Here is a 219,496-nt window from a genome sequence, read left to right as displayed (position 1 = left end):
GACGGGTAGCCTCCAGGTTCCTCTGGGCGGTGGACAGGCTCGCCTGGGCGTTGGCGTAGGCCACCTCGGCGCTCTTCAGGGAAGCCTTGAGGGAAGCAAGGGCACTTTCCCCTTGCGCCCGAGTGTTGGCAAGAGCGGCCTCGGCCTTGGCCAGATCGGCCTGGGCCTCCTCCAGGGCCTGCCGGAAAGAAGTGGGATCCAGCTCAGCCAGGACCTGGCCCTTCTCCACCCAGGTACCTTCCTCCACCACGGAACGAAGGAGGCCCTGCACCTCGGGGCGCACGTCCAAGGTTTGCCAAGGGGCGAGACTCCCCGAACCCGAAACCGTCACCCGCACCTCCCCCCGGACCACGGTGTAGACCTCGGGGGCCTCCACTACCTGGGCCACCCGCTTGGGGCGCAAGAGAAAGTAGCCCCCTACCCCAAGTCCGAGGAGGACTAGAAGGAGAAACCAACGCCTCATGGTCCCACCTCCAAAAGCCCGGTAAGATCCTGCCCTGCCGCCACGCTTAAGGCGGCCAAAGCCTTCCAGTAGGCGTTTTGGGCCACCAACAGGTTGTAGCGGGCCTGGGCCAGATTCACCTCCTCCTGCTCCAACTCCACGCGGCTGATGGTCCCAGCCTGGAATGCCTTGCGGGCCACCTCCAGGGTCCTCTCCTGGTTGGCGAGGTTTTCCCGGGCGGTGAGCACCTGGCCCCAAGCGGCTTGGGCCTGGGCATAGGCTGCTTCCAGGGCGGAAAGCGCTTGAGCTCTGGCGTTCTCCAAAGCTTTTTGGGCGTTATCCCGGCTGGCCTTGGCCTTTTCCAGGGTGAGGCGGGGGGTATAGTCGTTGTCGGAAAGGCGCACCTGGAGCTCAGCCAGTTCCAGGGCCTGCCGAGCCTGGACCAGACTCGGAAGCCTTTCCTCAAGCCCCTCCCGCAAAGCGGCCAGGTCCACCCCTAGGGCCTTGGGCTGGGGCAGGGGGGCAAGCTGCGGCTCCCTCGGCAAGGAAGATCCCAAGGCTGCCTCTAGGGCCTTAAGGAGGGCAGGGCCCTGGGCCTCGGCGTTCTTCAGGGCGATTTCCGCCGACCTCAAGGCGGTTTCCGCTTTGGCCACGTCCAGTTCGGTGGCGTTGCCCGCTTGGCGGCGGGCCCGGGCAATCTGCAGGTTACGCTCGGCCAAGGCGCGGTTGGCTTGGAGCACCCCCTCGTTGGCCTGGGCCTCCAGAAGGGCGGTGTAGGCCGAAAGGAAGCTTTGCAGGAGGCTCAGGCGGCTTGCCCCCACCTGCGCTTCCGCTAGGACCAGGGCTTGCCGGGCCTGGGTAAGGGGAAGAACCAGGGTGCTCGGGTCCGCCTCCAGGGCCTTGAGTTCTGTTAAGGCGCTTTCCCGGGCCAAGAGGGCGTTCTGGTACGAGGGGTTTTGCTTCAGGGCTTGCTGTAAGGCCTCTTGGAAGCTCAGGTTCCCTTGGGCAAGGGCCAAGGTTGCCGTAAAAAGAAACGCTAGGGTTCGCCTCACCGTTCACCTCCCACGAGATCCTGCCCCATGGCATCCCATAAGGCGTAGTAGGCCTGGAGGAGAGCGGCCTTGGCCCCCTCCAGGGTGCGGCGGGCCTGCAGGAGGCCCACCTCGGCCTGCATAACTTCCAGGACGGTACCCGTCCCCGCCTCGAGGCGCTTTTGCGCCACCGCCAAGGAGTTCTCCGCCCCCGCCAGGGCCTTGGCTGCAACCTCCACCTGGGCTTGGGCCTGGAGAAGGGCTTGGTACTTGGCGCGGAGGTCCAATTCCGCCGCCCTTCTTGCACTTTCCAGGGCCAAGCGAGCTTGGGCCAAGGCCTTTTCCTGAAGGGCGACTCCCGCATCCTGGACGGGGCTTAAGAGGGGAATACCCGCCTGCACCTGGAAAGCCACCCCCCCATTTCCGCCCGTGCCTAGGACGGTGTACTGAGCCCCGTAGTTTAAAACCCCCGTCTTCAGATTAAGCCCGAGGCTTAGGGCGGCATTACCCTCTTGGGCCGTGAGGCTTACGGAAACCTCTGGCCATGCCCGCTCCCGCCGGGCTTGAGCCAGGGCCTCCTCCGCCTCCTCCAGGGCAAGCCTGGCCTTTTGCACATCGGGCCGCTCCTCCAGGAAGGTCAAAACCCTTTCCAGGGAGAGGGTTTCTTGGGGCAAGGGGGGCAAGGCCTCCACCGCCACCGCCCGACCCAAGGTGGCCTGGAGCCGGGCCTGGGCCAGGCTGAGGGCCAGTTGCGCCCGCAGGGCCTCCGCCTGAGCCTCCGCCAGATTACCCTCCGCATCCAGGAGATCCTGGAAGGTGGCCTGGCCCTTCTCCCGCTGGTCCCGCACTGCCTTGAGCTGGGCCTCCCGCCAAGCCAGGCGCTTTTGCGCCAAGGCCTGGTCCAAAGCAGCCAGGTAGGTGTCCAGGTACTGGGAAAGGGCTGTCTGGAAGAGGAGGTTTCCCTGGGAGAGGAGGTCCAAAAGGGCCTTCTTGTAGGTGATTTCTGCTCCCCTAAGGTTATCCTGGGCCTGCCCCCAGGGCAGGGCCATGCTTCCCCCTAGGCCCAGGGCCAGGCTTTCCTGCCCCAAAAGGCTTCGGCTATAGTTCCCTTGAGGCGTAAGGGTAGGGGCAAGGCCCTTTTGGGCGGCCTCCCAGGTGGCCTCGGCCTGGGCCCTTTGCAGGAGGAGGGCTTGGTAGCTTGGGCTTTCCCGCACCCAGGTCTTAAGGTCCATCCCCTGGGCCAGGGCGGGAAGGAAAAGGAGGAAAACACTCCATATCCTTGGCATCCCAAGCCCAAACTAGCGTCCTGAGGTTAGTCCGCAGTTAGGGAGAGGACCAACCGGGCCCGGAGGCCCGAAGGGGTATTGGGAAGGAGTTCCAGCCTCCCCCCGTGGGCCTCCGCCACCTTTTGGGCCACGGAAAGGCCCAGGCCCTCCCCGGGGGCCCTCGAGGCCCTAAAAAAGGGGCGGCCTGCCTCCTTCAGGGCCTCCTCCGGCATCCCCGGGCCCTGGTCCACCACCCCCAGGAAGGCCTCCTTCCCCGCCACCTCCAAGACCACCCGCACCCCCTTCCCCTCCCCGTGGAGGAGGGCGTTTTGCAAGAGGTTCCTCAGGGCCTGGGCGAGGAGGAGGGGGTTGCCCCGGTAGGGCAGGCTTTCCGGCCCCTCGTAGGGCACGCCGAAGGCCTCCGCCTCTTCCCGCGCCAGAGCGGCCAGGTCCAGCCCCACCCGCTCTACCCGCCCTTCCCGGGCGAGGATGAGCAGGGCCTCCACCAGGCGCTTCATGCGGAGAAGCTCCTCCTTGACCGCGGGGAGGACCTCCTCTTGGGAAAGGTAGCCCTTCTCCGCCGCCTCCACCTGGGCGAGGGCGGCGGCCACGGGGGTCCTGAGCTCGTGGGCGGCGTCCCGGGTGAAGCGCCTTTCCCGGTCCAGGAAGGCCTCGAGGCGCTCCAGCATGTGGTTGAAGGCCTCGGCCAAAGCCTTAAGCTCCCCCCCGCCCTCGGGGACCACCCGCAGGGAGAGGTCCTGGGAATCCGCCACCCGCCTTGCCACCCCCGTGAGCCGGGCCAGGGGCCTCAGGGCAGCCCCCGCCAGGCCCCCCGCCAGCAGGGCGAAAAGGAGGGTAAGGAGCCCCCCCACCCCGAAAAGGGCCAGGCGGAAGCGGCTTAGGGCGAAGGCAGCCCCCGGGTCGTAGCGGGCCACCGCGAGGGTCCCCCCTGGGACCTCCAGGACCAGAACCCGCCAACCCTCCCGCCAGTAGGCTCCTGGGGGAAGCTCGGGGAGATCGGGGAAGTTGGCGCTCGCTTGCCGGGCTTCCCCTTGCACCAGGCGGAAGGCGAACTCCCCCCTTGGGGGCCGCCGGCCCTCCGCCAGGGCCTGGACGTAGAAGAGGAGGGACTGGTCCAAATCCGCCTCCACCAGGCGCTTAAAGGCCAGGTAGCTCAGGGCCCCCTGGAAGAGAAGGGCAAGCCCGATGGCCAGGGCGAAGAAGAGGGCAAGCCGGGTCCTAAGGCTCATCCCCAAGCCGGTACCCCCCGGGCACGGTGCGCACCACCCCAGGGTAGAGCTTCTGCCGCAGGTAGTGCACGTAGACCTTTACCGCCCCCACCTTTTCCCCATCCCCAAACACCCTCTCCGCCACCTCCTCCGGGGAGAAGACCCGGCTCGGATGGAGGAGGAAAAGCTCCAAAAGGGCGAACTCCTTCAGGGATAGGTCCACCCGCCTGCCCTCCCAAAAGACCGCCCGCCCCGCCAGGTCCACCTCCAAGCCCCCCAGGCGCACCCGGCTTTCCTTCACCTCGGAAACCCGGCGCAACAGGGCCCGCACCCGGGCGAGGAGCTCCTCTAGGTGGAAGGGCTTCACCAGGTAATCGTCCCCCCCTAGATCCAGGCCCTGGATGCGGTCCCCTAAGGCATCCCGGGCGGTGAGGAAGAGAATGGGCCCCTTGTAGCCCGCCTCCCGCACCTCCTCCGCAAAGCGGAAGCCCCCATCGGGGTCCTCGGGCAGGCGCACGTCCAGAACCATGAGGTCGGGCTCCAGTTCCAAGAAGGCCCCCCGGGCCTCCTCGAGGCCCCTGGCCCAACGCACCCCATACCCCTGGGCGGCCAAGGCCCCCGCCACCGCCCGGCCCAGGTGGGGCTCGTCCTCCAAGAGGAGCACCTGCACGCCCCCAGTATGGCCCAAAGGGGTTAGCCGGGGGTTACCCCGCAAGGCCGGGCCCCGAAGGTTAACGCCCGCCTAACCGCCCACTCCTACCCTTTAGGGCATGGGCCGGTACGGGGCCAGGTGGGAAGGGGTCTTGGGAAGCTTCTTAGAGGTGCAACTGGAAGCCCCCTGGTTCCTTAGGGAAAGGGCCTTTACGGCCATCCTCAGGGAGGTGCGCCGCCTGGAAGGGATCTTCAGCCGCCACCGGGAAAGCGAACTCACCCTTTTGGTGCGCCAGGGCGGGGGCAGGCCCAGCCCCGAGATGCGGGAGGTCCTCCTCCTGGCCCACCATCTCCAAGAGGCCACAGGGGGCGCCTTCCACCCCGCCCCCCGCCACGGGGGCGAGGCCCTGCGCTTCCTGGGCGAGGCGGTGGAGGTCCTCGCCCCCTTAGACCTGGACGGCCTCGCCAAGGGCTACATCGCCGACAAGGCGGCGGAGGCGGCCCTGAAAGCGGGGGCCCGGGCGGCCTTGGTGAACCTGGGCGGGGACCTGGCCCGCCGGGGGAGAGGGGAAGCGGTGGTCCTGGTGGAAGACCCCTTAGGCCCCGACAACGCCCCGCCCGCTTTCCGCCTCCCCCTCGCCCAAGGCGGGGTGGCCACAAGCGGCGTGCGCCACAAGGGGGCCCACCTCCTGGACCCCCGCACGGGGAGGCCCGCCTCCGGGCTCCAGGCCACGGTCCTGGCCCCCTCCGCTTGCCTGGCGGACGGGCTTGCCAAGGCCCTTTTCGTCCTGGGACGGGAGGCTTTCCCGGTCCTCGCCCGCTTCCAGGCCCGAGGGGTGCTCCTCACCGGGGAAGGCCCCGTAACCGGCCCAGAGGGAGGGAAGGATGCTCAAGCGCTACTATAGCCGGAGGAGCTTTTTCAGGCGGGTTTTGGGTGGGGTTTTGGCCTTAGGGATGGTCCGGGCCCAGGGGAAGCCCTGGCCTCAAGGGATGGAGCTTCGGGTGAGCTTCGCCTACGAGGGCGGGGGCTTCCGCTACCGCGCCCCCTACGTGGCGGTGTACGTGGAGGACGAGCGGGGCCACCTGGTGCGCACCCTGGGGCTTTTCCTGATGCCCGGCAAGGGGGAGAGGTGGTGGAACGAGCTTCGGCGCTACTTTGCCCTGGGCGACCCCGCCCGCATGCGCACCCTCTCCGGCCCCACCCGTCCCCCGGGGCGCTACACCCTGGCCTGGGACGGGAAGGACGAGGGGGGCCGCACCGTGGCCCAGGGAACCTACTCCATCTGCGTGGAGTACGCCCGGGAGCACGGGCCCTACGAGCTTTTCCGGGAGAAGGTGGAGCTCGCCGACAAGCCTTTCCAGCAAACCTACCCCCTCAACGGGGAACTGAGGGAGGTGCGCCTTGACTACGGCCGGAAGGCCTAGAAGCGGGGCGAACCCCTTACGGGCCCGGCTTTACGCCTGGGCCCGGACCCTCCACCTCTACCTTTCCCTCCTGGCCTTCCTCTCCATCCTCTTCTTCGCCGTGACCGGCCTCACCCTGAACCACCCCGAGTGGTTCGGGGAAGGGCGGGTGCAAAAGGCTTCCGGCACCCTCCCCCACGCCCCCTACCTCCAAGGGGAAGGCGTGGACTGGCTCCTTTTGGCCGAGGACCTGAGGGCCTTGGGGCTTAGGGGGCGGGTGGCGGACCACGGGGAAAGCGGGGGGATGGCCTGGCTTTCCTTCCGGGCCCCCGGCTACGGGGCCGATGCCCAGGTGGACCTGAAGACCGGCGCCTACACCCTAAGCGTCACGGAAGCCGGCCTGGTGGCGGCTCTAAACGACCTCCACAAGGGGCGGGACACCCCGGGGGCCTGGCGGTGGGTCCTGGACCTTTCCGCCCTCTTCCTGGCCCTGGTGAGCCTGACCGGCCTTCTCCTGAGCCTTTTCTTCCGCAAGACCCGGAAGGCGGCCCTCCTCACCCTCCTTTTGGGCCTCCTCCTCTTTGGGGGCCTGGCCCTTTGGGCGGCCCTATAGCTCGTCCAAGGCCTCCCTGGGGGTACGGCGCACGCCCAGGTACCCCCCTTCCCTCAAAACCAAGGACAAAAGGGCTTCCAAGGGGCCTTCCAGGGCCAGGAGGTTCTCTCCCCGCAAAACCCGAAGCCCCTCGGGAAGGGCGGCCTCGAGGCCATAGGGAAAGAGGGCCAAGGCCTCCCCTTGGGGCAGCCCTTCCCCCCGGTCCAGGTAGAGCCCCGTGGGCTCCAAATAGCCCAGGAAGCGGGTGCGGTTGGCCTCGCGGCGGAAGGCCTGGAGGGCCTTGGGGCTTTCCGCCCCCTGCCAGAGGAGGAGGTCCGCCTCCGCCGCCAGCCCTACCAGGCTATACACGGCCAAAAACCCCTCCCGCTCCTGCCAGCGGGCGAGCAGGGCGGCGAACTCCTCCTTGAGGTGCTCCTGGTGCTCCGCCTCCAGGCGGCGGAACTCGGGGAGGAGGCGGAAGAGGGCGAAGCCCCATACCATCTAGCCCACCTCCAGGTAGCGGGCGAGGGCCTCCTCCGGGAGGTACCTGCCCACGTAGAAGGGCCCGAACTCGCCAAAGCGGGCGGAAACCTCGTCAAAGCGCATCTCGTAGACGATCTTCTTGAACTGGATGGGGTCCTCGCTGAAGAGGTCCACGCCCCACTCCCAGTCGTCCAAGCCCTGGGCCCCGCTGATCACCTGCATCACCTTCCCCTGGTACTTCCTCCCCGTCTCCCCGTGGGCCTTCATGAGGGAAGCCCTTTCCCGGGCGGGGAGCATGTACCAGTTGTCCTGCCCCTGGCGGCGCTTGTTCATGGGGTAGAAGCAGACGTAGCCCCCCTTGGGCACCCTAGGGGTGAGGCGGGGCTTGACGTAGGGGGCCTCGGGGTCCAGGGGGCCGGTCTGGCTCCCCAGCTCCACCACGGAGTAAAAGCCGTAGGCGGGGCGGAGGTAGCGGGCAAAGCGGCTTTTGTTTAAGCGTTCCTCCACGGCCAAAAGGGCGTCCAGGCTCTCCCTTAGGTTTAGGAAAAGGAGGTCCGCCTTGGCGGTCACCACCTGGTAGACGCCGTAACTGCCCTTCCCCTCGGCCTCCACCGCCCTCCACTCGGCGAGGATGGCCTTTAGCTCCTCCCAGGCGGCGAGCCGCTCCTCCTGGGGTGCGCCCAGCCAGGCCCCAAAGTCCAGGTGGCGGAAATCGTGCAGGACGTGCCAGCCCTCGAGGGTAAAGGTGGGCTCGGGTACGTGGCCTTCCATGCCTCCCACTATACCCACGCTGGCCTCGGGAAACCTCGGGTAGCATGGAGGCATGCGGCTGGAGTTTCTGGAAAACGGGCCCATCCGCCTCGAGGGGGCCCGCTTCCGGATACGCCTGGGGGAGAAGGAAGAGGTTTTGGAAAAGCCCCGGATCTTCCTCTGCCGCTGCGGGGGCTCGGCCAACAAGCCCTTCTGCGACGGCACCCACAAGCGGATCGGCTTCCAGGCGGAAGGCGGGGTCCTGGAGGTGGAAGGGGACTGACCCGCTGGTCAACCGCGGGGGCAAGGGGTAGACTGCCTCTTGCCATGGGCGAGATGCGCTACCGGAAACTGGGCAAGTGGGGCCTGAAGGTGTCCGAGATCTCCCTGGGGGCTTGGGTGACCTTCGGGGACGTGGTCAAGGACAAGGAGACGATCCGGGAGATTGTGAAAATCGCCTATGAAGGCGGGGTAAACTTCTTTGACAACGCCGACGTCTACGCCCGGGGCCTGGCGGAGGAGATCATGGGGAGGTGCTCCAGGAGTTCCCCCGGCACACCCTGGTCCTCTCCACCAAGGCCTACTGGCCCATGTCCGAGGACCCCAACGACCGCGGCCTAAGCCGCAAGCACCTCCTGGAGAGCATCACCAAAAGCCTCAAGCGGCTGAAGACCGACTACATGGACCTCTTCTTCGCCCACCGCTACGACCCCGAGGTGCCCATGGAGGAGATCGTCTACGCCATGCACACCATCGTGGAGAAGGGCTACGCCCTCTACTGGGGCACCTCCGAGTGGCCCGCAGCCCGCATCGCCGAGGCGGTGGCTTTCGCCAAGGAAAACGGCCTCCACCCGCCCATCGTGGAACAGCCCCAGTACTCCATGCTCTACCGGGAGCGGGTGGAAGGCGAGATTCTGCCCGAGGCCGAGCGGTTTGGCCTGGGCCTGGTGGTTTGGAGCCCCTTGGCCCAGGGGATGCTCACGGGCAAGTACGACGAGGGCATTCCCGAGGGTAGCCGCTTCGCCCGCTACGACCAGTTCCGGGAACGCTACCTGACGGAGGAGAACCGCAAGAAGGTGCTGAAGCTCAAGGCCGTGGCGGAAGAGCTCGGCCTCACCCGTACCCAGCTGGCCCTGGCCTGGGTGCTCCGGCTTCCCGGCATCTCCAGCGCCATCACCGGGGCTACCCGGCCCGAGCAGATCCGAGAAAGCCTGGGGGCGGCCGGGGTGGACCTGCCCCAAGAGGCCTTGGAGCGGATAGAGGCCATCCTGAAGGGCGAGGCTTAGATGGCGGGCTTCGCCGCCTTCCGCCTCCTCTGGGCGGGCCAGGCCCTGGCCTTGGTGGGCCGGGAGATGACCTGGTTCGCCCTCACCCTTTTCGCCTACCAGAAGACGGGCCTCGCCACCACGCTCTCCCTCTTGGGCTTCTTCCACTTCCTGCCCCTCATCCTCCTCTCCCCCCTGGCGGGGGCCCTGGTGGACCGGTATCCCCGGAAATGGGCCATGCTGGCCTCGGACCTGGCGGGGGGGGTGGCCACGGGGGCTCTCCTCCTCCTAGCCCTTCTGGGCCGCCTCGAGGTCTGGCACCTTTACCTGGCCTCCGCCTTCACCGGGGCCCTATCCAGCCTGCACTGGCCCGCCCTCTCCGCCGCCCTTTCCGCCCTGTTGGACAAGAAGGACTACGCCCGGGCCAGCGGCATGATGAGCCTGGCGGAGTCCCTGGCCGGGGTGGGGGCCCCGGTCCTGGCGGCGGCCCTCCTCAAGCCCCTGGGCCTCCAGGGCATCTTCGCCTTGGACCTTCTGGGCACCGCCACGGCGGTGGCCACCCTCCTCCTCGTGCCCATCCCCAACCCCAAACCCCAGGCCCAGGAAAAGACCTCCCTCCTGGGAGAGGCCCTCTTTGGCTTCCGCTTCATCCTGCAAAGGCCGCCCCTCCTCGGCCTCCAGCTCATGTTCTTCGGCGTCAACTTCCTCACCACCCTGGCGGCCACGGTAATGCCCGCCATGGTCCTGGCCAAAACGGGGCTTTCCGAGAGCGCCCTGGCCCTGGTGCGCTCCGCCTCGGGCCTGGGCGGGGTGGCGGGAGGGCTTTTCCTCTCCCTCTGGGGCGGCCCCAAGCGGCGCGTCCACGGGGTCTTCCTGGGCATGGCCTTCTCCAGCCTGGCCCTGGCCCTCATGGGGGCGGTGGAGGGGCCTTGGGCCTGGGCGGCCCTGGCCTTCCTGGAGGCGTTTTTTATCCCTCTCCTCAACGGCTCCAACCAGGCCATCTGGCAAGCCAAGGTGCCCCTTGAGGTCCAGGGCAAGGTCTTCGCCGCCCGGCGCATGATCGCCTGGTTGGCCACCCCCTTGGCCATGCTCCTTTCCGGGCCCCTGGCCGACCGGGTCTTCGGGCCCCGCTGGGGGCAGGGGGAGGGGATCGCCCTGATGCTCCTCCTCTTCGGAGGGCTTGGGGTCTTCTGGGGGCTTTCGGGCTACCTTTTCCGAGCGGTGCGGGAGGCGGAAACCCTCCTCCCCGACGCCAAGGCGGACTAAACTTTCCCCATGGACAGGCTGGAAGCCCTAAAGCGCCTCCTGCCCGGCAAGGTGGACACCTCCCCCTCGGAGAGGCGGCGCCACGGCAAGGACGAGGGCTACCCGGGGGAAGGGGAGGTCCTGGCCGTGGTCTACCCGGAAGGGGTAGAGGACGTGCAAAAAGCCCTCGCCTGGGCCCGGGAAACGGGGGTGGCGGTCATCCCCTTCGGGGCGGGGACGAGCCTGGAAGGGGCGCTTCTCCCCGTGGGCGAGGCCATCAGCCTGGACCTGTCCCGGATGAACCGGGTCCTCGAGGTCCGGCTCGAGGACTTCCTGGCCGTGGTGGAGCCCGGCCTCACCCGCAAGGCCCTGAACGAGGCCCTCAAGGGCACGGGCCTCTTCTTCCCCGTGGACCCCGGGGCCGACGCCACCCTGGGGGGGATGGCCGCCACCAACGCCAGCGGCACCACCACGGTGCGCTACGGGGGGATGCGGGCCAACGTCCTGGCCCTCCAGGTGGTCCTGGCGAGCGGCGAGGTCCTGGAGCTCGGGCGGGGGGTGCGCAAGACGAGCGCCGGCTACGACCTAAAGGACCTCTTCATCGGCTCCGAGGGGACCTTGGGGGTCATCACCCGCCTGACCCTGCGCCTCCACCCCCTGCCCGAGCACGTGCACACCCTAAGGGTCTTCTTCCCCGGGGTGGAGGAGGCGGCGGAGGCCAGCTACCGGGTGATGGCCACGGGCCTCCCCGTGGCCCGGTTGGAGCTTTTGGACGAGCTCGCCTTAAGGGCGCTCAACCGGTACCTGGGGGCGGGCTTCCCCGAACGCCCGGCCCTCTTTGTGGAGTTCCACTCCTCCACCAAGGAGGCCCTCGAGGCGGAAAGCGCCCTGGCCCTAAGCCTCATGGAGGAGGCCGGGGCCCTGGAGGTGGAGGCCGCCAAGACGGAGGAGGAGCGGAAGAAGCAGTGGGAGGCCCGCCACCAGGCCTACTGGGCCCTGGTCCACCTCTTTCCCGGCCACCGCTTCATGATCACCGACACCGCCGTCCCCCTCTCCCGCCTTCCCGAGATGGTGCGCTTCGCCCAGGGGCTCCTGGAGGAAATGGGCCTTGTCGGGAACATCCTGGGCCATGTGGGGGACGGGAACTTCCACACTCTGGTCCCCGTGCTCCCCGAGGACTACGGCAAGGCGGAGGCCTATGCGGAAAGGCTGGTGCATAAAGCCCTGGAACTGGGGGGCACCTGCACCGCCGAGCACGGGGTGGGCCTGCGGAAGCGGAAGTACCTCCCCCTAGAGCACGGCCCCGCCCTGGACTGGATGCGAAAGCTCAAGGCCCTCTTGGACCCCCAGGGCCTCCTGAACCCGGGCAAGGTGGTTTAGACTTCCCCTATGGTCCAGATGCGCCGCTACCGCCTAAAAGAGGGGGCCAAGGAAGCCTTCCAAAAGGTCTTTCTAGAGACCATCGTCCCCTTGCGCCAGGCCTTGGGCTTTGAAATCCTTGGGGCCTACTGGCTTTCCGAGCGGGACTTCCTCTGGTTTGTGGCCCACGAGAACTTTGCCCAAGCGGAGGAGGCCTACTACAGCCACCCCGAGAGGCAGAAGGTGAACCCCCAGGCCTTCCTGGAGGAAGTGGAAACCCAGTTCGTGGAACGCCTCCTGTAGCCCCCGCCACCCCCCTCTCGCCTCCCTTGGGTAGGCTTAGGGGGATGGAAGTCTTTCACCTGGTCCTGCGCAACCTCCTCTCCCGCCCCGTGCGGAGCCTCCTCACCTTGCTTGGGGTCCTCATCGCCACCGCCAGCATGGTCCTCTTCCTCTCCTTTGGCGAAGGCTTAAGGCGCTCTCTTTTCCAAGAGCTTTCCCGGGTAGGCCCCGCCATCCAGGTGGTGCCGGAAGGGGCCGAGGGCCTTAGCTTTAGCACCTACCCGGAAATCACCCCCGCCCAGGTCCAAGCCCTGGAAAGGGCGGCCAAGGCCCTAGGGGCGGAGGTGGTGCCCACCCTTTTCCTCGTCCGCGGAGGGTTTGACCCCCAGACGAGCTTCTTCTTCCAAGGCCTTCCCCAAGGGGTGGGCCCCGACCGCCTGTACCCGGGGCTAAAGGCCAAGGAGGGCCGGCTCACCCCCTCGGAAGGGGGGGCCGTGGTGGGGGCCAAGCTGGCCAAACGGGCCGGGCTTAGCCTGGGAAGCCCCTTGCGCCTCTCCCCCAAGGTGACGCTTAGGGTGGAGGGCATTCTGGAGGAGAGCGGAGGGCTAGCGGATAACCTCATCTTCGCCCCTCTCGCTGCCCTCCAGGCCGTCTTGGGCACGGAAAACGTGGGCGCCCTCCTCGTGGCCCTGCGCCCGGGGCAGAGGGCGGAGGAGGTAGCCCGGGCGCTGGAGCGGGCGGTGCCCGGCCTCAAAGCCCAGACCACGGGCGAGGTGATGCGCTTCGCCGAGCGGGCCCTCAGGATCAGCGACCTGGTGCGCTTTGGCATCAGCCTGGTGGCCCTGGTGGTGGGCGGCCTCCTGGTGGCCAACACGGTGATGATGTCCGTCTACGAGCGCACCCGGGAGTTTGGGGTCATGCGGGCCCTGGGGGCCAAACGGGGCTTTATCTTCCGTTTGGTGGTCCTGGAAGCCCTCCTCCTGGCCCTCCTAGGGGGCATAGGGGGGCTCGCCCTGGGGGGTATGGTTTCCCAGGCCATCAACCTCTACACCCTAAGCGAGGTGGGCCTCGCCCTTTCCGCCGTGACGCCCAGGCTCTCCCTCTTCGCCCTCCTGGTGGCCTTGGGCTTGGGGCTTTTGGCCGGGCTTCTGCCCGCCCACCACGCAAGCCGCATCCCCGTGGTGGAAGCCCTGGGGAGGGTGTGATGCTGAGGGCCGAGAACCTGACCAAGCGCTACCAGCAAGGGGAGAAGGAGGTGGTGGGCCTCCAGGGTTTCACCTACGCCTTTCCCCCTGGGGCCACGGCGGTGGTGGGGCCCTCGGGAAGCGGCAAGACCACCCTTTTAAACCTCCTCGCCGGGCTGGACCTGCCCACGGAGGGCGGGGTCTACCTGGGGGAAACCCCCCTCCACCGCCTCTCCGAGGACGAGCGGGCGGGCATGCGCCTCAAGCACATGGGTTTCGTCTTCCAGCAGTGGAACCTCATCCCCACCCTCACCGCCTGGGAAAACGTGGCCTTTCCCCTCCTCCTGGCAGGCTGGCCCCCCGCAAGGAGGCGGGCCCGGGCCCTGGAGCTTCTGGAGAAGGTGGGGCTTGGGGAGCGGTCCCACCACCTGCCAAGCCGCCTCTCCGGGGGGGAGCAGCAGAGGGTGGCCCTGGCCCGGGCCCTGGCCCTGGACCCCCCCATCCTCTTCGCCGACGAGCCCACGGGCAACCTGGACGCCGAGGCCAAGGAGGAGGTGGCAGCCCTCCTCTTCCAGGCGGGGCAGGCCCGCACCCTAATCCTGGTGACCCACGACCTGGAGCTCGCCGCCCGGGCAGAGCGGATCCTCCACCTGAAGGGGGGCAGGCTTTGGCGGGAAGAGGTACCCGAGAAGGCGCCCTAGACCGGGACACTTGGCCTAGGGCCCTTGTGGCAAAATACCCCCCATGGGCAAGCGCATGGTGGTGGTGGGCGGGGTGGCGGGGGGTGCTTCCGCCGCCGCCAAGGCCAAGCGGGAAAACCCGGACCTCGAGGTGGTGGTCTACGAAAAATCCGGCTTCGTCTCCTACGGGGCCTGCGGCCTGCCCTACGTGCTCTCCGGGGAAATCCCTAGCCTAGAACGGCTCATCGCCCGCACCCCGGAGGAGTTCCGCAAGCAGGGCATTGGGGTCCACCCCCACCACGAGGTGGTGGACATCAACCCGGAAGAGCGGGTCCTCACGGTGTTTGACCACGGGGAAGGGCGCACCTTCCAGGACCGCTACGATTACCTGGTCCTGGCCACGGGGGCGAGGCCCACCCTCCCCCCATCCCGGGGACGGAACAGGCGGGGGTCTACACCCTACGGAGCATGGAAGACGGGGAAAGGCTCCTCAGGGCCCTGGAGGGGGCCCGGCGGGCCGCCATCCTGGGGGCGGGGTACATCGGGCTGGAGGTGGCGGAGGCTTTCCGCAAACGGGGCCTCGAGGTCACCCTCCTGGAGGCCAAGGACCGCCCCTTGCCCCACTGGGACGAGGAGGTAGGGACCCTTCTAAGGGGGGAGCTGGAACGCCACGGGGTGGAGGTCTGGACCGGGGTGCGGGTCCTGGCCCTGAGGGGCTCGGGCCGGGTGGAGGCGGTGGAGACCTCCGAGGGGGTGGTGCCGGCGGACCTGGTCCTCATCGCCACGGGGGTAAGGCCCAACACCGAACTGGCCCAGGCCATGGGGGTGGCCCTCGGGCCCACGGGGGCCATCGCCACCGACGAAAGGATGCGCACCAACCTGGAAGGGGTTTTCGCCGCCGGGGACGTGGCGGAAAGCTTCCACCGGGTGCTTGGGCGCCCCTACTGGCTCCCCTTGGGGGATGTGGCCAACAAGCATGGCCGCACGGCGGGCAGCGTCATCGCCGGCAAGGAGGCCCGCTTCCACGGGGTGGTGGGCACGGCCATCTTCAAAGCCTTCCGTCTGGCGGTGGCCACCACCGGGCTTTCCTGGGAAGCTGCCCTAAGGGAGGGATACCGGGCCAAAAAGGCCTTCATCCAAAGCCGGGACGGGGCCCACTACTACCCGGGAAGTGCCCCCCTTTGGGTGGAGCTGGTCTACGAGGAGGGCACGGACCGGCTCCTTGGCGGGGCGGTGGTGGCCCACGGCCACGGGGCGCTACGGGTGGACGTCCTCGCCGCCCTCCTCCACCGCAGGGGCACCCTGGAGGACCTCCTGGCCCTGGACCTGGCCTACGCCCCGCCCTATAGCCCCGTCTGGGACCCCCTCCTCATCGCCGCCCAGCAGGCCCGCTAGCGGTGTAGAAAAGGGCGGCTCACACCAAAGCCCCGTGTGGGCCTCCAGGCCTTACACACTACACCGAAACGCCTCCAGGCTCCAGACTGGCCCTTGGAGGTGGAAGCGTGGAACCCCTCAGCATGCTGACCCCCGAGATGCGGGAAGAGGCGGAGGCCCTCCGGCGGGAGTGGGAGACGAACCCTCGGTGGAAGGGCGTGAAGCGGGACTACCGCCCCGAGGACGTGGTGCGCCTTAGGCCCAGTATCCCCATAGAGTACACCCTGGCCAAGCGGGGAGCGGAAAAGCTCTGGCGGCTCCTCCACGAGCGCCCTTACGTGCACACCTTCGGCGCCTACACCGGGGCCATGGCGGTGCAGATGGTGCGGGCGGGCCTCGAGGCCATCTACCTCTCCGGCTGGCAGGTAGCGGCGGACGCCAACCTGGCCTGGCAGACCTACCCCGACCAGTCCCTCTACCCCTACAACTCCGTGCCCCAAATCGTGAAGCGCATCAACAACGCCCTCATGCGGGCCGACCAGATTGAGCGCTCCGAGGGCAAGGTGACCCGGGACTGGTACGTGCCCATCGTGGCCGACGCCGAGGCCGGCTTTGGCGGCGCCCTCAACGTCTTTGAGCTCACCAAGGCCATGATTGAGGCGGGGGCTGCCGGCATCCACTACGAGGACCAGCTGGCCTCGGAAAAGAAGTGCGGCCACCTGGGGGGCAAGGTCCTGGTGCCCACCTCCCAGCACATCCGCACCCTGCAGGCGGCCCGCCTGGCGGCGGACGTCATGGGGGTGCCCACGGTGATCATCGCCCGCACCGACGCCGAGGCCGCCACCCTCATCACCAGCGACATTGACGAGCGGGACCGGCCCTTTATCCTCACGGACGAGCGCACCCCCGAGGGCTTCTACCGCGTGAAAAACGGGATTGAAGCGGGCATCGCCCGGGCGCTGGCCTACGCCCCCTACGCCGACGTCATCTGGATGGAGACCTCCAAGCCCGACCTGGAAGAGGCCCGCAGGTTCGCCGAAGCGGTGAAGCGGGAGTTCCCCGACAAGCTCCTCGCCTACAACCTCTCCCCCTCCTTCAACTGGAAGAAGTTCCTGGACGACGAGACCATCGCCAAGTTCAACCGGGAACTGGGGGAGATGGGGTACAAGTTCCAGTTCATCACCCTGGCCGGCTGGCACACCGTGAACTACTACACCTGGGAGCTGGCCAAGGGGTACAAGGCCCGGGGCATGCCCGCCTTCGTGGAGCTCCAGCAGAAGGAGTTCCTGGCCCAGGCCCAAGGCTTCACCGCCGTGAAGCACCAGCGGGAGGTGGGGGCCGGCTACTTTGACGAGGTGGTCCTGGCCCTGACCCAGGGGCAGGCCTCCACCCTGGCCCTCAAGGGCTCCACGGAGGAGGCCCAGTTCAACGAGCCGGTCCACTGAAGAGGCCTTCCCCCAGCCGCCCCCTTGGTGGGGCGGCTTTTGCTTGTAGAAAACAAAGACACCAAGTTAAGATAGTGTAGACACTATGGCCGAAGCGCCTACACTCTGGCTCCGCTACCTGGAGGAACTGAGGCCCCACCTTCGGGGCCGGGACCACCGGGGCAAGCGGGGTTCCTTGCGCTGGCTGGAAGCCCTCATGAGCGAACGGGGCGGCCGCGCCGGTACCGTGCGCAACATCCTCTACAAGGACCTGGGAAGCCCCGAGGAGAAGGAGCGCCTCTACGGGGTCATCGCCGACCTCTACCGGGAAGCGGGCCTAACCCCTCCACCCCCGCCGGCGGAGCTCTTTTTGGAAAGCGCCCGCAAGGCCCTGGGCCGGGACAAGCGGCGCATCTTCCGCCGCTTCCTCAAGGAGCTGGAGGCGGGAGGCAGGCCGCAGATGGTGGTGGTGGGGGGGCCGGCCACGGGCAAGGGGGTGCTCCTCTCCGCCCTGGCCCGGGCCCTTTCCGCCCTGCCAGGCCGGGAGCCCGTGCTCCTCAACCTGGGGGGCGAGCTGGCCCAGGCCCTGGTGCCCTTGGCGGAAAACCTAGGGGTAGGAGAGGAGGTGCGGGGGCTTTTGGCCCAGCTTTCCCCCACCCAGCCCTACATCCTCCAAGGGGCCTTGGCCCAAGAGGTCCTGACCCTCCTGGCGCGGGCCTTAAACGGGAAGGGCCGCCCGCTTTTGTTGCGGGCCGAGGCCGAAGGCACCCTAGAGGGCCTCCCCCTAAGGGGCCCAGACGGGAGCAAGCGGAGCCTGGGGGCTTGGCTGGAACCTTTCCTCAAAGCCCTGCAGATCCCCTACCTGGCCGCCCTTTCCGAGCCGCCCCCCACCCTCCCCTACCAGCCCCTTTCCCCCCCGAGCCGGGAGGAAGCCAGGCGCTTCGTGCGGGAGAGGCTTCCCCACCTGCCCCCGGAGCGCCTCGAGGCCCTGGTAAACCAGGCGGGCCGGAACTTCGGGGAGCTTTCCCGGCTCGTCCTCTTAGAGGCGGCCAAACACGACCCCAAGACGCCCATCCACGACGACCCCACCCTAAGGCCCCTCCTCCAGGCCCTCGCCGCCTTCAGCCCCGAGGCCGACCCCGCCTTCCCCTTAGAGCTCCTGGAAAGGGCCCTGGGCCGCCCCTTGGAAAGGCTTTCCCAGGCGGAACGGGCCCTTTTGGACTGGGTGGGGGAAGGGCTGGTGCGCCCCTCCTTGCGCACCCTCCTCCCCGAGGAGGCGCCCAAGGAACTCCACCGCCTGGCCTTGGGATATTTTCCCAAGGAAAACCTCTTCCGGAAGCTCTACCACGCCCACAAGGCAGGGGAGCGCCGGATACTTTTGGACTTGCTTCAAGAGGATCCCGCCCGCCTCGCCCTCCTCCCGGGCCTCTGGCAGGAGGCCCAAACCTGGCCCAAGGAGGACCTGGAAGCCCTGGCGGCGGTGGTGGTGCGCTACCGGGCGGTCCTAGGCCAGTACGCCCACCCCGAGGCGGAAGAGGCCCTCAGGGTCCTCTCCCAGGCGGACAACCCCACCCTGCGCACCTGGGCCCGCATCAAGGGAGCGGAGGCCAAGGCGGACGCCGCCCTTTACCGGGAGGCGGAGGAGCTTCTTCCGCCCAAGGAGGATCTCCTCCACCTGGACGAAACCGCCCAGGCGGAGGGCCTTTTGGTGATGGCGGCGGTGGAGCGCTGGAAAGGGGATTACGAAAGGGCGGCCGTGCTCGTGGAGGAGGCGGAGGCCTTGCCCGTGGCCCCCTTTCTCCGGGACCGGGTGCAGCTCTGGCGGGGCCTGGTGGCCAAGGACCTGGGCCGCTACGAGGAGGCCCTGGCCGCCTTGGCCCAGGTGGGGCACGACCCCCTTCTCCTGGGCCGGGCCCGGTACCAGATGGGGGACCTCCTCATGCGCTTGGGCCGCCTCGAGGCGGAGGCCCGCATGGGGGAAGGGCTTCGGCTTTTGGAGGAGGCGGGAGCCCCCAAGGACGAGGTGGCCCGGGTGCGGGCCCGTTACGCTACCCTCCTGCGGCGCCTCGGCCGCTACGGCGAGGCCGAGGCCGTCATCCAAAAAGCCCTGGCGGAGGCGGAGGACCCCTTCACCCGGGCCCGGGTGGAAAGCGAGGCGGGGATCCTCGAGGCCGCCCGGGGCCGGGCCTTTGAGGCCCTGGGCTACCTCAGGCGGGCCGAAGCCTACTTCCGCACCACCCGGGAAAGGCCCAAGGAGGCCCGCTACCGGCACCTGCGCACCCTTTTCCGCCTGGGGGCAGCCTACCTCCTCCTGGAAGCGGGCCAACCCTACCGGGCACCTTTCCTAGGGGGGCTTTCCGCCCCCACCGCCTTGCGGCTCCTAAAGGACCTCCTTCAGGAAATCCCCGAGGAGGCCACGGACCGCTACACCGCCCTGCGCCTGGACACGGCAAGCCTCCTGGCCCTTCTCCTTCCTCCTGAGGAAGGCGCTCCCCTACTCAAGCCCTTCTTAGCCCTGGAAAACCCCTACCTCCGCGCCCAGGCCCGCCTGGGCTACGCCGAGGCCTTGGCCCGGGGCGGGGGCTATGGGGAGGCCCTGGCCCAGATCGTGGCCCTTCCCCCCTTGGAGGACCCCGGCCTTTTGGCCCAGGCCCGGGCGGTGGAGGTCCTGGCCCTCCTGGGCTTGGGGGAAAAGGAGGCGGCCTGGCAGAAGCTGGAAGAGGTCCGCCAGGGGCGGCTACCCGAGCCCTTCCGCTTCCAGCTAGGCCGCGCCCTGGGCCGCTTCTGCCCGGAGTTGGAGGCCCGCCTGTCCCCAGGCCCCTGGGCCCTGCCCGAGGCCCTGGGCTTCCACCTGGCAAATCCCGACTAATTCACTATACTTTTGGAGGCGAAGGGGCTATACTCTTACTGCGAACGGGTCGCAGTAAGGGTACGGCCCGGCCTTAGGAGGCAAAAGCATGAACCATCTGGAAATCCGCGACCTCTGGGCTTCCGTTAACGGCGAGACCATCCTCAAAGGCGTGAACCTGGTGGTCCCCAAAGGGGAGGTGCACGCCCTCATGGGCCCCAACGGGGCGGGCAAGAGCACCCTGGGCAAGATCCTGGCCGGGGACCCCGAGTACACCGTGGAGAAGGGGGATATCCTCCTGGACGGGGAGAGCATCCTGGAGTTTTCCCCCGATGAAAGGGCCCGCAAGGGGCTTTTCCTGGCCTTCCAGTACCCCGTGGAGGTGCCTGGGGTCACCATCGCCAACTTCCTGCGCCTCGCCCTCCAGGCCAGGCTCGGCCGGGAGGTGGGGGTGGCGGAGTTCTGGACCAAGGTGAAGAAGGCCCTGGAGCTTCTGGACTGGGACGAAAGCTACCTCTCCCGCTACCTCAACGAGGGCTTCTCGGGCGGGGAGAAGAAGCGGAACGAGATCCTGCAGCTTCTGGTCCTGGAACCCACCTACGCCGTCTTGGACGAGACCGACTCCGGGCTGGACATAGACGCCCTCAAGGTGGTGGCCCGGGGCGTGAACGCCATGCGGGGGCCCAACTTCGGGGCCCTGGTCATCACCCACTACCAGCGCCTCCTCAACTACATCGTCCCCGACCGGGTCCACGTGATGATGGACGGCCGGGTGGTGGCGGAAGGCGGCCCCGAGCTGGCCCTTGAGCTGGAGGCCAAGGGCTACGAGTGGCTGCGGGAGCGGGTAAAGGAGGGCGCATGAGCGAGGTTGACCTTAAAACCCTGGGCGAAGAGTACAAGTACCACTTCATTGACGAGGTAAAGCCGGTCTACGTGGCCGAGCGGGGGCTCAGCCGCCGGGTCATTGAGGCCATCAGCTACCACAAGGGCGAGCCCGAGTGGATGCTTAAGTTCCGCCTGCGGGCTCTGGAGATCTTCCAGAAGAAGCCCATGCCCACCTGGGGCCCGGACCTTTCCGGCCTGGACTTGGACAACCTCGTCTACTATGTGAAGCCCGCTGAGGTGCGGGACGCAAAGAGCTGGGAGGAAATCCCGGAGGAGATCCGCAGGACCTACGAGCGCCTGGGCATTCCCGAGGCGGAGCGGAAGGTCCTGGCCGGGGTGGGGGCCCAGTACGACTCGGAGATGGTCTACCACCGGGTGCGGGAGGAGCTGGAGCGGCAGGGGGTCATCTTCGTGGCCATTGAGGAGGGGATGAAGAAGTACGAGGACCTCTTCAAGGAGTACTTCGCCAAGGTGGTCCCCCCCGAGGACAACAAGTTCGCCGCCCTGAACTCCGCCGCCTGGTCCGGGGGCTCCTTCGTCTACGTGCCCCCGGGGGTCAAGGTGGAGCTCCCCTTGCAAGCCTACTTCCGGGTGAACACCCCCGAGTTCGGCCAGTTTGAGCGCACCCTCATCATCGTGGACGAGGGGGCGGAGGTGCACTACATTGAGGGCTGCACCGCCCCCATGTACTCCACGGAAAGCCTCCACACCGGGGTCATTGAGATCGTGGTGAAGCGGGGGGCCCGGAGCCGCTACACCACCATCCAGAACTGGTCCACCAACATGTACAACCTGGTGACCCAGCGGGCCCTGGTCTACGGGGATGCCTTCCACGAGTGGCTGGACGGCAACCTGGGCTCCAAGGTCACCATGAAGTACCCCTCCAGCTACCTCCTGGAGCCGGGCGCCCGCACGGAGATCCTCTCCATCGCCTTCGCCAAGACGGGGCAGCACCAGGACACCGGGGCCAAAATCCTCCTGGGCGCCCCCCACACCTCGGGCACCATCGTCTCCAAGAGCATCTCCAAGGGCGAGGGCCGGGCGAGCTACCGGGGCCTCGTGAAGGTGCTGGAAGGGGCCAAGCACGCCAAGGCCAACGTGGAGTGCGACGCCCTCCTCATTGACCCGGAAAGCCGCACGGACACCTACCCCTACATTGAGATTGAGGAGGACTCCGCCCACGTGGGCCACGAGGCCACGGTGTCCAAGATCAACGACGAGCAGATCTTCTACCTGCAGACCCGCGGCCTCAAGGAGGACGAGGCGGCGGCCCTCATCGTGCGGGGCTTCATTGAGCCCATCGCTAAGGAGCTTCCCTTGGAGTACGCCGTGGAGCTCAACCGGCTCATTGAGCTGGAGATGGAGGGCTCCGTCGGCTAAGGGCCAACCGTGTCTTGGGAAGGGGCCAAGGGCCTCTTCCTTTTTGAGGAGGCAAGATGCAGGTACTGGACAAGACGCAGGTGGAGGCCATCTCTCAGGCGCTAGGCGAACCCGCCTGGCTCTTGGAGAGGCGGCTAAAGGCCCTCGAGGCCTTCGCCCACCTCCCCTACCCCAACAAGAAGGACGAGAACTGGCGCTACACCGACCTTTCCGAGGCCCCCTTGGAGCAGGAAGTGGAGGCGCCCAAGGGCCAAACGCTTTCCCGGGATGCGCTTCCTGAGCTGGTGAAGCGCCGCTTGGAGAAGACGGACGTCTCCGGCTTTTTGGTCTTCGTGGGGCCCGACCTGGTCTACGCCGAGGTGCCCGAGGAGCTAAAGGCCAAGGGGCTCGTCTTCACCTCCTTGGCCGAGGCCCTGAAGACCCACCCCGCCAAAGTGGAGGGCGCCCTCTTCCAAGGGGTCTACACCGAGGACAAGTTCGCCGCCCAAAACAGCGCCTTCTTCACCCACGGGGCCTTCCTCTACGTGCCGGCAGGCCTCGAGGTGGAAAAGCCCTTGGGGGTCTTCAAGGTGCTCTTGGAAGGGGGCAAGGCCTCCGCCGGGCGGAGCCTCCTCGTCCTGGAGGACAACGCCAAGGCCGCCTACATTGAGGAGTACCTCTCCCCCGACCTCCCCGCCACCCTGCACCTTTCCGCCACGGAGATGGTCCTCCGCCCCGGGGCCCGGCTCCGCCACGCCCACATCCAGACCTTCGGGGAAGGCCTCTGGCACTTCCACCGCCAGCGGGCCCTCCTGGAGCGGGATGCCGGGCTTAACGACCTGGTGGTGAACCTGGGGGGCGCTTACGCCCGGAGCGAGGTGGCTTCCGAACTCCTAGGCCCCGGCGCCGAAAGCGAGATGCTCGGCCTCTACTTCGGCCACGGGCGGCAGCACTTTGACCACTACACCCTGCAGCACCACGTGGAGCACCACACCCGAAGCGACCTCCTCTACAAGGGGGCGGTGAAGGACGAGGCCCGGGCGGTCTTCTCCGGCCTCATCAAGCTAGAACGGGGGGCGCAGAAGACGGACGCCTACCAGGCCAACCGCAACCTCATCCTTTCCCCCACGGCCCGGGTGGACTCCATTCCCCAGCTGGAAATCGGGGCCAACGACGTGCGGTGCACCCACGGGAGCACCACCGCCCCCGTGGACGAGATGCAGCTTTTCTACCTCCAGTCCCGGGGCCTGCCCCGCACCCTGGCCCAGGAGCTTTTGGTGAAGGCCCACCTGGCGGACGTCCTCACCCGCATCCCCTTGAAGGCCCTTCGGGCCCACCTCGAGGCGGTGATTGAGGAGAAGGTAAGGCTCTAAAAGCCCCTTCGGGCCGGGCACCCTTGGTGCCCGGCCTTCCCTTATCCTTAAGGCTATGTGGACGCCCGTGGCTAAACTAGGTGAGTTTCAAAACGGACGCCTGGTCCTTCGGCGCCCTGAGCACAAAAAGCCCATTCTCCTCCTCTACACCGGGGAAGAGGTCTTCGCCCTGGAGGACGTCTGCACCCACGACGACGGCCCCCTGCACGAGGGGGAGGTGGAGGAGGGGGCCATCGTCTGCCCCCGGCACGGGGCCCGCTTTGACCTGAGGACAGGCCGGCAGACCCTCCCCGCCCCAAAGCCCATCAAGGTCTTCCCCGCCCGCATTGAGGGGGATACCGTCTTCCTAGACCTTTAGGCCCCAAGGGGACGTCCGTCCTTGACGAAAGAGGGACGGGCGGATTAGGGTAGAAATACCCACCCCACCTGGGGTGGGGGGAGGTAGAGGATGCTGAAGCTCAAGGTGGAAGGCATGAGCTGCAACCACTGCGTGATGGCCGTCAAGAAAGCCCTCTTAAAGGTGCCGGGCGTGGAGAGGGCCGAGGTATCCCTGGAAAAGGGCGAGGCCTGGGTAGAAGGGAAGGCGGAGGTGGAGGCCCTCATCCGGGCGGTGGAGGAGGAGGGCTACAAGGCCTCCCCCCTGGCGTAGCCGTGAAAGGCCACCTCCACCTGGACCCCAGGGTGCGGGAAGAGGCCAAAAAGCGCCTCCTCTCCGCCAAGGGCCACCTCGAGGGCATCCTCCGCATGCTGGAAGACCCCCATGTCTACTGCGTGGACGTCCTGAAGCAACTCAAGGCGGTGGAGGGGGCCTTGGACCGGGTAGGGGAGATGGTCCTAAGAGCCCACCTCCGGGACCACGTGGCCACGGCCCACGAGCGGGGGGATGTGGAGGAAATCGTGGAAGAACTCATGGAGGCCCTAAAATACCGCTAAACCCTAAAGGAGGTTTGCCTATGCGGTTTTACCCACTGCTTCTAACCCTAATCCTGGGCCTGGGCCTGGCCCAACACGCCCACACAAGCCCCCAGGCATCGCCGGAAAGGAGTTTCCTTTCCGCCATGATCGCCCACCACGAGGGGGCCTTGGAGATGGCCCGTTACGCCCTAGAAAGGGGCAAGGACCCAGCGGTAAAGGCCTGGGCCCAGGCCATCCTGAGGGACCAGGCCCAGGAGATCACCCAGATGCGCACCTGGCTGGTGAGCCTGGGCGGCTTGGACCCGGAGGCCCACGGGGCCATGCAAAAGGAGATGGCCGCCATGCTGGCCCAACTGAAGGCGGCCCCGGACCCCGACCGGGCCTTCGTGGAGCTCATGCTCCTCCACCACAAGGGGGCGGTGGAGATGGCCCTCGAGGCCCTCACCACGGCCAAGGACCGCCGCGTGCTGGACCTGGCCCGGGACATCATCCTGGCCCAAGCCCAGGAGATGCACGCCTTTAGGCTATGGCTCTTGAAGTAAAGGTAGGCGTCAAGGGAATGACCTGCGCCGCCTGTGTGGCCCGGGTGGAGCGGGCCTTAAAGCGGGCGGAAGGCGTGGTGGAGGCCCGGGTCAACCTCACCACCGAGGAGGCCTTCCTGCGCCTCCAGGAAGGGGTGGACCTCAAAGAGGTGCTCAAACGGGTGGAGGAAGCGGGCTACGAACCGGTGGTGGCCCGCGCCGAGATACCCGTGAAGGGGATGACCTGCGCCGCCTGTGTGGCCCGGGTGGAGCGGGCCATAGGGAAGCTTCCCGGAATCCTTTCGGTAAGCGTTAACCTGGCCACGGAAAAGGCCTTCGTGGAATATCTTCCGGATACGGTGAGCCTTTCCCGCATCCGCCAGGCCATCCGCGAGGCGGGGTACGAGCCCTTGGCGGTGGAGGAGGAGAGGAAGGAAGAGGGCGCCACCTACCGCAAAGACCTCCTCCTTGCCCTGCCCTTCGCCCTCCTCACCCTCCTCCTGGCCATGGGCCCCATGCTCCTCCCCCTCCCCCACCTCCCTCCCCTCCTCCAGGCCCTTACCGCCCTTCCCGTGCTCTACGCTGGAAGGCGCTTCTTCCGCCAAGCCCTCGCCGAGGTCCGCCACCGGGCCCTGGGCATGAGCGCCCTGGTGGCCTTGGGCGCAGGGAGCGCCTACCTCTACTCCTTTTTGGTCCTCCTCTTCCCCGGGCTTTTCCCGGAGGAGGCCCGCCACCTCTACTTTGAGGCGGGGGCGGTGATCCTGGCCCTGATCCTTTTGGGCAAACACCTGGAGGAGGGGGCCAAGGGGAAGGCTTCGGAGGCCATAAGGCGGCTCCTCGCCCTAAGGCCCAAGACCGCCCGGGTCCTCCAGGAGGGGGAGGAGAAGGAAATCCCCGCCGAGGCCCTCATCCCCGGGGACCTGGTGCGGGTTCTGCCTGGGGAGCGCATCCCGGCGGACGGGGTGGTGGTGGAGGGCAAGAGCCACGTGGACGAGTCCATGCTCACCGGGGAGCCCATCCCTAGGGCCAAGGGGCCGGGGGACGAGGTGGTGGGGGGCACCGTGAACGGGGAAGGCCTTCTCCTGGTACGGGTCACCCGGGTAGGGGAGGCCACGCTCCTCGCCCAGATGGCCCGCATGGTGGAGGAGGCCCAGGCCCACAAGCCCAAGGTGCAGGAGGTGGCGGACCGCATCGCCGCCGTCTTCGTGCCCGCGGTCCTGGGGGTAGCCCTTCTTACCTTCCTCCTTTGGCTCGCCTCCGGTTCCCTCTCCCACGCCTTCGTGGCCACCTTGTCCGTCCTCCTCATCGCCTGCCCCTGCGCCATGGGCCTCGCCACCCCGGCGGCCATCGCCGTGGCCACGGGGCGGGCGGCGCAACTGGGCATCCTCTTCCGCAAGGGGACAGCCCTCGAGGCCCTGGCCCGGGCGGACACCCTCCTCCTGGACAAGACGGGTACCCTCACCCTGGGCCGCCCCACCCTCACGGAGGTCCGGCCCTTCGGCCTCTCCCCCGAGGAGGCCCTCCGCCTGGCCGCCGCCTTGGAAAGGGGGAGCGAGCACCCCATCGCCAAGGCGGTGCTGGAGGCGGCCAAGGGGCTTGCCCTGCCGGAGGCCGAGGCGGTGCGGGCCCTCCCGGGGGAAGGGGTGGAGGGGGTGGTGGAGGGAAGGCGGCTTTTCTTGGGCGGCCCCGCCCTCCTCGCCCGCCTGGGGGTGACGCTTCCCCAAGAGGCCCTGGGCCTTGCGGAAGGGGGCTATACCCCCCTTTACCTCACGGACGGAAAGACCTGCCTCGCCGCCTTCGCCGTCTTTGACCCGCCCAGGCCCGAGGCCAAACAGGCGGTGGCCGCCCTCAAGGGCTTAGGGCTTCGGGTGATCCTCCTCACCGGGGACCACGAGGCCCCCGCCCGGAGGGTGGCCGAGGCCTTGGGGATAGAGGAGGTTCTCGCCGGGGTGCGGCCCGAAGGAAAGGTGGAGGCGGTGAGGCGCCACCAGGCGGAGGGGCGGCGGGTGGTCCTCGTGGGGGACGGCATCAACGACGCCGCCGCCTTGGCCCAGGCGGACGTGGGCATCGCCATGGGCACGGGGACGGACATCGCCCTCGAGGCCGGGGACGTGGTCCTCCTCAAGCCCGACCTCCTCCTGGTGGCGGGAGCCATCCTGCTTGCCCGGAAGGCCTTGCGCATCATCTACCTCAACTTCTTTTGGGCCTACGCCTACAACGTCCTCTTAATCCCCGTGGCGGCGGGCGCCCTTTACCCCTTCCTGGGCCTTCTCCTCAACCCCATGCTGGCGGCCGGGGCCATGAGCCTCTCCAGCCTCTTCGTCCTCACCAACTCCCTGCGGCTTAGGGGCTTCCGCCCCCCAGCCTTTACCGCAACTTAACCGGCTAGGGCTAGCGTGATAAGGGGAGGTGATGCGTATGTGGTGGTGCGGCCACGGCTGGTATCTAGGTTGGTGGGGTCCGGTGCTCAGCCTGCTCTGGTTTGCGCTCTTGGGCCTTTTCGTCTACTGGCTGGTCCGGACCCTTGCCCCGGAAAGGCGGGACCGGGCCCTGGAGGCGCTAAGGGAGCGCTACGCCCGGGGGGAGATTGACAAGGAAACCTTTGAGCGCATGAAGCGCGACCTGGCATGAAGGTACTCCTGGTGGACGACGACCCGGCCCTCCTGGAGGTCCTCGGGGCCTACCTGCGGGAGGCCGGGTTTGACGTCCTCTTGGCCGAGGATGGGGAAAAGGCTTTGGCGCTCTACCCCATGGCGGACCTGGTCATCCTGGACCTCATGCTCCCCCGCCTCCACGGCTTCCAGGTGGCGGAGATTCTCCGCCGGGAAAGGCCCGATCTGCCCCTCCTCATGCTCACCGCCCGGGGTGAGGAGGAGGACAAGGTCCGAGGCCTGGAACTGGGGGCGGACGATTACGTGGTGAAGCCCTTTAGCCCCAAGGAGGTGGTGGCCCGGGTCAAGGCGCTGCTCCGCCGGGTGGGGCTTAAAGAAGAGCTTCGCTATGGTCCCCTCCTCCTCCTTCCCAAGGCCCGCCAAGCCTATTTGGATGGCAAACCCCTGGCCCTTTCCCGGTTAGAATTTGACCTCCTCCTTACCCTGGCCCAGCATCCGGGGATGGTCTTTAGCCGCGAGCGCCTCCTGGAAAAGGTCTGGGGGCCCAGCTTCCCTGGGGTGGACCGGGTGGTGGACGTCCATGTGGCCGCCCTGCGCAAGAAGCTAGGGGACGACCCCGACCATCCCCGCTTTATTGAAACCGTTCGGGGCGTGGGGTACCGCTTCCGGGAGGATGCCGGGGATGCGCCTTTTCCTTAAGCTTTTCCTAAGCCACCTTCTGGTGGCCCTTCTCGCCCTCCTTCTCCTCTTCGGCCTCACCGAAGCCCTTGCCCCCCACTTCTACCGGGGGCATGTGGAGCGCATGTACCATGCCCTGGCCATGATGGGGGGAAGCATGATGGGGGAGGTCCTTCGCCGCGACCTGGAGGAGGGCTTGCGCACCACCCTCACCGCCGCCTTGCTGGCCTCCCTCCCCTTGGCCGTCTTGGGGGCCGCCCTCACCGCTTCCTTCGCCAGCCTCCGCTTCTCCCGCACCGCCCGCCTCCTGGCGGAGGGAAGCCGGCGCATGGCCCAAGGGGAGTACGGCGTCCGCCTCCCCCTTTTAGAGCAGGACGAGCTCGGCGAGTTGGCCCTCCACTTCAACCGCCTGGCCGAGGCCCTGGAAAAGGTGGAGAAGACCCGGGTGGAACTTATCAGCACCGTGGCCCACGAACTCCGCACCCCCCTTTCCGCCCTTCAGGCCTACGCCGAGGCCCTGGCCGACGGGGTGATGCGCCCGGAAAAGGCCGCCGAGGGTATCGGCCGCGAGGTGAGGGCCATGGCCCGCCTGGTCCAGGACCTGGCCTGGGTCTCCCAGGTGGAGGCGAGGGCGGTGCCCATCTACCCCAAGCCCCTCTCCCCCGAGGCCTTGCTGCGGGAAGCGGCGGAACGCTTTTACCCTGCTTTCCAGGCCAAGGGCGTGGCCCTCCGGATCCTGTCCGCCGAAGCCCTCCCCCAGGTCTGGGCGGACCCCGAGCGGGTCCTTCAAGTGCTCGCTAACCTTCTCTCCAACGCCCTGCGCCACACCCCCGAAGGGGGAGAAGTGCGGTTAGGGGCGGAGATGGGGGAGCGGGTAGTGGTTTTTAGCGTGGAGGACACCGGACCCGGTATCCCCCAAGAACACCTCCCCCGCATCTTTGAGCGCTTCTATCGCATAGACTCCTCGCGTAGCCGTCGGGATGGGGGCACAGGGGTGGGGCTCACCATCGCCAAGGGGCTGGTGGAGGCCATGGGCGGGCGGATCTGGGCCGAAAGCCAGCCGGGCCGTGGGAGCGTCTTCCGCTTTACCCTTCCCCTTTACACGGGCTTAACCGAAGGCCGCTAGCCTGAAAGCCATGAGAAAGACCCTGGTCTTCCTCTTGGTAGCGACGGCCCTAGGTGTAGCCCAAACCCCCTCCCCGGAAGCCCTTAAGGGCGTAGACCCCACGGAGGCGCTCCGCCTGGCCAAACGTTGGCGGGAGGAGGGGCAGCGGGTGGTGAGCTACGTGACCCCCGAGGCTTTCGTCTTTGAGTTTCCCGATGGCCGGAAGGCCCAAGTAGCCTTGGGGGACCGTTTCCTCCTGGCGGTAGCCCCCTACCTCTACCGCACCCACCCCTGTCAGGTCCACTACTTTTCCAGCTGCACGGGTGAACTCCAAGAACAGGCCTTCACGGTGCGGGTGCTGGAAGGAGGCAAGGAGGTGCTCAAGGCGGAGGTGCGCACGGGCAGGGATGGGTTCTTTGAGCTCTGGCTCCCCCGGAACCGCCGCTATACCCTCGAGGTCCGCCAGGGCAACCTGGTGGCCACCCTTCCCATCGCCACCTTCCGGGATAGCCCCACCTGCCTAACCGCCGCGCGCCTCCAGGCACCCTAATCCCGGTCTGGCCCATAAAGGGGGAAGCCTTTCTTCCCCCTTTCTTTGTTGGCCAAGGCTTTACACCCCCTTTACACCCCCCGGCTAAGGTAGAGCTGGAGGTAGCGGATGGGCAGCATGGGTTGGGGCATGGGCTTCGGCGGGGTTTTCTTCCTGGCGTTCATGGTTCTCTTCTACGTGCTCCTGGAAGCGGCCAAGTCCAAGGAGGAGCCCAAAGGCGAGGCCATGGAAGCCCTCAGGCTTCGCTGCGCCAAAGGAGAACTGGACGAAAAGGCCTTTAAGGAGCTACTTGAGGCGCTAAAAGGAGGTAGGGCATGAAGCGGAATAGCATGGTCCTAGGTCTGGTGGCCCTGGGGCTTTTGGGGCTTGCCCTCACCCAGGGGATGATGGGCGGCTTCGGTTACGCTCCCCGGACGATGGGCCCCGGGATGGGGATGATGGGGGGTATGGGGATGATGGCCCTGTACCCCCCGGAGGCAAGGCCCATCCCCCAAGAAATCGCCCGGGCGCGGATGGAAGCCTACGCCCGCCGGCTTTACCCGGGGGCGCGCCTTAAGGATTTCATGGCCTTCAGCCAGAACTACTATGCCCAAGTGGTGGACGAAAGGGGCCAGGGCCTATGGGAACTCATCGCTGACCGCTACACCGGGGTAGTTTCCCCGGAGCCAGGACCCAACATGATGTGGAACACCCGCTACGGGATGATGGGCTTCCCGGGCCAGGCCCCGGTGCGCTACGACCTGGAGGCGGCGAAAGCCCTCGCCGAAACCTTCTTAAAGGGCTACCTCCCAGGAGCCCAGGTAATGGAAGAGGAGGTCTTCCCCGGGTACTACACCTTTGACTTCGGCCGCAAAACCGTGGAGGGGATGCTCTCCGTAAACGCCTACACCGGCGAGATCTGGATCCACACCTGGCACGGCTTTTTCCTGGGGGAGTGAGGTAAACTACGGGGGGAGGGTATATGGAAGGCTTGGCCCTGCGCAAGACCCTACCGGGTAGCCTCTCTGAGGTGCGCCCCCGCCTAGAGGCCGCCCTCAAGGAGGAAGGCTTCGGCATCCTCACGGAGATAGACGTGGCCGCCACGCTCAAGGCCCGCCTGGGCCTGGAAAGGCCCCCCTACCTCATCCTGGGGGCCTGCAACCCTAACCTCGCCGCCCGGGCCCTCGAGGCAGAGGAGGGCATCGGCCTCCTCCTCCCCTGCAACGTGGTCCTGCGGCAGGAAGGGGGGAACGTGGAGGTCCTGGTGCAAGACCCCGAGGGCATGTTCCGCCTCCTTCCCCCCAAGACCCAGGAGGCCCTAAAGCCCGTGGCCCAGGAGGCCAAGGCCCGCCTGGAAAGGGCCCTTGCCCGGCTCTAACCCGAAGGTCCATGCCCTGGGGCTAGACTTAGGGCATGGACCTTAGCCATCTGCGCCAGGACTTTCCCCTCATCGTGGGGAAGCCGGACCTGGTCTACCTGGACTCCGCCGCTACCAGCCAGAAGCCCAGGCGGGTCATAGAGGCCCTAAGGCACTACTACGAGACGCTCAACGCCAACGTCCACCGGGGAGCCTACCGGCTTTCCGTGGAGGCCACGGAGGCTTACGAGGAGGCCCGGCGCCGCCTGGCCCGCTTTCTGAACGCCGAGCCCCAGGAAATCGTCTTCGTGCGCAACACCACGGAGGCCATGAACCTGGTGGCCTACGCCTGGGGCCTGAGGAACCTGAGGGTCGGGGACGAGATCCTGGTCACGGAGATGGAGCACCATGCGGGCCTCGTGCCCTGGCACCTGGTGGCGGGCCTCACCGGGGCCCGGGTGAAGGCCATCCCCATCACGGAGGAGGGGCGGCTGGACCTCTCCGCCCTGGACGGGCTCCTCACGGAGAGGGTCAAGGTGGTCTCCCTGGTGCACATGTCTAACGTCCTCGGCACCATCAACCCCGTGGCGGAGATCGCCAAGAGGGCCAAGGCGGTGGGGGCCCTGGTGGTGGTGGACGGGGCCCAGTCCGCCCCCCACCTCCCCGTGGACGTGAAGGCCCTGGGGGCGGACTTCTTCGCCCTTTCCGGCCACAAGATGCTGGGCCCCACCGGGGCGGGGGTGCTTTGGGGAAGGTACGAGGTCCTGGAAGGGATGATGCCCTTCCTGGGCGGGGGGGAGATGATCCGGGAAGTCCACGTGGACCGCTCCACCTACGCCCCGCCTCCCCAGCGCTTTGAGGCGGGCACCCCGCCCATCGCCGAGGCCATCGCCCTGGGGGAGGCGGCGAGCTACCTCATGGAGGTGGGCATGGAGAGGGTCTTCGCCCACGACCGGGCCCTTCTGGAATACGCCTTGGGGCGCCTCGAGGAGGTGCCGGACCTCAAGGTCTACGGGCCCAAGGGCGCGGACCGGGGCGGGGTCATCCCCTTCACCCTGGGGCGGCTCCACGCCCACGACCTCGCCACCTTCCTGGACCAAGAGGGCGTCGCCGTGCGGGCCGGGCACCACTGCGCCCAGCCCCTCCACCGCAAGCTGGGCGTGCCGGCCACCGCCCGGGCAAGCTTCTACCTCTACAACACCAAGGAGGACGTGGACCGCTTCGTGGAAGCGCTCCTTAGAATCCGCCAGAAGATGGCCGCCTGGGTCTAGGTATACTGGGCGCAAATGCGGGTAGCCCTTTTCATCACCTGCCTGGCGGACCAGTTCTTCGCCGAGGCCGGGGTGGCGGCGGTGCGGCTTCTCAGGGCCCTCGGGGTGGAGGTGGACTTCCCCGAGGGCCAGACCTGCTGCGGCCAGCCCGCCTTCAACGCCGGCCACTGGGAGGAGGCGAGGCCCTTGGCCCTGCGGACCCTAAAGGTCTTCCAGGAGGCGGAGTACGTGGTCCTACCCTCGGGAAGCTGCGCCAGCATGGTGAAAAACCACTACCCCGAGCTCCTTCCCGGGAACAAAGAGGCCCTGGACCTGGCCGAGCGGACCTACGAGCTCTCCGCCTTCCTGGTCCACGTCCTGGGGGTGGAGCGGCTAGGGGAGGGGCTAAGGGGGCGGAAGGTGGCCTACCACCATGGCTGCCACGCCCTGAGGGAGCTTGGGGTACGGGAAGAGCCCCTTCTCCTCCTGCGCAACGCCGGGGCGGAACTCCTCCCCTGGGAGGCGGCGGAGGAGTGCTGCGGCTTCGGAGGGCTTTTTTCCGTGAAGCTCCCCGAGGTCTCCCTGGCCATGGCGGACCGGAAAGCCGCCACCCTGCCCCAGGCGGAGGTCCTCACCTCCACGGACGCCGGTTGCCTCCTCCACCTGGCCGGGCGGCTTCAGAAGAAGGGGATAAACCTCCGGGTGGCCCCCCTGGCCACCCTGCTTTGGGAGGCCTATGCGGGCTAAGGCCAGGCTCTACCCCCAGGAGGCGGCCCGGCTCCTCCGGGAAAAGCCCGGGGTGCGCCAGGCGGTCACCGGGGCCACCCTGCACTTTGACCGGAACCGCCTCAAGGCCTACGCCGAGGTGCCCATAGAGGAGTGGCGCAACCGCGCCAAGGCGGTGAAAGAGCACGTCCTAAGCCACCTGGACCAGTACCTGGAGCTGGCGGAAAAGCGCCTAAGGGAAAACGGGGTCCAGGTCCACTACGCCGAGGAACCGGAGGACGCCCACCGCCTCCTCCGGGAAATCGTCCGGCGGCACGGGGTCAAGCGGGCGGTGAAGGCCAAGAGCATGCTCACCGAGGAGCTCGGGGTCAACCCCCTCCTGGCCTCCTTGGGGGTGGAGGTCTACGAAACGGACCTGGGGGAGTACCTGATCCAGCTCCTGGGGGAGCCCCCAAGCCACATCGTGGGCCCCGCCATCCACCTCTCCCTGGAAGGAATCCAGAAGCTTTTCCACGAGCGCTTCGGCACCCCCTTAGACGCCGCGCCCGAGGCCCTGGCCCAGGTGGCCCGCAAGGTCCTGCGGGAGGCCTTCCTCACCGCCGAGCTTGGGATCAGCGGGGCCAACTTCCTGGTGGCGGAAACGGGCACCCTGGCCCTCATGGAGAACGAGGGGAATATCCGCCTCTCCACCTCCCTCCCCAAGGTCCACGTGGCCTTCGTGGGGATAGAGAAGCTCCTCCCCCGCTTCCAGGACCTCGCCCTCTTCCTCCCCCTCACCGCCCGGGCGGCCACGGGGCAGCGCCTTTCCACCTTCGTTTCCCTCATCCAAGGCCCCGCCCAGGCAGGGGAGGAGGGCCCCAAGGAGGTGCACGTGGTCTTCGTGGACCACGGCCGCACCGCCCTCCTCGCCGACCCCGAGGCCTGGGAAACCCTCCGGTGCCTGCGGTGCGGGGCCTGCCTGAACGCCTGCCCCGTGTACCGGCAAACCGGGGGGCACCCCTACGGCTACGTCTACTCCGGGCCCATCGGGGCGGTGTTGGACCCCGGGCTCCTCTCCCTGGAGGAGGCCTATCCCCTTCCCTATGCCTCCACCCTCTGCGGGGCCTGCCTCGAGGCCTGCCCCGTCAAAATCCCCATCCCCAAGCTCCTCCTCACCTGGCGGCACCGGGCGGTGGCGGAGGGCCTAAGCCCCGCCTGGGAAAAGGCCGCCCTCGCCGCCTTCCGCAAGGTCATGGAAAGCCCCGCCCTCTACCGCCTCTTCTCCAAGGCCCTAAGGGGCCTACCTCCCCCCCAGGACCTCCTCCCCCTCCTCCGGGCCTGGACGGAGGGCAGGGGCCCCCTCAAGCCCAGCCCCAAACCCTTCCACGCGCTCTGGAAGGAACTTAAGGAGGAAGATGGACGCTAGGACCCGCATCCTAAACCGGGTGCATAGGGCCCTGGAGAGCCGCCCCAAGGCCCTCCTCCCCGAGCACCCCCACCTGCCCTTCCCCGAGGACCCCATCCCCCTCTTCCTAAGGCGCCTCGCCGAGAACGGGGCCGAGGGCCACCTCCTCTCCCCCAAGGAGGCCAAGGCCCTCTTGGACGAGCTCGCCCAGGGGCTTCCCGGGGTGGCCTTTGGCCGGGGGGTGCCGCCCTCCTTCCGGGAAGGCCTTTCCGAACTCCCCCCGGAGGAGGCCCCCCTAGGGGTTTCCCAGGCCCTCTTCGCCGTGGCGGAGACGGGCACCGTGGCCCTCACCAGCGCCGACGGCCGGAAGGCCCAGCTCCTTCCCCCCACCCACCTGGTCCTGGTGGAAGCGGAAAAGGTCTACCCCACCCTCCTCGCCGCCTTCCAGGAACTCAAAGCCCTTCCCCCCGCCCTCGGCCTCCACTCGGGCCCCTCCAAGAGTGCGGACATCGGCCAGGTGATGGTGAAGGGGGTCCACGGGCCCGGGAGGCTTATCGTGGCCGTCCTCACCTAAGCCCGTAGGCCGCCGGAGGGGAAAGGGGCCTGAGGTTCAGGCGTAAACCCCCTTCGTCCCGGACGAAGAGGGGCCACCACACGAAGCTCGCCCGCCCGGCGATGGCCTCCACGGGCACGGGGCCAAAGGTGCGGGAGTCCTCGCTTCCCCCTAAGGTGCGGTTATCCCCCATGACGAAGTAGTACCCCTTCTTGAGCTTGATCCGGCCCACCTCGCAGGCCTCGGCGAGGCGGCTACGGGCCAGGACTTCCTCGGAAGGGGGAAGGAGCATCTCCTTCAGGGGCCTCAGGTAGGCGGGGAGGAGGTCCACGGAAAAGTCCCCCTGCTGCGTGATGATCCGGGTCATGCGCCCGTCCTTGTAGCAGACCCCGGGGAAGGAGTCGGGCCAGGGGGAGAGGTGGTCCGTGATGTGGCGCTCGTCCAGGGGGGTGCCGTTCACGTAGACCACGCCCCGCTCCACGTAGACCTCGTCCCCCGGCACGGCCACGATGCGCTTGATGAAGAAGGCCCGGAAGGAAAAGCCCAGCACGGGGAAGCGGGCGGTGGCGTAGGGGGTGCCCTCCGGGGGCTTGAGGATGGCGATCTCCCCCCGGCGCCACTCCCTCAGGCCGAAGCGCACCAGCCAGGTTTCCCACTTGGGCACCAGGACCCTTTCGCCGTTTTTCAAGGTGGGGAACATGCTCTGGCCCACCACCCCCACGGTGGTGAAGACGAAGGTGGTGACCAGGAAGGCCACCAGAAGGGCCTCCCCCACCTGGCGGAACCACTCCTTGAAAAGGTATTCCCAGAAGGCCTTCATACCCCTCCTACTCTACCCGCAAGGGCGCGCCTTGCCGCCTCGCGCCCCGCCTTTACGATCTCCTCGAGGCGGCGGAAGTCCTCTATACCCACCCCGGGAAGGGCGGGCCGCACGTAGACCTCGGGGGCGTAAAGGCTAAGGCGCACGGAGGTGAGGTGGAGCTGCATCAGGTCCACCGCCCGCCGGGCCAGGGCCAAAAGCCCCCTGGGGCTTTCCTCTAGGGAGCGCTCCGGGGTCACGTCCACGGCGTACACCTCCGTGGCCCCCAGGAGGCGGGCGGCGTCCACGGGCAGGTTGTCCAAGACTCCCCCGTCAAAGAGGAGCCGCCCTTCCCGCTCCACCGGGGCGAGAAGCCCCGGGTAGGCAGCAGAGGCCAGGACGGCGCTCGGCAGGTCCCCTTGGGTGAGGAATAAAAGCCTCCCCGAGCGCACGTCCACCGCCGTCACCGCCAAGGGGCGCTTCAGCTCGGCGAAGGTGGGGGGAAGGTGCTCCGCCAAGAAGTCCTTGAGCTTCTTCCGGGAGAAGATCCCTTCCCTGGGGGAAAGGCCCAGGAGACCAAGCCAAGGGGTTTTTTGGGCAATGGCCAGGATCTCCCCCGGGGAAAGCCCCGCAGCGAACAAGGCCCCCACGATGGCCCCCATGCTGGTCCCCGCCACCACCTGGAAGTCTAGCCCCGCCTCCAAAAAGACCTCCAAGGCCCCGATATGGGCGAGGCCCCTGGCCCCGCCGCCCGAAAGGGCAAGCCCGCGCACGGGAAAATCCTACCGGCTCCCAGGTGAAAGGGGTGAGGGGCAGGTATAGTGAGGGGGGTGAGCCTTACCGGGAAGGTGCTCCTGGAAAAGTACCGGGTTATACGGCTCCTGGGCCAGGGAGCCTTGGCAAGCGTTTTCCTGGCCTTTGACCGCTTCGGCACCCCCTACGCCCTCAAGGTCTTTCCCAAGGGGGCAGAGGCCCGCAGGGACCGGGAGCTATGGGTGGGGCAGAGGCTTTCCCATCCCAACATCAACCCGGTCCTCGAGGCCCTGGACCTGGAGGAGGGCCCCGCCCTCCTCCTGGCCTACGCCCCCGGGGAGGAAATGGGCCGCTGGATGCTCCGACGCCCCGAACGCAAGAGGGCCCTCTTGGTCTTCCGCCAGCTCCTTTCCGCCCTCGCCCATATGCACGAAAGAGGCCTGGTCCACCGGGACGTAAAGCCGGAAAACATCATCGTGGCGGGCACGGACGAGGCCAGGCTGGTGGACTTTGACCTCTCGGGGCCCGCCCTGGAGGCCTTCAAAAAGCCCTTGCGGGTGGGCACCCTTCCCTACCTGGCCCCCGAGCAGGTCCTGGGGCAAAGCCCTGGCCCCGAGGCGGACGTCTACGCTGCCGGGGTCATCCTGTACTGGATTTTGGCCGGGGAACACCCCTTCGTGGGGGCCCCGGAGGAGGTGCTCTGGGGACACCTAAAGGGGGCGATCCCCCCCATCCCCGGCCTGGAACCCGAGCAGGAGGCGTTCTTAGGGCGCCTCCTGGCCAAGCAGCCCGCCAAGCGCTTCCCCACAGCCAAAGAAGCCCTAGAGGTCTTCCCCTTCTAGCGGGCAAAGGCCCCGTTGGCCAAAAAGGTGAGGATGCCTGTCAAAAGCCCCTGGGCCACCTTGTCCCGGTACGCGGGGTCGGCAAGCCTCCGCCCCTCCACCGGATGGTCGCCGAAACCGATCTCCACCAAGACCGCCGGCACCTTGGCGTAGCGGAGGACAAAAAGGTCGCCAGGAAAACTCCCCCGGTAAGGGCTTCCCGTGGCCTGGGAAAGCTTGCGCCCCAGGGTTTCCGCCAAGCGCTGGCTGTAGCGCTGGTTAGCCTGGGCCACGATGTCCGTGAGAATCCGCTCGGCGACGCTTTGGGCCTCCCGGGTAAGCCTTTGGCCGATGTCCCCCCCGCCGTTTTCCCGGATCACCTGGCTCAAGACCCGGGGGTCCTGGGCCCGGCCGAAGTAGAAGACCTCCACCCCCTGGGCGGTGCGGGTAGGGGTGGCGTTCACGTGGATGGATATGAAGAGATTGACCTGGGAGCTATCCGCCATGGCCGCCCGCCGGGAAAGGTCCTCCCGCTTGTCCGGGGAGAGGTGCATGTCCCGGTCCCGGGTAAGGCGCACCTCTATCCCTTCCCGCTCCAAAAAGCGCTTGAGCCTGAGGGCCACGTCCAGCACCGCCTCCTTCTCCACCACGTACCCCACCATCCCCGGGTCCACCCCCCCGTGGCCAGGGTCCAGGAGGACCACGGGCCGGGGAGGCTTGGGCGCTTTGGCGGTGGGCGGGTCTGTGGGCTTAGTGGGGGGAGGAGGGGACGATTTAAGGCTCAGGTCCACCACCAGGCGCTCGGGGTCGCTGTAGCGATGGGTCGCCGCCTCCACGGGGGCCTTCAGCCGCACCAGGACCCGCACCTGCCCCTTTTCGGGGACGGTTTGCACCGAGGCCACCTCCTTGGAGTTCACCACCTGGTCCTTGGCCTCGGCGTCCACCCCCTTAAAGAGAAGGACCAAAAGGCCCCCTTCCTGGGACAGGGTATAGGCCACCTCCTTCCCCGGCAGGTCAAACACCAGCCGGGTAAAGCCCTCGTGCACCCCAATGCGGGGAAAGGCTTGGGCCAGGCTCCATACCAGGGCGAAAACCAGAAGGAGAACCCGCATTCACGCCCATTCTAGCGGCAAAGCCGAGGGCTTGGTAAAATCCAGCTCATGACGAAGAAGGTGGTGGTCCATAACATCGTGGGGCATCGGTTCCTTGGGGTGAACGAGCAAGGGGACAAGGTGATGATTGACGGGGACCAGCCCGCCACCGGACCCCGCCCCATGGAACTCCTCCTCATGGCCTTAGGGGCCTGCACCGCCTACGACGTGGTGGACATCATGCGCAAGAAGAAGCAACCCCTCGCCCGCTACCGGGTGGAGGTGGAGGGGGTGCGGGCGGAAACCCATCCCCGGCGCTATACCCACATCACCGTGACCCACATCGCCTCGGGGCCGGGGGTGACCCTCGAGGCCCTGGAACGCGCGGTCCACCTCTCCCACACCAAGTACTGCTCCGTCTCCGCAAGCCTCAACGCCGAGATCACCACCCGCGTGGTCCTGGAACCCTGGGAAGAGGGAGAGGAAGGCTAAATGCTCCTCGCCGTGGACATCGGCAACACCTCCACCGCCCTCGGGGTTTTCGCCGGGGACGAGCTCATCGCCCACTTCCGCATCCACACCGACCGGATGCGGATGGAAAGCGAGTACCGCGTCCTCCTCAAAAACCTCTTTTCCCTGGACGGCCTCCCTTCCCCCAAAGCGGCCCTCCTCTCCAGCGTGGTCCCTCCGGTGGAGCGGGAGATGAAGGAGGCTATAGAAAAGCTCTTCGGCATCCGGGCCCAGGTGGTGGACGCCGAAAGCACGGGCCTTCAGGTCCTCATAGACAACCCAAAGGAGGCGGGGGCGGACCGCCTGGTGAACGCCGTGGGGGCCCTGGGCTACCCAAGCCCCACGGGCCGCTACATCGTGGTGGACTTCGGCACCGCCACCACCTTTGACTTGGTAGAAGCCCCCAACCGCTACCTGGGCGGGGCCATCACCATCGGCCCCCAGACCGCCGCCGACGCCCTCGCCGCCCGCACCGCCAAACTGCCCCGCATAGACCTGGTGCCCCCTAAGGGCGTGGTGGGCAAGAACACCTTGGACGCCTTGCGCTCGGGGCTCGTCCTGGGCTACGCCGCCTTGGTGGAGGGCATGGTGCGCCGCTTCAAGGAGGAGGCAGGGGAGGCCTTGGTCATCGCCACCGGAGGCTTCGCCGGCACCCTCAAGGACCTCTGCCCCTCCTTTGACGTGGTGGACGAGGACCTAACCCTCAAGGGCCTCCTTCGCATCTACAAGGCGCAAGGGTAAACCAGTACACGTACCGCCCCTCCTCTTCCAGAAGAGCGTAGCGCCACCCCTCCACCCGGTAGCACCCGAGCACCCGCCAAACCCCGGGCCCTTCCCGGAGGAAAACCCGAAAAGGGGTCCCCTCCTGGTGGGCCAGGAGAAGCCTCAAGTTGCCCCCCAAGGGCTCCTGGTTTCCCCGTTTCCCTTCCCCCATGTAGAGGATGCGGCCATCCGGAAGGAAGACGTTCCGGTACCCCGACTCCCCCCGGTCCACCAACAAGCTCTGCCGGCCAATCCCCCTCCGGGTGCGGTGAAAGGCGAAGACCTCGGTCCAGGTTAACCTTGACACTTCCCTTTCCCCCGGCTATCATCCTAAGTGCCCGGTCGGACGCCCCCGACCCGGCAAAACCTCTAGGCCCCGTGGTGTAGTTGGTTAACACACCCGCCTGTCACGTGGGAGATCGCGGGTTCGAGTCCCGTCGGGGCCGCCAGGCCGAGGTAGCTCAGTTGGTAGAGCATGCGACTGAAAATCGCAGTGTCGGCGGTTCGATTCCGCCCCTCGGCACCAACCACCGCCCCCAATGGGGCGGTTCTTTTTTGCCCTTGCCCCGGTCCCCCTTCTTGCTAAACTAAACCTGAAGGGGGTGGGAACCTGCGGCAAAATTCCCTAATTCCGGGTGTGCATTTGGGGCAGTAAATTTTCGGCGGATTCGCATTTTTTGGGTATTGCCGGTGTATTCTGGGGTTGCATTTAAAGCGGGCCATTGGGGCCACGTGGGGTAGTTAGCCCCACGGGCCTCTTTGTTGTTCCTCGTATTCCCCCAACCCGGAAGGTTCCCCCCCAAACCAGGACCTCTACCCAGCTGGCAGGCCTTGTGCTAGGCTGGGTAGTGTAAATCTTCGTCGTTCCAAGTTTATGTGGCGGTAATGGCAGTTTTTATCGTGTAGATATCTATTCTTCCCCTCTTGACAGTATTGACAGACCCCCCCTAAAGTGAAAGACAAGCAAACGGGGCCGACCCCCCGGAAGCTGAGGAAAAGGAGGGATGAAGATGAAGAAGCTCATCGCTAAGGCTCTGACGCTCATCGGCTCTCTGATCGCTCTCGGGCTTGCAGCTGGGGCTAGCGCTCACTGGAGGTAAAAGAACTGGCCAGGTTTCTGGCCAGTTTTCCTTTTTCCTCAGAGCATGCTATCCTCATAGCGTGGCACTCCCAAGCTTAAAGAGGTTATTGCAAAGCAAAGGCGTAGATGTACCACCCTTGCGCATCCTTCTCTTTGTTCTCGGTTGCTTCGCAGCCTTTGCGGCCTTAGAAGCTTACCTCTTTTGGCAATACAAAGACAAGCCCCTCCAGTTAAACATTTGGGACCTAATTTTCTGGGCCGGATTGGTTTTTTGGAGTGTCAGGGTAGAAGTTCGTTTACCTCTGAGTGCGGGCATGAGCCAACTCTTTCTCTTCGCGCTCGCGCTACTTATCCTTACCCCACCCTGGGTGGCTCCTTTGGTCGCTTTTTTGGCGCAATGGGGGGGAAGCGTCTGGTACAAAGAACTTTTCAACCGCTCGCAAGATGGGCTTGCCACGGCTTTCGCTGCCCTGGTGTGGACCTTTTTTCAGGAAAACCCCCTCTGGCTAGGGAGCTGGAATCTGAGCGCAGCTTTTGGCATTGTTCTGGCTTCCCTGGCTTTTTTTGTCGCGAATATCGGATCGGTAACGTACATAATCCACCTAGATAGTGGTACCCCTTTTACAGAAGTCTGGCGAAAAAACTTTAACTGGCTTGCCCTCAGCTACATCCTCCTCTCCCCCCTCGCCCTCCTCCTGGCCCGGGCCTACGAGACGCCCCTTATCGGCAACTGGGGGGGGTGGACTGTCCTTATGTTCCTCATCCCCCTCTACTACAGCCGCTTCTACTGGGATGAGAAGGTCAGGCTAGAACAGGCCTTTGATACCACCCTGGAAGTCCTGATGAACGCCCTGGAGGCCAAAGAGCAGGAAACCCGCTTCCACTCCGAGCGCGTGGCGGATATCTCCCGGGACCTGGCCCTGGCCTTCTACAAGGACCAGGCCAAGGCCCAGGACATCTACCGGGCGGCGAGGCTTCACGACATTGGCAAAATCGCCATCCCGGAAGCAGTGCTCTTGAAGCCCGGAAACCTCACGGACGCGGAGTACGCCCTTATCCAAAGCCATCCGCAAAAGGGGGTGGAACTCCTCTCCCCAGCCCGGAAAGTAGCTTTTGACGACCTGGTCTACCGGGTTATCCTCCACCATCACGAGCGCTGGGATGGGCGGGGCTATCCCAAGGGCCTCGCCGGGCACAACATCCCAGACGAGGCCCGCATCGTGGGCCTGGCGGACGCCTACGAGGCCATGACCGCCGGGCGCCCTTACCGGAAGGCACTCACGCCCGAGGAAGCCCTAAAGGAGGTTCAAGAGAACTCCGGCCGCCAGTTTGACCCCGACCTGGTCCGCCTCTTCACCCAACTTTGGGAGCAAAACCCCATCTGGCGTGACCGGGAAACCTACCTCGCAGCAAAGGAGGGATCCTTATTACGCTCTACCTCGCCGCAGCTCTCTTTGGCCTCGGACTCGCCCTCGCCCTCGGAGTCCGGCCCAAGGACCTCGGAGGGATAGACCTAAAGGCCCCTTGGGCCTTCCTCCTCGCCGCCTTGGTGGAGGGAGGGCTCGCCTACGGCACCTACCGGGGTCTTTTCCAACCGGAGTGGGCGGGGCCTTTGGCCAAGTTGGTGGTCCTCCTCTTGGTGGGCTACGGCCTCTACCAAAACCGCCATCTCAAAAGCCTTTACCTGGTCCTGGTGGGGCTCCTTCTTAATACCGCCGTCATTTTCGCCAACGGGGGGCACATGCCCGTGAGCGCCGAGGCCCTGGAACGGGTAGGCCTCGGGGACTTCGTGCCCGTTGTCCAGGCCAAGGGCGATGCCGTGCACGCCCTGTTAGACGAGACCACCCGCCTCCCCTTCCTGGGGGACGTGATTCCTCTACCCCCTTTGCGCAAGGTGGTGAGCCCGGGGGACCTCTTCATCCTGTTGGGCATCGGGGGGGTGGTGGTGGAAGGGGCCCTAAAGTCTAGCCGCCCGCGCCTCACCCGCCGGGAGCAAGCATTGCGGGTTCTCCTGTATCTGGCCCTTGTTTGGCTTCTCTTGGCCCTGCGGGCCTAAGCCCCACCCTCCTCTGCCGAAAGCAGTGTAGTGTATATGGAGGGGGGATACCCCTAACCGGGAGGCAAGATGGCGTACCGCATCTGCTTGATTGAAGGAGACGGCATCGGGCACGAGGTGGTGCCCGCCGCCAGGAAAGTCCTAGAGGCCACCGGGCTCCCGTTGGAGTTCGTGGAGGCCGAAGCCGGCTGGGAAACCTTTGAGCGAAGAGGGACCTCCGTCCCTGAGGAAACCGTAGAGAAGATCCTCTCTTGCCACGCCACCCTCTTCGGGGCCGCCACCAGCCCCACCCGCAAGGTACCGGGCTTCTTCGGGGCCATCCGCTACCTGAGGCGGCGGCTGGACCTTTACGCCAACGTCCGTCCCGCCAAGAGCCGTCCCATCCCGGGAAGCCGCCCTGGGGTGGACCTCATCATCGTGCGGGAGAACACGGAAGGCCTTTACGTGGAACAGGAGCGGCGCTACCTAGACGTGGCCATCGCCGACGCCGTGATTTCCAAGAAGGCCAGCGAGCGCATCGGGCGCGTGGCCTTGAAGCTTGCGGAAAGCCGTCCCCGCAAGATGCTCCACATCGCCCACAAAGCTAACGTCCTTCCTGTAACCCAGGGCCTTTTCCTGGACACGGTGCGGGAGGTGGCCAAGGACTACCCTCTGGTCAACGTACAGGACATCATCGTGGACAACTGCGCCATGCAGCTCGTCATGCGTCCCGAACGCTTTGACGTAATCGTCACCACCAACCTCCTGGGGGACATCCTTTCGGACCTCACCGCCGGGCTCGTGGGGGGCCTGGGGTTAGCCCCTTCCGCCAACATCGGGGATACCACGGCGGTGTTTGAGCCCGTCCACGGCTCCGCCCCGGACATCGCCGGCAAGGGCATCGCCAACCCCACGGCCACCATTCTTTCCGCCGCCATGATGCTGGATTACCTCGGGGAAAAGGAGGCAGCCAAAAAGGTGGAAAGGGCGGTGGATCTGGTCCTGGAAAAAGGCCCGCGCACCCCTGACCTAGGGGGGAATGCTACCACGGAGGCCTTCACCCGCGCCGTGGTGGAAACCCTCAAGGCGCTTTGATCTTCGGCGCCTAAAGCCCTCCCCCCTTTAGGGGGAGGGTCAAGCGTTTTACATTTATAGTTGAGAACATCTAAACTAAGGCTAGGTACCCAGAGGGCTTCTTTCTCAAATTGCTCTGGGCAGTATATACTAAAGGCAGGTTCGCTTATGACCTCGAGTTTGGTCCTTCCCAAAACTTGATAAGGAGGTGCCGTGTTCTCGGGTTTGAGCAAGTTATTTAGACCTCGGGTGGAAGCGTTGGGCCTCGAGGTGGGGGCCTCCAGCCTCAAGCTGGTGGAGCTTTCCGGCCACCCCCCAACGCTCAGGGCCTACGCCACCCGCTCCATTCCTCCTGGCACCGTGGTGGACGGCGTGGTCCGGGAACCCGGTACTTTGGCCCAGGAAATCCGCGAGCTCCTGGCCGAAGCCCGGACTAAGAAGCGGTACGTGGTGAGCGCCGTGCCCAATCCCGCCCTCATCCTGCGCACCCTCCAGGTGCCCAAGATGCCTCCCAAGGAGATGGAGGAAGCTGTGCGATGGGAGGCGGAGCGCTACATCCCCTTCCCCATTGACGAGGTCGTCCTGGACTTCGCTCCCCTGGACCCTTTGGCGGAGGTGGCCGAGGGGGAACAGATGGAGGTCATGGTGGCGGCGGCACGCCAGGAAGCCGTGGCCAGCCTCATAGAGGCCCTGCGGGAAGCGGGGCTCACCCCCGTGGTCCTGGATGTCAAACCCTTCGCCGGGCTTTACCCTTTGGAGGAAGAGCTGAACCGGGAGCCCGACCGCACCGTGGTGGCGGTGGAAATCGGGGCGGAAAGCACGAGCCTCGTCCTCACCCGGGGGGACCGCCCCTTGGCGGTGCGCCTCCTCACCCTTTCGGGCAAGGACTTCACCGAGGCCATCGCCAAGAGCTTCGGCCTGGACTTCCTCACCGCCGAGGACGTCAAGCGCACCTATGGCCTCGCCACCATCCCCACCGAGGACGAGGAACTCCTCCTGGACTTTGATGCCGAAAGGGAGCGGTATAGCCCCGCCCGCATCTACGACGCCATCCGGCCCGTTCTGGTGGAGCTGACCCAGGAAATCCGCCGTAGTTTGGAGTTCTTCCGGGTGCAACTCGGGGATATCCAGCCCGAGGTGGGTTACCTCTATGGCGGGGGAAGCCGGCTACGGGGGCTTAGCACCTTGCTCACCGACACCCTAGGGGTCAACTTCCTGGTACCCGACCCTTGGAACGGGGTCCAGATAGACCCCAAGCGCTTTGACCTGGAGAAGCTGCGGGAAGCAGGGGCTGAGCTCATGGTGCCCGTGGGCCTGGCCTTGAGGGGGGTGAGTCCCCTTGATTAGGCTAAACCTCCTGCCCAAGAACCTGCGCCGTCGGGTGGAACCCGGCTGGTGGCGGCTGGTGGCGGCCCTCTTCGCCCTGGTGGTCTTCCTGGTCTTGGGCTTCCTCCACTACACCGCCTACACCGAGCTTTCCTTGGCCAAGGAGGAGCGGGACGCCCTTAGGGCCGAGGTGGAGGCGTTAAGGCCCTTCATCCAGGAGCAAAACCGCCTGCAACAAGAAAGGAAGGCCCTCGAGGCCCTGCTCGCCATCCGCGAGGGCCTGCGCAAGAACTTCGTCCCCTGGTCCGAGTACCTGGCCACCTTCATCAACCAGATCCCCCGGGAAGGGGGGCGCTTCCCCGTGGCGCTCCGCTCCGTGGGTACCCGGGCCCTCACGGAAGAGGAAGCGGCCCAGCAGGCGCAAAACGGGGCCTTTGACGGCAAGAAGGTGCGGGTGGAGTTCACCCTTCAGGGGGAGGCCCTGAACCAGGGGGCTTTGGTGCGCTTCATCCAGGCCTTTGAAGCCTCGCCCCGCTTCGGCATAGAGTTCCAGGGGGCATCCTTGGACCAGAACCGGGGGCTTTACACCTTCAGCGCCCGGGTGGGCGTAGTGGGGGGTGAGCAAGGTGCTCGCTAGGCTGGGACAACGGGAATGGGCCCTCATCGCCATCGCCCTTACGGTGGTGGTGGCCCTCCTTTGGTACTTCCTCCTCATCGTCCCCCTACGGCAGGAAACGGAAACGGTGCGCCAGGAGATCCAGACCCTAATCCCCGAGCGGGACCGGGGGCGCCAGGCCCAAAGGGCCCTCCCGGAACTCCGGGCGGCCATCGCGGCGCTCCAGGCCGAACGCCAGGCCTTCCTAAGGGCGCTTCCCCGGGAGGAACGGCTCGCCCAGGTGCTGAACGAGATCCTAGGCGAAGCCCTCCGGAGCGGGGTAACGGTGCGCTCCTTCACCCGCTCCCCCACCTCGGCCCCCGTGCCCGAGGTGCGGGCGGTGAACCTAGCCCTGTCCCTCGAGGCGCCCTTCCCCGAAACCTACGCCTATCTAAAGCGCCTAGAAGGCCTTTCCCGCTTTAGCTCCCTCTCCGGGATTAATCTGAGCGTCCAGGGCCAGGACCTAAACCCCATCCTGAGCACGAGCCTCACCCTGACCCTGTACATGCTGGCCAGGGACCTAGAGACGGGCGCGCCCTCGGGCCAGCCAACCCAAGGAGGTGAGCGGTGAAGGAAACCCTCGCGCGCCTCGCCCAGGCGTGGCAAAACCTGCCCCAGTCCACCAAACTTCTCTTGGCGGGTTTGCTCCTGGTGCTGGCCATCAGCTTGTGGTACGTGGGCTTCTACCTGCCCGCCCAGGCGCCGGTGGCGGCGGAAACGCCCCAAGCCCCCGCTGAGGAAACGCCGAAGGCCCTCGAGGCCCCTCCCATCCCTCCTTTGGCCGAATCCGCCCCCAGCCAACCCTCCCCGCCCACCCCTTCCCCAGCGCCCACCGCCCCCCAAGCCTCCATCAAAGCCGAGACCACCCCTCTCCCCCTGCCCCAAGCCAAACAGGAAGCCCCACCCCCTAACCCCTTCGTACCCCTGGTGGTGGAGGTTCCGGCCACGGCGGCCCCGCCCCTCTCCTCGCCCACCCCCACCCCAGCCATCCGGCCCCAGCCGGTGCCCACGGGCGCCCCGGTGCGCGTGAGCCAGGGCACCCCTTTGCCCACGCCCCAGGTGGCCACCGCCCCAAGGCCCCTGCCCGGGACCTCCGGGGCCCTTCCCGCCCCCAAGGTGCTCACCCCCACCCCCAAGGCCCAGGTAGCCCAAGCCCCGGTGGAGGCCAGCGTGGCCCCGGCCCCACCCACCGCCCTCGTGGAAGCGCCTTTATCCCAAGCTTCCCAGGAGGCTCCGCCCACGCCGGGCCAAGCCCCGGAGGGCCCCGCCAAGACCCCCCTCGAGGCCCTGGTGGAGGAAAAGGGGCTTAAGCTATCCGGTACCCTTTTGGGCCCGGTAAGCGTGGCCATCCTGGAGAGCAAGGAGGGCTACCTGGTCCTGCCTGTGGGTAGCCCCATCCCCGGGACCGAGGCGGTGGTGCGCCGTATAGAAGGCGAGCGCATCACCTTAGCCCTGAAAGAGGAAACGTTAGAACTGGCAGTTTCGCAAGCGCAAGCGGGAGGTGGTCAGTGAGAAGAACCCTTATGAAGCCCTTGGTTTGGGTCTTGATTTGGGCCTTGGGAAGCTTGAGCCTTTTTGCCCTGGCGGGGAGCCTTCCGGACGAGCCCCGCTTCGCCGCCAGGGTGGACCTAAAGGTTTCGGAGAGCCAGGTGCGGGCCGGGGCCACCTTGCCCCTGGACGTGGTCCTGGAAGCCCTGGCCAAAAGCGTGGGCCTTCAGCCCCTCATCTACCGGGCCTACGACGCCTCCGGGGACCCGGCCAAGGCCCAGCCCCCCTTGCCCAACGTGAAACTGGACTTCCAGGGCAAACCCTTCCGGGAGGTGTGGGACCTCCTCTTCGCCACCTACGGGGCCCAGTTCAACCTGGACTACCTCTTCCTGCCCCCGGACGTGGTGGTGGTGGCCCCCACCCAGGTGATCACCGCCTTGGTGGACGCCCCAAGCCGCGCCGGGGCGGCGGAGCGCAGGCCTTATGTGGTGGGGATTCCCGAGGCTGCCTATCGCCAAGCCATCCAAAGCCAGGGGGGACAAGTCCAGGTGGTGTCCAATGTGGAATCCGCCAAAGCCTGGGTCCAAAACGACCTCCTTCCCTTCCTCTCCCGGGAGGCCGCCGGGCTCAACGTGAACTGGATCGTGGTGGAGGAGGCCGGGCGTCTCAAGGCCATCCTCTCCGTCCTGGCCACCCCCGAGCAACACGCCCGCTTCTCCGATATCCTCCAACGGGCGGGGATTGACTTCCGGCCCCTTCCCGCCCTGGCCCAGCCCAAGCCCCGCCTGGAGCGGGCCTACGCCCTAACCCACACTACCTTCCCCGAGCTCCTCGCCTTCCTCCAGGCCCAGGTGCCCGGGGCCCAGATCAGCGTGGTGCCCACGGACCCCAAAAAGGCCCTTGTCCTGGCCACGGAGGAGGACCACGCCCGCCTGGCCGAGCTCCTCAAGGCCGCCGATGTCCCCAAACCCCCGGCCAAGGTGCGCCGGGTCTACGCCCTACAAAACCTCACCTTCCTCGAGGCCCAGGAGCGCCTAAAGCCCCTTCTGGAAAAGGAACTTCCCACGGCCCGCCTGGAAAGCATCCCCAGCAACCCCAAAGCCCTACTCCTGGAGGCCAGTGAGGCCGACCAGGCCCTCTTCGCCGAGCTCCTAAAGGCGGTGGACGTGCCCCCGCAGGCCCCCGCCCCCACCCAGGAGGCCACGCAAAGGCGCCTTTACCCCTTGCGCTTCGCCGACGCCGAGAAGGTGGCCCCCTTCCTGGCCCGGGAGGTGCCAGGCATCGTGGTGCAGACCGTGCCGGGGCAACCCGTCCTCTCCGTGCGGGGCACGGAGAGGCAACTGGCCGAGGTGGAAACCCTCCTCGCCCAGATTGACCGGGCCCCCGAGCAGGGCCCTCCCCTCTTCCAACGGGCTTACCAGCTCTCCAACGCCAAGGCCAGCGAGCTCGCCAAGGTCCTCCAAGAGGCCCTCCAGGCCCAAAGCCAGGCCCAGGGCCAGGGGCAGGGGCAAACCCCCACCCGGCGCCCGGCCACGGTGGTGGCGGACGAGCGCACCAACACCCTCATCGTCACCGGGACCCAGGAGGATCTGGCCCTAGTGGAGGGGCTCATCCCCCGGCTGGACCAGTCGGTGCCCCAGGTGAACCTGAGGGTGCGCATCCAAGAGGTGCAGTCCAACCTGAGCCGTAGCCTGGGAATCCGATGGAACACCATCTCCGGCGGCAACGTGGTAGCGAGCATCCTGAGCTCTGGCCTGTCGTTGATCTTTGACAGCACCCGCAGCCTCGCCAGCCTGAACATCATAGCGACCCTAGATGCTCTACAAAAACAAGGCCTGTCCCGTGCCCTCAGGGATGTAAACCAGCTCGTGTTGAACAACCAAACGGCACGGTTGCAATCGGGCGAAACCTTCTTCATCCGCCGTGTGGTGAACGATCGGGAGGAACGGGTTCCCTTTGACATCGGCATCATCGTGGAGGCCACTCCCCAGATCACCGCCGACGGGCAGATTCTCCTGAACATCAAGGCCGAGGTTTCCGGCAACGTCCAGCGCAACCCCGTGAACGGGGATGTGGACCGGTTTACCAAGCAGGTGGTGACCACCACCCTGCGGGTGCGGGACGGGCAGACCGTGGTCCTAGGGGGGCTTACCTCCCAGGAAACCAACCAGACGCAACAGGGTGTGCCCTTCCTCATGGATATTCCCCTTATCGGCGAACTCTTCAAACAGCGTAGCCAGGACACCACGGAGAAGGAACTCCTGGTGGTCATAACCGCCAATATCGTAAGGGAGACCGCCAACCGTCCCTAAAACCGCCAAGGCCCGGGTGGGGCCCTAAGGCCCCACCCCTTTACAATGACCCCATGAGGTTTCTCACAGCAGGCGAGTCCCACGGCCCCGAGCTTCTGGCCATCATTGAGGGGCTTCCCGCCGGGCTTCCCCTCACGGAAGAGGACATCAACCCTTGGCTTGCCAAGCGGCAACAGGGCTACGGCCGGGGGCGGCGGATGGTCATTGAAACGGACCGCGTGGAGTTCCGGGCCGGGGTACGGGCCGGGCGCACCACCGGGGCCCCGGTGGCCCTGGCCATCCGGAACGCCGACCACCGCAACTGGCTGGAGATCATGGACCCAGCCCCCGGAAACGAGCCCCGCAAAAAGGCCCTTACCGCCGCCCGCCCCGGCCACGCCGACCTGGCGGGGGGCATCAAGTACGGCCACAAAGACCTGCGGGACGTCCTGGAAAGGGCGAGCGCCCGGGAGACCGCCATGCGGGTGGCGGTGGGGGCGGTGGCCTTAAAGCTCCTTTCCCTTTTGGGGGTGGAAGGGGTGGGCTACGTGCCCGGGATGGCCGGGGTGTGGAGCCAGGTTCCCTTCGTCTGGGAACTCGTCCCCCGCATAGAGGAAAGCCCCGTGCGCATGACCGACCCCGAGGCGGAGGCCGAGGTGATCCGCCGCATTGACCAGGCCAAGGCGGAAGGGGACACCCTGGGCGGGGTCATTGAGGCCCGCTTCCGCGGCCTGGTGCCCGGGCTCGGAAGCCACGTGCACTGGGACCGGAAGCTGGATGGCCGCCTGGCCCAGATGGCCCTCTCCATCCCGGCGGTCAAGGGGGTGGAGATCGGCCCCGCCTTTGAGAACGCCATGAAGCGGGGCTCGGAGGTGCACGACGCCATCTACTGGAGCCCAGAACGGGGCTTCTATCGCACCACCAACCGGGCCGGGGGCCTGGAGGGGGGCATGACCACGGGGGAAGAGCTGGTCATCCGGGCGGCCCTTAAGCCCATCGCCACCCTCATGCGCCCCCTTCCCACGGTGGACGTGGTGACCCACGAGCCCAAAGACGCCGCCCGCGAGCGCTCGGACACCACGGCTGTCCCCGCCGCCAGCGTCATCCTCTGCGCCCTCTCCGCCATCGTCTTGGCCCAGGCCTACCTGGAGAAGTTTGGCGGGGATACACTGGAGGAAATCCAGGAACGAGTGGCCCGCTACCGGGAACGGGTCCTCCGCTACTAGCGGGTAGGATAGGCCCATGGCCCGCCTCGAGGTCCCCCGCCCCGCCACCTTTATCAGCCTCACCGGCTTCATGGGGGTGGGGAAAAGCCGCATCGGGCGGGAGCTGGCCCGGGCCCTGATGCTCCACTTCATAGACCTGGACCGCTACATTGAAAGGCACACGGGGCTTTCCATCCCCGACATCTTCCGCCACCTAGGGGAGGAAGCCTTTCGCCGGATGGAGAAGGAGGCGGTGCGGGAGCTGGTGGCGAAGGACTTCCTGATCCTTTCCCTGGGCGGGGGCACCTTCGTGGACCCGGAAAACCGAAGCCTCCTCCTCGCCCGGGGCCCAGTGGTGGCCCTTTGGGCAAGCCCGGAAACCATCCTGGAGCGGGCCACCAGGAAGCCGGGGGAAAGGCCCCTCCTCCAGGTGGAAAACCCCCTGGAGCGCATCCGCACCCTCCTGCAGGCCCGCGCCCCCCTTTACCAAGAGGCCCACGTGCACGTGTCCACCGACCACCGCAAGGTGGAGGAGGTGGTGGAGGAAATCGTGGAGAAACTTTGGGCGTATGCAAAGGCTAAGCGTCCGTAGTCCCGTGCCCTACCCCATCCTCATCGGGGAGGGCGTCTTGGCCGAGGTGGAGCTGGAAGGCCCCCGGGCCCTCCTCTACGACCGCCAGGTGGAGGCCTTCGCCCTGGAGGTGGCGAAGGCCCTCGGGGTGGAGCACCGCCTGGGCCTGGAGGGCGGGGAAGGGGCGAAGACCTTAGGGGTCTATGGCCAAGCCCTCTCCTTCCTGGCGGAAAGGGGGCTTCCCCGGAACACCACCCTCTTGGTGGTGGGTGGGGGCACCCTCACGGACCTCGGGGGGTTCGTGGCCGCCACGTACCTGAGGGGGATCCGCTACCTGGCCTTCCCCACCACCACCTTGGCCGTGGTGGACGCCAGCGTGGGGGGCAAGACGGGGCTTAACCTCCCTGAGGGCAAGAACCTGGTGGGGGCCTTCCACTTCCCCCAAGGGGTCTACGCCGAGCTGAGGGCGCTCAGGACCCTACCCCCTTCCACCTTCAAGGAGGGGCTGGTGGAGGCCTTTAAGCACGGGATCATCGCGGGGGACGAGGCGCTCCTGGAGGTGGAGGACCTCGCCCCGGAAAACCCCCGCCTCGAGGCCTACCTGGCCCGCGCGGTGGCGGTGAAGGTGGCCATCACGGAGAAAGACCCCCTGGAGAAGGGGGAAAGGCGGCTTCTAAACCTGGGGCACACCCTGGGGCACGCCCTCGAGGCCTACACCCGCCACGCCCTGCCCCACGGGGCAGCGGTGGCCTACGGCCTTCTCTTCGCCGCCCACCTGGGCCGGTCCCTGGGGGGCGAGGACCTAACCCCCTTGGGCCTCCGCCTCCTCCGTTGGCTTTCCCCCCCTCCCCTTCCCCCCATCCCCCTGGAGGCCCTCCTCCCCTACCTGGGGCGGGACAAGAAAAAGCTTTCGGAAAGCCTCCACTGGGTGGTACCCCTGGCCTTGGGCAAGCTAAGGGTGCGCCCCATACCGGAAACCGTGGTCCGGGAAGCCTATGCGGCCTGGCAGGAAACGCTAACGGCGCACGGGTTCTTAAAGCCCTAGCCCCACGGGGCGCAACACCCCCCCCTTGGCCTTGCCAAAGTCCAAGGGGAACTCCCCCACCTCCGTCCGCAGGACCACCAGGGCCAAAGCGCAGTCCTCCCCCTCCCACGCCACCCCTTCCCCCGTGGCGAAGGCAAGGGCCCTGGGGTCCTCCGGGGCCAGGGCGAGGCGAGGAAGCCTGGGCCAAGGCAGGGTGGCCCCGAAGGCCAGGGCCAGGGCCTTGGCGGGGCGGAAGCGCCCTTTTTGCGCAAGGCCCAGGTAGAGCCCTGGGGCCGGGGCCTTAAGGCCCGCCAGGGAAGGAAGCCCCTCCGGGAGGAGGTAAAGGTGCCCGGCCCGCTCCAGGATGGGGCCTTCTAGGGACAGCCCCGCCTCTTCCGAAAAAGCGGCGAGCACCCGCCTGGCCTCTTGGGAAAGGGGAGGAACCCGCTCCAGCCTGGGGGTGGCCCAGGCCCCCTCCACCCGGCGGAAGCGGGCGAGGAAGTGGCCTTCGCCCTGAAGGCGGTGGGGCCAGAGCCGGGCGGTCTTGGCGAGCTCAGGGCCACCATCCCCCCACGCCGGCACCCCGGGGGAGAAGAGGGGGTGGAAGCGGGCATCCTCCAGAAGGAAGCCCGGGTGCTCCTTCAGGAAGTGGGCCACCACCCCCTCGTTCTCCTCGGGGGCGAAGGTGCAGGTGGAGTAGACCAAAACCCCTCCCGGCCCCACCAGCCGGGCGGCCTGGGCGAGAAGGGCCTTCTGCACCTCGCTCGCCCGCTTGGGGGCCGAGGGCCCCCAGTGGCGGATGGCCTCGGCGTCCTTGCGGAACATGCCCTCCCCCGAGCAGGGGGCGTCCAGGAGCACCCGGTGAAAGTAGGCACCGAAGGCTTCCGCCAGCGCCCGCGGGGGCGCCTGGACCACCCCCAGGCGGGCCCCCCAGCGCTCCACGTTCTCCAGAAGCCCCCGCACCCGCTTTCCGTCCACCTCGTTGGCGAGGAGGAGCCCTTCTCCCCGCATCCTCGCCGCCAGGTGCGTGGTCTTCCCCCCGGGGGCCGCCGCCAGGTCCAAAACCCTCTCCCCCGGCTTCGGGTCCAAAAGCACCCCCACCGCCTGGGCGCTCGGCTCCTGGATGTAGTAAAGGCCGGCGTAGAAGAAGGGGTGGGGGCCAGGCCGGGCCTCCTCGGGGTAGTAGAAGCCCTCGGGGCACCAGGGGATGGGCCTAAGGGGCCAGGGGGAGATCCTCAGGAAATCCTCGGGGGAAAGCTTAAGGGTGTTCACCCGAAGCCCGTAGGTCCTCTCCCCCTGGGTGAGGGCCCGGAGGAAGGCGGGAAACTCCTCCCCCAAAAGCTCGGCCATGCGGGAGAGGAACGCCTTCGGCAACACCCGTGTACCCTAGCATGGATAAGCCCCTCCCCTCAAGGCCGTAGACTGGTCCCGTGATCCGGGCCGTGGGCGCCGATCTCGTAGAGATTGCCCGGGTGCGGAGGCTCCTTGACCGCCACGGGGAAAGGGCCTTAAAGCGGCTTTTCGCCGAGGAGGAGGTCGCCTACGCCCTCACCCACCAAGACCCCGCCCCAAGCCTCGCCGCCCGCCTGGCCGCCAAGGAGGCCTTTCAGAAGTGTTGGCCCAGGCCCCTTTCCTGGCGGGAGGTTTGGGTGGGGCTAGAGGGGAAGCGGCCCGTGCTCCGGTTTGCCCCGGGCCTCGAGGCCGAACTCCAAAGGGAAGGCCTCCGCGCCCACCTCACCCTAAGCCACGAGCGGGGCATGGCCTTGGCGGTGGTGGTCCTAGAGGTCAAGGCACCAAGCGCAGAATGAGGACGTAGCGGTACATCTCTCCTCGCCCAGCCGCCAAGGCTCCCTGGACCATATTCCATAAAGCCACTACCACGAGCCCCAGGCCCAGCGGCACTGCCAGGATCAAGCCAACCACCGTAATGGCTAGCAGAAACAAGGCAAGACCATACAGGGTATAGCTAATCTGGCCGTTTAAAGCCTCCTTGGCATGAGCCCGCACAAAGGGGGTATTAGGCCCCCAAAGGAGGATGGCCAAGGGCACCAGGATCTGGCCAATGAGAACGAAATAGCCCACCAAAGGCGCCAAGTGCGCCACCGCCGCCCAAGTCCGCTCCGTATCCGCAATAGGGTTGGGTTGTTCCATACGCCCATTCTAAGGGCGATGTGGTAGAAGGCAAGTCCCGGTTATTCCACCTCTTCCCGGATACGGATGGGCCCCTGTTTCTCCGGCCTCAGGCCCACCTTGTCCTGGTAAAAGGCGCGGATCTCGGCGAAGTCCCGCTTGAGGTCCCCCGTGGGGTAAAGGTAGCCCCCAATCCCCACCTCCTTCCGGCGGAAATCGGCATACCCCAGGGCAATGGGCACCCCCGCCTTTAGGGCCATGTAGTAGAAGCCGGTGCGCCAGTAGGGGGCCTTCCCCCGGGTGCCCTCAGGGGTGATGAGGATAGCCAGGTTTTCCCGCTTTAGGACCTCCGCCACCTGGTCCACCAGGTTGCTCCGCCTAGAGCGGTCCACGGGTATCCCCCCCAGGGAACGCAAGAGCCACCCCAAGGGGGGCCGGAAAAGCTCCTTCTTGCCGAGCCACCGGGCCCGAATCCCCAAGGCCCAAAGGGCCAGGATTCCGATGAAGAAATCCCAGTTGGAGGTGTGGGGTGCCCCGATGAGCACGTAGCTCCCCCCTGGGGGCGGGGGCATGTGGTAACGCCACCCAAGAAGCCCAAGTACCCAACCCGCTAACCTTCGCATCTCAAAGAGTATACCCCCTGTGGTAAACTGGAAGAAGGCGGGGTGGGGGCTTCCCACCCCTCTTTCGTGGGGTAAAGATGCACAAAGTCGTCATCGTAGGCCGGCCCAACGTGGGCAAATCCAGCCTTTTCAACCGCCTCCTGGGCAGGCGGAGTGCGGTGGTGGCCGATGTGCCCGGGGTCACCCGCGACCTCAAAGAAGGCGTGGTGGAAACGGAAAAGGGGCGCTTTCTCCTGGTGGACACCGGGGGGCTATGGTCGGGCGACCGCTGGGAGAAGAAGATTCAGGAAAAGGTGGATCGGGCCCTAGAAGACGCCGAGGTGGTCCTCTTCGCCGTGGACGGCCGCGCCGAGCTCACCCCGGCGGACTACGAGGTGGCGGAGTACCTGCGCAAAAAGGGCAGGCCCGTGATCCTGGTGGCCACCAAGGTGGACGACCCCAAGCACGAGGCCTACCTGGGCCCCCTTTACGCCCTCGGCTTCGGCGACCCCATCCCCACCTCCAGCGAGCACGCCCGGGGCCTGGACGACCTCCTGGAGGCCATTTGGCAGAAACTCCCGGTTAAGCAGATTGACACCGAGCCCGAGGTGGCGGCCATCCGCTTGGCCATCGTGGGCCGCCCCAACGCCGGCAAGAGCAGCCTCCTCAACGCCATCCTGGGCGAGGAGCGGGTCATCGTCTCCGAGGAGCCCGGCACCACCCGGGACGCCATAGACGTGGAGTTCTTCTTTGGCGGCAACCGCTTTATCCTGGTGGACACCGCCGGCATCCGTAAGCGCCCGGAAAGCCTGGTGGAAGAACTGGCCATCAAGCGGAGCCTAAGGGCCATTGAGGAGGCGGACGTGGTCCTCCTGGTGATTGACCCCTTCCAGGTGGGGGACCGGGAGCTGAAGCTCGCCAACCACGCCATGGAAAAGGGTAAGCCCACCCTCCTGGTCATCACCAAGTGGGACCTGGTGACCAAGGAGGAGGCCCCCAAGGTGCGCCGGGAACTCAGGGAGAAGCTCGCCCACCTGGAGCACCTGCCCCGGGTGTTCACCTCGGCCTTCACCCGGCAAAACCTGGACAAGATCTTCCGCGAGGCGGTGCGCCTTCACGAGCTCAACCACACCCGCATCCCCACGGCGGAGCTCAACCGTTTCGTGGGCGTCTGGACCACCAAGGTGCAGATGCCCAACTTCAAAGGCAAACCCCTCAAGATCCTCTACGCCACCCAGCCGGAAGTGGCCCCACCCACCTTCGTCTTCTTCGTCAACCACCCCGAGTTCGTCACCCGCGCCTTTGAGAATTACCTAAAGAACCGGATCGGCGAGGACCTGGGGCTTAAGGAAATCCCTTTCCGCCTCATCTTCCGCGGCCGGCGTGGGGAAGAATAAAAACCCGGTGGGCGGCCTAGAGAAAAATCCCAAAGGCAAGGCCGCACCCACGCCACCCTTGTGGCCCCGTGCTCTGCGGTAAAATCCCCCCGTGCCCCCGCTTGCCTTCGCCCTGGAAACCCACCCCGGCCGCAAGCGGCCCAAGAACGAGGACGCCATAGGCCACGCCCTCACCCCCTGGGGGGGTGTGTTCGTGGTGGCGGACGGCATGGGCGGGCACCGCACGGGGGAGGTGGCGGCGAGGCTGGCGGTGGAGAGCATCCTGGAGTACCTAAAGGACAAGGAGCCTTCCCCCAAGGCCCTCCTCGAGGCCTTTGAACGGGCGAACGAGCGCATCTTCCGGGAAGCCCAACGCCCCGAGAACCGGGGCATGGGCACCACCGCCACCTCCTTGGTCCTGGACCTCCCCTACGCCCTCATCGCCCACGTGGGGGACTCCCGGGCCTACCTCCTGCGCCAAGGCGAGCTTACCCTCCTCACGGAGGACCACTCCTGGGTGGCGGAAAGGGTGCGCCAGGGCCTCCTCACCCCCGAGGAGGCCCGCACGCACCGCTGGCGCAACGTGATTACCAACGCCCTGGGCTCCTTCCCCCAGGCCCGGGTGGACCTCCTGGGGCTCAAGCTGGAACCCGGGGATGTCTTTCTCCTTTGCACCGATGGGCTTTCTGGGGTGTTGGACGAGCGCACCCTGCAAGAGGTCCTTAAAACCTTCCCCCCCGAGGAGGCGGCCAAGCGCCTGGTGGCCCTGGCCAACGAGTGGGGCGGGCCCGACAACGTGAGCGCCATCGTGGTGCGGGTGCCGGAGGGGCTTCCGCCAGGCAACCGGCCCTACGCCCTTCCCCTCGAGGCCGCCCGGGGGGCCCCGGTGCGCCTGAAGCTAGGGGAGGAACCCGACGAGCTCCCCACCCAGGTCCTGGAACCGGAAAGGCGCCCCCGCATCGGCTGGCGGGACGTCCTCCTCATCGCCCTTTGGATCCTGGTGGTGGGCTACATCCTCCTGGGCTACTTCAAAGGGCCCTAAACCTGCTAGACTCCTAGGGGTATGGAGCGCACCTTTGTCATGGTCAAACCCGACGGCTTCCGGCGCGGCCTGGTGGGGGAGATCCTCGCCCGGTTTGAGCGCAAGGGCTTCCGCATCGTGGGGCTTAAGGCCCTGCGCATCTCAAAGGAGCTCGCCGAAAGGCACTACGCCGAGCACCGGGAAAAACCCTTCTTTCCCAACTTGGTGAGCTTCATCACCTCAGGACCGGTGGTGGCCATGGTCCTGGAGGGGCCCAACGCCATCGCCGAGGTGCGCAAGATGATGGGGGCCACCCACCCCAAAGACGCCCTCCCCGGCACCATCCGGGGGGACTACGCCACCACCATTGACGAGAACGTGATCCACGGCTCGGCCACCCCGGAGGACGCCGAGCGGGAGATCGCCCTCTTCTTCCGCCCCGAGGAGCTCCTCTAGCCCTCCCCACCCTCCGGCACCTGGGGGAGGCCTGGCGCCCTAAGCCTCTCCCAGGGAAAATCGTCCAAGGGGTAGAAGCGGTCCGCCTGCTGGGCCAAGCGGTGGGAGGAAAGGGCGTGGAAGGTGGTGTTCTCCACCTGCTTGCCCATGTCCTGCACCACCCGCACCACCTCGGCGAAGTCCCCGTCCCCGGAAACCAAAACCGCCACATCGTAAGCGTCGGCGTAGGCCAGGCGCAGGATGTCAATGGCGATCTGGATGTCCACCCCCTTCTCCACGAAGCCATCCGCCCGGCGTTCCAGCCGCCCCAGGCGCACGGCCACGTAGGGCACCCGCTTCAGGTAGTTGAGGAAGCTCTGGTGGGCCTTGGCCGCCGGGTCCTCTGGGGGAAGGGGGGCGTTGTAGTAGTAGGCGCGAAGAAGCCGTCTCCCGGCGGTGAGGAGGGTGATGAACTCCACAAAGTTCAGCCGATAGTCCGAACCCAGGTGCTGCACCAACCCCTTGTAGAGGTTGGAGCCGTCAATAAATATGGCCACCCGTTCCATATCCGGCCCGCCCCTTTCCGGGCACCTTCAGTTTAGCCTGGGGGCGTGAGAAAATTTATAGCCCACCGCTCCATGAGCGGTGGGGGAGGCATACCAGCTTCGGCTTAGCCCTTTCGGGCGGGGCCATCCTATCACAGACCTCCCATGAGCGCAAGATGAGGGGCAAAAATGCTCTCTAGGAGCGCGTTTTCTCCACCTCGGCGTACACGTCGCGGAAGACGCCCGGGATGGGGGCGTGGGGCTTGTGCACCCGCACCCTTACCCCCTCGAGGCGGGGAAAGGCCGCCAAAAGGGCTTCCGCCAGGTGGTCCGCCAGGGCCTCAATGAGGTAGAAGCGGCGGTGGCGCACCACCTCCTCCACCAGGGCATAGACGGCGGCGTAGTCCACGGTCTCCTCCAGCCGGTCCCCCTTGTCCTCAAAGGCCACGGAAAGCCAGAGGTCCACCACAAACCGGGCCCCAAGCCGCCCCTCCTCGGGCATGACGCCGTGGCGGCCATAAAACTCTAGCCCCAAAAGCGCAATGGTCCCCACGCCTCACCCCCAAAGGGCATGCCATACGGCAAGGGCCTCCCGGTGGGCGGCCACGTCGTGCACCCGGAGGATCCTCGCCCCCTTGAGGGCAGCGAAGAGGTGGGCGGCCACGGAGCCGGCCACGCGCCTTTCCGGCACCTCCACCCCCGTGAGTTCCCCGATGGTGCGCTTGCGGGATAGCCCCACCAGCACCGGGTGCCCTAGGGCCACGATCTCCTCCAGGCGCTTTAGGAGGACGAGGTTGTGCTCTAGGAGCTTCCCGAAGCCAAACCCCGGGTCCAGGACCACCTGGGGTACCCCGGCCCCAAGGGCTTTTTCCGCCTGGGCCTTGAGGAAGTCCCGCACCTCCTTCACCACGTCCCCGTAGCGGGCATAGGCCATCATGGCCTTGGGATCGGGCACGGGCATGTGCATGATGACGGCGGGCACCCCAAACCGGGCGGCCAGGGCCACCATGCGCTCGTCCCGAAGGCCCGTCACATCGTTCAGGAGGTGGGCGCCAAGCCTTAGGGCCTCCTCCGCCACCTCGGGCTTGCGGGTGTCCACGCTCACCGGCACCCCCAAGGGCAAGACCGCTTCCAGCACCGGCAGAAGCCTCCTTTTCTCCTCCTCCACGGGCACGGGGTCCGCCCCCGGCCGGGTGGACTCGGCCCCCAGGTCCAAAATGTCCGCCCCCTCGGCCACCATCGCCTCGGCCCGTTTTAGGGCCTTTTCCGGGTCCAGGTAGCGCCCCCCATCGGAAAAGGAGTCAGGGGTCAGGTTGAGGATGCCCATGAGGAGGGGGCGGTCCAGGGAAAGGGCGCGGTCCCGAAGCCAAAGCACGCTTGGATTATAGTGAACGGGAGGTGAACACATGCGGCTCCTGGCAGCGGTGGACCTGGGAGAGGCCCTCGAGGCCCTGGTGGCCACGGCCCGCCACCTGGAAAAGGGGCTTGGGGTGGAAGCCGAGCTTTTGCACGTGGTGCCCACCCCTTACTTTGACGCCCTGGGCCAGCGCTTTCCCGAGCTAAGGGAGGCTTTCGCGGCTACGCTGGCCCAGGTGGAGGCCAGGGTGCGGGAGGCCCTCTCGGCCACGGGGATAAGGGCCAAGGTCCTCCGGGGCTTTCCCGCCCAGGTGGTGGCGGCGGAGGCGCAGAAAAGCCGCTTGGTCCTCCTGGGGCAACGGGGTACGGGGAGCCTCGAGGCCCTGGCCCGGGGCGGCCTGGCCCGCTACCTCCTCCACCGGGGGGAGGTGCCCGTCCTCCTTTTGCCCAAGGCCTTGAGCGAAATCCGGCGCATCGCCGTGGGCCTGGACGAAAGCCCAGCAGCCCTCGCCGCCTTCCGGGTCGCCGAGGCCTGGGGCAAGGCCTTGGGGGCCGAGGTCTTCGCCCTCCACCTGGTGAGCGGCAAGGGGGGGTGTTGCTTCCCCACCTACCTGGACCCGGAAAGGCTTTCCCTAGGGGAGGTGCTAGAGCGGGCCAAGGCCTTTTTGGAAGACCTCCTCAAGGCCTCGGGGGTGGTGGAGGTCTCCCCCGGGGAGGACGAACTGGACCTGGTACGCCTGGCCCAGGCCCGGCAAGCCGACCTCCTGGTTCTGGGCTCCAAGGCCAAAAGCACCTGGCGGCACCGCCTTGGGCGCATGGTGGAGGCGCTCGCTAGCCAAAGCCCCTTGCCCCTTCTGGTGGTACCCGAGGCCACGGTCTGGTAAGGTAAAGCCCATGCGCCACGGGCCAGGGTGGTTCCTCCGCCTCTCCGCTTACTGGTTCGCCACCAGCTTCAAGTGGTTCCTGGTTCTCCTGGTCCTCCTACCCGCCAAGGTGGCGGAGCTTTCCCCTCCCGAGGAGAAGGCGAGCCGCCTGGGCTTCCTCTTCGCCTTGGGGGCGGTGATGGCCATCCTGGGCCCACCCCTCATGGGCTACCTCTCGGACCGCCTGGGGAAAAGGCGGCCCTTTCTCCTTTGGGGAAGCCTCCTCACCGCCTTCGCCCTGGTGCTCCTCGCCCACGCCCCTAGCTACGGGGTGCTCCTCCTCTCCTACCTCCTGCTCCAGGTGGCGGACGATCTGGCCACGGGGCCCTACTCCGCCCTCATCCCCGACCTGGTGGCCAAAGGGGAGCGGGGCCAGGCCTCGGGCTACATGGGGGCGCTCCAGGTCTTGGGCCAGGTCCTGGGGGGTGCCGTGGGCTTCCTCTTGCCCCTGGCGCCCCAGGCCTATGCGGCCGCCCTCCTCAACCTCTTGGGCGCAGGCTTGAGCCTTCCCTTGGTCCCCGAGGCCCTGCCCCACCGCTCCCGGCGCCCCTTCCTCGAGGCCATGGCCGCCCCGTGGCGGGACCGGGACTTCCTCCTCGTCTACCTCACCCGCTTCCTGGTGATGCTGGGCTTCTACCTGGCCCAGACCTACCTCCAGTACTACTTGGCCGACGCGGTGCGGACCTTCCAGGCCCTGGGCCGCACCCTCACGGAAGAACCCTTCCAGGCGGTGGCCCTTCTGGGCCTCCTCATCTCCGTGGGGGCGGGGCTTGCCAGCGTGCCCGCCGGCCGGGCCTCGGACCGGCTTGGCCGGAAGCGCCTCATCTACCTTTCCGGGGCGGGGCTTGGGCTTCTGATGCCCTTTATCCTTCTCTTTCCCCGCTACGACCTACTCCTCGCCCTTTCCCTCCTCTTTGGGCTTTTCTACGGGATCTACCTGGCGGTGGACTGGGCCTTGGTGACGGATGTCCTCCAAGACCCCAAGGCCCACGCCACGGACATGGGCCTCTGGCAGACCTCCATCGTGGTGCCCCAGGTCCTGGCTGGGGCCTTTGGCCGGCCCTTGGACCTCCTGAACACCCGGGAAGAGGGCCTTGGCTACCTGGTCCTTTTCCTGCTGGCCGGGGGCTTCTTCCTCCTCGGGGCCTTCTTGGTGGCCCCCATCCGCCGGGCCCGGTAGGAGGGAGTTGCCTTCAGGACGCATTGACACCCCTTCCCTTCCCGGGTAGGATGGGGCCGGTTTTCTTGGGGGGTAAGAATATGCGCTTTCTCTTGGGTTTATCCCGCGCCATAGACGCCCTTACGGCAGGGGTGGGGCGGCTCGTGGTCTGGCTCGTCCTCCTGGTGGCCCTCCTCTCCGCCGGCAACGCCATCCTGCGCTACGGCTTCAACTACAGCTCCAACGCCTACCTCGAGGCCCAGTGGTACATGTTCAGCCTCATCTTCCTCCTGGGGGGAGCCTACGCCCTCAAGCACAACGCCCACGTGCGGATAGACCTCCTCTTTGGCCGCTTTAGCCGGCGCACCCAGGCCTGGATTGACGTGGTGGGGACGGTGCTCTTCCTCCTGCCCATGGCCCTTGGGGTGCTCTACCTGGCCTGGCCCTGGGCCATGAACTCCCTGGCCATCCGGGAAATGTCCCCCGACGTGGGGGGGTTGCCCCGCTGGCCCATCAAGCTGGCGGTGGTGCTCGGTTTCGCCCTTCTGCTCCTCCAGGGCGTTTCGGAGCTCATCAAGCGCATCGCCTTTCTTACCGGCCACCGCCCCACCCCTTGGGACGAGGTGGAGAAGGAGGTGCTGGAATGAGCCTAGAAACCCTTATGCCCCCTCTGATGTTCCTTGCCCTCGTGGTTTTCCTCCTCTCCGGCTACCCCGTGGCCTTCTCCTTGGGGGCGGTGGGCATCGTTTTCGGCTTTTTGGGCATCGCCCTGGACCTCTTCCCAGCGCCCTTGCTGCGGGCCATGCCCGACCGCATCTTCGGCATCATGTCCAACCAGCTCCTCCTGGCCATCCCCTTCTTCACCTTCATGGGGATTATCCTGGAAAGAAGCGGGCTGGCGGAGGACCTTTTGGACACCATGGGCAAGCTCTTTGGGCCCCTAAGGGGTGGGCTTGCCCTGAGCGTGGTCTTCGTGGGTGCCATCCTGGCCGCCACCACGGGGGTGGTGGCGGCCAGCGTCATGGCCATGGGCCTCATCTCCCTACCCGTGATGCTCAAGTACGGCTATAACCCCCGCCTGGCCAGCGGGGTCATCCTGGGCTCCGCCACCCTGGCCCAGATCATCCCCCGAGCGTGGTCCTCATCGTCCTGGCGGACCAGCTGGGGGTGAGCGTGGGGGATATGTACCGGGCGGCCCTCATCCCCGCCGGGCTCACCGTGGGGCTTTACTTCCTCTACGTCGTCTACGTGGCCCTCTTCCGGCCCCGGTGGGCCCCCGCCCTGCCCCCCGAAGCCCGTCCCGATGCCGGCAAGGAAGGACAGGCGGCCTTCGCCCTCCTCTCCTACCTCTTGGTGGGGGTGGGGGCCTGGCGGGTAGGGGAGTTTTTGCACCTTCCCGGGTGGCTGGAGGGCTTGGAGATTCTCCTGGGCCTAGGGCTTTGGACCCTTTTCCTCCTCCCCTGGATCCGGAAAAACCCCCTCCTCCGCAGGGCCCTCCTTTCCATGGTACCCCCCTTGGTCCTCATCTTCCTGGTCCTGGGCACGGTGCTCATCGGCCTGGCCACCCCCACGGAGGCCGGGGCCATGGGGGTGGTGGGGGCCTTGATCCTCGCCGCCCTAAACCGCAGGCTCTCCTTCCCCGTGCTCTACGGGGCCATGGAGGGCACGGCCCGCCTCACCGCCTTCGTCATCTTCATCCTGATTGGCTCCACCCTCTTCAGCCTGGTCTTCCGGGGCGTGGACGGGGACCTTTGGGTGGAGGGCTTCCTTACAGGGCTTCCGGGGGGTGAGGTGGGCTTCATCCTCTTCGTCATGGTCCTCGTCTTCCTCCTGGGCTTCTTCATTGACTTCTTTGAGATCGCCTTTATCGCCCTGCCCCTCTTGGCCATCGGCGCCGACGCCTTGGGCATAGACAAGCTCTGGTTTGGCCTACTGGTGGGGGTGAACCTCCAGACCTCCTTCCTCACCCCGCCCTTCGGCTTCGCCCTCTTCTACCTAAGGAACGTGGCCCCCAAGGAGGTCAAGACGGCGGACATCTACCTGGGGGGCATCCCCTTCATCGGGCTGCAGCTTCTGGTCCTTCTCCTCACCTACCTCCTGCGCGACCCCATCTTGGCCTTCGTACGAGGCTACTAGAGGCTACTAAAGGAAATCCCCCCGGGGCTTCCCGGGGGGAATAGGTTTTGCCTCCCTTAGGAAGCGGGGAAGGCGAACTGCTCGTAGCCGAGCTCCGCCACCCCGAACCAGCGGTACTGCTCTTCCCGGAAGGCCTTCCAGGCCGTGTAGACCTTGCGGTAGGTGGCGTCCTTGGCCGCCTCCTCCTCGTACCAGTCAAAGGCCGCCTTCTGCGCCGCTTTCATGACCTCGGCAGGCCACTTTCTGAGCCGCACCCCGGCCTTGACGAGGCGCTGCAGGGCGGGGGCGTTCACCCGGTCGTACTTGGTCATCATCCACTGGTTGGCCTCCGCCGCCGCCACCTCAAAGGCCTGTTGGTACTCCTTGGGAAGGCGCTGCCACTCCCGGAGGTTCACGTAGAAGGAAAGCATGGGCCCGGGCTCGTGCCAGCCGGGGTAGTAGTAGTAGCGGGCCACCTTGTAGAAGCCAAGCTTCTCGTCGTCGTAGGGGCCCACCCACTCGGCGGCGTCCACCACGCCCCGCTCCAGGGCCGGGTAGATGTCCCCACCCGCCAAGACCTGGGGCACCACGCCCAGGCGGCTCATCACCTGGCCCCCGGGGCCGGGGATGCGCATCTTGAGGCCCTTAAGGTCGGCCAGGGTCTTAATCTCCTTGCGGAACCAGCCCCCCATCTGCACCCCGGTGTTGCCGCCCGGGAACTGGATGATGCCGAAGTCGGCAAAGATGGGGCGGAAGAGCTCAATGCCGCCCCCATGGTACATCCAGGCGTTCTGCTGCCTGGCGGTGAGGCCGAAGGGCACCGCGGTGTCAAAGGCCAGAACCGCAGCCTTCCCCACGAAGTAGTAGCTGGCGGTGTGCCCCACCTCCACCGTGCCCTGTTGCACGGCGTCCATCACCTGAAGCCCCGGCACGATCTCCCCCGCCTGGTAGGCCCGGATCTGGAAACGCCCCCCCGTAAGCGCGGAAACGCGCTCTGCCAAGACCTCCGCCGCCCCGTAGATGGTGTCCAGGCTCTTGGGGAAGCTGGAAGCCAAGCGCCAGCGGACGCTGGGCTGGGCCTGGGCAAAGACCGGACCAAACGCCGCGCTGGCCGCTACGCCGATACCCGCCTTCTTCAAGAAATCACGCCGCTTCATTTTGACCTCCTTCGCGGTCCGGGGGGATTATACCCCACCCCCGGGCCCAAAGTGCAAGCCCCCCGCAACTTTACGCAAGCCCTTGCCCCATCGTAGGCGTTTTAGCCAGGCGAGGCCCCGCGCCCCAGGGCTCAGTAAACATAAAAATACGTTTCTGCCACCTGGTGGCGCATGGCCCTCGAGGCCTCCAGGTAAAGCCTAAGCCGGGCCTCCCAGTCGGTATAAACCCCCTCCAGGCGCACGGCGCCGGGTTCGGTATCGGTGTAGACCGCCCGCACCCGGTGGAAACCGCGAGGGAGCGTGAGGGCGTAGCGGTAAGCCCCCGGGGGCAGGACGTGGGTGCCTCGAGGAAGGTAGAAGCTATCCAGGGTATAGGTGCGGCCATCCGGGTCCACCACCACCAGGCTCACCCAGCCCGGGGAGGCCAAGGTGAGGAAAAACCGCACCTCCTCCCCCACGAAGTACGCGGCCCCCGGCCCGCGGTCCGGCTCAAAGCGCAGGATGGCTGGGGTGAAGTCCAAGCGGTAGGAAAGGGTGAGGCCCTCCAGGGTCACCGCACACCCCGAAAGGAGCCCCGCCAACACCAGGGCCAAAAGGCGCATGCCCACCTCCTCCCTTCAGCCTACGCCCTCCCCCTCGCCCTCGCCTTCAGAAAACCTTAAGGGAGCCTGGGCCACGGGGGCGAAGCGCCGCCGATGAATGGGGGAAGGCCCCAGGGCGAGAAGCGCCCTTTGGTGCTCCTCCGTGCCGTACCCCTTGTGCTGGGCGAAGCCGTAGCCGGGGTAAAGCCGGTCCAGGCCCTCCATCAGGGCATCCCGGTGCACTTTAGCCAGGATGCTGGCCGCCGCCACGGAGGGGCTATTTTGGTCCGCCTTAGGGGGGGCGAGAAGGGGAAGGGAGGTGGGAAGGGGAAGGTAGTCCGTGACCAGGGCCTCAGGGGACAGGGAGAGCGCCCCAAGCGCCCGCTCCGCCGCCAAAAGGGTGGCCTTCAGGACCCCAAGCCGGTCCACCTCTTCCACCTCCGCCACCCCCAGGGCCCAGGCCCAAGCCACCCGTTTCACCTCCGCCGCCAGGCGGGACCGCGCCTTGGGGGTGAGGAGCTTGGAGTCGCGGAAAGGGTAGCGCCCCGGGGGCAGGATCACCGCCCCCACCACGATGGGCCCCGCCCAGGCCCCCCGGCCTGCCTCGTCCAGGCCCGCCACCCGGAGGCCCCTTTGCCAGAAAACGGCCTCTATACCCTCCAAAGCACCCTCCCCATGGAGGCTACCTTAACGCGCCAAGGAGGAAAAAGGGGGTTTTGGGCCTTGCCCGCAAACCATATACTAGGTATAACATTGAAACATGCCAAAGAAACTGGGTTTGCTGGTACTCCTCGGAGTATCCCTGGCGCAGGGTTTTAGCGTCAACACTCCCCTAGGAAGGGCCCAAGGACAGATAGAGAACGGGGCCATCGCTTTCTATGGGCTTCCCTACGCCGAGGCCGAGCGGTTTAGGGCTCCAAGGCCCGTCCTAGCCTGGCCTAAAGGCGTGGGCCAAGCGACGGTAGCCTGCCCGCAAACCCCGGGAATCACGGAATGGTTTGGAGGACCCATTCCCCCCAAGCGGGAGGACTGTCTCGCGCTCAACATTTACCTTCCCCTAGAGACACCTCCACCCGAGGGCTTTCCGGTTATGGTCTTCCTACACGGGGGTGCCTTCACCTCGGGAGCAGGAGCCGAGCCCATCTACCTAGGGCACCGCCTAGCCCAGGAAGGGGTTATGGTGGTAGCCCCCAACTACCGGCTTGGGCCCTTGGGCTTCCTCGCCCTCCCTGCCCTGGCCCAGGAAGACCCCAAAGCCGTGGGCAACTACGGGGTTTTGGACGTCCTCGAGGCCCTGCGCTTCGTCCAGCGCTACGCCCGCCACTTCGGGGGCAACCCCCAAAACGTCACCCTCTTCGGGGAATCCGCCGGAGGGATGATGGTCTGCACCCTCCTCGCCACCCCCGAGGCCCAGGGGCTCTTCCACCGAGCCATCGTCCAATCGGGCGGGTGCAACTACGTACGGCCCCTGGCCGAAGACTTCCCTTTAGGCGAGGCCTGGGCCAAGGCCCGGGGATGCGACCCGAAGGACCTGGCCTGCCTACGAGCCCTCCCTCTGGAAAGGCTCTTCCCTGAGGAACCCACCCTGGAGGCCATGGGCCGCTTCCTCTCCCGGCCCTCCGTCTTCCGCACAAACCCCTTCAAACCCCACCTCTCCCCCCTCCTCCCCCAAGACCCCCGGGAAGCCCTCCGCCAGGGGAAGGCCCGGGGCATCCCTCTCATCGCCGGGGCCAACTTAGAGGAGGTGAGCTTCCCCGCCCTCCAGGGGCTCTTGGCCCCGCGGGGCTGGGAGGAGGCCAAGGAAAGGCTCTTGGCGTCGGGGCTTTCCCAAGCGCAAGCGGAAGCCCTCCTCGCCCTCTACCAAAAGCGCTACCCCAACCCCCAAGCCGCCTGGGGAGGGCTCCAAACCGACCTCACCCTCCTCTGCCCCTCCCTGCAAGTGGCCCGCCTGCAAAGCCCCCACGCCCCCACCTACGCCTACCTCTTCACCTTCCGGGTACCGGGCCTCGAGGGCCTAGGTAGCTTCCACGGCCTAGACCTGGCACCCCTTTTCGGCCACCTGCACACACCCCCCTTCCTTCCCCTCTTCCTCGGCGCCGAAGCCTGGGAGAAGGCGGAAGCCCTCGGTAAGCGGATGCGCCGCTACTGGACGAGCTTTGCCAGGGAAGGGGAACCTCTGGGCTGGCCCCGCTGGCCCCTGTACCGGGAGGGATACCTCCTCAGGCTAGATACCCCAGTGGGACTCCTCCCGGACTTCTACGGGGAACGGTGCGGCCCCCTCGAGGCCCTTGGCCTACTATAGGGGCATGAAGGCCCGCGCCACCTGTCCCCTGGACTGCCCGGACGCCTGTAGCCTCCTCCTCACCCTGGAGGAGGGCCGCCTGGTGCGGGTGGAGGGGGACCCCCGCCACCCCATCACCCAAGGCTTCGCCTGCGCCAAAACCTACCGCTACCCGGAAAGGGTAAAGGAAAGGCTCCTTTACCCCATGCGCCGGGTGGGCCGGAAAGGGGAGGGCCGGTTTGTCCGCATCACCTGGGAAGAGGCCCTGGACGAGATGGCGGAAAGGCTAAAGGCCGTCCTGGACGCCCACGGGGGCGAGGCCGTCCTGCCCTACCACTACGCCGGCACCATGGGCCTTATAGAGAACCAGCACCCCCTGGCCTTCTTCCGGGCCATCGGAGCCTCGGAGCTTTTGGAAACCATCTGCGCCACGGCGGGAAGCGCCGCCTGGGAGATGACCTACGGGCCCCGCCTCGCCCCCGACCCCGAGGACATCCCGGAAAACGCCCGCTACATCCTCCTTTGGGGCATCAATAGCCTCGCCACCCACAGCCACCTCACCCCCTTCCTCAAGGGGGCCAAGGCCCGGGGGGCCAAGGTGGTGCACATTGACCCCTACGCCAACCCCACCTCCCGCTTCGCCCACGAACACTTAAAGATCCGCCCGGGCACGGACGCCGCCCTGGCCTACGCCCTGGCCCACGTGCTCTTCAAGGAGGGCCTGGTGGACTGGGCCTACCTGGAGGAGGCGGCCACCGGCGTGGAGGAATTCCAGAAGGAAGCGGAAAACTGGCCCCCGAGCCGGGCAAGCGCCCTCACCGGCATCCCCGAGGAGGCCATCCTTGGCCTCGCCCGGGAACTGGGCGAGGCCAAGCGGGTCTTCCTGCGGGTGGGCTACGGGATGACCCGCCACCCGGGGGGCGGGAACGCCTTAAGGGCGGTGATCCTCCTCCCCGCCCTCCTCGGGGCCTGGCGGTACCCGGGGTGCGGAGCCATGCTCTCCACCAGCGGGGCCTTTTTCCTCAACCGGCGCTACCTCGGGGGGCGGCACCTCTTGGAGGGCCCCCACCCCCACGAGGGCTACTTCCGCCCCAACCCCAAGGCCCGGGCCATCAACATGAACCAGCTCGGCACCGCCCTCACCGAGCTCCACCCGCCCATCCGCATCCTCTTCGTCTTCAACAGCAACCCCCTGGTGGTGGCCCCCAGTACGGGGAGGGTCAAGGAGGGCTTGGCGCGGGAGGACCTCTTCACCGTGGTCCTGGAACAGGTGATGACGGAAACCGCCCGCTACGCCGACCTCCTCCTCCCCGCCACCTTCTTCTACGAGCACCCGGACCTCTATACGAGCTACGGCCACTACTACCTCTCCTGGAACGAGCCCCTGGCCGAGCCCGAGGGGGAGGCGAGGCCCAACACCTGGGTCTTCCGGGAACTGGCCAAGCGGCTCGGCCTGAAGGAGCCCACCCTCCACTGGGGAGCCGAGGAGGTGGCCCGAAGCCTCCTCGCCGCGGACCACCCCTACCTGAAGGACATCACCCTAGAACGGCTTAAGGAGGAGGGCTTCGTGAAGCTGAACCTCCCCAAGCCCTTCCTCCCCTTCGCCCAGGGCCCCGTGCGCTTTAGCCCCCCTCCCCAGGTCCTCCCCACGGAGCCTCTCCCCGAATACCCCTTGATCCTCCTCACCCCGCCCGCCCACCGCTTCCTCAACACCACCTACGGGAACGTGGAGGCCCTGGTGGCGGCGGAAGGGGGGGAGCCTAGGCTCCTCATCCACCCCCTGGACGCCGAGGCCCGGGGGATACGGGACGGGATGCTGGTCCACATCCGCTCCCCTTGGGGCCGCATCACCCGGAAGGCCCGGGTGAGCGAGGCCCCCAGGCCGGGGGTGGTGGTCCTCGAGGGCACCTGGTGGGAGAAGTGGGCCCCCGACGGCAAGGGGGTGAACCACCTCACCTCGGAAAGGCTCACGGACCTGGGGGTGGGAGCACCTTCCACAGCACCCCCGTGGAGGTGGAGCCCCTGCGCCTCGCCGGATTTGCGCCTGGGCTACAATCCTGCTAGATTGGGAGGGTGCGCGAGGGGGTGCCCAAGAAGCGCTCCGTGGCCCTGGCCGCCTGGGGGGAGGAGGGGCTTCTCTTGGTCCTGCGGCCCCCCGAGGACCCCGAGTTCGGGGGAGCCTGGGGGCTTCCCGCCGTAAGCCTGGAAGGGGAAGAGACCCTGGAGGAGGCCTGCCACCGCGTGGCCCGGGAAAAGCTCGGCACCGCCCTCGCCGAGGCCAGGCCCCTCGCCTTTGGCGTGGAGGAAAGGCCCCGCTACACCCTGGAGCTATGGGTCTTTGAGGGGAGGCTCCTCGCCCCCCCAAAGCTTCCCGCGCCCAAGCCCGGCAAGACCTACTACGCCGCCTTCCGCTATGGCCACCCCGAGGACCTGCGGGAAGCGGCCAAGCGGGGCTCCTTGTGCAGCCGGCTCTACCTGGCGGTGAAAGGGCTTTGCCCATGAAGGAAACCCTGGTCCTGGTCAACCTCTTCCACGAGCTCGCCCTCAAGGGGCAGAACCGACCCCTTTTTCTGAAGAGAGCCAAGGCCCACGTGCGGGAGGCCCTGAAGGGGCTTGGGGCCACCTTGGAGGCGGACTGGGCCATGGCCCTCCTCTTCCGCCTGGAGGAGGGGGCCTGGCCCGAGGCCCAGTCCCGGCTTCAGGACACCCTGGGGGTGGAAAGCTTCGCCCGGGTCCTGCGCACGCCCCCGGACCTCCAGGCCCTCGAGGCCGCTTTGGCGGGGGTCTTGGCGGGAGAGCGCTTCGCAAGCTTCCGCATCACCGCCAAGCGCTCGGACAAGGCCTTCCCCCTCACCTCCCCCGAGATCGAAAGGCGCCTTGGGGCCTTCGTGAAGGAAAGGACCGGGGCCCAGGTGCGGCTTAGGGGGGCGGAAAGGGAGTTCGTGGTGCGCATCCTCCCGGGGGCGGCCCTTTTGGAGGTGGCCCGTTACCCGGGGCCCGGGGGGCTTCCCCCCGGGGTTTCCGGGAAGGTGGTGGCCCTCCTCTCGGGGGGCATAGACTCCCCCGTGGCCGCCTACCGCCTCATGCGCCGGGGGGCGGAGGTGGTCCTCGTCCACTTCCACCCCTTCCCCCTCCTCTCCGGGGCGAGCCGGGAGAAGGCCATGGCCCTGGCCGAGCGCCTCGCCCGCTTCCAGCACCGCATCCGCCTCCACCTCGTCCCCTTCAGCGAGGTGCAGCGGCACATCATCGTGGAGGCCCCCACCCCTTACCGGGTGGTCCTCTACCGCCGCTACATGCTCCGCATCGCCGAGGCCATCGCCAAGGAGGAAGGGGCCTTGGCCCTCTGCACGGGGGACAGCCTGGGCCAGGTGGCCTCGCAGACCCTGGAGAACCTCTATGCGGTGAACCAGGCGGCCACCCTCCCCGTCTTCCGCCCTCTCATCGGCTCCGATAAACAGGAAATCATGGCCGAGGCCAAGCGCATCGGCACCTACCCCATCTCCATCCTCCCCGACGAGGAGTGCTGCACCCTCTTCGCCCCCAAGCACCCCGTGACCCGGGCGCGGCTGGCGGTGGTTTTGGAGGCCGAAAAGCGCCTTCCCACGGAGGAACTCATCGCCCTCGCCCTAAGGGAAAGGGAGGTGGTCACCTACGCCTGGCCGGGGCGAAAGCCCCTTAAAGAGGCGGGGGAGAAGGCTTTTATAATGGAGCATGGACCTCCTCGAGGCTAAAGCCCTCCTGGAACGGGGCAAGACCACCCCCTTGGCCCTTTTGGAAGAGGCCCTGGAAAGGGCCAAGGCCTTCGCCGACCGGAACGCCTTGGCCTACCTGGACGAGGAAGCCGCCCGCAAGGAGGCGGAGGCCCTCACGGAAGAGCTTAGGCAGGGGCGGCCTCGAGGCCCCCTCCACGGCCTCCCCCTCACGGTCAAAGACCTCTTCCCCGTGAAGGGCATGCCCACCCGGGCGGGAACCCGGGCCCCCCTCCCCCCCCTTCCCGAGGAGGCCCAGGCGGTGCGGCGGCTAAGAGAGGCGGGGGCCCTCCTTTTCGCCAAGACCAACATGCACGAGATCGCCCTGGGGATCACGGGGGAAAACCCCTGGACGGGCCCCGTGCGCAACGCCATAGACCCCACCCGCCAGGCCGGGGGCTCCAGCGGCGGGAGCGCCGTGGCCGTGGCCCTGGGCATCGGCCTCGCCTCCTTGGGCACGGACACCGGGGGCTCCATCCGCATCCCCGCCGCCTTCAACGGGGTGGTGGGCTTTAAGCCCTCCTACGGCCGCATCTCCTTGGAAGGGGCCCTGCCCCTTTCCCGCTCCACGGACCACGCCGGGCCCCTCACCCGCACGGTGCGGGATGCCCACTTCCTGGCGGAGATCCTGGCCGGGGAGAGCATCCCCCTCGAGGCCCCGCAAAACCCCACCTTCGGCGTCCCCCTGGACTTCCTGGAGGGAAGGCTGGGCCAGGGGGTAAGGAGGGCCTTCCTCCGCCTTCTGGAGGACCTCCCCACCCTGCGGGCGGAGGTCAAGGAGGTCTCCCTCCCCCTTCAGGGGGTCTACGAGGTCTACACCCGCCTGGTGCGCTACGAGGCCGCCCGCATCCACGAGAAGGCCCTAAGGGAAAACCCCGAGGGCTTCTCCCCCCAGGTGCGGGAGGCCCTCCTCCAGGGGCTTGCCCTCACGGAGAAGGACTACCGCGATGCCGTGGCCGAGCGGGAGGTCCTGCGCCTTTCCCTCATGAAGGCCCTGAGGGGCGTGGACGCCCTCCTCCTCCCCGCCCAACCCCTCCCCGCCCCCCCCTTGGGCACGGAGGAGGTGGAGCTGGAATCGGGCCGCAAGGGCCACCGGGAAGCCTTCATCACCCTCACCCTGCCCTTTAGCCTCCTCGGGGTGCCCACCCTCGCCCTCCCCTTCGCCCGGGTGGAGGGGATGCCCGTGGGGCTCCAGGTGGTGGGGCCCTACGCCGAGGACGGCAAGGTCCTCGCCATCGGGGGCTGGCTGGAAGAGCGCCTAAAGTAGGGCGTAGAGGAGGGCGAGGCTTAGGAGGGTGAGGGGCAGGCCGAGGCGGAGGTGCTCGGCAAAGCCCACCCGCACCCCCTCCTTCCCCGCCCCTCGGCCACGATGAGGTTGGCCACGCTGGCGAGGAGGGTGAGGTTGCCCGCCAGGGTGCTCCCCCCGGCGAGGAGGAGCCAGTCCTTGGGGTCCTGCACCAGGGGGGCGAGGAGGAGGACAGCGGGCACGTTGGAGATGAGGAGGGAAAGGACCACGGCGGCCAGGAGGAGGCCCCAGGGGGTGGCGGCCAAGGGAAGGAGGGCCTCGGCCAGGCCCAGGCGCCTCACCCCCTCCGTGAGGACGAAAAGCCCGCCAAAGAGGACGAGGAGCTCCCAGTCCACCCGGTGGAAGAAGCGCTCGGAGCGAAGCCTCCGGGTGAAGAGGAGAAGCCCCGCCGCCACCAGGGCCCCCTGGGCCATGGGGTAGCCGAGGAGGAAGGCCAAGAGGAGGCCCAAGGCCACAGAAAGGCCCTTCCTTAAGAGGGCCGGGTGCAGGCGGTAGCGGAGGGGGGGAAGGGGCGGAAGGGGCCTTAGGGAGCGCACTTCCGGGTAGAGGAAGGCGAGGAGGAGGACCTGGAGGCAAAGCCCCAGAAGGGCGGGAAGCCAAAGGGCCCGGACAAAGTCCAGGTAGGCCAAACCGGAAAGGCTCGCCACCACGATGTTCTGGGGGTTGCCCGTGGGGGTCATGAGGCTTCCCGTGTTCACCGCCCCCATGAGGGCGAGGAGGTAGGGCACCGGGTTCAGGCCTAGCCCCTGGGCCACGCGCGCCACCAGGGGGGTGAGGAGGAGGGCCATGGTGTCGTTGAGGAAGAGGGCGGAAAGCCCCCCGGCCCCCAGGGTGAGGAGGACGAGGAGGGCGAAGGGGGTCCGGGCCAGGCGCAAGAGGGCTTCCGCCACGAGGCCGAAGAAGCCGGCGTAGGAAAGCTGGGCGTTGAGGACCATGACCCCGAAGAGGAAGACCAGGGTCTCGGCGTCCAGGGCGTGCCAGGCCTCCTCCAGGTCCAAAACCCCAAGGAGGACCAGAAAGCTCGCCCCCACCAGGGCCACCCCCGCCCGGTTCATGCGGAAGCCGGGTAGCCCCCCCAGGGCAAGGCCCAGGTAGGCCAGGAGGAGGACGAGGGCGCTAAGGGCCTCCATAGAGCCGGGCCTCGAGGCGGGCCTTCACCTGGGGCCATTCCTCCCGCAGGAGGCTATAGACCACGTCGTCGCGAAAGCTCCCGTCGGGAAGCCTGCGGTTTCTCCGCAACACCCCTTCCCGCACCGCCCCCAAGGACTCCAGGGCCCTTTGGCTCCGCTCGTTTTGCAGGTTCACCTTGAACTGGACCCGCTCCGCCCCCAGCACCTCAAAGGCGTGGCGGAGGAGGAGGTACTTGGCCTCCTTGTTGGCGGGGCTTCCCCAGAAGGGCTTGAAGATCATGGTGCCGATCTCCAGCTTCAGGTGTTCGGGCTCCGGGGCGATGACGGAGATGCGCCCCGCCAGGGCTTCCCCTAAATAGACCGCCCAGTTCACCCGGCCGGGCTCGGAGAGGAGGGCCTCCAGGTGGGCCCTTAGGGCTTCCTCCGTGGGGGCCAGGGGAATGCGGCTTAGGAAGCGGTAGACCTCGGGGTCATACTGGGCGAGGAAGCCGGGGAGATGGCTGAGGCTTAGGGGTTCTAGGCGCACGTACCGCCCAGCCAGGCGCTCGGGGAAGGTCCACATGGACCCATTATGCTGGGGAAGGTGGAGACGCTAAAAGCGGTCCTCGCCCTCCTCCACCTCCCCCACCGGGGAAGCGCCACGCCCGAGGAGGCCGAGGCCTTCCGCCGCCTAAGGGCGTTCTTGGAGGCGAGGGGAGAAGCGGTGGAGACCCTACCCTTCCGGGGGGTGAGAAGCTACGGCCCCGAACTCTTTGGCATCAGCCTCCTCCTCGCCCTAAGCCCCCTTTCCCCCATCTTCCCCCTCCTTGGGGCCCTGGCCTTCTCCCTCTACTTTCAGGGGTATCGGCCTTGGGGCTTCCTCTTGGACCGCCACCCCTCGCAAAACCTCCTGGCCTGGAAGGGCGAGGGAAAAAGGGCCCTGGTCCTCCTGGCCCACGTGGACACCGCCAAGACCTTCTTCCTCTACCACCCCAAGCGGGTGAGGGGCTTCCGGCAAAACTTCCTCCTCAACGCCACCCTGGCCTTCCTGAGCCCCCTCCTCGCCCTCACGCCCCTCAAGTGGCCCCTTGGCCTTTACTTCCTCCTCCAGGCGGGCCTTCTCCTTTACCGGGAGGTAAGGGCGCCCTACGTGGAAGGGGGGAACGACAACGCCAGCGGGGTGGCGGTGGCCACGGCCCTTTTCCTGGAAACCGAACCGCCCAAGGGATGGCGGCTTGGCCTCGCCCTCACGGGGTGCGAGGAGGTGGGGGCGCTGGGGGCCAAGGCCCTCGCCCGCCACCTGCCTCCGGGAACCCTCGTCCTCAACCTGGACAACGTGGGCCGGGGGGAGCTCTTTTACGCCGAGGGGGAGGGGATGCTCCGCTACACCCCTTACCGCGGGCCCCTCTTGGAGGCCGCCCGCAGGACCCCCGGGGCCAGGCCCCTCCGCTACCGCCTGGCCTACTTTGACGCCCTGCCCCTGGCGCAAAGGGGCTTTCCCACCCTCACCCTCATCCGCCTGGATGGGGGCGTGCCCCCCGACTGGCACTGGCCCACGGACACCTTCGCCCGGCTGGACCTCAACGCCTTGGCGGAGACGCTAACCTACGGCCAGGCCCTCCTGGCCCGGGTGTGGGGAAGCTCTTGGGACGGGGTCCTGGCCTAGGCAAACCCCGGCTCCTGGCCGAGAAGGGCCAAAAACGCCTCCGCACCCTGCACCATGGAGCCCCACCAGTCCGTAGCGGTCTGGGCTCCTAGGCCCAGGTACTTCACCCAGAGGGCGGCCAAGGCCTCCGCCCCCATCCCGCCGTGGCGAAGCTGAGGGATTAAGCGGACGCAAAAGTCTTCGTCTGGGAAAAGCCCGTGCCATTCGGGGTGCGCGTCCAAGAAGGCGCGGCGGGCCCGGCACAGGCCCGGCACCTCCTTGCGGCACAGAAAAGCGTGCCAAAACCTCCTAAAGCCCACCCCCCTAACCCCCAAGGCTTCCCGGAGGAGCCTTTCCCTTTCTGCTTCCGACCTCAGGGCCGCCTGCCGCTCGTGAACCGCCGCCGCCAGGGGAAAAGGATCAGGAAACCACATACACCCTCCGGAGAAACCCTCCCCGGATTTGCCCAAGGCAATTCCCCCTAAACCTGGCCGGCAATGGCCGGCCCACCGCAACCTGGAATCCCATACCCCCCTCCTTGTTCCCGCAACCAATGGGTTGCTCTACCCAGGATAGGCGGGAAGGGCCAGGTTTGCGTTAGCTTCTACCCCAAGAAAAAGCTTCCCAGCTGGGCTGGGAAGCTCTAGCGAAGGGCAACCCCGCCTACCGAACCGCCCCGGCGAACTTCCAGACCGCCCCGCTGCCCGGGGCCCCCACGCCGTTCACCGTCACGTAAAGGTCGCCGCTTGGGGTGATGGCCAAGGCCGTGGGGAAGGCAAGCCCGTCCACCACCACCTCAAAGCCCCCAGGCCGCACCCGGAGCACCGCCCCGGTACCTGGGATAGGCCCCCGCTCCCCGGTTTCCGCAAAGCGCACGGCATAAAGCTGGCCGTCTGGCCCCTCCTGAAGGTCGGTGAGCATGGTGGCCCCGGCGGCGTAATCGCTCACCTTGCCCCCCTCCACCTTCACCACCTTGGCGGCTCCCTTAAGAAAGGGGCCACCCGAAAGCAGGCTCACGTAGAAGACCCCGTTTTTCACCACCACCGCTGTGGGCACGGGGTCCATCTCCTGGGCTCCACCCCGGGCAGGGTTAGCGAAGGGGCCCGGCAAGCCGGCGAAGGTCGCCACCAGACGTACCGCCCCAGTGGAGGGGTTGACCCGCAGAAGGGCGTTGGCCCCGGCGTCGGTCACGTAGACGTAGCCATCGCCCCCCACGGTCAGGCCGTAAGGGTGGGAGTCCAAGTGGTAACCATCCGGGTTTTGGGCTTTCTCAAAGGCCCAAAGGTCCGCTACCTTCTCGGGCCCCTGAGGCCCTACCCGGGCCACCACCGCCATGAGGGGCATGGGGTCCATGCTCGCCTGGTTCCAGCCCCCGCTGGTGACCAAAAGCCCGCCCAACCAGGCCAGCCTCGAGGCCCCGCTGGACTCCTGACCAAAAGCCACGGAGGGGAAGCGGGCCACTTCCTCAAGGGCCCCATCGGGTTCCAAGCGCAAGACCCGGGAGGTGGCGCCCATGCGGGCCAACACCTTCTCCCCTGTTTCCGGATTTATCGCCTCCACCTCGGTATCCCCGCCCAGACCGTATTCCACCACATAAAGCCGCCCATCGGGGGCAAAGAGCAGCCCCATGGGCCCGTTCAAACCGGTAATGACCGGCACTCCCTGGGCGGCCACCGCCAAGCCCAGGACCAGAAATGCTCCTGCCCATAGCTTTCCCATAATGCTCCTTCCTCAGGCAACCCACCTGGGCCGCACCTTTGAGGTTAAAAGGGTTGACGTTAGGACTGCGTCACCTTTTAACCGCGCCGCAGGAACTCTCCTGGGGTCGGAGGTAGGTCCAGGCCCACTTCCTGGAAACGGCGTTTCGCCTGAAGGTATACCTCGTCCAAAGCGCTCATGGAGCCCAAAGCCTCCAGATTACGCAAGAGAAGCCTCAAGGTTTCCTGGTCGTAAGGCTCCTCCTGCAAAATCCAGAAAAGAAGGCGGCAAGCCTCTAGCGGTTCTACCCGCCCTGCCGCCTCCAGGGCCCTACGGTACACCCGGGCCCAAAGGAGCCGGTCCGTGCCCAGGCCATCCAAATACGGACCCCGCCAAAACCCCGGTTGGGGACTCGCCAAGAAGGTTTCCAGGTCGGAGACCACCCTTTTCCCCAAGGCGTACAAAGTACCCCTTCGCTCAATGACGTCCAGCCCAAACTGCTGGCGCAACGCAAAAATCAGTTCCCGCAGCGCTCCAAAAGCCCTGGCCTCCTCTTGGCCAGGATAGAGGAGGTCCTCTAGGTCAAGAGGGGGAAGCCCAATTCGCCCAGCGGCCCTGGCCTCCAGGAGGCCTACCAAAAGCGCCCGTCGCCGCCGGCCCCGCAGGGGAAGCCCTCCTAGGGATAAGGGTCCAAGAACCTGGAACCAAAGGGGGAAATGGGCCGGCCACGGCGCTGATAGCCACGCCGCCGAACCCGCCCACACCCGCCACCCGGTGCCCACACCTAGCCTCTCCCCTGAGCTTAGCACCGGAACCGAAAGCCCTTAGTATACGAAGCGCTCCACCTCCTGCAAGAACCAGAGCTCATGGCCGACGACCCCCGACTGGCGCATCGCCTCCCGGAGTTCCGAAGAACGGGCGAACGCACGTGCGCCCTCGGCGGTGGGGAAATGGTGGATCACCCATACCGCATGGGCGTCCGTGGCGTCCCGGAGAACCACAGAGGAGTCCACGCCCTTTTCCCGCCGCATATCCGCAAATTGGTCGTAAACCTGTTTCCAGGCGTCAAAATCGTTCACCTGCAATTTGACCACAACCCCCTTTCGGATATTCAATGCATACCCCTTGACAAGCCAAAGGAAAAGGGGCGCTTGGTGAGCTGTGGAAGCACACCAGACGCCCCTTCCATCCTACCCTGCCCTGGAGGAACTGGTCCCCTGCTCCAGGCATGGCTCCAAGCCCGCTTGCCAGAAGGGAGAGAAACCCGGCAGGCCCAGGACCTTCTCCGACCTCAGCCTCTTTCTCTTCCACCTGGTCCGCGCCCTCCTGGGCTTCTCCAGCGAACGCATGCGCCGGGAACTGGCCCGCAACCCTAGGCTCCGCAAGCGCCTCGGTCTAGAGCGCGTTCCCTCCTCTGCCACCCTCAGCGAGCGGAGCCGGAAGCTACCCTGGCCCCTCCTGCGGGGAGGGAAGCGGGTGGGCCGGGGGAGGCGGGTGCTGGCCATGGACGCCACCCTTCTCCCCGCCCAGAGGTCGGATGGGGAGGCGGCTTGGGGCGTGGGCTCGGATGGGGGCTGGGTTTATGGGTACAAGCTCCACCTCCTCGTGGACCTGGACACGGGGGAGGTGCTGGCCCTACGGGTGACCCCGGCCTCATGGCACGACTCCCCGGTGGGGCGGGGGATGCTCTGGGGGTGGAGAGGTTTCCTGGGGAGAAGCCCCCCGTGGTGGTGGCGGACGCGGCCTACGAGGGGGAAGCCAACTTTCGGTTGACGAGGAGGCGAGGGATGCTTCTGGTGACGGGGCATAACCGGAGACGGGGAAGGCCAAAGGGAGGGGCGGCTTTTGAACCTGCGGCGGCGGGGAGAGGTGCGTACCGGAGGCTTTTGGGGCGGCGGTGGGAGCTGGAGACGGTCTTTGGTCTGCTGAAGGGGCCGATGGGCTGGTGGGGGCGGTGGGGAGGGTACGGGGGCTGAAGGCGGTGGCCCTGCAAGTGGAAGCTTGGGTGATGGCCTGGAGCGTGGTGGCCCAGCTTCTTGGGCAGGCGGGTCTGCCCATCACCCGGGTGTTGCGGGCGGTGGCGTGAGGTGAGTACGCAGGTGAATATCCGAAAAGGGGGTTGACCACAAATGAAGTCATGCCAAACCCCTTTCCCGCCCTTAAGGCCCCTTTAGGGTAGAGGGAAGGGCGTTAGGTTTGCGTTATCCTGCCCTTCTCCGGTGTGGTACTTTGAGGCAAATGTTCCGCGTGGGCATCCTCACGGTCTCCGACAAGGGCTTCCGCGGCGAGCGGGAGGACATCACCCACCTGGCCCTGCGGGAGGCCCTCAAGGGGGGGCCCTACGAGGTGGTGGCCTACGAGGTGGTGCCCGACGAGCCCCCCATGATCAAGAAGGTGCTCCGGCTTTGGACCGACCGGGAGGGTTTAGACCTCATCCTCACCAACGGGGGCACGGGCCTGAGCCCCCGGGACCGGACCCCCGAGGCCACCCGGGAGGTCTTGGAGCGGGAGGTGCCGGGCCTTCCCGAACTCATGCGCCTGAAGGGCCTGGAGAAAACCCCCATGGCCGCCCTCTCCCGGGGGGTGGCGGGGGTGCGGGGCAGGACCCTCATCCTGAACCTGCCGGGAAGCCCCAAGGGGGCGCGGGAGTCCCTGGAGGCGGTGCTGCCCGTGTTGCCCCACGCCCTGAGCCTGGTCACGGGCAAGGTCTGGCGGGAGGGGCACCATGAGTAGGGTGCCGGAGCCCTCCGTCTTCCTGGTGGTGGACGAGGCCAAGCGAAGGGCCCGGGAAAGGGGGGTAGAGCTCATAGACCTCTCCATCGGCTCCACGGACCTCCCGCCCCCAGAAGCCCCCCTCATGGCCCTACGGGAGGCCCTCTCCGACCCCAGGACCTACGGCTACTGCCTAAAAAGCTGCACCCTACCCTTCCTGGAAGCGGCCACCACCTGGTACCAAGGGCGCTACGGCGTACCCCTAGACCCCAAGCGGGAGGCCCTGGCCCTCATCGGCAGCCAAGAGGGCCTCGCCCACCTCCTCCTCGCCCTCACGGAACCGGAAGACCTCCTCCTCCTCCCCGAGGTGGCCTACCCGAGCTACTTCGGTGCCGCCCGGGTGGCCTCCCTAAGGACCTACCCCATCCCCTTGCGTCCAGACGGCCTCGCCGACCTGAAGAGGGTGCCGGAGGCCGTCCTGCGGGAGGCTAAGGTCCTCCTCCTCAACTACCCCAACAACCCCACGGGGGCGGTGGCCGACTGGGGGTACCTGGAGGAGGCCCTGGCCCTGGCGAAGCGGTACGGGCTTTGGCTCATCCACGACAACCCCTACGTGGACCAGGTCTACGAGGGAGAGGCCCCTTCCCCCTTGGCCCTCCCCGGGGCCAAGGAGCGGGTGGTGGAGTTCTTCTCCCTCTCCAAGAGCTACAACCTGGCGGGCTTCCGCCTGGGCTTCGCCTTGGGAAGCGAGGAGGCCATAGGGCGGCTAGAGCGGGTGAAGGGGGTCATAGACTTCAACCAGTACGCCGGCATCCTGCGCCTGGGGGTGGCGGCCCTCCAGACCCCGAGGGAGGTCACCCGGGGCTATGCCCAGGTCTACCGGGAAAGGGCCCTGGGAATGGCGCGGGCGCTGGAGGGGGCCCTGGCGCTTCTGCCCCCCCGGGCCACCATGTACCTCTGGGGCAGGTTGCCCCAGGGGGTGGACGACCTGGACTTCGCCCTGCGCCTGGTGGAACGGGGCGTGGCCTTGGCCCCAGGCCAAGGCTTTGGCCCTGGGGGAAGGGGTTTTGTCCGCATCGCCCTGGTGCGGCCCCTGGAGGACCTCCTCCGGGCAGCCCGGATCATCCGGGAAGCCCTCTAGCCTACTGCCAGCGCTCCTCGGGGGGAAGCCCCAAAAGGCGCCGCTTCACCTCCCCCACCAGGTAGAGGCTTCCCGCCACCACCGCGCGGGGCCCTAGGGCAAGCGCCCTTTCTAGGGCCTTTAAGGGGTCCTCCTCCACCTCCGCCCCGGGGAAAAGGGGAAGGAGGGCCCTTGGGTCCTCGCACCGGGGGGAGGCGTAGCGGGTGAGGACCACGGGGCCGAGGCCAAGGAGGGCCTCCGCCATGGGGGCGTGAACCTTGCCCTTGGTAAAGGCGAGGACGAAGGCGGCGGGGAGAAGCCCGTGGAAGCGGAGCGCTTCCCGCAGGGCCAGGGCGCCTTCCGGGTTGTGGGCCCCGTCCAGGAGGACCTCCTTCCCCCCTAGGCTCAGCCTTTCCAGCCTGCCCGGGTTCTCCGTACGGGCCAGGCCCCTTTCCACAGCGTCCCACCCCGCTCCCAAAAGCCTTCCCCCCACCGCCGCCAGGGCCAGGTTTTCCGCCTGGTAGGGGCCGAGGAGGGGAGCTTGGAAGCGCCGCCCCTCCCCTCTAAGGGCCAGGGTGAAGGCGAGGCCCATAGGGGTGGGGGCCACCTCCCCCACGTGGAAGTCCTCCCCCAGGACCCAAAGGGGGGTGCCGAGGGCCCGGGCCTGGGCCTTGAGCTCCTCCAAGCCTTCCCCCCGGGCGGCGGTGAGGGCGGGGACCCCTTGGCGGAAAATCCCTGCCTTCTCCCGGGCCACGTCCCTCAGGGTGGGCCCCAGGACCTCCAGGTGGTCGTGGCCGATGTTGGTGACGAGGGCAAGGGTGGGCTCGGCGGCGTTGGTGGCGTCCAACCTTCCCCCCAGGCCCACCTCGAGGACCGAAAACCCCACCCCCTCCTGGGCGAAGTAGAGGAGGGCCAAAGCGGTGGTGGCCTCAAAGAAGCTCGCCCCCACCGCCTCGGCGTGGGGGCGGACCTCCTCCAGGAGGGAGAGGAGGCGGGCCTCGGGAATGGGCTCCCCCGTGAGGGCGATGCGCTCCCGGAAGGCCACCAGGTGGGGGCTCGTGTAAAGCCCCACCCTAAAGCCCGCCTCCTCCAGGATGGCGGCGAGGGCCCGGGCGGCGGTGCCCTTCCCGTTCGTCCCCCCCACCAGGGCCACGGGGTAGGCCTCCTGGGGGTTGCCCAAGCGGGCCAGGAGGGCCCGGATGCGCTCCAGGCCCAGGGTCACCACCCCCTGGCGGGCGTAGAGCCAGGCCAAGGGGTCCATCTAGCCCCTGGGGGCCGCCTTGCAAGTGGGGCAGAGCCCCCTAAAGGCCACCTCGGCCGCCCGCACCTCCACCCCGGGGTGGGCCTCCTGGGCCAAGGTCACCAAATCGGGAAGCGCCACCTCCAGGTCCACGATGGCCCCACAGGCCTCGCAGATGAGGTGCAGGTGGGGGTGGAGGTTGGCGTCGTACCGGGTGGCCTCCCCCGCCTTGGTGATGGGCACCAGATACCCCTCCGCCACCAGGGCCTCGAGGGTGCGGTACACCGTGCCCAGGCTCACCTTGGGCACCACCTTGCGCACCTCCTGGTAGATCCAGGCGGCGTCCGGGTGGTGGTGGGCCTTTTGCACCACCTCCAGGATGGCCTTGCGCTGGCGGGTCAGACGCTTCAGCGCCATCAGCCCCACTATACCCCAAACCCCACTAAACCGCTCGGGTTTGGGCGAGGATCTCCCGCCCCCCCTGTTCCAGGACGTCTTGGGCGAGCTCCAGTCCCAGCTCCTCCGCCTCCGAGGCGTCCCCCTCAATCTCCGCCCGGATGAAGCTCTTGCCATCGGGGGAGAAGAGCCCGCCTTCCAACACCAATGTGCCGTCCTCCGCCACCTGGGCCAAGGCCCCCACAGGGGCCAGGCAACCCGCCCCAAGGCCCTTGAGGAAGGCCCTCTCCGCCCGCACCCGGTCGTGGGAGGGGTGGTGGTGGAGGGCGTAGCAGAGCTCCTCCGCCAGGTCATCCCCCTGCCGCACCTCCAGGGCCAAGGCCCCCTGGCCCGGGGCAGGGAGCATCACCTCGGGCTCCAGGAACTGGTCAATGCGGTTCCTGAGGTCCAGCCGCAAAAGCCCCGCCGCCGCCAGGACGATGCCGTCGTACTCCCCGTTGCCTAGGGCGGCCAAGCGGGTGTCCACGTTCCCCCTCAGCTCCCTCACCAACAAATCCGGCCGGTGGGCGAGAAGTTGCGCCTTGCGGCGCACGGAGCTCGTGCCCACCACCGCCCCTTGGGGCAGGTCCTCCAGGCGCTTGTAGGCCCTGCCCAGGAAGACGTCCCGGGGGTCCTGCCGCCGGGGAATGGCGGCGATCTTGAGTCCTGGGGGCTCCTCCGTGGGCAGGTCCTTGAGGGAGTGCACGGCGATGTCAATCTCCCGGGAGAGCAGGGCCTCCTGAAGCTCCTTGACGAAGATGGCCTGCTCCCTAGGGTCCGCCCCCTGGTCCCCCCGGGTCTTCACCGTCTTGACCTTAAACTCCGCCTCGGGCCAGCTCTCCTTGAGGCGCTCCACCACCCACCGGGTCTGGGCCAGGGCGAGGGCGCTGCCCCGGGTTCCCACCACGATGACGCGCATACTTTCCCATACTACACGGAAGGCCTACTCCAGGGCGAGGCCCAAGGGGTCCTCCAATAGCCCGGCCAGGTGGCGGCAGAAGCGGGCGGCCTCCGCCCCGTCAATGAGGCGGTGGTCGTAGGTAAGGCTAAAGGGCATATAGAGCCGCGGCACGAAGGCCTCCTTCTCCGCATCCCAAACGGGCTTCATCTGGGAGCGGGAAACCCCTAGGATGGCCACCTCGGGCCAGTTGACGATGGGGGTGAAACCCACCCCGCCGATCCCGCCCAGGTTGGAGAGGCTAAAGGTACCCCCTTGCATCTCCTCGGGGGCGAGCTTGCGCTCCCTCGCCCTTTCGGAAACCTCCTGAAGCTCCCGGGCCAGGCGCAAAACCCCCTTCTGGTCCACGTCCCGGATTACCGGGACCAGGAGGCCGTGGGAGGTGTCCACGGCCACGCCGATGTGCACGTAGTCCTTGTAGATGACCTCGGCCTTTTCCGCATCTATGGAGGCGTTGAACTTGGGGAAGGCCTTCAAGGTGAGGGCCAAGGCCTTGAGGAGGAAGGCGGTGAGGGTGAGGCGGAAACCCCTTTCCTCCGCCTTCTTGGCGTAGCGCTTGCGCAAAGCCTCCAACTCGGTGATGTCCGCCTCGTCAAAGTGGGTGACCATGGGCACCTGGGCCCAGGCCTGGGCCATGGCCCTTAGGGTGGCCTTGCGCACCCCGCTCATGGGCTCGGTGCGCACCGGGCCCCACTTGGCGAAATCGGGCAGCTTGGGGGTAGGTGGGGTGGGGAGCACCTCCGCGGGCGCCTCCACAAGCCCCGCCGCCCGGCGCACGTCCTCCTCCGTGATGCGCCCGGCAAGGCCCGTCCCCCGCACCCGCAAAAGGTCCACCCCTAGCTCCCGGGCAAGCCGCCTTATGGAAGGAGCAGCGGGGATGAGACGGCGCTCCTCCGAAGGGAAGGCCTCCTGCAGCCTGGGCACCCCCGGGGAAGGGGCCTCCGGGGCTTGGGGCTTGGGGGAAGCGGAGGGTGCCCCCTCGGGTTCCTTAGCGGGCGGCTCCGCCCCGGCTTGGGCCTCGCCTTCCCCGGCAAGCTCCAAGAAGGGCTGGCCCGGGCGCACCTCGTCCCCCACCTTGACCAAAACCCGCTTCACCACCCCGCCCGCCTCCGCAGGCACCTCCATCACCGCCTTATCGGTCTCCAGCTCCAAGACCGGCTGGCCGGGGGCCACCTGGTCCCCTTCCTTGACCAGGACCCCCACCACCGTGGCCGCGCTCACGTTATCGCCCAACTGGGGAAGCCTAAGTTCCATGCCTCGCCTCCTAGCGCCTGTGGGGCGGCACTTCCTCTAGCTTAAGGCCTAGCTCCGCCCGCGCCTTTTCCAAGACCTCGGCCCCCACCTTGCCCTCCTCCTGGAGGAGGGCAAGGGCGGCGTAGGCGATATGCCTTGCGTCCACCTCAAAGAAGTCCCGGAGGGCCTCCCGGGTGTCCGAGCGGCCGAAACCGTCGGTGCCCAGGGCGCAGAAGGGCCGGTCCACGTAGTCCCGCACCAGGTTAGGCAGGGCCTTCAGGTAATCCGTGGCCGCCACCACCGGGCCCTCGTGCCCCTCCAGGACCGCCTTCACGTAGGGCTTCCGCGCCTTGCCGAGAAGCCGCCTCTCCCTTTCCGCCTCTATGGCGTCGTAGTACAGGGCCTTGTAGCTGGTGGCGCTCCAGACGTCCGCCACCACGCCGTATTGGGCGAGGAGCTCCTGGGCGCGGATAGTTTCGGGCAGGATGGGCCCTGCGCCCCACAGCTGCACCCTAGGGCCCTTCCCTTCCCCTTTCCGGAAAAGGTAAAGGCCCTTGAGGATCCCCTCCTTCACCTGCTCCCGGGGCTCGGGCATGGGGGGGTGGACGTAGTTCTCGTTCTCTATGGTGATGTAGTAGAAGACGTCCTCCCCTTTCCCGTACATGCGCGTAAGCCCGTCCTCCAGGATCACGGCGAACTCGTAGGCGAAGGCGGGGTCGTAGGCCAGGAGGTTGGGAGCGGCCAGGGCGTAGATATGGCTTTGGCCGTCCTGGTGTTGCAGCCCCTCCCCAAGAAGCGTGGTGCGCCCGGCGGTGGCCCCGAGGAGGAAGCCCCGCGTGCGCTGGTCGGCAGCGGCCCAGACCAGGTCCCCAATCCGTTGCAGGCCGAACATGGAGTAGGTGATGAGGAAGGGGATGGTGGGGATGCCCCAGTGGGCGTAGGCGGTGCCGGCGGCGATGAAGTCGGCCATGGCCCCAGCCTCGGTGATCCCCTCCTCCAGGATCTGGCCCTCCTTGCTCTCCTTGTAGGCGGTGAGGGTACCGGCGTCCACGGGGATGTAGAGCTGCCCCTGAGGGGAGTAGACGCCCACCTGGGCGATTAGAGCCTCCATGCCAAAGGTGCGGGCCTCGTCGGGGACGATGGGCACGATGAGCTTGCCGAGGGTGGGGTGGCGGAGGAGCTTGGCCAGGATGCGCACGAAGGCCATGGTGGTGGAGATCTCCCGTCCCCCAGAGCCCTCGTAGAACTCAAGGAAGAAGTCCTCCCCCGGCACCTCGAGGCCCCCCTGAAAGCGCACCCGCCTTTCGGGGAGGAAGCCGCCTAAGGCCATCCGCCTCTCCTTCAGGTAGCGCACCTCGGGGGAGTCCTCCCCGGGGTGGTAGTAGGGGAGGTCCTTGAGCTTCTCCTCCGGTATGGGGATGCCCAGGAAAGCCCTGGCCTCCTTAAGGTCCTCCTCCGTGAGCTTCTTCACCTGGTGGGCCACGTTCTTGGCCATGGCCGTGGGCCCCATGCCGTAGCCCTTGATGGTGCGGGCCAGGATGACCACGGGGCTTCCCTTGTGCTCCACCGCCGCCTTGTAGGCGGCGTAGATCTTCTTCAGGTCGTGCCCACCCCGGCTACGGGTGAGCTCGGTGAGCTCCTCGTCCGTCATCCCCTCAATGAGCCTCTTGAGCTCGGGGGTGTTGAAGAAGCGCTCCCTCAGCTCCTTGCCGCCAAAGGCGGCGTAGCGCTGGCTCTCCCCGTCCACCAAGGCCTCAAAGCGGCGGAGGAGGTGGCCCTCCTTGTCCTTGGCGATGAGGGCATCCCAGGCGGAGCCCCAGACGATCTTGATCACCCGCCAGCCCGCCCCCCGGTAAAGCCTTTCCAGCTCCTGGATGATCTTGGAGTTGCCCCGCACGGGCCCGTCCAGGCGCTGGAGGTTGCAGTTCACCACGAAGATCAGGTTGTCCAGGTTCTCCCGGGCGGCGAGGTGCAAGGCCCCCACGGTCTCGGGCTCGTCGTGCTCCCCATCCCCCAGGAAGGCCCAGACCTTGGCGGAGCTTTTGGGCTTGAGGCCGCGGTCCTCGAGGTAGCGCATGAAGCGGGCCTGGTAGATGGCCTGGATGGGTCCCAGGCCCATGGAAACCGTGGGGAACTCCCAGAAATCCGGCATGAGCCAGGGATGGGGGTAGCTGGAAAGCCCCCGTCCCCCGGGCACCGGGGGGTGGACCTCCCGCCGGAAGTTCTCCAGCTCCGCCTCGCTAAGCCTCCCCTCCAGAAAGGCCCGGGCGTAAATCCCGGGGGAAGCGTGCCCCTGGAAGAAGACCAGGTCCCGGTCCAACCCCGCCTCCGGACCCCGGAAGAAGTGGTTGAAGCCCACCTCAAAAAGCTCGGCGATGGAGGCGTAGGTGGAGATGTGCCCCCCGATGCCGTCCGCCTTCTGGTTGGCCCGCACAACCATCATGGCGGCATTCCAGCGGAGGATGTTGGCGATGCGCCGTTCCAGTTCCATATCCCCCGGGTAAGGGGGCTCCTTCTCCTTGGGGATGGTGTTCAGGTAGGGGGTGGAAAGGCGGTTTTGCGGGAAGTACCCCTGTAGGTAAAGGTACTCGTCCAAAAGGCGCAAAAGCTCCTCCACCCGCTCAAACCCCTCCACCTGGAGGACGTACTCCAAGGACTCCACCCACTCCCGGTTCTCCACCTCCAGGAAGCGGGCCCGCTCCTCCGGGGATAGGGCCATCCAGGCTTCCTTTAGCGCGCGCTCCGTCATGCTTCCCCCCTTTGGCGGCCAACTACACTACACCGACTCATTCCCCAGTCTGGGGCAAAGGGAACCGGATGTCCAATAGAAAGGTTCAGGGCAAGGTGATAAACTTTTCTTATCATGAACCTGCGCCGCCTAAGGCTCTTCCTCTTGTTGGCGGAAGAGGGGAATTTCCACAAGGCGGCGGAGCGGGCCTACCTCTCCCAGCCCGCCCTCTCCCAGCAGATCCAGGCCCTGGAACGGGAACTGGGGGTGCGGCTCCTGGAAAGGAAACCCTTCCGCCTCACCCCGGCGGGGGAGGTGCTCAAGGAGGAAGGAGGCCGCCTCCTCCTCGAGGTGGAGGCGCTCAAGGAAAAGGTGCGCCGGGCGGGTTGGCCAACCCTCCGCTTCGGGGTACCGGAAAACCTCCTCCCCGACCTCATGCCCCTTCTAGACCACCTACGCCGGGGGCTGGGCCAGGCGGTGGAGGTCCTGGAGATGCACACCCCCGAGCAGGTGAAGGCCCTGAAGGAGGGGCGGCTGGACTACGGCCTGGCCGGGCTCCGGGTGGAGGACCCGGCCATCGGGGAGGAGCCCCTCTTGAAGGTCCCCATCGTGGTCCTCCTCCCGGAAAGCCATCCCCTGGCCGCCAAGGAGCGGGTACCCCTGGCCGCCTTGAAGGAGGAACCCTTCTTGCTCCTTCCCAAAGAGGCCCTTCCCCCCCTGCACGAGGCCTTTATGGCGGTGTTCCGCCGGGCAGGGTTTACCCCCAAGGTGGCCCGGGAGGTGGCCCGTTTTCCCCAGGCGGTGAGCCTGGTGGCCGCCGGGGTAGGGGTCTACCTCACCCTGGCCCCTTACCGCATCTTTCCCCACCCCGGGACGGTGCTCAAACCCTTGGCCGAGGAGGCGTCCCTCCAGGTTTCCCTCATCTACCGCAAAAACCCACCCCCGCCCCGCTTGGAGGAGGTGCGGGAACTCCTAAAAGCCCTGGTCCTTTAGGCCTGGAGGCCGGGGGGTTCGCCTTCCCCCCAGCTCAGCTCCACCAGGCCGATGAGCTCCTCCACGGGTACGCCGTAGTCCCGGGAAAGGCGGGTGATCTCGTGCCCAAGCCGCCGGAGATGGGCCAGCTGGGCAGGGCTCGCCTCCTGAGCCAGATCCAAGAGCCAGGAGAGCAGGGTCTCTGCCTCCTCGTCCGTGAGGCCATCGGTCAGGGCCTCGTCCTCCAAAAGCAGGTGGGCTGGGTCTTCCCTCATCGCCTCCTTAGCGTCTCCTCCGGGCGCACCAGGCCGAGCCTGCGGGCTAGGGCCTCGAGGTGGGCGGGGTCCTGGGCCGCCGCCACCTGGGTCCTAAGCTCGGCCACCCGGGCCTCGGCCCGGGCGATGGCCTCCTCTAGCCTAGCCCTTTCCCCCGCCAAGCGGTAGGCCCGCACCCCCTCCTGGCCCAAAAGGAAAAGGGCATGGGCCACCCCCAGGGCGAAGACCAGGTGCAGGATGCGGTAGACGGGCCGCTCCAAGGTGGCCCCATTATACCCCGGCTGGGCGCTTGCGGTTTAGCCAGAACCCTCTCAAAATAAGAAGGAGAAGCTTGGCAAAAGTTCCTCCAGAAGAAGCGCCTTTGGGGCGGAAGTTGTGGATTATACTTGTTTAACCCCCCTTTCGGATATTCAATGCATACCCCCTTGACAAGCCAAAGGAAAAGGGGGCGCTTGGTGAGCTGTGGAAGAACACCAGACGCCCCCTTCCATCCTACCCCTGCCCCTGGAGGAACTGGTCCCCCTGCTCCAGGCATGGCTCCAAGCCCGCTTGCCAGAAGGGGAGAGAAAACCCGGCAGGCCCAGGACCTTCTCCGACCTCAGCCTCTTTCTCTTCCACCTGGTCCGCGCCCTCCTGGGCTTCTCCAGCGAACGCATGCGCCGGGAACTGGCCCGCAACCCTAGGCTCCGCAAGCGCCTCGGTCTAGAGCGCGTTCCCTCCTCTGCCACCCTCAGCGAGCGGAGCCGGAAGCTACCCTGGCCCCTCCTGCGGGGAGGGAAGCGGGTGGGCCGGGGGAGGCGGGTGCTGGCCATGGACGCCACCCTTCTCCCCGCCCAGAGGTCGGATGGGGAGGCGGCTTGGGGCGTGGGCTCGGATGGGGGCTGGGTTTATGGGTACAAGCTCCACCTCCTCGTGGACCTGGACACGGGGGAGGTGCTGGCCCTACGGGTGACCCCGGCCTCATGGCACGACTCCCCGGTGGGGCGGGGGATGCTCTGGGGGGTGGAGAGGTTTCCTGGGGAGAAGCCCCCCGTGGTGGTGGCGGACGCGGCCTACGAGGGGGAAGCCAACTTTCGGTTGACGAGGAGGCGAGGGATGCTTCTGGTGACGGGGCATAACCGGAGACGGGGAAGGCCAAAGGGGAGGGGGCGGCTTTTGAACCTGCGGCGGCGGGGGAGAGGTGCGTACCGGAGGCTTTTGGGGCGGCGGTGGGAGCTGGAGACGGTCTTTGGTCTGCTGAAGGGGCCGATGGGGCTGGTGGGGGCGGTGGGGAGGGTACGGGGGCTGAAGGCGGTGGCCCTGCAAGTGGAAGCTTGGGTGATGGCCTGGAGCGTGGTGGCCCAGCTTCTTGGGCAGGCGGGTCTGCCCATCACCCGGGTGTTGCGGGCGGTGGCGTGAGGTGAGTACGCAGGTGAATATCCGAAAAGGGGGTTGTTTAACATCGCTCAAGTGTTGCATTTGCACACACCCTACCCCCTTTCGGATATTCAATGCATACCCCTTGACAAGCCAAAGGAAAAGGGGCGCTTGGTGAGCTGTGGAAGAACACCAGACGCCCCCTTCCATCCTACCCTGCCCCTGGAGGAACTGGTCCCCCTGCTCCAGGCATGGCTCCAAGCCCGCTTGCCAGAAGGGGAGAGAAAACCCGGCAGGCCCAGGACCTTCTCCGACCTCAGCCTCTTTCTCTTCCACCTGGTCCGCGCCCTCCTGGGCTTCTCCAGCGAACGCATGCGCCGGGAACTGGCCCGCAACCCTAGGCTCCGCAAGCGCCTCGGTCTAGAGCGCGTTCCCTCCTCTGCCACCCTCAGCGAGCGGAGCCGGAAGCTACCCTGGCCCCTCCTGCGGGGAGGGAAGCGGGTGGGCCGGGGGAGGCGGGTGCTGGCCATGGACGCCACCCTTCTCCCCGCCCAGAGGTCGGATGGGGAGGCGGCTTGGGGCGTGGGCTCGGATGGGGGCTGGGTTTATGGGTACAAGCTCCACCTCCTCGTGGACCTGGACACGGGGGAGGTGCTGGCCCTACGGGTGACCCCGGCCTCATGGCACGACTCCCCGGTGGGGCGGGGGATGCTCTGGGGGGTGGAGAGGTTTCCTGGGGAGAAGCCCCCCGTGGTGGTGGCGGACGCGGCCTACGAGGGGGAAGCCAACTTTCGGTTGACGAGGAGGCGAGGGATGCTTCTGGTGACGGGGCATAACCGGAGACGGGGAAGGCCAAAGGGGAGGGGGCGGCTTTTGAACCTGCGGCGGCGGGGGAGAGGTGCGTACCGGAGGCTTTTGGGGCGGCGGTGGGAGCTGGAGACGGTCTTTGGTCTGCTGAAGGGGCCGATGGGGCTGGTGGGGGCGGTGGGGAGGGTACGGGGGCTGAAGGCGGTGGCCCTGCAAGTGGAAGCTTGGGTGATGGCCTGGAGCGTGGTGGCCCAGCTTCTTGGGCAGGCGGGTCTGCCCATCACCCGGGTGTTGCGGGCGGTGGCGTGAGGTGAGTACGCAGGTGAATATCCGAAAAGGGGGCACACACCCTATGTATACTGGAATTGAAAGGAAGGAGGAGCCATGCCAAGGACCAAGGAAAGGGAAAACTATCGGGCGCGGCTAAAAGCGGTGGGGTTGCGGCACACCTTGCCCCGGGAGCGTATCCTAAGCTTCCTGGACCGGAAGAACGTCCACCCCACCCCGGAGGAGCTCTACCAGGGCCTGAAGAAGCGGGGCTACGATATCGGCCTTTCCACCGTTTACCTGAACCTGCACGTCCTGCGGGAGCACGGCCTCATCTACGAGTTCAAGGATCCCAAGGGCTACACCCGGTACGACGGGTACAACGAGCCCCACCTGCACCTGGTCTGCACCTCCTGCGGCAAGGTGGAGGACCTCCTGCTGAAGAACCTGCCCGAGCTGGACCTCGAGCCCGCCCTCAAAGCGGCCGCCGAGCGCACGGGCTGGGCCCTGGAGGGCTTCCGCCTGGAGTTCCGGGGCAAGTGCCCAAACTGCCAGGGCTAAGGGAGGCGGCTTAAGGGCCCGGGGGATTCCCCGGGCCCCGTTTACCCTTGGGCCAAGGTTTCCGCCAGGCGCAGGACGGTCCGCACCCCGAAGCCCGTCCCCCCTTCCGGCCCCAGGGCGTGGGCCTTCTTGGCAAAAGCGGGCCCGGCGATGTCCAGGTGGACCAGGGGCACCTTCACGAACTCCGCCAGAAAAAGGGCCGCGGTGATGGCCCCGCCGTTTCGGTCCCCCACGTTCTTCAGGTCGGCCACGGGGCTTTTAAGCTTCTCCCGGTAGGCCTTTTCCAAGGGCATGGGCCAGACCTTCTCCCCAGCCTCCTCCGCCGCCTTCCGCACCTTTTCCCCAAAGTCCGCTTCCGTGGCGAAAAGGGCCGCCACCTCCTCCCCCAAGGCCACCACCGCCGCCCCCGTGAGGGTGGAAAGCTCCAGGATGCGCTCGGCCCCTTGCCGCTCCGCATAGGCCAGGGCGTCCGCCAGGGTGAGGCGCCCTTCGGCGTCGGTGTTCATCACCTCCACGGTCTTGCCGGAAAGGGTCTTGAGCACATCCCCCACCCGGTAGGCCCGGCCCGAGATCAGGTTCTCGCAGGCGGCCACATAGCCCCACAGCTCTAAGGGAAGGCCGAGGAGGGCCGCCGCCTTAAAGGCCCCGAGCACCGCCGCCGCCCCCGCCATGTCCGACTTCATGGTGACCATGCTCTCCGTGGGCTTTAGGGAGTAGCCCCCGGAGTCAAAGGTGAGGCCCTTGCCCACCAGGTCCAGCCTCCCCTTGGCCCCTTCCGGGCGGTAGCGGAGGCAAATAAAGCGGGGCGGGTTTTCCGAGCCTTGCGCCACCGCCAGGAAAGCCCCCATGCCCAGCTCCCGGATGGCCTTTTCGTCCAGGACCTCCACCTCCACCCCAAGCGCCCTTAGGGAGAGGGCCGCCTCCGCCAGGGCCTCGGGGGTGAGGAGGTTTGGGGGCTCGTTCACCAGGTCGCGGGCGAAGTAAACCCCTTCCGCCACCTTTCTCGCCCGCGCCAACGCCTCGGGCTCGGCGCCGCAAAGCTCCAAGGCCAAGGGCTTTTCCTCCTTCTCCGTCTTGTGGCGGGTGTAGCGGTAGGCTCCCAAATAGAGCCCTTCCGCCAAGGGATAGGTTTCCGCCACCTCCTCCACAAGTACCCGGGGGAAGGATAGCCGCCCGAGGACCTGGGCAAGCCGGCCCCCAGCCGCCCTCAGGTCCTCCCCCAGGGCGAAGAGGAGGACATGCCCTTCCGGCGTGGCGAGGAGGAGGTGGTCCCCCGCCTCCTTAAGCCCCGCCCCCTTCCAGGACCGGCGCAGAAGCCCGCCCAAACGGGCGTCCAGGGCCTCCCCTTGGGGCAAAAGGGCTCCTTTGTGCACGAAGGCCACCTTCAAGGGTGCTTCCGCTTCCAGAAAGCTTGCCTGGCTAGCGCTTAGGGTGATCACGCCTAGGGTTATACCACGCCGCCCGTGGCAGAATGGGAAGGATGCGCTTCTTGCTCTTGGCCAAACCGGCGGCCCTGGGGGGGCTGCGGCCCTCGAGGGCGTGATGATGAAGGCCCCCTGGGCCTGGGCCCTGGCGGTCCGGCTCCCGAACGGCCAAATCCACGTGGAGCGCCACGAGGAGCCTGCCCTCACCGAGCGCTACCCTTTAGCCCGCCTCCCCCTCCTCCGCGGGGTGGTGGCCCTCTTGGACGCCCTTTCCGTGAGCTACCGGGCCCTGGCCCGGAGCGCCGAGCTTGCGGGGGAGGAGGAGATGCCCAAGGGGGCGCTTTGGGGCACCGTGGCCTTTAGCCTCCTTTTGGGCATCGCCCTCTTCATCGTCCTGCCCGGCTTCCTCTCGGGGCTCTTGGTAGACCCCGCCCGCCACCCGGTGCTGTACAACCTCCTGGCGGGGCTCCTCAAGGTAGGCATCCTTTTGGGCTACCTCGGTTTCATCGGCCGCATGCCGGAGATCCAGCGCTTTTTCATGTACCACGGGGCGGAGCACAAGGCCATCCACGCCTACGAGAAGGGGCTTCCCCTCACCGTGGAGAACGTCATGGCCCAGCCCCGCTTCCACCCCCGGTGCGGCACCACCTTCTTGGCCTTCGTCATCGTGGTTTCCGTGCTGGTCTACAGCCTCATCCCCGCCCCCGAGGTGCTCTGGTGGCGCCTTCTGGCCCGGGTCCTCTTCCTGCCGGTGGTGGCCGCCTTGGCCTTTGAGCTCCTCTACTTCTCCGCCCGGCACGATGACCCCCTTTCCCGGGCCCTCAGGAACCTGGGCTTCCGCTTCCAGGCCCTCACCGTGGCCGAGCCCACCCCGGAGATGGTGGAGGTGGCCCTGAAGAGCACGGAGGCGGCCCTGGGGGAAAAGGTGGTGGCATGAAGAAGCGCGTCCTGGTGGCCATGTCCGGGGGGGTGGACTCCTCGGTCTCCGCCTACCTCCTCAAGGAGGCGGGCTACGAGGTGGTGGGGGCCATGATGCGCTTCTGGCCCGAGGAGCCCCCCCGCCCCACCCTGGACCCCGGGGGGGCCAGGGCCTGGGAGAGCTGCTGCACCCCCGACGCCGCCTACGAGGCCCGGCGGGTGGCCGACCTCCTGGACATCCCCTTCTACCTCCTGGACTACCGGGAGGTCTTCGCCCAGGAGATCATCCAGCCTTTCCTGCGGGACTACGCCCGGGGGCGCACCCCCAACCCCTGCGCCCGGTGCAACACCTTCGTGAAGTTTGGCGCCCTCCTCAAGCAGGCCCAAAGGCTGGGGCTGGACTATGTGGCCACGGGGCACTACGTGCGCCGGGAGGGCGAGGCCCTCCTCCGGGGCCTAGACCCCCACAAGGACCAGAGCTACTTCCTCTGGGGCACCCCCAAGGAGGCCCTGCCCCACCTCCTCTTCCCCGTGGGGGGCCTCACCAAGCCGGAGGTGCGGGCCATTGCCGAAAAGGCAGGCCTCCCCACGGCCAAAAAGCCCGAGAGCCAGAACCTGTGCTTCGTGGCCGGGGACCTGAAGTCCTTCCTCCGGGAAAACCTGGCCACCCGCCCCGGCCCCCTGGTGGACGCCCTCACCGGGGAGGTGGTGGGGGAGCACGGGGGGGCAAGCCTCTACACCCTGGGCCAGCGCAAAGGGCTTGGGCTCTACCACAGCCACCTGGAGCGGTACGTGGTGGGGGTGGACCCGGAGGCCAACGTGGTCTACGTGGGACCCAAGGAGGCGGCCCTGTGGGGGGGCCTCGAGGGCGAGGCGCTGAACCTTCTGGCCGAGCTCCCCGAGGAGGTGGAGGTGCAGGTACGCTACCGCACCCCCCCGGTGCGGGCCCGGGTGGAGTCCCTGGCCCCCCTGCGCCTCCGCTTCCAGACCCCCGTCTTCGCCGTGGCCCCGGGGCAGAGCGCCGTCCTCTACCAGGGGGAGAGGCTTATTGGAGGCGCGGTGATCCGTCAGGGGCTTTACAACGCGGCGGGCCTTGACCTGGGCCTGAAGGGGAGGGCCTTGACCTTCTCCTGACAAAGGGCTGGCAGAGTACGGGTGGGAGGTTTGGAGATGAAGAAGCAAGCGGTCCTCTTGGCGGTCCTGAGCCTGGCCGGGGCGGCTTTGGCCCAGATCCGGGCCGATGGCTCCTCCACCGTCTACCCCATCACCCAGGCGGTGGCGGAGGAGTTTGTGACCCGAAACCCCCAGGTGAGGATCTCCGTGGCCTTCTCCGGCACCGGGGCGGGGTTCCAGAAGTTCTGCCGGGGGGAGACGGACGTCCAAAACGCCAGCCGGCCCATCCGCAAGTCGGAGCTGGAGGCCTGCCAGAAGGCGGGAATCCAGTTCATTGAGATCCCCGTGGCCTACGATGCCCTCTCCATCCTGGTGAACCGGCAGAACACCTGGGCCCAGTGCCTGACCACCGCCCAGCTCAAGTCCATCTGGGAGCCCAACGCCAAGGTGAACTACTGGAAGGACCTGAACCCCGCCTGGCCCAACCGCCGCATCGTCCTCTTCGGGGCGGGCACGGACTCTGGCACCTTTGACTACTTCACCGAGGCCATCATGGGCCGGGCTGGTTCCATCCGCAAGGACTACTTCCCCTCCGAGGACGACAACGTGATCATGCGGGGGGTCACGGGCAACCCCTACGCCATGGCCTTCGTGGGCTTCGCCTACTACGAGGAGAACAAGGACAAGGTCCGGGCCCTGGCCGTGGACGGGGGCAAGGGGTGCGTGGCTCCCAGCCGGGATAGCGTGCTAAACGGCACCTACCTGCCCCTCTCCCGGCCCCTTTTCATCTACGTGAACCTGAAGAGCCTGGAGCGCAAGGAGGTGCGGGACTTCGTGGACTTCTACCTCTCCCCCGCCGCCCGGCGGGCCATCCGCTCCACGGGGTACGTGGAGCTGCCCGACGAGGCCTACCGCATCGGCCAGGGCCTGGTGGCCCGCAAGAAGACGGGGAGCTTCTTCACGGACCTGCCCCCTGGCACCCCCCTGGCCAAGTTCATTGAGGAGCTGCGGAAGGAAGTGCAGTAGCCCCGCTGACCCCTGGGGGTGGGGGAGTTTCCCCCACCCCCTTAGAATGGGAAAGGCATGGAGATCCTGAAGCAAAGGCCCTCGAGGAACCCCAAGGAGGTGCTCACCTTCGCCCTCCTGGTCTTCCTCTCCTCCATCACCCTCCTCACCACCCTGGGGGTGATCCTGAGCCTGGTAGGGGACGTGGCCCAGTTCTTCCGCCGGGTGCCCCTCACGGAGTTCCTCTTCGCCCCCGAGTGGACCCCCCTCTTCGCCGACCCCCGCTACGGCATCAGCCCCCTCATCGCCGGGACCTTCCTGGTCACCCTCATCGCCCTCCTGGTGGCCGTGCCCCTGGGCCTGGCCCTGGCCATCTACCTCTCGGAGTACGCCTCCGGGGCCGCCCGGGCCCGCATCAAGGGCACCCTGGAGCTCTTTGAGGGCATCCCCACCGTGGTCTTCGGCTACTTCGCCCTGCTCTTCGTCACCCCCCTGCTGCAACGGGTCATCCCTGACCTGAACATCTTCAACCCCCTCTCCGCCGGGCTGGTGATGGGCTTCGCCATCATCCCCTACATCTCCAACGTGGCCGCCGACGCCATGGAGTCCGTGCCCCGCTCCATCCGCGAAGCCGCCTACGCCCTGGGGGCCAGGCCCTACGAGGTGGCCCTGCGGGTGGTCTTCCCCGCGGCCATCTCGGGCATCATCGCCGCCATCATCCTGGCCACCAGCCGGGCCATCGGCGAGACCATGATCGTGGCCATCGCCGCCGGCCAGCGGCCCATCCTCACCCTGGACCCGCGGGAGACCATCGCCACCATGACCAGCTACATCGTCCAGGCGGCCACCGGGGACCAGCCCACCGGCTCCACCGGCTTCTACGCCCTCTTCGCCGTGGGCTTCACCCTCTTCCTCCTGACCCTCTTCCTCAACATCCTGGCCCAGTACGTGGTGGAACGCTACCGGGAGCGATATGAATAGGACCCTATCCTCCCCTTCCCCCGAAGCCTTCGGCACCGACCCCTGGAAGACCCGCATTGACCGGACCTTCGCCCGGGCCCTGGTCCTGCCCCTGGTGCTGGCCATCGGCCTCCTCGTCCTCCTCCTGGGGGACACCCTCTACCGAAGCGTCTCCGTGCAGGTGGTGCGGGCGGACGAGGGCCCCGGCAGGACCTACCCCTTCGGCCTCGCCGCCACGGAGGTCCTGCGGCAGGAGCTTCTGGCCCGGGGGTACACGGAGGAGGAGGCCCGCTCCCTGCTCCAAGACCCCACGGAACGGCGGGTCCTCTTCCTGCAGAACCGGGTGGAGCTCATGTGGAACACCCAGGAAGGCCCCTTCCGCTACGTGGTCACCGGCCTTAGGGACGAGCGCGTGGCCGACTTCTCCCTCCTGGAGGGCCTGAGGCGCTGGGAGGAGCTCAAGGCCGGCCTGGGGGAAGGGGAGCGGCTTGTCCTCAACCCCTGGCTGGACCAAAGCTTCCTCACCCGCACCCCCTCCCGCTCCCCCCTCACCGCGGGGATTGGGGTGGCCATCTGGGGTACGATCTGGGTCCTCTCCCTAGCCCTCCTCATCGCCATCCCCGTGGGCATCGGCACGGCCATCCTCCTGGAGGAGTACCTGCGGGAGGGCACCCTAAACCGCATCCTCGAGGTCAACCTGCGCAACCTGGCCGGGGTGCCCTCCATCGTCTACGGGCTTCTGGGCCTGGCCATCTTTGTGCGGGAGATGGGCCTGGGGCCCACCATCCTCTCCGCTGCTCTGACCCTGGGGCTTCTTGGCATCCCGGTGATCGTGGTAACCGCCCGGGAGTCCCTGCGGGCCGTGCCCGAGTCCCTGCGCCAGGCGGCCTTCGCCCTGGGGGCCACCCGGCGGCAGGTGGTCTTCCGGGTGGTGGTGCCCGCGGCCCTGCCGGGGATGGTCACCGGGGTCATCCTCTCCGCCGCCCGCCTGATCGGCGAGGCCGCCCCTCTCCTCCTGGTGGGGGCCGCCGCCTACGTGCCCTTCTACCCCACGGGGCCCCTGTCGGAGTACACGGTGATCCCCGTGCAGATCTACCTCTGGGTCTCCATGAACATCCCCGAGTTCGCCCGGGTGGCGGCAGCAGGGATATTGGTCATGCTCCTGGTGCTCTCGGGCCTCTACTTCCTGGCCCTCTACCTGAGGAACCGCTTTAGGAGGGAATGGTGAGTCTGGAAATGCTCAAGGAACACGAGACGGTGCGCACCGCGCCCGTCTCCGAGGCCGAGGCCCTGGTGGACGTGCGGGGCCTGAGCCTCTGGTACGGTAAGAAGCAGGCCCTTTACGACATCTCCGTGCGCTTCCCCCGGAACCAGGTCACGGCCATCATCGGCCCCTCGGGGTGTGGGAAAAGCACCCTCCTGCGCTCCCTCAACCGCATGAACGACCTGGTACCCGGGGTACGGGTGGAGGGGGAGGTCCTCTACGAGGGGGTGAACATCTACGACCCCCGGGTGGACCCGGTGGCCGTGCGGCGGCACATCGGCATGGTCTTCCAGAAGCCCAACCCCTTCCCCAAGACCATCTTTGAGAACGTGGCCTTCGGCCTGCGGCTCATGGGGGTCAAGGGCAGCGAGCTGGAGGACCGGGTGGTGGAGGCCCTGAAGCGGGCCGCCCTGTGGAACGAGGTGCAGGACCGCTTCAAGAAGGAAAGCGGCCTCAGGCTCTCCGGCGGGCAGCAACAGCGGCTTTGCATCGCCCGGGCCATCGCCGTGGAACCCCCCCTCCTCCTCATGGACGAGCCCACCAGCGCCCTAGACCCCATCGCCACCCAGGCCATTGAGGACCTCATCCTGGAGCTGAAGGAGCGCTACACCGTGGTCATCGTCACCCACAACATGCAACAGGCGGCGCGGGTTTCCGACCGCACCCTCTTCATGCACCTGGGGGTCCTTGTGGAGGAAGGCCCCACCGACCTCCTCTTCACCAAGCCCAAGCACCCCTACACCGAGGCCTACATCACGGGCCGCTTCGGCTAAACTCTAGGGCATGTCCGCCCTTGGCCTCCTCTTCCTCACCCTCTTCAACAGCGTCCTAGGGCTTTCCCTCCTCTTCCCCATCCTGGGGCCTTTGGGCAGGGAGCTGGGCCTGAGCGAGGTCCAGGTGGGCCTCTTCTCCACGGGGTATGCCCTCATGCAGTTCCTCCTCGCCCCCTACTGGGGCAAAAGGAGCGAAAGGGGCAGGAAGCCCGTGCTCCTTTTGGGCATCCTGGGCTTTGCCCTTAGCTTCCTCCTCTTTGGCCTCTTCGCCCTCTTGGGGCAGGAGGGCCTCCTTTCCCCAAGCCTCCTTTTCCCCCTCCTCCTCCTCGCCCGGCTCCTGGGCGGGGCCTTTAGCTCCGCCACCCTGCCCACGGCCCAGGCCTACGTGGCGGACGTCACGGGCAGGGAAAACCGCACCGCCGGCATGGCCCTTTTGGGGGCGGCCTTTGGCCTGGCGGTGATCCTGGGGCCGGCTTTGGGAGCGGGGCTTGCGGCCCTTTTGGGGCTTTTGGCCCCGGTTTTCTTCGCCAGCGCCATCGCCCTCCTCAACGCCCTCTTTGTGGCCCTTACCCTCCCCGAGTCCCGGCCCCACGGGGCCAGGGCAGGGGGAAGCCTCTCCCCCTTTGACCCCCGGGTATTCCCCCTCCTCCTCCTGGGCCTGGCCTTGAACCTCTCGGGGGTGGCCCTAGAGCAGACCATCGCCTTCTACTTCCAAGACCGCCTGGGCCTAAGCGGGGTGGAAACCGCCCGCCGGGTGGGGATGGCCCTGGTGCTCTATGGGCTCGTGGCGGTCCTTATCCAGGGCTTTTTGGTGCGGAAGCTTTCCTGGCCCCCCAAAACCCTCCTCCTTCTGGGGCTTCCCGTGGGGATTTTGGGGTTTTCCCTGTTGGTGGTGGCCCACACCTTTCCCCTCCTCGCCCTAGGCCTCGCCCTGCAGGGGGCGGGGGCGGCCCTGGCGGGCCCGGGGGTCACGGCGGCCCTTTCCCTGGCGGTGGGGGAGGGGGAGCAGGGGCTCGTGGCGGGGTTAAATAGCGCCGCCCAGGCCCTGGGGCGGATGCTGGGGCCCCTTTTGGGCACGGGGCTTTACCGCCTCATGCCCGAGGCCCCTTACCTGCTTGGGGCGGGCCTTTTGGGGCTTTCCCTCCTTTTCCTCCCCGCCCTCTTTCGGCGGGTGCGGCTCTGATGCGGCTTCTCCTTTTCCGGCAAAAGAACTTCCGTAACCTGGTCTTCACCGCCCTCCACCCCCCCCAGGGGCTTTTCGCCCTGGTGGGGGGGAATGCCCAAGGAAAGACGGGGCTTCTCTGGGCCATCCACCTGGCCCTCGGGGGGAGGTGCGGGCCACCTTGGGCGACCTGGTGCGCTTTGGGGAGAAGGAGGCCTGGCTCTTCGCCGAGGTGGAAACCGAGCTCGGGGTCTTCCGGGTGGAGCAGCGCCTCGGCCCAGAGGGGAGGGCGGTTTTCCTGAACGAGAAGGCCGTGAGCCTAAAGGCGCTTTGGGAGCTTCCCGGTTCGGTCCTGGTCTCCCCGGAGGATGTGGAGGTGGTCTTGGGGGCCAAGGAGGAGCGGCGGGGCTTCCTGGACCGGCTCATCGGCCGCTTTTCCCGCCGTTACGCCGCCCTCCTCTCCGCCTACGAGAAGGCCTTGCGGCAACGGAACGCCCTTTTGAAAACGGGAGGGGAGGGCCTCGAGGCCTGGGACCTTGAGCTCGCCCGCTACGGGGAGGAGATCATGGCCCTCCGCCGCCGCTTTCTCGGGCGCTTTTTGCCCATCTTCCGGGAGGTGCACCGGAGCTTGGCCCCCGGGGAGGCGGGGCTTATCCTGGAGGAGACGGTGCAGGGTAGCTTCTTGGAGGCCTTGGCCGAGCGGCGCGGGGAGGAGAGGGAACGGGGGCAGACCCTTGTAGGCCCCCACCGGGACGACCTGGTGGTCCTCCTGGAGGGCCGCCCCGCCCACCGCTTTGCCAGCCGCGGGGAGGCCAAGGCCCTGGCCTTGGCCCTGCGCCTGGCGGAGCACCGCCTCCTTTGGGAACACCACGGGGAGGCACCCCTCCTCCTGGTGGACGAGTGGAGCGAGGAGCTGGACGTGGCGAGGAGGCAGGCGGTCCTGGCCTATGCCCAAAGGCTTCCCCAGGCGGTTTTGGCGGGACTATGGGCCCCGGAAGGCGTCCCCGTGTGCACCATGGAAGGGGGGGTGGTGCTATGCCCTGGCGGCTAAAAGACCTTGTGCCCGAGGCCTTGAAGAAGGCGGGGGGCAAGGAGAAGCTCAAGCGGGGGCTGGTGCTTGCCGCCTGGAAGGAGGTGGTGGGGAAAGAACTCGCCCAGCTCACCGAGGCGGTGGGCCTCGAGGGGAATACCCTTTGGGTGCGGGTGGCGGACCCCCTCACCGCCCACCAGCTCACCTATAGCCGCCTCGCCCTCCTCCGCCGCTACGAGGAGCGCTTTCCTGGAATGGTCCGGGAGATCCGCTTCCTGGTGGGCCCCTTGGAAACCCCGCCCCCACCTCCCCCCAAGCCCCCGGAAAACCCCGAGGCGGCGCGCCGGGCGCTCAAGGTGGCCCAAGAAGCCCCGCCCGAGCTTCGGGAAAAGGTGGCCCGGGCCGCCCTCGCCCTCTTCGCCCGCCAAAGGGGAACCCCTTGCCCCATCTGCGAGGCGCCAAGCGAACAACACCCTTGCCCCACCTGCCGCCGCCTTTTGGAAAGCCCTGCCGTGCGCAAGGAGGCGGAAAGGCTAAGCCGGGGGCAAGCCGCCCGCCTGGAGGGGGAGGCGCTCCTTGCGGCAAAGCACCTGGCCCGGGAGCGGCTTCTCGCCGAGATGCGGGAGCTCTACCCCGAGGCCTTGCGGGAACGGAGCCTGATACCCCTCCTGCGGGACCTCGCCCGCCGCTACCAGGGCCTTTTTCCCCTCGAGGCCCTACCCGAAGGGGTGCGAAGCCTCCTTTCCAAGGAAACGTGAAGCCCCGGCCCAGGCCGGGGCTAGGTGGTGGGCGGCAGAGGATTTGAACCTCTGGCCTCTCGCTTGTAAGGCGAGCGCTCTGACCAGCTGAGCTAGCCGCCCATGGTGACCCCAGGGGGAATCGAACCCCCGTTTCGGCCTTGAGAGGGCCGCGTCCTGACCGCTAGACGATGGGGCCCTAAACGCCAAGCCTGGAAGAGCCTTCCAGGCCCGCTTACCCAGTCTAGGACCTACCCACCCACCCTTCAAGCCCCCTCTACAATGGGGCCATGAAGATCTACACCAAAACCGGCGATGCGGGGGAAACCGGCCTCTATGGGGCCGAGCGGGTGGTGAAGGCCCACCCCCGCGTGGAGGCCTATGGCACCGTGGACGAGGCCAACTCCGCCATCGGCCTGGCCCGGAGCCTTCTCCCGAAGGAGCACCTGGACTTGCAGGACCTTCTGGAACGAGTGCAGAACGCCCTCTTTGACCTAGGGGCGGACCTGGCCACCCGCATGGGAAGCCCCTACGAGAAAAACATCGCCCGCATGGACGCCGAGGACGTGGAGGCCTTGGAAAGGGCCATTGACCGCTACATGGAAGAAAGCCCTCCCTTCACGGGCTTCATCCTGCCCGGGGGGCACCCGGCGGCGGCGGCCCTGCACCTGGCCCGCACCGTGGTGCGCCGGGCAGAGCGCAAGGTGGTGGCCCTAAGCCGGGAAGAACCCGTGAACCCCGAGGCCATCCGCTACCTGAACCGGCTTTCCGACCTGCTCTTCGTCCTGGCCCGGGTGGTGAACGCCCGCACGGGGGTGCGGGAAGAGGCCTGGCTCGTCAAGAAGCGGCGCTAGGGCCAAGGCTTGCCGTAGACCCGTACCTCGGCCCCGGGAAAAGCGGTCTGGAGAAGCTCCTTTAGGAAGGCGGCGGCGGAGGGCAGAAGCCCCCGCAAGGGCCCTCCATGTAGAGGAAGAGGTAGCGGGGGCGCCTGGGGGACTGGGAGAAGCCCAAGCAACCCTCGTACTCGGGGAAGTACTCGTAGAAAAGCTCCAAGAGGTCCTGGACCAGGTCCTTGGCCTCGGGCAGGGCCTCTATGGAGCTCAAGGGCTTCACCCAGAAGGTCATGACCTTCATCCTTTCCCATTATGGGGCTTGACCCGAGGGGCAGGGATGATATCATAATAATGTATGATTGAGGTCAAAGGCCTCACCAAGGCCTACCGCTCCCACCTGGCCGTGCGGGAGCTTTCCTTCCACGTGAACCCAGGGGAGGTCTACGCCCTGTTGGGCCCCAATGGGGCGGGCAAGACCACCACCTTGCGGATGCTGGCCACCTTGGTGAAGCCCACGGCGGGCACGGCCCGGGTGGCGGGGTTTGACGTGGGGCGGGAGTCCCTCGCCGTGAGGCAAAGGCTTGGGCTCGTCAACGGGGGCATGCGCGTCTACGAGCGCCTCACCGGGCGGGAGGTTCTGGCCTTTTTCGCCGGTTTTTACGGCCTCGAGGGCCACGCCTTCCGCAAGGCCCTGGACTGGGTGGCGGGGCTTTTGGGGATGGAGGAGGCCCTGGACAAAAAGGTGATGGAGATGTCCACGGGCATGCAGCAGAAGGTGGTCATCGCCCGGGCCATCCTGCACCGCCCCCCGGTCCTCCTCCTGGACGAGGCCACGGCGGGGCTAGACGTCTTCGCCCGGCGGGCCCTTTTGGACTTTGTCAAGGCCTACCGGGACCTGGGGAACACCCTGGTCTACTCCACCCACGTGATGGCCGAGGCGGAGGAGGTGGCGGACCGGGTGGGCTTTTTGCACCAGGGCCGCCTGGTCTACGAGGGCACCAAGGCCGAGGCCCTGGCCCTGGGCGAGGGGAGCCTGGAGCGGGCCTTTATCCGGATGGTGAAGGGGGCGGCATGAAGGGGATTTACCGCATCCTCTGGAAGGAACTCGTCCAGGTCTTTCGGGACCGGAAGCTCGTCTTTTCCACCTTGGTCCTGCCCGTGCTCCTCATGCCCGTCTTCATGTTCGGGCCGAGCCTGGTCCTAAACCGCCTCATGCAAGGGGCGGCGGAAAAACGGCAGGAGGTGGCAGTGGCCGGGCTTCCGGAAGAGGCGCTTTCCGCCCTCCGCCAGGCCAACCTGGCCCCGGTGGCCGTGGCGGACCCGGAACGGGCGGTGCGGGAGGGGAAGTACCCCGCCGGGGTCCTTTACCGGGAGGGCGTCTATCGGGTCTATGCCCGCCTCTCCGGGGGGCTCACGGAGGGGCAGGTGGTGGCGGGTAAGGTGCAAGGCGCCCTAGCGGCCCTCAAGGAGGCCAAGGTGGCCGAGGCCTTGGCAGGGCGAGGCGTGCCCCTAGAGGTCCTCCAGCCTTTTCGGGTGGAGCTTTTGGACGCCTCCCCCGAGCGGGAAAAGGCCGGGGGGCTTCTGGGCTTCCTCCTCCCCTTTTTTCTGGTGGTCTTCGTCCTCTCCGGCGGGCAGGTGGTGGCGGTGGACGCCACCGCCGGGGAGAAGGAGAAGGGTACCCTCGAGGCCCTCCTCATGGCCCCTGCACCCCTTTGGCAGGTGGCCTTGGGCAAAACCCTGGCCACGGTGGTCATGGCCCTGCTTTCCGGGACGGCGGGGCTTTTAGGCCTGGCCTTGGGCGGGGCCCTGGCCGCCCGCTATGGCGGGGGCCTTCTCACGGAAACGGGCCAGGCGGTGGCGCTGGGAGGGCGGGTGGTCCTGGACGGGGCCAGCTTTTTGGCCCTCTTCCTTTCCGCTCTCCTCCTCGCCCTCTTCATGGGGGCGGTGATGGTGGGCCTAGGGCTCTACGCCCGGAGCTACAAGGAGGCGCAAAGCTACCTGGCCCCCCTGCAGCTGGTCGCCCTCTTACCCTTGCTCTTCCTGCAGTTTAGGGGCTTCTTGGAGCTGGAAACCTGGCACCACCTCCTTCCCCTTTTCAACGTGGCCCTCCTCATGGACGCCCTCCTCAAGGGAACGGCCACCTTGGGGCAGGCTGCCCTCACCTGGACCTCCACCCTGGTCTACGCCGCCTTGGCCCTGGGCTTTTCCGTACGGGTTTTCGCCCGGGAAGAGGTGGTGTTCAGGAACTAGAAAGGAGCGGGTATGCGCGAGGTTAAGGAGTTTCCGGCGTGGCGGGTTAGCGGCTTCTTGGGCCTTTTCCTCCTCCTTTTGGCCCTCCTTTGGCTAGGGTGGGCGGGGTACGGCCTGGTAAGCGAAAGGGCGCCCGCCTACCTCTGGCACCTCCTCCCCGCCCTTCTTGCGAGCGGCCTCCTCTTGGCCGGCCTCTTCACCCTCCAGCCCAACGAAGGGGTGGTGTTGGTCTTCTTCGGCCGCTACGTGGGGAGCGTGCGGGAAGAGGGCTTCCACTTCGCCAACCCCTTGGCCAAGCGGCAACGGGTTTCCCTGCGGGTCCGCAACTTCACCTCGGAGCGGCTCAAGGTGAACGACGCCCAGGGAAACCCCATTGAGATCGCCGCCGTGGTGGTCTGGCGGGTGGTGGACACGGCCAAGGCCCTCTTCCAGGTGGAGAACTACGAAGCCTTTGTGGCCATCCAAGCCGAGGCGGCCATCCGCGCCCTGGCAAGCCGCTACCCCTACGACGCCGAGGGCCGCTCCCTGCGGGGAAACCCCGAGGAGGTGGCCGAGGAGCTAAAGGCCGAGGTGGAGGAGCGCTTAAGGGTGGCGGGGGTAGAGGTCCTGGAGGCCCGGCTCACCCACCTGGCCTACGCCCCCGAGGTGGCCCAGGCCATGCTGAGGCGGCAGCAGGCCCTGGCGGTGATTGCGGCGCGGAGACTCATCGTGGAAGCGGCGGTGGAGATGGTTAAGGAGGCCCTGGCGGGCCTCGAGGCCCAAGGCCTCGCCCTGGACGAGGAAAGGCGGGCGGCCATGGTGAACAACCTCATGGTGGCCTTGGTGGCCGAGGCCCAGGCCCAGCCCGTGGTGAACGTGGGCACCTTGTACGCCTAAAGGAGCGGGGTGAAGGAGGCGAAGAAGCGCTTTCTGCTACGCCTGGACCCGAGGCTTTACCGGGTTCTGGAGAAATGGGCCCAGGATGAGCTAAGGAGCGTGAACGCCCAGATAGAGTACCTCTTGAAGGAGGCGGCCAAAAAGGCGGGGAGGTGGAAGGATGAGGCTGGAGCCCAGGAGGGAAGGGAACCCTAGGCGGTTTTTCCTTGGGCTTTTGGCCCTGGCCCTCCTCCTCCACGCCTTGGCCCTTTTCCTCTTCGCCCAAGAAGACCCGGAAGGCCTTCCCCTCTTTGCGGCGCTCCTCCTCTTGGAGTTGCCCCTAACGGCGGCCCTCCTCTACGCGGTTTCCCGCCTTCCGGAACGCTTTTACTACGAGCTAGAAGGCCCCACGCTTGCCGTGCACCTCCCCTTTGGCCGGCGGGTGGTCCACGTGGGGGAGGTGGAGGCGGTGCGCCCCTGGCGCTACGCCCTTCCCTGGTGGACCTGGAAGGGGGAGGTGGCCATGCCCGGCTACCACCGCAGGCGGCTTCGGCTCCTGGGCCGCCCCGCGGAGGCCCTGGTGGGGGCGAGGCGGGGAGAGGGGGTTTTGCTCCTCATGAAGGATGGCACCGCCCTGCTCCTGAACCCCCTAGACCCCAGGCCCCTCCTCTTCTGGAAGGAGAGGGCATGAAGGCCCTTTACTGGAACCTGGGGCTTTCCTGGGGGCTTTTCCTCGCCTACCACCTCCTTGGGGGCAGGTGGGGGAGCTCCTCTTGGGAAAGCGCCCTTTTCGGGGTCCTCTACATGTGGGTCCCGGGGCTTTTAGCCCTTCGCTTCGCCCAAAAGGAGGGCCTGAAGCTTCCCCTAACCTTCCGGCCCAACCGCTTTTGGCTTTTCGCCTGGCTTTACCCCCTGGCCTTGGCCCTCCTTTCCATCCCCTTAAGCCTCCCCTTCGCCCCTTGGCGGGAGCTTGCCGAGGCGTTGCCCCCGGGGCTTTCCCTGGGTTGGGTGCTCGCTTCCGCCCTCCTGGCGGGGGCCACGGTGAACCTCCTCGCAGCCTTGGGGGAGGAGCTCTTTTGGCGGGGCTACCTTTGGGAAAGGCTCCGGGAGCGGGGGTTTTGGCCGGCCACGCTGGAAATCGGGTTCTACTGGGGGCTTTGGCACGCTCCCCTCGTCCTCGCCGGGCACAACTACCCCCACGAGCCCCTCCTGGGCGTGCCCGCCATGATCCTCTTCGCCCTCCTCCTCACCCCCGCCCTCCTCGGGGTACGGGAAAAGGGGGGTATCTGGGCGGCGGCCCTCCTCCACGGCACCCTGAACGCCGTGGCGGGGCTTCCCTTCCTCCTCCTGGAGCGCACCCACGACCTCCTGGTGGGGGTGGTGGGGCTTCCGGGGTTCTTTCTCATGGCCCTCTTCAACCTCTGGCTCCGGAGGCGGGTATAGTCAGGGGGATGCGCTTCCTGGTGCTCACGGGGCTTTCTGGGGCGGGGAAGACCACGGCCAAGGGGTTTTTGGAGGACCTCGGCTACTTCATGGTGGACAACCTTCCCCCAAGCCTCTGGAAACCCCTTTTGGAGGAGCTCGCCGCTAGGGGGATAGAACGGGCCGGGGTGGTGCTGGACGCCCGGGCCCTCCCCTTCTTCGCCGAGCTGGAGGAGGCCTTGGCGGCGCTTAGGCCGGTGGTGGTCTTCCTCGAGGCCCGCCCCGAGGTGCTCCTAAGGCGCTACAACCTCACCCGCCGCCTCCACCCCTTGGGGGCGGGGAACCTCATGCGGGAGATAGAGGAGGAACGGAAGGCCCTGGGGAACCTCAGGGCCCAGGCCCACCTGGTCCTGGACACCTCCGAGCTCTCCCCGCGGGCGCTTAAGGAGGCCCTGGTGCGCTTTTTGGGGGAGGAGGCGGGCTTCACCCTGCGCCTCCTCTCCTTCGGCTTCAAGTGGGGGCCACCCCCGGAGGCGGACCTGGTCCTGGACGTCCGCCCCTTCCCCAACCCCCACTACGACCCCGCCCTCAAGCCCAAAAGCGGCCTGGACCCCGAGGTGAAGGCCTACGTCTTCCGGGAGGACCTGGAGGCCTATTACCGCGCCCTCCTCACCGTGGCGGGCCTAGCGGCGGAAGGGGCGAAGGCGGAGGGGCGGGCCTTTTACACCGTGGCCGTGGGGTGCACCGGGGGGCGGCACCGGAGCGTGGCGGTGGCGGAGAGGCTAGCGGAGGAGCTTTCGGGCCGCTTTCGCGTGGAGGTGACCCACCGGGATGTGGCGAAGGAGGCTTAGCCCCCCCTCCCTGCGCTGGCTTTACCCGGGGATGCGGGTGAAGCGCTTCGCCCTCCTCGCCCTCCTCGGGGTCCTCCTCTTCGGGCTTGGGCTCGCCGAACTCCTACCCTCCTTGGGCCTACAGGGCCCCTGGCCCTGGGGCCTCCTCCTTGGGGGGCTCTTCCTCGGGGTCCTGGGGATCTGGACCATGAACCGGAGCATGCTCTCCGCCTTCACCGAGCCCGAGGAGGTGCCGGAAAGGGTCTACGTGCGCCGAAGGCTGGAACAGGGCCCCAAGGTGGTGGCCTTCGGGGGAGGGACGGGGCTATCCCGCATCCTCCGGGGCCTCAAGGAGCACACCGCCCGCACCACTGCCCTCGTGGCGGTGACGGATGACGGGGGCTCCACGGGGCGGCTCCGCCTCTCCTATGGCCTGCCGGCGGTGGGGGACCTGGTGGACTGCCTCGCCGCCCTTTCCGACCACCCTGCCCTTCCCGAGCTCCTCGGCTACCGCTTTGACCGGGGGGAGCTTGGGGGGCACACCTTCGGCAACCTCTTCCTGGTAACCCTCTTTGAGGTGGCGGGGGACTTCGCCGAGGCGGTGCGGAAGGCCAACGCCATCCTGAACCTTAGGGGCCAGGCCCTCCCCGCCACCCCCGAGGCGGTGCGCCTTAGGGCGCGCTTCCAGGACGGGGCGGAGGTGGTGGGGGAGGTAGCCATCCGGGAAAGGCGGGGGCGGATCCGGGAGGTCTTCCTGGAACCCGAGCCGGAGGAGGTGATGCCGGAGGCCCTGGAGGCCATCGCCCGGGCAGAGCTTCTGGTCCTGGGGCCAGGGAGCCTCTACACGAGCGTCATCCCGAGCTTCCTGCCCAAGCCCCTCAAGAAGGCGCTCCTGGAGGCCAAGGCTCCCCTCGTCTACGTGGTAAACCTCATGACCGAACCCGGGGAGACGGACGGCTACACCGCCTACGAGCACTACAAGGCGGTGGCCTACCACCTGGGGCGGAGGCCCGAGGTGGTCCTGGTCCACACCGCCCCCATCCCGGAGGAGGTCCTAAGGCGCTACGCCGCGGAGGGCCGCTACCCCGTGCCCTTTGACCCGAGGCCCTTCGCCGCCGATGGGGTGCGGGTCCTCACGGGGGACTTCCGGGAAGAGGGCCCCTTGGCCCAACACGACCCCAAGAAGGTGGTGCAGGCCCTTCTAAGCCTGGTATAAAGGTGGGCGTGCTTTTCCTCTACCAGGACCCCCTGGGCGACGACCAAGGCCTCGCCTACCTCTACCCCCGGGCGGCGCTTTTCCGGGAGGCGGGGGAAGGGTATGCGGACCTCCTGGCGGTGGCGGGGGAGGATAGGGGGGAACTGGTCCTTAAGGTGCGCCTCGCCCGCTACCCCAACCCCCTCGAGGGCCCCCTCGGCTTCAGCCTGGCCACGGTGGTCCTCTGGCTGGACACGGGGGAAGGGGGGGAGGAGACCCTCCTTCCGGGCCTCCACACGCCCCAAGGGGCAGGGTGGGAGGTGGCCTACCTCCTCACGGGCTTTGGAGCGGAAAGGCGCACGCCCAAAGGCGAGCGGGAAGGGGTGCGGGCCTGGCGGGAGGGGGATTGGGTGGCCCTGGCCACGGGGCTTCCCCCGGGGCGGTACGGGGTCTACGGGGCAGTGGGGCTTTTTGACCCCTTTGCGCCCTGGTACCTAAGGCCCTCCAGCCCGGAAGGGGGGGCCTGGACCCTGGCGGCCCCCCGGGAAGCCCCCCGGTGGTGGACCTCCTGGCGGAAAGGCCCTTGGAGCAGGTGGCGGCCTACCAGACGGGGGTCCTCAAGCCCCTCCGGCCCAAGGGCTTCGCCCTAAAGCGGGAAAGCCTCCTCGCCTTCGGCCTTGGGGGGGTTTCCCTCCTCCTCGCCTTTCTCCTCAGGCGGCGCTAAAGGGGGCGGAGGTCCTCCAGAAGAAGCCACCCCACCCCGGGGGGCAGGGCCTCCAGGTGGGCCGCCAGGGCCCGGGCCGCCTCCTCCGCCAAGGGCTTCAGGGCCTCGGGGGGCTCGTCCGTGAGGAGGAGAAGGGTGAGCTGGTAGAAGCGCTGGGTGTGGGTGGGGGTGCCATCCTCAAAGAAGGGGGTGGGGGGCGGGACCTCGTCCAGGAGGAGCCTCGCCCCCAGGACCTCCCCCGGGAGGAGGGCCCTGGGGTCTAGGGGGGCCTCCTTGGGGTGCCAGAGGTACCCTTGGAAAAGCCGCACGGCCTGCACGGGCTAATCCTAAAGGTAAAAGCGGGGAAGCCTCCGGGAAAGGTGGACCGCCACCTCGTAGGGGATGGTCCTTCGGGCCTCGGCCCAGGCGCAAAGCCCCGTGGGGCCGAAGTCGGCGGAGAGCACCTCAAAGACCGCCTCGAGGCCCACGGGACCGGGGAGGAGGACCGTGGTCTGGTCCATGGAAATCCGGCCCGCCACGGGGCAGAGCTCCCCGGAGGGCCCCTTGACCCAGGCCACCGCCCCCCGGGGAAGCCCGTCGGCGTAGCCCACGGGGAGGGTGGCGAGCCACTCCCCCCCCTTGGCCACGTACTCCCCCCCATACCCCACCCGGTCCCCCGGCTTGAGCCGCTTCACCAGGGTGGGCCGGGCGAGGAGGCGGAGGATGGGCTTTAGGCCGAAGCCCGGAACGAGGCCGTAAAGGGCAAGCCCCACCCGCACGTTCTCCCCGCCGTGGAGGAGGAGGCCATAGGAGTTCTCCAGGTGGTAGAAGTAGCCCTCCCCAAGGGCCCTGCGCACCTCCTGGAAGCGGCGGCGTTGCACCTCCACGAAGGCCGCATCCTCCCCGGCGGTGGCCAGGTGGCTGTAGACCCCCTCCACCCGGATGCCCAAGGCCTCCACCGCCCGCAGGGCGGGGAGGGCCTCCTCAAAGGGGAAGCCCACCCGGTTCATCCCCGTGTCCACCTTGAGGTGGGCCCGGGGGGTGAGCCCCAGGGCCCTCGCCCGCCCCGCCAGGGCCTCCGCGGCCTCGAGGGTGGAGAGGGTGGGCGTGAGGCCCCACCTAAGGGCCTCCTCCGCCTCCAAAGGGTGGAGGCTTCCCAAAAGGAGGACCTCCCCCTCCACCCCCCCTTCCCGCAAGGCCCGCCCCTCCGCCACCGTGGCCACCGCCACCCGCCTCGCCCCCCTTTCCAGGAGAAAGCGGGCGATGGGCAAGGCCCCGTGGCCGTAGGCGTCCGCCTTGAGGACGGGGATCACCTCCCCCCGGGCCTTGGCGGCAAGGAGGCGCCAGTTGGCCCAAAGGGCCTTTAGGTCCACCTCTATCCAGGCCCTTTCCATCCTAGTCCCCCAAAAGCCCCACGAAGCGGTGGGGATCGGGGTCCAGCTTAAAGCGGCGGCGGTCCAGGCGGGAGAGGAGGGCGTGGAGCCGCTCCGTGCTCCCCTTGAGGAGGAGATGGTAGACGTAAAGCCCCTTCACCCGGGGCACGGGAGCCGGGGCGGGGCCCAGGACCTCCCCTTCCTCGGCCACGCCCTTTAGGGCCTCCAAGAGGGCGTAGGCCTCCGCCAAGGCCCGCTCCTCCTTGCGGTGGGCCACCTCCAGCTTCACCATGCGCCCTTTGGGCGGGTAGCCCAAGGCCTCCCGCAGGGCCTTCTCCGCCCAGGGGAAGGCCTCCACGCTCCCCTCCAGGAGGGCCTGGTGGGCGGGGTGGTCCGGGTGGTAGGTCTGGAGGGCGAGGAGGGGCTTCCTGCCGGGGCGGAGCTCGGTGAGGGCCCAGAGGAGCCGGTGGTACCGCTCCGCCGCCCGGAAGTCCGCCTCCAGCAGAAACCCCTCGGCGTAAGGGAGGAGGACCAGGGCGAGCTCGGGGAGCACGGGGCCCCGGAGGAGGGCCGTGGTCCCCACCACCACCCCCGGCGCCCCCTGCAGGAGGGGGGTGAGGTCGTCCTTGGCGTCCTTGGCGTAGCGGTAGACGGGCACGCCAAGCCTTTCCCGCAAAACCTCCTGGAGCCACTCCAACCCCGGCCCCTTGGGTTCCAGGAGGGTGGAGCCGCACACCGGGCAGAGGGCGGGCGGGGCCTCCTCGTGGCCGCACTGGTGGCACAAAAGCCTCCCCTTCCCCCCCTTGTGGTAGCGCAAGGGGAGGGCGCAGTTGGGACAGGTGGGCTTGTAGCCGCAGTCGGCGCAGAGGAGGAGGGCGCTATACCCCTTGCGGGGGGCGAGGACCAGGGCCTGCCGCCCCTTCTCCTCCACCTGTTGGAGGAGGGCCCAGGCCCGTCCCACCAGGGGAAAGCCCTTCTCCCGCCGGAGGTCCAAAAGGAGAAGCCGCGGCTTGGGCACGGGGAAGGTGAGGCCCGGCCGCTCCAGGACCTCCACGGAGGGCACCTGGGAGAGGTAGGTGAGGGGGATGCCCAAAAGCCTCGCCCGCATCTCCGCCAAGGGGGGCACGAAGGCCCGGGTGCCCGAGGGGAGCTTGTAGCTCTCGCTCCCCTCCTCCACCACCACCAGGGAGCGGGGGGTGAAGGGGAGGAGGAGGCCGGGGTAGGTGGCGAAAACCAGGCCCTCCGGCTTCCGGAAAAGGGCCTCCCGCTCCCAAGGGGGAAGCCCCCCATGGTAGGGCCTGGCCTCGGGGAAATGGGCCAAAAACCTCTCCAAAAGGCTCACCTCGGGGAAGAGGACCAGGTGGTCCCCCTCCGCCACCAGTCCCTTGAGGAGGCGCACCCTTTCCCCAAACCGCCCCCCGTTCACCCGGCCGGGCCGCTCGGGGAGGAAAAGGGGCGCCACCGGCCTCCCCTCCCGGGGCGGGGGAGAGGGGGGGCCGTAGCCGATATACCCCTCCGCCAGAAGCCGCTTCACCCGCCCCACCCCTACCCCCGCCGCCCGGGCCAAGGCGGCGAGGCTTTCCGCCTGGCCGAGGGAGGAAAGCACCCGGAGCACCCGGTCCAGCTCCGGGTCGGGGTGGGCCTCCCTAAGGGGCAACAGGACCCTTTTCCCCTCCTTGAAGGCCACCTCCTCCTCCAAAAGCCCGGCCTCCCGGAGGAGGTCCAGGGCCTTGGGGTCAAACCCCTTGGCCTCCTGCCAGTCCGTGAGGGCCTCGAGGCCCCGGGGCAAGCGGCTTGGGTCCGCCCCGGGGTAAAGCCGCACCCGGTGGCGCACCTCGGGAAAGGGGGGAAGGAAGTCCGAAAGGACCTGGCCCAAGGGGGCAAAGAGGTAGCGGGCAGCCTCCTCCAGGAAAAGGATCTCCTCCGGGCGCAGGTAGGGACCCTGGTCCAGGTAGGCGATGGCGTGGCGCAGGGTGTGGGTGGGCCCACCCCCTTCCCCCACCACCACCCCAAGCCGCACCTCCCCCCGCCAGGGCACCGCCACCCGCCGCCCCAAGGCCTCCTCCCCCTCGGCGCCCAAGGGGGGCAGGTAGCTCATGGGGGGAAGGGGCAGGGACAGGGCCACCTGCAGGACCCGCATATGGGCCTAGCATAAGGGGGATGCGCCTGGCCGTCCTCCTCTCCGGCGTGGCCCTCTACAGCGCCCTCTACGCCGTGGTACCCCTTCTTCCCCTCCTGGAAAGGCTCCACGGCGCCCCCCCGGGAGCGGCGGGGCCGGGGATGGGGCTTCCCCTCCTCCTCCTCGTCCTCCTCTCCCCCCTGGTGCCCCGCCTCCCGTGGCCCGGGGGGGCGCTCCTGGGGGGAGGGCTCCTCTTGGTGGGCCTGGGCGGGGCCTTGGGGGCCTTTAGCCCCAGCCTTCCCCTCTGGACCCTCTGCCGCCTCCTCCAAGGGGTGGGGGCGGCCCTGGTGCCCACCTTGGCCATCGCCCTGGTTCCCGTGCTCTACCCCCAGAGGGCCTTGGAGATGGCGGGGCTTTACATGGCGGGCAACGTCCTGGGCGGGGGGCTCGGCCGGGTCCTGGCGGGGCTTTTGGCGGAGGGACTTGGGGTGCGGGGGGCGCTTTTCCTCCTCTCCCTTCCCGCCCTCCTCCTCGGCCTCCTCGTCCTCCGGGCCCCCGCCGGCCTTCCCCCCTTGGGAAGGCCCCGGTATGACCCAAGGGCCTTTCCCCTCTACGCCGTGGGGAGTATCCTCCTCTTTCTGAACCTCTTCCTCGCCAACCTCCTCCCCTACCGCCTCCTGGAGTGGGGGTATGGCCCGGGGGAGGTGGGGTTGGTCTACCTGGCCTACCTCTTCGGCATCCCGGGTAGCGCCCTTTCCGGGGTCCTGGCCCGGCGGTTTGGGGCGGTGGCCACCTTCCGCCTGGCCTTCCTCCTGGTCCTCCTGGGGCTAGGCCTTCTCCTCCTGCCCCCGCCCCTTCTGGTCCTGGGCTTCGTCCTCCAGATGGCCGCCCTCTTCACCGCCCAGAGCCTGGCCTCGGGGGCGGCGGGGCGGAGGGGGGCGGGGGTGAGCGGGACCTACGTGGCGAGCTTCTACCTGGGGGGAACCCTGGCGGGCCTCCTTTACCCCTTCTTCCTCCACAGCTTCCCCCTGGCGGTGGGGGTGGGGATGGGCCTGGCGGTCTTGGCCTTCCTCCTCGCCCCGGTGCGCTAGATTGGCCCTATGGAGCTCCACGCCGCCGACCAGTACCTGGTGGCCGAGGCGGGAGTAGACCTCCTCGCCGTCCTCGAGGCCCTGAAGGGCACGGGCCTATACCCGCCTTTTCCCCCGGTGGAGCTCCCCGGGGGAGTAGGGGGGCTTGTGGCCCGAGGGGGCTTCGCCCAGAACTTCTTCTTCCCCGCCGAGGTCCTGGGCCTCACCTTCCGCACCCCCAAGGGCCGGGTGGTCCGGGCCGGAGGGGTGGTGGTGAAAAACGTCCAGGGATATGACCTGGTGCGCCCCTTTGTGGGAAGCTTCGGCCTCCTGGGGGAGGCCCTAGAGGTGGTCTTCCGCCTAAGGCCGGGGCAGGCCTCGCTTTTTCTCCGCCGCCCCTTTTCGGGGGAGTTTCCCGCCCTTTCCCCTTCCCCCCGCTTCCTCTTCGCCCTAAAGGAGGGGGAGGCCTGGTGGCTTTACGCCTACCACTTCGGCCCCGAGAAGGAGGTGGCCCGCTTCCACGAGGCCTTTGGCGGGGAGGAGGTGAGGCCGCTGGACCTCCGCCCCCTCTTCCCCCGGGGCATGGGGGTCGGGGAGGGCCCCCTAAAGGACCTCCGCTTCGCCTGGCGGGATGGGGGAAAAGCCCCGGAGGCCCCGGCCCTCTTCCAGAGGCTCGCCGCCTCCCTCTAAAGGCTTTCGGGGTATCCTCTAAGGGATGCGGGAGCTGGAAGAAGCCTTGGCCGCCATCCGCGAGGCAGAGGACCTCGAGGCCCTAAAAACCCTGAAAGCCCGCTACCTAGGCAAAAAAGGCCTCCTCACCGAGGCCATGAAGGCCCTCGCCCACCTGCCCTTGGAGGAGCGGAAAAAGCGGGGGCAGGAGCTCAACGCCCTCAAGGAAGCCCTGGAAAGGGCGCTGGAGGAACAGGCAAAGGCGCTAGAGGAAGCTGCCCTACGGGCAGCTTTGGAGCGGGAGAGGCTGGACGTCTCCTTGCCGGGGGTTAGGCTTTTCCCCGGGGGGCTCCACCCCATCACCCTGATGGAACGGGAGCTCGTGGGCATCTTCCAGGCCCTGGGCTACGAGGCGGTGGAGGGCCCCGAGGTGGAGAGCGAGCTCTTCAACTTTGACGCCCTGAACATCCCCGAGCACCACCCGGCGCGGGACATGTGGGACACCTTCTGGCTGGAAGGGGCCTACCGGGTGCCGGGCCCCCTGGGGGAAGAGGCGGAGGGGAGGCTTCTCCTCCGCACCCATACCTCCCCCATGCAGGTGCGCTACATGGTGGCCCACACCCCCCCCTTCCGCATCGTGGTGCCCGGGCGGGTCTTCCGCTTTGAGCAGACGGACGCCACCCACGAGGCGGTCTTCCACCAGCTGGAGGGGCTCGTGGTGGGGGAGGGCATCACCATGGCCCACCTGAAGGGGGCCATCCTAGAGCTCGCCCAGGCCCTTTTCGGCCCCGAGGCCCGGGTGCGGTTCCAGCCCGTCTACTTCCCCTTCGTGGAGCCGGGCGCCCAGTTCGCCATCTGGTGGCCGGAGGGGGAAAAGTGGCTGGAGCTCGGGGGGGCGGGGATGGTCCACCCCAAGGTCTTCCAGGCGGTGGACGCCTATCGGGAGCGCCTGGGCCTTCCCCCGGCCTACCAAGGGGTCACGGGCTTCGCCTTCGGGCTGGGCGTGGAGCGGCTCGCCATGCTCCGCTTCGGCATCCCGGACATCCGCTACTTCTTTGGGGGAAGGCTCAAGTTCCTGGAGCAGTTTAGGGGGGTTCTATGAGGGTGCCCTTCTCCTGGCTTAAAGAATACGTGCCCGAGCTGGAAAGCCCCGAGGTCCTGGAGGAGCGCCTGGCGGGCTTGGGGTTTGAAACGGACCGGATAGAGCGCATCTTCTCCATCCCCCAGGGCGTGGTCTTCGCCCGGGTGCTGGAGGCGAGCCCCATCCCCGGCACGGGGCTCAAGCGCCTGGTGCTGGACGCGGGGAAGGTGGTGGAGGTGGTCTCGGGGGCGGAAAACGCCCGAGCGGGCATCGCCGTGGCCCTGGCCCTTCCCGGCACCGAGCTTGGAGGGATCAAGGTCGGCGAGAGGCGCATCCAAGGGGTGGTCTCCTTCGGCATGGCCCTCTCCCCCAAGGAGCTCGGGGTGGGGGAGTACGGCGGGGGGCTTTTGGCGTTCCCCTGGGAAGCCCTCCCCCCCGGCACCCCCTTGGCGGAGGCCTGGCCCGAGGAGGTGGTGTTGGACCTGGAGGTCACCCCCAACCGCCCCGACGCCCTGGGGCTTCTGGGCCTGGCCTACGATCTCCACGCCCTGGGCTATGCCCTGAAGGAGCCCGAGGCCCACCCAAAGGCCGAGGCGGTACCCCTTCCCTTTGGGCTTCGGGTGGAGGACCCGGAAGGCGCCCCCCACTTCACCCTGGGCTACGCCTTCGGGCTCCAGGTGGGCCCAAGCCCCCTATGGCTCCAAAGGGCCCTTTTCGCCGCGGGGATGCGGCCCATCAGCAACGTGGTGGACGTGACCAACTACGTGATGCTGGAAAGGGCCCAGCCCATGCACGCCTTTGACCTGCGCTTCCTGGGCGAGGGCATCCTGGTGCGGCGGGCAAGGCCCGGGGAAAGGCTTCGCACCCTGGACGGGGTGGAAAGGACCCTCCACCCCGAGGACCTCCTCATCGCCGGCTACCGGGGGGAGGAGAGCTTCCCCTTGGGCCTCGCCGGGGTCATGGGCGGGGCGGAAAGCGAGGTGCGGGAGGACACGGAGGCCATCGCCCTGGAGGTGGCCCAGTTTGACCCCGTTTCCATCCGCAAGACCGCCCGGCGCCACGGGCTTCGCACCGAGGCTAGCCACCGCTTTGAGCGGGGGGTGGACCCCATGGGGCAACTTCCCGCCCAAAGGCGGGCCCTAAGCCTCCTCCAGGCCTTGGCGGGGGCTCGGGTGGCAGAGGGCATCCTAGAGGCGGGCCAGCCCACCCCGCCCAAGCCTATCCCTTTCCGCCCGGACTACGCCAACCGCCTCCTCGGCACCGCCTACCCGGAAGCGGAGCAACTGGCCATCCTGAAACGCCTGGGCTGCCGGGTGGAGGGGGAAGGCCCCTACCGGGTGACGCCGCCAAGCCGCAGGCTGGACCTCACCTTGGAGGAGGACCTGGTGGAGGAGGTGGCCCGGATCCAGGGGTACGAAACCATCCCCCTTTCCCTCCCCGCCTTCTTCCCTGCCCCCGACAACCGGGGGGTGGGCAGGCCTTACCAAAGGGAGCGGCGCCTTAGGGAGCTTTTGGCAGGGCTCGGCTTCCAAGAGGTCTACACCTATAGCTTCTTTGACCCCGAGGAGGCTTCCCGCTTCCGCCTTCCCCCACCCCCTTTGCGGCTCCTAAACCCCTTGAGCCCGGAGAAGGCCGCCCTGCGCACCCACCTCTTCCCCGGTCTCCTCAAGGTCCTAAGGGAAAACCTGGCCCTGGACAAGCCGGAACGGGCCCTCCTCTTTGAGATGGGCCGGGTCTACGGGGTGGAAGGGGCTTTGGTGCGGGAGGAAACCCATCTGGCGGGCCTCCTCTTCGGCGAGGGGGTGGGGCTTCCCTTCGGGGAGAAGCTCTCGGGCTACCCCCTCCTCAAGGGCCTCCTGGAAGCCCTCTTCGCCCGGCTGGGCCTAAGGGCGGAGGTGGAGGCCCACCCCTACCCCTTCCTCCACCCCGGGGTCTCGGGCCGCCTCCGGGTGGAGGGAGAGGAGCGGGGCTTTTTGGGGGAGGTCCACCCCGAGGTGCTAAGGGAACTGGAGCTTCCCCGGGTGTGGGTCTTTGAGCTCCTCCTGCCCCTTCCGGAGAAGGCCTTCCGCTTCCAAGACCCCTCCCGCTACCCCCTGGCCCTGCGGGACCTGGCGGTGGTGGTGCCCGAGGCCACCCCTTACCTGGAGGTGGAGCGGGTCCTGCGGGAAGCGGCGGGGCCCTATTTGGAAAGCCTCGCCCTCTTTGACCTCTACCAAGGGCCGCCCCTCAAGGACGGCACCAAAAGCCTCGCCTTCCACCTCCGCTTCCGCCATCCCGAGCGCACCCTCACCGACCAAGAGGTGGACCAGGCCATGGCCCAGGCCTTCCGGGCGGTGCAGGAGCGGGGCTGGGAGATAAGGGGGTAGAATCTATCCATGCTCACCTGGGTGGACCTCCTGGCCCTCTTCAGCCTGGCCCTGGGCCTGGCCTTGGGCTTCCGGGCTGGGGTGGTCATGGGCTTTGTGGGGGCGGGCCTGGTGCTCTACGTGCTCCTCGCCCAACTGGGGCTTTCGGGGTGGGGGGTGGCCCTGGCCCTGGGCCTGGGGGCAGGGCTTTTGGGGAAAAGCCTCCCCCTGACCCGCCTTTCCCGGGGCCTCGAGGCCGCCCTGGGAACCCTTGGCGGCTTCCTCTTGGGCCTCTTCCTGGCCCTAAGCCTCTGGACGGGCTACCCCTGGGAAAGGACGGGGGCGGGGACCCTCCGCTACCCCGCCGCCACCCTCCCCACCCCCATCTACCAAGGGGTGGCGCAAAGCCCCTTCGCCCGGGAAGCCTTCCGCCTGGCCTGGAGCACCCCTTGGCTCCGCAAGGCCCTGGCCCTAGAGGGCCAGCACCCGGGAAAGGGAAAGTAGCGAGCGGTTGATGTCCTTGCGCCTTTCCACCGCCTCCTTGAGGGGGGTGAGCTCCACCTCCCCCTCCACCTCCCCCACCATGACCCCGCTCGTCCCGGCAGCCAAGGCCTCCACCGCCGCCGCCCCCAGGCGGCTCGCCAGGATCCGGTCCTTGGCCGTGGGGCTCCCGCCCCGCTGGATGTGGCCGAGGACCGTGACCCGGGCCTCCACGGCCACGTGCTCCTGGATGGCGGCGAGGAGCCCCGCCGCCCCCCCAGGGTAGGCCCCCTCGGCCACCACCACGATGGAACTGGTCTTGCCCCGCCGCTGGGACTCCAGAAGCCCCTCGGCGATGGCTTTGGGATCCACGGGTTCCTCGGGCACGGCGATGACCTCCGCCCCCCCCGCCAGGCCCACGTCCAAGGCGATGAAACCGGCGTTCCGGCCCATAACCTCTATGAAGAAGACGCGCTCGTGGCTGGCCGCGGTGTCGCGGATGCGGTCAATGGCCTCGAGGGCGGTGTTCACGGCGGTGTCAAAGCCGATGGTGTAGTCGGTGCCGTAGAGGTCGTTGTCAATGGTGCCCGGCACCCCCACCACGGGGATGCGGTGTTCCTCTATAAGCCGCATGGCCCCGCGGAACGTGCCATCCCCCCCGATGGCCACGAGGCCCTCAATCCCCGCCTCCAAAAGCTTCTTGGCCGCCTTGGCCCGGCCCTCGGGGGTGAGGAAGTCCTGGCTCCTGGCCGTGAGGAGGATGGTCCCTCCCCGCTGCAGGATGTTGGCCACGTCCCGCACCCCCAAGGGCACCATCTCCCCCAGGATCATCCCGGCGTAGCCCCGCCTTATGCCAATAACCTCAATCCCCAAGGCGTAGGCCTGCCGCACCACCGCCCGGATGGCGGCGTTCATGCCGGGGGCATCCCCCCCGCTGGTGAAAACCCCGATGCGCCTCATGCCTCCTCCACCTCCTCCATGGAAAGCCGGTAGGCCTCGTTCCGGGGCACCCCCCGCTCCCGAAGGGCCTGGAACAGGGCCTTCCCCTTAAGCCCCTCCGCCCGAAGCGCCCTCGCCAAGGCCTCTCCCGCAGGGGGCGGGCCCGCCTTGGGCCCGAGGACCAGCACGAACTCCCCCCTAGGCTCCCGGAAGCGCTCCAGGGCCTCCCTCAAGGTCCCCCGGAAGACCTCCTCGTGCACCTTGGAAAGCTCCCGGGCCACGGCCACGGGGTGCTCGGGGCCATAGACCGCCAGGAGGTCCTCGAGGGTTTGGGCCAGGCGATGGGGGCTCTCGTAAAGCACCGCCGTCCTCCCCTCCCTGGCCAAGGCGAGAAGCCTTTCCTTGCGCTCCCTCCCCGCCTTGGGCAGAAAGCCCTCAAAGGTGAAGCGGTGGGTGGGCAGGCCCGAGGCCACCAGGGCGGGGATGAGGGCGGTGGGCCCGGGAAGCGCTTCCACCCGCCAGCCCCATTCTAAGGCCAGGCGCACCAACTCCGCCCCGGGGTCGGAGATGCCCGGGGTGCCGGCGTCCGTGGCGTAGGCCACGTAGGTGTAGGGGGAAAGGAGGTCCTTGGCCCTCTTTAGGGTGTGCTGGTCCAGCCGCAGGGTGGGGGTGGGGATGCCGTAATGGCGGAGGAGGATACCCGTGCGCCGGGTGTCCTCGCAGGCCACCACCTCCGCCTCCATCAGTACCCTTAAGGCCCTTAAGGTGATGTCCTCCAGGTTGCCGATGGGGGTGGGGACGAGGACGAGGCGCACGCTAGAGGAGGATGGGCCTAAGGACCGCTATGGCCTGGCGGAAGGGAAACTCGTAGACGGAACCCGAGGGGAGGGTGAACTCCAAGAGGTCCTGGGCCCCGGGGAAAACCACCCGCCGTAGGGCCAAGACGCCCTGGTCGCTATCCACGTGGGCCGTGAGGTAGTCGGGCTCCAGGTTGGGCTCGTCCTCGGCTTCCTTCGGGGGTTCCTCCCCCGTCCCTTCCTCCAGGCGGCGAAGGGCTTCCCCAAGCGCCACCTTGGGCACGCGCACCGCTTCCTCCAAGGTGCCATCGGAAAAGACCAAGACCGCCTCCTCCCCTTCCCCGTAGGCGGAAAGGCCCCAAAGGGGCTCCCTCTCCTCCTCCGGAACCTCCACCACCTCCAGGGTACCGTCGGAAAGGAGGCGCAGGACGGCCCCGCAGGCTTCGCAGTCCAAAAGATCCCCCGCCTCGTACCCCTCCAGGTCCAGCGCTTCCCCGCACACCGGGCAGACCATAAACCCCTCCTAGGGCCATTCTACGCCGCAAAAAGCCCGGCCTAGAGGCCGGGCGGGGAAGGCCCCAAGGTGGCCTACTTCCCGTAGCGGGCGATGCAGGCCTTGACTTCCTCCAAGGCGGCGGCCCGGTCCCGCCAGCCCGTGACCCTGACCCACTTGCCCTTCTTGGCCTCCAGGGCCTTGTAGGTTTCAAAGAAGTGCTGGATCTCCTGCTTCACGCCCTCGGGGACGTCGGCGATGTCCTGGATATGGTCCAGCCGCTGGTCCTCCGCCACCACCCCGATGATCTTGGCGTCCCCGCCCTTCTCGTCCTCCATGAGGAGGAGGCCCACCACCCGCACCTCCACCACCACCCCGGGCAGGAGGGGGTAGGTGGAGAGGACGAGGCCGTCCAAGGGGTCCCCGTCCTCGGCCAAGGTGGAGGGGATGAAACCGTAGTCTCCGGGGTAGAACTGGGCGCCCGGCAGGACCCGGTCCAGCTTGATCACCCCGAGCCCGGGGTCGTACTCGTACTTGTTCCCAGAGCCCCGGGGAACCTCAATGACCATGTTCACCACTTCCGGCGCCTTCTCGCCCACGGGGAGGGTCTTCAGGTTCGCCATAGCCCCCCCATTATACGAGGGCCTCGGGGAAATCCCCCACCAAGGCATCCACCCCCCAGCGGGCCAGAGCCTCGGCCTGGGACCGCTCGTTCACCGTCCAGGCCAGGAGGCGGTAGCGCCCCTTGAGCGACCTTACCCTCTCCTCGGTGAGGAGGGAGGCCTCGGGGTGGAGCCATTCCACGCCGAGGCAAGGGGCCAGGGCCTCCGCCTCCTCCCGCTCATAAAGGAGGCCCAAGGGGCGCACCCCGAGGCGCCTTAAGCGCACCAGGGCCAAGGGGTCAAAGGAGCTCACCCAAAGCTTCCCTGAGGGGTAGCGGGCGAGGAGCCTGGCCAAGGCCTCCTCCCGGCCGTCGGTTTCCGGGGGAAGGCTTTTGAGCTCCACGTTGATCCAGGCCCCAGGAAACGCCTGCAGGACCTCCTCGAGGGTGGGTATGTAAGCGGGAAGCTCCCGCCGGCTCTGTTGGGCCAAGGGAACCCCGTCCAGGGTGAAGTCGTGGTGGACCACCAGAACCCCGTCCCGGGTGAACTGGACGTCCAGCTCAAACCCGTCCAGCCCCGCCTCCAAGGCCTTCCGGAAGGCCTCCAGGGTGTTCTCCCGGGCAAGGTGGGGGGCGCCGCGGTGGCCCAAGCGCAAGGGCACGGGGGAAGTATACAATGGGGCCATGGGCAAGTATGAAGAGGCCTTTTCCCGCCTGGGAGAAAGGGCCCTGGCCCGCCTCGAGGGGCCAGGCGGTTTCCTGGCGGTCACCGAAACGCACCTGGTCTTCGTGGACGAAGGGGGCGTGCAGCGCGTGGAACTCGCCCGCATCCGGCGGGTGGGCCGGGGGGAGGAGGGCACCCTTTGGGTGCAGGGGGAGGAGGCCTCCCTGCAGATCCCCTTGAAGGCCTTCCCCCTGGAGGAGCTCAAGGCCTTCTTGGAAGGGCTCAAGCCCCACGTGGCCCGGGCCCGCAGGGCCACGAGCACCCCACCCCCGGCGCCGCCCAAACCCCCGGAGCCCAGCACCCCCCTGCCCCCCAAAGCCCGCCCTTTGGGAGGAGGATACGCCCCCCAAGCGGGCCTCCGTGGAACTGGCCCCGGAACCCGAGCCGCCCCAAGGAGAGCCCGCCCCGGAACCCCCCAAGGAGGCCCCCCCTTTGGCAGCGCCCCGGGGGCGGAGCGCCCCTTTGGCCTTACCCCTCCGGGTCCTCGCCCTCCTCACCCTGGGCTACACCGTGGCCTTCGTGGCCCTGAACCCCGGGGCCGACCCCTGGGCCTTGGCCGGGGTGGTGCTCGGGGGGCTCGGCCTCGCCTTGACGGAGTGGTTCTTGGCTACCTCCTGGCGGTAGCCCTCTTGGCCCTCCTCAGCCTCTGGCCCAAGGTGGCCCCAAGCCCCAAGGCGGTGCGGGTGGAAACCTATGTCCAGGCCGCCTTCACCCCGCCACCGCCTGAGCCGGTGAGCCTGAACCAGGCGAGCCTCGAGGCGCTGGAGGCCCTCCCCGGCGTGGGCCCGGTCCTGGCCCGGCGCATTCTGGAGGGGAGGCCGTACGAGCGGGTGGAAGACCTTCTCAAGGTGAAGGGCATCGGCCCCGCCACCCTAGAGAAGCTCCGGCCGTATGTCCGCCCCTAGGGGAGGCCTGGGCTTAGGGCTTGGCCTAGGGGGCGTCCTGGGGGCGCTAGGGCTTCTCCACCCTTGGGCCCTCCTCCTCGCCCTGCCCCTTCTCCCCCTCTTCCGCCTGCCCCTGGCGGCCGGGCTCGCCCTGGTGCTCCTGCGCGGGTTCCTCTTCCCCCTCCCCGAGCCCCCCTATGGGAAGAGGCTTGAGGGGGTCTTTGCCGTGCGGGGCGGGTTTACCTCCGCCGAGGGGTACCGCCTTTACGTGCGCCACTACCCGCCCCTTCCCGACGGGGTTTACCGCCTCGTTGGGTACATCGCCCCGCCCGAAACCAGGCGCAACCCCGGGGGGTTTGACCAAGGGACCTGGCTCCGCTCCTTGGGGGTACGGGGGGTGTTTCACGTGGAACAGAAGGAGGCGCTAGCCCCTTTGCCCGACCCCCGGGAGGCCTGGCGAAGGCGGCTCGTCCAGGGGCTCTCCCCGCCCGTGGCGGAGCTCACCGAGGGCCTCGTCCTGGGGGACAAGGAGGGCCTCGAGGCGGCCTACGCCTGGTTTCAGAAAGCAGGCCTCGCCCACCTCCTCGCCCTTTCGGGCCTCCACGTGGGCTTTTTGCTGGGGGCGGTCCTCGTCCTCCCTTTAGGGCGGTGGCGCTACCTCCTGGCCCTTCTCCTCCTGCCCTTTTACCTATGGCTTGCCGGGCCAAGCCCCTCCCTGGTGCGGGCAAGCCTCATGGCGGGGCTCTCCCTCCTAGGGCTTTTCCTGGGCCTGGGAACGGCCGGGGTGCTCCAGGCCCTGGGCCTCGCCCTCTTCCTCCAGCTCCTCCTCGCTCCCCACGCCCTTCTAAGCCTAGGCCTGCAGCTCTCCTACCTAGCGGTCCTGGGCTTGGCCCTCGTCCTCCCTGCCCTAGAACGGCCTTCAGGGCTTCGAGGCTACGTGGCCAGCGCCCTGGCGGCCACCCTGGCCGCCCAAGCCCTCCTCGTCCCCCTCCTCCTCCACCGCTTCGGCTTCCTGCCCCTCCTCTCGCCCCTCACCAACCTCCTCGCCCTCCCCCTGGTGGCCCTCCTGGTCCCCTTGGGGTTTCTCAAGCTCTTCCTGGGGGGGCTCCTCGCCCCCCTAGCGGAACCCTTGGGGCAAGCCCTCTTGGGCCTCGCCCAGATGGGCGCCAAGGGGCCCCTCTTGAGATGGGGGGAGATCTCCCCTTTGGGCTTCGCCCTCTACTACCTGGGGCTCCTTCCCCTCCTCGCCGCCCTTCACCGCAAGATTCCCTGGCGCAAGGCCCTCCTCCTCACCTCCCTCCCCATCCTCGCCAGCCTCCTCGCCGCCTGGCCCAAACCCCTGGACCTCCACCTCCTGGACGTGGGCCAGGGGGACGCCCTCCTCGCCCGCATGGGCGGGGCGGAGGTCTTGGTGGACGGTGGGCGGAGCGAGCAGGCGGAAAAGCTCCTAAGGGCCCTCCGCGCCCTGGGGATAGAGGACCTAGAGCTTCTCGTGGCCACCCATCCCGACGCCGACCACGCGGGGAGCCTGCCCCAGGTGGTGGCCGAGCTTCCCATAGGCCTCGCCCTCCTCTCCCCCGCCTTCCCCCAGGACCACCCCCTGGTCCAGGCCCTAAAGGCCAAGGGTGTGCCCACCCTCTATCCAGGAGCGGGAAGCCGCTTCCGGGTGGGGAAGGGGGAGGTGCGGGTCCTCTGGCCCGCCCGCCTGAGCCGTGACGAAAACCGGGATGGCCTCGCCCTCCTCCTGGACTTTGGCCGAGGCCAGGCCCTCCTCCTCGCCGATCTCCCCGTGGAGGTGGAAAGGGCCCTCGAGGTAGGCCCGGTGGACGTCCTTAAGGTGAGCCACCACGGCTCCCGCACGGGCACCTCCGAAACCCTGGTTTCCCAGGCCAAGCCCAAGGTCGCCTTGATCGGCGTGGGCAACAACCCTTTCGGCCACCCCCATCCGGAGGTCGTAAAGCGGCTTGAGGGGCGCGGGGTCCAGGTCTTCCGCACCGACCGGGATGGGGCCGTGCGGGTCCTTTTCGGCTACGCCTGGTAGCCAAGCCGTTCCAAAAGGGCGGCGAGCTCCTCCGGGGAGCGGTAGTGGATCACCACCCTGCCCCGCTTCCCCCCCACCACCCGCACGGGCAGGCCCAGGTGCCGGGAAAGCTCCAAGGCCAAGGGGGAAGGCTCGGGGGCTTTCCGCTCCCGGGAAAGCCGGTCGCGCAAGGCCTCTGCCTGGCGCACGGAAAGCCCCTTCGCCAAAATCTCCTTGAGCCCCCAAAGCCGGTCCTCGGGCTCCAGCATGAGGAGGGCCCGGGCGTGGCCTGCGGTGATCCGCCCATCCTCCAAAGCCGCCAGGACCTCCTCGGGCAGCTGCAGAAGCCTAAGGGCGTTGGCCACCGTGGAACGCGCCTTCCCCACCCGCTTGGCCACCTCCTCCTGGGTGAGGCCCATGCCCAAAAGGGCCTGGTAACCCCGGGCCTCCTCGAGGGGAGTGAGGTCCTCCCGCTGCAGGTTTTCCACCAGGGCGAGCTCCAGGGCCTCTTGGTCCGTGAGGTCCCGCACCAGGGCGGGCACCTCGGTGAGCCCCGCTAGGATGGCCGCCCGGTACCGCCTCTCCCCGGCCACGAGCTCGTACCCGTCCCCCTTGGGCCGCACCACGAGGGGCTGGAGAAGGCCCTTTTCCCGGATGGAGGCGGCCAGCTCCGCTAGGCTCTCCTCGGAGAAGCGGCGCCGGGGCTGTTGGGGGTTGGGACGGATGGCGGTGAGGGGAAGGCGCACGGCGCTTCCTGAGGATTTGGGCAGGAGGGCCTCGAGGCCCTTCCCTAGGCCGCTAGCCTTCTTGGACACGGGCGATCACCTCCTCGGCCAGGCGGCGGTAGGCGTGGGCCCCGGGGGAGGTGGGGGCGTGCTGGGCGATGGTTCGGCCAAAGCTGGGGGCTTCCGCCAGGCGCACGTTGCGGGGGACCACCGTCCAGAACACCTTCTCCCCGAAATGGGCCCGGAGCTGGGCCTCCACCTGCTGGGAAAGCAGGGTGCGACCATCGTACATGGTGACGAGGATGCCCAATAGCCGCAAGGAAGGGTTGAGGCGGCTCCGTACCTCGTCCAAGGTGGCGAGAAGCCCCGCCACCCCCTCCAAGGCGTAGTACTCCGCCTGCACCGGCACCACCACCCCTTCCGCCGCCGCCAGGGCGTTCAGGGTAATGGGGGAGAGGCTTGGGGGAACGTCCAGCAGGGTGAACTCATAAGCCTGGTCCTCCAGGACCTCCCTAAGGGCCGTGGGCGCCTCGGCCAGCTCCACCGTGGCCCCCACCAGCTCGGGGGTAGCGGGAAGGAGGTGGAAACCGTCTACCTCCCTCACCAATCCCGGCAACGCTTCGCCCTGGAGGAGGTGGTAAACGCCCCGCTCCGCCCGCACCCCAAGGCCGCTGGTGGCGTTGCCCTGGGGATCCAGGTCCACGAGGAGGACCCGCTTCCCCATGCGGGCCAGGTAGGCGGCCAGGTTGATGGCGGTGGTGGTCTTCCCCACACCCCCCTTCTGGTTGACCAAGGCGATCCGCCGCACCTTGGTCTTTAGCATAAGGGATGTTTCTCGGGAAGGCCGGGACGCCTAGGGTAGCGGGGCGGGGTGGGGGCCTCCTTCTGGAGGACCACCAGGTACCGTTCCTCCCCTTCAGGGAGGGTGAGACGCCGCACCTCCCCCATGCGCCCGCCCAAGGAGGGGAGGGCGTTGGGCAAAGGGACGAGCTCCTCCGCCACCTTCGGCCCCTTCTGAGCCACCATGACCCCCCCAAGGCGAGGAAGGGGAGGCCCAGTTCCGCCAGCACGCACATGGGGGCCACGGCCCGGGCCACCACCCGGTGGTAAGCCTCCCGGTGCGCCGGTTCGTGGGCCAAGACCTCGGCCCTTCCCCAAAGGGCCTTGGCCCCCTTTAGCCCTAGGGCGGCCACCGCCTCCGCCACGAAGTCCACCTTCTTCTTGGTGGCGTCCAGAAGGGTCACCTCCAACTCCGGGCGCACGATCTTCAGGGGCAGGCCGGGAAACCCCGCCCCCGTGCCCAAGTCCAGGACCCTTAAGGGCCCTTCCCAAAGGGGCAGGGCGAGGAGGGTGAGGGAGTCCAGGAAGTGCTTCACCACCACTTCCCTTTCCGTGCGCAAGGCGGTGAGGTTCGCCCGGCGGTTCCCCTCCACCAAAAGGTCGTAAAGAAGGGAGAAGGCAGGCACGTGGGGGCTTAGGTCCAGGCCCAAGGCCCCTCCCCCCTCCAGGAGGAGCCGGACGCCCTCTGGGCTCAGCCCCACGACCCACCCTCCTGTTTCACGGGAAACATCAGGCGAGCCTCCGCAGGTGGACGAGGAGGGCCGTGAGGTCGGAATCGCGAATGCCGGGAACCCGTGCCGCCTCGGCCACGGTACGGGGGCGGAGGCGGGAAAGCTTCTCCACCGCCTCCCGGGAAAGGCCGGGAACCTTGGGGAAGTCCAGGCCCTCGGGGATGGGGTGGGCCTCGAGGTCCCGCATCTTCTCCCTGAGCCTCTCCTGCCGCTCAATATACCCGGCGTACTTGGCCCGCACCTCCACCTGGTAGGCCTCCTCCGGCGCGAGGGGCGAAGGGGGTGGGAAGCGTTCCAAAAGGGCCTCGTAGGTGTTCTCCGGACGCCTAAGCCACTGGAGGCCGCTCACCCCCTCTATCCGCAAGGCCTCTAGGCGCCTTAGCTCCTCCGCCACCCGCCGGTACTTGGCCTCCACCCGGGCGAGGTCCTCCTTGGACCTCAGGCCCCAGGCCACCGCCAAGGGGATAAGGCGCTCGTCGGCGTTGTCCGCCCGGCAGAGGAGGCGGAGCTCCACCCGGGAGGTCATCATCCGGTAGGGCTCGTCCGTGCCCCGGCCCACCAGGTCGTCCACCAGGACGCCGATGTAGCCGCTTTCCCGGGGGAGGTGCACCTCGGGCAGGCCCAGGGCGTACCGGGCGGCGTTGAGCCCCGCCAAGAGGCCCTGGGCCGCCGCCTCCTCGTAGCCCGAGGTGCCGTTCACCTGGCCGGCGGCGAAAAGCCCGGGAAGGAAGCGGGACTGGAGGCCCCGGGTAAGCTCCGTGGGGTCCAGGCTATCGTACTCCACGGCGTAGGCGTACCGCTGGATCACCGCCCGCTCAAACCCGGGAAGGCTTCGCACCATCTCCTCCTGCAGCTCGGGGGGGAGGCTCGAGGAAAACCCCTGCAGGTAAACCTCGCTGGTGGCGAGGCCATCGGGCTCCACGAAGAGGAGGTGGCTTTCCTTGTCGGCAAAGCGCACCACCTTGTCCTCAATGGAGGGGCAGTACCTTGGGCCGATTCCCACGATGTCCCCGGCGTAGAGGGGGGAGAGGTGGAGGTTTTCCCGGATAAGCCGGTGGGTCCTCTCCGTGGTGCGGGTCTGCCAGGTGGGTAGCTTTGCGGCAAAAGGCCCAGGGTTTCCCGTGAAACTCCCGGGCGGCACCTCGGGGGGCACCACCTCCAGGCGCTCAAAGTCCACGGAGTCCGCCCGGATCCTGGGGGGTGTCCCCGTCTTGAAGCGGCGGAGGGTGTGGCCCACGGCCTTTAGGCTTTGGGAGAGGAACCGGGCCGGGGGCTCGCCCTGCCTGCCCGCAGGCCGGGAACGCCGCCCGTACCAGACCACCCCGCCCAGGAAGGTACCCCCCGCCACCACCACCGCCTTGGCGGGGATGCCCCGGCCGTCCACGGTGCGCACCCCAAGAAGCTTTCCCCCCTCCACCCACAGGGCCGCCACCTCCCCCCTAAGGACCTCTATGGGCCTTTCGGCCAGGATCTCCTGGGCCTTTAGGGCATAGAGGTCCCGGTCCACCTGGACCCTAAGGCTTTGCACCGCAGGCCCCTTGGAGCGGTTGAGCATGCGGGTGTGGATGGCCGTGGCGTCCGCCGCCCGGCCCATAAGCCCTCCCAGGGCCACCACCTCCGCCACCAGCTGGCTCTTGCCCGGCCCTCCCACGGCGGGGTTGCAGGGCATGGTGCCGATGCGCTCCGGGTTCACGGTGACCAGGGCTACCCGTACCCCCAAGGCCGCCGCGGCCCAGGCGGCCTCGAGGCCGGCGTGCCCTCCACCCACCACCACCACGTCGTACCCCATCCCGCCCTCCACTTTAGCCCAAGGCCTGCCGTAGAATGTTCCCTCGGAACGCTGGGGGGTAGCCTTGACCCACGAAGCCGTTTGGCAACACGTCCTGGAACACATCCGCCGCAACATCACCGAGGTGGAGTACCACACCTGGTTTGAGCGGATCCGCCCCTTGGGCATCCGGGACGGGGTCTTGGAACTGGCGGTACCCACCTCCTTCGCCCTGGACTGGATCCGGCGGCATTACGCCGAGCTCATCCAGGAAAGCCTGAGCCTCCTGGGGGCCCAGGCCCCTCGGTTTGAGCTCAAGGTGGTTCCGGGTACCCCGGTGCAGGAGGACATCTTCCAGGCCGCCCCCTCCCCCGAACCCGCCCAACCCAGGCTAAACCCCAAGTACACCTTTGAGAACTTCGTGGTGGGGCCCAACAACTCCATGGCCCATGCGGCGGCGGTGGCCGTGGCCGAGTCCCCCGGGCGGGCCTACAACCCCCTTTTCATCTACGGGGGCGTGGGCCTGGGGAAGACCCACCTGATGCACGCCGTGGGCCATTCCGTGGCCAAGCGCTTCCCCCACCTAAAAATTGAATACGTTTCCACAGAAACCTTCACCAATGAACTCATCAACGCCATCCGCGAGGACCGGATGACGGAGTTCCGGGAGCGCTACCGCTCCGTGGACCTCCTTTTGGTGGACGATATCCAGTTCATCGCCGGCAAAGAGCGCACCCAGGAGGAGTTCTTCCACACCTTCAACGCCCTTTACGAAGCCCACAAGCAGATCATCCTCTCCTCCGACCGCCCGCCCAAGGACATCCTCACCCTCGAGGCCCGCCTGCGGAGCCGGTTTGAGTGGGGCCTCATCACGGACATCCAACCCCCCGACCTGGAAACCCGCATCGCCATCCTGAAGATGAACGCCGAGCAACGGGGCCTAAGGGTGAGCGAGGAGGTCTTGGAGTACATCGCCCGCCAGGTGACCTCCAACATCCGGGAACTGGAAGGGGCCCTCATGCGGGCCATCGCCTACGCCTCCCTGAACGGGGTGGAGCTCACCCGGGCCGTGGCCGCCAAGGCCCTTTCCGAGATCTTCGCCCCCCGGGAGGTGGAGGTGGACCCCCAGGAGATCGTGCGCAAGGTGGCGGAGCACTTCGCCCTCCGCCCCGAAGACCTCGTGGGGGGTGGCAGGCGGAAGGAGGTGGTCCTCCCGCGGCAAATCGCCATGTACTTGGTGCGGGAGCTTACCCGCTCCTCCCTGCCGGAAATCGGTCAACTTTTCGGCGGCCGGGACCACACCACCGTCCTCTACGCCATCCAGAAGATCCAGGAGCTTTCGGAGAGCGACCGGGAAGTACAAAGCCTCCTCCGGCGGCTTAAGGAGACCCTGGTATGACCCCTGTGGATAACCTGTGGATAAACCTGTGGATAACCGGGCTTTTCCTGTGGATAACCTTGTGGACAACCTGTGGAAAACTAAGGCCCTTCCGGAGCCTGTGGATAACTGCCCAGTTATCCACACCTTATCCACAGGCCAAGGCCAGTTATCCACAAGAGTTATCCACAAGCCCTTTGCCGTGCAGGACGGGGTTTTTGCCCCCTTATCCACATATCCACAGGCCCTACTACTACGGCTACTATCTTTTAAGATCTTTAAAAAAAGAAAACCGTAGTAACAGAAAAAGGAGGAACGGATAATGCGCGTAATCCTTCCCAAAAACCTGTTGGCCGAACGCCTCTCTTTCCTGGAGAGGGTCATCCCCTCGCGGAGCTCCAACCCCCTTTTCACCTACCTGGGCCTCGCCCTAGGCCAAGATGCCCTGGTGCTTTTTGGAAGCAACGGGGAGGTGGACCTCGAGGCCGGCCTCCCGGCCGAAGTCCAAGGCGAAGGGCGTTACCTGGTACCGGCGCAGCCCTTTTTCCAGCTGGTGCGGAGCCTTCCTGGGGAGCAGGTGGAGCTAGTCTTGGGCGGTGACCTGGAGCTCGTTTCCGGCGCCTTTCGTACCCGGCTCGCCCTGGCCCCCACGGAGGGGTACCCCGAGCTCTCCTTCCCCGAGCCTCACCCCTCCGAAACCTACCCTTGGCAGACCACCTTGCCGGTGGAAGACCTTCTCCGGGCCCTTACCCACGTGCGCTACGCCGCCAGCCACGAGGAGTACCGGGCCATTTTCCGCGGGGTGCAGCTGGAGTTTTCCGAGGGTGGCATGCGGAGCGTGGCCTCAGACGGCTACCGTCTGGCCCTCTACCAGCTGGAAAGGCCCCAGCCCTTCCAGAAGAAGGCCGTGGTCCCCGCCCGCAGCGTGGACGAGGTGGCCCGGGTCCTCAAAGGGGTAGGGGCGGGGGAGGTGGTCCTGGCCCTGGGCCCAGGCACCCTGGGCTTGGCGGTGCGGGAAGGGGAGGGGTGGGTGCGCCTAGCGGTGAGGCTCATGGAGGGGGAGTTCCCCGATTACGAGCGGGTCATCCCCAAGGAGTTTCCCCTAAAGGCCACCCTGGAGGCCGAGGCCTTCCGCGAGGCCTTGCGGCGGGTAAGCGTCCTGGCTGACAGGCAGAACCACCGGGTGGACCTCTTCTTCCAGGAGGGGCGGGTTCTCCTGTCGGCGGAAGGGGACTACGGCAAGGGCCAGGAGGAGCTTCCCGTGGCCTTGGAGGGAACGCCCCTCGCCGTGGCCTACAACGCCCGCTACCTCCTGGAGGCCTTGGGGCCCATCTCGGGCCAGGCCGCCCTCTGGCTTTCCGGGCCCACAAGCCCGAGCCTAATCCGCCCGGCGGAGGAGGGCCTAGGCTACCAGGCGGTGGTGGTCCCCTTGAGGGTGTAAGCTAAGGGCCAAGGGGGCGTGAAGCGCTTCCACGCCGCAGGAGGAGACCCATGACCACGATCGTGAGCGTAAAGGCACGGGAAGTCTTGGACTCCAGGGGCTTTCCCACGGTGGAGGCCGAGGTGGAGCTGGAGGGAGGTGCCCGGGGGCGGGCCATGGTGCCCTCTGGGGCTTCCACGGGTACCCACGAGGCCTTAGAGCTTCGGGACGGAGGTAGGCGCTACCTGGGCAAGGGAGTGCGCCGGGCAGTGGAAAACATCCTGGAGCGTATTGCCCCCGAGCTCATAGGCCGGGACGCCTTGGACCAGGAGGGGGTGGACCGGGCCATGCTGGAGCTGGACGGCACCCCCAACAAGGCCAACCTGGGGGCAAACGCCATCCTGGCCGTTTCCCTGGCCACCGCCAGGGCCGCGGCGGAGGCTTTGGGGCTTTCCCTTTACCGCTATTTGGGTGGGATTCAGGGGGTGGTCCTGCCGGTGCCCCTGATGAACGTGATCAACGGGGGAAAGCATGCGGACAACCGCCTGGACTTCCAGGAGTTCATGCTGGTCCCCGCTGGGGCGGAAAGCTTTGCGGAAGCCTTGCGGATCGGTTCGGAGGTCTTCCACACCCTCAAGGGGGTCTTGCGGGAGCGGGGCTACAGCACCAACGTGGGGGATGAAGGGGGCTTTGCCCCCGACCTCAAGCGCAACGAGGAGGCGGTGGAGCTGCTCCTCCTCGCCATTGAGCGGACGGGGTACACCCCGGGGGAGGAGGTGTCCTTAGCCCTGGACCCAGCTGCGAGCGAGTTCTACCGGGACGGCAAGTACCACCTGGAAGGGGAGGGAAAGGTCCTTACCTCCGAGGAGATGGTGGCCTTCTGGGCCTCTTGGGTGGAGAAGTACCCCATCCGCTCCATTGAGGACGGCCTGGCGGAGGACGACTGGGAGGGGTGGCGGCTTCTTACGGAAACCTTGGGCAACCGGGTGCAGCTCGTGGGGGATGACCTCTTCGTCACCAACCCTGAGCGCTTGCGCCAGGGCATTGAGCGGGGGGTGGCCAACGCCATCCTGGTCAAGGTGAACCAGATTGGTACGCTCTCTGAGACCCTCGAGGCCATCCGCCTGGCCCAGCGCTCCGGCTACCGGGCGGTGATCAGCCACCGTTCGGGAGAAACCGAGGACAGCTTCATCGCCGACCTGGCGGTGGCGGTGAACGCTGGCCAGATCAAGACGGGCTCCCTTTCCCGCTCCGACCGCCTTGCCAAGTACAACCAGCTTCTGCGCATTGAGGAGGAGTTGGGTAAGGCGGCGCGTTTCCCCGGCTATGGCGCCTTTTAAGCGCACCAAGATCGTGGCCACCTTGGGGCCTGCCTCCAGCACCAAGGAGGTAATCCGGGCCCTGGCGGAGGCGGGGGTGGACGTCTTCCGCTTGAACTTCAGCCACGGCACCCCGGAGGACCACAAGAAGCGGGTGGCCCTGGTGCGGGAGGTGGAGGAGGAGCTGGGCAAGACCCTGGCCATCCTCCAGGACCTCCAAGGCCCCAAGATCCGTGTGGGCCGCTTCAAGGAAGGGCGGGTGGAGCTCAAGCCGGGCCAAGCCTTTATCCTCACGCGGAAGCCCGTGGAGGGGGACGAGACCCAGGTTTCCATCAGCTACCGTGGCCTTCCCGAGGACGTGGTTCCTGGACAGGTCCTCCTCTTGGACGACGGCCGGATCCGCCTTCGGGTGGAAAGGGTGGTGGGGGACGAGATCCACACCGTGGTGGAGGTGGGGGGAGTCCTCTCCGACCACAAGGGCATTAACGTTCCCGGGGCCGACCTTTCCATCCCCGCCCTCTCCGAGAAGGACATCCAGGACCTGGCCCTGGGGGCGGAACTTGGGGTGGACTGGGTGGCGGTCTCCTTTGTGCGCACCCGGGACGACCTCCTCCTGGCCCGGCACTACCTTTCCCGTTACGGCTCCCGGGCCAAGCTCATGGCCAAGGTGGAGAAGCCCTCCGCCGTGCACCGGTTTGAGGAGATCCTGGAAGAGGCGGACGGCATCATGGTGGCCCGGGGGGACCTGGGGGTGGAGATGCCCTTAGAGGAGGTTCCCATCGTGCAAAAGCGGCTCATCCTGAGGTGCATCGCCGCCGGGAAGCCCGTGATCACCGCCACCCAGATGCTGGAGTCCATGGTGCAGAACCCAAGCCCCACCCGGGCCGAAGCCTCGGATGTGGCCAACGCCATCTTTGACGGCTCGGACGCGGTGATGCTCTCCGCCGAGACCGCCGCCGGGGCCTATCCCGTGGAGGCGGTGGCCATGATGGCCCGCATCGCCAGGGCGGTGGAGGCCTCCCCGGAGTTTTTGCAGAAACTCAACGTCTTGCGCCCCGCGCCCACCCCCACCACCCAAGACGCCATTGCCCAGGCGGCGGACGACATCGTGGAGGCGGTGGGGGCGCGGGCCATCGTGGTCTTCACCGCCACCGGGGGCTCGGCCCGGCGTGTGGCCCGCACCCGGCCCCAGGTGCCCATCCTGGCCCTTACCCCGAGCCCCGAGGTGAGGCGGCAGCTGGCCCTGGTGTGGGGCGTCCTGCCCCACCTGGCCCCGGACCCCCAGGACACGGACGACATGGTGCGGATTGCCCTTAGGGAGGTAAAGGCCCTGGGCCTGGCCCAGGTGGGGGAGCGGGTGGTCATCGCCGCCGGGGTGCCCTTCGGGGTGCGGGGAACCACCAACCTGATCCGGGTAGAAAGGGTGAGCTAAAAGGGCCCGGGGCCTAAAGGCCCCGGGGGGAGGGAGTACACCGGTCTACTTGACCGGGGGACGGGACTTGAGCACCTCCTGCGGGGAGAGGGGTTTGGCCCTTTGGGCCTTTACCTCCTGGGCGGTGATGGGCTTGGCCTTGGATTTGGCGAAGGTGGCCAGGACGTGGTTTAAGAGGTTGGCCACCTCCTCGTCCTTAAGCTGCCGGAAGGGGGGCATGACCCCGTTATAGGTCTTGCCCTCTACGGTGAGGGGGCCCTGGAGGCCATAGAGGACCACCCGGATGAGGTACTCCCGGCCCCCCTTGGCCTGGACCACCTTGTCCAGGTGGGTGAGGGGCGGGAAGGCCCCGGGGATGCCCTGGCCCGTGGCCTGGTGGCAGCTTTGGCAGTTGGCTGAGTACAGCTTGGCCCCAGGGCTTTGCCCGAGGGCGAAGAGGCCGGCGAGGAAAATAAAGGGCAAAAGGCGCCGCATGGCTCCAGGATAGGAGGACTGCGCCGGTCTACGCCAGGGGCATTTGTCCCCAGGTTCTGGGAATGTAGGCGCAACGGGGATCGGATTCCAGATAGTCCCCGGTCTCCGCATAGGCCCGGGCCCGGCTACCCCCGCAAAGCTCCCGGTACTCGCAAACCCCGCATTTTCCCTTGAGGAGGGCTTTGTTGCGCAGGGACTGGAAGATGGGGCTTTCGCGGTAGATTTGCAAGAGGGGCGTTTCCCGCACGTTTCCGGCGGAAAGGGGAAGAAAGCCCGAGGGGTAGACCTCCCCGTTGGCGGCCACGAAGACGAAGCCGAAGCCATCGGAAACGTGGACACCCCGCCCCTCGCCCACCAGGGCGCCGTCTTGCCCGCCCTCCCTTTGGCGGCGTTCCAGAACGATGCGGCGGAACATGGGGCCTTCCGTGGTGCGCACCTGGAAGGGGTGGCGGCGGGAGAGCTCGTAAAGGAGGTGCATCACCTCCTCGTACCCCTCGGGGGAGAGTTGCTCCAGCAAGGCTCCCCGGCCCACGGGTACCAGGAAGAAGACCTCCCAGGTGGCCACGCCCTTTTTCGAAAGGATTTCGGCGATTCCGGGAAGCTCTTTGGCGGTGCGCCGGGTCACGGTGGTGTTCACCTGGGTCATAAGCCCCACCTCCTTGGCCCAGGTGAGGGCCTTTAGCGCCAGGGCGAAGGTGCCCGGCACCCCGCGGAAGCCATCGTGGGTCTCGGGGCTCGCCCCGTCCAGGGAGATGGCCATCTGGTGGACGCCCAGTTCCCGGAAGCGGGCCACCACCTCCCGGGTGAGCCTTGGGGTGACGGCGGGGGTAATGCCCACCTTGAGGCCCAGGCGCTGGGCTTCCTCCAGGAGGAGGAAGAGGTCGGGACGGGCCAGGGGGTCGCCCCCCGTGGGGAGGAGGATGGGCTTGGGGGTGTAGGTGGCGAGTTCCCGGAGGAGCTTAAGGCCTTCCGCGGTGGACAGTTCATCGGGAAGGGGGTCGGGCACGGCGGAGGCCCGGCAGTGCTGGCAGGCCAGGAGGCAGGCCCGGGTCATCTCCCAGGCCACCAGGAGGGGAAAGCGGTGGAGGTCGGGCTTCATGCCCTTAGCGTAGGGAAGGGGGGGAAGGGCAGGTGTCCCTAGCGGGAAAGGGTGAGGCGGTAGGTGAGGGTTTTGGCCTCATGGGGTTTTAGGGGGAGTTCCAGACGGTAGCCCTCGGGCAGGAGGTTGGCCCCGGGGAAGTCCAGGCGGAAGGGCTGGGGAAAAGTTTCCGCAAGGAGGGCGGTTACCGGGTAGGCGTAGGGGTTTTCCAGGCGGGTTTCCACCAGGTAGGTGGCCTCCTTCTCCGACTGGGCAAGGAGGCGGACGGCACGCCCAAGGCGCGCCCTCAGGTCCGGTCCAAGCCACACCTCTGCCAGGTTGCCCGCAAGGGCAGCGGGAAGGCGGCCCTGGCCCAGGAAAAGGCCCTCCTCCACCACCTCCAAGGCCCCAGGGGCCAAGGGGAAGGGGGCCTTGAAGCGGTAGCCCCGTTCCAAGGGGATGGAGGCCTCCGTGCGGAAGGGACCCTGGTAGCGGAGAAGGCGCATGGGGGCCACCTCGGCCCGTTGGAAGGGGATTTCCGTGGTGCCGGGGAGAAGCGTTCTCGGCGCAAGCTCGTAGCGGAAGAGGCCAAAGGGGTTTTCGTAGGCCTCACGAAGGGTGCGAAAGGCGGCTTCCGGAAGGGCCTTGGCCTCGAGGAGGTTCACCTCCCCCGCCAGAAGGGCGAGGCGTTCCGCCTGGAGGGCCTCCCCCTCCAGCCGAAGCCTGGCCCAGGCGGTGAGCCTGCCCTCCTCGAGGGTGTAGAAGACCTCCCCGGAAAGCCCGGTATAGAGGTAGCGGAGCCAGGCCCTTCCCTCCCCCCGGTAGCGGAAAAGAACCGCCGTGCCCTGGAAAAGCCTTTCCTCTTCCTCCACCCCAAGGAGCCGCAACGAGCCCGGCACCATGCGGGCAAGCTTTTCCCCGGCCAGGTACACCCAGGCGGACGGGGGGAGGACCACGGGCTCCTTCACCTCGGCGAAACCCGGGTAGACCACCACCTCCTGGGCCCAGGCCCCAAGGAGGAAGAGCCCTAAGGCAACGAGCTTCCTCATACGCCCAGTTTACGCGCCAAGGCCTCCACCCGCTCCCTGGGAAGAGGCCCCCCGTGGCCGATGTAGACCCACCGGGCCCCCAGGTCCAGGATCTTGCGCACCGTCTTCTTCGCTAGGGCGTGGTCCTCGTTGATGAAACGGGGCGGGAGGCCCTTGCCCCTCAGGGCGTCCCCCGCCAAAAGTATCCCCTCCCGGAAAAGCCCCACCTGCCCCAGGGTGTGGCCGGGGAGGTGGACCACCCGCCAGCCGGCAAGCGCCATCCCTTCCTCTACGGGGCGGAGGGCCTCCTTGGGGAGGGGCGGGGCCAGGTTGGCGAGCCGGTGGCCCAGGAGGGGGATGGGAAGGGGCGGGCGGGGCTTTTCCCCCGTGAGGTAGGGCCACTCCTGGGGGTGGGCGAAGACGGGCACCCCATACCGCTCCCAAAGGGCCCTCGCCCCCCCGGCGTGGTCCAGGTGGTGGTGGGTGAGGAAGAGGAAAAGGGGAGGGGAGGCCAGGAGGGAGAGGAGCTTTTTCGCCTCCCAGGGAAGCCCGGCATCCACCAGGAAATAGCCCTCCCCCGCTGGCACCCGGTAAAGGTTGGCGGCAAAGGCCAGGCGCTCAGGCCCGCTCATGGACGGGGGCGAGGCCCATCTCCGCCAGGGCCCGGCGGATCCCCTCGGGGTCAATCCCCGCCTGGCGGTGCAGGCTCGGGATGGTGCCGTGCTCAAAGAAGCGGTCGGGAAGCCCCAGGACCTTGACCTCGGGCTTGAGGCCCATCTCGTTAAGAGCCTCCAGCACGGCGCTCCCGAAGCCCCCCATCCGCTGGTGGTCCTCCACGGTGAGGAGTTTGTAGCGGGCAAGCTGCCTCAGCATCTCCCGGTCCAGGGGCTTGAGGAAGCGGGCGTTGACCACGCCCACCCTGGGGTCGTCCCCCGCGGCCTCGAGGGCGTACCGGAGGGTCTTGCCGAAGGCGAGGATGTAGGCCTCCTTTCCCTCCTTCACCACCTCCCACTTCCCCCAGGGGATGTCCGGCCACACCCCCTCGGGGGCCCTTTCCACGTTGTCCCGAGGGTAGCGGATGGCCACAGGCCCCCCCACCTCCAGGGCTTTCTTCAGCATGGCCCGAAGCTCCAGGGCGTCCTTGGGGGCGGCGATCTGCAGGTTGGGGATGGTGCGCAGGTAGGCGATGTCAAAGACCCCGTGGTGGGTGGCCCCGTCCGCCCCCACGATGCCCGCCCGGTCAATGGCGAAGACCACGGGGAGGGCTTCTATGGCCACGTCGTGGATCACCTGATCGTAAGCCCGTTGCAGGAAGGTGGAGTAGATGGCCACCACCGGCTTCATGCCCCTTAGGGCCAGGCCCGCCGCCGTGGTCACCGCCACGTCCTCGCAGATGCCCACGTCCAGGTAGCGCTCGGGGTGCTCCAGGGAGTAGCGCACGAGCCCCGAGCCCTCCCGCATGGCCGGGGTGATGACGAAGAGCCTGGGCTCCAGGTGGGCGAGTTCGGTGACGGCGTCCCCGAAGGCCTGGCTCCAGGAGTAGCCCTTGGAGACCTTCTCCGGTTTTTCGGGGTTGAAGCCCGGGGGGCCGTGCCAGTAGATGGGGTCGGCCTCCGCCACCTTGTACCCCTTGCCCTTCTGGGTGACCACGTGGAGGAGGGTGGGGCCTTCCAGGGCCTTAAGGTGCTCCAGGATGTGGACGAGGCCCTTCAGGTCGTGGCCGTCCACGGGGCCGATGTAGCGCAAGCCCCAGGCGTAGAAGGGGTTTTCCTGGTGGAGGATGAGCTTGGCCGCTTCCTTCGCCCGGTCCACCAGGCCGAAAAGTTGGGGAGAGATGCGCTCCAGCACGTTTCTCCCCAGCTTTTCCATGTCGTGGACCCACTTTCTAATCTGAAGCTCTTTGAAGTACTTGTTGAGGGCCCCCACGTTCTCGGAGATGCTCATCTCGTTGTCGTTGAGGATGATGAGCATCCGCTTTTGCAGCTCCCCGATCTTGTTCAGGGCAGCGAGGGCCATGCCCCCGGTGAGGGCCCCATCCCCGATCACCGCCACCACGTGGTAGTCCTCCCCCTGGAGGTCCCGGGCGATGGCCATGCCCAGGGCGTGGGCCAAGGAGGTGGAGGCGTGGCCGGCGGTGATGGCGTCGTGTTCGGACTCGGAAACCTTGGTGAAGCCGGAGATGCCCCCTTCCTGCCTCAGGGTGTGGAAGCGGTCCTTCCGCCCCGTGACCAGTTTGTGGGCGTAGGCCTGGTGGCCCACGTCAAAGAGGATGCGGTCCTTGGGGGAGTGAAAGACGCGGTGCAGGGCCAGGATGAGCTCCACGGCTCCCAAGGAGCTGGCCAGGTGCCCGCCGTTTTGCGCCGTGACCCGGATGATCTCGCTCCGGATCTCCTCGGCCAGGGCCTGGAGTTCCTCCAGGCTAAGCCGCTTCAGGTCTTCGGGGCCGTTCACCTTTTCCAAGACCATACCCACCTCACTGGAAGTTGCGCTCCACCAGGATGCGCCCCTCCCGGGTGCGCACCTCCCCCACCCGGGGGGCGAACCAGACCTCGTAGGCCGTCTGGCCCGCCTGGTCCTGGTAGACCTGGCGGATGCGCAGGATGCGGAAACTTCCCGCAGGAAGGCGCACTTCCCGTTCCTCCAGGACCTCCATGCTGTAGTCCAGGCGGCCTTGGGCTAAAGGCTCCCGCCCCGAAGGGGAGAGGAGCTCCACCTTCACCTCCACCCTGCCGCCCCAGCGGTGGCCCGGGGCGAGGAGGCCCTCCGGGGGGTATTCCAGGAGGGGTGGGGTGAAGACCACCCGGGCCGAAGGGTCCTGGAAGCCCAGAAGCCGCACGCCAAAGGCCCCCACCTGGCGGTAGTAGACCCGGTCCTCCCCCCGGCCATAGGCGCGGAAGCGAAGGGCTTCCTGGCCCTCGTAGAGGGCGGGGCCTTCCACCCGCACCCGGTAGGGCGGGGAGGAGAGGGGTTCCCCCTCGGGCACATAGACCCACTCCAGCCCCGTGGCCATGGGGTAGAAGGCCTCGCTTTTTAGGAAGGGCCGGGCCTCGGGGGCATGGGTTACCTGGGGGGCGCAGGCGGCGAGGAGAAGGGAGAGGGCCATAAGGGACCGCCTCATGGTAGGGAGTTTACCCTGATTCCCGCCGTAGGCTGGCCAACACTCAGGTTCCGGGCCGAGGCTAGGCTTGGCCTAGCTCCCGCTTGAGCCGAAGGAGCTCTTCCTCCAGTTCCTTCTCCCCGGACAGGGCGGCGAGCGCCTTTTCCAGGTCCAGGCCGTCCAGGGCCTTTAGGGCCTCGTGCCGGTCCTCCAGGGCCAGGATGCGGGCCTCCATTTCCTCAAAGGCCTCGAGGGCGGGGTGCCCTTCCCAGCGGGACTCCATCCGGCGCACCGCCTCCGCCGCCTCCACCCCCTTCTTCCGGGCCAAGAGGAGCTTCTTCCTGGCCTCGGCCTCGTCAATCTTGGCCTCCAGGGCCTTGAGCTGGGTCATGAGCCGCTCGGTGAGGGCCCGGTGCTCCGCCAGTTGTGCCTTGAAGCCCTCCGCCAGGTCCAAAGCCCGCTTCCTGCGCCTTAGGGCCTCTTTGGCCAGGTCCTCCCGGGAGGCCTTTAGGGCTTCCTTGGCCTTTTCCTCCCAGAGGGCGGCCTCCTTCTCGTGGCTTTCCACCTCCCGCTCCAGGCGCTTGGCCTCGGCCATGGCCGCCGCCACCTGTTCCCGGGCCTCCTTGAGGGCTTCTTTCATGTCCAAGAGGGCCTGTTCCAGGATCTTCTCCGGGTCCTCGGCCCGGCGCAAAAGCTCGTTTAGGTTGGCGCGGATGAGACGCCCAAGGCGGTCTAGTAGGTTCATGCTGCCTCCAGGTCCAGTATGCCACACCCTTGACGGGGCGGGGGAACGGGGGTAGGGTGGACTTGTAAGTATGCGCTTACTTGCGGAAGCCGACCCCCTCGAGGCCCGCCTTCTCCAGGCCGCTTTGGAGCTTTTGGCGGAGCGGGGCTACCGGGGGGCCACCACCAAGGAGGTGGCCCGGCGGGCAGGGGTGAGCGAGGTAACCCTCTTTCGCCGTTTTGGGAGTAAGAAGGCCCTTTTCCAGAAGGCCGTGGCCGCTTTCTTTCCCCAAGGCTTTGTGGAGCGGTTTCCCGGGGAAGGTATGCCCTTGGAGGAGGGGCTTTTGGTCCTTGCCGAGGTCTACCAGGAGTTTTTGCAGGCTCACCGGACCCTCCTCCCCAAGCTCCTCACCGAGTTTTTGCGCCACCCCGAGCTCCTGGCGGAAGGCCCCCCGAGGGGGCTTGGGATGGCCTTGGGAAGGATTTTGGGCTTTTTCCGGGCCAAGCAGGTGGAGGGCCTTTTGCGGCCAGACGAGCCCCCAGAGGAGCTGGCCTTGGCCTTCGTGGGCCCCCTTTTCGCCCGCTTCCTCCTGGGGGAGGCTTTGGGGGTGCGCCTGCCCTTAGACCGGGAGGCCTACGTGCGGGGGTATCTGGAGGGACGTTATGGTGCACGCTGAGGAGGTGACGAGGCATTTCGGCAGCCTCAAGGCCCTGGACCGGGTGAGCCTTTCCGTGCGCCCCGGGGAGGTCTTCGGCCTCTTGGGCCCCAACGGGGCGGGGAAGACCACCTTGGTGCGGGTTCTCACCGGGGTGTTGCGTCCCGATGGGGGGCGGGCGGTGGTGGCGGGGCTAGATGTGCTGCGGGAGCCTTGGGCGGTTAAGGCCAGGATCGGCTACGCTACCCAGGAGCAGAGCGTCTACCGCGACCTCACCGTGGAGGAAAACCTCCGCTTCCGCGCCCGCCTTTACCGGCCCAAGGAGGCGAAGGCGCTGGCGGAGGAGGCCCTTTTGCGCTTTGGCCTTCTCCCCTACGCCAAGGCCCTGGCGGGCCACCTCTCCGGGGGCTGGCGGCAACGCCTGGCCCTGGCCCAGGCGGTGGTCCACCGCCCGGAGGTCCTCTTCTTGGACGAGCCCACCACGGGGCTTGATCCCCTTTCCCGCCGGGCCATCTGGGACCTCATCCACCAGGAGGCGGAAAGGGGGGCGGCGGTCCTGGTCACCACCCATTACATGGACGAGGCGGAGCGCTGCCACCGCCTGGCCCTCCTCTTCGCCGGGCGGGTCCTGGCCCTGGGCACCCCGCAGGAGCTCAAGGCCGAGGCCCAGGGGCGGGCGGACTTCTACTTCGCCCCCGTGACCTTAGCCGAGGCCCGGCGGGTGGAAGGGGTTTGGGACGCCTGGCCGAGCGGCCACGGGGTGCGCCTCATCCTGCGGAAGGGTGCGGTCCCACCCTTCCCCGCCACGCCCACCGAGCCCACCCTCGAGGACGTCTTCCTGGTCTACACCAAGGGGGAAGCATGAGCCGCATCCTCGCCCTAGCGGAAAAGGAGTTTTTGCAAATTCGGCGGGACCACGTCCTCCCCCGGCTCATCGTCCTTCTGCCCACCCTGATGCTCCTCCTCTTCGGCTACGCCATCAACTTCACCCTGGAAAACATCCCCCTGGCGGTTTACGATGCCTCCCAGGACCGCATCAGCCAAACCCTTTTGGCGGAGCTTACCCGGGACAACCGCTTCCGCTTGGCGGTGAGGGCGGAAAGCCCCGAGGGGGTGGTGGCGGCGGTGGACCGGGGCCAGGCCCGGGTGGGCTTGGTGGTGCCCAAAGGGGCCTTGGAAAGGGTGCGCCGAGGGGAGAGCGTGAACCTGGAGGTCTACGTGGACGGCACCGACCCCAACTTCGCCTTCCAGGCCCAGGCCACCTTGCGCAAGGCCATCCAGGAGGTGAACGCCCGCATCCTGGTGGGCCGGGCCCTTTCCGGGGAAGCGGTCCTGCCCCCCTTGAGCCCCACCCTCCACACCCTCTACAACCCGGACAACAAGACCGCCTGGTTCATGATCCCCGGCATCATCGGCCTGGTCCTCACCATGTTCACCGTGCTCCTCACCGCCCTGTCCATCGTCCGGGAGGCGGAAAGCCGCATGATGGAAAGCCTCTTGGCCTCCCCCTTGCGCCCCCACGAGGTGGTCTTGGGCAAGGTCCTGCCCTATCTGGTCATCGCCTTCGCCGTGGCGCTCTTGGTCTTGGCCTTGGGGCACTGGGTTTTTGGGGTACCGGTGCGGGGGAGCCTCCTCCTCCTCTTGCTCGCCATGTTCCTCTTCGTCTTGGGCTCCTTGGCGGCGGGGGTTTTGATCTCCACCCTGGCCCGTACCCAGGTGCAGGCGGTCTTCGGCACCTACGCCTATGCCTTTCCCACCATCTTCCTTTCGGGCTTCGTCTTTCCCATAGACGGCATGCCCCGCTTTTTCCAGATACTTTCCTACTTGGTGCCCGCCCGCTACCTCATTGAGGTCCTGCGGGGGGTGATGCTCAAAGGGGTGGGCTTTGGGGTGCTCTGGCCCCATCTCCTGGCCTTGGCCCTCTTCTCCCTCTTGGTCCTCTTCCTGGCCTCGGCCCGCTTCCAAAGGCAGGTGGCGGTATGAGGAAAGTGGCGCTTCTTTTCCTTTTGGGCCTGGCCCTGGCCCAGGGGCGGCTGGAGGCGGGGCTTTACGGGGCCCCGGGCGGGGTGACCCCGGCCCTGGAAGCCGCTTTCGCCCTGGGGGAAGGGGAGGTTTACCTGAAGGGGCAGGTGGGGCGGGGGGCCTTGGGCTACCTGGGAAGCCTATCCCTGGGGCCTTTGGGCTATTTGGCCTATGGGGCCCAAGGGGAGGTGGGGGAAGGGGGCCTAGGGGGTGCCCTTTTCCTGGAGGGCGGCGCGGGGCCCCTGGCGGCGGAGGGGCGGCTTGGGTACCGGCCCCAAGGGGCTTTCCCCCTTTTCCCCGAGGCGGGGTTTTTCGGGCGGCTAGCCCTGCGCTACCGGGCCACCCCTAGGGAGGTTTGGGGTGTGGAGGCGGCAGGGAACACCCCTTCCCGGCCCGCCACCTTCGGCCTGCAACCGGGGCTTTACGGGGTTTGGCGCTTGGAGGGGAGCTACGCCTTCCGCCAGGAGGCCACCTACACCCTGGGGCTAGGGGTTTCCTCCGGGCCCTACGCCCTTTTGGGCTTCAAGGGGGAGGTGGGGGAGGAAGGGGAGGTGTTGGACCTCCTCCTCCGCCTGGGTGGGGTGAACCGGCTGGAGGCGGGGCTTTACTTAGGGGAGGCTAGCCTCCATCTCACCCTTTCCTACCCTTGGGCGGGTAGCCTCGGGGTGTGGTTGGGGGACCTGGGCCTCGAGGCGGGCCACCAAGGGTCCCCCTACGCCTGGGTTCGGTACACCTGGAGGTGGCCATGAGCGTGCGGCGAAGCCCCTTTTGGATCTTGGCCCTTGGGCTTATGGGTTTGACCCTGGCCCAGTCCGTGGCGGAGATCTTGGAACTGGTGGAGAAAAACCTGGCCAGCCCCTGGCAGGCCGTGGTGCAGGGCCAGGTTCAAGGCCCTTCCGGCACCGAGAACCTCCAGGCCCGGGTCTACGCCTTGCCCAAGGAAAACCTTTACCGCATAGAGTTCCTCAAGCCGGGTTCCTTGGAGGGCAACTTTACCGTGGTCACCGAGAAGGAGGTCTGGAACTACCTCTACCTCACCAACCAGCTCATCATCAGCCCCAAGGAGAAGGCCCAGGTGCAGGGCCTGGGCTTTAGCCCTCAGGGCTTGGGCGACCTGAAGGCCCTAAGCGAGCGGGTAAGCCTGCGCCTAGCCGGCGAGGAGCGCCTGCCCGAGGGGCCGGCCTGGAGGCTCGTGGGCCAGGCCAAGGAGGGCCAGGGCTTTGCCCGGCTAGAGCTTTACATCTTGAAGGCGGACCCGAGGCCCTTGCGCTTCCTCTTCCTGGACGAGGCGGGGAAGGTTTTGGCGGACCTGAAGGTGGTGGAGTTCAAGCGGGCAAGCCTCACCCCTAGCCAGCTCAAGCGCTACCCCAAGGACGCCCAGGTGGTGCGCCGCTAGGTTTCGGCGTAGAGGGGGGTGGAGAGGTACTTCCACCCCCCATCGGGGCTGATGCAGGCCACCCGCTTGCCCGGGCCCAGTTCCCTCGCCACCTGGAGGGCGGCAAGGACGATGCCCCCGGAGCTCATCCCCAGGAAAAGCCCCTCTTCCCGGGCAAGCCTCCGGGCCAGGGGGAAGGCGTCCTCCTCCCACACCTGGATGACCCCGTCCAGGAGGCTTAGGTCCAGGTTCTCGGGGATGAAGCCCGGGCCCATGCCCTGGAACTGGTGTTGCCCCATCTTCCCCCCGGAGAGGACGTTGGAGCGGGCGGGTTCCACGGCGAAGACCTTTACGTGGGGGATTCTCTCCTTCAGGTAGCGCCCCACCCCGGTGATGGTCCCCCCCGTGCCCGAGCCGTAGACGAAGGCGTCTATGCGCCCCTCCAAGGCCTCGTAGAGCTCGGGCCCCGTGGTCTCGTAGTGGGCCCGCACGTTGGCGGGGTTTTTGAACTGGTCGGGCATGAAGGCCCCCAGCTCCTCCTTAAGCCGGAGAGCTTCCTCCCTGGCCGCCAGCATCCGCCTTTCCGGGTCCGTGAGGACGAGCTCCGCCCCCAAGGCCCTTAGGACCCGCTTCCTCTCCTCGGACATCTGGGCGGGCATGGTGAGGATGAGGCGGTAGCCCCGGCTTGCGGCGATCATGGCGAGGCCGATGCCCGTGTTGCCGCTCGTGGGCTCCACGATTACCTGGCCCGAGCCCGGCTTTAGGATCCCCCTTTCCTCGGCGTCCTTGATCATGTACCAGGCGGGGCGGTCCTTGATGGAGCCCCCTGGGTTTAGCCCCTCCAGCTTCACCCAGACCTCGGCCATGCCCGGCTCCACCACCTTGGCGAGGCGCACCACGGGGGTTTTGCCGATGACCCCTTCCACCCGCATACCCTCACTATAGGGGTTTCCTTGGCGGGGGGCATCTGCTAACCTGAAAGGAGCAAGCCCCAAGCTTGCGGAAGGGTGAACATGAAAGTAGGACAGGACAAGGTGGTCACCATTCGCTACACCCTCCAGGTGGAGGGGGAGGTTTTGGACCAGGGGGAGCTTTCCTACCTGCACGGGCACGGCAACCTCATCCGGGGCCTCGAGGAGGCCCTGGAGGGCCGCGAGGAGGGCGAAGCCTTCCAGGCCCACGTGCCGGCGGAGAAGGCCTACGGCCCCCACGATCCGGAAGGGGTGCAGGTGGTGCCCCTCTCCGCCTTCCCCGAGGACGCTGAGGTGGCCCCGGGGGCCCAGTTTTACGCCCAAGACATGGAGGGGAACCCCATGCCCCTCACCGTGGTGGAGGTCCAGGGGGAGGAGGTCACCATTGACTTCAACCATCCCCTGGCGGGCAAGGACCTGGACTTCCAGGTGGAGGTGGTGAAGGTGCGGGAGGCTACCCCCGAGGAGCTCCTGCACGGCCACGTGCACGAGGGCGGGCATTCCCACTAGGCGTGGGCCAGGCCTCCCCAGGGGTTCCCTGGGGGGGCTTGACTTTTTCCTCCCCCCGTGGGATAGTGGGGAGTCCCTGGAAAGCCAAGTGGGTTTTCGGGATGAAGGAGAAGCATGAAGAAGGGTACCGTTAAGTGGTTCAACGCGGAAAAAGGCTACGGGTTCATCCAGCAGGAAGAGGGTCCGGACGTGTTCGTGCACTTCTCGGCCATCGAGGCCGAAGGGTTTCGCACCCTGAACGAGGGGGAGCGGGTGGAGTTTGAGGTGGAGCCGGGCCGGGGCGGCAAGGGCCCCCAGGCCAAGAAGGTCCGCCGCATCTAAAGGAGGATGGCCAAAGGAAGCCCCCTTGGGGGCTTCCTTTGCTTTAGGCTTAGGGCATGCGCATCCTCGTTTCCAACGACGACGGCATCTTCTCCCCGGGCATCAAGGCCTTGGGCCTAGCCATGCGGGCCCTGGGCGAGGTGTACGTGGTGGCCCCCGACGTGGAGCAGTCGGCGGTGGGCCACGGCATCACCGTGCGCCGCCCCTTGCGCTTCAAGCACACGCAAAGCGCCGGCTTTGGGGAGATCCCCGCCTACCGGGTGGACGGCACCCCGGCGGACTGCGTGGTCCTGGGGGTGCACCTTCTAGGCCGGCCGGACCTGGTGGTTTCCGGCATCAACATCGGGGTGAACCTGGGGTTAGACCTCACCCACTCGGGCACGGTGGCGGCGGCCCTCGAGGCCACCTCCTTGGGCATCCCGGCCATCGCCTTCAGCCTGGACACCTCCGGGGAGGAGTTGGACTTCGCCGAGGCCGCCCGCCATGCGGTGAGGATCGCCCGCTGGGTGATGGAGAAGGGCCTGCCCAAAGGGGTTCTCCTCAACGTGAACTTTCCCGCCCGCCCGCCCAAGGGGGTCAAGGTCACCCGGCTTTCCACCCATCACTTTGAGGACACCGTGGTGGAGCGGCTGGACCCCGAGGGGAGGCCCTACTACTGGATCGCCGGCACCCCCGTGGGGGAGGAGGAGGAGGGGACGGACCTTTGGGCGGTGCGCCAGGGGTACATCTCGGTCACCCCCGTGAGCCTGGACTTCACCGCCCGGGAATACCTGGCCGAGGTGGAGGCCTGGTTCAAGGACCGGTGAGGCGCACGGGCATACCCTCCTCGAGGCCCCAGGCCTCCCGGGCGCTTCCCCGGTTGAGGGCGATCTCCAAAAGCCCTGCGCTTCCCAGATAGGCCACCCCTTCCCCCACCTCCACCTCGCCGAAGGTGCGGCGGATGGGCACCCTCCGCCCCGCCACCTCCACCCATCCCCCTAGGGGGGCCTGGAGGAGGGTGGTGATGGCGTTGCCGAAGCGGTCAAAGGTGAGGATCTCCCCTTCCGGCCCCGGGGTCAGGGCGAGGGGAAGCCTTAGGAGGCTTTCCACCGGAACCTCCTCCCCCAGGGCTTCCGGGGGAAGCCCCAGGGCCAGGTGGGCGGCGGCGGGGGCGAAGCGGTCGCGGCCGTGAAAGGTGAACGCCCCCGGGCGCCATCCGGGTAAGGGGTCCAGGCTTTGGGGCCTGGGGGGCTTAACCCTGTCCAGGGCATAGGCCCGCCTGGGCGGGTCCAGGAGCCAGGCCAGGGTGAAGAGGCCGTTATCCGGGCCCACGTAGGCCCGCCGGCCCAAGGCGGCCACGGCCCGCCGTGCCGTCCCCACCCCGGGGTCCACCACCGCCAGAATGACGCTCCCTTCGGGCAGGTAGGGCACCGCCTCAAAGAGGGCGTAGGCCGCCCGGCGCAGGTCCTGGGGGGGGAGGTCGTGGGCCAGGTCCACCACCCCTATGCCGGGAGCCTTCTGGGCTAAAACCGCCTTCACCACCCCCACATAGGGGTCTTGGAGGCCGAAGTCGGAGAGGAAGAAAACGGGGCGCATCCTAGAAGCGCCTTAACCATGCGGGGGGAAAGAGCGAGAGGACCACCCCCGCCACCACCCAGCCTAGGCTTAGGCCCAGGACGCTCCCCGCCCGCTCCTTGGCCCACAAAAGCCCAGCCCCCACGAGGAGGAGGAGAAGGGTGGGCCCCGGCACCGCCAGGGCGAAGAAGAGGGCGGATAGGGCGGGGGCCAGGTCCTTGTAGCGCTCCTTGAAGACCCAAGGGACCAGGCCGCGGAAGAAGGGCTCCATAAGGGCCAGGCCCAGGAAGGTGAGGAGGTTTAGGGGAAGGGTGGACAGGCCGAGGAAGGGGCGCAGGAGGCCGTAGGCCAAGAGGAGGAGGACCAAGGCGGGCCCCACCCAAAACCCTTCCACCCAGCTGCCCCAGGGGCCCAAAAGGGCGGGTAGCCGCTTCCGTTGCCAGAGGAGGAGGCCCAGGAGGAGGAAGGCCCCGTAGGCCAGGTAGAGGCTTGGGAGCACCTTTTCCCCTTGGTAGGGGGTAAGGAAGGCGAGGAGGTTGGCGAAAAGGAGCTTGCCCATTAGGGCGGCGAAGCCCAGGGCCAGAAGGAGGGCCAGGAGGGCCAAGAGGTAGAGGCTTCCCGGGCCCGGTAAGGGGTTTTCCACCACCTCCACGGTGCGCAGGGGCTCTATGCGGCTTTCCCCCAGGAGGATGAGGACCAAGAAGGCGAGGAGGGCGGAAAGCCAAGGCCAGGCCGTGGCGAGGAAGCGCCCGGGGAGGTTTTCCACCTGGGAAAGTTGCCCAAGGGCCGCCAGGCCCCGCCCAACGTCCCCTTGGCCCAGGTAGGCCAGGGTCAAGGTGGCGAGGGCCTGGGCCTTCAGCTCGGGCTTTTCCCCAAGCTCCGGGAGGAGGGCTTCCAGAAGGGGGATGGCCTCCGTGGGCCGCCCCACGAGGAAAAGGAGGCGCCCCCGCGCTAGCCTTTCCTCCTGGGTGGAGCCCAAGGCCAGAAGGCCCGCTTCCGGGTTGCCGAGCTCCAGGTGGAGCCGGGCCAGGAGGAGGCGCACTTCTGGGGTAGGGGGGAGGGCCTGGGCCTCGGCCAGGGCCGCTTCCGGCCGCTTTAGGGCCTCGAGGGCCAAAGCCCTCGCAAGCCGGGCCTCCGGGTCCTGCCCCAAGGGGAGGCGCAGGACCTCCCCCGGCCTCCCCTGGGCCAAAAGGAGCCTCGCCTTCAGGACCAGGCCCTCGGGGTCGTCCCCCAGGCGCTCCAGGTAGGTGCCCGCTTGGGCCAGCTCGCCCCTTTCCAAGGCGATGCGGGCGAGGAGCCGAAGGCTTGGGGCGTGGTTGGGGTCGCTCACCAGGGCAAGCTCGCAGGTCATCTGGGCGCTTTCCAAGGCTCCTTGGTTGTATAGCCTTTGGCAGCGGGCGAAATACTCCTCGGCCCCTTGGCCCCAGGCCAGGGAAGGGATAACCAGGCCTATAAAGACCCAAAGCCCCCGAGTAAGCTTCATGGCTTCCAGCCCCCTTTTCGGATATTCACCTGCGTACTCACCTCACGCCACCGCCCGCAACACCCGGGTGATGGGCAGACCCGCCTGCCCAAGAAGCTGGGCCACCACGCTCCAGGCCATCACCCAAGCTTCCACTTGCAGGGCCACCGCCTTCAGCCCCCGTACCCTCCCCACCGCCCCCACCAGCCCCATCGGCCCCTTCAGCAGACCAAAGACCGTCTCCAGCTCCCACCGCCGCCCCAAAAGCCTCCGGTACGCACCTCTCCCCCGCCGCCGCAGGTTCAAAAGCCGCCCCCTCCCCTTTGGCCTTCCCCGTCTCCGGTTATGCCCCGTCACCAGAAGCATCCCTCGCCTCCTCGTCAACCGAAAGTTGGCTTCCCCCTCGTAGGCCGCGTCCGCCACCACCACGGGGGGCTTCTCCCCAGGAAACCTCTCCACCCCCCAGAGCATCCCCCGCCCCACCGGGGAGTCGTGCCATGAGGCCGGGGTCACCCGTAGGGCCAGCACCTCCCCCGTGTCCAGGTCCACGAGGAGGTGGAGCTTGTACCCATAAACCCAGCCCCCATCCGAGCCCACGCCCCAAGCCGCCTCCCCATCCGACCTCTGGGCGGGGAGAAGGGTGGCGTCCATGGCCAGCACCCGCCTCCCCCGGCCCACCCGCTTCCCTCCCCGCAGGAGGGGCCAGGGTAGCTTCCGGCTCCGCTCGCTGAGGGTGGCAGAGGAGGGAACGCGCTCTAGACCGAGGCGCTTGCGGAGCCTAGGGTTGCGGGCCAGTTCCCGGCGCATGCGTTCGCTGGAGAAGCCCAGGAGGGCGCGGACCAGGTGGAAGAGAAAGAGGCTGAGGTCGGAGAAGGTCCTGGGCCTGCCGGGTTTTCTCTCCCCTTCTGGCAAGCGGGCTTGGAGCCATGCCTGGAGCAGGGGGACCAGTTCCTCCAGGGGCAGGGGTAGGATGGAAGGGGGCGTCTGGTGTTCTTCCACAGCTCACCAAGCGCCCCCTTTTCCTTTGGCTTGTCAAGGGGGTATGCATTGAATATCCGAAAGGGGGGTTCATGGCTTCCAGTTTACGCCTTTCGTCTTATACCCGGTATAATCGCCCCGGGTGAAACCCATGAAGCGATGGACCCCAATCCTGGCATCAGCGCTTTTGACCCTGGCCCTGGCCCAGGCTTCCCAGGTGGCGGCTTTGGTGGACGCCGGGCACTTCCAGGAGGCCTACGAGATGGGCCTAAGGCTCGGTACCCCCGAGGCCTTGGCCCTGGCGGCCAAGGGGGCGAGCTTCTACGCCCTTTACGAGGCCAAGCCCGAGGAGAAGCGGGCTTGGTTTGAGAAGGCGGAGAAGGCCGCCTCCCAAGCCATCGCCAAGGACCCGGGCTACCCGGAGGGCTACTTTGAGCGGGCCAGGGCCTTGGGCCGCCTATCCCAGTACAAGGGGATCCTCGAGGCCCTCTCCGAGGGGCTTGCCCCCCGCATCCGCAACGACCTGGAACGGACCCTGAAGCTCAAACCCGACCACGCCGGGGCCATGGTGGCCCTGGCCCTTTGGCACTTTGAGCTGGTGCAGAAGGGCTGGCTGGTGGCCGCCACCCAGGGGGCGGATGGGGGCAAGGTGGAGCCCTTGATGAAAAAGGCCATAGAGCTGGAACCCGATGGGATCATCCACCGGGTGGAGTACGCCAAGGTGCTCGCCGCCTGGGGCAAGAAGGAGGAGGCGAGGAAACAGCTGGAAATCGCCCTTTCCCTCCCCGCCAGGACCGCCGCCGACCGCTACGACCAGGAAAGGGCCCGCCAGGACCTGGCCAAACTTAAGTAGCCCTGGGCTTAGCGGGGGGTGGGGAGCCTGAGGCCAAGCCGCCTCCCGAAAACCCGGAGCAGGATGGTGATCAGGGCTCCGGCGAAAAGGGAGGCTTGGGGATGGGTATCGTGGAGGGCATAGACCACCAGAGCGCCCAGAAGGGCAGCGGAGGCGTAGAGGTCCCCTGCCCGGTAGAGGATGCCCGGCACCTCGCCGGAGAGCACGTCCCGCAGGACCCCACCCCCCACCCCGGAAAGGGTCCCCGCCAAGGCCACGCCGAAGGGCCCTAGGCCCGCCGCCAAGCCCCTTTCCGCCCCCAAGGCGGCGAAGAGGCCCAGGCCTAGGGTGTCCAGGTAGTAGATGGGCCTCTCCAGGGCCTGCACCCTTGGGTGGAAGCGGAAGACCAAAAGCCCCACCAGGACCACGCTCCAAAGGAGGGGCTCGTGGGTGAGGGCCGTGGGGGGGAGGGTGCCCACCAGGACGTCCCGGATGGAGCCGCCCCCCACCGCCGTCACCGTGGCCAGAACCAAGACCCCAAGGAGGTCAAACCCCTTCTCCACCCCCTTTAGGGCCCCCGTGGCGGCGAAGACCAGGGTGCCGAGCCAGACCAGGACCTCAACCATCCAAAAGCACCACCGCCCGGGCCTGGACGTGGGAAGGGGATAGGCCCTCCGAGGTCTTGAAGGCGAGACCGATGCGGTCTTTGGGAAGCCCTAAGAGGCGGGAGAGGTTTGCCACCAGGGCTTCCCGGTGGGGGTTGAGTTTGGGCCGGTCCAGGGTGAGGACCAGGCTCACCTGGAGGAGCTTCCCCCCCAGGCCCGCCACCCGGATAAGGGCCTCTCCCAGGAACACCTCGCTCCGCACCCCTTGCCAACGGGGGTCGGTGTCCGGGAAGAGGAGGCCGATGTCCCCGAGGCCGTAGGCGGCGAGGAGGGCGTCCGTGAGGGCGTGAAGGGCGGCGTCCCCGTCGGAGTGGGCTAGGGCCCCTACAGGGCTTGGGATCTCCAGGCCGCAAAGGTAAAGGGGCCTTCCCTCGGCGAGAAGGTGGCTATCCTCCCCGTAGCCGATGCGCATGGCTATACTTTAGGGCATGCCGAACTTTGAGGAAGCCCTGGCCCTCATGGAGGCGTGGACGGAAAGCCCCTCCTTGCGCCGGCACATGCGGGCGGTGGAGGTGGCCATGCGGGCCTACGCCCGTCGCTTTGGGGAGGACGAGGAGCTTTGGGCCATGGCCGGGGTGCTCCACGATATGGACTACGAGAAGTACCCGGAGGAACACCCCTACCGGGGGGTGGAGGAGCTCGGGCGCCTCGGCTACCCCGAGGAGGTTCTAAGGGCCATCCTGGCCCACGCCAGCTACACCGGCGTGCCCCGGGAAAGCCTTATGGCCAAGGCCCTCTTCGCCGTGGATGAGCTCACGGGCCTCATCGCCGCCGCGGTCTACGTGCGCCCGGACCGCTCCATTCTGGGCTTGGAGCTCCCTAGCCTGAAAAAGAAGTTCAAGGACAAGGCCTTCGCCAAAGGGGTGAACCGGGAGGAGATCCGCATGGGGGCGGAGGAGCTGGGGGTGCCCTTGGACGAGCACCTGGCCTTCGTGCTGGAGGCCATGAGGCGGGAAGCCCACCTCCTGGGCCTTGCCTAGTTGCCCCACCGGGCCTTTCCCGCTAGGGTGGGAGGCGTGGAGCTTCCCGACCTCACCCCTTACCTCGGGCAGATGACCTTTGGCGGTCTGGCCGGCTACGCCGTGGGCTACGCCTTGAAGAAGGTGGGCCGCCTTCTCGCGATAGCCCTGGGGCTTCTCTTCGTGGCCCTCCAGCTCCTCGCCCAAGCGGGGTATGTGGAGGTGGACTGGACCCGCATCCAGCGGGACGTGGAGCCCTTGCTCCAGCAGCCCGGCTTAAAGGGCCTTTGGGAGCGGCTCGTTTCCACCCTCACCTATAACCTGCCCTTCGGGGCGAGCTTCGTGGGCGGGCTGGTTTTGGGCCTCAGGGCCGGATGAGCCGTTGCGGCGTGGCGATGAGGTCCACCCGGCGTTCGGGTTCCACCGGGAGCTCGGGGTAGACCATCAGCGGGTGGGCCAGGGTGGCGAAGGGGGCTTCCACCTTGAGCCAGGCCTGGGGAAAGCCGTAGCCCTTCCCCACCCAGCCCCCCTCCTCGTCCACCGCCACCGCTCCCACAAGGACCAGGTCCACCGGTTGGGCCTCGAGGGCCACGGGTACCCCGTAGCGGTAAGCCTCCCGCACCCGCTTAAGCCGCCTCGGGTCCAGGTCCTTCAGGAGCAAGAACTCCCCCGGCCGGTCCGGGTGGGGGAGGAGGAGTTCTTTCCCCTGGCGCAGGGCCTCTTCCCTTAAGGGCTTGAGCACGGCGTCCATACCCGCAAGGATCCGCCTTGCGCCCAGGAACTCCGGGGTTTTGAGAAGGCGCTCCGCCGCCTTTCTGGCCCCCAGGAAGTTGGGGTGGTGGCCGTGGGGCGGGGTGGGGTGGAGGGCGAGCCCATGGCGGGCCAGGGCGTTCCAGACTTCTTCCCGAAGCTCCCCCAAGGTCATCTTCCTCACTTTGCCCCCCGGGCCGGGGGGCGTCAAGCTAGCATGGGAGGGTATGGGCCACAAACTCCGGTTCGCCCACCTGCACCAGCACACCCAGTTTTCCCTCCTGGACGGGGCGGCCAAGCTTGAGGACCTCCTCAAGTGGGTCAAGGAGGTCTCCCCCGAGGACCCCGCCCTGGCCATCACCGACCACGGGAACCTCTTCGGCGCCGTGGAGTTTTACAGGAAGGCCACGGAGCTGGGGGTGAAGCCCATCCTCGGGTACGAGGCCTACGTGGCGGCGGAAAGCCGCCACGACCGCAAGCGGGGCAAGGGCCTGGACGGGGGGTACTTCCACCTCACCCTCCTCGCCAAGGACTTCCGGGGCTACCAGAACCTGGTGCGCCTGGCGAGCCGGGCCTATCTGGAGGGTTTTTACGAGAAACCCCGCATTGACCGGGAGATCCTAAGGGAGCACGCCGAAGGCCTCATCGCCCTTTCCGGGTGCCTGGGGGCGGAGATTCCCCAGTTCATCCTGCAAGACCGCCTGGACCTGGCGGAGGCCCGGCTCAAGGAGTACCTTTCCATCTTCGGCGACCGCTTCTTCATTGAGATCCAAAACCACGGCCTTCCCGAGCAGAAGAAGGTCAACGAGGTCCTCAAGGAGTTCGCCCGCAGGTACGGCCTGGGCATGGTGGCCACCAACGACGGCCACTACGTGCGCAGGGAGGATGCCCGGGCCCACGAGGTGCTCCTCGCCATCCAGTCCAAAAGCACCCTGGACGACCCCGAGCGTTGGCGCTTTCCCTGCGACGAGTTCTACGTGAAGACCCCCGAGGAGATGCGGGCCATGCTCCCCGAGGCGGAGTGGGGGGATGAGCCCTTTGACAATACGGCGGAGATCGCCCGCATGTGCAACGTGGACCTCCCCATCGGGGACAAGATGGTCTACCGCATCCCCCGCTTCCCCCTCCCCGAAGGGCGCACGGAGGCCCAGTACCTCATGGAGCTCACCCTAAAGGGCCTTCTGGGCCGCTACCCCGACCGCATCACCCCAGAGTTTTACCGGGAGGTCTTCCGCCGCCTGGGGAAGCTCCCGCCCCACGGGGACGGGCAGGCCCTGGCCGAGGCCCTGGCCCAGGTGGAGAAGGGGGCTTGGGAAAAGCTTCTGGCCGGGCTTCCCCCCTTGGAGGGGGTGCGGGAGTGGACGGCGGAGGCCATCCTCCACCGGGCCCTTTACGAGCTTGGCGTCATTGAGCGCATGGGCTTCCCCGGGTACTTCCTCATCGTCCAGGACTACATCAACTGGGCTAGGAAGAACGGGGTTTCCGTGGGGCCCGGACGGGGTTCGGCGGCGGGGAGCCTGGTGGCCTACGCCGTGGGCATCACCAACATTGACCCCTTGCGCTTTGGCCTCCTCTTTGAGCGCTTCTTGAACCCCGAGCGGGTGTCCATGCCGGACATAGACACGGACTTTTCCGACCGCAAGCGGGACCTGGTGATCCAGTACGTGCGGGAGCGGTACGGGAAGGAAAGGGTGGCCCAGATCGGCACCTTCGGGAGCCTGGCCTCCAAGGCGGCCCTGAAGGACGTGGCCCGGGTCTACGGCATCCCCCACAAGAAGGCGGAGGAGCTGGCCAAGCTCATCCCCGTGCAGTTCGGTAAGCCCAAGCCCTTGGCCGAGGCCATCCAGGTGGTGCCCGAGCTCAGGGCGGAGATGGAAAAGGACCCCAAGATCCGGGAGGTCCTCGAGGTGGCCATGCGGCTTGAGGGCCTCAACCGCCACGCCTCCGTGCACGCCGCCGGGGTGGTCATCGCCGCCGAGCCCCTCACGGACCTGGTTCCCCTCATGCGGGACCAGGAAGGCCGCCCCGTGACCCAGTACGACATGGGGGCGGTGGAGGCCTTGGGCCTTTTGAAGATGGACTTCCTGGGCCTCCGCACCCTCACCTTCCTGGAGGAGGCCAAGCGGATCGTCCAGGAGTCCAAGGGGGTAGAGCTGGACTACGATGCCCTTCCCCTGGACGACCCCAAGACCTTTGCCCTCCTCGCCCGGGGGGAGACCAAGGGGGTGTTCCAGTTGGAATCCGGGGGCATGACCGCCACGGTGCGGGGGCTTAAGCCCAGGCGGATTGAGGACATCATCGCCCTGGTCTCCCTCTACCGCCCTGGCCCCATGGAGCACATCCCCACCTACATCCGCCGCCACCACGGCCAAGAACCCGTGACCTACACCGAGTTCCCCCATGCGGAGAAGTACCTAAAGCCCATCCTGGACGAGACGTACGGCATTCCCGTCTACCAGGAGCAGATCATGCAGATCGCCTCCGCGGTGGCCGGGTACTCCTTGGGGGAGGCGGACCTTCTGCGGAGGGCCATGGGCAAGAAGAAAGTGGAGGAGATGCAAAAACATCGGGAGCGCTTCGTGCGGGGGGCCAAGGAGCGGGGGGTGCCGGAGGAGGAGGCCAACCGGCTTTTTGACATGCTGGAGGCCTTCGCCAACTACGGCTTTAACAAGAGCCACGCCGCCGCCTATAGCCTCCTCTCCTACCAGACCGCCTACGTGAAGGCCCACTACCCCGTGGAGTTCATGGCCGCCCTCCTCAGCGTGGAACGCCACGACTCGGACAAGGTGGCGGAGTACATCCGCGACGCCCGGGCCATGGGCATCCCCGTCCTGCCCCCGGACATCAACCGCTCGGGCTTTGACTTCAAGGTGGTGGGGGAGGAGATCCTCTTCGGCCTCTCGGCGGTGAAGAACGTGGGGGAGGGGGCGGCGGAGGCCATCCTGAAGGAGAGGGAGCGGGGAGGGCCCTTCAAGAGCCTGGGGGACTTCCTGAAGCGCCTGGACGAAAAGGTGGTGAACAAGCGCACCCTCGAGTCCCTCGTCAAGGCGGGGGCCTTTGACGCCTTTGGGGACCGGGCGCGCCTCCTCGTTTCCCTAGAGCCCCTCCTCCGTTGGGCGGCGGAAAGCCGGGAGCGGGCCCGTTCGGGGATGCTGGGCCTCTTCGCCGAGGTGGAGGAGCCTCCCTTGGTGGAGGCCGAGCCCTTGGACGAGATCACCCGCCTCCGCTACGAGAAGGAGGCCTTGGGCATCTACGTTTCCGGCCACCCCGTGCTCCGCTACCCGGGCCTGAGGGAGGCGGCAAGCTGCGCCCTGGAGGAGCTGGAGGCCTTCATCCAGGGGCTTCCCCCCCGCGCCCGGGTTCTCCTGGCCGGCATGGTGGAGGAGGTGGTGCGCAAGCCCACCAAGAGCGGGGGCATGATGGCCCGTTTCACCCTCTCCGACGAGACGGGGGCCTTGGAGGTGGTGGCCTTTGGCCGGGCCTACGAGGGGGTTTCCCCCAAGCTCAAGGAGGATGTTCCCCTCCTGGTCCTGGCGGAGGTGGAACGGGAGGAGGGAGGGCTTAGGGTCATCGCCCAAGCGGTCTGGACCCACGAGGAGGTGGCGGAGGCGGCGAAAGCCCTGGAGGTGGAGGTGGACCACGCCCTTCTGGACGAGAAGGGAATCGCCCTCCTCAAGAGCCTTTTGGACGAGCACCCGGGGACCCTTCCCCTCTACGTGAAGGTCCAGGGCCCCTTCGGCGAGGCCCTTTTCGCCCTTAGGGAGGCCCGGGTGGCGGAGGAGGCCCTGGGAGCCCTCGAGGCCGAGGGCTTCCGCGCCTACCTGGTGCCCGACCGGGAGGCCTTCCTCCAGGGGAACGGGGGGAACGGGGCCAAGGAGGAGGTGGTGCCCTTCTAACGGGCGAAGAAAAAGGGCCGGGGAAAACCCCGGCCCTTCGCTTTAGAAGGCGCTAGAAGTCCATGTCCCCGGCGCCCGCAGGGGTGGGGGTGGACTCCTTCTTCTCGGGCTTCTCGGCCACCACCGCCTCGGTGGTGAGGATGAGGGAGCCGATGGAGGCGGCGTTCTGCAGGGCGGAGCGGGTCACCTTGGCGGGGTCCACGATGCCCGCCTCCACCATGTCCACGAACTCCCCGGTGGCGGCGTTGAAGCCGTAGCGGAGGTTCTTGGTCTCGGAGAGGATCTTCTGGACGATGACGGAGCCCTCGTAACCGGCGTTCTCGGCGATCTGGCGGGCGGGCTCCTCCAGGGCCCGGCGCACGATCTTGGCCCCGGTGGCCTCGTCGCCCTCGAGGCCCTTCAGGAGCTCGTCCACGGCGCTAATGGCCCGTAGGAGGGTCACGCCGCCGCCCGGCACGATGCCCTCCTCCACCGCCGCCCGGGTGGCGGAGAGGGCGTCCTCAAAGCGGTGCTTCTTCTCCTTGAGCTCGGTCTCGGTGGCGGCCCCCACCCGGATCACCGCCACGCCGCCCGCCAGCTTGGCGAGGCGCTCCTGGAGCTTCTCCTTGGCGTATTCGCTGTCGGTGGTCTCCAGCTCCTTCTTGATGGCGTTGATCCGGGCCTCAATGTCCTCCTTCTTGCCCTTGCCGCCCACGATGGTGGTCTCGTCCTTGGTGATGCGCACCCGCTCGGCCCGGCCCAGCATGGAGAGGGTGGCGTTCTCCAGCTTGAAGCCGAGCTCCTCGGAGATGACGGTGCCACCGGTGACGGCGGCGATGTCCTTGAGCATCTCCTTGCGGCGGTCGCCGAAGCCCGGGGCCTTCACGGCGGCCACGTTCAGGGTGCCCCGGAGCTTGTTCACCACCAAGGTGGCGAGGGCCTCGCCCTCCACGTCCTCGGCGATGAGGAGGAGGGGCTTACCGGTCTGGGCCACCTGCTCCAGGATGGGGAGGAGTTCGCGGACGTTGGAGACCTTCTTCTCCACGATGAGGATGAAGGCGTCCTCCAGGACGGCCTCCATGGTGTCGGGGCTGGTGATGAAGTAGGGGGAGATGTACCCCTTGTCAAACTGGTACCCCTCCACGAACTTCAGCTCGGTCTCCAGGCTCTTGGACTCCTCAACGGTGATGATGCCCTCCTTCCCCACCTTCTCCATGGCGTCGGCGATGAGCTTACCGACGTCAGGGTCGTTGGCGGAGATGGTGGCCACCTCCTCAATGGCCTTGCGGTCTTCCACGGGGATGGCCAGGGAGCGGATCTTCTCCACGGCGGCCTCCACCGCCTTCTCAATGCCCCGCTTGAGGGCCAGGGGGTTGGCCCCGGCGGCCACGTTCTTCAGGCCCTCCCGCACGATGGCCTGGGCCAAGACGGTGGCGGTGGTGGTGCCGTCACCGGCCACGTCGTTGGTCTTGGAGGCCACCTCCTTCAGGAGCTGGGCCCCGATGTTCTCCAGGTGGTTCTCCAGCTCAATCTCCTTGGCCACCGTCACCCCGTCTTTGGTGATGGTGGGGGAGCCGAACTTCTTCTCCAGGACCACGTTCCGGCCCCTGGGGCCCAGGGTCACCTTCACCGCATCGGCCACGGCGTTCACGCCGCGCTCCAAGGCCCGGCGGGCCGCCTCGTCAAACACCAGGATCTTCGCCATAGCTCACCTCCTTACTGCAGAACCGCCAACAGGTCGCGCTCGGAAAGGATCACGTACTCCTCGCCGTCGATCTCAATCTCGGTGCCGCCGTACTTGGCGAAGACCACGATGTCCCCCTCCTTGACCTCGAGGGGCACCTTCTGGCCGTTATCCAAGATGCGGCCCGAGCCCACGGCGATCACCTTGCCCTTTTGGGGCTTCTCCTTGGCGGTGTCGGGGAGCACGATGCCGCCCTTGGTCTTGGGCTCCTCCTCAATCCGCTTTACCACAACCCGGTCGCCTAGGGGTTTGATCACGGTCTTCACCTCCGCAGCCATCTTCACTCCCCCCTTTGACGCTCAAAGGCCGAGAGTGTCAAACCAAGGGTCATTATTCTGCCCCCAGTCCCTTTTGTCAAGGGGGTTGAGGGGGGCTTATAAACGCAGGGGTTCGTTCCCCCTTCCGGGCCGTGGGTGGCGAGCCCCCCTTTGGGACCCCTGGAAGGCCTCTTCCCCTGTGGGGAGGACCTCCCCGGCGGAAAGGCCCAAAACAGAAGGCTGCCGTTGCCTCGCCACCTCTAGTGTGGCCAGGCCTTAGCGCTCAAAAAGAACGCCTCTGCCGCAGGGCCTCATAGAGGAGCAGGGCGGCGCTCACCGAAACGTTGAGGCTATCCGCCACCCCCCGCATGGGGATGCGCACCCGGGCGTGGGCCGCCTCCTTCCAGGCCTCGGGCAGGCCTGTATCCTCCGCCCCCAGGAGGAAGGCCACCCCCGGGCGGTAGTCCCCCTCCCAGTAAAGCCTCTCCCCTTCCGGGGTGGCGGCCACCAGGCGGAGGCCCAGGGCCTTCAGGTAGCGAAGGGCCTCTTCCTCCTTCACCGGGAAGACGGGCAGGGCGAAGACCGTTCCCGTGGAGTTTCGGATCACCTGGGGGCTATAAAGGTCCACCCCCTCCGCCACCAGGACCAGGTCCGCCCCGGCCCCGTCCGCCGCCCGCAGGATGGCCCCCAGGTTGCCCGGCTTCTCCAGGCCCACCACCGCCAAGACCAGGGGGTCTGGGGGAAGGCGCACCGCCTCCAGGCGCCTTTGGGGGATGCGGAAGACCCCCAGGACCTGGGCGGGGTTTTCCCGGGTGGAGACCCGTTCCAAGGCCTCTTGGGAAAGCTCCCAAACGGGTGCGTTTCGGGCCAGGAGGCGGTCTTCGGCCAGGGCCTTAGGCCCGAGGACGAGGGTTTCCAGCGCGAGGCCCGCCCTCAGGGCCCTTTCCACCTCCCGCCTTCCCTCCACCAGAAAAAGCCCCGTCCTTTCCCGCTCCTTGCGCTCTTTGAGGGCGGCTAGGGCCTTGACCTTGGGGTTAGCGGGGCTTTGGATCCGCAAGGCGCACCTCAAAGCGGGCCACCTTGGGCCCTTGGAGTTCCAGGACCACCTCCTCCACCTCCGGGAACTCCTCCAGAAGCCGGGAGAGGCGGAGGAGGATTTCCTGGTAGGCCTAGGGTCTTCCCGGCCCTCGAGGGGCTTTAGGAGCTCCTGGGCGTCCTTGGCGGTGAGGGGGGAAAGGCGCTGGCCCAAGGCTTGTTCCCCTAAGGGGGTGGGGAGGAGGAGGGTGAGCACGGGGCCGAAGAGGGGGTGGGGCTCGGCCCTGAGGCGGAGGGTAAGCCCATTTTCCTTGCCCAAGGGGAGGCCGAAGGCCAAGAGAAGCGCCTCCGCCTCCTCCCGGCTTAGGCGCTTTTTCCCCTCCAGAAGCCGCCTCGCCTCCTCCAGGCGCAGGTCCGGAAAGTCGGGGAAGAGGAGGGGTTCTTCCCGAAAGCGCCGGTAGGCCCAGGCCCGGGCCAAGGCGATGGCCGCCGACTCGGGGAAGCGGTAGAGGGCTACCCGCCCCAACACCCGGGCCCTTACCCCCGCGGAGCCCATGGCGCAGGCGAGGAGGAGCTTTTCCCCTTCCGCCTCCCCTAGGAGCCTTAGGAACTCCTCTTCGGAGGCGTACCCCATGGGCACGAAGAGGAGGAAGACGCTTCCCGCATCGCTTTCCATCGCCTCCTTGAGCGCCCGGGCGAAGTCCTCCCCCCGGGCGGTGGAGCCCAGGTCCACGTGCTCCACCTCGAGGCCCCCCTCCTTCAAGGCCTCCAGGGCCAGGTTGGAGGGGCCGGAGGCGTTGGAGACGAGGCGCACCCGGCCGTTTTCCGGCAGGCGGCCCAAGGAGAGGAGGGCGGCCACGTCAAAGGCCTCCTCCAGGTCGTTGGCCCGCACCACCCCCGCCTGGGAGAAAAGGGCCCGCACCAGGGGGTCGCGGGAGGGGTGGACGGCGAGGATGGGCTTTTTCTTGCCAATCCGGCGGGCCAGGCGGGAGAAGCGCCGGGGGTTGCCGAAGCTTTCCAGGTAGAGGAGGATGACCCGGGTGCGCTCGTCCTCCTCCCAAAACTGCAGGAGGTCGTTGGAGGAGATATCCGCCTTGGCCCCCAAGGAAGCAAAGGAGGCGATGCCGAGGCCCATCCCCTCGGCGTAGGCCATCACCGCCCGCCCCAGGGTGCCCGACTGGCTGGAGAGGGCCAAGGGCCCGGCCTTGGGCAAAGGGGCTAGGCCTGCGGCCAGGCGCACCTCGGGGTGGGTGTGCACGAGGCCCAAGGACCCTGGCCCCAAAAGGCGCATACCATAGCGGCGGGCCTTGTCCGCCAGGGCCTTCGCCTCTTCGGGGGTGAAGCCCGTGGTGAGGACGATGGCGCCCCTAACCCCCCGGCGGCCGCAGGCCTCCAGGGCACCCGGGACGCGCTCCTTGGGTACGGCGATCACCGCCAGGTCCACGGGGCCGGGGATGCTCTCCACGCTGGGGTAGGCGAGGAGGGGGCCCACGGTGCCCCCCTCCCTGCCGATGGCCTCGTTCACGGGGTAGACAGGCCCCTGAAAGCGGCCAAAGATGAGGTTTTCCAAGACCCGGTAGCCGATGCTCTCCGGGTCGCGGCTCGCCCCCACCACCGCCACCCCCCGGGGGAAGAAGAAGGGGTGGAGGCTGGCGATGGTGGAGACCTTTTCCCGCCACTCAAACCGCTCCGCCGCCTTCTCCTCCAAGAGGATTTCAAACTCCACCTCCACCTCCCCTCCCTCCCGGTGGGCCCGCACCTGGAAACCGCTTTCCATGAAGACGTTTAGCATCTGCCGGTTTTCCGCCAGGGTGAAGGCCTGGAAGCGCCGCACCCCCCGTTTGGCGGCGAGGAGGGCGAGGCGCTCCAGAAGGAGGGTGCCCAGGCCCTTACCCTGGTAGGCATCGTCCACCAGGAAGGCCACCTCGGCGGTCTCCTCCCCTTTGGCCCGCACGTACTCCCCGGTGGCCACGATCCTCGGGGGCTCCCCGGCCAGGACGATGAGGGTCACCTTTTCCTCCTCGGGCTTGGCGGAAAGGAGGAGTTCCGCCGCCTTCTCCGGGGAGATGGGGGAGAAGAAACGCATGCGCAGGGATTCCGGGGAAAGCCGCTTGAGGAACTCCACAAAAAGGGGAAGGTCCCTGGGGGTGGCCCGGCGCAGGAGGGCGGTGCGCCCGTCCTTGAGGAGGATGGGGCCCTCCTCGAGGCCGTACTGGGGCGTGGGTGGGGGCACGTACCCCATGCCCTTAGCCTACCCTAGCCGGACTGGGGGTAGCATAGGGCCATGCTGCGCCTGGACACCCGCTTCCTCCCGGGGTTTTCCGAGGAGCTGAAGGCCCATGCCCCCCTTCTCCTAGAGGCGCGGGAGGCCCTCTTGGCCAAGCGGGGCCAGAAGGGGGCCATGCTGGGCTGGATGGATCTTCCCGAGGACACGGAAACCCTGAGGGAGATCCGCCGCTTCCGCGAGCAGAACCCCTGGGTGGAGGACTTCGTCCTCTTGGGGATTGGGGGAAGCGCCTTGGGGCCCAAGGCCCTGGAGGCTGCCTTCGCCGATAGCGGCGTCCGCTTCCACTACGTGGACCACGTGGAGCCCGAGCCCATCCGCAAGCTCCTCCAAAGCCTTAACCCCCATAAAACCCTGGTCAACGCCGTTTCCAAGTCCGGGGCCACGGCGGAAACCCTGGCGGGGCTCTTACTCTTTTTGGACTGGCTTAAGGCCCATCTGGGGGAGGCGTGGCGGCGGCACCTGGTGTTGACCACGGACCCCAAGGGGGGCGCCTTGAGGGCCCTGGCGGGACGGGAGGGCTTAAGGGCCTTCGCCATCCCCGAGGAGGTGGGGGGCCGGTTTTCCGTGCTTTCCCCCGTGGGCCTTCTCCCCCTGGCCTTTGCTGGGGCCGATCTGGACGCCCTCCTCATGGGGGCCCGCAAGGCCAATGAGCAGGCCCTGGCTCCCTTAGAGGAAAGCCTCCCCCTAAAGACGGCCCTCCTCCACCACCTGCACCGCCACCTCCCCATCGCCGTCTTCATGGTGTACTCCGAGCGCCTCCGGTACCTTCCCGCCTGGTTTGTCCAACTCCACGACGAGTCCTTGGGCAAGCGGGACCAGGAGGGAAGGCGCGTGGGCACCACCGCCCTCCCCGCCCTCGGCCCCCAGGACCAGCACGCCCAGGTGCAGCTTTTCCGGGAAGGTCCCTTGGACAAGCTCCTCACCCTGGTCATCCCGGAAAGCCCCGTGGAAGACCTTCCCTTGCCCCCCGTGGGGGAGCTTCCGGAGGCGGGGTACCTCTTCGGCAAGACCCTTTTCCGCCTCCTCAAGGCCGAGGCGGAGGCCACCTACCAGGCCCTGGCGGAGGCGGGGCAACGGGTCTATGCCCTATACCTTTCGGAGGTCTCTCCCTACACCATAGGCTGGCTCCTGCAGCACCTCATGTGGCAGACCGCCTTCCTGGGGGAGCTTTGGGGGGTGAACGCCTTTGACCAGCCCGGGGTGGAGCTGGGTAAGCGCCTTACCCGCGCCTTTCTGGAGGGGGAGGGCTAAGGTGGAAGCGTGGAAATGTGCCTTGTGATACCCTGGCCTGGAGGAGGCCCGTATGGACCGCCTGAGCTATATCGGTATTCAACCCAAAAAACAGGTCTTTTGGAACACCGTTTCCCCGGTGCTGGTGGAGCACACCCTGCGCCGGGGCGAGGGGTTTTTGGCCCATAAGGGCCCCCTGGTGGTGGACACCACCCCCTACACGGGGAGAAGCCCCAGGGACAAGTTCGTGGTGCGGGAGCCGGAGGTGGAGGGGGAGATCTGGTGGGGGGAGGTGAACCAGCCCTTTTCCCCGGAGGCCTTCCAGGCCCTTTTGGAGCGGGTAGCCCAGTACCTTTCCGAAAGGGACCTCTATGTCCAGGACCTCTATGCCGGGGCGGACAAGCGCTACCGCCTGGGGGTCCGGGTGGTAACGGAAAGCCCCTGGCACGCCCTCTTTGCCCGCAACATGTTCCTCTCCCCCCGCCACTTTTCCGAGGACGACGAGGCGGAGCGCTTCCAGCCCGGCTTCACCGTGGTGCATGCCCCCCACTTCCTGGCGGACCCCGAGCGGGACGGTACCCGGAGCGAGGTTTTCGTGGGCATTAGTTTTGGGCGGCGCCTCGTCCTCATCGTGGGCACCAAGTACGCCGGGGAGATCAAGAAGAGCATCTTCACGGTGATGAACTACCTGATGCCCAAGCAGGGGGTTTTCCCCATGCACGCCTCGGCCAACGTGGGGCGGGAGGGGGATGTGGCGGTCTTCTTCGGGCTTTCCGGCACGGGCAAGACCACCCTTTCCACCGACCCCGAGAGGCCCCTCATCGGGGACGACGAGCACGGCTGGAGCGAGGAGGGGGTTTTCAACTTTGAGGGGGGTGTTACGCCAAGGTCATCCGCCTCTCCCCCGAGCACGAGCCCCTTATCTATAAGGCCTCCAACCAGTTTGAGGCCATCCTGGAAAACGTGGTGGTGAACCCGGAAACCCGCCGGGTGGAGTGGGACGACGACTCCAAGACGGAGAACACCCGCTCCTCCTACCCCATCGCCCACCTGGAGAACGTGGTGGAATCCGGGGTGGCGGGCCACCCCCGGGCCATCTTCTTCCTCTCCGCCGACGCCTACGGCGTCCTTCCCCCCATCGCCCGCCTTACCCCCGAGCAGGCCATGTACTACTTCCTTTCCGGCTACACCGCCCGGGTGGCGGGCACGGAGCGGGGCATCACCGAGCCCAAGGCCACGTTCTCCGCCTGCTTCGGGGCGCCTTTCCTTCCCCTGCACCCCGGGGTCTACGCCCGCATGCTGGGGGAGAAGATCGCCCGCCATGGGCCTCGGGTCTACCTGGTGAACACGGGCTGGACCGGGGGGCCCTATGGGGTGGGGCGGCGCTTCCCCTTGCCCGTGACCCGGGCCCTCTTGCGGGCGGCGCTTAGCGGGGTCCTCGAGGGCGTCCCCTACCGCCAGGACCTCATCTTTGGCTTTGAGGTGCCCCTGGAGGTGCCCGGGGTGCCCCAGGAGCTTCTGGACCCCCGGGGGACCTGGGAGGACAAGGAGGCCTACGACCGGCAGGCCCATAAGCTCGCCGCCCTCTTCCAGGAGAACTTCCAGAAGTATGCGGATGGGGTGGACGAAAGGGTACGCCGGGCAGGTCCGCGGATAGGTTGAGGAGGAAGCCTGGCCCCCAGGCCCTTGCCAAATAGGGCCTGGGGGTATTAGGCTCCTAGGTGGCGGAAATGGTAGGGACAAATGTACTTCACCCCCGGCGGAAACCTTTTGGCAGAATGGTAGGCGTTACCGTCTGGGGGACGGGTTTCCTATGAGCCAGACCTGGTTTAGCCGCTACGCCTGGGGTGTCCTCCTCTGGAACGTCTTGGTGGCCCTATGGGGGGCTTACGTGCGGGCCACAGGCTCGGGGGCGGGGTGCGGGTCCCACTGGCCCACCTGCAACGGGGAGATCATCCCCCGAAGCCCCCAGGTGGAAACCCTCATTGAGTTCACCCACCGGGCCACCTCGGGCTTGGCCTTCCTATCCGTGCTCTTGCTTCTCTTCCTCGCCCTGCGCCTTTTCCCGAAGGGGCATCCCGTTCGGTTGGGCGCCGGGCTTTCCTTCTTCTTCATGGTCACGGAGAGCCTCGTGGGGGCCTCCCTGGTCCTCTTTGGTTGGGTGGCGGACAACGTGAGCGCCGAGCGGGCCGTGGTGCAGATGGTCCACTTGGCCAACACCTACTTCCTCCTGGCCGCCCTGGCCCTCACCGCCTGGTGGGCTTCTGGGGGGGCCCCGTTGCGCCTTCGGGGGCAGGGGGCGGTGGGGTGGGCCCTCCTTCTTGGGCTCCTCGCCCTCCTTTTCTTGGGCATGAGCGGGGCGGTGACCGCCCTTGGGGACCTCCTCTTCCCCGTGCGGAACACCTTGGAGGCCCTGGAGCGTTCCTTAACCCCGGGGGAGCACTTCCTGGTGCGCCTTAGGGTGCTCCACCCCCTCATCGCCGTGAGCGTGGGGCTTTACGTGGTCTTCGCCGGCTTCCTGGTGGCCCACCTCCGCCCCTCGGAGGCCTCGAGGCGCCTGGCCCAGGGGCTGGCCTACCTTTACGGGGTACAGCTCCTGGCGGGCCTGGTGAACGTCTGGCTCAAGGCCCCCGTGTGGATGCAGCTCCTCCACCTCTTCCTGGCCTACGCCGTCTGGCTCCTTTTCGTCCTCCTCATGGCCTCGAGCCTGGCCCAAGGGACGAGGCGGGTGGAGCTGGGGGAAGGGGGGTTGGCCCAGGTCCACCGGGGCACGGGCGGGGCCACCTGGAAGGACTATTTGGCCCTCACCAAGCCCAGGGTCATCAGCCTCCTCCTCCTCACCACCCTTCTCGCCATGCTCATCGCCGCCAAGGGGTGGCCGGGGACCGGGCTTTTCCTGGCGGTGGCCTTGGGAGGGTACATGATGGCGGGGGCGGCCAACGCCATCAACATGGTGGTGGACCGGGACATAGATGCCCGCATGAAGCGCACCGCCAAAAGGCCCACGGTGACGCAGAGAATCTCCAGCCGGGATGCCCTCCTTTTCGCCTTCGCCCTCGCCCTTTTGGGCTTCGGCCTCCTCTGGGGGGCCGCCAACCTCCTGGCCGCCACCTTGGCCCTCATGGGCCTCATCTGGTACGTCCTGGTCTACACCCTTTACCTCAAGCGGCGCACCTGGCAGAACATCGTCATCGGTGGGGCGGCGGGGGCCTTCCCGCCCTTGGTGGGCTGGGCGGCGGTGACCGGGGAGCTCAACCTCTTCGCCTGGTACCTCTTCGCCCTCATCTTCTTCTGGACCCCCGTGCACTTCTGGGCCTTGGCCCTCATGATCCAGGACGACTACCGGGCGGTGGGGGTGCCCATGCTCCCGGTGGTCTTAGGGGAGCGGGTTACGGTGATGCAGATCGCCCTCTACGCCCTTCTCACCGCCCTGATCTCCCTCATGCCCCTTCTTTTGGGCGAGCTGGGCCTGGTCTACCTCCTCTTTAGCCTGGCCCTGAACGCCCTCTTGTTGCTCAAGGCGCTTGCCCTCTACCGCCAGCCCGAGCGGAGGACGGCGGTTTCGCTGTATAAATACTCCATGCTCTACCTGGCCCTCTTGTTCGTGGCCATGGCGGTGGACCGGGTGCTATAGGGAGGGAGTGGATGAAGCGAGCGTTTGCGGCCCTAAGTCTTTTTGGTCTAGTCCTGGCCCAGGAGGCCCACCGGGTGGCCATCACCCACCCCTTCTCCCCGGTTAACCGGGAGACCAACTTCCTCCTGGTCTGGGTCTTGGTCTTCTCCGTACTCATCTTCGGCGTGGTGGCGGGCGCCCTGGCCTACATCACCTGGAAGTTCCGCGCCCACCCGGGCCAGCAGGGCGAGCCGCCCCAGATCCACGGGAACGACCGCCTCGAGGTCATCTGGACCCTGATCCCCGTGGCCATCATCCTCGTTCTCTTTGGCCTCACGGCCCGGGCCCTCATCCAGGTCAACCAACCCATCCCGGGGGCCATGAAGGTGGAGGTCACCGGGTACCAGTTCTGGTGGGACTTTAACTACCCCGAGCTGGGCTTCCGCAACTCCAACGAGCTCATCCTGCCCGTGGGGGTGCCGGTGGAGCTGGAGGTGACCTCCAAGGACGTGATCCACTCCTTCTGGGTGCCGGGCCTGGTGGGCAAGCAGGATGCCATTCCGGGACAAAAGACTCGGATACGTTTTGTAGCGGAAAATCCGGGCAACTACTACGGCTTCTGCGCCGAGCTGTGCGGGCCGAGCCACGCCCGGATGCTCTTCCGGGTCTTGGTGGTGCCCAAGGAGGCGTTTGACCGCTTTGTGGAGGCGGCCAAGGGCTACACGCCTCCCGTGGCGGACGCCCGGGGGCAGGAGGTGTTCCAGCAAAACTGTATGGCCTGCCACGGGGTGCAGGGGAAGATGCCCCCGGCGGTCATCGGTCCCGAGCTGGCCTTCCTGGGCAACCGGGTGAGCCTGGCTGCGGGGATTGTGGACCACACGCCGGAGAACCTCAAGGCTTGGATCAAGGACCCGGCGGCCATGAAGCCTGGGACGAAGATGCCCGGCTTCCCCCAGCTTTCCGAGGAGGACCTGGACGCCTTGGTGCGCTACCTGGAAGGGCTTAAGGTGGAGGGCTTGGACTTCAAGGCCCTGCCCAAGTTCTAGGGAGGTCTGAGGATGGCCATTACCGCAAAGCCAAAGACGAGCGCGTGGGCGGTCCTCTGGGACCTGCTCACCACCGTGGACCACAAGAAGATCGGCCTGATGTACACCGCCACCGCCTTCTTCGCCTTCGCCTTGGCGGGGGTCTTCTCCCTCCTCATCCGGGCGCAGCTGGCGGTGCCCAACAACACCCTGCTCACCGGGGAGCAGTACAACCAGGTTCTCACCCTGCACGGGGCCACCATGCTCTTCTTCTTCATCATCCAGGCCGGGCTCACCGGCTTTGGCAACTTCGTGGTGCCCCTGATGCTGGGGGCGCGGGACGTGGCCCTACCCCGGGTGAACGCCTTCAGCTATTGGGCTTTCCTGGGGGCCATCCTCCTCGCCCTCATGAGCTTCTTCTTCCCCGGCGGGGCCCCGGCGGTGGGCTGGACCTTCTACTACCCCTTCTCCGTGCAGTCGGGGAGCGGGGTCAACTTCTACATGGCGGCCATCCTCCTCCTGGGCTTCTCCAGCCTCCTGGGTAACGCCAACTTCATCGCCACCATCTACAACCTCAGGGCCCAGGGGATGAGCATGTGGAAGATGCCCATGTACGTGTGGAGCGTCTTCGCCGCCAGCGTCCTCAACCTCTTCAGCCTGGCGGGGCTCACCGCGGCCACCCTTTTGGTCCTCCTGGACCGCAAGATCGGCCTTACCTGGTTCAACCCGGACATCGGGGGTGACCCCGTCCTCTTCCAGCAGTTCTTCTGGTTTTACTCCCACCCCACGGTTTACGTGATGCTCCTGCCCTACCTCGGCATCCTGGCCGAGGTGGCCTCCACCTTCGCCCGCAAGCCCCTCTTCGGCTACAAGCAGATGGTGTGGGCCCAGATGGGCATCGTGGTCCTGGGCACCATGGTCTGGGCCCACCACATGTTCACCGTGGGGGAGTCCACCATCTTCCAGATCGCCTTCGCCTTCTTCACCGCCCTCATCGCCGTGCCCACGGGGGTGAAGCTCTTCAACCTCATCGGCACCCTTTGGGGTGGGCACCTGCAGATGAAGACCCCGCTGCTTTGGGTCTTGGGCTTCATCTTCAACTTCCTCCTTGGGGGGATTACCGGGGTCATGCTCTCCATGACCCCCTTGGACTACCAGTTCCACGACTCCTACTTTGTGGTGGCCCACTTCCACAACGTGCTCATGGCGGGCTCGGGCTTTGGGGCCTTCGCCGGGCTTTACTACTGGTGGCCCAAGATGACGGGCCGCATGTACGACGAGCGCCTGGGCAAGCTCCACTTCTGGCTCTTCCTCGTGGGCTACCTGGTGGTCTTCCTGCCCCAGTACGCCCTGGGCTTCTTGGGCATGCCCCGGCGCTACTACACCTACAATGCCGATATCGCCGGCTGGCCCGAGCTCAACTTCATCTCCACCGTGGGCGCCTTCATCCTGGGCTTGGGCGGGCTCGTCTGGATCTACGCCATGTGGAAGAGCCTCCGTTCCGGGGAGAAGGCTCCCGATAACCCCTGGGGCGGCTACACCCTGGAGTGGCTCACCGCCTCCCCGCCCAAGGCCCACAACTTTGATGTGGAGCTCCCCAAGGAGTTCCCCTCCGAGCGGCCCCTTTACGACTGGGCCAAGAAGGGGGTGGAGCTGAAGCCCGAGGACCCGAGCCACATCCACCTGCCCAACAGCTCCTTCTGGCCCTTCTACGCCGCCGCCACCCTCTTCGCCTTCTTCGTTTCCGTGGCGGCCCTGCCCGTGCCCAACGTCTGGATGTGGGTCTTCCTGGCCCTCTTCGCCTATGGCCTCGTGCGCTGGGCCTTGGAGGACGAGTACAGCCACCCGGTGGAGCACCATACCCTTTCCGGAAAGTCCAACGCCTGGATGGGGATGGCCTGGTTCATCGTCTCGGAGGTGGGCCTCTTCGCCATCCTCATCGCGGGCTACCTCTACCTAAGGCTTTCCGGGGCGGCCACGCCTCCTGAGGAGCGGCCCGCCCTTTGGCTCGCCCTTCTCAACACCTTCTTCCTGGTGAGCTCCTCCTTCACGGTGCACTTTGCCCACCACGACCTCAGGCGGGGCCGGTTCAACCCCTTCCGCTTTGGGCTTCTCATCACCATCGTCCTGGGTGTTCTCTTCTTCCTCTTCCAGGCGTACGAGTTCTACCAGTTCTACCACCACTCCTCCTGGCAGGAGAACCTCTGGACCGGGGCCTTCTTCACCATCGTGGGCCTCCACGGCCTGCACGTGGTGATCGGGGGTTTTGGCCTTATCCTGGCCTACCTCCAGGCCTTGCGGGGCAAGATCACCCTCCACAGCCACGGCACCCTCGAGGCCGCCAGCATGTACTGGCACCTGGTGGACGCCGTGTGGCTTTTCATCGTGGTCTTGTTCTACGTCTGGTAAGGCTCGCCGTACCCTTTCCCCCGCCTTTGGCGGGGGATTTTGCTATTTAAGAGATGAGGATGCGGCTTTTGGTGGTGGACTTTGACTACTTTTTTCCCGTCCCCCAAGACCCGGGCCATCCTGAGGCCCACCTGTACGCCTGGGGGCACTTTGAAACGCCCTACTACCTTCAGGATGTCTGGGAGGCTAGGGCCTGGGCCTTTTTGCTCCGGGGTTTACCCTTGCCCCAGGCCCAGGGGTGGGAGGGGTTTTGGGAACGCTTTCGTTTTGCCCCGGAAGCCCAGCTTTTCTACGCCGACTCCAACGCCCTGGCCTTCCACCCGCGGGTGCGGGCGGGGGTGGAGGAGGTGGTGCTCTTTGACGCCCACCACGATGCCGGCTACCGCTCCTTAGGGGAGGAGCCCGCCTGCGATGACTGGATGGTCTTCTACGCCCGCCAGGGGGCGAGGCTTACCCTTTACTACCCCCCCTGGCGGGACCCCTCCTTGGAGCCCGAGCCGCAGGTGCCCGTGGTGCGGCTTCTGGACCCTGGGGGAAAGGTGGAGGGGGTCTTCCACCGCGCCTTCCTCTGCCGCAGCGGGGCCTGGGTGCCCTCGTGGGTGGACCCCTCCTTTTTCGCCTTTCTAGAGGCGGCCCCCCTGCCCAAGGAGGCGCTAGAACCCGTGAGGCCCAGGGAACCTAGGGTGGAGGCCCTAAAGGATAGGGTTCGGGAGGAGGAGCTTGGCCTTTGGATCATGGACGCCTTGCGCAAGCCCCGCTAGCGGGCTATAATCGCTAGGGCTTGGGGGCCGTTAGCTCAGCTGGCAGAGCAACCGACTTTTAATCGGTAGGTCGCAGGTTCGAATCCTGCACGGCCCACCAGCCAAAAAAGAACCCCCGGGGAGCACCCGGGGGTTTCTTGGCGGGCCCGAGAGGATTCGAACCCCTGACCTGCTGATCCGTAGTCAGCCGCTCTATCCAACTGAGCTACGGGCCCAAGCCGACCTCTAAGGTAGCACGGGGAAGCTTCCTTTGTCAATAATAATCCCGGTGCGCGAAGAGCGTCTGGAAGCTCACCTTCTTGCCCTGCTCCGGGAGCCCCGCTCTTTGGATGAGCTCCATGCGACTCTGAAAACCCTTTACCCCAGCCTGCGCAAGGCTACACTTTTTGGCCTCTTGGTCCGGCTTAAGCGGGAGGGGCGGGTGGTCTACGGGAACGGGCGCTTCCTAGCGGGGAAGGAGCAAGACCCGGACTCCTAGGCCATCCGTGAGCTGGACTTCAAAACGGCTCCTTGGGGAAGCAGGGGCCAGGGTTTCTCTTGGAAGCCTCTTCCCAAGAGGTAGCCTTGGGCTTCCGCCCGAGGCGGGGGTGCTATCCTGAACCTTAATGCGGCCTGGGCTTTCCGCAAGGAGGTTGGTGGTCAAGGTGGGCAGTGCGGTCCTGGCCGGGCCTAGGGGGTTGGACCTGGGCGTCATGGCCGAGATTGCCCGCCAGGTTTTGGCCCTTAAGGCGGCGGGGCGGGAAGTGGTCTTGGTTTCCTCCGGGGCGGTGGCGGCGGGCATGGCGGCCACGGGGCTTCCCCGTCCCGAGGACATGCCCCGGAAGCAGGCCCTGGCCGCCATCGGCCAGCCCCTCCTCATGGCCGCTTGGCGGGAGGCCTTTCGGGGGGTTCCCGTGGCCCAGGTCCTCCTGACGGCGGAGGACTTGGCCTCGAGGGAGCGCTACCTGAACGCCAAGGCCACCCTGAAGGCCCTTTTGGAGCTCGGTGCCATTCCCATCATCAACGAGAACGACACCGTGGCCTTCCAGGAGATCCGCTTCGGGGACAACGACCAGCTTTCCGCCCGGGTGGCGGCCTTGGTGGAGGCGGGGCTCCTCCTCCTCCTTTCCGACGTGGACGCCCTTTACGAGGAGGACCCCAAGCGAAACCCGGAGGCGAGGCCCATCCTCGAGGTGGAAGACCCCGCCTCCGCCCTGCGGCACGCCGGGGAGGGGAACCCCTTGGGCAGTGGCGGCATGCGCTCCAAGCTCCTCGCCGCCCGGCTTGCGGGGCGGGTGGGCATCCCCACCCTGCTTCTGCCCGGGAGGCGTCCCGCAGTCCTCTTGGAGGCCCTGGAAGGGGTGCCCATGGGCACCTACTTCCACGCCCAAAGGCGCTACCGGGGGGAGCGGGCTTGGCTTTATGGGCTTCTGCGCCCAAAAGGGGAGCTCGTTTTGGACCAGGGGGCGGTGTGGGCCTTAAGGAAGAGGGGGGCGAGCCTCCTCCCCGCCGGGGTCAAGGAGGTGCGGGGGCGGTTTGGCCGGGGGGAGGCGGTGCGCCTCCTCGCCGAAACCGGGGAGGAGGTGGGGGTGGGCCTCGCCAACTACGCCGCCGAGGAGATCGCCCGCATCAAGGGGCGGAAGAGCGCGGAGATTGAGGCCATTTTGGGCTACCGCTACACCGAGGAGGTGGTCCACCGGGACCACCTGGCCTTGAAGGAGGAGGCATGACGGCGCTGGGCTTGCGGGAACTGGCGGAGCGGGCAAGGGCCAAGCTACCCCTCCTCGCCAAGGGGAAGCGGGACGAGGCCCTTTTGCGCATGGCGGCCCTCCTATCCGAGCGCTGGCCGGAGGTGCTCACGGCCAACCGGATGGACCTGGAGGAGGCGGAAAGGGCGGGGCTTCCCAAGGCCAAGCTGGACCGGCTCGCCCTTAGGGAAAAGGACCTGAAGGCCCTCACCGAGGGCCTAAGGCAGATCGCCGCCCTCCCCGACCCCTTGGGGCGGATTGAGGGCTTGAGCAAGCGGCCCAATGGCCTCCGGGTGGGCCGGATGCGGGTGCCCCTGGGCCTCATCGGCTTCATCTACGAGGCGCGCCCTGGGGCCACGGTGGAGGCGGTGGCCGTGGCCCTGAAAGCGGGGAACGCCATGCTCCTTAGGGGCGGCAAGGAGGCCTTCCGCTCCAACCAGGCCCTGGTGGCCCTTTGGCACGAGGCCCTAAGGGGAGCGGGGCTTCCGGAGGAGGCGGTCTCCCTGGTGCCCACCACGGACCGGGAGGCCATCCTGGAGATGTGCCGTTTGGAGCTTTTAGACCTCCTCATCCCCCGGGGAGGGGAGGAGCTCATCCGCCTGGTGCAAAGGGAGGCCCGGGTGCCGGTCCTGGCCCACGCCAAGGGGGTGAACCACCTCTACGTGGACGAGAAGGCGGAGCTTTCCATGGCGCTCCGCCTGGCCCTAAACGGGAAGACCCAGCGTCCAGCGGTCTGCAACGCCCTCGAGGCCCTCCTGGTCCACGAGAAGGTGGCGGAGGCCTTCCTGCCCCTTCTGGAAGGGGCCATGCGGGAAAGGGGGGTGGAGCTTCGGGCCTGCCCCCGGGCCCTTCCCCTCCTCAAGGAGGCGGTGCCCGCCCGGGAGGACGAGTGGGACCGGGAGTACCTGGACCTCATCCTCCGGGTCAAGGTGGTCTCGGGCCTGGAGGAGGCCTTGGCCCACATCGCCCGCTACGGCTCCCGGCACACGGAGGCCATCTGCACGGAGGACCCCAAGGCGGCTTGGCGCTTTTTGGAGGAGGTGGACGCCTCCTTGGTCCTTTGGAACGCCTCCACCCGCTTCAACGACGGCTTTGAGCTAGGCCTGGGGGCGGAGATCGGCATCAGCACCTCCAAGCTCCACGCCTACGGCCCCATGGGCCCCCTAGAGCTCACCACCTTGAAGTGGGTGGCCCTGGGGGAGGGGCAGGAGAGGGCTTAGGCGTTCCCATGGGCGGGGAAAGGGGGTGGGCGGTCCGGGCCCTTGGGGAGGTGGGCCGTTACGGGGAGGTCCAAGCTGCGGTCTACCGGGGCCTTGGGGCGCTGGACCCGGAGGGGGTGGTGTTCCCTGTTTAGGCGGCTCTTGGCCCTCTACACCGAGGCCCACGTTCCTTTCTTCGCCGCCGCCCTCGCCTACTACGCCCTTCTCTCCCTCATGCCCCTTCTTTTCCTCCTGGTGGGGGTTTTTGGCCTGGTATTGGCGGGGAACCCCCTTTGGCAAAAGGAGCTCCAGGAAGCCCTGGAGGGGCTCACCTTGTCCCTTTTCCCCGCCCGGCCCGAGCTCGCCCAGGACCTCCTCCGCTTCCTTTCGCAAAGCGCCTTTCCCCTCACCCTGGGAAGCGGCCTCCTTTTCCTTTGGTCCGGGAGCAACTTCTTCGCCGCCCTGAGCTACGCCTTGGGCCTCCTCTTCGGCCGGCCCCCGGGGGTGCGTCACCGGCTTTTAGGCCTTTTCATGCCCTTTCTCCTCGGCCTCGCCCTCATCCTCCTCTCCCTTTTGGGGTTGGGCCTGGGCTTTGTCCTCCGCTACCTACCCCCGGTCTGGCGGGACCTTCTGGGCCCCTTGGAGGTCCTTCTGCCCCTCTTTTCCGCCTTTTTCCTCTTCCTTGTCACCTACGCCTTTTTCCGCGGGGTGCGGGGCCTACGGGACCTCCTTCCCTTAAGCGTGGGGGCGGGGATGGCGGCCCTCCTCTTTGAGGGGGTGCGGCTCGGATTGCCGAAGCTCCTTCCCCGCTCCCAGTACGAGCTCCTCTACGGGCCCCTGGCGGGGTTTGTCCTGGCCCTTTTGGGGCTTTACCTGGTCCTCCTCTCCCTCCTCCTCGGGGCCTTGGTGGCCCGGGTCCTCGAGGACTAGCGCCTTTCTCCCAGGACGCAAAAAGGGGTAGGATGGACTCATGCGTCCGGCCAGGCTAGCCCCCTAAAGGGAAGGGGCCTGGCCGTCCCTTCCCTTCGGGGGAGGGGTTTTTTTGAGGAGGCGAAGATGGAAAAGTACAACCCCCACGCCATAGAGCCCAAGTGGCAACGCTTTTGGAAGCAGAAGGGCTTCATGAAGGCCAAGGAGGTCCCGGGGAAGCGGGGCAAGCAGTACGTCCTCGTCATGTTCCCCTACCCCTCCGGGGACCTGCACATGGGCCACCTGAAGAACTACACCATGGGGGACGTCCTCGCCCGCTTCCGCCGGGTGCAGGGCTACGAGGTCCTCCACCCCATGGGCTGGGACGCCTTCGGCCTGCCGGCGGAGAACGCCGCCTTGAAGTTCGGCGTCCACCCCCGGGACTGGACCTACCAGAACATCCGCCAGGCCAAGGAGAGCCTGGAGCTCATGGGCATCCTTTACGACTGGGACCGGGAGGTGACCACCTGTGAGCCCGACTACTACCGCTGGAACCAGTGGATCTTCCTCAAGATGTGGGAGAAGGGCCTGGCCTACCGGGCCAAGGGCCTTGTGAACTGGTGCCCCAAGTGCCAGACGGTCCTCGCCAACGAACAGGTGGTGGAGGGGCGTTGCTGGCGGCACGAGGACACTTTGGTGGAAAAGCGGGAGCTGGAGCAGTGGTACCTGCGCATCACCGCCTACGCCGACCGGCTCCTTCGGGACCTCGAGGGCCTGGACTGGCCCGAGAAGGTGAAGGCCATGCAACGGGCCTGGATCGGCCGCTCGGAAGGGGCGGAGATCCACTTCCCCGTGGAGGGGCGCGAGGAGAGGATCACCGTCTTCACCACCCGCCCCGACACCCTCTTCGGGGCCACCTTCATGGTCCTGGCCCCCGAGCACCCCTTGACCCTGGAGCTTGCCGCCCCCGAGCGCCGGGAGGAGGTCTTGGCCTACGTGGAGGCGGCCAAGCGCAAGACGGAGATTGAGCGCCAGGCGGAAGGGCGGGAGAAGACGGGGGTTTTCCTGGGGGCCTACGCCCTTAACCCCGCCACCGGGGAGCGGATCCCCATCTGGACCGCCGACTACGTGCTCTATGGCTACGGCACCGGGGCCATCATGGCCGTGCCCGCCCACGACAGCCGGGACTACGAGTTCGCCAAGAAGTACGGCCTCCCCATCAAGAAGGTGATTGAACGCCCCGGCGAGCCCCTTCCCGAGCCCCTGGAGGGGGCCTACGAGGAGCCGGGCATCATGGTGAACTCCGGCCCCTTTGACGGCACGGAAAGCGAGGAGGGCAAGCGGAAGGTCATTGCCTGGCTGGAGGAAAAGGGCTTGGGTAAGGCCCGCATCACCTACCGCCTGCGGGACTGGCTCATCAGCCGCCAGCGCTACTGGGGCACCCCCATCCCCATGGTCCACTGCCCCACCTGCGGCGTGGTGCCGGTGCCCGAGGAGGAGCTTCCCGTCCTCCTCCCCGACCTCAAGGACGTGGAGGACATCCGCCCCAAGGGGAAAAGCCCCCTGGAGGCCCACCCCGAGTTCTACGAGACCACCTGTCCCCAGTGCGGCGGCCCCGCCAAGCGGGACACCGACACCATGGACACCTTCTTTGACAGCTCCTGGTACTACCTCCGCTACGCGGATCCCAAGAACGAACGCCTCCCCTTCGCCCGGGAGAAGGCGGACTTCTGGATGCCGGTGGACCAGTACATCGGCGGGGTGGAGCACGCCGTCTTGCACCTCCTCTATAGCCGCTTCTTCACCAAGTTCCTCCACGACCTGGGCATGGTGGGGGTGGAGGAGCCTTTCCAGGGCCTCTTCACCCAGGGCATGGTCATGGCCTGGACGGACTTCGGGCCCGTGGAGGTGGAAGGGGACCGGGTGCGCCTCCCCGAGCCCACCCGCATCCAGCTGGAGATTGGGGAAAACGAGCTTTCCCTGGAGGACGTGAGGAAGATGGGGGCTGAGCTCAGGCCCCACGAGGACGGCACCCTCCACCTCTGGAAGCCGGCGGTAATGAGCAAGTCCAAGGGCAACGGGGTCATGGTGGGGCCCTTTGTCAAGGAGGAGGGGGCGGACATCGCCCGCATCACCATCCTCTTCGCCGCCCCCCCCGAGAACGAGATGGTCTGGACCGAGGAGGGGGTGCAGGGGGCCTGGCGCTTCCTGAACCGGGTGTGGCGGCGGGTGGTGGAGGACCAGGAGGCCCTTTTGGCCATCTCGGGCCAGTTCCAGGCGGAGGCTTTGGAGGGGGAGGACAAGGCGCTTTACGGGAAGCTCCACGAAACCCTTAAGAAGGTGACGCAGGACCTCGAGGCCCTCCGCTTCAACACCGCCATCGCCGCCCTCATGGAGCTCTTGAACGCCCTCTACGAGTACCGCCGCAAGCGCCCCGTGACCCCCGTCTACCGCACCGCCATCCGCTACTACCTGCAGATGCTCTTTCCCTTCGCCCCCCACATCGCCGAGGAGCTTTGGCACCGCTTCTGGCCCGATAGCCTCTTTGAGGCGGGCTGGCCCGAGCTGGACGAAAGCGCCCTGGAGCGGGACGTGGTGGAGGTGGCGGTACAGGTGAACGGAAGGGTGCGGGGCACCATCAGGATTTCCAAGGATGCCCCCTTGGAGGTGGCCCTGGCGGAGGCCAAGAAGGTGCCCAACGTCCAGGCGCACCTGAAGGGCAAGGAGGTGATGAAGGAGATCTACGTGCCGGGGAAGATCCTCAACCTGGTAGTGCGCTAAGGGCAAGGCTTAGCCGGGTGGGCACCACCTGGGCCACCTCGCCCTGGGTGGGGGTGAGGAAGAGGCCCTCCCCCGGGGTGTGGGCCAAAAGCCGCCCGTAGGCTAGGAAAAACCCCTCGGGGTCCAGGAGGCCGTAAAGCCTTTCCGGCTCAGGGGGAAAGGAAAGGGGCAGGACCCTGGGCCTCGCCTCCCGGAAGTGGGCGAGGAGGCGCTCCAGGCGGTTTTGCCGGCGCGCCCTTGGGCTTTTCCGTCTCGCCTCGGGCAAGGGGGGTACTGGGCGCACCTTGAGGTCCCGGCGCCAGGCAAAGGCCTGGTGGAGGGCCTCTGAGCCCAGGATGAGGATCTCCGCCGGGCGCAAGGCCTCCGCCTGGAGGAGGCGGAACTCCGGGTCCAAAAGGCCGTCCGTGTCCGCCACCGCAGGGCTTCCCCGGGGGATGAGGCGGGCTAAGCGCAAGGCCCCCACCACCGCCCGGGCCGTGAGGCCAGCGGGGGAGGTGGCCCCCAGGAGGTAGCGGCGCACCGGGGTGAGGGTGCCTTCCCGGTAGCGGAAGAGGGTGAAGGTGCCGGGCAAGGCCCCTTGCCCCGGGTCCAGGTCCAGGAGGTAGGCTTCCCCAAGCTTCTCCAAAAGCCTGTGGGCCAAGGTGGTCTTGCCCACGTCCGTGGGGCCCAGGAGGAGGAGCACGAGGAAAACTCTAGCACGCCCCTGTGTCCTGACGCCTTTTTGCTACCTCGCAAGAAAGTGATATACTTGGCCCACCATGGAGCTCTGGTTTGAGGAGACGCGGGAGGAGCGGCAGGTCCTGGGGCCTTTCCGGGAGTTCTTGAAGGCGGAGGTGGCCCCGGGGGCGGCGGAAAGGGACCGCACGGGGGCTTTCCCCTGGGACCTGGTGCAGAAGATGGCGGCCTTTGGCGTCTTCGGGGCGGTGGTGCCCGAGGCCTATGGGGGGGCGGGGCTTTCCACCCGCCTTTTCGCCCGCATGGTGGAGGAGATCGCCTACCACGATGGCTCCCTGGCCCTCACCGTGGCGAGCCACAACTCCTTGGCCACGGGGCACATCCTCCTGGCGGGGAACGAGCGGCAAAAGGAAACCTTCCTCCCCAAGCTGGCCTCGGGGGAAGCCTTGGGGGCCTGGGGGCTTACCGAGCCCGGCTCGGGTTCGGATGCCGCGGCCCTGAAGACCCGGGCGGAGGAGGTGGCAGGGGGCTTTGTCCTAAACGGCACCAAGCAGTTCATCACCCAGGGGAGCGTGGCCGGGGTCTACGTGGTCATGGCCCGCACCGACCCCGCTCCAAGCCCGGAGAGGAAGCATCTGGGCATCTCCGCCTTCGCCTTCTTCCGCCCCGAGAAGGGCCTAAGGGTGGGCCGCAAGGAGGAGAAGCTCGGCCTAAACGCCTCGGACACGGCCCAACTCCTTCTGGAAGACCTGTTTGTGCCCGGGGAGGGGCTTTTAGGGGAAAGGGGGAAGGGCTTTTACGATGTCCTCCGGGTCCTGGACGGGGGGCGGATCGGCATCGCCGCCATGGCCGTGGGTTTGGGGCGGGCCGCCCTGGACTACGCCCTGAGGTACGCCAAGGAGCGGGAGGCCTTCGGCCGGCCCATTGCCGAGTACGAGGGGGTGTCCTTCAAGCTGGCGGAGGCGGCCACGGAGCTGGAGGCGGCGCGGCTTCTTTACCTCAAGGCGGCGGCCCTCAAGGATGCCGGGCGGCCCTTTGCCCTCGAGGCCGCCCAGGCCAAGCTCTTCGCCAGCGAGGTGGCGGTGCGGGCCTGCGACGAGGCCATCCAGGTTCTTGGGGGCTACGGCTACATCAAGGACTACCCCGTGGAACGCTACTGGCGGGACGCCCGCCTGACCCGCATCGGGGAGGGGACGAGCGAGATTCTCAAGCTGGTCATTGCCCGGCGCCTTCTGGAAGGAGTTTAAAGGTAAGGGGCTTGGGGGCTTTGAGGGCGAGCTGCCCGCAGGCCGCCCCCACGTCCTGCCCCCGGCTGAAGCGGATGGAGGTGGGCACCCCTAGGCGCCGGAGTTCCTCGGCGAAGGCCAAAATCCCGGGCTTGGGCGTTCCCCCCACCGGGGCCCCTTCCCAGGGGTTAAAGGGGATGAGGTTCACGTGGGCGCTGATTCCCTTGAGGAGCCTGGCCAGAAGCCGCGCCTGCCAGGGGTGGTCGTTGATGCCCTTAAGAAGGGTGTATTCAAAGGTCACCCGCCGCTTGGTCTTGGCGTAGTAGTGGCGCACCGCCTCCATGATCTCGGCTATGGGGTAGCGGTGGGCCGTGGGGATGATCTTCCGCCGCGTCTCGTCGTCGGGGGCGTGGAGGGAGAGGGCGAGCCGTATTCCCAGGTCCTCCTCCGCCAGGCGGTAAATCCCCCGGGGGATGCCCACGGTGGAGAGGGTGATGCGCCTCGGGCTCATGGCGAGGCCTTTGGGGTGGAGCATGACCCGCACCGCCTTCAGGACCTGGGCGAGGTTTAAGAGGGGTTCCCCCATACCCATGAGGACCACGTTGCGGATCTCCCGGGGGGAGATGCCCTGGTGGTGGGCGATGGCGAGGAGTTGGTCCAGAATTTCCGCCGCGGTGAGGTTGCGGCCAAAGCCCAAGGCCCCGGTGGCGCAGAAGGTGCACCCGGCGGGGCAGCCCACCATGCTGGAAAGGCAGACGGTCTTGCGGTTGGGGTAGGGCATGTAGACCGCCTCGGTCTTCTTGCCGTCCAGGAGGGTGAAGAGATACTTGACGCTCCCGTCCTTGCTCGGGTAGGCCTCCACCAGGGAGAACTCCGAGATGCGCCACGCCTGGGCCAAGGCTTCCCGCAGGGCTTTGGGCAGGTCGGTCATCTCGGCGAAGTCCCGCACCCCCCGGGCGTAGAGCCAGTGGGCGATCTGCGCCTTGCGAAACCCCTCGCCCGGAAGCTCTTCTGGGGGCAAATCCAGGATGGGGCGGAGGACCCCTTCGGTCATCCCCGCATTATACCTCGCCCCGAGGCTTCAGCGAAGCCGGCCATAGCCCAGGAGGACCCCTAGGAGAAGGAGGAGGAACCCCAAGGGCCTGGGCCGCGCCAGAAGGCCCAGGAAGCCGCCAAAGAGGAGAAGCCCAAGCCCCACCCGGCCCCTTCCTTCCCGGAAAGCCCTCCCTGCCAGGAAGCCCAGGAGGAGGGGCAGGGCGAAGAGGACGAGGAGGAGGAGGCCAGCCAGGAAGGTGAAGGAGGTCAAAGCCGGTGTTCCTCTGGGGCGAAGCCCTCCACCCAGAAGCTCCCGTCCGGGCGGTACTCCTTTTTCCAAACGGGGAGGATCTGCTTCACCCGATCTATGGCGTAGGCGCAGGCGGCGAAGGCCTCCTTGCGGTGCCGGGCCGAGACCACGATGGCGATGGAGGCCTCCCCCGGGTCCACCCGGCCCAGGCGGTGCCAGAGGGCTACCCGGCCTAGGGGCCAGCGGGCCCGCATCTCGGCGATGACCTGGGCCATGGCCTTTTCCGCCATTTCGGGGTAGGCCTCGTACTCCAAATAGGCCACCGCCTCCCCCCGGTTGGGGCTCCGGGTGGTGCCGAGGAAGCTCACCACCGCCCCGTACTCGGGGGCTGTGGCCCAGTCCACCAGGGCCTTTAGGTCCAAGGGGCCTTCCGTGAGGCCAAACGAGTCCTGCCCCCCAGACACCGGGGGCAAGAAGGCCACCTCGTCCCCCTCCTTCAAGGGGGTTTCCGCCCCGGCCAGCTCCTGGTTCACCGCTGCCATGCCCCCGGAGAGGGAAAGGCCGGGGAAGAGCCGCTCCACGGCCTCCTTGGCCTCCTTCACCCGGGCTCCTTCCGGGAGGTCCAAGGGAAAGCGGTCTTGCCCCGCCTGCTCCCGGTAAAGGGCGAAAAGCCTTACCTCAACCCGCATGGACCCCAGTATAGACCTGGGTAAGGCCTAGGGCCACGGAGAGGGCCTCGGGATAGCGCATGCGCATGGGGCCGATGAGGGTGAGCTCCCCAAGCCACTCCCCCTTGGCGAAGCCCGCCTGCACCTGGGCAAGCCCCTCCACCTCCCCCACCCGCACGTCCACCCGGCCCGGGGGGGTGAGGACCTCCTCCCCCCCGGCCTCGTAGAGCTGCACCAGGCGCTCCAAGAAGCCCGGGTTTTGGGCCTCGGGCTCCTTTAGGGCCTCGGCCAGCCCTTCCCGGTAGGAGAGGGAAAGCCCTGCGTTCAGGGCCCGGGCGAGGTGGGCGAAGAGGTCTTCCAGGCCCCGGGGTGGCGGGGGAAGCTCGGAAAAAGGTCCCGCCAAGACCGCCTCCGCCTCCCTAAGCCGCTCCGGGGAAAGGGCTAAGGGAAGCCTTGCCTCCTTCACCCGCCCCCCTTCCAGGACGAAGACGGCCAAGGTGTTCTCGGCGAGGGGAGAGAGGTGGACCTGGAGCACCTTGGGGGTTTTGCGGGGCCGGAGGCGGAGGAGGGCGGGGTAGCCGGAAAGCCCCACCGCCACCTTCACCAGGAAGGCCTCGGGTTCCTTGGCCCCGGAAAGGGCCCGTTCCAGGCGCGCCTGGACGCTTTCGGGCAGGGGCTTGGGGGGGAGGAGGGAAAGGGAGTACTGGCGGAAGCCCTGCCGGGTGGGCACGCGGCCGGCGGAGGCGTGGGGCTTGGTGAGGTAGCCCATCTCCTCGAGGGCGATGAGCTCGTAGCGGGCCAGGGCGGGGGAAAGCCCAAGTCCCTCGGCCAGCCTGGCCGAGGGTACCGGGGCTTTGGTCTTGATGTACTCCTCCACCAGGAGGTGGAGGATGGCCCGCTGCCGTGCCGTCACACCCCTATTGTACCGGGGTGACGGCGGCCTCGTCCTCCTCGCCCGTGCGGATGCGGTAGACCTTCTCCACGGGAATTACGAACACCTTGCCGTCCCCCACCTCCCCGGTGCGGGCAGCCTTCAGGATGGCCTCCACCGTGGGTTTGACGAAGGGCTCGGAAACCCCGATCTCCAGGCGCACCTTCTCGTGGAGCTCCATCTTCACCGTGGTGCCCCGGTAGGTTTCCACCTTTTCCGTTTCCCCGCCGTGGCCCTGGACCCGGCTTAGGGTAAGCCCCCGCACCTCGGCCCGGAAGAGGGCTTCCAAAACCTCGCTGAGCTTCTCCGGGCGGATAATGGCCACGATGAGCTTCATGCCTTACCTCCCAGGGGCTTGAGGGCGGGCGGGGAAGCCTCGGAAAGCACCAAGATGGCCCCTTCGCCGCTGGCGTAGGCCTCTTCCCCGTGCTGGGTCACGTCCAGGCCCAGGCCCTCCTCTTTGGGGCTTGCCCGCAAGGGGGTGAGGAGGGAGACGAGCTTTAGGAGGACGAAGGTGCCCAGGGCCGAGTAGACCACCGCTGCCAGGACCGCCAGGGCCTGGACCCCAAGCTGGGCGGGGTTGCCGAAAAGGAGCCCATCCGCCACGCCGTTCCACGCCTTTTCCGCCAGGACCCCGGTGAGAAGTGCCCCGGTGATCCCGGCGAGGCCGTGGGCCCCGAAGACGTCCAGGGAATCGTCCAGGCGCGTCCTTGGCCGGTAGAGGAGGAAGAAGTAGCTGGGGAGGGCGGAGACCGCCCCCAGGACCAGGGCGGAAAGGGGCGAGACGAAGCCCGCCGCCGGGGTGATGGCCACCAGGCCCACCACGATGGCCGTGGCCAGGCCCACCGCCGTGGCCTTGCCGGTGCGGAGGAGGTCCAGGAGGACCCAGACCGCCAGGGTGGCCGCAGGGGCCAGGAGGGTGTTCACGAAGGCCAAGGCCGCCACCTCCCCGGAGGCCAGGGCGCTACCCCCGTTGAAGCCGAACCACCCGAACCAGAGAAGGGCCGCCCCCAGGAGGACGAAGGGCACGTTGTGGGGCAGGATGGCCTGGCGGCCGTAGTCCTTGCGTGCGCCGAGGACCAGGGCGCCCACCAGGGCCGCCACGCCGGCATTGATGTGGACCACGGTGCCGCCGGCGAAGTCCAAGGCCCCTAAAGCCCCCAAAAACCCCCCGCCCCAGACCCAGTGGGCCAGGGGCGCATAGACCAGGAGCCCCCACAAGGTGAGGAAGAGGAGGAGGGCGGGAAAGCGCATCCGCTCCACCAGGCCTCCGGTGAGGAGGGCGGCGGTGATGATGGCGAAGGTGCCCTGAAAGGCCATGAAGAGGAGGTGGGGGATGTCGCCTTTGGCCTCCAAGCCCACCCCCTGCAAAAGGGCGTGGCCCAGGCCCCCAAGCCAAGGACTTCCCTCGGCGAAGGCCAGGCTGTACCCCAAAAGGGCCCAGCCCACCCCCACGAAGCCCAAGGCGGTGAAGCTCATCATCATGGTGTTCAAGGCGTTCTTGGAGCGCACGAGCCCCCCGTAGAAAAAGGCCAAGGCTGGGGTCATGAGGAGCACCAGGGCCGTGGACACCAGCATCCACGCCGTGGCCGCCCCGTCTACTCCTTCCGCCAAGGCCAAGCCCGAAAGCCCTACCGCCGTTAGTCCCCAAAGGGTTTTCTGCCGCTGCATGGCCACCCCCTCGAGGGCGAGCCTAGCACCTTTGATGCACATTGTCAAGGAAGAAGTGTACATCTATCCAATGCTATAGAAACAAGGGGTGCTATTTATGCCTAAAGCGTGCTCATCGTCAAACAAAGCATAAGCAAGTGTCAAGTGTAAACCTAACAGCTTGCACCTTAGGACCCCACGCCCCGGTTTCTATCCCGCTAAACTGGGCCCCGTGACGTGGGAGGAGCTATTGGAGCGCCTGGCCCAGGGGCAGGACGAGCGCACCCTTTTCCTGCCCCCCGACCTTTCGCCGGAAGAGCTGGCCCGCTACGCCGCCGGCCTCGCCAACCACAAGGGCGGAACCCTCTTCCTGGGGGTGGGCCCGGACGGGAAGGTGCTCGGGGCCTCGGACATCCATCCCCTCCAGGTCACCCACGCCCTTTTTGAGCTCACCCAAGGCCTGCTTTTGCCCTACGTGGAGGCGCTGGAGGGGCCTGGGGGAAGGGTGTTGGCCCTCCACGTGCCGCAAAGCCCGGCGGCCATCGCCGTGGGGGCGGGGCGGGTGCCCTTTTGGGACGGGAGGCGCCTTACCGAGCTCCGCATGGGCCAGGCGTTGCCCGAACCCGACTTCACCGCCCAGGTCCTGCCGGCGGCGAGCCTTTCCGACCTGGACCCGGTGGAGGTCTTGCGCCTAAGGCGCATCCTGGAGGAACGGGGGAGCGCCTTGGCTGCCCTTCCCGATTTGGAGCTCCTTTTCGCCCTGGGGCTTTTGGAGCGGGTGGAGGGGGAGGCGCGGCCCACGGTGGCGGGGCTTCTCCTGGCGGGTACCCCCTTGGCCTTAAGGCGGCTTCTGCCCCAGGCGGAGGTGAGCTACTACTTCCACGAGGACGAGGAGGGGTACACCTTCCGGGAGGACCTTCTAAGGTCCATTCCCGCCCTTTTGGAGCGGCTTCGGGACCTCATCCAGGCCCGGAACCGGGTGCGCTACCTCACGGTGGGGCTGTTCCGCCTCGAGGTCTGGGACTTTGACCAGGAGGTCTACCGGGAAGCCCTCCTAAACGCCCTGGTCCACCGGGACTGGCAGAGCAGGGACGCCATCCAGGTCCACCACCATCGGGACCGGTTGGAGATTTCCAACCCTGGGGGCTTTCCCCCGGGCATCACCCCGGAGAACGTCCTCCGCCACCCGCCCAAGCGGCGCAACCCCCGCCTGGCCGAGGCCCTGTACCGCCTGGGTTACGTGGAGCGGGCGGGAAGCGGGGTGGACAAGATGTACCGCCTCCTCCTCAAGTACGGCAAAGAGCCCCCGGAGTACCGGCTTTACCCCGAGGCCCTGACCCTGGTCCTCTACAACCCCGAGCTGGACGAGGGCTTCGTGCGGGAATTGGCCGAGGTCCAGGAGCGTTTTGGGGCCTTTAGCCTGGACCACCTCATCGCCGTGGGCTACCTGCGGAGGGTGGAAGAGGCTACCCTGGCGGAGCTTTCCCGGGCCTTGCAGCTTCCCGAGGAGGCGAGCAGGAAGGTCCTTTCCCGGATGGAGCGCATGGGTCTGGTGCGGAGAGAAGGGGGCAGGTACCGGCTAGCCCAGCGGGATTCCTTAGCCGAGCGGGTCCTGGCTTTCTTGGAAACCCCTCGGTCCAGACGGGAGGTGGAGGCCCTTTTGGGCCTGCGCCCCAGGGCCGCCTTGGCCCTATTGAACCGGCTCCTTCGCGAGGGGCGGGCGGAGCGGGTGGGCCGGGGAGCGGCCACCCGGTACCGGAGGCGGTGATGATCCACCTGGTCCTTTACCAGCCGGAAATCCCCCAGAACGTGGGGAACATCGCCCGCACCGCCGCTGCCTTGGGGTGGCCCTTGCACCTCATCCGCCCCTTGGGCTTTCTCCTTTCCAGTTCCAAGCTCAGGCGGGCGGGGCTGGACTACTGGCCCTACGTGGACCTGAGGGTCCACGAAGACTGGGCAGCCTTCCTCGCCTCCCTCCCCCCTTCCGCCCGGGTGTGGGCCTTTAGCGCCCGTGCCGAGACGAGCCTATACCAAGCCCGTTTCCAAGAGGGGGACTACCTCCTCTTCGGGCCCGAGACCCGGGGACTTCCGGAGGCGGTCCTGGCCCAGTTTCCCTCCCTCCAAATCCCCATGCCGGGGCCGGTGCGCTCCCTGAACCTGGCGGTGGCCGTGGGGGTGGCGGCCTCCGAGGCCTACCGCCAGCTCCAGAGCCCTTAGGGGAGGAGGCGGCCTTGCAAAAAGGCTTGGGTCCTAGGGTCCTTGGGGTTTTGGAAGAAGGCCTTGGCCTCCCCTTCCTCCACCACCTGGCCCAGGTAGAGGAAGACCACCCGCTTTGCCAGCCGTTTAGCCTGGAAGAGGTCGTGGGTGGCGAGGATCACCGCCCGCCCCTCCAGCGCCGCCTCGGCGAGGAGGGCTTCCACCTGGGCGACGTTGGCCGGGTCCAGGCTGGCGGTGGGTTCGTCCAGAAGGAGGATCTCGGGCTCCACCAAAAGGGTGCGGGCCAGGGCTAAGCGCACCGCTTCCCCGCCCGAGAGGAGGTGGGCGGGCTGGCGCGCCTTTTCCGCCAAGCCCACCCGCGCTAACAACCTTCGCGCCCGCTCCCAGGCCTCCCGCTTGGCCACGCCCTGGAGGCGGAGGCCAAAGGCGGCGTTTTCCAAAACGCTCCGCCGCAAGAGGGGCGGGGCCTGGGGCAGGTAGGCGGCACGCCCCCCCTCCACCCGGCCTCGCTCGGGTTGGAAGAGGCCCGCAAGAAGGCGGAGCAGGGTGGTCTTGCCGCTACCCGACGGGCCTAGGACCGCCAGGATCTCCCCGGGGTAGACCTTAAGGTCTTCCACCTCCAGGCAAAACGTCCCGTGGCGGTGGAAAAGCCCCTTGGCCCAAAGCACTGGCCTCATTCCCGCTCCAGGATAACGAGAAGCCCGGTGACCAAGAGGGCAATGCCCATAAGGACCATCCCCAAGGCCAACGCCGCCTCCAACTCCCCTTTGCGGGTTTCCACCACAATGGCGGTGGTGAGAACCCGGGTGTGGTGGCGGATGTCCCCACCCACCAGGGTGGCCGCCCCCACCTCGCTGATGGCTCCGCCAAAGCCCGCGGCCAGGGCAGCGGCCAGGGTGCGGCGGCTTTCCCAAAAGAGGGTGGGGAAGACCTGGGCCTCCGTGCCGCCCAGGCTCCGCACCAAAAGGCGCACCTCCTCCACCCGGGCCCGGGCCCCGGAAAGGACAAAGGCGGCGATGAGGGGGAAGGCCAGGATGGCCTCCGCCAGGACCATGGCGTAGGGGGTGTAGAGGAGGCCGAGGAAGCCCAAGGGCCCGGAGCGGGATAGGAGGAGGTAGAGGAAAAGCCCCACCACCACAGGGGGCAGGGCCATGCCCGCATAGAGGAGCATCCGTCCCCAGGCCCCGCCCCCGCCCCGGAGGGCCAGCCAAAGCCCCAGGGGGACGGCGGGGAGCGCCGCAAGGAGCGTGGCCACCCCCGCCACCCAGAGGCTCCGCCAGGCGATCTCCCAAAGCTCAGCGGCTTCCACCTGGAGGAAGGATACACCGCCCCCGGAGGGGCTGGAAAAGGCTTTGCCCCTCCACCTTTAGGCCTGCGGTGAGCCGGGCCGCCTCCTCGGAGGCCAAGAAGGCCCGAAGCCGCCTGGCCTCCTCAGGGTTTTTCCCCTTGAGGGCCACATAATAGCTGTACTGGTTGATAAGTAGAGGGTCGCCCCGTTCGTAAAGGGCAACCAGGCCCCTCTTTTTCCCCACGGTGAGGTAGGTGGCCAAATCGGAGAGGGTGTAGGCTCCTTTTTCCGCCGCCAGGACCAAGGTCTGGCCCATGCCCGCCCCCGACTCCAGGTACCAGGGGGGGTCGGGGTGACGCCTGCCTCCTTCCAGAGGGCGAGTTCCTTGACGTGGGTGCCCGAGCGGTCCCCCCGGGAGACGAAGGGGGCTTGGGTCTTGGCGATCTGCCGCAGGGCCTCCAGGACGGTGGGGGCTTCCCGCACCCGGGCGGGGTCTTCCGGTGGCCCCACCAGGAGGAAACGGTTTTGCGCTAGGCAGAACCCTTCGGCCAGGTGGCCTTGCCGCACCGCCTCCGCCTCGAGGTCCGGGGCGTGGACCAAGACGGCATCCACGTCCCCGCGGGCCGCTAAGGTCAGGGCTTGGCCCGTGCCCACCGCCAAGACCTCCACCTGGATCCCCGTGGCCTTCTGGAAGGGGGGAAGAAGCTGGTCCAAAAGCCCGGAATCGTAGACGCTGGTGGTGGTGGCCAGGCGCAGGGCCACCGCCAGGACAAAAAAGGGGAGGAGAAAGGCTCCAAGTCGCATAGACCTAAACATAGCTTAAGCTTTAAGAAGGGAATGTGTTGGAGAAGGCCTTGGCCCTCTGGCGGGAGGGGCGCTACTTTGAGGTACACGAGGTTTTGGAAGCGGCCTGGCTTCGGGCAGAAGGGGAAGAAAAACGCTTTCTCCAGGGGCTTATCCTCCTCGCCGCCGCCCTGCACCAAAGGGCCTTGGGCAAAAGCGGCCAAAGAAACCTCAAGAAGGCAGAAGCCCGGCTAAAGGGCCTGCCAAACCCCTATAGGGGCGTGGACTGGGCGGCGCTTTTGGCCGAGGCCCGGCGTAGACTTGGGGCGTGAACGCTTGGGTTTACGCCTACCGCGGCGAGCTCGTGGAAAACCGGCACCGGGCTTCCCTGGTGGTCTTTGGCCGGGAAGGGGTTTTGGCCTACGCCGGGGAGCCGGACCTTTGGGCCTACCTGCGCTCCTCCGCCAAGCCCTTCCAGGCCTTGGCCCTTTACCTCACGGGGGCCGTGGAGCGCTTCGGCCTAGGGGAAGAGGAGGTGGCCTTGGCCACCGCTAGCCACGACGGCACCGAGGCCCACGTGGCGGTGGCCACCCGCTTTCTCGCTAGGCTCGGCCTGGGCCCTGAGCACCTGGTCTGCGGGGTCCACCCCCCCTTTTCCAAGGAGGCCCGGAAGGCCCTGGAGGCGCGGGGGCTTTCCCCAACCCCCCTCCACCACAACTGCTCGGGCAAGCACGCCGGCATGCTGGCGGCTTCCTTGGCCCTGGGGGCGCCCACGGAGGGCTACCACCTGCCCGACCACCCGGTGCAGGGGCTGAACCGGAAGACGCTTAGGGAGCTTGCGGGGGTTGAGCCCCTTTGGGCCACGGACGGCTGCAGCGTTCCCACCTTCGCCCTCCCCCTTTCCCGGGCGGCGCGGGCTTTTTATCTCTTGGCGGCCCCCGAGGAGGCCCCGGCCCCCTACCAGGAGCCCCTCCGAAGGGTGCGGGAGGCCATGCGCCGCCACCCCATGCTGGTGGCGGGGCCTGGGAGCATAGACACCTTGCTCATGGAGAGGCTTCCCGTGGTGGCCAAGCGGGGGGCGGATGGCTACTATGGCCTGGCCCTCTTGGAAAGCCCCAAGGGGCCTTTGGGCATCGCCCTCAAAGTGGAGGACGGCTCGGGCCAGGCCCGGGAGGTGCTGGTGGTAGCCCTCCTTCGCCGCTTGGGCTTAGACCCTGGCCCTACCCCCTGGGACCGGCCCGAGATCACAAACCACCGGGGCCTGGTGGTGGGCCGCCTCGAGGCCCAGTTGCAGCTCGTGTGGCTTTAGCGCTTGACGGGGAGGGGGCGGAGGGGTAAAATCGTCCTGGAAAAGCTTCCATAGGGAGGGTTCATATGAGGCGTAGGGAATTTCTTAAGAAGGCCGGCGTGGGTTTGGCGGCTAGCCTGGTGCTGGGCCCGTCCGTGGTGCGGGCCCAGGCGGGGCCCATCATCCGGGTGGCGGGCGACTCCACCGCCGTGGGGGAGGGCGGCCGCTGGATGAAGGAGATGGTGGAGGCCTGGGGGAAGAAGACGGGCACCCGGGTGGAGTACATTGACTCGCCTGCGGACACCAACGACCGCCTGGCCCTCTACCAGCAGTACTGGGCGGCCAAAAGCCCCGATGTGGACGTCTACATGATTGACGTCATCTGGCCGGGCATCGTGGCCCCCCACGCCCTGGACCTAAAGCAGCACTTTAGCGAAGCGGAGCTTCGGGAGTTCTTCCCCCGTATCGTTCAGAACAACACCATCCGGGGCAAGCTCACCTCTATCCCCTTCTTCACCGATGCCGGCATCCTTTACTACCGCACCGACCTCCTCCAGAAGTACGGCTTCCAGAACCCGCCCCGCACCTGGGCCGAGCTGGAGCAGATGGCCCAGAGGGTCATGGAGGGCGAGCGCAGGGCGGGCAACCGGGACTTCTGGGGCTTTGTCTTCCAGGGCAAGCCCTACGAGGGCCTCACCTGCGACGCCCTTGAATGGATCTACTCCCATAAGGGCGGGCGCATCGTGGAACCGGATGGCACCATAAGCGTGAATAACGGCCGGGCCGCTTTGGCCTTGAACACGGTCCGCCGCTACGTGGGCACCATCGCCCCCCAAGGCGTCACCTCCTACGCCGAGGAGGAGGCCAGGAACGTCTGGCAGCAGGGCAACGCCCTCTTCATGCGCAACTGGCCCTACGCCTACGCCCTGGGCCAGGCGGAGGGGAGCCCCATCCGGGGCAAGTTTGCCGTGACCGTGCTTCCCAAGGGCGCCGCCGACGCCTCCAACGCCGCCACCCTGGGCGGGTGGCAGCTCATGGTTTCCGCCTACAGCCGCTACCCCAAGGAGGCCGCCGACCTGGTCAAGTACCTGGCCTCCTACGAGGTGCAGAAGGACAACGCCGTGCGCCTTTCCCGCCTGCCCACCCGGCCCGCCCTCTACACCGATAGGGACGTCTTGGCCAAAAACCCTTGGTTCCGGAGCCTCTTGCCCGTCTTCCAAAACGCCGTCTCCCGTCCCTCCGACGTGGCCGGGGCCCGGTACAACCAGGTTTCCGAAGCCATCTGGACCGAGGTCCATAGCGCCCTCACCGGCCGTAAGACGGGCGAGGCGGCGGTGCGGGACCTCGAGGCCCGCCTGCGCCGCATCCTGCGGTAAAAAGCCCTCTTCCCGGGGGGCGGTGAGCCCCCCGGGTTTACCCTAAAGCCATGCTTACCCAAAGGCAGGTCCGCCTGGCCTGGCTCCTCGTCCTCCCCACCCTTTTGGTGGTGGTCCTGGTGGCGGGCTACCCCCTGGCCCAGGTCTTCTACTGGTCTCTCTTCAAAGCCGATATCGCCTTCGTGGAGCCCCCGGAGTTCGTGGGCTTGGAAAACTACGTTTTCCTGCTCCAGGACCCGGATTTCCGCCAGGCCCTTTGGAACACGTTAAAGTTCACCGTGATCTCCGTGAGCCTGGAAACCATCCTGGGCTTGGCCATCGCCTTGGTCATCCACTCCAACTTCAGGGGCCGGGGCCTGGTGCGCGCCGCCATCCTCATCCCCTGGGCCATCCCCACGGTGGTTTCCGCCAAGATGTGGCAGTGGATGCTCCACGACGTCTACGGGGTCGTCAACGTCCTGGGTGTCAAGCTCGGCCTCCTCTCGCAGAAGGTGGCCTTCTTGGCTCGTCCTGAGCTCATCCTCCCCTCCATCATCGCCGTGGACGTGTGGAAGACCACGCCCTTCATGGCCCTCCTCCTCTTGGCTGGGCTCCAGCTTATCCCCGAGGAGCTCTACGAGGCAGCCAGCATTGACGGGGCTACCCGTTGGCAACAGTTCTGGACCATCACCCTGCCCCTCCTCACCCCCGCCCTGGTGGTGGCCCTCATCTTCCGCACCCTGGACGCCCTTCGGGTCTTTGACGTGATCTTCGTCATGAGCGGGGCGAACCCCGCCACCCGCTCTTTGGCCATCTACAACCGCCAGACCCTCATTGACTTCCAGGACCTAGGCTACGGCTCGGCCATCAGCGTGGCCATTTTGGCCCTGATCTTCGTCTTCGTCCTCCTGTACATGCGCACCATAGGAAGGGAGGCCCTCAGATGAAGGCCCTTTGGCGTGCCCTCAACCGGGGGCTTTTTTACCTCTTGGTGGTCTTCATTGTGGTCTACAGCGTCTTTCCCTTCTACTGGGCGGTGATTTCCAGCTTCAAGCCCTCGGATGCCCTCTTTTCCCCCGATCCCAGCTTCCTGCCCCTTCCCTTCACCCTGGACCACTACAAAAACGTCTTCCTCCAGGCCAACTTTGGCCGCAACCTGTTGAATTCCCTCATCGTGGCCGGGGGGCCACCCTGCTCTCCTTGGCCCTTGGGGTGCTGGCCGCCTACGCCCTGGGCCGGCTCCCCTTTCCTCCCAAAAACGCCGTCTTGTACATCGTCCTCGCCATGACCATGTTTCCCCAGATCTCGGTCTTGGGAGGCCTTTTCATGCTGCTAAGGCAAACCGGGCTTTTCAACACCCACCTTGGCCTCATCCTCACCTACCTCCTCTTCACCTTGCCCTTCACGGTGTGGGTGCTGGTGGGCTACTTCCGGGGGCTTCCCAGGGAGCTGGAGGAGGCGGCGTATGTGGACGGGGCCACTCCCTTGCAGACCCTCCTGCGGGTGATGCTCCCCCTCACCGGGCCCGGGCTGGTGACCACGGGGTTGTTGGCCTTCATCGCCGCCTGGAACGAGTACCTCTTCGCCCTCACCTTCACCGTGGGGGATGCGGTGAAGACCGTGCCCCCCGCCATCGCCAGCTTCGGCGGGGCCACCCCCTTTGAGATCCCCTGGGGCTCCATCATGGCGGCCAGCGTGGTGGTCACGGTGCCCCTGGTGGTCCTGGTCCTCATCTTCCAAGGGCGCATCGTGGCCGGGTTAACGGCGGGGGCGGTGAAGGGCTAGGGCCGCGCGCTTAGGGGCCCGCCGGGTGGAGGTGGGGCTTGAACGCGCTTTTGAATTGGGACATCCCCTTTGACCGGATGGAGCGCCTGGACCTTTCGGGCATGGAGGTCCAGGCGGTGGAGAAGGAAGGGGTGCGGGCCTGGCGGCTCCTTTTCACCCAGCGCCCGCGCGACCGGGCCAAGGCGGGGCCGGCGGTCCAGGGGGCAAGGCCGTTGCCCATGGAGGCCACCGAGGGGCTCTACCGGGCCGAGGGGCTTCCGCCCTTGGCGCTGGGTGAGGGGAGGGTGCGCTTCGGGGGCCTAACGCTTTCCCTCTGGGGCCTTCCCCACCTCGAGGCCCTCCCCCTCTTGCGGCTCCTCTCCGATGGGGTGCCGTACCCGCTTTTGGCCCTCCGTTTTCCCCTAGGGGCCGCCCATTACTACGGCTTGGGCGAACGGACCGGGGGGCTTGCGCGGCGTGGGGGGCGGTTTTGGAACTTCACCATGGACCAGCCGCCCCGCCCCGGCCGTGACCCCCTCTACCTGGCGAGCCCCCTCTTGGTGCGGCTGGAAGGGGACGAGGCCCTAGGCCTTTTGCTGGACGAGAGCCACCCGAGCCTTTTTGACCTGGGCCACGCCCACCCCGCCGAGGGGCGGGTGGCGGTGGCTTCGCCCCATCTGGATTTCTATGTGCTTGCGGGAAGCCTCTTGGAGGTGGTGCGGGGCCTGACCCTCCTCACCGGCCGGCCCGCCATGCCCCCCTTGTGGGCCTTGGGCTACCACCAGTGCCGCTATAGCTACGCCGACAGCCAGGCGGTGCGGGAGGTGGTGGAGGCGTTCAAGGCCCACGACCTGCCCCTGGAAGCGGTCTGGCTGGATATCCACCACATGGAGGGCTACAAGGTCTTCACCCTAAGCCCCCACCGCTTCCCCGATTTCCGGGCCCTCTCGGAGGAGCTGGCGGGGGAGGGTGTGCGCCTGGTGCCCATCGTGGACCCGGGGGTGAAGGTGGAGGAGGGCTACCGGGTCTTTGAGGAGGGGAAGCGGCGGGGGGTTTTCCTCCTGGACGACCGGGACGAGCTTCTGGTGGGCGGGGTATGGCCGAGGCGGGCGGTCTGGCCCGATTTTAGCCGGGAAGGCCCCCGGGCCTTCTGGGCCGAGGAGGTGCGCCGCTTTGCCGAAGAGAACGGCTTCGCCGGCATCTGGAACGACATGAACGAGCCGGCGGTGCTGGAGCTTGGGGGCGCCGAGTCCCCCGACAAGGCCCTCCCCCTCACCGCCCGGCAAGGGGAGAAGAGCCACCTCGAGGCCCGCAACCTCTACGCCCTGGGCATGGCCGAGGCCACCTACCAAGGGCTTGCCGCCTTGGGGCGCCGGCCCTTTATCCTCACCCGAAGCGGCTTCCCCGGCATCCAGCGCTACGCCTTCGTCTGGACGGGGGATAACGAAAGCCGCCACGAGGATATGGCCCTCTCGGTCCCCATGCTCCTCTCCCTGGGGCTTTCCGGGGTACCCTTTGCCGGGGCGGACGTGGGCGGCTTTGGCCAGGACGCTACGCCCGAACTCCTCCTGCGCTGGACCTGGCTCGGGGCGCTTTACCCCTTTTTTCGCAACCACAGCGCCCTGGGCACCCGCCGCCAGGAGCCCTACGCCTTCGGCGAGCCCTGGACCTCCCGGATGCGGGAGGCCCTGCGCTTCCGCTACCGGCTCCTCCCTTACCTTTACTCCCTGGCCCGGGAGGCCCACGAGGAGGGCCTGCCGCTTTGGCGCCCCCTTTTCGCCTACTGGCCGGGGGAGATGGCCGCCTTCCGCGAGGACGAGTTCCTTTTGGGCGAAGGCCTCCTCGCCGCTCCCCTCCTGCACCAGGGGGAGGGGGTGCGGGAGGTGTACCTGCCCCCGGGCACCTGGTGGGACTTTTGGGCAGGGTGCCGGGTGGCGGGGCCTGCCCTGGAACAGGCTTTGGGTCCCTTACCCCTTTACCTGAAGGAGGGGGCGGCCATCCCCCTCACCGAGCCCACCTACCCCACCCGCACCGCCCGCTGGCCCCGCCTCGGCTTCCGGGTGGCCTTGGGGCCGGCGATCCGGGGGCGGGTTTACGAGGACGAGGGCGAGGGTTTCGCCCCCGGGGCCTGGAGCGAGCTGAAGGGGGCGTTTGACGGGAAGCGGCTGGTCTTGGCCTTTGAGGACCGCTCGGGCCATCCCCGGGAGGGCGTCTGGGCCGAGGTGCTAGGGGTGGCCCCGCCCGTGAAGGGCCAGGGGGTTCTTTACCGGGAAGGCCGGCTCCTTTTGGACCTGGGCCCGGGGGAAGCTTTCGCCGAGTGGGCCTAGGAGAGGGCGCGCTCCATGAGGCGGAGTGCGGACCGAAGCACCTCTTCCAAGTGTTCCTCGCCCTTGAAGCTTTCGGCGTAGACCTTGGCCACGTCCTCGGTGCCGCTGGGCCTCACGGCGAACCAGGCGTTTTGGGTGACCACCTTTAGGCCCCCCAGGGGCTCCCCGTTGCCGGGGGCGCGGGTGAGCACCTGGAGGATGGGCTCCCCGGCAAGCTCCTTTTCCTGGATTTCCTCCGGGGAAAGCTGGGCCAGCCGGGCCTTGGCCGCGGGGGCGATGGGGAGGTCTTTGCGGGCGTAGAAGGGGCGGCCCAAGGCCTCGGCGAGGGCCTCATAGAGGAGGTCTGGGGCCTCGCCCCGCTTGGCCTGGAGCTCGGCGGCGAGAAGCCCCAAGAGGATCCCGTCCTTGTCCGTGGAGAAGGGCCTCCCGTCAAAGCGCAGGAAGCTCGCCCCGGCGCTTTCCTCCCCGCCAAAGCCGAGCCATCCCGCAAGGAGCCCTTCCACGAAGTACTTAAAGCCCACGGGCGTCTCGTAGACCTCGCGGCCCAAGGCTTGGGCCACCCGGTCCAGAAGGGCGCTGGTCACGGCGGTCTTGCCCACCTTGGCCCCCGGCCAGGTGCGGGTGGTGTAGAGGTGGTGGACGGCGGCCGCCAGGTAGTGGTTGGGGTTCATGAGGCCCCGGGGCGTGACGATGCCGTGGCGGTCGGCGTCGGGGTCGTTGCCGATGGCCAGGTCAAACCGCTCCTTCAGCGCCAAAAGCCCCGCCATGGCGTAGGGGCTGGAGCAGTCCATGCGGATTTTGCCGTCGTGGTCGGGCGGCATGAAGCGGAACGTGGGGTCCAGGGTGGGGTTCACCACCTCCAGGTTCAGGCGGTAGGCCTCCGCCAGGCGTTCCCACACCTGGAGGCTTGCCCCTCCCAGGGGGTCCACCCCGATCCTGAGGCCGCTTGCCCGGATGGCCTCGAGGTCCACCGCCTCCTTCACCTTCTCCACGTAAAGGCCGGCGAAGTCAAAGGGCTTGGCCCGTTCCTTGGCCGCTTTGAGGGGGATCCGCTTCACCCCTTTAAGCCCCTCCGCCAAAAGGGCGTTGGCCCGGGCCTCAATGGCCTTGGTGAGGCGGGTGTCGGCGGGGCCGCCCGTGGGGGGGTTGTACTTGAAGCCCCCGTCCTCGGGGGGTTGTGGCTTGGGGTGAGGAGGACCCCGTCGGCCTTGGCCGTGTGGCGGGCGTTGTGCTCCAGGATGGCCAAGGAAACCAAGGGCGTGGGGGTGTAGCCCTCCCCCACCTCCACGAACACCTCCACCCCGTTGGCGGCGAAGACCTCCAGGGCCGTGGCCCAGGCGGGGGTGGAGAGGGCGTGGGTGTCCTTGGCCAGGAAGAGGGGCCCCGTGGCCCCAAAGGAGGCCCTGAGGTCGGCGATGGCCTGGGCGATGGCGAGGACATGGGCCTCGGTGAAGGTGCCCTTGAGGCTGCTTCCCCGGTGGCCGCTGGTGCCGAAGGCCACCCGCTTTAGGGGGTCTTGCGGGTCGGGGATTTCCTCATAATACAGGGTGAGGAGTTGCACAAGGTCCATGGCCCCATCTTAAAGGGGGAGGCCAAAGGCCTCCCCCCATGCCGTGCCCAAGGGCCTAGGGCTTGGCGGGGGTTTCCTGGGGAGCCTCCTTGGGCTTTTCCTCCATTTTGGGGGTGAGTTCCGCCAGGACCTGGCTCAGGCGGTTTTCCACCTTAGCCCCCTTCCTCAGGTCCTGGATGAGGGCCTGGGCCTTGGCCTGCCGCTTCCGGGCGATGATCCCTTCCCGGGCCTCCTCCGCCACCTGGGGGTAGGGCTTTAGGACCTCCGCCTGGCGGTTCTTAACGAGGAGCACGGCGAAGGTGCCGTCCTCCAGCTTCACCACCTCGCTCACCTCGCCCAAAGGCCCCTTGGGGAAGGTTTCCTTCACCTTGAAGACCAGGCGGTCCAGGACGGCGGGAAGCTGGTTGGGGTTTACGGTGCCGTACTCCGTCACCGTTCCCTCCTGGGCTTTGGCCAGGGCCTGGAGGTCCCCGCCCCTCAGGGCGGCCTCGCGGAAGGCCTTGGCCTTGGCCTCGTTCTGGAAGACCACCCCCACCACCTCGGCGCTGGCGGGCACGGTGAAGAGGGCGGGGTTTTCCGCATAGTAGCGCCTGGCCTCCTCCTCCGTGGCGGTCACGTCCCGGGTGGCGTAAAGGACGTAGGCCTGGGCGATCTCGTCCTTGCTGCCGATGAAGGGCTGGCCGCTTTTCTTGGCCTCTTCCACCAGGAGTTCCCGGTCAATGAGGCTCTCCAGGGTCTGGGGCAGGAAGAACTGCACCGCCAGCTCCCCCAGGCCCTGCTGAATGAGCGCCGCCGTCTGCTGGTTGGAAAAGACGGGCTGGAGCACCTGGGAAAGGAGGATCTCCTTCCCGTTCACCGTGGCCACCACGGGGTTTTGGTAGGTGTAGGGGCTGTCCTCGGCGAAGCGTACCTGGGCTTTCTTGCGGAGCTCTTCCAGGTAGGCCTCGAGGGCCCCGTTCCCCTTGGCCTGGGCCGCATCCTTCTCCACCTGGTCCTTAACCTCCTCAAAGCTCGGGACCTTGGCGGGGAGGTACGCTTCTACCTTGACCAGGTAGTAGCGCCCCCCGGCCTCTATGGGCCCCACCAGGCCCGGGCCCTTCAGGGCGAAGACCGCCTCGGCCACCTTCTCGGGGAAGACCACCTTGGCCACGGGCTTGGGCTCCGCTTCCCCGGGGCCTGCCCCCAGGGCACCCCCTTGCTCCGCCCCCACCTTGGAGTACTGCTTGGCCAAGGCGGCGAAGTCCTCCCCGGCCTTGGCCTTGGCGGCGATCTCTTCCGCCAGCTTCTTCTCGTCCACCACGATCTGCCGCGCCTTTACCCGGGGCTCGCCCTTGTAGTTTTCCTGGTGGACCTCAAAGTAGAAGCGCACCTCCTCCGGGGTGGGCTTGGCGCTGGACCGGATCTGCTCCAGGCGCTTTTGGACCTGGAGTTGCGTCTTGATCTCTCCCCTGAGTTGCGCATCGGTGAAACCGATCTGGTTCAGGAACTGCTCGTAGGCCTTCTTCTCCTTTAGGCCGTACTGCTCCCGGATGCGGTCCACCTCCTTGCGCACCTCGGCGCTCCCTACCCGGATGCGGGCGGCGTCCTGCTTCAGGGCCTCGGTGAGGATCACCTGCTCCAGGAAGTGGGTGTCCACCAGGGCCTTCAAAAGCCCCTCTGGGTTGGCGGCGTAGAGGGGGTCGTTCCCCTGGAGCCTCAGGAGGTCCAGCTCGTAGACCGCCTTCCCGTTCACCCAAAGCACGGGCTTGCCCCGCGCCTGCTGCCCCGCCTGAGGGGTGAAGAGGAGGATGGCCCCCACGGCGAAGGCCAAGGCCAGAAGACCGAAGAGGATGGTGATGACCCGTTTGTTGATGCCAAACACTTGACCGCCTCCTCCTGTGCGTGCTAGGATAGCTCCCGCTGAGTGCGCCCGTAGCTCAGCTGGATAGAGCGTCGGCCTCCGGAGCCGAAGGTCAGAGGTTCGAGTCCTCTCGGGCGCGCCATTTTTCTTTTTCCATCCCGGAAAGCCCGTAGCACAAAGGGATTTTAGCACACTCCCCGTGAGAAACGGGTTTAGGATGGAGGGGTGTTGCCCCTCCTCCTCGCCTGGCTTCACACGGTAAACGACCTCTTCTCCAACTTCCTCAGCCCCCTTTTGCCCAAGCTCATGGCCCATTTCGGGGTGGGCCTGGGCACGGCGGGGCTTCTCGTTTCCATCTACTCCCTCACGGGAAGCCTCCTGCAACCCTTCGCCGGCCTGGTGGCCGACCGGATGGACCGAAGGTTCCTCGCCGCCTTGGGCCCGGTGCTGGTGGCCTTGGGGATGGGTTCCTTGGGGCTTTGGCCCAGGTTTGAGGCCCTCCTCCTCGTCTTGGGCCTTGCAGGGCTGGGTTCGGCCCTCTTCCACGCCTCGGGGGCGAGCCTGGTAGGGGAGTTCGCCCCAGCCCAAAGGCGGGGCTTTTGGCTTTCCTTCTTCGGCTCCGCTGGCTACCTGGGGCTTTCCTTAGGGCCCCTCGTGGCTCTTTTCGCCGTGGGGGCCTGGGGGCTAAAAGGGCTCATCCTCCTCACCCCCTTGGCCCTCCTCCCTGCCCTCTTTCTCCTCCGCCTCCCCCCGGTGCGGCGGAGGGGAAAGCCCGCAGGGCTAAAGGACTTCCTCCGGGTCTTCCGGGGGGATGTGGCGCGGCTTTGGGGCATGGCCACCTTGCGGAGCCTTGTTTTCATGAGCTTTTCCACCACCTTGCCTTACTGGTACGCCCAAAGGGGCCTGTCCGATGCCTACACCGCCTTCAGCCTTTCCGTCTACAGCTTCTCCGCCACCTTGGGGGCCTTTTTGGGCGGCACCCTTTCCGACCGCTTTGGGCGCAAGGCGGTACTCACCGGCACCCTGAGCTTTGGCCTCCCCCTTTACCTAGCCCTTCTCGTCTTGCCCCCGGAAAACCCCATCTACCTGGTGCTTCTCGCCCTCACGGGGGCCCTGATGAACGCCGGCATCCCCGTGGCCGTGGCCTTGGCCCAGGAGCTGGAGCCCACCCAGACCGCCACGGTTTCCGGCCTCCTCATGGGCTTTACCTGGGGCTTCGCCGGGCTTTTCTACGCCCCCATCGGCCACCTGATTGAGCGCTTTGGGGTGATGCCCGTCCTTTTGGCCTTGGGGGTCCTCCTCGTGCCCGCCTGGGGGCTTGCCCAGAGGGTGCGGGGAGGGAGGGCCCAGGAAGCGTAAGATGGTTTTATGAGAATCCTCTTGGCCACGGATGGCTCCCCCCAGGCCCGGGGGGCGGAGGTGCTGGCGGAGTGGCTTGGCTACAAGCTCGGCGCCAAGCTGGTGATCCTCTTCGTGCGGGATGTGCGGCTCGTGCGGGTGCCGGAGCTTTTGGACTTCGGCGCCCTCACCATCCCCGTGCCCGCTTACCGGGAGGAGTTGGAAAAGGCCCTCACCGCCAAAGGGGAAGCCCTTCTCGCCCGCCTGGCCCAAAGCGCCCAGGAGGCGGGCATTCCCGTGGAAACCCTGATGGAAACCGGGCTTCCCCACGAAGCCATCCTCCGCCATGCCCGCACCGCCGACCTCCTCGTTCTCGGACGGAGCGGGGAGGCCCATGGGGGAAGCTTCGCTGGCCTGGGGAGCACCGTGGACCGGGTGCTGCGGGTTTCCCCCACCCCGGTGCTGGTGGCCCCCGTGGACTACGTGGAGCTCACGGGGGCCCTTTTGGGCTACAACGCCTCGGAAAGCGCCGTGCGCGCCCTGCACACCCTGGCCCACTTGGCCAAGCCCCTAGGGCTTGCCGTGCGGGTGGTGAGCGTGCACGACGACCCGGTGCAGGCCTCGGCGTGGGCCCTCGAGGCGGAAACCTACCTCAAGGACCAGGGCATTCCCGCCGAGGCCTTGGCCTTTTCCGGCGACCCAGCGGAGCACCTCCTTTCCCTCCAAGGCCCGGAGGACCTTCTGGCCTTGGGGGCCCCGGTGCGGCGGCTCGTGCTGGGGAGCACGGCGGAGTACGTGGTGCGCCACGCCGTGGGGCCGGTCCTCACCGTGCGATAAGCCCCAAGGGTGTCTGCTATAATGGACCCCTAAAGGGAAAGGGGGTCCCATGACGGTACGCCAGGTGTTGCTCCGTAAGGGGAGCGAGGTTTACGCCATCCACCCCGAGGCCACGGTGCTGGAGGCCCTAAGGAAACTTGCTGAGCACGATATCGGTGCCCTTCTGGTCATGGAGGGCGAGCGGCTTCTGGGCATCTTCTCCGAGCGGGACTACGCCCGCAAGCTGGTCCTCCTGGGCCGGTTTTCCCGGGATACCCGGGTGGGGGAGGTGATGACCCAGGACCCCATCACCATCCCCCCCGAGGCGGACCTGCCCCAGGCCATGCGCCTCATGACCGAGCACCGGGTGCGCCACTTGCCCGTGGTGGAGGGGGGCAAGGTGGTGGGGGTGGTTTCCATCGGGGACGTGGTCAAGGCCATCATCAGCGAGCAGGAGGTGCTCATTGGGGAGCTCTCCCGCTACGTGATGGAAAACCGCTAGTCCCGAAAGAGCCAGTTGAGGAAAAGGCTGACCAGGGAGAGGAGCAAGGCCCCCACCACCGCCTCGCCGAAGCCCCTCACGGAAAGCGCCGTGGCCTCCGCCACCAGGTAGAGCACGACCCCGTTCACCACCAAGGTGAAAAGCCCCAGGGTGAGGAGGTTGAGGGGCAGGGTGAGGAAGAGGAGGACGGGCCTTAGGAGGGCGTTGGCGAGCCCCCAGATGGCCCCCGCCACCAGGTAGTCCAAAAGCCCCGCCCCAGGGTCAAACCGGACCCCTGGGTAGGCGAGGGTTACGAACCAAAGGGCCAAGGTGTTCAGGAGAAGCCTTGCCAAAAGCCCGCGCATGCCCTTAGCCTACCAGGCCCCTTGGCAAGGGGGTGGGGGCGTGGTATAAAGGAGGGGTATGCCCTTCGGGGCCGGTTCACACGGAAGCGGGGAGTGAGCGTTCTCCCCCCTCTTTTCGTGTGGGCGAGCGCCAAAGGCGCCCGCCTTCCTCAGGAAGGCGCGTAAGGAGGATAGAGGCGGCATGGAAGAAAAGGCGACCCAGACCCCAGAAAAGACCTTCAGCATGGAAGAGGCCCTACAGGAAACCGAGGCCCGCTTGGAAAAGCGCGTGCGCCCCGGCCAGGTCCTGACGGGCAAAGTGGTCTTGGTGGGTTCCGAAGGCGTGGCGGTAGATATCGGCGCTAAGACGGAAGGCATCATCCCCTTCAACCAGCTCACGGAAAAGCCCCTCTCGGAAGAGGAGCTTAAGAACCTCCTCAAGCCGGGGGACCTGGTGCGGGTACAGGTGCTCAAGGTGGACCCGGAAACGGGCCAGATCCTCCTTTCCCGCAAGAAGGTTGAGGCCCAGGAGCACTGGGACCGCATCCAGGAGCTTTACGAGAAGGGCGAGCCGGTGACCGTCACGGTCAAGGAGAAGGTCAAGGGGGGCGTGGTTGCCGAGCTAGACGGCGTCCAGGCCTTCATTCCCGCCTCGCAGCTGGACCTCAGGCGCATCCCCAACCTGGACGCCTACGTGGGCCAGCAGATCCTGGCCAAGATCATTGAGCTGAACCGCAAGAAGGGAAGGGTTCTCCTCTCCCGCAGGGCGGTTTTGGAGGAGGAGCAGAAGAGGGCCAAGGAGGCCTTCTTCCAGAGCCTGCAGCCGGGCCAGGTGGTAGAGGGCACCGTGGTGGAGGTCACCGACTTTGGGGCCTTCGTCAACCTGGGGCCGGTGGACGGGCTGGTCCACCGTTCGGAGATCACCTGGGGCCGCTTCGGCCATCCCCGGGAGGTCCTGCATAAGGGGCAGAAGGTGCGGGCCCAGGTGGTGTCCGTGGACCCGGCCAAGGAGCGGGTTAACCTCTCCATCAAGGCCCTCATCCCCGATCCCTGGACCACGGTGGCGGAGAAGTACCCCGTGGGGAGCCGGGTGCGGGGCAAGGTGGTGGGGCTTACCCCCTTTGGTGCTTTCGTGGAGGTGGAGCCGGGCCTCGAGGGCCTGATCCACATCTCCGAGCTCTCCTGGACCAAGCGTCCCAAGCACCCTTCCGAGGTGGTGAAGGAGGGCGAGGAGGTGGAGGCGGTGGTCCTCCGCCTGGATCCTGAGGAGCGCCGGCTGTCCTTGGGCCTCAAGCAGACCCAGCCCGACCCCTGGCAGCTCCTGGTGGAGAAGTACCCTCCGGGCACCGTGGTGAAGGGCAAGGTCACGGGGGTCACCGACTTCGGCGTCTTCGTGGAGCTGGAGCCCAGCATGGAGGGCCTGGTCCACATCTCCGAGCTGGACCACACCCGGGTGGAAAACCCCGCCGCCCTCTTCAAGAAGGGCGACGAGATGGAGGTGGTGGTTCTCCACATTGACCCCGTGGAGCAGCGCATCTCCCTTTCGCGCAAGCGGCTCCTGCCTCCCCCGCCCCCCAAGGCGGAAGAGGAGCGCCCCCGCCGGGCCAAGGGCAAGGAGGCCCGGGGCAAGCGCAAGTCCTCTGGGGGCCGCCGGGAGGAGCGGCGGGAGTACGAGTACGGGGCGGTGGCGGAGTACAACCTTTACGATGCCTCTGCCGTGCCTACCGCCAGCACCAGCGTGAAGCTAGGCGACCTCTACGGGGACCTCCTGGCGAGCCTGGGCTTGGAAGAGGAGAAGTAAAACGCCAAGGGCCCCGGTTAAGGGGCCCTAGGAGGCCCCCCGCCTAGGCGGGGGGCCTAAGGTTTAAAGGGCTTTTTCCTCCTCCCGCTTCCCGTAAAAGATGCGCATCAGGGTGTAGGAGAGGAAGAAGGTGAGCAAGGGGCCACCAAGGACCAGGGTCCAAAGGACGGCGTTGTTGCCCAACAGGTAGCCCTTTTGCTGGAAGTCAATCTTGTAGCCCGCCAGGGTGCTCATGAGGAAGAAGACCAAGAGGGCCAGGATGACGCTGGTGCGCACCGGGTGCTCGGAGGGAAGCTCCAGGTAGCGCATCTTGTCCTTGCGGGTGTCCACGAAGGGCAAAAGGAGACCGATGAGGGCTAAAATGCCCGGCACCACCGCCCCGCCGATGAACTCAGGCCCGATGGTGGCTCCGAAGACGTGAAACTCCCAGCTAGAGGGGATAAGCTGCAGAATGCCGTAGATCCAGAGGAAGTACCAGTCGGGCTTCACTGCTGGCGTGTTGGGGGTGGGCGGTCCGAAGGCCTCTATGGGGTGGGCGAGGAACGCCCCGGCGATGATGGTCATGATGCCCACGTAAAGGGCGAAGAGAATGACCATCATGACCATCTGCTGGGGGTACATGGGCACGCCCAGGATCTTTCCCGGGGCCACCTTCTCGGCGTAGCGGGGCTGGGTGTGCTTCTGCTTCACCATGATGGCCAGGTGGCCTCCGATGAGGGCCATGAGCAGGAGGGGGAGCCAGAGGACGTGGAGGCTGAAAAGCCGGGGGATGGAGTGGGGGGAGCCCGGGAACTCCCCGCCAAACATCACCTGGGCCAGGGTGCCCCCAATCCAGGGGACGGAGTTGGCGATGCCGTAGCCGATGCGGGTGGCGGTCACGGCGTAGTTATCGTAGGGGAGGGCGTAGCCCGTGAAGGCAGTAACCACGGCCAGGCCCAACAGGGCAAGCCCCACCAGGTAGTTGAGCTCCCTAGGCTTCTTGTAGGCCCCCGTGAGGAGGATGCGGAGCATGTGCAAGAAGGCGGCGGCAATCATCACGTGGGCCGACCAGTGGTGGAGGCTGCGGATCACGGCGCCGAAGGGGAGGCTGTCAATGTACAGGACGCTGGCATAGGCGGCGGGCACCGTGCGCCCGTCAGGGAGCTTTACCTCGCGGATGGAGGGCTCAAAGTTCAGGGTGAGGAAGATGCCGGTGAGCACCAGGACCACGAAGGCAAAGAGGGTGATCTCCCCCAGGAAGAAGGAATGGTGCACCGGGAAGGCCTTGCGCAACACCTTCTGGTAAAGCCCCGTGAGGTCTAGGCGTTCGTCCAACCACTTGTACATGTGTCCCTCCTAAACGTGGCGGCAGAAGCCCGCCTCAGCCTTGACCCCTACCTCGCCCAAGAACTCCCCGGCGGCCACCAAAACCCCGTCCTCCACCTTCAGGGGAAGCTGGGGTACGGGCCTAGGGGGCGGCCCGGCGATAATCCGGGCTCCCTGGGCGAAATCGTAAACCCCCCCGTGGCAGGGGCAGAGGCCCGCCTTTTTGTCCCCCACCCACTGGCTGATGATGCATCCCAGGTGGGTACACACCGCCGAGAAGGCCACGATGCCCTCCACCCCGTGGCTCGCCACCTCGGGGGCAAGCTCCTCCGGGGGGTAGCGCACCACCAGCACCGTGTTCTTGGCCTCGCCGCTTTTCACCACCTTGGTCTTGGGATCCATGGGGTAGGCGAGGAGGAAGGGGTCCCCGGGCTTGAGCTCCTCGGGGCGGATGGGCTTGGGTTCCCCTCCCCCTTGGGCGTAGACCAGAATATCCCCGGGCTTTAGGGGCTCCTTGTCCGGGGTGACCTCCTGCTTGGGCCGGAGGCTCGCCCCCACGTAGAAGGCGGAAACCAGGGAAAGCCCTATCCCTGTGCCGATGGCGGTCTTGAGGAAAAGCCGCCTTCTGGATGTGCGCAAGCGGATCTCGCGTTCGTCCATGCTTTACCTCTACCAGGGGAACTCGCTCTTTTCCTCCTCGGTGATGACCTCGTCCCGGCCAAAGAACTTCTTGTAGATGCCGAAAAGGGCCGCCACCACCAGGCTGATGCTGCCAAAGATGAGGCCTTGGAGCCAGGTGGGGTTGTGCCCGGTCTGGGCGGAGTAGAGGATGAGGCGTACGAAGAAGCCGGAGAGGGCGGTAAGGAGGAGGACCAGGATCACGCCCGCCGCCACGGGGGCGGTGGAGGGGGTGGGGAAGTGGCGGCCGGGACGGAGCTCCACGCCTTCTAGCCAATAGGAAACGAGGCCGATAAGCCCATAAAGGAGGAGGACAGCCCCGAAGGCCATGAGGCCGATCTGCCCCACGGAAAGCTCCGCTGGGGCGTGGCCTAGCAAGCGGGCGATGTGGAGGCCGTCCAGGTAGGCCGCGTAGAAGAGGCCTGCGGCCAGGATAAGGGCAAAGGTGGGCAGGATGGGGTCGTTGCGGTACATGCTCCTCCCTTTACTCCACCGGGCCAAAGCTGTTGCCAAAGCTGTTGCGGATATAGGTGGCCACGGCCTTGAGCTCCTCCTCGCTGAAGTTGGCTCCCACGGCGGGCATGGCACCCCGGCCGTTTTTCACCACGTTCAGGATGAGCTGGGCGTCCTTTAGGTTGGGGTTCCCCGCCAGGGCCGGGAAGGCGGGGGGCATGCCTTGGCCGTTGGCCTGGTGGCAGGCGGCGCAGAGGCTCTCGTAAATGGCCTTACCCTTCTCCATGAGGGCCTGGTCCACGTTGGCTGCGGGGGCGGCGCCTTCCCCGTGGGCCTGGGCTTCTTGGGCAGGGGGGGCCACCTCGGCCACGATCTTTTCCGTGGCGGGGGAAAGGGCGAAGTAGGCCCAGATCCCTCCTAGGACCACCACGGAGGCCACGGCGTACCAGATGGGGTTGAAGCGCACGGGCTCCACGGGAAGCTCCGGCTCGCCCACCGCCAGGCGGAGCTCCACCTTGCCCGCAACCTCCCCGCCTTCGTCCAGGCCCAGGACCAGGACGTCGGGGTAGTTGTTTACGGTGAAGGGGATTTCCTTGACCTCCTGCCCTCCGCCCCGGAAGTGGGTGACGAGGCGTAGGGTGTGCTCCCCGTCGGGGATTTGGCGGGTGTCCAGCTCCAGCCGGTAGGGGGGTTCCTTGAGAACCGCCAGGGGCTCCTGGGCGCCGTCTAGGTACACCTCAATCCGGTCTACGACCATTCTGCCTCCCTTTTGTGAAGCGGGGTGCAAACCCCCACCCCACCACTATAAGGGTGTGGGGGCAAGGACAGATGTCCCGCAAGGCCTAAAGAAGGAGTTCCCGAAGGCGCTTGGCGCTTTGCTGGACGCCCTTTTTTCCCCCGCCCACCTCCAGGGCGGCGGTGCCGGCAAAGCCCTTGAGGTAGGGGGCGATGCTTTCCCAGGGCACGCTGGCTGCCCCCACAGGTAGGTGGTCGTCCCTCCGACCGTGGTTGTCGTGGAGGTGGAGGTGAATGAGTTTTCCGCCCAAAGCCTCCAGGTAGCGGAGGGGGCCCGTGGGCCCAAGCTCCACCAGGGCGTGGCCCACGTCCAGGCAGAAGCCGTACTGGGGGAAGCGCTCTAAAAGCGCCTTTAGCTCCTCAGGACTCCGTAGAAGGTCCTCTTCGGCAAGGGCCAGGTTTTCCAAGGCCACGGGGAAGGGGAGGGGGAGGAGGGCGGATAGGGTCCTCTCCAGGGCTTCCCGGGCCAGGTCCAGGGCCATGGGGTGGCGCACGGGGATTTGGCCGGTGTGGAGGACCCCCACCTTGGCTCCCAGGGCCTCGCCAAACTCCAAAGCCCGCTTAAGGCGCTCTTCCGAGAGCTTCCGGACGCTCGGGATGAGGCTTGCCGGGTTCATCTCCACGAAGGGGAGGTGGAGGGTGAAGCCCACGCCCAAGGCCTCTCCCGTGGCCTTGAGGCTCTGGGGGTCGGGCAAAGGGAGGACCTCGTGGAGGTCGTAGGCCACCTCCAGGTCCATCCCCTCCTCCGCTGCCAGGCGGAAGGCCTCCTCGTAGCCCATCTCGGCGTTGAAGGGGCTGAAGCCTAAGCGCATCCCATCCATTCTAGCGGAGGGCCTCCGCCTTGCGTTGCGCTTCCTCTAGGGCTTTCTGCGGGGGCACCCCGCCCTTTAGGCTTTTCTCTAAGGCCTCGGCGAGGAGGCTAGCCCAGGCGGAGAACTGGGGCAGGCGGGGCCTTTCCTGGGCATGGGCGATCTGCTCAAAGGCCACCTTGCGGAAGGGGTTTTCCCGGTAAAAGCCTTCCAAGAGGGGGATGGCGGATTTGCGTACGGGGACGTAGTAGCTGGCCTCCGCCCAGCGGGCCACGTTTTTGGGTTCCATAAGGTAGCGCCAAAACTCCAAAGCCCCCCGCACCTGGGCCTCCGAGGCCCCCCGCAGGACCACGAGCTGGGCCCCGCCCATGGGCACCTTCCCCTGGGGCTCCCGGGGCACAGGAGCCACCCCCAGGGTGAAGGCGAAGGAAAAGTTTTCCGCTGCCGGCCAGTTGGCGATGGAGGCCATGACCATCATCCCCTTGGTGCGCACGAAGTCCAGCTGGGCGAAGGTGGCCTCGGCCATGCTGCGCACGGAGAGGGCCCCAGCGCGGTGGAGGCGCCAGAGCATCTCCAGGGCGTCCAGGGCCTCGGGGGAGAGGAAGTTGGGCTTGCCGTCCTTGACCAAGCTTCCTCCACGGCTCGTCACCATGGCCTCAAAAAGCCAAGCTTGGGGGTCGGTGACGAAGATGAAACCCTTGGTCTGGCGGGAGGTTAAGGCCTTGGCCACCGCCTCAAACTCCTTCCAGTCCTTGGGGGGTTTAAGCCCTTTGGCCCGGAAAGCGTCTAGGTTGTAGAAGAGGACCGGGGTGGAAGTGTTTAGGGGAAGGCCATAGCGTTTGCCTTCCATCACCCCGTAGTTCCAGGCGGGTTCAAAGAGGTCCTCCACGAAAGCCCGGTCCAAGGTGAGGTAACCGTCCAAGGCCAAGGCCCTCCCTTCCCCCACCAGGCGGGGGAAGAAGGAGATTTCCGCCTGGAAGAGAACGGGCTGTCCTCCGGTGCGCAGGGCGGCCACCAGCTTGGTTTCGGCGTCCTTGTAGTCCCCGGCGTACTGGGGGGTCAGGCGGTACTGGGATTGGCGGGCGTTGAACTCCTGGGCGAAGGTGGAGAGGAGCCTACCGGCGGGGCCGTCCATGGAATGCCAGAATGGGATTTCGGTCTGGGCTAACGCCAGGGCCAGGTTCCATGCGAGGAAAAGAACCCCAATCCGCCGCATGTCCCTATGCTATCCCACCCGGTTCAGGGAATCTTCAGAGCCCGCGCCTGGGCCTCTTCCAAAGCCTTCTTGGCTGGCGTTTGTCCCTTTAGGACCCGCTCCAGGGCTTCCTCAAGGGGAGGCGCCCAGAGGAGCAGGGGGCTATCCCCGTGCCATGGCGCAAGGCGGTCCTTCTGGCTGAGGAGAAGGCGGCCCACTTCTTCCTTTCCCCAGGCTTCCTGGGCCTTTAGGCTTAGGGGCAGGTAGAAGACCCCTCGGGCTAGGGCCAGCTGGCGGCTGGTTTCGGCCATGTGGCGGTAAAAGGCCTCTAGGCCGCGCCTTTCCTCGGCGGAAGCGTGGCGTAGAGCCACGAGCACGGACCCCGAGGCCGCTACCCTTCCCTGGGCCTCGAGGGGCAGGGGCGCAATGCCTATGGCGAAGGGGAGCTGGGTGCGGCTCTTCACCGCCGGTAGGAGCGAGGAAGGCCCCATGGCCAAAAAAGCTTTGGTTCGGAGAAAGTCGGCCCCGGCGCTGATGAGTTCCGTGGCGGAGCGCACCTGCAGGGCCCCTTCCCGGTGAATGCTTAGGAGGTACTCCAGGCTTTTTAAGGCACCTTCCCCATTCAGGGCCGGCCCTCCCCCTTGGCTTAGGGTACCTCCTTGGGCTAGGACCAAGCTGGCGAAACTATAGACGTCCGCCGAGAAAAGAAGCCCCTTGGCCGAGCGGGAGGAAAGCCGTTGGGCTGCGGTTTTGAGCTGGGCGAAGTCCTTGGGAGGGCTTAGGCGCCGGGCTTGGAGGGCGTCTTGATTGTAGAAGAGCACGGCAACGGAGATGCCTAAAGGGTATCCGTAAAGGCGCCCTTTCACCTCGCCCAAGCGCAGGAGGTCCGGGTCCAGGTCCGGGATCTGGGGGGCAGGGAGGGGTTGGAGCAGGCCCTCTTTTACCAGAACCGGCAAAAACCCGAGCTCCACCTGGGCCAGGGGTGGGGCCGTACCGTTGCGAAGGGCGGCGGCCAGGAGAACGCCCATCTCCCGGTAGTCCCCCACGAAGCGGGGCTCAATGCGGTAGCGGGACTGGGTTTGGTTGAAGCTCTGGGCCTCTCCCTCCAGAACCCCCCCTTCTCCCAAGGTGTGCCAAAGGGGTATGACCACCTGCGCCCTTGCCCACGCGGCCAAGACCAGAAGGAGGAGAAGCACCCGGACCATGGCCTATTTCCTCTCCACCGCCAGGGCCTTTCGTTGGGCCTCCTCGAGGGCCACCTGGGGCCTTACCCCTTGCTTGAGGCTCCTCTCCAGGGCCTCTTCCAGGTAGCCGTACCAGACCACGAGCTCCGGGTCCTGGCTCCAGGGCCGCCCCACCTCCGCCTGGGCGAAGACCGCTTGGCGCTCGGGGTCTTTCAGGAAGTCGGCGAGCTCCTTCTCCGCCTCTTTCCGCAGGGGCAGGTACCAGGTGGTGCGCACCCACGCCGCCTGGCGCTTGGGCTCGAGGAAGTGGAGCCAGAAGGCCACGGCGCCTTGCGCCTGCTCGGGGCTCGCCCCCTTGAGCACGGCCAAGGCGGCCCCGGAAAGGGGCACCGTCCCCCCCTCCCGTCGGGGCAAGGGGGCGAGGCCCACGGCGAAGGGGAGGGCGGTCTGGGCCTCCACCACGGGCAAGGCGGTGGTGGGTCCGATGCCCATGAAGGCTTTGGTGCGCAGGAAGTCGGCCACGGCGAACTGGGCCTCCGCCAGGTTGCGGGCCTGGGCGTGCCCCTTCTGCACCATGCGGTAAAGCATCTCCAAGGCCTCCACCACCTCCTTGGAGGTGAAGGCGGGAAGCCCGTCCCTCACCAGGCTTCCCCCTAGGCTCATGACGAGGGCGTTGAAGCTCCAGATGTCCGTGGAGACCACCAGGCCCTTGGCGGTGCGGCCCGTAAGCCGGGCGGCGGCCTCCTCCACCTCCTGCCAGGTCCTGGGGGGCCTAAGGCCCCGGGCGCGGAAGGCGTCCTTGTTGTAGTAGAGGGCGGGGACGGAAAGCCCCAGGGGAAGCCCAAAGGTCTTCCCCTTCACCTGCCCTGTCCGCAGCATCTCGGGGTAGAGGTCCTTGGGGAGGTCCTTCAGGTGGGCGTCCAGGGGGAGGGCCACCCCCTCTTGGGCGAGCCTGGGCAGGAAGGAAAGCTCCCCGTGGAAGAGGACCGGGGCCCCTCCCGAGCGCAGGGCGGCCAAAAGCTTCACCCCCGCCTCCCGGTAGTCCCCCACGTAGCGGGCCTCGAGGCGGTAGGCCTTTTGGCTTGCGTTGAAGCTTTGGATCGCCTCCTCCAAAACCCGGTTTCCCGGGGGGCCAGCGGTGTGCCAAAAGGGGATGCTCACCTGGGCCGAGGCCCAGGCCAAAAGGGTTAGGACGGCCAAAGGGCGCCTCATCCCCCAAGCTTACCCGCCTTGGGGTGAGAGGGCGGTGAGGGGAAGCTCTAGGCCCTCGAGGAAGGGAAGGGCTTTCCCGTAAAGGGCCTTCCGGGCCTCCAGGAACTGGCGGCGGGCTTCGGGCCCCACGAAGCCCGGGGGGAGAAGCTCAGGGGGCAGGAGGGGGTCCAGGAAAAGCACCTTGCGCATCTCGTGTACCAGGCGGGTGAGGGTGCGGAAGGCCTCCTCCGGCTCCTCGGGGGTTTCCAGGGGAAAGAGGGCCCGGTAATGGGCCTGGGCCCTTTCCAGGGGGAAGATGGCCTGGATCTCCTCCCGGGGCCCGAGGTGCTCCCCGGCGAAGAGGGTGGCGGGAAGCCGGTAGAAGGTGAGGAGCTCCCGGGTGGCCTCGAGGTCCACCCCCGCCCCCAGGTAAACCCCCGATTGCAGGCTCCCGTAGCCCAAAAGGGCCATCTCCCGGCGGAAGCGCTCCCTTTCCCCCCGGTCCTTTGGGCCCTCGGGCAACACCAAAAGAAAGCGCCCATCCCATGGGGGTCTTGGCCCGTAGAGGCGGCGGCGCACCTGCCGCACCTGCCAGTACACCCGGTCGGAAAGGGCGTAGTAGGCCGTGCGCCCCACCCGTTCAGGCCGCACCCAGCCCCGCTTGGCGCTTCGGGAAAGGGCGGCCCGCACCGCCGCCTCGGAAAAGCCCAGGGCCTCCATCATGGCCACGAGGTCCTTGACCCTGGCCCGGCGTTCCGGGTAGATGTACTCCAGGAAAAGGGTGAAAATGGTGGAGCGCGCCCGCATCAGAAAACGCTCTCTAGGCGTCTTTCCCGGTATTCCAGAAGGGCCTTTTCCAGGAAGGTGGCGAGGGGCATGGCCCCCAGGTTCCCCCGGTGGCGCCTCCTGACGCTCACCGTGCCCTCCGCCTTCTCCCTTTCCCCCACCACCAGGATGTAGGGCACCTTCTGCATCTCGGCGTCGCGGATCCTGGCCTGCATCCGCTCGCTCCTCAGGTCCGCCTCGGCCCGGAGGCCCATTTCCTTCAGTTTACAGGCCACCTCCTGGGCGTAGTCCTCCTGCTTTTCGGAAACCGGGATGACCACCACCTGCACCGGGGCAAGCCATAAGGGGAAGTCCCCGGCGAAGTGCTCAATGAGGATGCCGATGAAGCGCTCCAAGGAGCCAAAGGGGGCGCGGTGGATCATGACGGGGCGGTGCTCCTCGCCATCCGGCCCCACGTAGGCGAGGCCGAAGCGCTCGGGCAGGTTGTAGTCCACCTGGATGGTGCCCAGTTGCCACTCCCGCCCCAGGGCGTCCTTGACCACGAAGTCCAGCTTGGGGCCGTAGAAGGCGGCGTCCCCCGCCTCCACGGTATAGTGAAGGCCCGCCTCCAGGGCCGCTTCCTCAATCTGCCTTTCCGCCAGGGCCCACTTGGCCTCGTCCCCCACGTACTTTTCGCTTCCCGGCTCCCGGACCCCGATCCTGGCCCGGTAGTCCCTAAGCCCCAAGGTGGCGAAGACCTTTAAGACCAGGTCCAAGACCCCCAAAAACTCCGCCTTCACCTGCTCGGGGGTGCAGAAGAGGTGGGCGTCGTCCTGGGTGAAGCCCCGCACCCTCGTGAGGCCCAAAAGCTCCCCCGCCTTCTCGTAGCGGTAGACGGTGCCGAACTCGGCGATCCTCAAGGGAAGCTCGCGGTAGGAGCGCTTCTTGTAGGCGTAGATGCGGATGTGGTGGGGGCAGTTCATGGGCTTGAGGAGGTATTCCTCCTCCTCCCCCCGCTCCTTGAAGCTGATGGGGGGAAACTGGCTTTCCGCGTAGTAGGGGTAGTGGCCCGAGGTCTTGTAAAGCTCCAGGCTGCCGATGTGGGGGGTGGTGACCAGCTGGTAGCCCCGCCGGATCTGCTCCTCCCGCATGAAGGCCATGAGCTCCTCCCGGATCACGTTCCCCTTGGGCAGCCAAAGCACCAGGCCCTTGCCCACCATGGGGTCAATGAGGAAGAGCTCCAGCTCCCGCCCCAGCCGGCGGTGGTCCCGCTTTTGGGCCTCTTCCAGCTGCCAGAGGTACTCCTTGAGCTCCTCGGCGGTGCGGAAGGCCACCCCGTAGACCCGTTGGAGCATGGGCCGCCGTTCGTCCCCTCGCCAGTAGGCCCCGGCCACGTGGGTGAGCTTGAAATGGGGGGGGATGCGCCCCGTGGAGGGCACGTGGGGCCCGCGGCAGAGGTCGGTGAAGCCGTAGGCCTCGTCCCCTTGCTGGTAGAAGCTGATCTCCTCCCCTTCGGGGATCTCCTGGATGAGCTCGGTCTTGTAGGGGTCCTTGCCCCGGTAGCGGGCCAGGGCCTCCTCCCGGGGGAGGACATAGCGGCGCAAGGGGAGGTCCTTTTGCAAAATGGCCCGCATCCTCTCCTCCAGGGCCGGAAGGTCCTCGTCCGAGAGGGGCTCGGGGGCGTCTATATCGTAGTAAAAGCCCTTCTCAATCACCGGCCCCACCCCAAGCCGCACGCTTTCCGGGTCGTAGCCCTTTTCCTGGAAGTGCTCCTTCACCGCCTGGGCCAGGACGTGGGCCAGGGTGTGGCGGAAAAGGGTCTGGTACTCGGGGTCCTTCTCCGTGAGGATGCGCACCCGGGCCCCTGGGGGGAGGGGCTTGAAGAGGTCGTAGAGCTCCCCGTCCACGATGGCCCCCACCGCCGCCTTGGCCAGGCCCGGGCCCACGGCCTTGGCCACGTCATAGGCGGTGGCCCCTTCCGGGACCTCGAGGGCCTTCCCATCCGGCAGGTAGACCGTCATGAACCCCACTATACCCGGCCTAGCCCTCCTCCGGGAGCCGGCTTCCCAGCCCAAAGGCCAGGGCGTATAGGCCTGCCGCCAGGAGGAAGAGAATGGAAAAGCCCGCCCTATCCGCCACCCACCCCCCGAGGACCGTGGAAAAGGCGAAGACCCCGGCCACGGTGTTGCCTAGGCCGATGGAGGCGCTCCGTTCCTCGGGCGGGGCCAGGTTCAAGAGGTAGGTGGTGGTGGCAAGGTTTAGGGCGGCCAGGTAGGCCCCTTGCAGGAGGAAGACCAGGCCGAAGAGGGGAGGGGGTAGGAGGAGGGCGAGAAGGGGTGCCAGGAAGCCCAAAGCCGCCCCGGCCCTCAGGACCCCCTTGGAGCCCTTTTCCGCAAGCCTTGCCCAAAGGAGGTTGGAGAGGGTGAAGGAGAGGGCGTAGAGGGAGAGGTAAAGGCCAAGCTCCTCCCCCTGCCCGAGGGCCCGCACGGCGTAGACGGCGTAAAAGGGCTCGGCCATCCCGGCGAGGCCCAAAACCACCCGCACCCGGAGATAGCGGCGAAACCCGGGGCGAAGGAGGGGTGCTTTGAGGTCCAGCCGGGCCGTTCTGGGCGCTTCCACGGGCTCGTCCACCTGGCCGAAGAGGTGCCAGCCAAGCCCAAAGGAAAGGGCGCCTAGGCTAAAAAGGAGGGCGTAGGGCAAGGGGAAGGGTAGGGGAAGGGCCAGGATCTCCCGCACTAAAAACCCCGCCAGAAAGGCCAGAAGCCCCCCCACCAGGTTGCGGGCGGAGAAGAGGGCGGCCCGGCGTTCCGGGGGGATGGTCTTGGCCACCACCTCCCAGAAGGGGAGGCTGGAAACCCCGGTGAAGAGGGCGTTTAGGAGGAGGCCTAGGAGAAAACCAGCGAAAAGGAGCCCGGGCCAGGGCCCGAGGAGAAAGGCGGAAAAGGCCATGAGGACCACCCCAAGGAGCCTCAGGGCGGCCACCTTGCGGTAAAGGACGATCTTTTGGGGAAAGCGGGCCACGTAGGGGGCCAGGAAGGCCTGGGGCACCATCCCCCCCGCCTGCAAGAGGGCCGGGAGGAGGCCGATGAGGGCCCCGGGGGCCCCTAGCTTGGCGGCAAAGCCGGAAAGGACGATGTTGGGGTTCAGGAAGGTGTCCCCGAGCCACACCAGCCAGCCGTTTACCACCGCCAGGCGGTAGTTCCGCTCCCGGAGGTCTAAGATGGGGAGGATGCTCCTTCTCCCTTCCCTCGGGCCCTTCCACATCCTGCACCCACGCTACAACGCGGCCACGGTTTTGGCCATGCTGGAGGAGGCACAACCCGAGGCCATTTACCTGGCTTCCCACTCGGAAGAAGCCTTGCGGGAGGGGGGGTGGCGGGAGGAAGATCCCCTCCTCTTCCACCTCCTCCCCTGGGCGGAGGAGAGGGGTATCCCCGTGGTGGCCCTGGACGCCGAGGCCCACCTTAAGGGGGAGGCCGAGGCCTTCCGGGAGGCCTTGGCCCAGCACCCCCTGGGGGCGCCCCACCTGGAGAGGATGCGGGCCTTTGACGAAGCCCTCTTGGACCTCCTGAAGACGCCCCTTTCCCCCGAGGTTTTGGGCAGCGAAGCCTTTCTCTCCCGCCTAAGGGAAACCTACCAGGGCTTCGCCCAAGCCTTTGGGGAAGGCCCAGCCACGGGCTTCCGCCGGCGGCGCATGGAAGGGGTGCGGGCGGCCTTGGCGGGGAAGGAGGGGGCGGTGGTGGCGGAGGTTTTGGACTACGCCTTGCTCTCGGAGGCCTTCCCCCATGCCCTCCCCAAGGCCCACACCCCCACGGAGCAAGAGCGGCAGCGGGCCCTTTTGGACCGGGCCTGGCAGCTTCGGGAGGAGGACGACTGGGGGGCGCTTCTGGAAGGGCTTTTCGCCATAGCTAGCCCGGAGGCCCTCTACCTGGCGGCCCAGATCTACCTGGCGGCGGGGGAGTGGCGGGAGGCCTTGGGCCTCATGGAGGAGGTCTTCCGCATGGACTTCCAGCATCCCGGCTACCTCCCCGGGTACGTCCTCGCCCGCTTCGGGCAGCTTCTGGACCTGGCGGGGGAGCGGGACAGGGCCCTAAGGGCCTACCAGGGGGTTTTGGCCCTTTCCTATGCCCCGGAGGAGGCCCGGGCCATCGCCTTGGCGGGGCTTAGGAGCCCCTTCCGCCTGGGGTAGGGCATTTGTCCTAGACGCGGGCGCCTATCCTTAGGGCATGGAGGTGGAACTCCGCCGCGCCCGCCACGCCCTTTACCTGCGGCTGGCGACGGCCCACGCCGGGCCCTTGGGGCCGGCCCTCCTGGGGCATCCCGAGCTCGCTTCCCGCTACGCCGAGGCCTACGCTACCTGTGGCGGGGCGGAGGGGCTCCCCTGCCAGGGGGTGGGGGGGGAGCCCCGGGTCTGCGTGGTGCGGCGGCTTGAGCACCTGGCCTATAGCGCCCTCCGGGGGGTAAAAGGCGGCGGGAGCAGGAGAGGGCTTTGGTGGAAGGGCTTCTTCGCTGCATCGCCCACCTGGAGCGGGCGTTTCCCCCGGAGTTCTTGCCGGTCCTCGAGGCCACCCAGACATATCTGGAGAAAGACCTAAAGTACCTCCGGGGGGAGGTGCCCCCGGAGGCCTGGGCGGAGGAGGTCAAAGCAGGTGGTACATCCGGCCCAGAAGGAGCATGAGGGCCACGGTGGCGGCGGAGAGGACGATGAGGATGAGCATGAAGAGGATGAAGCGCAGGTCAAAGGTTTCGCCTTCCGTGGTGAGGACCCGGGGGTTCAGGATCAGGTAAAAGAGCAAGGTGACCAAAGCGGCGCCTAGGGCAAAAAGGGCGATATAAACCATACGCACCTCCTACCAGAGGCGAAGGAGCGCCTCCAGGTTTGCCCTCAAGTTTACCAGGCCCACCCCGTAGGTGGGAACCCCCCACGTGCGGCCCACCTCTCCCCAGTAGGGACCTTCCGTGAGGGGCAGGTCCACGGGCAAAGGGGGGCTTTCCCAAGGGCCGTAGGCCCGCACCTCCCGGTAGGTGAAGCCCGTGGGGGCCTCCACGTGAAGGGTTAGAGGCGCCTCCTCCGCTTCCAGGGGCCTCCAGCCCGAGGTGGTCTCCTTGCCGCCGGGAAAGGCGAGGCCCAGGCCTTCCCCGGGGAAAAGGAGGAGGAGGCGGTCGGGCCGGAAGCGGTCCAAAAGGTGCTCCAGGGGGGCGCGGGTGGGCCCCGTGAGGGGAAGGCCTTCTTGGGTGGGGGAAAGGGGGGAGGGGTCTAGGGCGAGGAGGATGCGGCCGCGGAAGGCCAGGCCGTTTATGGCCTGAAGCACGGGAAGGGCCTCGGCGTAGGGGGCGTGGAGGAGGGTGGTGCTCCCGCCCCGGCCTCCCTCCAGGTAGGCGTAGAGGGTGC

At 67.3% G+C, this 219,496-nt stretch carries 216 protein-coding genes, 7 tRNA genes and 14 pseudogenes (2 of these 237 running past the window's edge); 143 read left to right on the top strand and 94 right to left on the bottom strand.

Annotation, left to right across the window (positions count from 1 at the left end):
* The 5 genes in view from A0O31_RS06290 to A0O31_RS06270 are tightly spaced (at most 32 nt apart) and all read right to left on the bottom strand, a layout consistent with a single transcriptional unit that may run on beyond the window.
* On the bottom strand, positions 1–463 hold the beginning of the coding sequence (locus tag A0O31_RS06290; protein WP_071677135.1) for an efflux RND transporter periplasmic adaptor subunit. The gene continues 827 nt to the left of window position 1, outside the view; only the first 463 of its 1,290 coding nucleotides appear in the window; its start codon is at positions 461–463; its stop codon lies beyond the left edge, outside the window.
* Positions 460–1,458 carry a TolC family protein gene (locus tag A0O31_RS06285; RefSeq protein ID WP_237258968.1) on the bottom strand — a complete coding sequence of 333 codons (999 nt, stop codon included), beginning with the start codon at positions 1,456–1,458 and terminating at the stop codon, positions 460–462. The genes A0O31_RS06290 and A0O31_RS06285 overlap by 4 nt, the downstream gene beginning before the upstream one ends.
* 32 nt (positions 1,459–1,490) lie before the next feature.
* Positions 1,491–2,759: a TolC family protein gene (locus tag A0O31_RS06280; protein WP_071677133.1), complete on the bottom strand. Its 1,269-nt coding sequence runs from the start codon at positions 2,757–2,759 to the stop codon at positions 1,491–1,493.
* 26 nt (positions 2,760–2,785) lie between these two features.
* Positions 2,786–3,988, bottom strand: coding sequence for a sensor histidine kinase (locus A0O31_RS06275; RefSeq protein WP_071677132.1), 1,203 nt, complete (start codon positions 3,986–3,988; stop codon positions 2,786–2,788).
* A complete protein-coding gene (locus tag A0O31_RS06270; RefSeq protein WP_071677131.1) occupies positions 3,978–4,637 on the bottom strand; it encodes a response regulator transcription factor in 660 nt (219 codons plus the stop codon). The genes A0O31_RS06275 and A0O31_RS06270 overlap by 11 nt, the downstream gene beginning before the upstream one ends.
* Positions 4,638–4,737: 100 nt before the next feature.
* Here A0O31_RS06270 and A0O31_RS06265 point away from each other — a divergent pair, with 100 nt between their 5' ends.
* Genes A0O31_RS06265 through A0O31_RS06255 form a run of 3 tightly spaced genes read left to right on the top strand, consistent with a single transcriptional unit; the run spans position 4,738 to position 6,635 of the window.
* Positions 4,738–5,523, top strand: a complete 786-nt coding sequence (locus A0O31_RS06265) for an FAD:protein FMN transferase (protein ID WP_071677130.1) — start codon at positions 4,738–4,740, stop codon at positions 5,521–5,523.
* Positions 5,504–6,043, top strand: a complete 540-nt coding sequence (locus A0O31_RS06260) for a DUF2271 domain-containing protein (RefSeq protein WP_071677129.1) — start codon at positions 5,504–5,506, stop codon at positions 6,041–6,043. Before A0O31_RS06265 ends, A0O31_RS06260 begins: the two co-directional genes overlap by 20 nt.
* Positions 6,021–6,635: a PepSY-associated TM helix domain-containing protein gene (locus A0O31_RS06255; RefSeq protein ID WP_071677128.1), complete on the top strand. Its 615-nt coding sequence runs from the start codon at positions 6,021–6,023 to the stop codon at positions 6,633–6,635. Before A0O31_RS06260 ends, A0O31_RS06255 begins: the two co-directional genes overlap by 23 nt.
* Here the strand turns inward: A0O31_RS06255 and A0O31_RS06250 are convergent.
* Together A0O31_RS06250 and hemQ are read right to left on the bottom strand one after the other, a co-directional pair.
* Positions 6,630–7,115: a chlorite dismutase family protein gene (locus tag A0O31_RS06250; protein WP_071677127.1), complete on the bottom strand. Its 486-nt coding sequence runs from the start codon at positions 7,113–7,115 to the stop codon at positions 6,630–6,632. The two genes, A0O31_RS06255 and A0O31_RS06250, sit on opposite strands and share 6 nt — an antisense overlap.
* Positions 7,116–7,868, bottom strand: a complete 753-nt coding sequence (hemQ, locus tag A0O31_RS06245; protein WP_071677126.1) for a hydrogen peroxide-dependent heme synthase — start codon at positions 7,866–7,868, stop codon at positions 7,116–7,118.
* Positions 7,869–7,920: 52 nt separating this feature from the next.
* Between hemQ and A0O31_RS06240 the strand changes: the two genes are divergently transcribed.
* The 29 genes and pseudogenes from A0O31_RS06240 (at position 7,921) to A0O31_RS06100 (ending at position 34,776) form a co-directional block, all read left to right on the top strand.
* Complete coding sequence (locus A0O31_RS06240) at positions 7,921–8,130, top strand: CDGSH iron-sulfur domain-containing protein (protein ID WP_071677125.1); 210 nt, start codon at positions 7,921–7,923, stop codon at positions 8,128–8,130.
* Positions 8,131–8,174: 44 nt separating this feature from the next.
* A pseudogene (locus tag A0O31_RS06235) lies at positions 8,175–9,133 on the top strand (aldo/keto reductase family protein).
* Positions 9,134–10,378: an MFS transporter gene (locus A0O31_RS06230; RefSeq protein ID WP_071677124.1), complete on the top strand. Its 1,245-nt coding sequence runs from the start codon at positions 9,134–9,136 to the stop codon at positions 10,376–10,378.
* A 9-nt stretch (positions 10,379–10,387) separates the two neighbouring features.
* Positions 10,388–11,737 (top strand): FAD-binding oxidoreductase, encoded by a 1,350-nt coding sequence (locus tag A0O31_RS06225; RefSeq protein WP_071677123.1) that lies wholly within the window; start codon positions 10,388–10,390, stop codon positions 11,735–11,737.
* A gap of 9 nt (positions 11,738–11,746) precedes the next feature.
* The gene (locus tag A0O31_RS06220; RefSeq protein WP_071677122.1) at positions 11,747–12,019 is read left to right on the top strand and encodes an NIPSNAP family protein; all 273 of its coding nucleotides are present in this window, start codon (positions 11,747–11,749) and stop codon (positions 12,017–12,019) included.
* Between the two features lie 44 nt (positions 12,020–12,063).
* Entirely contained in the window at positions 12,064–13,203 is a 1,140-nt protein-coding gene (locus tag A0O31_RS06215; RefSeq protein WP_071677121.1) for an ABC transporter permease, read from the top strand.
* Complete coding sequence (locus tag A0O31_RS06210) at positions 13,203–13,883, top strand: ABC transporter ATP-binding protein (RefSeq protein WP_071677120.1); 681 nt, start codon at positions 13,203–13,205, stop codon at positions 13,881–13,883. Before A0O31_RS06215 ends, A0O31_RS06210 begins: the two co-directional genes overlap by 1 nt.
* A 43-nt stretch (positions 13,884–13,926) precedes the next feature.
* Positions 13,927–15,257, top strand: a pseudogene (locus tag A0O31_RS06205) (FAD-dependent oxidoreductase).
* 107 nt (positions 15,258–15,364) lie between these two features.
* Positions 15,365–16,681 (top strand): isocitrate lyase, encoded by a 1,317-nt coding sequence (gene aceA, locus A0O31_RS06200; protein WP_071677119.1) that lies wholly within the window; start codon positions 15,365–15,367, stop codon positions 16,679–16,681.
* Positions 16,682–16,766: 85 nt separating this feature from the next.
* Positions 16,767–19,529, top strand: coding sequence for a hypothetical protein (locus tag A0O31_RS06195; RefSeq protein ID WP_071677118.1), 2,763 nt, complete (start codon positions 16,767–16,769; stop codon positions 19,527–19,529).
* Positions 19,530–19,617: 88 nt separating this feature from the next.
* A complete protein-coding gene (gene sufC, locus A0O31_RS06190; RefSeq protein WP_071677117.1) occupies positions 19,618–20,370 on the top strand; it encodes a Fe-S cluster assembly ATPase SufC in 753 nt (250 codons plus the stop codon).
* Positions 20,367–21,773: a Fe-S cluster assembly protein SufB gene (gene sufB / locus A0O31_RS06185; protein ID WP_071677116.1), complete on the top strand. Its 1,407-nt coding sequence runs from the start codon at positions 20,367–20,369 to the stop codon at positions 21,771–21,773. The genes sufC and sufB overlap by 4 nt, the downstream gene beginning before the upstream one ends.
* Before the next feature lie 56 nt (positions 21,774–21,829).
* A complete protein-coding gene (gene sufD, locus A0O31_RS06180; protein WP_071677115.1) occupies positions 21,830–23,125 on the top strand; it encodes a Fe-S cluster assembly protein SufD in 1,296 nt (431 codons plus the stop codon).
* A gap of 55 nt (positions 23,126–23,180) precedes the next feature.
* Entirely contained in the window at positions 23,181–23,483 is a 303-nt protein-coding gene (locus A0O31_RS06175; RefSeq protein WP_071677114.1) for a Rieske (2Fe-2S) protein, read from the top strand.
* 90 nt (positions 23,484–23,573) lie between these two features.
* Complete coding sequence (locus A0O31_RS06170) at positions 23,574–23,774, top strand: CopZ family metallochaperone (protein WP_071677113.1); 201 nt, start codon at positions 23,574–23,576, stop codon at positions 23,772–23,774.
* Positions 23,775–23,776: 2 nt separating this feature from the next.
* On the top strand, positions 23,777–24,058 hold the full coding sequence (locus A0O31_RS06165) for a metal-sensitive transcriptional regulator (protein ID WP_071677112.1): 282 nt from the start codon (positions 23,777–23,779) through the stop codon (positions 24,056–24,058).
* 20 nt (positions 24,059–24,078) lie between these two features.
* Positions 24,079–24,582 carry a DUF305 domain-containing protein gene (locus A0O31_RS06160; protein WP_071677111.1) on the top strand — a complete coding sequence of 168 codons (504 nt, stop codon included), beginning with the start codon at positions 24,079–24,081 and terminating at the stop codon, positions 24,580–24,582.
* Positions 24,567–26,942, top strand: a complete 2,376-nt coding sequence (locus tag A0O31_RS06155) for a heavy metal translocating P-type ATPase (RefSeq protein WP_071677110.1) — start codon at positions 24,567–24,569, stop codon at positions 26,940–26,942. The genes A0O31_RS06160 and A0O31_RS06155 overlap by 16 nt, the downstream gene beginning before the upstream one ends.
* Positions 26,943–26,979: 37 nt before the next feature.
* The gene (locus A0O31_RS06150; RefSeq protein ID WP_071677109.1) at positions 26,980–27,192 is read left to right on the top strand and encodes an SHOCT domain-containing protein; all 213 of its coding nucleotides are present in this window, start codon (positions 26,980–26,982) and stop codon (positions 27,190–27,192) included.
* Complete coding sequence (locus tag A0O31_RS06145; protein WP_071677108.1) at positions 27,189–27,872, top strand: response regulator transcription factor; 684 nt, start codon at positions 27,189–27,191, stop codon at positions 27,870–27,872. The genes A0O31_RS06150 and A0O31_RS06145 overlap by 4 nt, the downstream gene beginning before the upstream one ends.
* A complete protein-coding gene (locus tag A0O31_RS06140) occupies positions 27,856–28,977 on the top strand; it encodes a sensor histidine kinase (protein WP_071677107.1) in 1,122 nt (373 codons plus the stop codon). Before A0O31_RS06145 ends, A0O31_RS06140 begins: the two co-directional genes overlap by 17 nt.
* Before the next feature lie 10 nt (positions 28,978–28,987).
* The gene (locus A0O31_RS06135; RefSeq protein ID WP_071677106.1) at positions 28,988–29,506 is read left to right on the top strand and encodes a CueP family metal-binding protein; all 519 of its coding nucleotides are present in this window, start codon (positions 28,988–28,990) and stop codon (positions 29,504–29,506) included.
* 108 nt (positions 29,507–29,614) lie between these two features.
* Positions 29,615–29,824: an SHOCT domain-containing protein gene (locus A0O31_RS06130; RefSeq protein WP_071677105.1), complete on the top strand. Its 210-nt coding sequence runs from the start codon at positions 29,615–29,617 to the stop codon at positions 29,822–29,824.
* The gene (locus A0O31_RS06125) at positions 29,821–30,444 is read left to right on the top strand and encodes a peptidase M4 (protein ID WP_071677104.1); all 624 of its coding nucleotides are present in this window, start codon (positions 29,821–29,823) and stop codon (positions 30,442–30,444) included. The genes A0O31_RS06130 and A0O31_RS06125 overlap by 4 nt, the downstream gene beginning before the upstream one ends.
* Before the next feature lie 23 nt (positions 30,445–30,467).
* Entirely contained in the window at positions 30,468–30,863 is a 396-nt protein-coding gene (locus A0O31_RS06120; RefSeq protein ID WP_071677103.1) for a DUF302 domain-containing protein, read from the top strand.
* Between the two features lie 35 nt (positions 30,864–30,898).
* A complete protein-coding gene (locus A0O31_RS06115; RefSeq protein ID WP_071677102.1) occupies positions 30,899–32,113 on the top strand; it encodes an aminotransferase class V-fold PLP-dependent enzyme in 1,215 nt (404 codons plus the stop codon).
* A 15-nt stretch (positions 32,114–32,128) separates the two neighbouring features.
* Positions 32,129–32,839, top strand: a complete 711-nt coding sequence (locus tag A0O31_RS06110) for a (Fe-S)-binding protein (RefSeq protein WP_071677101.1) — start codon at positions 32,129–32,131, stop codon at positions 32,837–32,839.
* Complete coding sequence (locus tag A0O31_RS06105) at positions 32,829–34,223, top strand: LutB/LldF family L-lactate oxidation iron-sulfur protein (protein ID WP_071677100.1); 1,395 nt, start codon at positions 32,829–32,831, stop codon at positions 34,221–34,223. Before A0O31_RS06110 ends, A0O31_RS06105 begins: the two co-directional genes overlap by 11 nt.
* Complete coding sequence (locus tag A0O31_RS06100; protein WP_071677099.1) at positions 34,213–34,776, top strand: LutC/YkgG family protein; 564 nt, start codon at positions 34,213–34,215, stop codon at positions 34,774–34,776. Before A0O31_RS06105 ends, A0O31_RS06100 begins: the two co-directional genes overlap by 11 nt.
* Here A0O31_RS06100 and lepB read toward each other — a convergent pair.
* Both lepB and A0O31_RS06090 read right to left on the bottom strand, forming a co-directional pair.
* Complete coding sequence (gene lepB / locus A0O31_RS06095; RefSeq protein ID WP_071677098.1) at positions 34,769–35,575, bottom strand: signal peptidase I; 807 nt, start codon at positions 35,573–35,575, stop codon at positions 34,769–34,771. The two genes, A0O31_RS06100 and lepB, sit on opposite strands and share 8 nt — an antisense overlap.
* A complete protein-coding gene (locus tag A0O31_RS06090; protein WP_071677097.1) occupies positions 35,572–36,327 on the bottom strand; it encodes a patatin-like phospholipase family protein in 756 nt (251 codons plus the stop codon). The genes lepB and A0O31_RS06090 overlap by 4 nt, the downstream gene beginning before the upstream one ends.
* Positions 36,328–36,375: 48 nt before the next feature.
* Between A0O31_RS06090 and A0O31_RS06085 the strand changes: the two genes are divergently transcribed.
* Positions 36,376–37,149: a serine/threonine-protein kinase gene (locus tag A0O31_RS06085; protein ID WP_152024406.1), complete on the top strand. Its 774-nt coding sequence runs from the start codon at positions 36,376–36,378 to the stop codon at positions 37,147–37,149.
* On the opposite strand, the gene A0O31_RS06080 is transcribed toward A0O31_RS06085, so the two are convergent.
* Positions 37,146–38,240 (bottom strand): N-acetylmuramoyl-L-alanine amidase, encoded by a 1,095-nt coding sequence (locus tag A0O31_RS06080; protein WP_071677096.1) that lies wholly within the window; start codon positions 38,238–38,240, stop codon positions 37,146–37,148. The genes A0O31_RS06085 and A0O31_RS06080 overlap by 4 nt on opposite strands.
* 48 nt (positions 38,241–38,288) lie before the next feature.
* Between A0O31_RS06080 and A0O31_RS06075 the strand changes: the two genes are divergently transcribed.
* Positions 38,289–38,711, top strand: coding sequence for an OsmC family protein (locus tag A0O31_RS06075; RefSeq protein ID WP_071677095.1), 423 nt, complete (start codon positions 38,289–38,291; stop codon positions 38,709–38,711).
* Positions 38,712–39,470 carry a type III pantothenate kinase gene (locus tag A0O31_RS06070; RefSeq protein WP_071677094.1) on the top strand — a complete coding sequence of 253 codons (759 nt, stop codon included), beginning with the start codon at positions 38,712–38,714 and terminating at the stop codon, positions 39,468–39,470.
* On the opposite strand, the gene A0O31_RS06065 is transcribed toward A0O31_RS06070, so the two are convergent.
* Positions 39,433–39,798 (bottom strand): SRA domain-containing endonuclease, encoded by a 366-nt coding sequence (locus A0O31_RS06065; RefSeq protein ID WP_071677093.1) that lies wholly within the window; start codon positions 39,796–39,798, stop codon positions 39,433–39,435. The two genes, A0O31_RS06070 and A0O31_RS06065, sit on opposite strands and share 38 nt — an antisense overlap.
* 65 nt (positions 39,799–39,863) lie before the next feature.
* On the opposite strand from A0O31_RS06065, the gene A0O31_RS06060 reads away from it, so the two are divergent.
* From A0O31_RS06060 to A0O31_RS06000, 13 genes are all read left to right on the top strand, one after another.
* Positions 39,864–39,940 (top strand) — tRNA-Asp (locus A0O31_RS06060).
* Position 39,941: 1 nt separating this feature from the next.
* Positions 39,942–40,017, top strand: a tRNA-Phe gene (locus tag A0O31_RS06055).
* Between the two features lie 692 nt (positions 40,018–40,709).
* Positions 40,710–42,083 carry an HD-GYP domain-containing protein gene (locus tag A0O31_RS06050; RefSeq protein ID WP_420855815.1) on the top strand — a complete coding sequence of 458 codons (1,374 nt, stop codon included), beginning with the start codon at positions 40,710–40,712 and terminating at the stop codon, positions 42,081–42,083.
* Between the two features lie 35 nt (positions 42,084–42,118).
* Positions 42,119–42,628, top strand: coding sequence for a DUF5317 domain-containing protein (locus A0O31_RS06045; RefSeq protein WP_071677091.1), 510 nt, complete (start codon positions 42,119–42,121; stop codon positions 42,626–42,628).
* A 69-nt stretch (positions 42,629–42,697) separates the two neighbouring features.
* Positions 42,698–43,702 (top strand): homoisocitrate dehydrogenase, encoded by a 1,005-nt coding sequence (locus A0O31_RS06040; protein ID WP_071677090.1) that lies wholly within the window; start codon positions 42,698–42,700, stop codon positions 43,700–43,702.
* A 192-nt stretch (positions 43,703–43,894) separates the two neighbouring features.
* Positions 43,895–45,028: a type IV pilus assembly protein PilM gene (pilM, locus tag A0O31_RS06035; RefSeq protein ID WP_071677089.1), complete on the top strand. Its 1,134-nt coding sequence runs from the start codon at positions 43,895–43,897 to the stop codon at positions 45,026–45,028.
* Positions 45,021–45,644 (top strand): flagellar protein FliT, encoded by a 624-nt coding sequence (locus tag A0O31_RS06030; protein WP_071677088.1) that lies wholly within the window; start codon positions 45,021–45,023, stop codon positions 45,642–45,644. The genes pilM and A0O31_RS06030 overlap by 8 nt, the downstream gene beginning before the upstream one ends.
* Positions 45,634–46,233 carry a type IV pilus inner membrane component PilO gene (locus A0O31_RS06025; RefSeq protein ID WP_071677935.1) on the top strand — a complete coding sequence of 200 codons (600 nt, stop codon included), beginning with the start codon at positions 45,634–45,636 and terminating at the stop codon, positions 46,231–46,233. Before A0O31_RS06030 ends, A0O31_RS06025 begins: the two co-directional genes overlap by 11 nt.
* Complete coding sequence (locus A0O31_RS06020) at positions 46,230–47,174, top strand: competence protein (RefSeq protein WP_071677087.1); 945 nt, start codon at positions 46,230–46,232, stop codon at positions 47,172–47,174. The genes A0O31_RS06025 and A0O31_RS06020 overlap by 4 nt, the downstream gene beginning before the upstream one ends.
* Before the next feature lie 11 nt (positions 47,175–47,185).
* Entirely contained in the window at positions 47,186–49,462 is a 2,277-nt protein-coding gene (locus A0O31_RS06015) for a secretin N-terminal domain-containing protein (protein ID WP_071677086.1), read from the top strand.
* A 53-nt stretch (positions 49,463–49,515) separates the two neighbouring features.
* Positions 49,516–50,667: a chorismate synthase gene (gene aroC / locus A0O31_RS06010; protein ID WP_071677085.1), complete on the top strand. Its 1,152-nt coding sequence runs from the start codon at positions 49,516–49,518 to the stop codon at positions 50,665–50,667.
* A 16-nt stretch (positions 50,668–50,683) separates the two neighbouring features.
* On the top strand, positions 50,684–51,238 hold the full coding sequence (locus A0O31_RS06005) for a shikimate kinase (protein ID WP_071677084.1): 555 nt from the start codon (positions 50,684–50,686) through the stop codon (positions 51,236–51,238).
* A complete protein-coding gene (locus A0O31_RS06000; protein ID WP_071677083.1) occupies positions 51,216–52,262 on the top strand; it encodes a 3-dehydroquinate synthase in 1,047 nt (348 codons plus the stop codon). The genes A0O31_RS06005 and A0O31_RS06000 overlap by 23 nt, the downstream gene beginning before the upstream one ends.
* On the opposite strand, the gene rsmF is transcribed toward A0O31_RS06000, so the two are convergent.
* Entirely contained in the window at positions 52,251–53,618 is a 1,368-nt protein-coding gene (rsmF, locus tag A0O31_RS05995; protein ID WP_071677082.1) for a 16S rRNA (cytosine(1407)-C(5))-methyltransferase RsmF, read from the bottom strand. The two genes, A0O31_RS06000 and rsmF, sit on opposite strands and share 12 nt — an antisense overlap.
* 53 nt (positions 53,619–53,671) lie before the next feature.
* Between rsmF and A0O31_RS05990 the strand changes: the two genes are divergently transcribed.
* Positions 53,672–54,049, top strand: a complete 378-nt coding sequence (locus A0O31_RS05990) for a 4'-phosphopantetheinyl transferase superfamily protein (protein WP_071677081.1) — start codon at positions 53,672–53,674, stop codon at positions 54,047–54,049.
* On the opposite strand, the gene A0O31_RS05985 is transcribed toward A0O31_RS05990, so the two are convergent.
* The gene (locus A0O31_RS05985; RefSeq protein ID WP_071677080.1) at positions 54,027–54,392 is read right to left on the bottom strand and encodes a DUF4870 domain-containing protein; all 366 of its coding nucleotides are present in this window, start codon (positions 54,390–54,392) and stop codon (positions 54,027–54,029) included. The two genes, A0O31_RS05990 and A0O31_RS05985, sit on opposite strands and share 23 nt — an antisense overlap.
* 41 nt (positions 54,393–54,433) lie before the next feature.
* Positions 54,434–54,994 carry a lysophospholipid acyltransferase family protein gene (locus tag A0O31_RS05980; protein ID WP_071677934.1) on the bottom strand — a complete coding sequence of 187 codons (561 nt, stop codon included), beginning with the start codon at positions 54,992–54,994 and terminating at the stop codon, positions 54,434–54,436.
* Between the two features lie 77 nt (positions 54,995–55,071).
* Between A0O31_RS05980 and der the strand changes: the two genes are divergently transcribed.
* The 3 genes from der (at position 55,072) to ndk (ending at position 57,826) form a co-directional block, all read left to right on the top strand.
* The gene (gene der / locus A0O31_RS05975; RefSeq protein ID WP_071677079.1) at positions 55,072–56,370 is read left to right on the top strand and encodes a ribosome biogenesis GTPase Der; all 1,299 of its coding nucleotides are present in this window, start codon (positions 55,072–55,074) and stop codon (positions 56,368–56,370) included.
* A gap of 91 nt (positions 56,371–56,461) precedes the next feature.
* Positions 56,462–57,391, top strand: a complete 930-nt coding sequence (locus tag A0O31_RS05970) for a PP2C family protein-serine/threonine phosphatase (RefSeq protein WP_071677078.1) — start codon at positions 56,462–56,464, stop codon at positions 57,389–57,391.
* Positions 57,392–57,412: 21 nt separating this feature from the next.
* Positions 57,413–57,826, top strand: a complete 414-nt coding sequence (ndk, locus tag A0O31_RS05965) for a nucleoside-diphosphate kinase (protein WP_071677077.1) — start codon at positions 57,413–57,415, stop codon at positions 57,824–57,826.
* On the opposite strand, the gene A0O31_RS05960 is transcribed toward ndk, so the two are convergent.
* The 3 genes from A0O31_RS05960 to folP form a co-directional block, all read right to left on the bottom strand.
* The gene (locus A0O31_RS05960; protein ID WP_071677076.1) at positions 57,823–58,371 is read right to left on the bottom strand and encodes a LabA-like NYN domain-containing protein; all 549 of its coding nucleotides are present in this window, start codon (positions 58,369–58,371) and stop codon (positions 57,823–57,825) included. The two genes, ndk and A0O31_RS05960, sit on opposite strands and share 4 nt — an antisense overlap.
* Positions 58,372–58,546: 175 nt before the next feature.
* Complete coding sequence (gene folB / locus A0O31_RS05955; RefSeq protein WP_071677075.1) at positions 58,547–58,903, bottom strand: dihydroneopterin aldolase; 357 nt, start codon at positions 58,901–58,903, stop codon at positions 58,547–58,549.
* A gap of 3 nt (positions 58,904–58,906) precedes the next feature.
* Positions 58,907–59,725 (bottom strand): dihydropteroate synthase, encoded by an 819-nt coding sequence (gene folP / locus A0O31_RS05950; protein WP_071677074.1) that lies wholly within the window; start codon positions 59,723–59,725, stop codon positions 58,907–58,909.
* Between the two features lie 31 nt (positions 59,726–59,756).
* On the opposite strand from folP, the gene A0O31_RS05945 reads away from it, so the two are divergent.
* From A0O31_RS05945 to A0O31_RS05930, 4 genes and pseudogenes are all read left to right on the top strand, one after another.
* The gene (locus tag A0O31_RS05945; RefSeq protein WP_071677073.1) at positions 59,757–60,590 is read left to right on the top strand and encodes a universal stress protein; all 834 of its coding nucleotides are present in this window, start codon (positions 59,757–59,759) and stop codon (positions 60,588–60,590) included.
* Positions 60,591–60,600: 10 nt separating this feature from the next.
* Positions 60,601–61,809 (top strand): MFS transporter, encoded by a 1,209-nt coding sequence (locus A0O31_RS05940; RefSeq protein ID WP_071677072.1) that lies wholly within the window; start codon positions 60,601–60,603, stop codon positions 61,807–61,809.
* Positions 61,810–61,889: 80 nt separating this feature from the next.
* Positions 61,890–62,435: a TRAP transporter small permease subunit gene (locus A0O31_RS05935; RefSeq protein ID WP_071677071.1), complete on the top strand. Its 546-nt coding sequence runs from the start codon at positions 61,890–61,892 to the stop codon at positions 62,433–62,435.
* Positions 62,432–63,924 (top strand): annotated as a pseudogene (locus A0O31_RS05930) (TRAP transporter large permease). The gene A0O31_RS05935 and the pseudogene A0O31_RS05930 overlap by 4 nt, the downstream one beginning before the upstream one ends.
* Positions 63,925–63,980: 56 nt before the next feature.
* On the opposite strand, the gene A0O31_RS05925 reads toward A0O31_RS05930, so the two are convergent.
* The 3 genes from A0O31_RS05925 to A0O31_RS05915 form a co-directional block, all read right to left on the bottom strand.
* Positions 63,981–65,060, bottom strand: coding sequence for a TRAP transporter substrate-binding protein (locus A0O31_RS05925; protein ID WP_071677070.1), 1,080 nt, complete (start codon positions 65,058–65,060; stop codon positions 63,981–63,983).
* A 131-nt stretch (positions 65,061–65,191) separates the two neighbouring features.
* A complete protein-coding gene (locus A0O31_RS05920) occupies positions 65,192–65,662 on the bottom strand; it encodes a DUF4384 domain-containing protein (RefSeq protein WP_071677069.1) in 471 nt (156 codons plus the stop codon).
* A 15-nt stretch (positions 65,663–65,677) separates the two neighbouring features.
* Entirely contained in the window at positions 65,678–66,304 is a 627-nt protein-coding gene (locus A0O31_RS05915; RefSeq protein ID WP_071677068.1) for a ribonuclease HII, read from the bottom strand.
* A gap of 97 nt (positions 66,305–66,401) precedes the next feature.
* Here A0O31_RS05915 and A0O31_RS05910 point away from each other — a divergent pair, with 97 nt between their 5' ends.
* The 5 genes and pseudogenes from A0O31_RS05910 (at position 66,402) to A0O31_RS05890 (ending at position 72,938) form a co-directional block, all read left to right on the top strand.
* Positions 66,402–67,943, top strand: a complete 1,542-nt coding sequence (locus A0O31_RS05910) for a carboxylesterase/lipase family protein (protein ID WP_071677067.1) — start codon at positions 66,402–66,404, stop codon at positions 67,941–67,943.
* Positions 67,944–67,947: 4 nt separating this feature from the next.
* Positions 67,948–69,986 (top strand): annotated as a pseudogene (locus A0O31_RS05905) (molybdopterin-containing oxidoreductase family protein).
* A 21-nt stretch (positions 69,987–70,007) separates the two neighbouring features.
* Positions 70,008–70,424, top strand: coding sequence for an NUDIX hydrolase (locus A0O31_RS05900; protein WP_084720337.1), 417 nt, complete (start codon positions 70,008–70,010; stop codon positions 70,422–70,424).
* Positions 70,421–71,653, top strand: coding sequence for a tRNA uracil 4-sulfurtransferase ThiI (thiI, locus tag A0O31_RS05895; RefSeq protein ID WP_071677065.1), 1,233 nt, complete (start codon positions 70,421–70,423; stop codon positions 71,651–71,653). The genes A0O31_RS05900 and thiI overlap by 4 nt, the downstream gene beginning before the upstream one ends.
* A complete protein-coding gene (locus A0O31_RS05890; RefSeq protein WP_071677064.1) occupies positions 71,634–72,938 on the top strand; it encodes an amidase in 1,305 nt (434 codons plus the stop codon). Before thiI ends, A0O31_RS05890 begins: the two co-directional genes overlap by 20 nt.
* Here A0O31_RS05890 and A0O31_RS05885 read toward each other — a convergent pair.
* Positions 72,930–74,107, bottom strand: a pseudogene (locus tag A0O31_RS05885) (SLC13 family permease). The gene A0O31_RS05890 and the pseudogene A0O31_RS05885 overlap by 9 nt on opposite strands.
* Complete coding sequence (locus tag A0O31_RS05880; protein ID WP_071677063.1) at positions 74,094–74,669, bottom strand: GNAT family N-acetyltransferase; 576 nt, start codon at positions 74,667–74,669, stop codon at positions 74,094–74,096. Before A0O31_RS05880 ends, A0O31_RS05885 begins: the two are co-directional and overlap by 14 nt.
* 9 nt (positions 74,670–74,678) lie before the next feature.
* Here A0O31_RS05880 and A0O31_RS05875 point away from each other — a divergent pair, with 9 nt between their 5' ends.
* A complete protein-coding gene (locus A0O31_RS05875; RefSeq protein WP_203226788.1) occupies positions 74,679–75,752 on the top strand; it encodes a M28 family metallopeptidase in 1,074 nt (357 codons plus the stop codon).
* Here the strand turns inward: A0O31_RS05875 and A0O31_RS05870 are convergent.
* The 4 genes from A0O31_RS05870 to A0O31_RS05855 all read right to left on the bottom strand — a co-directional run bounded on the left by A0O31_RS05870 (position 75,749) and on the right by A0O31_RS05855 (position 78,523).
* Positions 75,749–76,165 (bottom strand): hypothetical protein, encoded by a 417-nt coding sequence (locus A0O31_RS05870; RefSeq protein WP_071677062.1) that lies wholly within the window; start codon positions 76,163–76,165, stop codon positions 75,749–75,751. The genes A0O31_RS05875 and A0O31_RS05870 overlap by 4 nt on opposite strands.
* 229 nt (positions 76,166–76,394) lie before the next feature.
* Positions 76,395–77,450, bottom strand: a complete 1,056-nt coding sequence (locus A0O31_RS05865; protein ID WP_071677061.1) for a ScyD/ScyE family protein — start codon at positions 77,448–77,450, stop codon at positions 76,395–76,397.
* 77 nt (positions 77,451–77,527) lie between these two features.
* The gene (locus A0O31_RS05860; protein WP_071677060.1) at positions 77,528–78,067 is read right to left on the bottom strand and encodes a hypothetical protein; all 540 of its coding nucleotides are present in this window, start codon (positions 78,065–78,067) and stop codon (positions 77,528–77,530) included.
* 186 nt (positions 78,068–78,253) lie between these two features.
* Positions 78,254–78,523: a hypothetical protein gene (locus A0O31_RS05855; protein ID WP_084720309.1), complete on the bottom strand. Its 270-nt coding sequence runs from the start codon at positions 78,521–78,523 to the stop codon at positions 78,254–78,256.
* Between the two features lie 67 nt (positions 78,524–78,590).
* Here A0O31_RS05855 and A0O31_RS05850 point away from each other — a divergent pair, with 67 nt between their 5' ends.
* The 5 genes from A0O31_RS05850 (at position 78,591) to A0O31_RS05840 (ending at position 81,282) form a co-directional block, all read left to right on the top strand.
* Positions 78,591–79,202, top strand: coding sequence for a transposase (locus tag A0O31_RS05850; RefSeq protein WP_071677059.1), 612 nt, complete (start codon positions 78,591–78,593; stop codon positions 79,200–79,202).
* A gap of 14 nt (positions 79,203–79,216) precedes the next feature.
* A complete protein-coding gene (locus tag A0O31_RS13055; RefSeq protein ID WP_237258967.1) occupies positions 79,217–79,405 on the top strand; it encodes a hypothetical protein in 189 nt (62 codons plus the stop codon).
* Positions 79,384–79,515 carry a hypothetical protein gene (locus tag A0O31_RS13445; protein WP_257786031.1) on the top strand — a complete coding sequence of 44 codons (132 nt, stop codon included), beginning with the start codon at positions 79,384–79,386 and terminating at the stop codon, positions 79,513–79,515. Before A0O31_RS13055 ends, A0O31_RS13445 begins: the two co-directional genes overlap by 22 nt.
* 152 nt (positions 79,516–79,667) lie before the next feature.
* Positions 79,668–80,162 (top strand): MogA/MoaB family molybdenum cofactor biosynthesis protein, encoded by a 495-nt coding sequence (locus A0O31_RS05845; protein WP_071677058.1) that lies wholly within the window; start codon positions 79,668–79,670, stop codon positions 80,160–80,162.
* On the top strand, positions 80,155–81,282 hold the full coding sequence (locus tag A0O31_RS05840; RefSeq protein ID WP_071677057.1) for an aminotransferase class I/II-fold pyridoxal phosphate-dependent enzyme: 1,128 nt from the start codon (positions 80,155–80,157) through the stop codon (positions 81,280–81,282). The genes A0O31_RS05845 and A0O31_RS05840 overlap by 8 nt, the downstream gene beginning before the upstream one ends.
* A gap of 1 nt (position 81,283) precedes the next feature.
* Here the strand turns inward: A0O31_RS05840 and A0O31_RS05835 are convergent, their stop codons facing one another.
* Genes A0O31_RS05835 through aceE form a run of 5 tightly spaced genes read right to left on the bottom strand, consistent with a single transcriptional unit; the run spans position 81,284 to position 87,876 of the window.
* A complete protein-coding gene (locus tag A0O31_RS05835) occupies positions 81,284–82,522 on the bottom strand; it encodes a bifunctional folylpolyglutamate synthase/dihydrofolate synthase (protein ID WP_071677056.1) in 1,239 nt (412 codons plus the stop codon).
* Complete coding sequence (gene perR / locus A0O31_RS05830) at positions 82,523–82,918, bottom strand: manganese-dependent transcriptional regulator PerR (protein WP_071677055.1); 396 nt, start codon at positions 82,916–82,918, stop codon at positions 82,523–82,525. It lies immediately after the preceding gene.
* Positions 82,919–82,943: 25 nt separating this feature from the next.
* The gene (gene hemC / locus A0O31_RS05825; protein WP_071677054.1) at positions 82,944–83,855 is read right to left on the bottom strand and encodes a hydroxymethylbilane synthase; all 912 of its coding nucleotides are present in this window, start codon (positions 83,853–83,855) and stop codon (positions 82,944–82,946) included.
* A gap of 24 nt (positions 83,856–83,879) precedes the next feature.
* Complete coding sequence (locus tag A0O31_RS05820; protein WP_071677053.1) at positions 83,880–85,148, bottom strand: 2-oxo acid dehydrogenase subunit E2; 1,269 nt, start codon at positions 85,146–85,148, stop codon at positions 83,880–83,882.
* Between the two features lie 10 nt (positions 85,149–85,158).
* The gene (gene aceE / locus A0O31_RS05815; RefSeq protein ID WP_071677052.1) at positions 85,159–87,876 is read right to left on the bottom strand and encodes a pyruvate dehydrogenase (acetyl-transferring), homodimeric type; all 2,718 of its coding nucleotides are present in this window, start codon (positions 87,874–87,876) and stop codon (positions 85,159–85,161) included.
* A gap of 114 nt (positions 87,877–87,990) precedes the next feature.
* Between aceE and A0O31_RS05810 the strand changes: the two genes are divergently transcribed.
* Positions 87,991–88,848 (top strand): LysR family transcriptional regulator, encoded by an 858-nt coding sequence (locus tag A0O31_RS05810; protein ID WP_071677051.1) that lies wholly within the window; start codon positions 87,991–87,993, stop codon positions 88,846–88,848.
* Here the strand turns inward: A0O31_RS05810 and A0O31_RS05805 are convergent.
* Entirely contained in the window at positions 88,845–89,102 is a 258-nt protein-coding gene (locus tag A0O31_RS05805; RefSeq protein ID WP_071677050.1) for a hypothetical protein, read from the bottom strand. The genes A0O31_RS05810 and A0O31_RS05805 overlap by 4 nt on opposite strands.
* A complete protein-coding gene (locus tag A0O31_RS05800; protein WP_071677049.1) occupies positions 89,099–89,362 on the bottom strand; it encodes a septum formation initiator family protein in 264 nt (87 codons plus the stop codon). The genes A0O31_RS05805 and A0O31_RS05800 overlap by 4 nt, the downstream gene beginning before the upstream one ends.
* A gap of 202 nt (positions 89,363–89,564) precedes the next feature.
* Here A0O31_RS05800 and A0O31_RS05795 point away from each other — a divergent pair, with 202 nt between their 5' ends.
* From A0O31_RS05795 to A0O31_RS05785, 3 genes are all read left to right on the top strand, one after another.
* The gene (locus A0O31_RS05795; protein ID WP_071676838.1) at positions 89,565–90,500 is read left to right on the top strand and encodes a transposase; all 936 of its coding nucleotides are present in this window, start codon (positions 89,565–89,567) and stop codon (positions 90,498–90,500) included.
* 132 nt (positions 90,501–90,632) lie between these two features.
* Positions 90,633–91,574: a transposase gene (locus tag A0O31_RS05790; RefSeq protein WP_071677931.1), complete on the top strand. Its 942-nt coding sequence runs from the start codon at positions 90,633–90,635 to the stop codon at positions 91,572–91,574.
* A 75-nt stretch (positions 91,575–91,649) separates the two neighbouring features.
* Positions 91,650–92,093, top strand: coding sequence for a Fur family transcriptional regulator (locus tag A0O31_RS05785; RefSeq protein ID WP_071677048.1), 444 nt, complete (start codon positions 91,650–91,652; stop codon positions 92,091–92,093).
* A 41-nt stretch (positions 92,094–92,134) separates the two neighbouring features.
* Here the strand turns inward: A0O31_RS05785 and A0O31_RS05780 are convergent, their stop codons facing one another.
* On the bottom strand, positions 92,135–93,532 hold the full coding sequence (locus tag A0O31_RS05780) for a leucyl aminopeptidase (protein ID WP_071677047.1): 1,398 nt from the start codon (positions 93,530–93,532) through the stop codon (positions 92,135–92,137).
* A 32-nt stretch (positions 93,533–93,564) separates the two neighbouring features.
* Here A0O31_RS05780 and A0O31_RS05775 point away from each other — a divergent pair.
* The 9 genes and pseudogenes from A0O31_RS05775 to A0O31_RS05735 all read left to right on the top strand — a co-directional run bounded on the left by A0O31_RS05775 (position 93,565) and on the right by A0O31_RS05735 (position 102,500).
* Positions 93,565–94,454 (top strand): annotated as a pseudogene (locus tag A0O31_RS05775) (DUF1385 domain-containing protein).
* Positions 94,451–95,569, top strand: coding sequence for a tRNA 2-thiouridine(34) synthase MnmA (mnmA, locus tag A0O31_RS05770; protein ID WP_018110992.1), 1,119 nt, complete (start codon positions 94,451–94,453; stop codon positions 95,567–95,569). Before A0O31_RS05775 ends, mnmA begins: the two are co-directional and overlap by 4 nt.
* A 36-nt stretch (positions 95,570–95,605) precedes the next feature.
* A complete protein-coding gene (locus A0O31_RS05765) occupies positions 95,606–96,574 on the top strand; it encodes a PstS family phosphate ABC transporter substrate-binding protein (RefSeq protein WP_018110993.1) in 969 nt (322 codons plus the stop codon).
* A gap of 57 nt (positions 96,575–96,631) precedes the next feature.
* Positions 96,632–97,534: a phosphate ABC transporter permease subunit PstC gene (gene pstC / locus A0O31_RS05760; protein WP_018110994.1), complete on the top strand. Its 903-nt coding sequence runs from the start codon at positions 96,632–96,634 to the stop codon at positions 97,532–97,534.
* A complete protein-coding gene (pstA, locus tag A0O31_RS05755; protein ID WP_018110995.1) occupies positions 97,527–98,741 on the top strand; it encodes a phosphate ABC transporter permease PstA in 1,215 nt (404 codons plus the stop codon). Before pstC ends, pstA begins: the two co-directional genes overlap by 8 nt.
* On the top strand, positions 98,735–99,550 hold the full coding sequence (gene pstB, locus A0O31_RS05750) for a phosphate ABC transporter ATP-binding protein PstB (protein ID WP_071677045.1): 816 nt from the start codon (positions 98,735–98,737) through the stop codon (positions 99,548–99,550). Before pstA ends, pstB begins: the two co-directional genes overlap by 7 nt.
* A 10-nt stretch (positions 99,551–99,560) precedes the next feature.
* On the top strand, positions 99,561–100,733 hold the full coding sequence (locus A0O31_RS05745) for an MFS transporter (protein ID WP_071677044.1): 1,173 nt from the start codon (positions 99,561–99,563) through the stop codon (positions 100,731–100,733).
* A pseudogene (gene recF, locus A0O31_RS05740) lies at positions 100,733–101,763 on the top strand (DNA replication/repair protein RecF). The gene A0O31_RS05745 and the pseudogene recF overlap by 1 nt, the downstream one beginning before the upstream one ends.
* Positions 101,748–102,500 carry a DciA family protein gene (locus A0O31_RS05735; RefSeq protein ID WP_071677043.1) on the top strand — a complete coding sequence of 251 codons (753 nt, stop codon included), beginning with the start codon at positions 101,748–101,750 and terminating at the stop codon, positions 102,498–102,500. Before recF ends, A0O31_RS05735 begins: the two are co-directional and overlap by 16 nt.
* Positions 102,501–102,525: 25 nt before the next feature.
* Here A0O31_RS05735 and A0O31_RS05730 read toward each other — a convergent pair.
* Positions 102,526–102,602: transfer RNA gene (locus A0O31_RS05730), tRNA-Val, on the bottom strand.
* A 1-nt stretch (position 102,603) separates the two neighbouring features.
* Positions 102,604–102,678: transfer RNA gene (locus tag A0O31_RS05725), tRNA-Glu, on the bottom strand.
* Between the two features lie 91 nt (positions 102,679–102,769).
* On the opposite strand from A0O31_RS05725, the gene A0O31_RS05720 reads away from it, so the two are divergent.
* Entirely contained in the window at positions 102,770–103,333 is a 564-nt protein-coding gene (locus tag A0O31_RS05720) for a cob(I)yrinic acid a,c-diamide adenosyltransferase (RefSeq protein ID WP_071677042.1), read from the top strand.
* Here A0O31_RS05720 and A0O31_RS05715 read toward each other — a convergent pair.
* Positions 103,330–103,613: pseudogene (locus tag A0O31_RS05715) on the bottom strand (hypothetical protein). The gene A0O31_RS05720 and the pseudogene A0O31_RS05715 sit on opposite strands and share 4 nt — an antisense overlap.
* Positions 103,614–103,667: 54 nt before the next feature.
* Here A0O31_RS05715 and A0O31_RS05710 point away from each other — a divergent pair.
* From A0O31_RS05710 to A0O31_RS05670, 9 genes and pseudogenes are all read left to right on the top strand, one after another.
* On the top strand, positions 103,668–104,387 hold the full coding sequence (locus A0O31_RS05710; protein WP_071677041.1) for an ABC transporter ATP-binding protein: 720 nt from the start codon (positions 103,668–103,670) through the stop codon (positions 104,385–104,387).
* On the top strand, positions 104,384–105,562 hold the full coding sequence (locus tag A0O31_RS05705) for an ABC transporter permease (protein ID WP_071677040.1): 1,179 nt from the start codon (positions 104,384–104,386) through the stop codon (positions 105,560–105,562). The genes A0O31_RS05710 and A0O31_RS05705 overlap by 4 nt, the downstream gene beginning before the upstream one ends.
* Before the next feature lie 12 nt (positions 105,563–105,574).
* Entirely contained in the window at positions 105,575–106,438 is an 864-nt protein-coding gene (locus A0O31_RS05700; protein WP_071677039.1) for an SPFH domain-containing protein, read from the top strand.
* Positions 106,439–106,447: 9 nt separating this feature from the next.
* Positions 106,448–106,633, top strand: coding sequence for a type II toxin-antitoxin system antitoxin (locus A0O31_RS05695; RefSeq protein ID WP_071677038.1), 186 nt, complete (start codon positions 106,448–106,450; stop codon positions 106,631–106,633).
* Complete coding sequence (locus A0O31_RS05690) at positions 106,599–107,108, top strand: hypothetical protein (protein WP_071677037.1); 510 nt, start codon at positions 106,599–106,601, stop codon at positions 107,106–107,108. The genes A0O31_RS05695 and A0O31_RS05690 overlap by 35 nt, the downstream gene beginning before the upstream one ends.
* Positions 107,105–107,860 (top strand): CPBP family intramembrane glutamic endopeptidase, encoded by a 756-nt coding sequence (locus tag A0O31_RS05685; protein WP_071677036.1) that lies wholly within the window; start codon positions 107,105–107,107, stop codon positions 107,858–107,860. The genes A0O31_RS05690 and A0O31_RS05685 overlap by 4 nt, the downstream gene beginning before the upstream one ends.
* An 8-nt stretch (positions 107,861–107,868) precedes the next feature.
* Complete coding sequence (rapZ, locus tag A0O31_RS05680) at positions 107,869–108,690, top strand: RNase adapter RapZ (protein WP_071677035.1); 822 nt, start codon at positions 107,869–107,871, stop codon at positions 108,688–108,690.
* The gene (locus tag A0O31_RS05675) at positions 108,671–109,885 is read left to right on the top strand and encodes a gluconeogenesis factor YvcK family protein (protein WP_071677034.1); all 1,215 of its coding nucleotides are present in this window, start codon (positions 108,671–108,673) and stop codon (positions 109,883–109,885) included. The genes rapZ and A0O31_RS05675 overlap by 20 nt, the downstream gene beginning before the upstream one ends.
* A gap of 8 nt (positions 109,886–109,893) precedes the next feature.
* A pseudogene (locus A0O31_RS05670) lies at positions 109,894–110,588 on the top strand (glucodextranase DOMON-like domain-containing protein).
* On the opposite strand, the gene A0O31_RS05665 reads toward A0O31_RS05670, so the two are convergent.
* From A0O31_RS05665 to A0O31_RS05655, 3 genes are read right to left on the bottom strand one after another with little or no spacing between them, the layout of a single operon-like run.
* On the bottom strand, positions 110,585–110,905 hold the full coding sequence (locus tag A0O31_RS05665; protein ID WP_071677033.1) for a DUF3208 family protein: 321 nt from the start codon (positions 110,903–110,905) through the stop codon (positions 110,585–110,587). The pseudogene A0O31_RS05670 and the gene A0O31_RS05665 sit on opposite strands and share 4 nt — an antisense overlap.
* 9 nt (positions 110,906–110,914) lie before the next feature.
* Complete coding sequence (gene alr, locus A0O31_RS05660; RefSeq protein WP_071677032.1) at positions 110,915–111,961, bottom strand: alanine racemase; 1,047 nt, start codon at positions 111,959–111,961, stop codon at positions 110,915–110,917.
* A gap of 1 nt (position 111,962) precedes the next feature.
* Complete coding sequence (locus A0O31_RS05655) at positions 111,963–114,080, bottom strand: primosomal protein N' family DNA-binding protein (protein ID WP_071677031.1); 2,118 nt, start codon at positions 114,078–114,080, stop codon at positions 111,963–111,965.
* 20 nt (positions 114,081–114,100) lie between these two features.
* Here A0O31_RS05655 and A0O31_RS05650 point away from each other — a divergent pair, with 20 nt between their 5' ends.
* Genes A0O31_RS05650 through A0O31_RS05630 form a run of 5 tightly spaced genes read left to right on the top strand, consistent with a single transcriptional unit; the run spans position 114,101 to position 119,728 of the window.
* Positions 114,101–115,150, top strand: a complete 1,050-nt coding sequence (locus A0O31_RS05650; RefSeq protein ID WP_071677030.1) for an MFS transporter — start codon at positions 114,101–114,103, stop codon at positions 115,148–115,150.
* Positions 115,151–115,159: 9 nt separating this feature from the next.
* Positions 115,160–115,819: a DUF5639 domain-containing protein gene (locus A0O31_RS05645; protein WP_071677029.1), complete on the top strand. Its 660-nt coding sequence runs from the start codon at positions 115,160–115,162 to the stop codon at positions 115,817–115,819.
* Positions 115,820–115,844: 25 nt separating this feature from the next.
* Positions 115,845–116,900, top strand: a complete 1,056-nt coding sequence (gene pheS, locus A0O31_RS05640) for a phenylalanine--tRNA ligase subunit alpha (protein WP_071677028.1) — start codon at positions 115,845–115,847, stop codon at positions 116,898–116,900.
* Complete coding sequence (pheT, locus tag A0O31_RS05635; protein ID WP_071677027.1) at positions 116,897–119,245, top strand: phenylalanine--tRNA ligase subunit beta; 2,349 nt, start codon at positions 116,897–116,899, stop codon at positions 119,243–119,245. The genes pheS and pheT overlap by 4 nt, the downstream gene beginning before the upstream one ends.
* A gap of 9 nt (positions 119,246–119,254) precedes the next feature.
* The gene (locus A0O31_RS05630) at positions 119,255–119,728 is read left to right on the top strand and encodes a hypothetical protein (protein ID WP_071677026.1); all 474 of its coding nucleotides are present in this window, start codon (positions 119,255–119,257) and stop codon (positions 119,726–119,728) included.
* Here the strand turns inward: A0O31_RS05630 and pfkA are convergent.
* The 5 genes from pfkA to A0O31_RS05605 all read right to left on the bottom strand — a co-directional run bounded on the left by pfkA (position 119,696) and on the right by A0O31_RS05605 (position 123,196).
* The gene (gene pfkA / locus A0O31_RS05625) at positions 119,696–120,664 is read right to left on the bottom strand and encodes a 6-phosphofructokinase (RefSeq protein WP_071677025.1); all 969 of its coding nucleotides are present in this window, start codon (positions 120,662–120,664) and stop codon (positions 119,696–119,698) included. The two genes, A0O31_RS05630 and pfkA, sit on opposite strands and share 33 nt — an antisense overlap.
* Positions 120,661–121,458, bottom strand: a complete 798-nt coding sequence (rsmI, locus tag A0O31_RS05620; RefSeq protein ID WP_071677024.1) for a 16S rRNA (cytidine(1402)-2'-O)-methyltransferase — start codon at positions 121,456–121,458, stop codon at positions 120,661–120,663. The genes pfkA and rsmI overlap by 4 nt, the downstream gene beginning before the upstream one ends.
* Before the next feature lies 1 nt (position 121,459).
* Complete coding sequence (locus tag A0O31_RS05615) at positions 121,460–121,954, bottom strand: TFIIB-type zinc ribbon-containing protein (protein ID WP_071677023.1); 495 nt, start codon at positions 121,952–121,954, stop codon at positions 121,460–121,462.
* A 74-nt stretch (positions 121,955–122,028) separates the two neighbouring features.
* The gene (locus A0O31_RS05610; protein WP_071677022.1) at positions 122,029–122,556 is read right to left on the bottom strand and encodes an inorganic diphosphatase; all 528 of its coding nucleotides are present in this window, start codon (positions 122,554–122,556) and stop codon (positions 122,029–122,031) included.
* A 10-nt stretch (positions 122,557–122,566) separates the two neighbouring features.
* Positions 122,567–123,196, bottom strand: coding sequence for a glycerophosphodiester phosphodiesterase (locus tag A0O31_RS05605; RefSeq protein WP_071677930.1), 630 nt, complete (start codon positions 123,194–123,196; stop codon positions 122,567–122,569).
* A gap of 422 nt (positions 123,197–123,618) precedes the next feature.
* Between A0O31_RS05605 and A0O31_RS13050 the strand changes: the two genes are divergently transcribed.
* Genes A0O31_RS13050 through A0O31_RS05590 form a run of 3 tightly spaced genes read left to right on the top strand, consistent with a single transcriptional unit; the run spans position 123,619 to position 126,183 of the window.
* The gene (locus A0O31_RS13050; RefSeq protein ID WP_237259051.1) at positions 123,619–123,882 is read left to right on the top strand and encodes a hypothetical protein; all 264 of its coding nucleotides are present in this window, start codon (positions 123,619–123,621) and stop codon (positions 123,880–123,882) included.
* Positions 123,855–124,163, top strand: a complete 309-nt coding sequence (locus A0O31_RS05595) for a ComEA family DNA-binding protein (RefSeq protein WP_071677021.1) — start codon at positions 123,855–123,857, stop codon at positions 124,161–124,163. Before A0O31_RS13050 ends, A0O31_RS05595 begins: the two co-directional genes overlap by 28 nt.
* On the top strand, positions 124,150–126,183 hold the full coding sequence (locus A0O31_RS05590; RefSeq protein WP_071677020.1) for a DNA internalization-related competence protein ComEC/Rec2: 2,034 nt from the start codon (positions 124,150–124,152) through the stop codon (positions 126,181–126,183). The genes A0O31_RS05595 and A0O31_RS05590 overlap by 14 nt, the downstream gene beginning before the upstream one ends.
* Here the strand turns inward: A0O31_RS05590 and A0O31_RS05585 are convergent.
* The 4 genes and pseudogenes from A0O31_RS05585 to mnmG all read right to left on the bottom strand — a co-directional run bounded on the left by A0O31_RS05585 (position 126,171) and on the right by mnmG (position 130,259).
* Positions 126,171–126,977, bottom strand: a complete 807-nt coding sequence (locus A0O31_RS05585; RefSeq protein WP_071677019.1) for a ParB/RepB/Spo0J family partition protein — start codon at positions 126,975–126,977, stop codon at positions 126,171–126,173. The two genes, A0O31_RS05590 and A0O31_RS05585, sit on opposite strands and share 13 nt — an antisense overlap.
* Entirely contained in the window at positions 126,961–127,710 is a 750-nt protein-coding gene (soj, locus tag A0O31_RS05580; protein ID WP_071677018.1) for a chromosome-partitioning ATPase Soj, read from the bottom strand. Before soj ends, A0O31_RS05585 begins: the two co-directional genes overlap by 17 nt.
* Positions 127,704–128,428, bottom strand: a pseudogene (gene rsmG, locus A0O31_RS05575) (16S rRNA (guanine(527)-N(7))-methyltransferase RsmG). The gene soj and the pseudogene rsmG overlap by 7 nt, the downstream one beginning before the upstream one ends.
* Positions 128,429–128,456: 28 nt before the next feature.
* The gene (mnmG, locus tag A0O31_RS05570) at positions 128,457–130,259 is read right to left on the bottom strand and encodes a tRNA uridine-5-carboxymethylaminomethyl(34) synthesis enzyme MnmG (RefSeq protein ID WP_420855814.1); all 1,803 of its coding nucleotides are present in this window, start codon (positions 130,257–130,259) and stop codon (positions 128,457–128,459) included.
* A 52-nt stretch (positions 130,260–130,311) separates the two neighbouring features.
* On the opposite strand from mnmG, the gene dnaA reads away from it, so the two are divergent.
* The 4 genes from dnaA (at position 130,312) to pyk (ending at position 135,775) form a co-directional block, all read left to right on the top strand.
* Positions 130,312–131,625, top strand: coding sequence for a chromosomal replication initiator protein DnaA (gene dnaA, locus A0O31_RS05565; protein ID WP_071677016.1), 1,314 nt, complete (start codon positions 130,312–130,314; stop codon positions 131,623–131,625).
* Positions 131,626–131,926: 301 nt separating this feature from the next.
* Complete coding sequence (gene dnaN, locus A0O31_RS05560; protein ID WP_071677015.1) at positions 131,927–133,045, top strand: DNA polymerase III subunit beta; 1,119 nt, start codon at positions 131,927–131,929, stop codon at positions 133,043–133,045.
* Between the two features lie 50 nt (positions 133,046–133,095).
* Positions 133,096–134,364: a phosphopyruvate hydratase gene (gene eno / locus A0O31_RS05555; RefSeq protein ID WP_071677014.1), complete on the top strand. Its 1,269-nt coding sequence runs from the start codon at positions 133,096–133,098 to the stop codon at positions 134,362–134,364.
* Complete coding sequence (gene pyk, locus A0O31_RS05550) at positions 134,351–135,775, top strand: pyruvate kinase (protein WP_071677013.1); 1,425 nt, start codon at positions 134,351–134,353, stop codon at positions 135,773–135,775. Before eno ends, pyk begins: the two co-directional genes overlap by 14 nt.
* Positions 135,776–135,820: 45 nt before the next feature.
* Here the strand turns inward: pyk and A0O31_RS05545 are convergent, their stop codons facing one another.
* The 7 genes from A0O31_RS05545 to A0O31_RS05515 all read right to left on the bottom strand — a co-directional run bounded on the left by A0O31_RS05545 (position 135,821) and on the right by A0O31_RS05515 (position 142,197).
* Positions 135,821–136,249: a c-type cytochrome gene (locus tag A0O31_RS05545; protein WP_071677012.1), complete on the bottom strand. Its 429-nt coding sequence runs from the start codon at positions 136,247–136,249 to the stop codon at positions 135,821–135,823.
* Between the two features lie 28 nt (positions 136,250–136,277).
* Positions 136,278–137,348, bottom strand: coding sequence for a TIGR04053 family radical SAM/SPASM domain-containing protein (locus tag A0O31_RS05540; RefSeq protein WP_071677011.1), 1,071 nt, complete (start codon positions 137,346–137,348; stop codon positions 136,278–136,280).
* A 38-nt stretch (positions 137,349–137,386) separates the two neighbouring features.
* On the bottom strand, positions 137,387–138,376 hold the full coding sequence (locus tag A0O31_RS05535; RefSeq protein WP_071677010.1) for a hypothetical protein: 990 nt from the start codon (positions 138,374–138,376) through the stop codon (positions 137,387–137,389).
* Complete coding sequence (locus A0O31_RS05530; RefSeq protein ID WP_071677009.1) at positions 138,373–138,987, bottom strand: MBL fold metallo-hydrolase; 615 nt, start codon at positions 138,985–138,987, stop codon at positions 138,373–138,375. The genes A0O31_RS05535 and A0O31_RS05530 overlap by 4 nt, the downstream gene beginning before the upstream one ends.
* Positions 138,974–140,821: a 1-deoxy-D-xylulose-5-phosphate synthase gene (dxs, locus tag A0O31_RS05525; protein WP_071677008.1), complete on the bottom strand. Its 1,848-nt coding sequence runs from the start codon at positions 140,819–140,821 to the stop codon at positions 138,974–138,976. Before dxs ends, A0O31_RS05530 begins: the two co-directional genes overlap by 14 nt.
* Positions 140,822–140,828: 7 nt before the next feature.
* The gene (locus A0O31_RS05520) at positions 140,829–141,473 is read right to left on the bottom strand and encodes a hypothetical protein (RefSeq protein ID WP_071677007.1); all 645 of its coding nucleotides are present in this window, start codon (positions 141,471–141,473) and stop codon (positions 140,829–140,831) included.
* A 61-nt stretch (positions 141,474–141,534) separates the two neighbouring features.
* On the bottom strand, positions 141,535–142,197 hold the full coding sequence (locus A0O31_RS05515) for a PspA/IM30 family protein (protein WP_071677006.1): 663 nt from the start codon (positions 142,195–142,197) through the stop codon (positions 141,535–141,537).
* Positions 142,198–142,267: 70 nt separating this feature from the next.
* Between A0O31_RS05515 and A0O31_RS05510 the strand changes: the two genes are divergently transcribed.
* The 5 genes from A0O31_RS05510 to A0O31_RS05490 are packed head-to-tail and all read left to right on the top strand — an operon-like array spanning position 142,268 to position 146,249.
* Positions 142,268–142,852, top strand: coding sequence for a TetR/AcrR family transcriptional regulator (locus A0O31_RS05510; RefSeq protein ID WP_071677005.1), 585 nt, complete (start codon positions 142,268–142,270; stop codon positions 142,850–142,852).
* Positions 142,839–143,696: an ABC transporter ATP-binding protein gene (locus tag A0O31_RS05505; protein ID WP_071677004.1), complete on the top strand. Its 858-nt coding sequence runs from the start codon at positions 142,839–142,841 to the stop codon at positions 143,694–143,696. Before A0O31_RS05510 ends, A0O31_RS05505 begins: the two co-directional genes overlap by 14 nt.
* Positions 143,693–144,814 (top strand): ABC transporter permease, encoded by a 1,122-nt coding sequence (locus A0O31_RS05500; protein ID WP_071677003.1) that lies wholly within the window; start codon positions 143,693–143,695, stop codon positions 144,812–144,814. Before A0O31_RS05505 ends, A0O31_RS05500 begins: the two co-directional genes overlap by 4 nt.
* The gene (locus tag A0O31_RS05495) at positions 144,811–145,602 is read left to right on the top strand and encodes a hypothetical protein (protein WP_071677002.1); all 792 of its coding nucleotides are present in this window, start codon (positions 144,811–144,813) and stop codon (positions 145,600–145,602) included. The genes A0O31_RS05500 and A0O31_RS05495 overlap by 4 nt, the downstream gene beginning before the upstream one ends.
* A complete protein-coding gene (locus tag A0O31_RS05490) occupies positions 145,599–146,249 on the top strand; it encodes an outer membrane lipoprotein carrier protein LolA (RefSeq protein ID WP_071677001.1) in 651 nt (216 codons plus the stop codon). Before A0O31_RS05495 ends, A0O31_RS05490 begins: the two co-directional genes overlap by 4 nt.
* Here the strand turns inward: A0O31_RS05490 and cysK are convergent.
* Positions 146,246–147,160, bottom strand: coding sequence for a cysteine synthase A (gene cysK / locus A0O31_RS05485; protein WP_071677000.1), 915 nt, complete (start codon positions 147,158–147,160; stop codon positions 146,246–146,248). The genes A0O31_RS05490 and cysK overlap by 4 nt on opposite strands.
* Positions 147,161–147,241: 81 nt before the next feature.
* Here cysK and A0O31_RS05480 point away from each other — a divergent pair, with 81 nt between their 5' ends.
* The 3 genes from A0O31_RS05480 (at position 147,242) to surE (ending at position 148,836) form a co-directional block, all read left to right on the top strand.
* Positions 147,242–147,709, top strand: a complete 468-nt coding sequence (locus A0O31_RS05480; protein WP_071676999.1) for an FKBP-type peptidyl-prolyl cis-trans isomerase — start codon at positions 147,242–147,244, stop codon at positions 147,707–147,709.
* 114 nt (positions 147,710–147,823) lie between these two features.
* Complete coding sequence (locus A0O31_RS05475; RefSeq protein WP_016330342.1) at positions 147,824–148,030, top strand: cold-shock protein; 207 nt, start codon at positions 147,824–147,826, stop codon at positions 148,028–148,030.
* A 56-nt stretch (positions 148,031–148,086) separates the two neighbouring features.
* On the top strand, positions 148,087–148,836 hold the full coding sequence (surE, locus tag A0O31_RS05470; RefSeq protein WP_071676998.1) for a 5'/3'-nucleotidase SurE: 750 nt from the start codon (positions 148,087–148,089) through the stop codon (positions 148,834–148,836).
* On the opposite strand, the gene A0O31_RS05465 is transcribed toward surE, so the two are convergent.
* From A0O31_RS05465 to A0O31_RS05455, 3 genes are read right to left on the bottom strand one after another with little or no spacing between them, the layout of a single operon-like run.
* Positions 148,823–149,605, bottom strand: coding sequence for an SAM hydrolase/SAM-dependent halogenase family protein (locus A0O31_RS05465; protein WP_071676997.1), 783 nt, complete (start codon positions 149,603–149,605; stop codon positions 148,823–148,825). The two genes, surE and A0O31_RS05465, sit on opposite strands and share 14 nt — an antisense overlap.
* 1 nt (position 149,606) lies before the next feature.
* Positions 149,607–151,067 (bottom strand): tetratricopeptide repeat protein, encoded by a 1,461-nt coding sequence (locus A0O31_RS05460; protein ID WP_071676996.1) that lies wholly within the window; start codon positions 151,065–151,067, stop codon positions 149,607–149,609.
* A gap of 42 nt (positions 151,068–151,109) precedes the next feature.
* A complete protein-coding gene (locus A0O31_RS05455) occupies positions 151,110–152,045 on the bottom strand; it encodes a transposase (RefSeq protein WP_071676838.1) in 936 nt (311 codons plus the stop codon).
* Between the two features lie 130 nt (positions 152,046–152,175).
* On the opposite strand from A0O31_RS05455, the gene A0O31_RS05450 reads away from it, so the two are divergent.
* The gene (locus A0O31_RS05450; protein WP_203226812.1) at positions 152,176–152,877 is read left to right on the top strand and encodes a hypothetical protein; all 702 of its coding nucleotides are present in this window, start codon (positions 152,176–152,178) and stop codon (positions 152,875–152,877) included.
* An 8-nt stretch (positions 152,878–152,885) separates the two neighbouring features.
* Here A0O31_RS05450 and A0O31_RS05445 read toward each other — a convergent pair whose 3' ends face one another.
* Both A0O31_RS05445 and ispF read right to left on the bottom strand, forming a co-directional pair.
* On the bottom strand, positions 152,886–153,482 hold the full coding sequence (locus A0O31_RS05445) for a trimeric intracellular cation channel family protein (RefSeq protein WP_071676994.1): 597 nt from the start codon (positions 153,480–153,482) through the stop codon (positions 152,886–152,888).
* Positions 153,475–153,933, bottom strand: a complete 459-nt coding sequence (gene ispF / locus A0O31_RS05440; RefSeq protein WP_071676993.1) for a 2-C-methyl-D-erythritol 2,4-cyclodiphosphate synthase — start codon at positions 153,931–153,933, stop codon at positions 153,475–153,477. The genes A0O31_RS05445 and ispF overlap by 8 nt, the downstream gene beginning before the upstream one ends.
* A 16-nt stretch (positions 153,934–153,949) precedes the next feature.
* On the opposite strand from ispF, the gene A0O31_RS05435 reads away from it, so the two are divergent.
* On the top strand, positions 153,950–154,501 hold the full coding sequence (locus A0O31_RS05435) for an HD domain-containing protein (RefSeq protein ID WP_071676992.1): 552 nt from the start codon (positions 153,950–153,952) through the stop codon (positions 154,499–154,501).
* 36 nt (positions 154,502–154,537) lie between these two features.
* On the top strand, positions 154,538–154,858 hold the full coding sequence (locus A0O31_RS05430; RefSeq protein ID WP_071677929.1) for an FUN14 domain-containing protein: 321 nt from the start codon (positions 154,538–154,540) through the stop codon (positions 154,856–154,858).
* On the opposite strand, the gene A0O31_RS05425 is transcribed toward A0O31_RS05430, so the two are convergent.
* Positions 154,845–155,405, bottom strand: a complete 561-nt coding sequence (locus tag A0O31_RS05425; protein ID WP_071676991.1) for a 5-formyltetrahydrofolate cyclo-ligase — start codon at positions 155,403–155,405, stop codon at positions 154,845–154,847. The genes A0O31_RS05430 and A0O31_RS05425 overlap by 14 nt on opposite strands.
* 52 nt (positions 155,406–155,457) lie before the next feature.
* Here A0O31_RS05425 and dnaE point away from each other — a divergent pair, with 52 nt between their 5' ends.
* Positions 155,458–159,126 carry a DNA polymerase III subunit alpha gene (gene dnaE, locus A0O31_RS05420; RefSeq protein ID WP_071676990.1) on the top strand — a complete coding sequence of 1,223 codons (3,669 nt, stop codon included), beginning with the start codon at positions 155,458–155,460 and terminating at the stop codon, positions 159,124–159,126.
* Between the two features lie 52 nt (positions 159,127–159,178).
* Here the strand turns inward: dnaE and groL are convergent, their stop codons facing one another.
* The 4 genes and pseudogenes from groL to A0O31_RS05400 form a co-directional block, all read right to left on the bottom strand.
* The gene (gene groL / locus A0O31_RS05415) at positions 159,179–160,810 is read right to left on the bottom strand and encodes a chaperonin GroEL (protein ID WP_071676989.1); all 1,632 of its coding nucleotides are present in this window, start codon (positions 160,808–160,810) and stop codon (positions 159,179–159,181) included.
* Between the two features lie 11 nt (positions 160,811–160,821).
* Positions 160,822–161,127, bottom strand: coding sequence for a co-chaperone GroES (groES, locus tag A0O31_RS05410; protein ID WP_015716023.1), 306 nt, complete (start codon positions 161,125–161,127; stop codon positions 160,822–160,824).
* A 262-nt stretch (positions 161,128–161,389) separates the two neighbouring features.
* Positions 161,390–162,163: a TrmH family RNA methyltransferase gene (locus A0O31_RS05405; RefSeq protein ID WP_071676988.1), complete on the bottom strand. Its 774-nt coding sequence runs from the start codon at positions 162,161–162,163 to the stop codon at positions 161,390–161,392.
* Positions 162,141–164,383, bottom strand: a pseudogene (locus A0O31_RS05400) (GNAT family N-acetyltransferase). The gene A0O31_RS05405 and the pseudogene A0O31_RS05400 overlap by 23 nt, the downstream one beginning before the upstream one ends.
* A gap of 42 nt (positions 164,384–164,425) precedes the next feature.
* On the opposite strand from A0O31_RS05400, the gene pgi reads away from it, so the two are divergent.
* From pgi to A0O31_RS05365, 7 genes and pseudogenes are all read left to right on the top strand, one after another.
* Complete coding sequence (pgi, locus tag A0O31_RS05395; protein ID WP_071676987.1) at positions 164,426–165,679, top strand: glucose-6-phosphate isomerase; 1,254 nt, start codon at positions 164,426–164,428, stop codon at positions 165,677–165,679.
* Positions 165,680–165,731: 52 nt separating this feature from the next.
* A pseudogene (pckA, locus tag A0O31_RS05390) lies at positions 165,732–167,320 on the top strand (phosphoenolpyruvate carboxykinase (ATP)).
* A gap of 151 nt (positions 167,321–167,471) precedes the next feature.
* Positions 167,472–169,292 (top strand): heme o synthase, encoded by a 1,821-nt coding sequence (locus A0O31_RS05385; RefSeq protein ID WP_071676986.1) that lies wholly within the window; start codon positions 167,472–167,474, stop codon positions 169,290–169,292.
* Between the two features lie 11 nt (positions 169,293–169,303).
* On the top strand, positions 169,304–170,317 hold the full coding sequence (coxB, locus tag A0O31_RS05380; RefSeq protein WP_071676985.1) for a cytochrome c oxidase subunit II: 1,014 nt from the start codon (positions 169,304–169,306) through the stop codon (positions 170,315–170,317).
* Positions 170,318–170,329: 12 nt separating this feature from the next.
* Positions 170,330–172,705: a cytochrome c oxidase subunit I gene (gene ctaD, locus A0O31_RS05375; protein WP_071676984.1), complete on the top strand. Its 2,376-nt coding sequence runs from the start codon at positions 170,330–170,332 to the stop codon at positions 172,703–172,705.
* A gap of 59 nt (positions 172,706–172,764) precedes the next feature.
* Positions 172,765–173,466, top strand: a complete 702-nt coding sequence (locus A0O31_RS05370; protein WP_420833561.1) for a hypothetical protein — start codon at positions 172,765–172,767, stop codon at positions 173,464–173,466.
* Between the two features lie 24 nt (positions 173,467–173,490).
* A tRNA-Lys gene (locus A0O31_RS05365) sits at positions 173,491–173,566 on the top strand.
* A gap of 38 nt (positions 173,567–173,604) precedes the next feature.
* Here A0O31_RS05365 and A0O31_RS05360 read toward each other — a convergent pair.
* Positions 173,605–173,681: transfer RNA gene (locus A0O31_RS05360), tRNA-Arg, on the bottom strand.
* Positions 173,682–173,734: 53 nt separating this feature from the next.
* On the opposite strand from A0O31_RS05360, the gene A0O31_RS05355 reads away from it, so the two are divergent.
* The 6 genes from A0O31_RS05355 (at position 173,735) to leuS (ending at position 180,082) form a co-directional block, all read left to right on the top strand.
* Complete coding sequence (locus A0O31_RS05355; RefSeq protein WP_071676982.1) at positions 173,735–173,944, top strand: hypothetical protein; 210 nt, start codon at positions 173,735–173,737, stop codon at positions 173,942–173,944.
* A 127-nt stretch (positions 173,945–174,071) separates the two neighbouring features.
* The gene (gene proB / locus A0O31_RS05350; RefSeq protein ID WP_071676981.1) at positions 174,072–175,175 is read left to right on the top strand and encodes a glutamate 5-kinase; all 1,104 of its coding nucleotides are present in this window, start codon (positions 174,072–174,074) and stop codon (positions 175,173–175,175) included.
* On the top strand, positions 175,172–176,413 hold the full coding sequence (locus A0O31_RS05345; protein ID WP_071676980.1) for a glutamate-5-semialdehyde dehydrogenase: 1,242 nt from the start codon (positions 175,172–175,174) through the stop codon (positions 176,411–176,413). The genes proB and A0O31_RS05345 overlap by 4 nt, the downstream gene beginning before the upstream one ends.
* A gap of 8 nt (positions 176,414–176,421) precedes the next feature.
* Positions 176,422–176,547, top strand: a complete 126-nt coding sequence (locus A0O31_RS13440) for a hypothetical protein (RefSeq protein ID WP_255347406.1) — start codon at positions 176,422–176,424, stop codon at positions 176,545–176,547.
* Positions 176,540–177,322 carry a YhjD/YihY/BrkB family envelope integrity protein gene (locus A0O31_RS05340; protein ID WP_071677928.1) on the top strand — a complete coding sequence of 261 codons (783 nt, stop codon included), beginning with the start codon at positions 176,540–176,542 and terminating at the stop codon, positions 177,320–177,322. The genes A0O31_RS13440 and A0O31_RS05340 overlap by 8 nt, the downstream gene beginning before the upstream one ends.
* A 126-nt stretch (positions 177,323–177,448) precedes the next feature.
* Positions 177,449–180,082 carry a leucine--tRNA ligase gene (gene leuS, locus A0O31_RS05335; protein ID WP_071676979.1) on the top strand — a complete coding sequence of 878 codons (2,634 nt, stop codon included), beginning with the start codon at positions 177,449–177,451 and terminating at the stop codon, positions 180,080–180,082.
* Here the strand turns inward: leuS and A0O31_RS05330 are convergent.
* Entirely contained in the window at positions 180,063–180,764 is a 702-nt protein-coding gene (locus tag A0O31_RS05330) for a Clp1/GlmU family protein (RefSeq protein WP_071676978.1), read from the bottom strand. The two genes, leuS and A0O31_RS05330, sit on opposite strands and share 20 nt — an antisense overlap.
* Before the next feature lie 76 nt (positions 180,765–180,840).
* Between A0O31_RS05330 and A0O31_RS05325 the strand changes: the two genes are divergently transcribed.
* Entirely contained in the window at positions 180,841–182,004 is a 1,164-nt protein-coding gene (locus A0O31_RS05325) for an acyl-CoA dehydrogenase family protein (RefSeq protein ID WP_071676977.1), read from the top strand.
* On the opposite strand, the gene rlmN is transcribed toward A0O31_RS05325, so the two are convergent.
* The 6 genes from rlmN to A0O31_RS05295 are packed head-to-tail and all read right to left on the bottom strand — an operon-like array spanning position 181,973 to position 186,538.
* The gene (gene rlmN / locus A0O31_RS05320; protein ID WP_071676976.1) at positions 181,973–183,037 is read right to left on the bottom strand and encodes a dual-specificity RNA methyltransferase RlmN; all 1,065 of its coding nucleotides are present in this window, start codon (positions 183,035–183,037) and stop codon (positions 181,973–181,975) included. The genes A0O31_RS05325 and rlmN overlap by 32 nt on opposite strands.
* 27 nt (positions 183,038–183,064) lie before the next feature.
* Positions 183,065–183,289 (bottom strand): hypothetical protein, encoded by a 225-nt coding sequence (locus tag A0O31_RS05315; protein WP_071676975.1) that lies wholly within the window; start codon positions 183,287–183,289, stop codon positions 183,065–183,067.
* Positions 183,286–183,957, bottom strand: a complete 672-nt coding sequence (locus tag A0O31_RS05310; RefSeq protein WP_071676974.1) for a molybdenum cofactor biosynthesis protein — start codon at positions 183,955–183,957, stop codon at positions 183,286–183,288. Before A0O31_RS05310 ends, A0O31_RS05315 begins: the two co-directional genes overlap by 4 nt.
* Complete coding sequence (locus A0O31_RS05305; RefSeq protein ID WP_071676973.1) at positions 183,947–184,849, bottom strand: HrcA family transcriptional regulator; 903 nt, start codon at positions 184,847–184,849, stop codon at positions 183,947–183,949. The genes A0O31_RS05310 and A0O31_RS05305 overlap by 11 nt, the downstream gene beginning before the upstream one ends.
* Positions 184,850–184,853: 4 nt before the next feature.
* Positions 184,854–185,204 (bottom strand): P-II family nitrogen regulator, encoded by a 351-nt coding sequence (locus A0O31_RS05300; protein WP_071676972.1) that lies wholly within the window; start codon positions 185,202–185,204, stop codon positions 184,854–184,856.
* Positions 185,201–186,538, bottom strand: a complete 1,338-nt coding sequence (locus A0O31_RS05295; protein ID WP_071677927.1) for an ammonium transporter — start codon at positions 186,536–186,538, stop codon at positions 185,201–185,203. The genes A0O31_RS05300 and A0O31_RS05295 overlap by 4 nt, the downstream gene beginning before the upstream one ends.
* A gap of 211 nt (positions 186,539–186,749) precedes the next feature.
* On the opposite strand from A0O31_RS05295, the gene A0O31_RS05290 reads away from it, so the two are divergent.
* Positions 186,750–188,285, top strand: coding sequence for an ATP-binding protein (locus A0O31_RS05290; RefSeq protein ID WP_071676971.1), 1,536 nt, complete (start codon positions 186,750–186,752; stop codon positions 188,283–188,285).
* Positions 188,285–188,734: a tRNA (cytidine(34)-2'-O)-methyltransferase gene (locus A0O31_RS05285; RefSeq protein WP_071676970.1), complete on the top strand. Its 450-nt coding sequence runs from the start codon at positions 188,285–188,287 to the stop codon at positions 188,732–188,734. The genes A0O31_RS05290 and A0O31_RS05285 overlap by 1 nt, the downstream gene beginning before the upstream one ends.
* Here the strand turns inward: A0O31_RS05285 and A0O31_RS05280 are convergent.
* Genes A0O31_RS05280 through A0O31_RS05270 form a run of 3 tightly spaced genes read right to left on the bottom strand, consistent with a single transcriptional unit; the run spans position 188,731 to position 190,826 of the window.
* The gene (locus A0O31_RS05280; protein WP_071676969.1) at positions 188,731–189,411 is read right to left on the bottom strand and encodes an ATP-binding cassette domain-containing protein; all 681 of its coding nucleotides are present in this window, start codon (positions 189,409–189,411) and stop codon (positions 188,731–188,733) included. The genes A0O31_RS05285 and A0O31_RS05280 overlap by 4 nt on opposite strands.
* A complete protein-coding gene (locus A0O31_RS05275; RefSeq protein WP_039454936.1) occupies positions 189,408–190,043 on the bottom strand; it encodes an ABC transporter permease in 636 nt (211 codons plus the stop codon). The genes A0O31_RS05280 and A0O31_RS05275 overlap by 4 nt, the downstream gene beginning before the upstream one ends.
* Before the next feature lie 57 nt (positions 190,044–190,100).
* Positions 190,101–190,826 carry an ABC transporter substrate-binding protein gene (locus A0O31_RS05270; protein ID WP_237259032.1) on the bottom strand — a complete coding sequence of 242 codons (726 nt, stop codon included), beginning with the start codon at positions 190,824–190,826 and terminating at the stop codon, positions 190,101–190,103.
* 35 nt (positions 190,827–190,861) lie between these two features.
* Between A0O31_RS05270 and A0O31_RS05265 the strand changes: the two genes are divergently transcribed.
* The 6 genes and pseudogenes from A0O31_RS05265 to A0O31_RS05240 all read left to right on the top strand — a co-directional run bounded on the left by A0O31_RS05265 (position 190,862) and on the right by A0O31_RS05240 (position 197,539).
* On the top strand, positions 190,862–191,137 hold the full coding sequence (locus A0O31_RS05265; protein ID WP_071676968.1) for a DUF309 domain-containing protein: 276 nt from the start codon (positions 190,862–190,864) through the stop codon (positions 191,135–191,137).
* A complete protein-coding gene (locus A0O31_RS05260; RefSeq protein WP_071676967.1) occupies positions 191,134–192,114 on the top strand; it encodes an asparaginase in 981 nt (326 codons plus the stop codon). Before A0O31_RS05265 ends, A0O31_RS05260 begins: the two co-directional genes overlap by 4 nt.
* Before the next feature lie 65 nt (positions 192,115–192,179).
* Positions 192,180–193,469, top strand: coding sequence for an ABC transporter substrate-binding protein (locus A0O31_RS05255; protein WP_071676966.1), 1,290 nt, complete (start codon positions 192,180–192,182; stop codon positions 193,467–193,469).
* A 50-nt stretch (positions 193,470–193,519) separates the two neighbouring features.
* Complete coding sequence (locus A0O31_RS05250) at positions 193,520–194,395, top strand: carbohydrate ABC transporter permease (protein ID WP_071676965.1); 876 nt, start codon at positions 193,520–193,522, stop codon at positions 194,393–194,395.
* Positions 194,392–195,233: pseudogene (locus A0O31_RS05245) on the top strand (carbohydrate ABC transporter permease). Before A0O31_RS05250 ends, A0O31_RS05245 begins: the two are co-directional and overlap by 4 nt.
* Positions 195,234–195,271: 38 nt before the next feature.
* Positions 195,272–197,539, top strand: a complete 2,268-nt coding sequence (locus A0O31_RS05240; RefSeq protein ID WP_071676964.1) for a glycoside hydrolase family 31 protein — start codon at positions 195,272–195,274, stop codon at positions 197,537–197,539.
* Here A0O31_RS05240 and A0O31_RS05235 read toward each other — a convergent pair.
* Both A0O31_RS05235 and A0O31_RS05230 read right to left on the bottom strand, forming a co-directional pair.
* A pseudogene (locus A0O31_RS05235) lies at positions 197,536–199,109 on the bottom strand (phosphoglucomutase). The gene A0O31_RS05240 and the pseudogene A0O31_RS05235 overlap by 4 nt on opposite strands.
* 55 nt (positions 199,110–199,164) lie before the next feature.
* Positions 199,165–200,970, bottom strand: a complete 1,806-nt coding sequence (locus tag A0O31_RS05230) for a peptidylprolyl isomerase (protein WP_071676963.1) — start codon at positions 200,968–200,970, stop codon at positions 199,165–199,167.
* A 44-nt stretch (positions 200,971–201,014) separates the two neighbouring features.
* Here A0O31_RS05230 and A0O31_RS05225 point away from each other — a divergent pair.
* From A0O31_RS05225 to A0O31_RS05210, 4 genes are all read left to right on the top strand, one after another.
* Positions 201,015–201,091, top strand: a tRNA-Arg gene (locus A0O31_RS05225).
* Between the two features lie 83 nt (positions 201,092–201,174).
* On the top strand, positions 201,175–202,308 hold the full coding sequence (locus A0O31_RS05220; RefSeq protein ID WP_071676962.1) for an MFS transporter: 1,134 nt from the start codon (positions 201,175–201,177) through the stop codon (positions 202,306–202,308).
* Positions 202,309–202,317: 9 nt separating this feature from the next.
* A complete protein-coding gene (locus tag A0O31_RS05215; RefSeq protein ID WP_071676961.1) occupies positions 202,318–203,124 on the top strand; it encodes a universal stress protein in 807 nt (268 codons plus the stop codon).
* Between the two features lie 49 nt (positions 203,125–203,173).
* On the top strand, positions 203,174–203,605 hold the full coding sequence (locus A0O31_RS05210) for a CBS domain-containing protein (protein WP_071676960.1): 432 nt from the start codon (positions 203,174–203,176) through the stop codon (positions 203,603–203,605).
* On the opposite strand, the gene A0O31_RS05205 is transcribed toward A0O31_RS05210, so the two are convergent.
* Positions 203,602–203,949: a phage holin family protein gene (locus A0O31_RS05205; protein WP_071676959.1), complete on the bottom strand. Its 348-nt coding sequence runs from the start codon at positions 203,947–203,949 to the stop codon at positions 203,602–203,604. The two genes, A0O31_RS05210 and A0O31_RS05205, sit on opposite strands and share 4 nt — an antisense overlap.
* Before the next feature lie 181 nt (positions 203,950–204,130).
* Here A0O31_RS05205 and A0O31_RS05200 point away from each other — a divergent pair, with 181 nt between their 5' ends.
* A complete protein-coding gene (locus A0O31_RS05200; protein WP_071676958.1) occupies positions 204,131–205,729 on the top strand; it encodes a 30S ribosomal protein S1 in 1,599 nt (532 codons plus the stop codon).
* Positions 205,730–205,792: 63 nt separating this feature from the next.
* On the opposite strand, the gene A0O31_RS05195 is transcribed toward A0O31_RS05200, so the two are convergent.
* The 11 genes from A0O31_RS05195 to A0O31_RS05145 all read right to left on the bottom strand — a co-directional run bounded on the left by A0O31_RS05195 (position 205,793) and on the right by A0O31_RS05145 (position 217,368).
* Positions 205,793–207,055, bottom strand: coding sequence for a cytochrome b (locus A0O31_RS05195; protein ID WP_071676957.1), 1,263 nt, complete (start codon positions 207,053–207,055; stop codon positions 205,793–205,795).
* 9 nt (positions 207,056–207,064) lie between these two features.
* The gene (locus A0O31_RS05190; RefSeq protein ID WP_071676956.1) at positions 207,065–207,694 is read right to left on the bottom strand and encodes a QcrA and Rieske domain-containing protein; all 630 of its coding nucleotides are present in this window, start codon (positions 207,692–207,694) and stop codon (positions 207,065–207,067) included.
* 9 nt (positions 207,695–207,703) lie between these two features.
* Positions 207,704–208,186, bottom strand: a complete 483-nt coding sequence (locus tag A0O31_RS05185) for a cytochrome C (RefSeq protein WP_071676955.1) — start codon at positions 208,184–208,186, stop codon at positions 207,704–207,706.
* 10 nt (positions 208,187–208,196) lie between these two features.
* The gene (locus A0O31_RS05180; protein WP_071676954.1) at positions 208,197–208,922 is read right to left on the bottom strand and encodes a c-type cytochrome; all 726 of its coding nucleotides are present in this window, start codon (positions 208,920–208,922) and stop codon (positions 208,197–208,199) included.
* 85 nt (positions 208,923–209,007) lie between these two features.
* Positions 209,008–209,772 (bottom strand): sugar phosphate isomerase/epimerase family protein, encoded by a 765-nt coding sequence (locus tag A0O31_RS05175; protein ID WP_071677926.1) that lies wholly within the window; start codon positions 209,770–209,772, stop codon positions 209,008–209,010.
* 10 nt (positions 209,773–209,782) lie between these two features.
* A complete protein-coding gene (locus A0O31_RS05170; RefSeq protein WP_071676953.1) occupies positions 209,783–210,985 on the bottom strand; it encodes an ABC transporter substrate-binding protein in 1,203 nt (400 codons plus the stop codon).
* 23 nt (positions 210,986–211,008) lie between these two features.
* The gene (locus A0O31_RS05165) at positions 211,009–212,169 is read right to left on the bottom strand and encodes an extracellular solute-binding protein (RefSeq protein WP_071676952.1); all 1,161 of its coding nucleotides are present in this window, start codon (positions 212,167–212,169) and stop codon (positions 211,009–211,011) included.
* Between the two features lie 3 nt (positions 212,170–212,172).
* Positions 212,173–213,360: an ABC transporter substrate-binding protein gene (locus A0O31_RS05160; protein ID WP_071676951.1), complete on the bottom strand. Its 1,188-nt coding sequence runs from the start codon at positions 213,358–213,360 to the stop codon at positions 212,173–212,175.
* 9 nt (positions 213,361–213,369) lie between these two features.
* Positions 213,370–214,146 carry a PaaX family transcriptional regulator C-terminal domain-containing protein gene (locus A0O31_RS05155; protein WP_071676950.1) on the bottom strand — a complete coding sequence of 259 codons (777 nt, stop codon included), beginning with the start codon at positions 214,144–214,146 and terminating at the stop codon, positions 213,370–213,372.
* Positions 214,146–216,125, bottom strand: coding sequence for a threonine--tRNA ligase (gene thrS / locus A0O31_RS05150; RefSeq protein ID WP_071676949.1), 1,980 nt, complete (start codon positions 216,123–216,125; stop codon positions 214,146–214,148). The genes A0O31_RS05155 and thrS overlap by 1 nt, the downstream gene beginning before the upstream one ends.
* A gap of 19 nt (positions 216,126–216,144) precedes the next feature.
* A complete protein-coding gene (locus tag A0O31_RS05145) occupies positions 216,145–217,368 on the bottom strand; it encodes an MFS transporter (protein ID WP_071676948.1) in 1,224 nt (407 codons plus the stop codon).
* Here A0O31_RS05145 and A0O31_RS05140 point away from each other — a divergent pair.
* Positions 217,325–218,293, top strand: a complete 969-nt coding sequence (locus tag A0O31_RS05140) for a tetratricopeptide repeat protein (RefSeq protein WP_203226803.1) — start codon at positions 217,325–217,327, stop codon at positions 218,291–218,293. The genes A0O31_RS05145 and A0O31_RS05140 overlap by 44 nt on opposite strands.
* A 37-nt stretch (positions 218,294–218,330) precedes the next feature.
* Entirely contained in the window at positions 218,331–218,699 is a 369-nt protein-coding gene (locus tag A0O31_RS05135; protein ID WP_237259031.1) for a hypothetical protein, read from the top strand.
* Positions 218,700–218,744: 45 nt separating this feature from the next.
* On the opposite strand, the gene A0O31_RS05130 is transcribed toward A0O31_RS05135, so the two are convergent.
* The gene (locus tag A0O31_RS05130; RefSeq protein WP_071676946.1) at positions 218,745–218,945 is read right to left on the bottom strand and encodes a hypothetical protein; all 201 of its coding nucleotides are present in this window, start codon (positions 218,943–218,945) and stop codon (positions 218,745–218,747) included.
* A gap of 9 nt (positions 218,946–218,954) precedes the next feature.
* A protein-coding gene (locus tag A0O31_RS05125) for a hypothetical protein (protein WP_071676945.1) crosses the window boundary here: on the bottom strand, positions 218,955–219,496 show its 3' portion. The gene runs 82 nt beyond the window's last position; only the last 542 of its 624 coding nucleotides appear in the window; the start codon falls outside the window, past its right edge; the stop codon is at positions 218,955–218,957.

Source organism: Thermus brockianus (assembly GCF_001880325.1).
GTDB lineage: Bacteria > Deinococcota > Deinococci > Deinococcales > Thermaceae > Thermus > Thermus brockianus.
This window is presented reverse-complemented; position numbering and strand designations above follow the sequence as displayed.

Bases quoted from the DNA above. Each gene is read 5' to 3' on its own strand.
- A0O31_RS06280 (WP_071677133.1), bottom strand. From the start codon at position 2,759: ATGCCAAGGATATGGAGTGTTTTCCTCCTTTTCCTTCCCGCCCTGGCC.
- A0O31_RS06275 (WP_071677132.1), bottom strand. From the start codon at position 3,988: ATGAGCCTTAGGACCCGGCTTGCCCTCTTCTTCGCCCTGGCCATCGGG.
- A0O31_RS06265 (WP_071677130.1), top strand. From the start codon at position 4,738: ATGGGCCGGTACGGGGCCAGGTGGGAAGGGGTCTTGGGAAGCTTCTTA.
- A0O31_RS06260 (WP_071677129.1), top strand. From the start codon at position 5,504: ATGCTCAAGCGCTACTATAGCCGGAGGAGCTTTTTCAGGCGGGTTTTG.
- A0O31_RS06250 (WP_071677127.1), bottom strand. From the start codon at position 7,115: ATGGTATGGGGCTTCGCCCTCTTCCGCCTCCTCCCCGAGTTCCGCCGC.
- hemQ (WP_071677126.1), bottom strand. From the start codon at position 7,868: ATGGAAGGCCACGTACCCGAGCCCACCTTTACCCTCGAGGGCTGGCAC.
- A0O31_RS06240 (WP_071677125.1), top strand. From the start codon at position 7,921: ATGCGGCTGGAGTTTCTGGAAAACGGGCCCATCCGCCTCGAGGGGGCC.
- A0O31_RS06230 (WP_071677124.1), top strand. From the start codon at position 9,134: ATGGCGGGCTTCGCCGCCTTCCGCCTCCTCTGGGCGGGCCAGGCCCTG.
- A0O31_RS06225 (WP_071677123.1), top strand. From the start codon at position 10,388: ATGGACAGGCTGGAAGCCCTAAAGCGCCTCCTGCCCGGCAAGGTGGAC.
- A0O31_RS06220 (WP_071677122.1), top strand. From the start codon at position 11,747: ATGGTCCAGATGCGCCGCTACCGCCTAAAAGAGGGGGCCAAGGAAGCC.
- A0O31_RS06215 (WP_071677121.1), top strand. From the start codon at position 12,064: ATGGAAGTCTTTCACCTGGTCCTGCGCAACCTCCTCTCCCGCCCCGTG.
- A0O31_RS06210 (WP_071677120.1), top strand. From the start codon at position 13,203: ATGCTGAGGGCCGAGAACCTGACCAAGCGCTACCAGCAAGGGGAGAAG.
- A0O31_RS06195 (WP_071677118.1), top strand. From the start codon at position 16,767: ATGGCCGAAGCGCCTACACTCTGGCTCCGCTACCTGGAGGAACTGAGG.
- sufC (WP_071677117.1), top strand. From the start codon at position 19,618: ATGAACCATCTGGAAATCCGCGACCTCTGGGCTTCCGTTAACGGCGAG.
- sufB (WP_071677116.1), top strand. From the start codon at position 20,367: ATGAGCGAGGTTGACCTTAAAACCCTGGGCGAAGAGTACAAGTACCAC.
- sufD (WP_071677115.1), top strand. From the start codon at position 21,830: ATGCAGGTACTGGACAAGACGCAGGTGGAGGCCATCTCTCAGGCGCTA.
- A0O31_RS06175 (WP_071677114.1), top strand. From the start codon at position 23,181: ATGTGGACGCCCGTGGCTAAACTAGGTGAGTTTCAAAACGGACGCCTG.
- A0O31_RS06170 (WP_071677113.1), top strand. From the start codon at position 23,574: ATGCTGAAGCTCAAGGTGGAAGGCATGAGCTGCAACCACTGCGTGATG.
- A0O31_RS06160 (WP_071677111.1), top strand. From the start codon at position 24,079: ATGCGGTTTTACCCACTGCTTCTAACCCTAATCCTGGGCCTGGGCCTG.
- A0O31_RS06155 (WP_071677110.1), top strand. From the start codon at position 24,567: ATGGCTCTTGAAGTAAAGGTAGGCGTCAAGGGAATGACCTGCGCCGCC.
- A0O31_RS06150 (WP_071677109.1), top strand. From the start codon at position 26,980: ATGTGGTGGTGCGGCCACGGCTGGTATCTAGGTTGGTGGGGTCCGGTG.
- A0O31_RS06145 (WP_071677108.1), top strand. From the start codon at position 27,189: ATGAAGGTACTCCTGGTGGACGACGACCCGGCCCTCCTGGAGGTCCTC.
- A0O31_RS06140 (WP_071677107.1), top strand. From the start codon at position 27,856: ATGCGCCTTTTCCTTAAGCTTTTCCTAAGCCACCTTCTGGTGGCCCTT.
- A0O31_RS06135 (WP_071677106.1), top strand. From the start codon at position 28,988: ATGAGAAAGACCCTGGTCTTCCTCTTGGTAGCGACGGCCCTAGGTGTA.
- A0O31_RS06130 (WP_071677105.1), top strand. From the start codon at position 29,615: ATGGGCAGCATGGGTTGGGGCATGGGCTTCGGCGGGGTTTTCTTCCTG.
- A0O31_RS06125 (WP_071677104.1), top strand. From the start codon at position 29,821: ATGAAGCGGAATAGCATGGTCCTAGGTCTGGTGGCCCTGGGGCTTTTG.
- A0O31_RS06120 (WP_071677103.1), top strand. From the start codon at position 30,468: ATGGAAGGCTTGGCCCTGCGCAAGACCCTACCGGGTAGCCTCTCTGAG.
- A0O31_RS06115 (WP_071677102.1), top strand. From the start codon at position 30,899: ATGGACCTTAGCCATCTGCGCCAGGACTTTCCCCTCATCGTGGGGAAG.
- A0O31_RS06110 (WP_071677101.1), top strand. From the start codon at position 32,129: ATGCGGGTAGCCCTTTTCATCACCTGCCTGGCGGACCAGTTCTTCGCC.
- A0O31_RS06105 (WP_071677100.1), top strand. From the start codon at position 32,829: ATGCGGGCTAAGGCCAGGCTCTACCCCCAGGAGGCGGCCCGGCTCCTC.
- A0O31_RS06100 (WP_071677099.1), top strand. From the start codon at position 34,213: ATGGACGCTAGGACCCGCATCCTAAACCGGGTGCATAGGGCCCTGGAG.
- lepB (WP_071677098.1), bottom strand. From the start codon at position 35,575: ATGAAGGCCTTCTGGGAATACCTTTTCAAGGAGTGGTTCCGCCAGGTG.
- A0O31_RS06080 (WP_071677096.1), bottom strand. From the start codon at position 38,240: ATGCGGGTTCTCCTTCTGGTTTTCGCCCTGGTATGGAGCCTGGCCCAA.
- A0O31_RS06075 (WP_071677095.1), top strand. From the start codon at position 38,289: ATGACGAAGAAGGTGGTGGTCCATAACATCGTGGGGCATCGGTTCCTT.
- A0O31_RS06070 (WP_071677094.1), top strand. From the start codon at position 38,712: ATGCTCCTCGCCGTGGACATCGGCAACACCTCCACCGCCCTCGGGGTT.
- A0O31_RS06040 (WP_071677090.1), top strand. From the start codon at position 42,698: ATGGCGTACCGCATCTGCTTGATTGAAGGAGACGGCATCGGGCACGAG.
- A0O31_RS06015 (WP_071677086.1), top strand. From the start codon at position 47,186: ATGAAGCCCTTGGTTTGGGTCTTGATTTGGGCCTTGGGAAGCTTGAGC.
- aroC (WP_071677085.1), top strand. From the start codon at position 49,516: ATGAGGTTTCTCACAGCAGGCGAGTCCCACGGCCCCGAGCTTCTGGCC.
- A0O31_RS06005 (WP_071677084.1), top strand. From the start codon at position 50,684: ATGGCCCGCCTCGAGGTCCCCCGCCCCGCCACCTTTATCAGCCTCACC.
- A0O31_RS06000 (WP_071677083.1), top strand. From the start codon at position 51,216: ATGCAAAGGCTAAGCGTCCGTAGTCCCGTGCCCTACCCCATCCTCATC.
- A0O31_RS05985 (WP_071677080.1), bottom strand. From the start codon at position 54,392: ATGGAACAACCCAACCCTATTGCGGATACGGAGCGGACTTGGGCGGCG.
- A0O31_RS05980 (WP_071677934.1), bottom strand. From the start codon at position 54,994: ATGCGAAGGTTAGCGGGTTGGGTACTTGGGCTTCTTGGGTGGCGTTAC.
- der (WP_071677079.1), top strand. From the start codon at position 55,072: ATGCACAAAGTCGTCATCGTAGGCCGGCCCAACGTGGGCAAATCCAGC.
- ndk (WP_071677077.1), top strand. From the start codon at position 57,413: ATGGAGCGCACCTTTGTCATGGTCAAACCCGACGGCTTCCGGCGCGGC.
- A0O31_RS05960 (WP_071677076.1), bottom strand. From the start codon at position 58,371: ATGGAACGGGTGGCCATATTTATTGACGGCTCCAACCTCTACAAGGGG.
- A0O31_RS05945 (WP_071677073.1), top strand. From the start codon at position 59,757: ATGCGGCTCCTGGCAGCGGTGGACCTGGGAGAGGCCCTCGAGGCCCTG.
- A0O31_RS05940 (WP_071677072.1), top strand. From the start codon at position 60,601: ATGCGCCACGGGCCAGGGTGGTTCCTCCGCCTCTCCGCTTACTGGTTC.
- A0O31_RS05935 (WP_071677071.1), top strand. From the start codon at position 61,890: ATGCGCTTTCTCTTGGGTTTATCCCGCGCCATAGACGCCCTTACGGCA.
- A0O31_RS05925 (WP_071677070.1), bottom strand. From the start codon at position 65,060: ATGAAGCGGCGTGATTTCTTGAAGAAGGCGGGTATCGGCGTAGCGGCC.
- A0O31_RS05920 (WP_071677069.1), bottom strand. From the start codon at position 65,662: ATGCGCCTTTTGGCCCTGGTGTTGGCGGGGCTCCTTTCGGGGTGTGCG.
- A0O31_RS05910 (WP_071677067.1), top strand. From the start codon at position 66,402: ATGCCAAAGAAACTGGGTTTGCTGGTACTCCTCGGAGTATCCCTGGCG.
- thiI (WP_071677065.1), top strand. From the start codon at position 70,421: ATGAAGGAAACCCTGGTCCTGGTCAACCTCTTCCACGAGCTCGCCCTC.
- A0O31_RS05890 (WP_071677064.1), top strand. From the start codon at position 71,634: ATGGACCTCCTCGAGGCTAAAGCCCTCCTGGAACGGGGCAAGACCACC.
- A0O31_RS05880 (WP_071677063.1), bottom strand. From the start codon at position 74,669: ATGTGGACCTTCCCCGAGCGCCTGGCTGGGCGGTACGTGCGCCTAGAA.
- A0O31_RS05875 (WP_203226788.1), top strand. From the start codon at position 74,679: ATGCTGGGGAAGGTGGAGACGCTAAAAGCGGTCCTCGCCCTCCTCCAC.
- A0O31_RS05870 (WP_071677062.1), bottom strand. From the start codon at position 76,165: ATGTGGTTTCCTGATCCTTTTCCCCTGGCGGCGGCGGTTCACGAGCGG.
- A0O31_RS05865 (WP_071677061.1), bottom strand. From the start codon at position 77,450: ATGGGAAAGCTATGGGCAGGAGCATTTCTGGTCCTGGGCTTGGCGGTG.
- A0O31_RS13055 (WP_237258967.1), top strand. From the start codon at position 79,217: ATGCTTCTGGTGACGGGGCATAACCGGAGACGGGGAAGGCCAAAGGGA.
- A0O31_RS05845 (WP_071677058.1), top strand. From the start codon at position 79,668: ATGTTCCGCGTGGGCATCCTCACGGTCTCCGACAAGGGCTTCCGCGGC.
- A0O31_RS05840 (WP_071677057.1), top strand. From the start codon at position 80,155: ATGAGTAGGGTGCCGGAGCCCTCCGTCTTCCTGGTGGTGGACGAGGCC.
- A0O31_RS05835 (WP_071677056.1), bottom strand. From the start codon at position 82,522: ATGGACCCCTTGGCCTGGCTCTACGCCCGCCAGGGGGTGGTGACCCTG.
- perR (WP_071677055.1), bottom strand. From the start codon at position 82,918: ATGGCGCTGAAGCGTCTGACCCGCCAGCGCAAGGCCATCCTGGAGGTG.
- hemC (WP_071677054.1), bottom strand. From the start codon at position 83,855: ATGCGCGTCATCGTGGTGGGAACCCGGGGCAGCGCCCTCGCCCTGGCC.
- A0O31_RS05820 (WP_071677053.1), bottom strand. From the start codon at position 85,148: ATGGAACTTAGGCTTCCCCAGTTGGGCGATAACGTGAGCGCGGCCACG.
- aceE (WP_071677052.1), bottom strand. From the start codon at position 87,876: ATGACGGAGCGCGCGCTAAAGGAAGCCTGGATGGCCCTATCCCCGGAG.
- A0O31_RS05810 (WP_071677051.1), top strand. From the start codon at position 87,991: ATGAACCTGCGCCGCCTAAGGCTCTTCCTCTTGTTGGCGGAAGAGGGG.
- A0O31_RS05805 (WP_071677050.1), bottom strand. From the start codon at position 89,102: ATGAGGGAAGACCCAGCCCACCTGCTTTTGGAGGACGAGGCCCTGACC.
- A0O31_RS05785 (WP_071677048.1), top strand. From the start codon at position 91,650: ATGCCAAGGACCAAGGAAAGGGAAAACTATCGGGCGCGGCTAAAAGCG.
- mnmA (WP_018110992.1), top strand. From the start codon at position 94,451: ATGAAGAAGCGCGTCCTGGTGGCCATGTCCGGGGGGGTGGACTCCTCG.
- A0O31_RS05765 (WP_018110993.1), top strand. From the start codon at position 95,606: ATGAAGAAGCAAGCGGTCCTCTTGGCGGTCCTGAGCCTGGCCGGGGCG.
- pstC (WP_018110994.1), top strand. From the start codon at position 96,632: ATGGAGATCCTGAAGCAAAGGCCCTCGAGGAACCCCAAGGAGGTGCTC.
- pstA (WP_018110995.1), top strand. From the start codon at position 97,527: ATGAATAGGACCCTATCCTCCCCTTCCCCCGAAGCCTTCGGCACCGAC.
- pstB (WP_071677045.1), top strand. From the start codon at position 98,735: ATGGTGAGTCTGGAAATGCTCAAGGAACACGAGACGGTGCGCACCGCG.
- A0O31_RS05745 (WP_071677044.1), top strand. From the start codon at position 99,561: ATGTCCGCCCTTGGCCTCCTCTTCCTCACCCTCTTCAACAGCGTCCTA.
- A0O31_RS05735 (WP_071677043.1), top strand. From the start codon at position 101,748: ATGCCCTGGCGGCTAAAAGACCTTGTGCCCGAGGCCTTGAAGAAGGCG.
- A0O31_RS05720 (WP_071677042.1), top strand. From the start codon at position 102,770: ATGAAGATCTACACCAAAACCGGCGATGCGGGGGAAACCGGCCTCTAT.
- A0O31_RS05710 (WP_071677041.1), top strand. From the start codon at position 103,668: ATGATTGAGGTCAAAGGCCTCACCAAGGCCTACCGCTCCCACCTGGCC.
- A0O31_RS05705 (WP_071677040.1), top strand. From the start codon at position 104,384: ATGAAGGGGATTTACCGCATCCTCTGGAAGGAACTCGTCCAGGTCTTT.
- A0O31_RS05700 (WP_071677039.1), top strand. From the start codon at position 105,575: ATGCGCGAGGTTAAGGAGTTTCCGGCGTGGCGGGTTAGCGGCTTCTTG.
- A0O31_RS05690 (WP_071677037.1), top strand. From the start codon at position 106,599: ATGAGGCTGGAGCCCAGGAGGGAAGGGAACCCTAGGCGGTTTTTCCTT.
- A0O31_RS05685 (WP_071677036.1), top strand. From the start codon at position 107,105: ATGAAGGCCCTTTACTGGAACCTGGGGCTTTCCTGGGGGCTTTTCCTC.
- rapZ (WP_071677035.1), top strand. From the start codon at position 107,869: ATGCGCTTCCTGGTGCTCACGGGGCTTTCTGGGGCGGGGAAGACCACG.
- A0O31_RS05675 (WP_071677034.1), top strand. From the start codon at position 108,671: ATGTGGCGAAGGAGGCTTAGCCCCCCCTCCCTGCGCTGGCTTTACCCG.
- alr (WP_071677032.1), bottom strand. From the start codon at position 111,961: ATGGAAAGGGCCTGGATAGAGGTGGACCTAAAGGCCCTTTGGGCCAAC.
- A0O31_RS05655 (WP_071677031.1), bottom strand. From the start codon at position 114,080: ATGCGGGTCCTGCAGGTGGCCCTGTCCCTGCCCCTTCCCCCCATGAGC.
- A0O31_RS05650 (WP_071677030.1), top strand. From the start codon at position 114,101: ATGCGCCTGGCCGTCCTCCTCTCCGGCGTGGCCCTCTACAGCGCCCTC.
- A0O31_RS05645 (WP_071677029.1), top strand. From the start codon at position 115,160: ATGGAGCTCCACGCCGCCGACCAGTACCTGGTGGCCGAGGCGGGAGTA.
- pheS (WP_071677028.1), top strand. From the start codon at position 115,845: ATGCGGGAGCTGGAAGAAGCCTTGGCCGCCATCCGCGAGGCAGAGGAC.
- pheT (WP_071677027.1), top strand. From the start codon at position 116,897: ATGAGGGTGCCCTTCTCCTGGCTTAAAGAATACGTGCCCGAGCTGGAA.
- A0O31_RS05630 (WP_071677026.1), top strand. From the start codon at position 119,255: ATGCTCACCTGGGTGGACCTCCTGGCCCTCTTCAGCCTGGCCCTGGGC.
- pfkA (WP_071677025.1), bottom strand. From the start codon at position 120,664: ATGAGGCGCATCGGGGTTTTCACCAGCGGGGGGGATGCCCCCGGCATG.
- A0O31_RS05615 (WP_071677023.1), bottom strand. From the start codon at position 121,954: ATGGTCTGCCCGGTGTGCGGGGAAGCGCTGGACCTGGAGGGGTACGAG.
- A0O31_RS05610 (WP_071677022.1), bottom strand. From the start codon at position 122,556: ATGGCGAACCTGAAGACCCTCCCCGTGGGCGAGAAGGCGCCGGAAGTG.
- A0O31_RS05590 (WP_071677020.1), top strand. From the start codon at position 124,150: ATGTCCGCCCCTAGGGGAGGCCTGGGCTTAGGGCTTGGCCTAGGGGGC.
- soj (WP_071677018.1), bottom strand. From the start codon at position 127,710: ATGCTAAAGACCAAGGTGCGGCGGATCGCCTTGGTCAACCAGAAGGGG.
- dnaN (WP_071677015.1), top strand. From the start codon at position 131,927: ATGCGCGTAATCCTTCCCAAAAACCTGTTGGCCGAACGCCTCTCTTTC.
- eno (WP_071677014.1), top strand. From the start codon at position 133,096: ATGACCACGATCGTGAGCGTAAAGGCACGGGAAGTCTTGGACTCCAGG.
- pyk (WP_071677013.1), top strand. From the start codon at position 134,351: ATGGCGCCTTTTAAGCGCACCAAGATCGTGGCCACCTTGGGGCCTGCC.
- A0O31_RS05545 (WP_071677012.1), bottom strand. From the start codon at position 136,249: ATGCGGCGCCTTTTGCCCTTTATTTTCCTCGCCGGCCTCTTCGCCCTC.
- A0O31_RS05540 (WP_071677011.1), bottom strand. From the start codon at position 137,348: ATGAAGCCCGACCTCCACCGCTTTCCCCTCCTGGTGGCCTGGGAGATG.
- A0O31_RS05535 (WP_071677010.1), bottom strand. From the start codon at position 138,376: ATGAGGAAGCTCGTTGCCTTAGGGCTCTTCCTCCTTGGGGCCTGGGCC.
- A0O31_RS05530 (WP_071677009.1), bottom strand. From the start codon at position 138,987: ATGAGCGGGCCTGAGCGCCTGGCCTTTGCCGCCAACCTTTACCGGGTG.
- dxs (WP_071677008.1), bottom strand. From the start codon at position 140,821: ATGGTCTTGGAAAAGGTGAACGGCCCCGAAGACCTGAAGCGGCTTAGC.
- A0O31_RS05520 (WP_071677007.1), bottom strand. From the start codon at position 141,473: ATGAGGCGGTCCCTTATGGCCCTCTCCCTTCTCCTCGCCGCCTGCGCC.
- A0O31_RS05515 (WP_071677006.1), bottom strand. From the start codon at position 142,197: ATGAACCTACTAGACCGCCTTGGGCGTCTCATCCGCGCCAACCTAAAC.
- A0O31_RS05510 (WP_071677005.1), top strand. From the start codon at position 142,268: ATGCGCTTACTTGCGGAAGCCGACCCCCTCGAGGCCCGCCTTCTCCAG.
- A0O31_RS05505 (WP_071677004.1), top strand. From the start codon at position 142,839: ATGGTGCACGCTGAGGAGGTGACGAGGCATTTCGGCAGCCTCAAGGCC.
- A0O31_RS05500 (WP_071677003.1), top strand. From the start codon at position 143,693: ATGAGCCGCATCCTCGCCCTAGCGGAAAAGGAGTTTTTGCAAATTCGG.
- A0O31_RS05495 (WP_071677002.1), top strand. From the start codon at position 144,811: ATGAGGAAAGTGGCGCTTCTTTTCCTTTTGGGCCTGGCCCTGGCCCAG.
- A0O31_RS05490 (WP_071677001.1), top strand. From the start codon at position 145,599: ATGAGCGTGCGGCGAAGCCCCTTTTGGATCTTGGCCCTTGGGCTTATG.
- cysK (WP_071677000.1), bottom strand. From the start codon at position 147,160: ATGCGGGTGGAAGGGGTCATCGGCAAAACCCCCGTGGTGCGCCTCGCC.
- A0O31_RS05480 (WP_071676999.1), top strand. From the start codon at position 147,242: ATGAAAGTAGGACAGGACAAGGTGGTCACCATTCGCTACACCCTCCAG.
- A0O31_RS05475 (WP_016330342.1), top strand. From the start codon at position 147,824: ATGAAGAAGGGTACCGTTAAGTGGTTCAACGCGGAAAAAGGCTACGGG.
- surE (WP_071676998.1), top strand. From the start codon at position 148,087: ATGCGCATCCTCGTTTCCAACGACGACGGCATCTTCTCCCCGGGCATC.
- A0O31_RS05465 (WP_071676997.1), bottom strand. From the start codon at position 149,605: ATGCGCCCCGTTTTCTTCCTCTCCGACTTCGGCCTCCAAGACCCCTAT.
- A0O31_RS05460 (WP_071676996.1), bottom strand. From the start codon at position 151,067: ATGAAGCTTACTCGGGGGCTTTGGGTCTTTATAGGCCTGGTTATCCCT.
- A0O31_RS05450 (WP_203226812.1), top strand. From the start codon at position 152,176: ATGAAGCGATGGACCCCAATCCTGGCATCAGCGCTTTTGACCCTGGCC.
- A0O31_RS05445 (WP_071676994.1), bottom strand. From the start codon at position 153,482: ATGGTTGAGGTCCTGGTCTGGCTCGGCACCCTGGTCTTCGCCGCCACG.
- ispF (WP_071676993.1), bottom strand. From the start codon at position 153,933: ATGCGCATCGGCTACGGGGAGGATAGCCACCTTCTCGCCGAGGGAAGG.
- A0O31_RS05435 (WP_071676992.1), top strand. From the start codon at position 153,950: ATGCCGAACTTTGAGGAAGCCCTGGCCCTCATGGAGGCGTGGACGGAA.
- A0O31_RS05425 (WP_071676991.1), bottom strand. From the start codon at position 155,405: ATGACCTTGGGGGAGCTTCGGGAAGAAGTCTGGAACGCCCTGGCCCGC.
- dnaE (WP_071676990.1), top strand. From the start codon at position 155,458: ATGGGCCACAAACTCCGGTTCGCCCACCTGCACCAGCACACCCAGTTT.
- groL (WP_071676989.1), bottom strand. From the start codon at position 160,810: ATGGCGAAGATCCTGGTGTTTGACGAGGCGGCCCGCCGGGCCTTGGAG.
- groES (WP_015716023.1), bottom strand. From the start codon at position 161,127: ATGGCTGCGGAGGTGAAGACCGTGATCAAACCCCTAGGCGACCGGGTT.
- pgi (WP_071676987.1), top strand. From the start codon at position 164,426: ATGCTGCGCCTGGACACCCGCTTCCTCCCGGGGTTTTCCGAGGAGCTG.
- A0O31_RS05385 (WP_071676986.1), top strand. From the start codon at position 167,472: ATGAGCCAGACCTGGTTTAGCCGCTACGCCTGGGGTGTCCTCCTCTGG.
- coxB (WP_071676985.1), top strand. From the start codon at position 169,304: ATGAAGCGAGCGTTTGCGGCCCTAAGTCTTTTTGGTCTAGTCCTGGCC.
- ctaD (WP_071676984.1), top strand. From the start codon at position 170,330: ATGGCCATTACCGCAAAGCCAAAGACGAGCGCGTGGGCGGTCCTCTGG.
- A0O31_RS05370 (WP_420833561.1), top strand. From the start codon at position 172,765: ATGCGGCTTTTGGTGGTGGACTTTGACTACTTTTTTCCCGTCCCCCAA.
- proB (WP_071676981.1), top strand. From the start codon at position 174,072: ATGCGGCCTGGGCTTTCCGCAAGGAGGTTGGTGGTCAAGGTGGGCAGT.
- A0O31_RS05345 (WP_071676980.1), top strand. From the start codon at position 175,172: ATGACGGCGCTGGGCTTGCGGGAACTGGCGGAGCGGGCAAGGGCCAAG.
- A0O31_RS13440 (WP_255347406.1), top strand. From the start codon at position 176,422: ATGGGCGGGGAAAGGGGGTGGGCGGTCCGGGCCCTTGGGGAGGTGGGC.
- leuS (WP_071676979.1), top strand. From the start codon at position 177,449: ATGGAAAAGTACAACCCCCACGCCATAGAGCCCAAGTGGCAACGCTTT.
- A0O31_RS05325 (WP_071676977.1), top strand. From the start codon at position 180,841: ATGGAGCTCTGGTTTGAGGAGACGCGGGAGGAGCGGCAGGTCCTGGGG.
- rlmN (WP_071676976.1), bottom strand. From the start codon at position 183,037: ATGACCGAAGGGGTCCTCCGCCCCATCCTGGATTTGCCCCCAGAAGAG.
- A0O31_RS05310 (WP_071676974.1), bottom strand. From the start codon at position 183,957: ATGCGGGTTGAGGTAAGGCTTTTCGCCCTTTACCGGGAGCAGGCGGGG.
- A0O31_RS05300 (WP_071676972.1), bottom strand. From the start codon at position 185,204: ATGAAGCTCATCGTGGCCATTATCCGCCCGGAGAAGCTCAGCGAGGTT.
- A0O31_RS05295 (WP_071677927.1), bottom strand. From the start codon at position 186,538: ATGCAGCGGCAGAAAACCCTTTGGGGACTAACGGCGGTAGGGCTTTCG.
- A0O31_RS05285 (WP_071676970.1), top strand. From the start codon at position 188,285: ATGATCCACCTGGTCCTTTACCAGCCGGAAATCCCCCAGAACGTGGGG.
- A0O31_RS05280 (WP_071676969.1), bottom strand. From the start codon at position 189,411: ATGAGGCCAGTGCTTTGGGCCAAGGGGCTTTTCCACCGCCACGGGACG.
- A0O31_RS05270 (WP_237259032.1), bottom strand. From the start codon at position 190,826: ATGCGACTTGGAGCCTTTCTCCTCCCCTTTTTTGTCCTGGCGGTGGCC.
- A0O31_RS05255 (WP_071676966.1), top strand. From the start codon at position 192,180: ATGAGGCGTAGGGAATTTCTTAAGAAGGCCGGCGTGGGTTTGGCGGCT.
- A0O31_RS05250 (WP_071676965.1), top strand. From the start codon at position 193,520: ATGCTTACCCAAAGGCAGGTCCGCCTGGCCTGGCTCCTCGTCCTCCCC.
- A0O31_RS05215 (WP_071676961.1), top strand. From the start codon at position 202,318: ATGAGAATCCTCTTGGCCACGGATGGCTCCCCCCAGGCCCGGGGGGCG.
- A0O31_RS05210 (WP_071676960.1), top strand. From the start codon at position 203,174: ATGACGGTACGCCAGGTGTTGCTCCGTAAGGGGAGCGAGGTTTACGCC.
- A0O31_RS05205 (WP_071676959.1), bottom strand. From the start codon at position 203,949: ATGCGCGGGCTTTTGGCAAGGCTTCTCCTGAACACCTTGGCCCTTTGG.
- A0O31_RS05200 (WP_071676958.1), top strand. From the start codon at position 204,131: ATGGAAGAAAAGGCGACCCAGACCCCAGAAAAGACCTTCAGCATGGAA.
- A0O31_RS05195 (WP_071676957.1), bottom strand. From the start codon at position 207,055: ATGTACAAGTGGTTGGACGAACGCCTAGACCTCACGGGGCTTTACCAG.
- A0O31_RS05190 (WP_071676956.1), bottom strand. From the start codon at position 207,694: ATGGACGAACGCGAGATCCGCTTGCGCACATCCAGAAGGCGGCTTTTC.
- A0O31_RS05185 (WP_071676955.1), bottom strand. From the start codon at position 208,186: ATGTACCGCAACGACCCCATCCTGCCCACCTTTGCCCTTATCCTGGCC.
- A0O31_RS05180 (WP_071676954.1), bottom strand. From the start codon at position 208,922: ATGGTCGTAGACCGGATTGAGGTGTACCTAGACGGCGCCCAGGAGCCC.
- A0O31_RS05175 (WP_071677926.1), bottom strand. From the start codon at position 209,772: ATGCGCTTAGGCTTCAGCCCCTTCAACGCCGAGATGGGCTACGAGGAG.
- A0O31_RS05170 (WP_071676953.1), bottom strand. From the start codon at position 210,985: ATGCGGCGGATTGGGGTTCTTTTCCTCGCATGGAACCTGGCCCTGGCG.
- A0O31_RS05165 (WP_071676952.1), bottom strand. From the start codon at position 212,169: ATGGTCCGGGTGCTTCTCCTCCTTCTGGTCTTGGCCGCGTGGGCAAGG.
- A0O31_RS05160 (WP_071676951.1), bottom strand. From the start codon at position 213,360: ATGAGGCGCCCTTTGGCCGTCCTAACCCTTTTGGCCTGGGCCTCGGCC.
- A0O31_RS05155 (WP_071676950.1), bottom strand. From the start codon at position 214,146: ATGCGGGCGCGCTCCACCATTTTCACCCTTTTCCTGGAGTACATCTAC.
- thrS (WP_071676949.1), bottom strand. From the start codon at position 216,125: ATGACGGTCTACCTGCCGGATGGGAAGGCCCTCGAGGTCCCGGAAGGG.
- A0O31_RS05140 (WP_203226803.1), top strand. From the start codon at position 217,325: ATGGGGAGGATGCTCCTTCTCCCTTCCCTCGGGCCCTTCCACATCCTG.
- A0O31_RS05145 (WP_071676948.1), bottom strand. From the start codon at position 217,368: ATGTGGAAGGGCCCGAGGGAAGGGAGAAGGAGCATCCTCCCCATCTTA.
- A0O31_RS05135 (WP_237259031.1), top strand. From the start codon at position 218,331: ATGGAGGTGGAACTCCGCCGCGCCCGCCACGCCCTTTACCTGCGGCTG.
- A0O31_RS05130 (WP_071676946.1), bottom strand. From the start codon at position 218,945: ATGGTTTATATCGCCCTTTTTGCCCTAGGCGCCGCTTTGGTCACCTTG.